Raw genomic sequence first — 224120 nt, 5'->3', positions numbered from 1 at the left:
TGACCGGCATCCTGGCTGCGCTGTTCTTCATCATCAGTCTGGCGCTGGGTAACATCAACAGCAACAAGACCAGTAAAGGAAGTGAGTGGGATAACCTGAGCGCGCCGAAAACAGAGCAAACTCAGCCAACTGCGCCGGCTCAGCCGACCAGCGATATCCCGCACTAAGTATTCTGTACCGAGGTGGTGGAATTGGTAGACACGCTACCTTGAGGTGGTAGTGCCCTAACGGGCTTGTGGGTTCGAGTCCCATCCTCGGTACCAATATTCCAGAAAAAAGACGCTGAAAAGCGTCTTTTTTTGTTTTTATCCCCACCGGTCATTTATTAATAAACATCTCTTCGCTGGTCCCCTCCTTTTGCTGTCGTTAAAGTCGCCTCGTCAAATTAACAGAGGTGAAGTGACACAATGAACAAGATCGGGTTGCTTATCGTCGCCGGCGTGCTCGGTTTAGCGGGATGCAGTTCAACATCGCCATCCAAAACGGTGGAGACGATTAATACGCTAACCGTACCGGTATCGCACAGTGAGCCGGGGACTGCGGCGAACAATGCCCAGGCGGTGACGCGCTATTTCCAGGACAATACGGCACTGATTGGTCGCCTTAATCATTCGTTGAAAAGCCATTATTTGCAGGATGTAGAGCGCCGCGATGTTTTCGACAGACATAGTGAGGTATATCAGGTGTATGGCGCGTTGACCCGCCTGGAGCAGATGGCGTCCATGAATGACGTTTACCGTAAAGAGAATAATGTTGCTGGTCTGCAGGAGATCAACCGTGTACTGAAAAGCGTGCCGCTGACCAGCTGAGATGAGACAGGGACTGCCGGAAGGCAATCCCTGTGCATGGATTAAAAGCGGAAGTTAACCCCGGCATAGGCCCCGTCGGCGAGGGTGTTGTCGCGGTTGCCATTTTTCCCCGCCATATCGATATAACGATAGCCAGCTTCGATATTTAGCGACGGAAGCACGTTAAGGCGTAGCCCGGCATTGGCCTCCACATAATCATCGACGCCGCTGGACATCGAGTCCGGCGAGTAATAACCCTCACCGAAGAGCGTGAAGTACTGGCCGAGTGGGAGTTCTGCTCCGCCACCTGCGGCGATAGCGTAACCTTCATCACCATCTTTAGGGTTCAAATAGACCCCTTTACCGCCCAGCGTCATCAGAAAGGGCCCGAGGTTAAAGTTGTAACCCATTCCCAGTCCTACGCTGTCCCCGTCATTGTCGCTGTGGGCCCACTGGGTGTTGAACGTCATGCCAGGTTCCCCGGCACCAAAGCTGGCGGACAGATTGGTAAACTCGGCGCCGGCTTCACCATGCAGGTTAACGGATGCGCAGGCAGCGCTGCTGGCCCCTAAAGCGATCATCACGGCAACCATTTTTGGAGCAATAGACTTCATTGTTGAATTCCTTCAGATAAAAAAAAGCCCGATACGGGCGTTCGGGCAAAATTAACGGGTTTTTGGATCTCATCGTTATGGTCGCTGCAGACGGCAAACAAGAGGGGTCAACTCCCGCTGCCGCTGCTCACGCCTGGCCGATTTCCGGTGGCATATCCTGAGCCGGTGCAGGCCCGGCGGTTAACGCCGTGAGTGGCAGTCTGCTGGTTGATCTCAGGGACATGTTGTCCACCGGTAAATTCAGGAACTCAGCATAAAATTTTTCTTTTTTTACCGTTAGCGTTTATTGATTTAAATTTAAACATTTTCAACAGTAAGGTGAATAACGACAAAAAGATGGTGACGGGCGCGGGTTAGAATTTTTCCGGAAGCGAGGCGATACTTTGCAAATAACCGCCGCGGGCAAAGGCAATATAACCGCCTTTCTTTAAGGCTGACAAGACATTGAGAATACTGCTGCGCGACAGATGGGTCCGGTCCTGAATATATTCCAGAATAGACACGCGCTGCCGAGTCTCTTCGGTTAAGAGCATCATTTCCAGCAGATGGTTACGGATCACCGAATAGGTTCGCTGCTGCAGGACCAGATCGTCACGATATACCATATACGAGGTATGATAAGCCAGCAGGCTGGTAACTTCTTCCCACAGGTTGTGCTGACGGAATAGCGCCGACGCCAGGTCATAATCGATACGCAGCAGTTCGGAAGAGACCTCCGCCCGCAGACTATGGCTGCGGCTGGGCTGCAGCATTTCCGCCACGCCGAACAGATGCGGCTCATAGACGGTCACCATCAATAGCTTGTCGGAATTACGAATAATCGACAGCTCGCCTTTTTTAAAAATAAAGAGTTGGGTCTTACCTTTATATTCCCACGTTAGTCTTTTTCTGGCGATCGCGTTAACGGGCGTCGCGTGTGGCTCAAGCACATCGATCAGTCGGTCAATGGCCTTTTGCGGCCTGATCGGCGGTTTAATATTCATGATGTTTATCACCAGATATGAATTAATCAATTGAGGCTATTATAGTCAACAATTTTGCCGGCCGGGTGATAAGGAAAAAATGCCTCTTTTCGATTTTTCTGCTGCTGACTGGTAACAAAAAATAAAAAGCCGGCGGAGAGCCGCCGGCAGAGAGAGTAAACATCGTCAGGCGATTATTTGCCTTTGTTTTCCAGATTTTCAACCTGCGGTAAACCCGTCGCTGAGGAGGCGCTCAGCAGTCCAGACTGCGCGTAGCCGAACAGCTTCTCGCGAGTATCGGTGATATCCAGATTACGCATGGTCAACTGGCCGATACGGTCTTCAGCGGTAAACATGGAATCGCCTTTTTCCATGGTCAGGCGCTCTGCTTTATAGGTCAGGTTGTCTGATACCGTATTGAGGATCGAGTAGTCATTGCCGCGACGCAGCTCAAGGGTGACTTCGCCGGTGATCTGGCTGGCGACCCAGCGCTGCAGCGAATCACGCAGCATCAGCGCCTGGGAATCGAACCAGCGGCCCTGATACAGCAGACGGCCCAGCTGGCGACCGTGAGCGTGATACTGCTCGATAGTATCTTCGTTATGAATACCGGTCAGCAGACGCTCGTAGGCGATATGCAGCAGCGCCATCCCCGGGGCTTCATAAATGCCGCGGCTTTTCGCTTCGATAATGCGGTTTTCGATCTGGTCGCTCATGCCCAGGCCGTGACGACCGCCGATGCGGTTGGCTTCCAGCATCATTTCAACGTCATCGGCGAAGGTTTTGCCATTCAGCGCCACCGGGTGGCCTTGCTCAAAGCGTACGGTGACTTCTTCCGCAGGGATCTTCACGTTTTCGTCCCAAAACTTCACGCCCATAATCGGGTTGACGATCTTGACGCTGGAATTCAGAAACTCCAGATCTTTCGCTTCGTGGGTAGCGCCGAGCATGTTGGAGTCGGTGGAATAGGCTTTCTCGACCGACATCTTGTAGTCAAAGCCGCAGGCGATCATAAATTCGGACATTTCGTGACGGCCGCCGAGTTCATTGATGAAATCGCTGTCCAGCCACGGTTTGTAGATCTGCAGTTCAGCGTTGGTCAGCAGGCCGTAGCGATAGAAACGTTCGATATCGTTGCCTTTATAGGTGCTGCCATCGCCCCAGATGTTAACGCCGTCTTCTTTCATTGCCGCTACCAGCATGGTGCCGGTGACCGCGCGGCCCAGCGGCGTGGTGTTGAAATAGGTCAACCCGCCAGTGGTGTTATGGAAAGCGCCACACTGAATCGCGGCGATCCCTTCTGCGACCAGCTGTTTGCGGCAGTCGATCAGACGGGCACCTTCGGCGCCGTACTCTTTCGCGCGGCGCGGAATAGCATCGTAGTCGTCTTCGTCCGGTTGACCCAGGTTAGCGGTATATGCATAAGGCACGGCGCCTTTTTTGCGCATCCATAACAGCGCGGCGCTGGTATCCAGTCCACCAGAGAAAGCGATACCAATACGTTGACCAACCGGGAGATGCTTGAGAATCGTCGTCATAAAATAAAACCCTGCTCGATAGACTGTGGTGAGTTCGACCCAACAACCTTAACTGCATTTTTATGCATTAATTGTGAGTATTCATTTAACCATCTTTTACTGGCGACAGGAAGGGCTTCATCATCTTTTTGCTAAAAAAGCCTGAAATACCAGCACAAACGGCAATCGGGGGCGCTAAAATGCATGTTGACAAAATATACTAGTTGCCGTTACAATTCATCCCGATTTTATGTCCCGTCTTCGGTACCAAATCCCAGCAGTATTTGCGTCTTTTGCTCAAAAAGAGTAAAATATGCCACGTTTCAGGCGCGGGGTGGAGCAGCCTGGTAGCTCGTCGGGCTCATAACCCGAAGGTCGTCGGTTCAAATCCGGCCCCCGCAACCACTTTCCCATTAAGTACTTTTTCAAATATACTGTGAGGACTAGGTGTCCTTCGTAGCCGAATTTGAAAGAATTCTTGCGGAAGGTGTTCCAGATCGCCATGGCGATCTCAGGGTTCAGTTATCTAAAGCCCCGATTTATCGGGGTTTTTTGTTATCTGACTTCAGAATAACTGGGCTATACGCCCTTTTTTTATGTCTTGGGGGTGGGTTTGTCCACATTAGAGCAAAAATTGACAGAGATGCTCACTGCGCCGGTTGAAGCGCTTGGCTTTGAGCTGGTCGGCATCGAATTTATTCGCGGTCGCACATCCACACTGCGCATCTATATTGATAGTGAAGATGGCATCAACGTTGATGATTGTGCTGATGTGAGCCACCAGGTAAGCGCCGTCATGGATGTCGAAGACCCGATCACTGTCGCTTACAACCTGGAAGTCTCTTCGCCTGGTCTCGACCGTCCGATGTTCACCGCCGAACACTATCAACGTTTCACTGGCGAAGAAGTTGCGCTGGTGCTGCGCATGGCGGTTCAGAACCGTCGCAAATGGCAGGGCATTATCAAAGCGGTAGACGGTGAAATGATCACGGTAACCGTCGAAGGCAAAGATGAAGTGTTCGCGCTGAGTAACATCCAGAAGGCGAACCTGGTTCCCCACTTTTAACAGTCTGGATTGAGGTGAAAGGCCCCGATGAACAAAGAAATTTTGGCTGTTGTTGAAGCCGTTTCCAACGAAAAAGCGCTGCCGCGTGAGAAAATTTTCGAAGCGCTGGAAAGCGCGCTGGCAACGGCCACCAAGAAAAAATACGAACAAGAGATCGACGTTCGCGTTGAAATCGACCGTAAGAGCGGCGATTTCGACACTTTCCGTCGCTGGCTGGTTGTAGAAGAAGTGACCCAGCCGACGCGCGAGATCACGCTGGAAGCCGCGCGTTTCGAAGATGAAAGCATGAACGTCGGTGACTACGTCGAAGATCAGATTGAGTCTGTCACTTTCGACCGCATCACCACCCAGACCGCTAAACAGGTTATTGTGCAGAAAGTTCGCGAAGCCGAGCGCGCAATGGTGGTCGATCAGTTCCGCGAGCACGAAGGTGAGATCATCACCGGCGTGGTGAAAAAAGTGAACCGCGACAACATCACTCTGGATCTGGGCAACAATGCTGAAGCCGTGATCCTGCGTGAAGATATGCTGCCGCGTGAGAACTTCCGCCCGGGCGACCGCATTCGCGGCGTACTGTACGCAGTCCGTCCGGAAGCGCGTGGCGCCCAGCTGTTCGTGACCCGTTCCAAACCTGAGATGCTGATCGAACTGTTCCGCATCGAAGTGCCGGAAATCGGTGAAGAAGTGCTGGAAATCAAAGCGGCGGCTCGCGATCCGGGATCTCGTGCCAAAATCGCGGTGAAAACCAACGACAAGCGTATCGACCCGGTTGGCGCTTGCGTCGGTATGCGCGGCGCGCGCGTGCAGGCGGTTTCCACTGAGCTGGGCGGCGAGCGTATCGATATCGTCCTCTGGGATGATAACCCGGCGCAGTTCGTGATTAACGCTATGGCGCCGGCAGACGTCGCGTCCATCGTGGTGGATGAAGATAAACACACCATGGATATCGCGGTAGAAGCGGGCAACCTGGCGCAGGCGATTGGCCGTAACGGTCAGAACGTTCGTCTGGCCTCGCAGCTCAGCGGCTGGGAACTCAACGTGATGACCGTTGACGATCTGCAGGCTAAGCACCAGGCGGAAGCGCATGCCGCTATCGATACCTTCACCAAATATCTCGATATTGATGAAGATTTCGCGACAGTGCTGGTTGAAGAAGGCTTCTCCTCGCTGGAAGAGCTGGCCTATGTGCCGATGAAAGAACTGCTGGAAATCGACGGTCTGGATGAAGCCACCGTTGAAGCACTTCGTGAGCGTGCGAAAAACGCACTGACTACGCTGGCGCTGGCTCAGGAAGAAAGCCTGGGAGATAACAAACCTGCCGATGATCTGTTGAATCTCGAAGGTCTGGATCGTGCCCTGGCATTCAAACTGGCTGCCCGTGGTGTTTGTACGCTGGAAGATCTCGCCGAGCAGGGCGTTGATGACCTGGCTGATATCGAAGGGATGACCGACGAGAAAGCTGGCGAGCTCATCATGGCCGCTCGCAACATTTGTTGGTTCGGCGACGAAGCGTAATAAACTGTAGCAGGAAGGAACAGCATGACAGATGTGACTATTAAAGCGCTGGCCTCAGAGATTCAGACCTCTGTGGATCGCCTGATACAGCAATTTGCTGACGCAGGCATCCGCAAAACGGCTGATGATTCTGTGACCTCGCAAGAGAAACAAACTTTGTTGACGCACCTGAACCGTGAGCATGGTTCGGCGCCAGACAAGCTGACGTTACAGCGTAAGACGCGCAGTACGTTGAATATTCCAGGTACCGGTGGAAAGAGTAAATCGGTACAAATCGAAGTCCGCAAGAAACGCACCTTTGTGAAACGCGATCCGCAAGAGGCTGAACGCCTGGCCGCGGAAGAGCAGGCGCAGCGTGAAGCGGAAGAGCAGGCCCGTCGTGAAGCTGAAGAAGCAGCGAAACGCGAGGCGCAATTAAAAGCTGAACGTGAGGCCGCAGAACAAGCTAAACGTGAAGTCGCTGATAAAGCGAAACGTGAAGCTGCGGAAAAAGACAAAGTGAGCAATCAACATACCGACGAAATGACCAAAACCGCCCAGGCTGAAAAGATCCGTCGCGAGAACGAAGCCGCGGAACTGAAGCGCAAATCGGAAGAAGAAGCACGCCGCAAACTTGAAGAAGAAGCGCGCCGTGTAGCGGAAGAAGCACGCCGTATGGCAGAAGAAAACGAAAAAAATTGGTCTGAAACTTCAGACAGCCCGGAAGACACCAGCGACTATCACGTCACCACGTCACAGCATGCTCGTCAGGCTGAAGATGATAACGATCGTGAAGTCGAAGGCGGTCGCGGCCGCAGCCGCAGCAGCAAAGCGGCGCGTCCGGCGAAGAAAGGCAACAAACACGCTGAATCGAAAGCCGATCGTGAAGAAGCCCGTGCGGCCGTTCGCGGCGGTAAAGGCGGTAAGCACCGTAAGGGTTCTGCTCTGCAGCAGGGCTTCCAGAAGCCGGCGCAGGCCGTTAACCGTGACGTGGTGATCGGCGAAACCATCACCGTTGGCGAACTGGCTAACAAGATGGCGGTGAAAGGTTCTCAGGTCATCAAAGCGATGATGAAGCTGGGCGCCATGGCGACCATCAACCAGGTCATCGACCAGGAAACCGCACAGCTGGTTGCCGAAGAGATGGGCCACAAAGTTATCCTGCGTCGTGAAAACGAGCTGGAAGAAGCGGTAATGAGCGACCGTGACACCGGCGCGGCGGCTGAACCGCGCGCACCGGTTGTGACCATCATGGGTCACGTTGACCACGGTAAAACCTCGCTGCTGGACTATATTCGTTCTACTAAGGTTGCCTCCGGCGAAGCGGGTGGTATTACCCAGCACATCGGTGCTTACCATGTAGAAACCGACAACGGCATGATCACCTTCCTGGATACCCCGGGCCACGCCGCGTTTACCTCCATGCGTGCTCGTGGTGCGCAGGCGACGGATATCGTGGTTCTGGTGGTGGCGGCAGACGACGGCGTGATGCCGCAGACTATCGAAGCTATCCAGCACGCCAAAGCGGCGCAGGTGCCGGTGGTAGTTGCGGTGAACAAGATCGATAAGCCTGAAGCCGATCCGGACCGCGTGAAGAATGAACTGTCCCAGTACGGCATCCTGCCGGAAGAGTGGGGCGGCGAGAGCCAGTTCGTCCACGTCTCCGCGAAAGCCGGTACCGGTATCGACGACCTGCTGGACGCGATCCTGCTGCAGGCTGAAGTCCTCGAGCTGAAAGCGGTCCGTAACGGGATGGCGAGCGGCGCAGTGATCGAATCCTTCCTTGATAAAGGTCGTGGTCCGGTTGCTACCGTTCTGGTTCGCGAAGGTACTCTGCACAAGGGTGATATCGTTCTGTGCGGCTTCGAATACGGCCGTGTGCGTGCGATGCGTGACGAACTGGGTCGCGAAGTGCTGGAAGCGGGTCCGTCCATTCCGGTGGAAATCCTCGGCCTGTCCGGTGTGCCGGCTGCCGGTGACGAAGTGACCGTGGTTCGTGACGAGAAAAAAGCGCGTGAAGTGGCGCTGTATCGTCAGGGCAAATTCCGTGAAGTTAAGCTGGCGCGTCAGCAGAAATCTAAACTGGAAAACATGTTCGCTAACATGACCGAAGGCGAAGTTCACGAAGTGAACATCGTGCTGAAAGCGGACGTACAGGGTTCTGTCGAAGCGATTTCCGATTCCTTACTGAAACTGTCTACCGACGAAGTGAAAGTGAAGATCATCGGTTCCGGCGTAGGTGGTATCACCGAAACCGACGCCACCCTGGCTGCAGCATCCAACGCGATTCTGGTTGGCTTCAACGTTCGTGCCGATGCCTCTGCGCGTAAAGTTATCGAAGCGGAAAGCCTGGATCTGCGCTACTACTCCGTCATCTATAACCTGATCGACGAAGTGAAAGCGGCGATGAGCGGTATGCTGTCTCCGGAACTGAAACAGCAGATCATCGGTCTGGCTGAAGTGCGCGATGTCTTTAAATCGCCGAAATTCGGCGCCATCGCGGGCTGTATGGTTACCGAAGGGACCATCAAACGTCACAACCCAATCCGCGTGCTGCGTGACAACGTGGTTATCTATGAAGGCGAGCTGGAATCCCTGCGCCGCTTCAAAGATGACGTTAACGAAGTCCGTAACGGCATGGAATGTGGTATCGGTGTGAAGAACTACAACGACGTTCGCGTTGGCGATATGATCGAAGTGTTCGAAATCATCGAAATCCAGCGTAGCATCGATTAATCATCGGATGGCTAAGCCGCCGGGGAAGCGAAGCGCCACCCGGCAATCATTTTAAAAAGGGGCTTTAGGCCCCTTTTTTGTCTTTATTCTGGAGAATTTATTATGGCGAAAGAATTTGGTCGCCCGCAGCGCGTGGCCCAGGAGATGCAAAAAGAGATTGCGATTATCCTGCAGCGTGAAATCAAAGACCCGCGTCTGGGCATGATGACCACCGTTTCCGGTGTGGAAATGTCCCGTGACCTGGCCTACGCCAAGGTGTATGTCACCTTCCTCAACGACAAAGATGAAGCCGCGGTGAAAGCGGGCATCAAAGCGCTGCAGGAAGCCTCTGGCTTTATCCGCTCTCTGCTGGGGAAAGCGATGCGCCTGCGCATCGTGCCGGAGCTGACCTTCTTCTACGACAACTCACTGGTGGAAGGGATGCGCATGTCCAACCTGGTCACCAGCGTGGTGAAACACGACGATGAGCGTCGTGTGAACCCGGACGACAGCAAGGAGGACTGATGAGTCGTCCTCGTCGTCGCGGCCGCGACGTGCACGGCGTATTGCTGCTGGATAAGCCTCAGGGCGCCTCCAGCAACGATGTGCTGCAGAAAGTAAAGCGTATATATAACGCCAACCGCGCCGGACACACCGGCGCGCTGGATCCGCTGGCGACCGGCATGCTGCCGATCTGCCTTGGCGAAGCGACCAAGTTTTCCCAATACCTGCTGGATTCCGATAAGCGCTACCGCGTGATCGCCAAACTTGGCCAGCGCACCGATACCTCCGATGCCGACGGTCAGGTGGTGGAAGAGCGCCCGCTGACCTTTAGCGACGAACAGCTGGCGGCGGCGCTGGACAGCTTCCGCGGCGAGACGCAGCAGGTGCCGTCGATGTACTCGGCGCTGAAATATCAGGGCAAGAAGCTGTACGAGTATGCCCGTCAGGGGATTGACGTTCCGCGGGAATCCCGGCCGATTACCGTCTATGAGCTGCTGTTTATCCGCCACGAAGGCGATGAGCTGGAGCTGGAGATCCACTGCTCGAAAGGCACCTACATCCGGACGATTATCGATGATTTAGGTGAGAAGCTCGGCTGCGGCGCGCACGTGATTTTCCTGCGTCGCCTGGCGGTGAGCAAATACCCGGTTGAGCGGATGGTAACCCTCGAGCAGCTGCAGGCGCTGGTCGATCAGGCGGCGGCGCAGGATATTCCTGCCGCGCAGCTGCTCGATCCGCTGCTGATGCCCATGGACAGCCCGGCCTCGGACTATCCGCTGGTGACCATCCCGGAGACCTCCGCGGTCTACTTTAAAAACGGCAACCCGGTACGTCAGTCAGGCGCGCCGCTTAACGGGCTGGTACGGGTGATGGAAAGCGAATCCGGCAAGTTTCTCGGCATGGGCGAAATTGACGATGAAGGCCGCGTGGCGCCGCGTCGTCTGGTGGTGGAATACCCGGCGTAAGCGCTTTTCTTGCGATAAAAGCCTGCTACGAGTAGAATATCGCCGCTTAACGTCCGCTAAAGTGTTTTAACATTTTCGGGCGTTGCATCAGGGGTCGCTGAATTAGAGATCGGCACCCTTTCTTTCTTTTAATTTCTGGAGTTCTAAAATGTCTCTAAGCGTTGAAGCTAAAGCAAAAATCGTTTCTGAGTTTGGTCGTGGCGAAAACGACAGCGGTTCTACCGAAGTTCAGGTTGCACTGCTGACAGCACAGATCAACCACCTGCAGGGCCACTTTGCAGAGCACAAAAAAGATCACCACAGCCGTCGTGGTCTGCTGCGCATGGTTTCTCAGCGTCGTAAACTGCTCGACTACCTGAAACGTAAAGATGTTGCACGTTACTCCGCGCTGATCGAGCGTCTGGGTCTGCGTCGCTAATTCTGCGAGTTTCAGAAAAAGGGGCCTGACGGCCCCTTTTTTCGACCGGGCGGCAGCAATTCATTCAAAACTCATGTATTGTTGCTAGTAATGATCTTCATGCAGAGGTTCGCGCGGCTAATGAGAGGCTTCATCCGCAGGGGCGGGTAAAGGTTGTCATTAGTCGCGAGGATGCAGAGGATCGGGTCAATAGACGCTATGTCGTGGATATGGCGTGATTTATAGATAAAAAGGATAGAATTTTGCTTAATCCGATCGTTCGTAAATTCCAGTACGGCCAGCATACCGTGACCCTGGAAACCGGCATGATGGCGCGCCAGGCAACGGCCGCTGTGATGGTTAGCATGGATGACACTGCGGTATTCGTGACCGTTGTGGGCCAGAAAAAAGCGAAGCCAGGCCAGGACTTTTTCCCGCTGACGGTTAACTACCAGGAGCGCACCTACGCTGCCGGTAAAATCCCGGGTGGTTTCTTCCGTCGTGAAGGCCGCCCAAGCGAAGGCGAAACCCTGATCGCGCGTCTGATTGACCGCCCGGTTCGCCCGCTGTTCCCGGAAGGCTTTGTTAACGAAGTACAGGTTATCGCCACTGTTGTTTCCGTTAACCCGCAGGTTAACCCGGATATCGTCGCGATGATCGGCGCTTCCGCAGCGCTGTCCCTGTCTGGTATTCCGTTCAATGGCCCAATCGGCGCCGCGCGCGTGGGTTACATCAACGACCAGTACGTACTGAACCCGACCCAGGAAGAGCTGAAGTCCAGCAAACTGGATCTGGTGGTGGCCGGTACCGAAGCGGCCGTACTGATGGTGGAATCCGAAGCGGAACTGCTGAGCGAAGACCAGATGCTGGGCGCGGTGGTCTTTGGCCACGAGCAGCAGCAGATTGTGATCCAGAACATCAACGACCTGGTGAAAGAAGCCGGTAAACCACGTTGGGACTGGCAGCCGGAAGCCGTCAACGAAGCGCTGAACGCGCGCGTTGCTGCGCTGGCTGAATCCCGCCTGAGCGATGCTTACCGTATCACCGACAAACAAGAGCGTTACGCTCAGGTTGATGTGATCAAATCTGAAACCATCGCTACGCTGGTTGCAGAAGATGAAACCCTGGACGCTAACGAACTGGGTGAAATTCTGCACGCTATCGAGAAAAACGTGGTTCGTAGCCGCGTGCTGGCCGGTGAGCCGCGTATCGATGGTCGCGAAAAAGATATGATCCGTGGTCTGGACGTTCGTACCGGCGTTCTGCCGCGTACTCACGGTTCCGCACTGTTCACCCGTGGCGAAACGCAGGCGCTGGTTACCGCGACGCTGGGTACCGCACGCGATGCGCAGAATATCGATGAACTGATGGGCGAGCGTACCGACTCCTTCCTGTTCCACTACAACTTCCCTCCGTACTCCGTAGGTGAAACTGGCATGGTGGGGTCTCCGAAGCGTCGTGAAATCGGTCACGGTCGTCTGGCTAAGCGCGGCGTTCTGGCCGTGATGCCGACTATCGAAGAATTCCCGTACACCGTACGCGTGGTGTCTGAAATCACCGAATCCAACGGCTCTTCTTCCATGGCTTCCGTCTGCGGTGCCTCTCTGGCGCTGATGGACGCTGGTGTGCCGGTGAAAGCCGCCGTGGCGGGTATCGCCATGGGCCTGGTGAAAGAAGGCGACAACTTCGTCGTGCTGTCTGACATCCTCGGTGACGAAGACCACCTTGGCGATATGGACTTCAAAGTAGCGGGCTCCCGCGACGGTATCTCTGCGCTGCAGATGGATATCAAAATTGAAGGTATCACCAAAGAAATCATGCAGGTTGCATTGAACCAGGCTAAAGGTGCGCGTCTGCACATCCTGGGCGTGATGGAGCAGGCGATTAACGCGCCGCGCGGCGATATCTCTGAATTCGCACCGCGTATCCATACCATCAAGATCAACCCGGACAAGATCAAAGACGTTATCGGTAAAGGCGGTTCTGTTATCCGTGCCCTGACCGAAGAGACCGGTACCACCATCGAAATCGAAGATGACGGTACCGTGAAGATCGCAGCGACTGACGGCGACAAAGCACAGCATGCTATCCGTCGTATCGAAGAGATCACCGCTGAGATCGAAGTTGGCCGTATCTACAATGGTAAAGTGACCCGTATCGTTGACTTTGGCGCGTTCGTTGCCATCGGCGGCGGTAAAGAAGGTCTGGTTCACATCTCGCAGATCGCTGACAAGCGCGTTGAGAAAGTGACTGACTACCTGCAGATGGGTCAGGAAGTGCCGGTTAAGGTTCTGGAAGTTGACCGCCAGGGCCGTGTCCGTCTGAGCATCAAAGAAGCAACTGAACAGACTCCGTCTGCCGCAGCGCCGGAAGTTCCGGCTGCCGAGCAGGGCGAGTAAGGTTGCCGTTAGCCCTCCGCTTTTGCGGAGGGCGTTTTACGGGCAGGACGCCTCGTTTGCAGCCGGGGAACAGGACGTTCATCCAATCGTTGTCTTCGGGAGTGGGAAATGAAGCCTTTTTTGCGCTGGTGTTTCGTGGCGACAGCTCTCACGCTGGCAGGATGCAGTAGCACCGCCTGGCGTAAGGACGCCGTCCTCGCAGTACCATTGCAACCGACTTTACAGCAAGAAGTGATTCTGGCACGTATGGAACAAATTCTTGCCAGTCGGGCTTTATCCGATGACGAACGCGCACAGCTTTTATATGAGCGCGGAGTGTTGTATGATAGTCTCGGTCTGAGGGCATTAGCGCGAAATGATTTTTCACAAGCGCTGGCAATCCGACCCGATATGCCTGAAGTATTCAATTACTTAGGTATTTACTTAACGCAGGCAGGCAATTTTGATGCTGCCTATGAAGCGTTTGATTCTGTACTTGAGCTTGATCCAACTTACAACTACGCGCACTTGAACCGCGGTATCGCCCTGTATTACGGCGGCCGGGCTAAGTTAGCGCAAGATGATCTGCTGGCGTTTTATCAAGACGATCCCAATGATCCTTTCCGTAGCCTGTGGCTTTATATCGCCGAGCGTAAACTCGACGAGAAGCGGGCGCTTGAAGCACTCAGAGAGCGCTTAGACAAGTCGGACAAAGAGCAATGGGGATGGAACATTGTCGAGTTCTACCTTGGCGACATTAGCGAAAAAGAGCTGATGACTCGTCTGAAGGCAGACGCAACGGATAACACCTCGCTCGCTGAGCATCTCAGTGAAACCAACTTCTATTTAGGTAAGTACTACCTAAGTCTGGGGGACAAGGACAGCGCTACGGCACTGTTCAAACTGGCGGTCGCCAACAACGTACATAACTACGTTGAGCACCGATACGCATTGTTGGAATTATCGCTCTTGGGCCAGGAGCAAGATGACCTGGCAGAATCGGACCAGCAATAGCTGACGAACACATCAGCCCATAGTTTTTTGCTTGCCATCACCTTCGCGGGTGAGGGCGTTGTTGTTCGTTAATACACCTACTTTGAGCCGGTTCACACTTTTCAATGAAAATTATCGTAAATTTTCACGATGAGTTATGTAGACTGGCCGCCATTAATTTTGAGGCACACGTACTACATGGCTGAATTCGAAACCACTTTTGCAGATCTGGGCCTGAAGGCTCCTATCCTTGAAGCGCTTAACGATCTGGGTTACGAAAAACCATCTCCGATCCAGGCTGAGTGCATTCCGCATCTGCTGGACGGCCGCGACGTTCTGGGTATGGCCCAGACCGGTAGCGGTAAAACCGCAGCGTTTTCTTTACCGCTGCTGAACAACATCGATCCTGAGCTGAGAGCACCACAGATCCTGGTGCTGGCGCCGACCCGCGAGCTGGCGGTACAGGTTGCTGAAGCAATGACGGAATTCTCTAAACATATGCGCGGCGTAAACGTGGTTGCCCTGTACGGCGGCCAGCGTTATGACGTGCAGTTGCGCGCCCTGCGTCAGGGTCCGCAGATCGTTGTCGGTACCCCGGGTCGTCTGCTGGACCACCTGAAGCGCGGCACCCTGGACCTCTCTAAACTGAGCGGTCTGGTACTGGATGAAGCAGATGAAATGCTGCGCATGGGCTTTATCGAAGACGTAGAAACCATTATGGCGCAGATCCCGGAAGGGCATCAGACCGCGCTGTTCTCCGCCACCATGCCGGAAGCGATCCGTCGCATTACCCGCCGCTTTATGAAAGAGCCGCAGGAAGTGCGTATTCAGTCCAGCGTGACCACTCGTCCGGACATCAGCCAGAGCTACTGGACTGCCTACGGTATGCGTAAAAACGAAGCGCTGGTGCGTTTCCTGGAAGCGGAAGATTTTGATGCGGCGATTATCTTCGTCCGTACCAAAAACGCGACCCTGGAAGTGGCTGAAGCGCTGGAGCGTAACGGCTACAACAGCGCGGCGCTGAACGGCGACATGAACCAGGCGCTGCGTGAGCAGACCCTGGAGCGTCTGAAAGACGGTCGTCTGGATATCCTGATTGCGACTGACGTGGCAGCCCGTGGTCTGGACGTTGAACGTATCAGCCTGGTGGTGAACTACGACATCCCGATGGATTCTGAATCCTACGTTCACCGTATCGGTCGTACCGGTCGTGCGGGCCGCGCGGGCCGCGCGTTGCTGTTCGTTGAGAACCGTGAACGTCGTCTGCTGCGCAACATCGAACGTACGATGAAGCTGACCATCCCGGAAGTGGAGTTGCCGAACGCAGAGCTGCTGAGCAAACGTCGTCTGGAAAAATTCGCCGCGAAAGTCCAGCAGCAGCTGGAAAGCAGCGATCTGGACCAGTACCGTGCGCTGCTGGCGAAAATCCAGCCGACGGCGGAAGGCGAAGAGCTGGACGTGGAAACGCTGGCTGCCGCGCTGCTGAAAATGGCCCAGGGCGAACGCTCGCTGATCGTGCCGCCGGATGCGCCGATGCGTCCGCGTCGTGAGTTCCGTGACCGTGACGATCGCTTCGAGCGTCGTGGCGACCGCAACGATCGCGCTCCGCGTGGCGATCGCGAAGATCGTCCGAAGCGTGAGCGTCGTGACGTAGGCGATATGGAACTGTATCGCATTGAAGTGGGTCGCGATGACGGTGTTGAAGTGCGTCATATCGTTGGCGCGATCGCTAATGAAGGCGATATCAGCAGCCGCTACATCGGTAACATCAAGCTGTTCGCTTCTCACTCCACCATCGAACTGCCGAAAGGGATGCCGGGCGAAGTGCTGCAGCACTTTACTCGTACCCGCATCCTGAACAAGCCGATGAACATGCAGCTGCTGGGCGATGCGCAGCCGCGCACCGAACGTCGTGGCGGTGGTGAACGTCGTGAAGGTGGTCGTAGCTTCGGCGGTGAGCGTCGTGAAGGCGGTCGTGGCTTCGGTGGCGAGCGTCGTGAAGGTGGTCGTGGTGATGGTCGTCGTTTCAGCGGCGAACGTCGTGAAGGCCGTGCGCCGCGTCGTGATGATGCATCCGCGCCGCGCCGCGATGACTCTGCCGGTCGCCGTCGCTTCGGTGGCGATGCATAATTAACGTAGCCCGCTAGCGTAAACTAAATAATACAGCCCCGATCGTCATGATTGGGGCTTTTTTTATTTCTTTTGTACTCGTGTACTGGTACAGTGCTTCGCACCCATCGTGGGAAAGTATTTTTGACTGGAGATTTCGGTAAATGGCGACACTAACCACTACGGCAACCCGTCCGTCCCTGTTTGGCGGCGTGGTGATCATCGGCGGCACGATTATCGGCGCGGGTATGTTCTCGCTGCCGGTGGTGATGTCCGGCGCGTGGTTTTTCTGGTCGCTGGCGGCGCTGGTTTTCACCTGGTTCTGCATGCTGCACTCCGGTCTGATGATCCTCGAGGCCAACCTTAACTACCGGATCGGCTCCAGCTTCGACACCATTACCAAAGACCTGCTCGGCAAGGGCTGGAACCTGGTCAACGGCGTGTCGATCGCCTTTGTGCTGTATATCCTGACCTACGCCTATATTTCAGCCAGCGGCTCGATACTACATCATACGTTTAGCGAGATGTCGCTGAACGTGCCGGCGCGGGCGGCGGGTTTTGGCTTTGCGCTGCTGGTGGCATTTATCGTCTGGATGAGCACCAGGGCGGTGAGCCGCATGACGGCTATTGTGCTCGGCGCCAAGGTGATCACTTTCTTCCTGACCTTTGGCAGTCTGCTGGGGCACGTCGAGCCGACGACGCTGTTTAACGTTGCGGAAAAGAACGCCTCCTATGCGCCATATCTGCTAATGACGCTGCCGTTCTGCCTGGCCTCGTTTGGCTACCACGGCAATGTGCCGAGCCTGATGAAATACTACGGCAAAGATCCACGCACCATTATCCGCTGCTTAACCTACGGTACGCTGCTGGCGCTGGGTCTGTACGTGGTCTGGCTGCTGGTGACGATGGGCAATATCCCGCGTCCGCAGTTTATCGACATCGCGCAGAAGGGCGGCAATATTGATGTGCTGGTGCAGGCCCTGAGCGGGGTGCTGAACAGCCGGAGCCTGGATCTGCTGCTGGTGGTATTCTCTAACTTTGCCGTCGCCAGCTCGTTCCTTGGCGTCACGCTGGGGCTGTTCGACTACCTGGCGGATCTGTTTGGTTTTGACGACAGCGCGCTGGGGCGCTTTAAAACTGCGCTGCTGACATTTATTCCGCCGATGATGGGCGGGCTGGTGAAACCCGATGGCTTCCTCTACGCCATCGGCTATGCCGGCCTGGCGGCGACAATCTGGGCGGCGATTGTACCGGCGCTGCTGGCTCGCGCCTCGCGTAAACGCTTCGGCAGCCCACAGTTCCGCGTATGGGGCGGAACACCGATGATTGTGCTGATCCTACTGTTTGGCCTTGGCAATGCGGTTGTACACATTCTGTCGAGCGTTAATCTGCTGCCGGTTTACCAGTAAGAGGCTTACCCGGTGGCGCGACGTCCACCGGGCCTGGATTTTGATTAACCCAACAATTCCTCTTTCACCTGCATCGCTAAATCGAAAGAATGCAGCCGCGCCTGGTGGTCGAAGATCTGGCCATTGACCATGATTTCGTCCGCCTCGGTTTCCCGCATAATCGACTCTAAGCCGTGGCGGACTTTAGTTTTATCACCCACCAGCGACATGCGCAGCGCCTGCTGCACGCCATACTGCTCGGACGCTGACCATAGCTGATGCATATTTTCCACCGGCGGCGGCAGCTGTCCGGTTTCGCCGCGACGCAGCTTCACAAACGCCTGCTGCATGGAAGTGAAGAGAAACTCCGCATCGCGGTTGCTGTCGGCGGCGATGATATTGATGCACACCATGGCATACGGTTTTTCCAGCCGCGCGGAGGGCGTAAAGTTGCTGCGATACAGGTGCAGGGCCTGGAACAGCATATCCGGCGCGAAGTGCGAGGCGAACGCGAACGGCAAACCGAGCTGCGCCGCCAGCTGGGCGCTGTAGAGGCTTGAACCCAGCAGCCACACCGGAATGCGCTCCCCGTAGCCGGGAACCGGGCGCACGTGCGGGTTCGGATCGCGGGCGTCAAACCAGTCCACCAGTTCCGCCACGTCGCGCGGGAAGTTATCGACATCGCCGCTCATATGGCGACGCAGGGCGCGCATGGTGGGCTGATCGCTGCCCGGCGCGCGGCCAAGGCCGAGGTCGATACGCCCGGGATAGAGGGTGTTCAGGGTGCCGAACTGCTCGGCGATCACCAGCGGCGAATGGTTGGGCAACATCACGCCACCGGAACCCAGATGCAGGGTAGTGGTATTGGCGGCGAGATAGCCAATCAGCACCGAGGTCGCTGCGCTGGCAATGCCGACCATATTGTGGTGCTCCGCCAGCCAGTAGCGGTGATAACCGCGCGATTCGGCCAGCCGGGCGAGATCCAGAGAGTGGGTAAAGGCTTCTTTGGCAGAAGATCCTTGCGGGATCGGCGCCAGATCGAGCACCGAGAACGGAACAGATTTGTCAGTCATAAAGGCTCACTTTGCTACAGCATCGTCATCAGATTGAAGGTCTTCTTCCAGCCTGGCGCATCCAGGACGCGCCAGCCAGAAAAGCTGCATCTTTAATAATGCATTAAAATCTGAGCACTGCTGTTAACAAAGTGAGCGGTTTATCAGGCCTGCAGCGCCAGCCCGGGCAGCCGTTTCCAGTAGCCGTTGCAATCGCTGTTGCCGGTGAGCGCCAACGGCGCAGCGCCGTTTTCATTGGCGCGGAAGGCGTCGAGCATGGCGAAGGTCTCGTTGCCCATCGGCGACAGGTGTACCATATCCACCAGTCCGTGCATGGACGTCAGCTCATTGCCCAGGTTGTAGACATAGCCGCTCATGGTCTGGATACCGTTGAGCACGAACACCTGCTGGTTCTCCTGGGACAGCATGCTGCGTCCGGTTGGGTATTTGATGCAGCAGGTCTCGCACTCATCCTTTGGCCTATCTTCCGAGCGGGCGGTAAAGCAGCGGGCGGAATAAGCCAGCGGCAGATGGCCGTAGCTCAGCACTTCGACTTCAAACTGATTGCGAATGCCCAGCTCTTCGCACTGGGTCAGTAAATTAGCCAGCCAGTCGCGGGAAAGCTCCACCGGCATGCACCAGCGCACCATGCCCTGTTTTAACAGCAGGCGCAGGGTAACGGCGTTGTAGCAGTTCAGCGCATGCCCGGCGACGAACGGCAGCTTGCGTTCGGCGCAGAGGTTAACCACGCCCAAATCGCTGGCCTCAATCAGGAACTCCCCGTTATCGACATAGCGCTTCAGCTCGCCCAGTTCGGAGGAGGCCTGCACCAGCGCGAGGGTAGACAGCACCACCTGTTTGCCGCTGCTCGCCAGCGCTTTCGCCATCTCAATCCAGTCGCCGACTTTGGTGGCACGGCGTTTGCTGCACACCGCTTCGCCGAGATAAATGGTGTCGGCGCTGCAGTTGGCTGCCTGCTGGTAAAAATCTTCCAGCGTCTCTTTTGGCCAGTAGTAAAGCACCGGCCCTAATGAATATTTCATGTTTCTCACTGCCATTTACGGTGGTAGGCGCCAAGGGTGGTTTGTGTCCCTTCGGACATGGAGCCAAGGGTTTCCATCCATGCGGATTGCGGCACGAAATTCTGTGGATCGGCTTTGCAGCGATCGATCGCCTGGCGCCAGACTTTCGCTACCTGGGTGACGTAGGCCGGGCTGCGCTGACGGCCTTCGATTTTCACTGAGGCGATATTGGCGGCCATCAACTCCGGCAACAGTTCCAGGGTATTGAGGCTGGTGGGCTCCTCCAGCGCGTGATAGCGCTCGCCATCGACCAGGTAGCGGCCTTTACACAACGTCGGGTAACCGGCGTTTTCCCCATCCTGATAGCGGTCAATCAGCACTTCATTGAGGCGCGATTCCAGCCCCTGTGGGGTTTGCTGCCAGCGCACGAAGCGGGCAGGCGAGCAGGCGCCGACGGTGTTGGGCGATTCGCCGGTCAGGTAGGAAGAGAGATAGCAGCGGCCTTCCGCCATGATGCACAGGCTGCCGAAGGCAAAGACTTCCAGCGGCACCGGCGTGGCGCGAGCCAACTGTTTCACCTGGTGAATAGATAACACCCGCGGCAGTACGACGCGCGCCACGTCGAAGTTGCGATGATAGAAGCGAATGGCCTCTTCATTGGTGGCGGAAGCCTGTACCGAGACATGGCGTTCTATATGCGGATAGCGCTCCGCGGCGTACTCCAGCATGGCGATATCGGCCAGAATGAGCGCATCGGCGCCCAACTGAGCCGCCATATCCACCGCGCGCTGCCAGCGGGCGTAGCCGTCGGGGTGGGCGAAGGTGTTGATGGCGATATGCAGCTTACGACGGTGCTGATGCACAAAGCTGACGGCTTCCTGCAGTTTCTTTTCGGTGAAATTAAGGCCGGCAAAGTGGCGGGCGTTGGTGTCATCTTTCAGCCCGATATAGACGGCATCGGCGCCGTTTTCGATGGCCGCCTTAAGCGCCGGAAGGTTACCGGCTGGGCAGAGCAGCTCCATAATTTTTCCTGAAAAATGCGGCCCGTCAGGGACGCTGAATGGTTAACGAGCAGGGATTTTAGTTAACCTTCTGGTGACAATTTTTGATTTGAGGCAGTTAAAAGTGTATTGGCGGCGCCAATAACGGGCTGCCGTCATCGCGTTTTTGTTGATTTACGCCGCTATGTTGTTTATGTGATATGGCACAATAGCGGCACAATTGCATTCATGGAGTAAAGCTTGTGTTGGATAAACTGCGTTCCCGGCTGGTCCACTTTGGCCCGTCTTTAATGAGCGTGCCGGTTAAGCTGGCGCCTTTTGCCCTCAAGCGCCAGGTGCTGGAGCAGGTGCTTAGTTGGCAGTTTCGCCAGGCGCTGGCGGAGGGAGAGCTGGAGTTTCTCGAGGGGCGCTGGTTAAGTATTCATGTGCGTGACATCGGTCTGCTGTGGTATACCTCGGTAGTCGATGGTCGCCTGGTGGTCAGCCAGCAGGCGGACGCCGACGTCAGCTTCAGCGCCGACGCCAGCGATCTGTTAATGATCGCCGCGCGCAAGCAGGATCCGGATACGCTATTCTTCCAGCGTCGTCTGGTTATTGAAGGCGATACGGAGCTGGGGCTGTATGTAAAAAATTTGATGGACGCCATTGAGCTCGAGCAGATGCCCAAAGCGCTGCGCGTGATGTTGCTGCAACTGGCGGATTTTGTCGAAGCTGGACTGAAGAGCCCGCAGAAACCTGAACAGACATCGGTAGGTGAGGCATGCTGATTCGAGTGGAAATTGGGATTGATGCACCGGGAATCGACGCGCTGCTGCGTCGTACCTTCGGCCGCGATGCCGAAGCGCAGCTGGTGCACGATCTGCGTGAAGATGGACTGATCACGCTGGGGGTAGTGGCGACGGATGATGAAGGCCAGGTGATCGGCTACGTTGCCTTCAGCCCGGTTGCGGTGGAAGGTGAAGAGCTACAATGGGTCGGCCTGGCGCCGCTGGCGGTGGATGAACGCTACCGTGGACAGGGCATTGGCCGGCAGCTGGTCTATGAAGGGCTGGATTCGCTGAATGAGTTTGGCTATGCCGCGGTGGTGACGCTGGGCGACCCGGAGTTATACCGTCGCTTTGGTTTTGAACCGGCCGCGCGCTTCGATCTCCGCTGCCGCTGGCCGGACAGCGCGGAGGCGTTCCAGGTGCACCGCCTGGCGGATGACGCCCTCGAAGGTGTCCACGGCCAGGTCGAATACAGCGACCACTTTAATCGTTTTTGAGCCTTGCCAGCAGGGTTTCGACGGTATCTTCTCCGGCAACGAGGCGCTCTTTTTCGCGCTTCGTTAGCTGCTTAATGCGGTATTCCAGCCGCAAAGCAAGTGAGTGTTCACCAACTTCATGGCTAAAGGCCAGCTGCAGGTCGCCTTTGCCGCGCAACGCCTTCGCGCCTTTCCCTGCCTGATGCTGGCGAAAGCGGCGCGGCACATCGGTGGTGATGCCGGTATAGAGGCGATTATCCGCGGTTCGAATGAGATACAGAAACCAGCACACGGTTATAAAGTCACTATGGTAAGGTGTAGGCACCATAGCATAATGGAGAAGAAAGATGGATACGCTTGCCGCCATTGGCCGCTGGCTGAGTAAACAGCACGTCGTCACCTGGTGTGTCTCCCGCGACGACGAGCTGTGGTGTGCGAACGCCTTTTACGTCTATGACCCGGATAGCGTGGCCTTTTATCTGCTCAGCGATGAGCACACCCGCCACGGCCAGATGACCGGCGAGCGGGCGAAGGTGGCCGGCACGGTCAACGGCCAGCCAAAAACCGTGGCCCTGATCCGCGGCGTGCAGTTCCAGGGCGAGATCCGCCGATTGCGCGGCGACGAAGAGGCGCGTATGCGTCAGCGCTACGTCAAGCGCTTCCCGGTGGCCCGCATGTTGTCGGCGCCGGTTTGGGAGATTCGTCCGGACGAAATCAAGTTTACCGACAACACGCTGGGGTTCGGGAAAAAGCTACACTGGCGGCGCGATGCCGGCGCCGAGCAGGCGTAGCGCTTCGCGATTGAAGGCCGGCAGATCGTCCGGCGTTCTGCTGGTGACCAGCTGTTCGTTATCGACCACCACCTCCTGGTCGTAAAACTCGCCCCCGGCGTTTTTCACATCCACCACGATAGGCTTCACCGCCGTGAGCTTACGCCCGCGGATCACATCGGCGCTGATCAGCAGCTGCGGGCCGTGGCAGATGGCGAAGACCGGCTTCCCGCCGTTGACAAAATCGCGGGTAAAGGTGACAAAGCGTTCATCCCCGCGCAGCTGGTCAGGGGAATAGCCCCCGGGCAGCAACAAGGCATCAAATTCACCCGGTGTGACGTCATCAATGGCCCGATCGATGGCGACCTCTGCTTCTCCCTGTTTACCCTTCACCGTCTTGCCAGCCTGCTTTTCGATGGTCACGACCTGATGCCCGGCGAGCTTAAACGCCTCGGCGGGAGAGGTAAATTCAGAATCTTCAAAGTCGTCGGTAATGAGCACGGCTATCTTTTTACTCATGTTTCCTCCGCTATCTGGATGGTCAATGAGGTAATTCCATGATGATGGTGGATACTTACCTTGTAAGGTATTAAGCCTGGAACATGAGCCCGAAAGTGCAAGGCGGAGAATTCTGTAAAGGAGAATCAATGAGTCAGGTATTATTGACCGGCGCGACCGGGTTAGTTGGCGGTCACTTACTTCGGCTGCTGCAGAATGAGCCGAGCATCAGCGCCATCGCCGCCCCGACGCGTCGCCCACTGGCGCCGGCGGAAGGGGTTTTTAATCCGCACGATCCCCAGTTGACCGATGCCCTGGCGCAGGTGGTTGACCCGGTGGATATCGTTTTCTGCTGTCTGGGAACGACGCGCCGGGAGGCCGGGAGCAAAGAGGCCTTTGTCCATGCTGACTACACGCTGGTGGTTGATACCGCGCTGACCGGCAAACGGCTGGGTGCGCAACATATGCTGGTGGTCAGCGCGATGGGCGCCAACGCCCACTCGCCGTTTTTCTACAATCGGGTGAAGGGGGAAATGGAGGCGGCGCTGATCGAGCAGGGTTGGCCGCGGCTGACCATTGCCCGGCCGTCGATGCTCTCAGGCGAGCGGGAAAAAAAGCGGGCCAATGAGACCTTCCTCGAACCGCTGTTCCGACTCTTACCGGGGAACTGGAAATCCATTGCGGCCCGCGACGTGGCGATTGCCCTGCTGGCGGAGGCGCTGTCGCCTACTCACGAAGGGGTGCAAATTCTCTCATCGTCCGAGCTGCGGGAGCGTGCCGCGCGGCAGGCGGAATAGCGGTTTGCAAACGCAGGCTTCCGGCGTAGTATTCACGGCTTCAATTCATATCCACATTTCTTGCTGGGGAATGCTATGGCTGGTCAGTCTTCATCTCAGGCGGCGTCACCATTTCAATGGTGGAAGCCCGCGCTTTTCTTTCTCGTCGTGATTGTCGGCCTGTGGTTCGTCAAATGGCAGCCATACTACGGGAAAGCCTTCACCGCTGCGGAAACCCACAGTATCGGTAAATCCATTCTCGCCCAGGCCGACGCTAACCCGCTGAAGGCGGCGTGGGACTACGCGGTGGTTTACTTCCTTGCCGTCTGGAAAGCGGCGGTGCTCGGTGTGCTGCTCGGGTCGCTGATCCAGGTGCTGATCCCGCGCGACTGGCTGCTGCGCACCCTGGGACAATCGCGTTTTCAGGGGACGCTGCTGGGGACGATTTTCTCGCTGCCAGGCATGATGTGCACCTGCTGCGCCGCGCCGGTCGCGGCCGGGATGCGCAAACAGCAGGTGTCGATGGGCGGGGCGCTGGCGTTCTGGATGGGCAACCCGCTGCTCAACCCGGCGACGTTGGTGTTTATGGGCTTCGTGCTGGGCTGGCAGTTTGCGTTGGTTCGCCTGGTGGCGGGCCTGGCGACGGTGTTGATTGTCGCGACGCTGGTGCAGAAATGGGTAAAAGAGGCGGCGACGCAGCCTGCCGTGGTGCCTGAAGCGCAAGCGAAAGCGGCCCAGGGCGGCTTCTTTAGCCGCTGGCTGCGGGCGCTGTGGACGCTGTTCTGGAACACCATCCCGGTTTATATCCTCGCGGTACTGGTGCTGGGGGCGGCGCGCGTCTGGCTGTTCCCGCACGCCGATGGCGTGGTGGATAATACCTTGTTCTGGGTCATCGCGATGGCGATTGCCGGCTGTCTGTTTGTGATCCCTACCGCGGCGGAAATTCCGATTGTCCAGACGATGATGCTGGCGGGGATGGGCGTTGCGCCGGCGCTGGCGCTGCTGATTACGTTGCCGGCAGTGAGCGTGCCATCGTTGATTATGCTGCGCAAAGCCTTTCCGGCCAAAGCGCTGTGGCTGACTGGCGGGCTGGTGGCGCTGTGCGGTGCGATTGTTGGAGCGCTGGCGCTGGTGTAGTTTGCCGTAAACGTACGGATAGCCGGATGGAGTGTCGGGCGGCGGCTACGCCTTACCCGGCACACAACGGACAGGGGGCGGTGGCCCGGCTAAGCGTAGCGCCAGCCGGGAAATTGCAGCTTTATTTAATGTAGGTAAAGGCGGTGGTCACCCGGGACACACCGCTCACCCGGCTGGCGATATCCGCCGCCGCGCGGCCTTCACGGTCGGTCACCAGTCCCATCAGGAAGACTTCGCTGTTTTCCGTGGTCACCTTCACGTTCGATGATTTGACCTGATCGGTGCTCAGCAGCTGCGAACGCACCTTGGTGGTAATCCAGGTATCAGAAGAGGCGGTGCCTAAACCAATCGGCTGGCCCTGGCGCACTTCGTTAAACACTTCCGTGGTTCCTTCCACACCCATGGCGATTTGCTTGGCGCGGGCAGAGAGATCCGGCGTCGGCGACTGACCGGTCAGCAGGACTTTGCCCTGATAAGCGGTAACGTTGATGCGGGCCTGTTTCTTAATCTGTTCATCTTTCGACAAGGCGCTATTAACGCGCAGTTCCAGGGTGCTGTCATCGACCTGGGTTCCCACCGTACGCGGGTCCGTTGCGGCTTTAGTGCCGACTGCTGCCGTTCCGACTACCGCGGCGGCAACGCAGCCCTGCAGCAGTAGTGCTGAAAGCAGGATGGCGAGGGGCGAGAGAGCCTTCATGTGTTCTCCTTAATCGTCCTGGTGTGGAAAAAGAGTGTTATCTATCAAATCGCACAGACAGTTGACGGTCAGCATATGCATCTCCTGGATACGCGCGCTGCGGTGTGAGGGGATGCGGATTTCGACATCCTGCTGACCTAACAGGCCCGCCAGCTCACCGCCGTCATAGCCGGTTAACGCGACGATGGTCATGTCGCGGGTCACGGCGGCTTCCACCGCCTTGACGATGTCCCGACTGTTACCGCGCGTGGAGATTGCCAGCAGCACATCGCCAGCGTGTCCCAGGGCGCGCACCTGCTTGGCGTAAATCTCGTCATGCAGGCGATCGTTAGCGATGGCAGTTAAGACCACATTATCGGTGTTTAGTGCAATGGCGGGTAAACCAGGGCGTTCCGTTTCAAAACGATTAATCATGCTGGCAGCAAAATGCTGTGCGTTGGCGGCGGAAGTGCCATTACCACAACAGAGGATTTTGTTGCCGTTGAGCAGGGACTGCACGAGCGTCATCGCCGCCCGGGAGATGGCGTCCGGGAGTGCTTCTGCTGCGGCAATTTGGGTTTGAATGCTTTCGGTAAAGCAGGCTTTGATTCTGTCGAGCACGGGATCCCTTACTTCTGGTATTACGCTATTCGCCAAAGGCGTTTTTTAGCCATTGGATGTCGTTTCCGGTGAAGGCTACCACATCGAAACGGCAATCCACAGTCTCAAAGCTCCCATTCTGTCGGCAGAGCCACAAACGGGCGGCTTTAAGCAGGCGTTGCTGTTTTTGCGGGGTGACGCTGGCCGCCGCGTCACCGTAAAGAGCGCTGCGGCGGTAGCGCACCTCGACAAAGACGGTGACGGCGCCGTCGCGCATAATGAGGTCAATTTCGCCGCCACGCTCGCGAGCATTGGCGGCAATAAAACGCAGGCCCTGGCTTTCCAGCCAGCGGCGAGCACGGTTTTCCCATGCATCGCCGGTCTGTTTGCTTAGCTGGCCGGGACGATTTGTCCCTGCTGGTATTTGAGCCATGACAGTTTCCTGGTAATCACGCAGTCCTGAGTCGCCGTCAGATCGCCGGTATTCCCGTTCAGCTCGAAGCCCGGCGTCTGGCGCATTTGCGTGAAGTGGTTTGCCAGCGACCAGGCGTCAGCGCCCATCGCATACAGACGCGCCAGCGAGTAGTCATTGCGCACCGCAGACAACGCCTGCTGCATCAACGCCGGGTTGCTGCCAGCCAGCATCGGGATTTCGCTATACTGCAGGCCTTCCATCTCCAGACGGAAATCCGGACCTGCGGTGCCCTGTGCGCTGCGCGAGCTGGCGTACAGGGTGACATTGCTCTGGCTGCCGTTGCGCATCGCGATCATGGGTTTGATATAGCCAATCTGTTCCGGGGTGGCGAGGATATAGGCCGCGTCGACGCTGCCGCCGCTGCTAACCGGCATTTCATCCGCCGTGCCGAGGACGCTGTTCTGCGCTGATGGCAGGGTGGAGACCGGGGTGCCGCTCAGCGCAATGCCCCCTCCGCCGTTAACGCCGGCGCGCAGCTCCGCCGTGGAGCCAAAACGCTGCTGCAGGACGCTGGCGCCGCCCAGCTTCAGCCACTCGTCGGCAAACGCGTTGACCACACGATCGCCCAGCGCGCCGCGCGGAACCAGCAGCAACGGCGTCTGTTTGCCCTGTTGATGGATGTGTCGGGCGGCGTCACGCGCTTCGTCTTCCGGCGACAGCGCGAAATAGCAGATATTAGCGCGGCCTTCGACCTTCTCCGGCTGGTTGAGCGCCAGCACATTGAGCGGCGTATTGCTCTTGAGAACATCTTCGACATTCTCTTTCAGCAGCGGCCCGACGACGAGGGTGGCGCCGTCCTGCTGAGCCTGGGCAAGGAGCTGGCCGATCGGCTGGCTGGTGGTATCGTAAATTTTCAGTTCCGCAGAGGGATTGGCGGCGGTGGCGACCACTGGCTGCGGCTGTGCGGCCGGGGTGGTGACCGGCTGGGTGGACGCGGTGGTTTGCGGCGTGGTGGCCGCTGCCGGCGCCTGAGCCGCCGGCTCCGCCGCTGGCGTTGCCTGAGTTTGCGCCGGGGCCTGCACCGGTTCAGCGCGACTTCCGGCAGCCGTCAGATCGCTAATTTCCGCCTGCGACGGGCTTACCACGTCATCGTTACCGGACGTGTTCGCCGCCTGAGCGACCTGAGCGGGAACCGCGCTGCCCGTCACCGACGGCGCGCCGTTTTTGGCGGCTTCGAAGCCCTGCTGGATGGTGCGGCCGAAGATCGAGGCCTGGCCGTTCAGCGGCAGGAAAAGCGCAATCTTGTTGATGGAGGCGGGCTTATAGTTTTGCATGTTCACCAGCGCCGTTGGCAGCATTTTGGCGCCAGGGTTTTGCGGGTAGCGCGTCTGCCAGTCTTTGACGCCGGCTTTCAGCAGCGTGGGATCGTTGCGGTTGTCAAACCACATCCGCTGCAGATCCAGCCAGCCCTGGAGGGTGTTTTCATCGGCATTGATCACCAGCGCATTGGCCTGATCCTGGGTCATCGCAGTCAGCGCTTGCCAGGTCGCGTCAATATTTTGCTGGCGCTGTTTGGCATCGCTCAGCAGCGGCTGCTGGGCGATTAAGGCGCGCAGCAGAGTCACCGAGGGTTTGCCCTGGCTGGCATCGATTTGCGCCTGCCAGTAGCGCGCCTGCTGAGGCTGCTCCAGGCTTGCCGGGTCAAGCTTAGCCAGCAGAATACGGGCCCCCTGATAGTCGTTCTGCGCCAGCTTTACTTCTATTGCCAGCAGTGACTGTTCACGGGCCTGGGTGCTGTCCAGGTTGGACGGCAGCTGGTTAAACAGGTCGATGGCCTGCTGCTGCTTTCCTTCCTGCAGCAGTGCACGAATGGCGAGTAATTGCCAGTTGGTCTTGCTATCATTCGTGCTTTGCTGCATCTGCTGCAAGTAGAAACTGGAGTTGGCCTGCGACGTACCCTGCATAAACGCCGTGCTTTGATCCTGCGTGTGGGTGCCGCAGCCAGCAAAAAGAAGAGTCGCCAGCAATACGGGCAGACAGCGCGCGGGCTTAGAACGAAGAAATGTTGACGGTACCATAAGTGTCCAGTGATATTTTTTTGGCTCAATGCTCAATATTAAATCGGCAATACGGACGAGACAATGAAACAACACGAATCAGCGGATAATTCTCAGGGGCAGCTCTATATTGTGCCCACTCCGATAGGAAATCTGTCTGATATCACGCAGCGCGCACTGGAAGTGTTGCAAGCCGTTGATTTAATTGCTGCGGAGGATACCCGCCACACCGGTTTGCTGCTGCAACATTTTGCGATTAACGCCCGTTTATTTGCGCTTCACGACCATAACGAGCAGCAAAAGGCGGAAACACTTCTCGCTAAACTGAAAGAAGGGCAAAACATCGCGCTGGTCTCCGATGCGGGCACGCCGCTGATTAACGACCCAGGCTATCATCTGGTGCGTACCTGCCGCGAAGCCAATATCCGCGTCGTGCCGCTGCCGGGTCCTTGTGCGGCTATCGCCGCCCTGAGCGCCGCTGGCCTGCCTTCCGACCGTTTCTGTTATGAAGGCTTCCTGCCGGCGAAATCGAAAGGCCGTCGCGATACCCTTAAAGCGCTGGAAGAAGAGCCGCGCACCCTTATCTTCTATGAGTCGACCCACCGGCTGGTGGAGAGTCTGGAAGATATCTGCGCGGTACTGGGAGAATCTCGCTATGTGGTGCTGGCCCGCGAGCTGACCAAAACCTGGGAATCGATCCACGGCGCGCCGATTGGCGAGCTGGTGGCGTGGGTCAAGGAAGACGAAAACCGTCGCAAAGGCGAGATGGTGCTGATCGTCGAAGGCTTTAAGGCGCAGGAAGAGGCGCTGCCGGCAGCCGCGCTGCGGACTCTGGCGCTGCTGCAGGCGGAACTGCCGCTGAAGAAAGCCGCCGCGCTGGCCGCGGAAATCCACGGCGTGAAGAAAAATGCGTTGTATAAGTATGCCCTGGAGCAGCAGGGGGAGTGATCCTGTAGACCCAATTGAAGTCTGGCAAGCAGCCCTTCAGATAGTGAAGAGCTGCTGGAGCGTCCTCCTACATGTCGGAAGAAATGTCGGAAGAAAAGTGCAGATTCACTTGCGATACCAATGCTGAGTTTTCGCACCGCTAAGCGCAATCACACTATCTTCAGTTCCACCTTTTTGCTGCTTAACGCTGCACGGTCATTTTCGCTAATGCCGTCGTCGGTGATCACGCAGTCTATTTTTTCCATCGGCAGTACCTGGTTAAAGCCCCGGCGATTGAATTTGCTGGCGTCGAGCACGGCGATCACCTGATGCGCGGCGGCGGCCATCACGCTGCTGATGGAGTAACCTTCGTTAAAGGTGGTGATACCGTTGGTGGCGTCGATACCGTCGGCGCCGACAAACATCAAATCGGCGCAAATTCCCTGCAGCGAACGTTCGGCAATTGTGCCGTGCATCGAATGCGTTTTGTGCCGCACGGTACCGCCGCATACCACCAGGGTGATGTCTTTATTTTCCGCCAGGGTAAACGCGGCGGGCAGGCTGTTGGTGATCACGGTGATATTGGTCATCCGCACCAGCGCCTCGGCAATCAGCAGGGTTGTGCTGCCGCTATCGAGGATCACCGTCATACCTTCACGGATCATTGCCGCGGCGGCCTGGGCGATGCGCTTTTTGGGATCGCTGGCAAGCTGATAACGATCTTCCAGTACCACTTCCTGATTTTCGGCGTCGGTCAGGTCGCTGCCCGCACGGGCGGCGCCGCCGTGAAAACGGGTTAACAGCCCTTTCTCTTCCAGTAAGCGGAGATCGGCGCGAATCGTTACCTCAGAGATGCCAAAGAGATTCGAAAGGTCTAGAACCAATACGCTACCCTGCGTATTCACCATATCGACGATTTTGTTCCTTCGTTCAAATGAGTTCATCTTGATTTGCCTGATAATTAACTCATCTCAGTGTAATCGAAGGGTAACGAAAGTTGAACGATAATTTTCGAAAGGTTTGATGAGCCAGCGCCGAGGGCTGGCTCGGGCGGTCAGGAGAGTTTGAGCAGGATTTTGCCCTGCATCGGCGCGCCGTTGAGCGCCTGCACTTCACGCGCAAAGCTCTCCGCGTCACCGCGGTGGGCGATCAGCGGCGCCAGCTGCAGGCGTTTTTCTGTCAGCAGGCGGGTGGCCGTTTGCCACTCTTCTCCTGGCCACGGGCCAGAGTAGTTCATCCAGCTACCGACAATATTCAACTCCTTGCGCAGGATCTGCCCGAAGGTGGCGGCCGGGAGGGTTAAATCGTGATGGAGCGTGCCGACCAGCGCCAGCTGCGCCCGCGGCCCGGCGGCTTCAATCGCTAATGCGACGGTCTGCGGCGTACCGGCGGTCTCGAGGACTAACTGGTCGAACTGAATGGCTTCCAGCGCCTGCTGAATCGCCTGGCCGCTCATCTCGCGGCTGTTGAACACACGGGTTGCGCCAAGGGTTTTGGCCAGTTCCAGTTTCTGCGGATTGATATCGATCGCCGTGACGCTGTTGGCGCCCAGTTCGCGGGCGCACTGCAGCGCCAGCAGGCCAATGGTGCCGGCACCGATAATAATCACGTTTTTACCTTCGCAGCCCTGCGCCAGATGGAAAGCGTGCAGGCCGACGGTTATCGGTTCGATAAACGCGCCGTCATCAATTGGCATCTGGTCCGGCAGGCGGAACAGGTTGGCGCGCTTTACCACCACATATTCGGCGTTGCCGCCTTCGCTGCGTGAGCCGACGAACTGATACTGTTTACATAAAGAGAAATACTCGCGCTGGCACTGCGGGCACTGGAAGCAGGGCAGCAGCGGCACGCAGGCGACGGCATCGCCGGGCTGCAGGTCGGTTACCGCCGCGCCGTAGGATTCCACATAGCCGCTGAATTCGTGTCCCAGCGTAATAGGGTAGTAATGCGCGCCTTTGGCGAAAATGCGCGGGATATCAGAGCCGCATAATCCGGAACTGACTACTTTGACCAGGACATCGTTTTCCGTTTGCAGCGTAGGGATAGGGCGTTCTTCAACGCAGACGTTCCCCTCAGCATGGATTACCACTGATTTCATAACATTCTCCAGCTATAAGATTGAGGGGAGCGAACGCTCCCCTTTTAGATCAAGACATGCCTGTACTTTGTTGCGGGGCAGCGCTTTTTTCTGCTTTTTCCGCCGCGATGAAGCCGCGAGCGCGACGCCAGGTTAGTAAAACGCCGGCCAGATAAATGATACCGATGACCGCGAAGCCAACCACATTTTGCCAGGTAAAGAGCTGGATCAGCAGCCAGGTAATCGGCGAACCACCCTGGTCCATTGAGGCCACCATGCCGCCGGCTTTCAGGGCCCCGGCGTTTGCCGCCAGCTGGGTGTGCAGGCCAATCGTCTGGGTGGCGATCCACAGGGTGATACCCATAATGATGACCCCGGAAATCAACGTGCGGAACAGGTTACCCTGATGTACCGCCACTGCCATTGCCACGAAGAAGCCGATGGTGGCCAGGTCGCCAAACGGCAGAACCTGATTGCCAGGAACCACGACGGCGATAAGAATGGTCAGCGGGATGAAGATCAGGCTGGCCGAGACCACCGAGGTATGGCCGAGCAGCAGCGCCGGGTCGAGACCAATCAGGAACTCCTGGCCGCCAAATTTGGCCTGCAGACGCTTACGCGCCTGTTTGGCTATCGGCGTAAGGCCATCCATAATCGGCTTGATCACCCGTGGCATCAGCAGCATCACCGCTGCGGTTTTCACCGCCAGCTGAAGAATGCCCTTCAGGTCGTAACCCGCCAGCGCGCCAATCACCAGCCCCATGACGAAGCCAACGGTAACCGGTTCACCGAAGGGACCGAAGCGTTTCTGAATGTCATCGGCGCTAAAGTGAATGCGGTTAAGGCCGGGGATCTTGTCGATGATGGTATCCACGAGGACAGCAACCGGCCCTAAATACGCCGAACTACCGTGGGGTATCGCAATACCCTCAAGGCCGAAGAAATCGCGGGTATCTTTGGCAAACCAGTCGCCCAGCTTATACACAAAGGCGGCATGCACCACCACGCCGAGAATACCTATCCAGTACGACCCGGTAGCGATGTGCAGCATCGCGCCGGTAAAGGTCATATGCCAGATGTTCCAGATATCGACGTTCACCACGCGGGTCATACGGGTAACCAGCATCACGATATTGACCACGATGGCCACCGGGATTGCCACCAGGGCGATTTGCGATGCCCAGGTCATCGGTGATGAACCCGGCCAACCGATATCGATCACATGAAGATTAATCTGGAAATGCTCCGCCATCGCCTTTGCCGCCGGGCCGATGGAGTCGAGCATCAGGCCAATGACCAGCCCGATACCGACGAAACCGATCCCGATATGCAGACCAGATTTAAAACAATCCCCGAGCTTCATCCCCAGTAATTTGGAGAAGATAATGATCACGATCGGCAGCATCACCGTCGGACCAAGATCGAGGATATAACGCATGATTTCGCTAAACATGGCGTTTACTCCGCGAGGATGCCGAGAATTTTCTGTTGTAAGGCTTCAATGCCGACGCCCGAAACGAACGGCATGCCGTGCACCACCGGAATGTCGCCGAAGGTTCGCTCCACGCGTGCGGTGGTGCAGATAAGATCCGCCCCGTCCATGTAGGTTTCGATTTCATTAACCCGGCACTGCACCAAATCCAGTTCAATATTGTGGTCTGCACATAGCTCTTTAATCTCTTCAGCCGCCATCGTGGAGGTGGCGACGGCACCGCCACAGGCGACGATAACTTTACGTTTCATAGGGTACCCCTTTTATTATCAGTATCTTATGAAGCCACGGCGTTAAGCTCGGGCTCAAGGATAAATTGCTGGAACCGCACCGGTAGCTGATCGTCGGAAGCGGCGAGCAGTGCCTCCAGTGTGTGCGGATTTTGTAGCTCACTAAATAACCGGCGCAGCAGCTTCAGCTGTGCCGCCGGGTTTTCAACAATCAGCGCGATGATGAGCGAAACATCGATTTCGCCGTCGTCGTCAGCGCGCTGAAAAGGGACCGGCATGTCCGGACGTATCAGGTAAATGGCCGGCGATTTCGCGTGAACCGCTTCGCAGTGCGGGATAGCGACAGCGTGTTGTTCCAGGGCGATGCCGGTGGGAAAAGTCGCTTCGCGTTCGAGCAGGGCGGCGGGATAGCTATCGTGTACGACGCCTCGCGCCAGCATCTCTGCGCCAATGTGTTCCAGTGCCTGTTGGCTGGAACTGAAATGAATGCCGGTACGAACAAACAGTTGACTCATATATCCTCTTAACTTCAGGCGGTTTCAGAAGAACAGCCGTAGCGATAGGCACGCAGGACATCCTGGATTTTGTCGAGGATCAGCGCGTGCGGCTCGGCGTTCAGTTCATTCAGCGACAGTCGTTCAAACTGCACCGGCATATACTGGCTGATAAGCCCCAGCGGCAGCTTAGCGTCGGTCAGATTAGCGATAAGTTTCTCAACGCTCTGGCGAATACGCGGATGCGGCCAGTAATAACGGATACGGTCGGAAAGGCTGAAGTGGATATCGACCATCGCCTGGCTCCAGGTGGGGCGATAGTATTTTTTCCAGTAGCCCGGCTCGTTAAGCATCACTTCGTCGATCACCTCCATTACGCGGCTGCGAGACTCCGGGGCGATCAGCTCATTTTCCATTTGAGCGAGGGCAAAGATGGCTTCACGCAGGGCAAAGGTGAGCGCCGGGCCGACTTTCAGAATGGCGAAGTGGTCGCGGACCAGCGCACGATAAGCCTGGCGGGTTTGGTAGTCGGTGGAGTGCGCTTCGTAGACCATCGGGGTGCTTTCGATCCAGGCGGAAAGCGCTTTCGCTTCCTGCGGCTGGTAATGAATGATTTGCGTATGGTCAAACTCCACGCCTGGCTGCACGACGATGGCGATCACGCGTTCCAGCGCGGCGTCGAGGCCCAGCTTGCGGAAGGCGGCTTCATGGGTTTCGAGCGTCGCGGCGGCATCCTGCGCCCGGGTGACATGTACGCTGCCGATGGTGCTGGCCTCACCGCCGGGAACCGGAACTTCGGTCCCGATGACGTAGGTCAGGTGGCGCTTTTGCTCAGCGCTGGCGGTCTCTTCGGCAGCCTGACACAGGCGGGCGGCGCGCTCAGCAACCACACCAGGATCCAACGGCACCGGATCGTCAGCACAGGACATTGACGCATCAAGATGGATTTTGCTAAAGCCGGCGGCGACGTAGGCCTTGATCAGGTCGATTGATTTTTCCATCGCCACGGCTGCTGGTTCATCTTGCCAGCAGTTCGGCCCGAGATGATCGCCGCCAAGAATAATGCGCTCAGCCGGGAAACCGACGGTACGCGCGATGTTGTAGACGAAGTCGCGGAAATCGGCCGGCTGCATGCCGGTGTAGCCACCAAACTGATTTACCTGGTTGGACGTCGCTTCGATCAGCACCTTGTTGTTGGTCGGCAGATCGAAACGTAACGCCGCTTCGATAACCAGCGGATGCGCTGAACACACTGAACAGATGCCGATATGTTCGCCGGACTTGTGGCGAGAGATAATGTCTTTCATTTACAACCTCCGTTTTCTTTCGAATATATTCGTTATGTTTTGTTTTGGTCGCAAATGGCTTTGTTTTGAATTGTGATCTGTATCGATAAATAGTGATGTAACGCAGTGAAAGGTGTCGTCTTTCGAGACAAAAACGCCCTGACCAGGAAGGTAGGGCGTTTTTAATTTATTGAAAATTAACTAAATAGTCGGGAGAGCCAGCTGCGTTTCGTTTTGACGGTTTCCTGAGAGACCTGCTGCGGCTGGGCGGCAATTTCGCCGAGACCGGCGTTAAAAGCGTCGCCAATGGCTTTTAACGCCTGCTGCGCATCGTTGCCGCTGGCCATAAAGTGCAGACGATGACCCTGTTTGGCACCCAGCGATACGACGCGCATCAGATTTTTGGCATCAACAATCGCGGAGCGCGTATCCAGGTTTTCGACCTGGATTTGCGATCGCCACTGCTTGACGGCTTTCACCAGCACCGCGCTGGGGCGGGCATGAAGACCGTGCGGATTGCGCAGGGTAAAGGTGGCCTCTTCGCCAAAATGCGGCGCGGGTTGCGGTTCTTCGCCTGCCGGCAGAGGGATATCGCCAGCGAGAATTTCCAGCACCGCCTGAGGGGTATCGGCGCGCGTCAGCGCCTCAGGCACCCGATCGTCGCCCAGGGCATGGGTGAGCTGGCGCAAAATATCGAGATGCTCATTGTCCTGAGCCGCAATACCGACAATCAGATAGGCGGTTTGCTCCTCACCCCAGTCAATCCCCTGCGGACAAGCCAGCACCTTAACGCCCGTTTTGAGCACTGCGTCGCGACTGTGCGGCGTACCGTGGGGAATGGCGATGCCGTTGCCCAGATAGGTGCTGATTTGCTCCTCGCGCTCGCGCATGCCTTGCAGATAGGCTGCTTGCGTATGTCCGGCCTGAGTCAGGGCTGCAACGACACGCTGTAGCGCCTCGTCTTTCGTTTTGACCTGACGATCGAAACAAATATCGGCAGAAGTCAGTTGCATAGCGTGCTCCTTATTTCATGGCGCCAGCAAGAGCTGTCGCTTTGTCAGTGCGTTTTTGCCACAGCCGCCAGCATCCCAGCATAAGTGCGCCGCAGGCGGAACCGGCGAGAATGCACAGCACCCACATCAACGGTTTGCTGACCAGCGGCAGGATTAAGAAGCCGCCGTGCGGTGCCGGAACCTGAATATGCAAGCTGTAGCTGAGTACCGCAGAAATTGAGGAGGCGATCATCATCATCGGGATCACCCGCAGTGGATCCTTGGCGGCGAAGGGAATTGCACCTTCGGTAATGTGCGTGCAGCCGAGGATATAGTTGACCATCCCGGCGGCGCGTTCTTCCTCGCTAAAGCCTTTCGGAAAGAACGTGGTCGCCAGGGCGATGACCAGCGGCGGCGTAATGCAGGCGGCAGACACACCGGCCATAAAGAAATAGTTACCTTGCCCCAGCAGCAGCGTACCGGTGACATAGGCCGCTTTGTTGACCGGCCCGCCGAAATCGAAGGAACACATTGCGCCGACCACGATCCCCAGCAGGATGGGGTTGGCTTCCTGCAGAGAACTGAGCCAGTTCATCATGCCATTGTTGATCGCTGCCACCGGCTGGCCGAGCAGGACCATCATCACGCCAATCACCAGGACGCCGATCAGCGGCATAATGAAGATCGACTTCAGCCCTTCGTACTGCCGCGGCAGACCGTCGAGCAGATGACGGATCAGCAGCATAAAATACCCAGCTGCAAAACCGGCGATGATCCCACCGAGGAACCCGGCGCCGGTGGCGTTCGCCAGCAGGCCGCCGACAAAACCGGCAACCATACCCGGGCGGCCAGATATCGACCAGGCAATGTAGGCGGTAAACACCGGCACCATGATCGAGAACGCCTGCTGACCGACTTTCATCAGGGTGGCGGCAATCACGTTATACTGCGGTGAATTCGGATCGGCGGAGTAGATGCCCCACAGGAAAGAAACGGCGATTAAGATCCCGCCGGCGACAACGAACGGCAGCATGTTGGAAACGCCGCTCATCAGATGTTTGTAAATCTGTCGGCCGAAGGATTCTCGCTCATATTTCTCGGCGGGATCCGTCGTCGCGGAGAGTCCCTGGCGACGCTGCGCCTGACCGTTAACGACTTTATTAATTAATTCCGCCGGATGGTGAATGGCTTCTTTAACCGGCACCTCGATAACGGGTAAGCCATTAAAACGTTCGGCATTAACATCTTTATCGGCAGCGATAATTACGCCATAAATATCCTTTAGGTCTTCCGGCGTAATGGCATTTTCTACGCCGGAAGCGCCATTGGTTTCGACTTTTATTTCAACGTTTAATTTTTTCGCTGCGGTTTTTAAGGCCTCTTCAGCCATAAATGTATGAGCAATACCTGTAGGGCAGCCGGTAACGGCAATAATTTTTTTCATAATCGGACCTTTATAATTGGACGATCTGAAGTTGTTGTAATAATTCTTGCGTACGGTTTAATTTGCCAAGCCCGGCGGAGGCGGCAACATCGGCGCCGGTGGCGCTGGCCAGCGCCAGCGCCTGGGGAATATCGTCTGTGTTAAGCCATTGGCTGAGAAACGCGCCCAGCGCGGCATCGCCAGCGCAGGCCGAGCTGACCAGCTCGATTTTCGGGGCCGAGCAGAACCACAGCTGCTCGCCATTCGAAAAGTAGAGTCCTTGCGCGCCAAGGGTCAGCAGCACGTTACGGGCCCCGAGCTGGTGGAGCGTTTGCATTGCTTCGCGTACCCGCCGTGGGTTGCTGACATCCAGACCAAAGATCTCTTTCAGCTCGTCGTCATTGGGCTTAATCAATAGCGGACGCCACTCTAACAGCTGGCGCAGCACCGGGTGGCTGATATCTAAGATGACTTCACACCCTTTTTGCTGACACAGCACTAGAATCTCGCTATAAAACCGGCTCTCTATTCCCGGTGGCAGACTGCCGCTGATAACTAAATAATCACCAGGCGCGACGCACTGTAAATGATGAAGAATTTGTTCTTTTCCTTCATCGTCAATCCGCGCGCCGGGATTTACCAGTTTGTATTCATCGCTGCCGTCGTTAATAAAGATATTAATACGGGTGGGTTCAGCGACCCATGCCGGCGTGACGTTAATATGCTGTTTGCGTAGTTCCTCAACGATATAGCGGCCGGTAAAACCGCCGAATATGCCCATAACATGGGTTGGCTGCTGGTAATGATGTAATACCAGCGAGACGTTAACCCCTTTACCATTCGGGCAATATTCCGTCTGCCGGGTGCGGTTGACTGCCGCCGGCTGGAGCGGATCGCAAAAGATATTCATATCAATCGCGGTATTCAGTGTCAGGGTGTGGATCACGACAAGGCTCCTTCGATTCGCTGATTACAGTTGTCCTTCGCAGCCACAAACGTGAATCACTTTGCGAACGACCTCTTTCATTGCCGCTTTCGCCGGTTTCATATAGTGGCGAGGATCGTTGGCGCCCGGATTTTCCAGGAAGTAGGCTTTCAGTGCATCCGAGAAAGCAATTTTTAGTTCGGTGGCGACGTTGACTTTGCAGACGCCCAGAGAAATGGCGCGGCGAATATCACTATCCGGCAGGCCGGAAGCGCCATGCAGGACCAGCGGAACGTCAACGCGGTCGCGAATAGCCGCCAGGCGCTCAAAATCAAGCTTCGGTTCGGCGGTGTAAAGGCCATGCGCGGTACCGATGGCAACGGCCAGCGAATCAATACCGGTACGAGCGACAAATTCGCGGGCCTGTTCGGGGTTGGTATAGAGCGCATCTTTTGCATCGACCACCAGATCGTCTTCTACCCCGCCCAGACGGCCCAGCTCGGCTTCTACGCTGGCATCATAGCGGTGACTCAACTCCACTACGCTTTTTACCAGCGCCACGTTCTCTTCGAACGGCGAGTGAGAGCCATCGATCATGACCGAGCGGATCCCTGCCTGGACTTTGCGTGTGATATCAGCCAGATCCTCATGATGATCGAGGTGCAGAGCGAGCGGGAGATCCCACTTTTTCGCCAGATCGCGGGCGATCGCCACCACGTTGCCGGTGCCGGCATAGCTATAGGTACCGGGCGTGCCGGCAAGGATCAGGGGGGAGTGTAGCTCAGCTGCCGTTTCAACGACGACCTGCATAGTTTCGAGGTTATGGATATTGAAAGCCGGCACGGCATAACCCTGTCGTTGAGCTTTCAACAGCATGTTTTTACTGGAAATGATGTACATTTTAGTCCTCTATTTTCAAGTTGTAAGTTATTTGTCTCTAATAACCTTCAATTTGAAAGTAATGTACCGATCGTCTCGGCTTTTAGGTGTGATCAACCGCACACAATGATGAATTGATTTTTAAAATGAAAGTTAATAACATTTTTAGTGTTTCTTTTTTAAAGTTTTCGCCGGGAAGGTGTGTTTTTGTAACTATATGATTATTATTGATTATTTTATTTATGGCGGAGTAGGTATACAGCCGCGGTTTGACATTGCACCAGGGAAATTTAAAAATGAAAGTTATTCCAGGAGAAAATAATAAGGCATAAACCGTGGCAAAACCGTCAACCAGCCTGCTGAAAAGGCGCTTGGACATCGCAGAGATCGTTCGTAAGAACGGCGAGATCAAAGTCGACGATCTGGCCGAAATGCTGGCTGTTTCCGGGGTGACAATCCGTAACGATCTCAACTACCTCGAGCAGCAGGGCTACTTGAAACGCTCCTTCGGCGGGGCGATTTATACTGCCCAGGCTGGCGCGCCGGTTGCGGTGACCCGGGAAGCACCGGCCGTCAGGGATAAAGCGCTGGAGACGGAAATGGCTCGCCAGGTGGCGGCGCAGATAGAAGATGGCGAAACGCTGTTTTTAGGTCAGGGTTCTATTTTGCGCAAAGTGATCCCCTTTCTGGCCAACAGAGAAGAGCTTTGCCTGCTGTTAAACGATCTGGGCCATGTCGCGCTGGCGCAGGAGTTTTTAAATGGGGAAACCGTTCTGCTTGGCGGGGTGCTGTCAGGCCAGGGGCGGATTGTGGAGGGCGATCTGGCGCTGAAGGCGTTAGGCCATTACCGCCCTTCACGTGCCCTGATAGCGGTGGATCATATTGCCGAAGACGGCACGCTGAGCGTGCGTAACGAGGTCACAGCACATTTACTAAACGAGGCTGTCGCCCAGAGTAAACGAGTCATTGCGATTGTCGCGTCCCGACCGGTCTATGGCGAGAAACGTTATGCTGTGGGTGAATTGCAACAGATCAGCAGCGTCGTGACCCCGCAGGTGGTCGCGGCAGAGTACCATGCCTGCTTCCTCGCTGCGGGTTTGACCAACAGCTATACCAACAATGAATGCCTGACATGGCTCAACACGGCTTTGCATAAGACAAACCAGGAGCGGTGATGAACGTAACCATTTGCACCATCGGCGAGCTGCTGGTGGAGTTTCTCGCCAAGGAAGAGAATCAGGGTTTTTCCCGCCCCGGTGAATTTTGGGGGCCCTATCCGAGCGGGGCGCCGGCAATCTTTGCCGATCAGGTAGCTAAGCTGGGTTTTGGTTCCGTGCTGTTTAGCTGCGTGGGCAGCGACGCCTTTGGTGAGATGAACATTGCGCGGCTGGAGAAAGACGGCGTTAACGTCAACGGTATCGCCATGCTGCAGAAAGCGACCACCGGTAGCGCCTTCGTCAGCTATCGTAGTCAGGCGCAGCGCGATTTTATTTTTAACATGCCCAATAGCGCCTGCGGTTTACTGACCGCCGACCACATTGATGAGGCGCTGCTCAACCGGTGTCAGCATTTTCACATTATGGGATCGTCGTTGTTCTCGTTCCGTATTATCGATGCGATGCGTAAAGCGATTGAAAATATAAAAGGCCGCAACGGGACGGTGTCGTTCGACCCCAATATTCGCAAAGAGATGCTTAACATCCCGGAGATGTCGCAGGCTTTTGAATATATCCTCGACTACACCGATATCTTCCTGCCGAGCGACGGCGAGCTGGATTACTTTGGCCTCAATCCGGAGCGCAATGAGCAGGTCCTGGTTGATAAGCTACTGAAACGCGGCGTGAAGCATGTAGTGATTAAACGCGGGCCGCGTGGCGCCAGCTACTTTAGCGCCAACGAGACACACCATGTCGCCGGCTTCAACGTGCCAGTGGTGGATCCGACAGGCGCCGGGGACTGCTTTGGCGCCACCTTTGTCAGCCTGTTCCTCAATGGCGCCACGCCGCAGGAGGCGCTGAGATGGGCAAATGCCAGCGGCTCGCTGGCGATTAGCCAGCGTGGACCGATGGAAGGTACCTCGACGCAGGCGCAGATCAGCGCTTTTCTTGCCGCACAGCACGCTTAATCAACAAGCCCGGATAAATCCGGGCTGAAGGGGAGTGGGCTGCCAGTGTCGCGATCAGGTTACCGGCGCCGGGTTGAATACCGCCAGTTGGTTATGCAGACCCCATTGATCGGAGAAGGTTTTCTTGCGTCCGCTGGCGACGTCGAGAATAAATTCGAACAGCTTCAGCCCCACCTCCTCAATCGTCTCTTCGCCGGTGGCGATGGTGCCCGCGTTAATGTCCATTAAGTCATACCAGCGGTTAGCCAGCTCGGTGCGAGTCGCCATTTTTATCACCGGTACCGCCATTAGTCCGTAAGGCGTGCCGCGGCCGGTGGTGAACACCTGCACCGTGATGCCAGAGGCCACCTGCTGGGTGCCGCAGACAAAATCGCTGGCGGGGGTGGCGGCGTAAATCAGGCCACGTTTGGTCGGGCGCTGCCCGGGGGAAAGCACCTCAACGATGGCGCTTTTTCCTGATTTGGCAATCGACCCCAGCGCTTTTTCCACCACGTTGGCCAGGCCGCCTTTCTTGTTACCAGGTGAGGGGTTGGCGCTGCGGTCGGTTTTGCCCATATCGAGATAGTTATCGTACCAGGCCATCTCTTCCAGCAGGCGTTTACCCACCTCTTCGTTGATCGCCCGCGGCGTCAGCAGATGGATAGCGTCGCGGACTTCGGTCACCTCTGAGAACATCACCGTCGCGCCGCAGCGCACCAGCAGATCGGAGGCGTAACCCACCGCCGGGTTGGCGGTCACGCCGGAGAAAGCGTCGCTGCCGCCGCACTGCATACCTACCACCAGTTCAGAAGCCGGGCAGGTTTCCCGCTGACGCTGGTTGAGTTTCGCCAGATGGCGCTCGGCGACCTGCAGAATGTCATCGACCATCGATTTAAAGCCCACGTGCTTTTCATCCTGCAGGCTGACGATACTGGCGCTGTCCACCGGGATGCTTTTGACATCTTCCGTCCCCTGCAGCCGCCGCTCGGGCTGCAGCTTTTCACAGCCAAGGCCAATGACCATCACTTCGCCGCCGAAGTTCGGGTTAAGGGCGATATTGTGGATGGTGCGTATTGGCACCACCGCCGCTGGCGCATTAATCGCAACGCCGCAGCCATAGAGGTGATTCAGACCCACCACGCCGTCGACGTTGGGATATTTCGGCAGCAGGTCGCGTTCAATGAGTTTCACCACGTAATCGACCACGCCCGCAACGCAGTGCACGCTGGTGGTGATACCCAGCAGATTTTTGGTGCCCACGCTGCCGTCGGCATTGCGGTAGCCTGCGAAGGTATAGCCTTCCAGCGGCGGCAGCGGGGCCGGCACTTTGGTGGCCAGCGGCAGGGTGTTCAACGGCGGGGCGGTGGGCAACGCCACTAACGACTCGTCAATCCAGCTTCCTTTGGGGATGTCGCGCATTGCCAAGCCAATGACTTCTCCGTAACGGATAATTTCACCGTGGGCTGGGATATCCACCAGGGCGACTTTATGACCCTGTGGAATGTGCTCGATGAGCGTCAGGCCGTCCGGGAAACGCGTTCCGGCGGTTAATCCCCGATCGTTGACAATAATCGCCACATTATCTGTCGGGTCAACTTTTATATAAAACGCGGTAGGCGATTGTTGTCGAATTGAAATATCAGCCATTGTCCAGTTATCTCCAAACAGGTGCTAAAAATATCATTAAATGGTAATTCTGGCGCTGTTAAGCGGAATAATGAAATAAAGCATGTCAGGTGTGTCGGCGTGAAGATGTGATCTGAATCACTCCTTGTCGCCATGGACGCGCGCGGAGGGTGGGGAATCGTAAGAAGTGTGGATTAGCGCCCATAGCTTAAGGCGATTGCCCAACTAAGGCTTTAAAAAATGTGTTTATATTGTGTTTATGCATAGTGTCTGGCGAGTGGGAGCTGACTATACTGAGTCGTGTTTTTGTGACGTCCGATATGCGCATGGTTTGCCTTTTAATCGCGGGTTAATAATTTAGCAGTCACCTAACGAATATTAAAAGATGGTTAATTTGCGATGGGCTTACATTTTCCGGACTCAAGGGCAGGAAATAAAAAAGGACACCCATTCGCTGGTTTATTCTGCGGATAATATTTGGGGTCAGGCGATACGCTTTTCCAGCCTAATGGGGCTCTCTCGCCGGGCTGGTGATATAACGAATGAATTGCAGAAGTTAGCAACGATTAACGCAAGGTAAAAATCATGGATAACGCAATTTTCCCGAACAAATTTAAGGCCGCGCTGGCGGCTCATCAGGTGCAGATTGGCTGCTGGTGCGCGCTGGCCAATCCGATCAGCACCGAGGTGTTGGGTCTGGCGGGTTTCGACTGGCTGGTACTGGACGCGGAACACGCGCCGAACGACGTCACCACGCTTATCCCACAGCTTATGGCGCTGAAAGGCAGCTCCAGCGCTCAGGTGGTGCGCGTGCCGACCAACGAGCCCATCATCATTAAGCGCATGCTGGATATCGGCTTCTATAACTTCCTGGTGCCATTTGTCGAGACAGCGGAACAGGCGGCGCAGGCGGTGGCTTCTACTCGCTACCCGCCGGAAGGGATCCGCGGAGTCTCCGTTTCCCATCGCGGCAATATGTTCGGCACCGTGCCGGACTACTTCGCCCAGTCCAATAAAAACATTTCCATTCTGGTACAGATTGAGAGCCAGACCGGGGTGGACAACGTCGAGGCGATTGCCGCGACCGAAGGTGTCGACGGCCTGTTCGTCGGCCCGAGCGACCTGGCCGCCGCGTTAGGTCATCTGGGCAATGCCGCCCATCCTGAGGTGCAGCGCGCCATCCAGCATATCTTCGCCAGCGCGAAGAAGCACGGTAAGCCAAGCGGCATTCTGGCGCCGGTAGAGGCCGATGCGCGGCGCTACCTGGAGTGGGGCGCCACTTTTGTCGCCGTCGGCAGCGATCTGGGGGTCTTCCGTTCCGCAACCCAGAAACTTGCTGATGCCTTTAGAAAATAATCACCAGGATGAAGAGAGAGAACAATATGACAATCAAAGTGGGTTTTATCGGTCTTGGCATTATGGGCAAGCCGATGAGCAAAAATTTGCTGAAGGCGGGTTACTCGCTGGTGGTGTCTGACCGTAATCCGGAAGCGATTGCCGACGTGATTGCCGCGGGCGCAGAGACCGCGGCCACGCCGAAGGCGATTGCCGAGCAGTGCGATGTGATCATCACCATGCTGCCGAACTCGCCGCATGTCAAAGAGGTGGCGCTGGGGGAAAACGGCATTATTGAAGGCGCGAAACCGGGCACCGTGGTGATCGACATGAGCTCTATTGCGCCGCTGGCCAGCCGGGAAATTAGCGAAGCGCTGAAGGCCAAAGGTATTGATATGCTGGACGCGCCGGTAAGCGGCGGCGAACCAAAAGCGATCGACGGCACCCTGTCGGTGATGGTCGGCGGCGACAAGGCGATCTTCGACAAATATTACGATCTGATGAAAGCGATGGCCGGCTCCGTGGTGCATACCGGCGACATTGGCGCGGGCAATGTGACCAAACTGGCCAATCAGGTGATCGTCGCCCTGAACATCGCTGCCATGTCCGAAGCGCTGACCCTGGCCACCAAAGCCGGCGTCAATCCGGATCTGGTTTATCAGGCGATCCGCGGCGGTCTGGCGGGGAGTACCGTGCTGGATGCCAAAGCGCCGATGGTGATGGATCGTAACTTCAAGCCGGGCTTCCGGATCGATCTGCATATTAAAGATCTGGCCAATGCGCTGGATACCTCCCATGGCGTGGGCGCTCAACTGCCGCTGACAGCGGCGGTAATGGAGATGATGCAGGCGCTGCGTGCGGACGGTCTGGGCACCGCTGACCATAGCGCGCTGGCATGCTACTACGAAAAGCTGGTGAAAGTGGAAGTGACTCGCTAACAAGAAGAGCCCCTGCGCGGCATGGTGGTTATGTTTGGTGCAACAGTGCCAGACTGCCACGGCGGGGCGAGCATAGACGCGGTATTGATGCCGTTTCCGCGTGTTAACCTCATTTGCGACGCAGGAAGCGGCGTTTCGCGGCGCGTTTGATAATATTTATCATGCATCGCGCAATATCGCCGCCATCCTGCTGGTCGGGATGACGACAGAAGGATGACAACGGGCGGTAAACCCACTATACTGCGCGCCGAAGCTGACCAGACAGTCGCCGCTTCGTCGTCGTCCTCCTTCGGGGGGAGACGGGCGGAGGGGAGGAAAGTCCGGGCTCCATAGGGCAAGGTGCCAGGTAACGCCTGGGGGGTGTCACAGCCCACGACCAGTGCAACAGAGAGCAAACCGCCGATGGCCCGCGCAAGCGGGATCAGGTAAGGGTGAAAGGGTGCGGTAAGAGCGCACCGCGCGGCTGGTAACAGTCCGTGGCACGGTAAACTCCACCCGGAGCAAGGCCAAATAGGGGTTCATAAGGTACGGCCCGTACTGAACCCGGGTAGGCTGCTTGAGCCAGTGAGCGATTGCTGGCCTAGATGAATGACTGTCCACGACAGAACCCGGCTTATCGGTCAGTTTCACTCCTTAGAAAACCCCGCTTCGGCGGGGTTTTTGCTATCTGAATACCGGACGCAGGATGAATGACTGTCCACGACGCTATACCAAAAGCACGCGGCTTACCGGTCAGTTTCACCTCTTTATGTCAAAACCCCGCTCCGGCGGGGTTTTTGCTATCTGAATCCGTGACGCGAATGAATGACTGTCCACGACGCTATACCAAAAACGCGCGGCGTAGCGGTCAGCTAGCGTTATTTAACCACCTTAGGATTCTGCAGCGTCGGTACCGTAGAATCTTGCACCTGATGAACCTGGCCGATAATCGTGGCGATGCTGCCGTTGCTTAAAGACTCGACGTCTGCGCTGTTATGCGATCCAAAATTAAAGGTCAGACGTTTATCCGTTTTATTCTGCTCATCGCGCATGGTCACGATAAAATAGTAGCTGCCGGCGATGCCGCTCATTCTGCGAATGTCGACAATCACGCCGCGCACCTTAACCCATTTACCCAGATAATCGCTGCTGGCCTTCGCCGGATTGAGAGTAAACGGCTGCAGAAACTGCGCGACGGAATACGTTTGCATCGAAGCGACGGCGTCATCTCCCGGCTGAAATAATTTATCGCCTGCGGAATAAAAGGCTTTAGAGGCCAGGCCGCAGCCGCTTAATAACGATATGAAAAATACCAACGGTAATACACGAAAGCGTAATAACATACCTATCTCCTTATTTATTTTTTAATGATATCCCTGATTCACAGGATAACGTGATGTGCGCTGATTAAATCAAAGAAAAAGTCACCACTGTCAACTATTTGATCTGCTTCTTTAATTGAAAGTAATGAGTTAATGTTGTTGTATGGAGTGTACGAATTAACATAGTGACCTCATTCATGTAATCAATGTGTTTGGTGTTTTTATTCTTATCACGAATGAAAATAATCTTTAGGTATTGTTTTTTACAATTATTCACTCCCGGCTGTAAAATAATAAACCGCTATTTCTGGCAATTTCACATCAGGATAAGACAATGAAATTAATAACCCGTATTGCGTTCGCCACCCTTCTGACCAGCGGTTTCTCTCTGACGGCACAGGCCGCGGACGTGCAGGCGGCGCCAGCGCCAGCGCAGGATCCTATTGTCCAGCACTTAAAACTCACCAGCGATCAGGTGGCGAAAATTAAAAGCCTGCATCAGCAGCTGGAAAATAATGTGCAGCAGATTTCACAGCAAGACATTAAAGATGGCGCGCTGATTAACGTGATTGATTCCGGTAAATGGAATGAGAAAGCGGTGAAGGATCAGCTGGCGGCTTTCAGTAAAATTGATCAACAGGTACGTTATTATCGCGTGAAGTACTATTTTGATGTGAATCAGGTACTGACACCCGAGCAGCGTACCCAGGTGAAAAAAGATCTTGCCGACGCGCTGAGTGAATAATGCCATCGGCCCCTTTCGGGGCCGATATAAGTGGGAAGTCATCAAGGATAGCCGAATAATCCATACTGCAGGTTCAGGCGAGACTTTCTTCATCTCGCAGGCGAATCTCAGCTTCGGCAACAATGGCTTCCAGTTCGCTAAGCATCTCATCATAACCAAAGCTGACGACGCCGACGGTTTCCGGCGGCGTCGGGGCCAGCGGCGTCGGAGACGCCTTTTTTCTGTTTTTCTTTTTACTCACTGACAAACTCCATCACTTCCGTTGTTACACCGGTAAATCTATCAGCAAAGCGCGCAGCGGCGTATCGGCGACGAGGGTAATGTTAGCTTCGTCACGAATAAATGCCCCATCACCACAGGTGAGAGCCTGTTTTGGTTGTTCCTGCGCGACGGCATGGACCGTGCCGTGGATCGACTGCAGGTAGGCGCGTGGCCCATGCAATTGCACGTTGATCTGCTCACCTTTTTCCAGCGCGATATGATAGACCCAGGCCTGCTGGCGAAGCTGGAGGCTATTATTCACCCCATCCGGTGAGGCCAGCAGCTGTAGCGGCGCGTTGGCGACCTCGATTTTCTGCTGCAACGGGTTTTCCCGCTGCGGGCAGGCATCGAGCCACAGCTGCATCCGCGTTAACGACTGCTCTTTGCTCAGATTATGCTCGCTATAGCTCACGCCAGGCTGGGTGGCGATCAGCAGTGCTTCACCGGCTTTGGCCTGCACGTGGTTGCCGTCGCTGTCGCGATACTCCGCTTCGCCTTCCAGAATCAGGTTCAGGATATCGACTTTTGGGTACGTTCTGGCCTGGAAGGAAGCGCCTGGCGCCAGCACTTCCTGATTGAGAACGCGTAAGGACGCGAAGCCCAGTAATTTCGGGTCGAAGTAGTGGCCAAAGGAGAAGGTGTAGCGGGCCTGCAGCCAGCCGAAGTCTGCTTGTCCGCATTGTTTGGCTGTTCGGGTAGTAATCATGTTCTTGACCTCTCTTTACACTAAATCAATGGTAAAGGTATGGACGCTGTATTGTTAGCCAGATATTCTGCCCGGTATGTTCAAATTTCCTGAATGAGAAAGCGATGGCCAAAGAGAGAGCATTAACGCTGGAAGCGTTACGCGTGATGGATGCGATCGACCGTCGCGGGAGCTTCGCTGCCGCGGCTGATGAGCTGGGACGCGTGCCTTCCGCCCTGAGCTACACCATGCAAAAACTGGAGGAGGAGCTGGACGTGGTGCTGTTTGACCGCTCAGGTCATCGCACAAAGTTCACCAATGTCGGACGGATGCTGCTGGAGCGCGGGCGTGTGCTGCTCGAGGCGGCGGACAAGCTCACCACCGACGCCGAAGCCCTGTCACGCGGCTGGGAAACTCACCTGACGATCGTCACTGAAGCGCTGGTGCCCACGCCGGATCTGTTTCCGCTGATTGAGAAACTGGCGACCAAGTCCAACACTCAGCTGTCGATTATCACCGAGGTGCTGGCCGGCGCCTGGGAGCGGCTGGAGCAGGGGCGGGCGGATATCGTTGTCGCGCCGGATATGCATTTTCGTTCCTCCTCGGAGATTAACTCGCGCAAACTCTATTCGGTGCTCAGCGTGTACGTCGCGGCGCCGGACCACCCGATCCACCAGGAGCCTGAACCGCTCTCTGAGGTCACCCGCGTGAAATACCGTGGCGTCGCGGTGGCGGATACCGCGCGCGAGCGGCCCGTTCTCACCGTTCAACTGCTGGATAAACAGCCGCGCTTAACGGTGAGCACCATTGAAGATAAGCGCCAGGCGCTGCTGGCCGGGTTAGGCGTGGCGACCATGCCCTATCCGCTGGTGGAGAAGGATATTGCCGAAGGACGCTTGCGGGTGGTCAGTCCGGAATATACCAATGAAATTGACATTATCATGGCCTGGCGACGGGACAGCATGGGCGAAGCGAAGTCCTGGTGCCTGCGCGAGATCCCTAAGCTTTTTGCCGGCAGATAGTCGAGGACGCTCCTCCCGCTAGCGGGAGGAGCAGGAAGATTTAGTATGAAAAGGGTTTTGGATCGGGCCCGAATCGGTTGTTGCCTTCCGTTCCGCGCTGGCAGTTAAAGATCAGAATCACCAGCCAGCCGATGACCGGGATCAACAGCAGCAGCAGCCACCATGCCGAGCGGTCGGTGTCGTGCAGACGCCGAAACTGCACCGCCCACCACGGTAAAAAGACCAGTATGCCATAGATGGTCGTCAGAATGCCTTCGCCGCCCGCCCGCTGCCAGCCCAGCATTTTATCGATGATGCTCAATACGCCGGTCAGGATGAGGTTGACCAGAATAAACATCCAGTACTCTTTGCGCCGCGCACGGCCGCCAAATCCTATATAGTTTTTTAATACCTTGAGATACCAGTCCATTTCTACGCCTCAATTAACCGTCAATCACTTGTTTTTTAAGCGATCGCAATAAGAATAGACGTGAATGAATGGTGGGTAAATATCTGTTTTATGAATTATTGGGCGCCATCACTGGCGCCCGACGGATCAACGGAAGCGCTGGTCGCGACCGTGCGGTTCGCTGAGATCCTGCTGCGGCCCAATGGAGATGATGCCGGTAGGGTTAATGGTTTTATGGCTGCGGTAATAGTGGTGACGAATATGCGGAAGACTCACCGTCTCCGCGATACCCGGCATCTGGTAGATGTCGCGCAGGAAACCGTAGAGATTGAGATAATCGCTGATGCGTCGTTTGTCGCATTTAAAATGGGTCACATACACCGGGTCGAAGCGTACCAGCGTCGTCCACAGGCGAATATCCGCTTCCGTCAGCTGATTGCCCGTCAGGTAACGATGCTGACCGAGGATCTGCTCCAGCCGCTCCAGTGAGGTAAACACCGCATCCACCGCTTCGTCGTAAGCCTGCTGACTGGTGGCAAAGCCGGCTTTATACACGCCGTTATTGACGTTGTCGTAGATCCAGCCGTTCAGCTCATCAATTTGTTCCCGCAGCGCCGGCGGGTAGTAATCCCCGGCTCTGGCGCCCAGGCCATCGAAGGCGGTATTAAACATACGGATGATTTCTGCCGACTCATTGCTGACGATGGTCTGCTGTTTTTTATCCCAGAGTACCGGGACGGTGACGCGGCCGGTGTAGTGCGGGTCGGCGTGCAGATACAGCTGATAGAGAAAATCGTGCTGATAAAGGTTGTCACCGGTGGCTTCCGGGAAGCTGTCGTCAAAGGTCCAGCCGTTTTCCAGCATCAGCGGATGGACCACGGAGACAGGAAGAAAGGGCTCCAGTCCTTTCAGCTTACGCATAATTAACGTGCGATGCGCCCACGGGCAGGCGAGAGAGACGTACAGATGATAGCGATCTTTTTCCGCCGCAAATCCCCCTTCGCCACTCGGGCCGGCCGCGCCATCGGCGGTGAGCCAGTTACGGAAGGCGGAAACGGAACGCTTAAAACGCCCACCGGTGGATTTTGTGTCATACCAGGTATCCTGCCAGACGCCGTCGACTAATTGTCCCATCTTTGTTCCTCCTTCTGACTTCAGATAGCAAAAGCGAGGAGTGGTCTCCTCGCTTTTTTCATTCAGTATAGTGCGCTTACCATTTCTTATTCAGTACACGGTCGATGCTGAATGCGCCCGGTCCGGTAATGGCCAGCAGCAGGTAACCGCCAGCGATGGTCAGGTTTTTCATGAACATCAGGGAGTTCACGCCTTCCGCAAAGTTGCTGTGGAACAGGAACGCGGTCAACAGGGTAAAGCCTGCGGTGAACAGCGCGGTGGTCCGGGTCAGGAAACCGAACAGAATCGCCAGTCCGCCGCCGAATTCAAGGAGGATGGTCAGCGGCAGCAGCGCACCCGGTACGCCCATGGCTTCCATATACTGCTGGGTTCCCGCATAACCGGTGATTTTGCCCCATCCTGCAGTGATAAACAGAATCGGCATCAGAATGCGCGCTACCAGTACACCAACATCTTCTAATTTTTTCATTTCTTACTCCAGAAAACCCAAAGGGCGGCGGTTTTGTTTTTTAGCGCAATCCCGCGTAGTTACACGGTGTTGCTGTCGATGGAGAGGATAGTAGCGAGGCGGAGAGGGAATTGTTAGCAAGGAAAACTGTAGATCTAGTTCAAAGTTTCTGAGTAATCGGCAAGAGGGGGGGCGAAAGATTCCTGAACGCGATGGATCACTACCGCTCCTGGTATAGGCCTGGCCAGGCGGGTAAGAGGACTGGCTGACCGCGGATGGCGGCCAGGAGGCAAGCTGTTACGAACGGCGTTGCGTATCGGGCGGGGAAGTGGCAGAGCGGGACGCCGGGAAAAGCGCCCGCGCTCCGGGCGGCTAGCGGACTGTCGACTGGCGCAGGATCCCGCGGACCAGCCGCCAGGTACTCCATAAACCCAGTCCGCGTTTGGTCCAGCGCATTAAAAAATGCGGGTGCCGTACGGACCACACGGCCATCAGACCGCTGCCTACCATCAGCCACGAACGTAAACTGAGCAGCGTATGCCAGCCTCGGTCTAAGGGCGCAGTCGCATCCAGCCAGTGGCGGCGACAGGCGCTCAGCTCCAGCCGTTGCTGCTGGATCTGGCGCAGCAGTTGCGCCTTTTGCCGTTCACGCTCCTGTCGGCCATTCATGGTTTATCTTCCTCCAGAAGGGCACGGTCGTTCTCCAGCTCTCTTCGGGTCAGGCGCAGCAGTGTGGAGCGTCGCGCCTTACGTAAGGTAAGGATTCCGACAATCGCGGCGGCGAGTAGCAGCACGACGGTCGTGGCGATCATGACGTGCAGGCGGTACTGAGCGTCAACGGCCCAGATAACCAGCACCAGCAGACTCATGAGGCCAAACGCGGCAAACAGCAGCGTCAGTCCGGTCATGATCAGCAACTGGAAGAGGTTGGCTTTCTCCTCCTCCAGCTCCACGACGACCAGGCGCAGCCTTGTTTCCACCATTTCGACCAGCAGCGTAACGATACGCTGGCCAATGGAGAAGACGCGCTGACCCGGCCCCTGCGTGTGTTGTGTATTCGCCATAATCAGCGACGCGACAGCAGGACACCCAGCACCAGCCCGACGGCGGCGCCAATCCCGACCCCAGTCCACGGATTTTCGCGAACATAATCATCCGCTCGCGCGGCGGTCTCACGAGTTTGACGCAAAATCGCTTCGCTGGTCTCACCCAGGCGGGCGCGGCTCTCTTTCAGCGCGCTCTCCGCTTTACTGCGCAGTTTACCCATCTCTTCTTTCGACTTGTCCGCCGAGGAATTCAGTACTTCCTCCAGGGTGTCCGCCAGCGTTTTCAGTTCTGCACGAAGGTCGTCAGTCACATTCTCTTTAGCCATGTCGTTCTCCTGTAGCGTGGTCCGTATTGCGAAAGTTAATGGTGATTAGTAATCCCGAGACTCCAGCGTTTTCAACTCCTGTTGCGCTTCATTGAGTTTATGCTGGCGTTTGTTGATTTTGTCCGCATCGCCTTTCTTCCGGGCTTCCTGCAGATCGCGCTGACGTTCAGCGATCTCTTCCCGCTGTTTGGCAATTTTTTGCTGATGATCGGCTTTGAGTTTACTGTCGCTGCAGTTCTCCCGTACCTGACGTAGCGCGGTATTTAGCCCATCAATGCGACTTTGATTGTGATGCTTTTCGGCATAGCTGATCTCTCGCTGAATATCCTGCTCTTTTTCCTGGCAGGGAGAGGCGGCTATGGCGCTGGCGCTAAGTGAAGACAGGGCCAGAAGCAGAGCGATGCGGTGTTTCATGGATAGTACCTTCCATTGTCTTAGGGTATACCCGGAGGATAAACCCGTTCCCGTTGGTAAACGTGAATGCGTTGATTCACGCAGGTTTAAGCATAGTAACAAATGCGGGAAACCACCAGACTGCGTTGAAAACGCAGTCTGACGGCCGTTTACCCGAGCCGATGCGGCGCGTCGCGCAGGCGGGATAACCAGGCGGTGGGCGAGTTATCGTCCTCCAGCAAGGCGATAATATAACCATGTGGCAGAGCGCGACCGAGAACCTCTTTCGCCGCCGCGCCCTGGGCGGTGGAATCAAACTTAATCAGCAGGCCATCCTTTTGCGGCGTAATGCTCTTGAAGCGGATACCGTTAGCGTCGAGGTGATGCCAGACGGAGAAACCATCCGGCATACTGACGCCCTGGCCAACCGGACGGATCGCCAGCGTGGCCTCCTGCTGCTGCACCGCCAGCCAGAGCCAGAACAGCGCGCAGAGCAAAAGAGAGCCACCCAGCAGCCAGCTGAGCTGGCGCAGGGAAGGGCGTTTTATGACCATCATCAGCCCCGGCTTCTGTATTTTTTCTTCCACAGCACCACCAGCGAGCCGATCAGTCCGAAGACCAACAGCGCAACCGGCAGGAGCATCAGGCAGGACATCAGCTGATCTTCATACTTAAGGAATACCGGGGTTTTGCCCAGCAGATAGCCCAGCGAGGTCAGGATGAGCACCCACAGCAGGCCGCTCATCCAGTTAAAGAACTGAAAGCGGGCGTTATTGAGACCGGAAAGCCCGGCGATGGTCGGCAGCAGCGTGCGCACGAAGGCGATGAAGCGGCCGATCAGCAGCGCGGAGAGGCCATGCTTATGAAACAGGTGATGCGCGCGCTGATGATAGTGAGAGGGCAGATGCGACAGCCAGTTTTGCACGATCCGTGTGTTGCCTAGCCAGCGCCCCTGGATATAGCTCAGCCAGCAGCCGAGGCTGGCGGCGGCGGTGAGCAGCAGCAACGTTTCCGGAAAGCCCATCGCCCCTTTGGCGATCAGCACGCCCACGAGCACAAGCAGGCTGTCCCCCGGCAAAAACGCGGCAGGCAGTAACCCGTTCTCAAGGAACAAAATCATAAACAAGACAAAATACAGCATGCCAATCATGGAGGGATTCGCGAGCGTTTCGTAATCCTGAGCCCACAAGGCATTCAATAACTGGGTTAATAGTTCCATTCACGATTCCTGGTACATCGGTTAACGGCACGTCTGAGCGCGTGGCATGTAGGGCGACAAGATTTTTATGAGATTATGGTCGCTGCTTCGGCGCTCTGAACGCTTCCCTGTATAAAACTGAAGTAAGTCAATACCTACTCCCAGAACGGCAAAATGCATCTAATTGTAACAAATCGCCTGACTTTCCGTCAGAGAAATTGCAAGGTGTTGCTCGTTGATTTTGCTGATTGCGGCGATGTGAGGCGAGAGGATTTACACAGGCTGACACTATATATGTTTTGCTTACCTCAGCCTGCCTGGGGAACAGGCGCGCAGGGGCCGCGCGCCGGGGGGATAAAGGCTTATTTCGCGCCGTTGGCCGCCGTATCGAGATGAACCACCGGGTTTTCGGCAAATAAGTAGCGATCGGCATTAAATTCAAAGTCGTCGCTGGTTTCGTTAAACAGCATTTGCTTGGTATTTTCCAGATGCTGCCACATCGCCAGTTTGGCGGCGTTCGGATCTTTTCGCAGCAGCGCCTTCAGGATCTGATCGTGGTCGTCGCACCAGTTATCGACGGTGCGCAGGTCAATATGCTCATGCAGCTTTTTCCAGTACGGGTTATGCACGCGCTGGGTCCACATTTTTTCCACGATCGCCGCCAGGGCGCTATTCTGCGTGGCCAGCGCCACCTGGACATGAAACTGCAGATCCCACTCGGAGTCGCGGAAACACTTCTCGTTGCGCGCTTTCTCCTGAATCTCCATCAGCTTCATGATGTCCTGCTTGGTCACCTGAGTGGCCGCGAATTCGGCGATATTGCTTTCAATAAGCTGCCGCGCCTGCAGCAGCTCAAAGGGGCCATAGTTGGCGAACTCAAGGCTTTCATCGGCCACTTGCTGGTATTTCGGATGGTTAGAGATAACGTGAATGCCCGACCCTTTGCGGACTTCGACATACCCTTCCACTTCCAGCATGATAATGGCTTCACGAACCACGGTACGGCTAACGTTTTTTTCATCGGCGATAAAGCGCTCGGCGGGCAGCTTATCCCCTACAAGGTAGACACCTTGTTCGATGCGCGTCTTCAGCTCAGCGGCAAGCTGCTGATAAAGACGGCGTGGTTCAATGATTTCCATATTCGCTCCCGCAAGATGGCGACAATATTCGATTTGTTATACCACTTTTACGCGATTTCCACCACTGGCAGGGATGAAAAAGCCGCCTGAGAAGGCGGCTTGGCAGGCGATCACCTCAGCATAAGCGTCTCTAACTCTGGGTGGCCGGTTTGCGGCTGCTAAGCGGCGGCGTGTCATCGTCAGCCGGTTTGTTTTTCAGCACCGTCCAGATGACCAGCGCGCCCAGCAGGTCAAAGACCGCCAGTACGGCAAACAGCGGGCTGAAGCCGATGGTGTCTGCCAGCGCGCCGACGACCAGGGCGAACATGGTGCTCGCCAGCCAGGCGGCCATCCCGGTCAGACCGTTGGCGGTAGCGACTTCGTTACGGCCAAAGACGTCGGAAGAGAGGGTAATCAACGCCCCGGACAGCGCCTGGTGAGCGAACCCGCCGATGCACAGCAGGGCAATCGCCACGTACGGGCTGGTGAACAGGCCGATCATCCCCGGGCCAATCATCAGCAGGGCGCCCATGGTGACCACCATTTTACGCGACACGATCAGATTGACGCCGAACCAGCGCTGGAACAGCGGCGGCAGGTATCCACCGACGATGCAGCCGAGGTCGGCGAACAGCATCGGCATCCAGGCGAACATGGCGATCTCTTTCAGGTTAAAGCCGTAAACCTTAAACATGAACAGCGGGATCCAGGCGTTAAAGGTACCCCAGGCCGGCTCGGCGAGAAAACGCGGCAGGGCGATACCCCAGAACTGACGGTTGCGCAGGATCTGCCACGGCGACATTTTCTTCGCGTTATTGGTCTGGTGTTGAGACTCCTGGCCGCCAATGATGTAGTCGCGTTCTTCGTCAGATAATTTCTTCTGATCGCGCGGGTGTTTGTAGAAGATCAGCCAGGCGATGGCCCAGGCGAAGCTCAGCACCCCGGAGATAATGAACGCCATCTGCCAGCTGTGCATGACAATCGCCCACACCACCAGCGGCGGCGCGATCATGGCGCCGATAGAGGAACCCACGTTGAAGTAGCCCACCGCGATTGAGCGCTCTTTCGCCGGGAACCATTCGGAGCTGGCTTTCAGCCCGGCGGGGATCATCGCCGCTTCCGCCGCGCCCACCGCGCCGCGGGCCAGCGCCAGGCCACCCCAGCTGCCGGCGAGGGCGGTCGAGCCACAGAATATCGCCCAGGCGATAGCGAAGAAGGCATAGCCGACTTTAGTCCCCAGAATATCAAGGATATAGCCTGCGACAGGCTGCATGACGGTATAGGCAGCGGAATAGGCTGCAATGATATAGGAGTACTGTTGGGTCGAAATGTGTAACTCTTCCATCAGCGTCGGCGCGGCCGCCGCCACGGTGTTACGGGTCAGGTAGCCCAGCACGGTGCCCAGCGTCACCAGTGCGATCATGTACCAACGTAACCCTTTAATTTTACGCATGTAAACCTCATCGTCTGTAATTTCTCCGCACCAGGTGCGGCCTCTCCTGACGGCGATACGCGGTCGGGAAAGCGAAACGGAGGGTTCAGGAGGGCGGTCCCCTCTGGCCCGAACCTTACCATCAGTTGTTATGTAAAAAGTCGGTATCCATTCCGTATAAGCCGATGCCATCAACACCGGTAAAGCATTCCGTCGGTTTATATGTTGCGACGGCAGAAAGATAACTTGTCATACAACTTTAAAAGTTGAGTGCTGTCACAAAAGTGGGAAAGTTAGTGTGGTCTTTATGACTGGCGAGGAAAGCCAGATACGGCGCGCCCTGGCGAGACGTTTGCCGCGGACAGGCGGTTTTTTTTATCAGCGTTTATTGATCTAACTCACGAAAAACAGTTCGGTCTGTGGAAATTGGTGTGATAACTTTGTCAGCATTGTAGTCAATCATCTGAAAGGCTCCTGTTCCGGAGCGAAGAGGACACACGAATGACACCGTTTATGACCGAAGATTTTCTACTCGATAGCGAATTTGCCCGCCGCCTGTACCACGATTACGCGAAAGATCAGCCTATTTTCGACTACCATTGCCACCTTCCGCCGCAGCAGGTTGCCGAAAATTATCGTTTCAAAAATCTGTATGACATCTGGCTGAAAGGCGATCACTACAAATGGCGCGCGATGCGCACTAACGGCGTGCCGGAGCGTCTGTGTACCGGGGATGCCTCCGATCGCGAGAAATTTGACGCCTGGGCAGCCACCGTGCCTCACACGATTGGCAACCCGTTATACCACTGGACCCATTTAGAGCTGCGTCGCCCATTTGGTATTACAGGTAAGCTGCTGTCACCTTCCACCGCCGATGAGATCTGGGAACAGTGCAATGCGTTACTGGCGCAGGACGCCTTCTCCGCCCGCGGGATCATGAAGCAGATGAACGTGAAGATGGTCGGCACCACCGACGATCCGATTGATTCCCTGGAACACCATGCGGTTGTCGCCAAAGACACTTCATTTGATATCAAGGTGTTGCCGAGCTGGCGCCCGGATAAAGCGTTCAACATCGAGCAGGCGACCTTCAATGACTATATGGCTAAGCTGGGTGAAGTGTCCGACACTGATATTCGCCGTTTTGCGGACCTGCAAAGCGCGCTGACCAAACGTCTGGACCACTTTGCCGCTCACGGTTGCAAAGTCTCCGACCACGCCCTGGACGTAGTGCTGTTTGCGGAAGCGACCGACGCCGAGCTGGACGCCATTCTGGCGCGTCGCCTGGCTGGTGAAACCCTTAGCGAACGCGAAGTGGCGCAGTTCAAAACCGCGGTGCTGGTGTTCCTCGGCGCAGAGTATGCTCGTCGCGGCTGGGTGCAGCAGTACCACATCGGCGCGCTGCGCAATAACAACCTGCGTCAGTTCAAACTGTTAGGCCCGGACGTTGGCTTTGACTCGATCAACGATCGCCCGATGGCTGAAGAGCTGTCTAAGCTGCTGAGCAAGCAGAACGAAGAGAACCTGCTGCCGAAAACCATTCTCTACTGCCTGAACCCGCGCGATAACGAAGTGCTGGGCACCATGATCGGTAACTTCCAGGGCGAAGGGATGCCGGGCAAGATGCAGTTCGGCTCCGGCTGGTGGTTCAACGATCAGAAAGACGGCATGGAGCGGCAGATGACCCAGCTGGCGCAGCTCGGCCTGCTGAGCCGCTTTGTCGGGATGCTGACCGACAGCCGCAGCTTCCTCTCCTACACGCGCCACGAATACTTCCGCCGCATTCTGTGCCAGATGATCGGCCGTTGGGTGACCGCCGGCGAAGCGCCTGCGGATATCGCGCTGCTGGGCGAGATGGTGAAAAACATTTGCTTTAACAATGCGCGTGACTATTTCGCCATTGAACTGAACTAAGACCAGAGGTCGGTTGATATGCAATACATCAAAATCCATTCGCAGGATAACGTCGCGGTCGCGCTGGCGGATATGACGGCCGGTAGCGTGGTGACGATCGACAATGACCCGGTCACCCTCGGTCAGGATATCGTTCGCGGACACAAGTTTGCACTGCGCGCTATCGCGAAAGGGGAAAACGTCGTTAAGTATGGGCTGCCGATTGGCCATGCGCTGGCGGATATCGCGCCGGGCGAGCATGTCCATGCGCACAATACGCGCACCAATCTCAGCGACCTTGACGCGTATCGCTATCAACCGGAACAGGTTGCCCAACCGCCGCAGCCAGCGGATCGCGAAGTGCAGATTTATCGTCGCGCCAATGGCGACGTCGGCGTGCGCAATGAGCTGTGGATCCTGCCGACCGTCGGCTGCGTCAACGCCATGGCCCGCCAGATGCAGAACCGTTTTCTGAAAGAGGCAAACGGCGCGGAGGACATCGATGGGGTGCATCTCTTCAGCCATACCTATGGCTGCTCGCAGCTCGGGGACGATCACCTCAATACCCGCACCATGCTGCAGAATATGGTTCGCCATCCGAACGCCGGGGCGGTGCTGGTGGTGGGCCTTGGCTGTGAAAACAACCAGGTGGAGGCCTTTCGCGAAACGCTGGGCGAGTATGATCCGCAGCGCGTGCACTTTATGGTTTGTCAGCATCAGGACGATGAAGTGGAGGCGGGAGTGGCGCATCTCCACCAGCTGTATGACGTGATGCGTCAGGATAAACGTCAGCCGGGTAAGCTGAGCGAGCTGAAGTTTGGCCTCGAGTGCGGCGGGTCTGACGGCCTGTCCGGCATTACCGCCAACCCGATGCTGGGGCGCTTCTCAGACTACGTGATCGCCAACGGCGGCACCACCGTGCTGACCGAAGTGCCGGAGATGTTCGGCGCTGAACAGCTGCTGATGAGCCACTGCCGCGACGAAGCGACCTTCGACAAGCTGGTGACTATGGTCAATGACTTTAAGCAGTACTTTATCGCGCACGACCAGCCTATTTACGAAAACCCCTCGCCGGGCAACAAGGCTGGGGGGATCACCACCCTCGAGGATAAGTCGCTGGGCTGTACCCAGAAAGCGGGCTCCAGCCAGGTCGTGGATGTCCTGCGCTACGGCGAACGTCTGAAAGTTCATGGTTTGAACTTGCTGAGCGCGCCAGGCAATGATGCCGTCGCCACCAGCGCGCTGGCCGGCGCCGGCTGCCATATGGTGCTGTTCAGCACCGGCCGCGGCACGCCGTACGGCGGCTTTGTGCCGACGGTGAAGATCGCCACCAACAGCGAGCTGGCGGCAAAGAAAAAGCACTGGATCGACTTCGATGCCGGACAGCTGATCCACGGCAAAGCGATGCCACAGCTGCTGGAGGAGTTCGTGGATACCATTGTGGCTTTCGCCAACGGCAAACCGACCTGTAATGAGCAGAATGACTTCCGCGAGCTGGCCATCTTTAAAAGCGGTGTTACCCTGTAAAGGCGCATTCATATTGGCGCCCGGGCGGCGTTGATCGCGCATTGGCCTGATAGCGCAGCGTAATCGGGTAAGCAGCAGCGGCGTTTCAGCCTGTGAAGCGCCGTTTGTTTTTTCTCTCAGGGAGCTTTCATGACCGCGTATTGGCTGGCTCAGGGCGTCGGCGTCATCGCCTTTCTTATCGGCATTACCACCTTTATCAACCGCGACGAACGTCGCTTCAGGCTTCAGCTGGCGGTCTATAGCGCCGTTATCGGCGTCCATTTTTTCCTGATGGGCGCCGCGCCTGCCGGGATGAGCGCCGGGCTTAATGCGCTCCGCACGGTCATTTCCCTGCGCACCCGCAGCCTGTGGGTGATGACAGTCTTTATCCTGCTGACGTTGATCCTCGGCCTTGGCAAGCTGCAGCATGCTATGGAGCTGCTGCCGATTATTGGCACTGTCGCCAGCACCTGGGCGCTGTTTCGCTGTAAAGGGCTGACCGTCCGCTGCGTGATGTGGTGTTCCACCGCCTGCTGGGTGACGCATAACCTGTGGCTGGGTTCGATTGGCGGGACGCTGATTGAAGGCAGCTTCCTGATCGTCAACGGCCTGAATATCATTCGCTTCCGCCGGATGCAAAAGCGGGGTATCGATCCGTTCAGGGTTGAAAACGCGGTGCAGGAAGAGAGCCCCTCCGCGCGGTAGCGGAGGGGAAAGGCATTAACTGCGCAGGGCGTTTTTCGCCAGCTGGTCGTCTTCCGCCATGCAGGCGGCGGCGGTAAACAGGGCGTCGGTGGAGGAGTTCAGCGCGGTTTCGCAGGAATCCTGCAGCACGCCGATGATAAAGCCGACGGCAACCACCTGCATCGCCACATCGTTCGGAATACCAAACATATTACAGGCCAGCGGGATCAGCAGCAGCGAACCGCCCGCCACGCCGGAGGCGCCGCAGGCGCACAGCGAAGCGACCACGCTCAGCAACAGCGCCGTCGGCAGATCCACCGGAATGTTCAGCGTATGGACCGCCGCCAGCGTCAGCACGGTAATCGTGATTGCCGCGCCCGCCATATTGATGGTCGCCCCCAGCGGAATGGAGACCGAATAGGTATCGCGATCCAGGTTCAGCTTCTCGCATAGCGCCATATTCACCGGAATATTGGCGGCGGAGCTGCGGGTGAAAAACGCGTAGACGCCGCTTTCGCGCAGGCAAGTCAGCACCAGCGGATAGGGGTTACGGCGAATCTTCCAGAACACCAGCAGCGGGTTAATCACCAGCGCCACCAGCAGCATACAGCCCACCAGTACCAGCAGCAGCTGGGCGTAGCCCCACAGCGTTTCAAAACCGGTGGTCGCCAGGGTGGAAGAGACCAGGCCGAAGATCCCCAGTGGCGCAAAGCGGATCACCACTTTAACGATAAAGGTCACCGCGTGGGAGATATCGTTGATCAGGTTTTTCGTGGTGTCGTTACCATGGCGCAGGGCGAAGCCAAGCCCCACTGCCCACACCAGAATACCGATATAGTTGGCGTTCAGCAGGGCGTCGACCGGGTTGGACACCATGCTCATCAGCAGACTACGCAGCACCTCAACAATCCCCGACGGCGGCGTGATGCTGTCGGCGGCGGTGGTTAAGTGCAGAGTCGACGGAAAGAGAAAACTGAACAACACCGCAGTCAGCGCCGCGCTAAAGGTGCCCAGCAGATAGAGAAACAGAATAGGGCGAATACTGGTTTTTTGTCCGTGCTGATGGTTGGCGATCGAGGCCATGACGAGCATCAATACCAGCACCGGCGCTACCGCCTTTAACGCGCCGACGAACAGGGTCCCCAGCAGGCCGACGGCGATAGCCGCTGGCTTAGACACCAGCGCCAGCAGCACGCCAAGCACCAGGCCGATTAAAATTTGTTTCACCAGGCTGCCTTGCGCCAGGCGGGAGAGCCACCCTGATGGGGGAGTGCGTGTTGTCATAATTCATTCCTTCCAGTGATGTAGCAAGCCATCCCAGCCACGTATTATTTGTTACGTTTATGTCAGGATGTAAATAGATGTTTGCATAGCCGAGTATACGGAAAGAAAGCCTGGCGGGAAGCGTAAAATACTGTGATTTTAATCTGGATCTTATTTTTTAACCACGCAGTAACATAATTGTGACATGAGCAGGCATTCTCGTTATGAGAAGGTCTGCTATAGCCGATTACCGCGCCGCCAGCGGGAGCCGACGGCGCGCCAGGCAGGTTATTCAGGCAGTTTGCGCTGCTTGTCGTGCTGCTTGTTGACCCAGGCGTTAATCAACAGCGTGACGGTCAGGATGCCGCCCACGACCCCCAGCGAGATGGCGACCGGGATATGGTAGAAGTCGACGATCAGCATCTTCACGCCAATAAACACCAGGATCACCGACAGGCCATATTTGAGCATCGAGAAGCGCTCAGCGACCCCCGCCAGCAGGAAGTACATGGCGCGCAGGCCGAGAATGGCAAACAGGTTCGAGGTCAGCACGATAAACGGGTCGGTGGTGACCGCGAAGATCGCCGGGATACTGTCGACGGCGAATATCACATCGCTCAGCTCGACCAGAATCAACACCAGCAGCAGCGGCGTGGCGAACAGCACCCCGTTTTTACGGGTGAAGAAGCGCTCGCTCTCGATTTTATCGGTCATTCGCAGATGGCTGCGGATCCAGCGCACCAGCGGTTTGTCGCCGATGCCGGAATCATCCTCTTTCGCCAGCGCCATCTTCACGCCGGTAAACAGCAGGAAGGCGCCGAAGACGTACAACAGCCAGTCGAACTGGGAGATAAGCCAGCTGCCGGCGAAGATCATAATGGTGCGCAGAACAATCGCCCCGAGGACGCCATACACCAGCACCCGGCGCTGCAGAGCAGGCGGCACGGCGAAGTAGCTGAACAGCATCAGCCAGACGAAGACGTTATCGACCGCCAGCGCTTTTTCAATCAGATAACCGGTGAGGAAGGCCAGGGCCTGCGGATCGGCGACGGCGCGGCCCTGGGTTTGCACCAGATACCACCAGAACGCGGCGTTGAACAACAGAGAAAGTGTGACCCAGAGGATAGACCAGCCAGCGGCCTGCTTCATGGTCATGCTATGCGAACCGCGTCGTCCCTGAAGCAGCAGGTCGATCGCCAACATGATCGCGACGACGACAGCGAATCCACCCCATAGCAACGGCGTGCCGACAGTATTCATTTGATATTCCTTACATAAAAACAAAAACGGCTGACGTCGGAAGACGGCAGCCGCTGCGCTTTTATGCATAGACCTCGCCTTCCGGCAAGGTCTCACTTACAACAACCAAAGTTCATCGCGATGGGCTTTGGTGATTGCCCGGCGACCGGATGCGGTATTACACGCATCGTAATGACGATCGGCCGGCAAGGAAGTTACTCCCCTTTGCTCGTAACAAAATATGTCACGAGGCGGTTTTCGTCAATGGCGGCCAGACGGGCCTTTACACTCTTTTACGCCAGCGGCTGCGTATCGGCCGGGAAGATCACCCCGGTCTGGCGACGAATTTCGCTCGACAGTTTCGCCGTGATACGGCTCACAGCCAGGCCCGGGTGGTCGACATCCTCTGTTTCCACCAGCCGCGCGAAGGTCTCCGCCTCATACAGCATAGTATTGATATGCTGCGGCTGCGTCAGGTCCTGGGCTTTGCCGCCGCGCGGCACAAACGCCAGCTTCTGGCACTCGGAGATTTTTTCGATCACCAGTACCCCCTCTTCCCCCTGAATTTCGCTGGGGATCGCCGAGTCGCTCACCTTGGAGTGATGCAGCGTCACGTCGAAGTCGTCATAGCTCAGCACCACGGTGCCCTGGGCGTCCACGCCGCTGTCCAGCAGGCTGGCGGTGGCATGAACGGCCCGCGGTTCGCCCCACAGCGCCACAGCGGACGCCAGGCAATAGAAGCCGATATCCATAATCGAACCGTTGGAGAACGCCGGATTAAAGGTGTTGGGGTTTTCGCCGTCGAGGTAGCGCTGGTAGCGCGAAGAGTACTGGCAGTAGTTAATGAAGGCTTTACGCAGTTTACCCACTTTGCCGAGGGTTTCCTTCAGCAGCAGAAAGTTGGGCAGGCTGGCTGTTTTGAAGGCTTCAAACAGCACCACGTGGTTGGCTTTCGCCACCGCGATGGCCGCCTCGACCTCCTGTAGATTCGACGCCAGCGGTTTTTCGCAAATGACGTGCTTCTTGTGGCTCAGGAACAGCCGCGTCTGCGGGAAGTGCAGGGAGTTCGGGCTGGCGATATACACCGCATCAATGGCGTCGCTTTGCGCCAGCGCCTCCAGCGAGGTATACAGATGCTCGACCGGATAGTCATTGGCGAAGGCTTGCGCCTGTTCGAGGCTGCGGGAGTAGATGGCGGAAAGTTTATATTTGCCGGTTTCATGGGCGGCATCGACAAACTGCTTAGTGATCCAGTTTGTGCCAACAACTGCGAAACTTATCATAAACGGTGACGAACTCCATTAAAGGGAACCTGTCGCCACTCTATCATGCCCCCATGACAAAACCAGTGCGTGACTACGCAGAACGCTTCAACGAAAGGTGCGTCAGCCACAGGCGGGTGTCGAACTCCAGCTGGTGGTATTGCGGCTCCATATGGCAGCACAGCTGATAGAAAGCCTTGTTGTGATCCTTCTCTTTCAGATGCGCCAGCTCATGAACCACGATCATGCGCAGAAAGGCCTCCGGCGCGTCGCGAAATACCGTCGCCACGCGGATCTCCGCTTTGGCTTTCAGCTTGCCGCCCTGAACGCGGGAAATGGCGGTATGCAGGCCGAGCGCATTGTTCAGCACGTGGATCTTACTGTCATACATCACTTTGTTGATCGGCGCCGCGGCGCGCAGAAAGCGGTTTTTCAAGTCCTGGGTGTACTGATATAGCGCTTTATCGCTGTTAACGTCGTGCCCTTGCGGATAGCGCTTTTGCAGCACCTCGCCGAGGCGGTCTTGCTCGATTAACGTGGTCACCTGCGCCAGCAGCGATTCAGGATAGCCCTGTAAATAAATGAGTTTTGTCATCGTCTTATCATTATGTCTGTCAGGAGGGCAGTTCAGCCACGGTCATGGTAAAGACCAGCGGCGCGGGTCCCGCATTCCGGTACCCGTGCTCTGTTTCGGTACGGGCCACCGCGGATTCTCCGACCGCCACCGTGCGGCAGGTCTCGCCAAGCGTCAGCGTCAGCGCGCCGGCTTCCACGTGCAGCAGCTCGAAGGTCGTCGCCGGGTGGCCGGGCGAGGTAAAGGCTTCGCCGGGCTGCATCTCCCAGCGCCACAGCTCAATCATATTCGGCCCGGCGGTGCCGGCGAGAAGCCTGGCGCTGCCTCCCAGCGGGCCTTGCCAGAGGGTGGGGATCTGCTCGGCGGGAATAATATGCAACGCGGGTTCGCTTGCCACATTGACAATATCCGCCACCGAAACGCCCAGCGCGGCGGCGAGTTTGCAGAGGATCGCAATGCTGGGGTTGGCGGCCTCTTTTTCCATCTCGACCAGCATACCTTTGCTGATGCTGGCCCGGCGCGATAGCTCGTCCAGCGACATTTTTTTCGCTTTACGGTAGGCCTTCAACCGCGTGGCGACGGCGCGACTTACCTGGTCGACATCAGCTCCTGAATCGGTCGTTATATTGACTTTTACGTTCATTGGTCACTATGATGAAACAAATTGGTCATTACAGGATTATCGAATGCGTAGCGTAACGCCGTCAATCGAATCTGCGGTCAGCCGCCTGGCGCCGGGCTTTCGGGCATTAAGTATTGTGGTGGAGAGTGCGCCGGTGGCCAACCCCGCCATCGCGGAGCAGGCGCTGGCCGAGGCCTGCCAGGCGGTGCAGCAGGATGATGTGCCCTGGGCGCAAGCGCACCTGGCGGCATGGGATGAAGCCTTCAGCGCCTTCGGCGCGAAGGCGAAACGTACCCCCTGTTCGGCGCAGGCGCTGCGCAAGCGGGTGCTGAAAGAGGGGAGCCTGCCGGCCATCGATCCGGTAGTGGATATCTACAACGCGATCAGCATTCGCTATGCCGTCCCGGTCGGTGGGGAAAATCTGGCCGCCTACCGTGGCGAACCGCGGCTGGCCATTGCCCGCGGCGATGAGCCATTCGATACGCTAAAATCGGCAGAGCCGGTGGTGGAATATCCGGAGCCGGGCGAAGTCATCTGGCGGGATGATATAGGCGTAACCTGCCGACGCTGGAACTGGCGACAGGGCGTACGTACCCGGCTGGACAGCGGCGCGCAGACGATGTGGTTTATTCTCGAAAGCCTGCCGGCGATGCCGTTGTCGGCCCTGCAAGAGGCGGGAGAGCGGCTGGTAGGCTATCTGCAGCAGCTGATGCCCGGTGCCCGCGCGTCGATAACGCTGCTGCAAGCCGATGGCGAGGGCGATCTACGCTGAGCGGCGATGATCAGCGATCTCTCTTCAACTGGACAGGATTTGCGTATAAACTCGCGGGTTTTACTATTCCGGAGGCGGAGAGGCGATGAGCCAGGCAGAGTTAAACGGTGAGTTATTCACATTAGAGCGGTTCCCACCTAACGCTGAAGAAGAAGCGCTTCAGGCGTGGGAAGCGGCGGATGAATATCTGCTGCAACAGGTGAATGACGTCGACGGCCTGACGCTCATCTTCAACGACGGCTTCGGCGCGCTCGCCTGCGCGCTGGCGGAGCGCAACCCCGTCAGCATCAACGATTCCTTTATTTCCGAGCTGGCGACCCGCCACAACCTGCGGATGAACGGCATTGATGAAGAGAGCGTGCGCTTTCAGGATAGCCTGAGCCCGCTGCCGGCCGCGCCGGCGCTGGTGCTGATTAAGGTGCCAAAGCAGCTGGCGCTGCTGGAACAGCAACTGCGCGCCCTGCGCGCAGTGGTGACGCCGGAAACCCGCATTATCGCCGCAGCGAAAGCCCGCGATGTGCATAACTCGACGCTGGCGCTGTTTGAAAAGATCCTCGGCACCACCACCACCTCGCTGGCATGGAAAAAAGCGCGTCTGATCCACTGCGTTTTCACCGCCCCTGAGCTGGCCGATGCGCCGCAAACCTACAGCTGGAAGCTGGACGGCACGCCGTGGACCATCCACAACCATGCCAACGTTTTTGCCCGCAGCGGTCTGGATATCGGCGCGCGCTTCTTCCTGCAGCATTTACCGTCTAATTTAGAAGGCGAGATCGCCGATCTCGGCTGCGGCAACGGGGTGATTGGCCTGCAGGCGCTGGCGCAGAACCCGAACGCGCGGGTCATGTTCACCGATGAGTCGCACATGGCGGTGGCTTCCAGCCGGTTGAACGTCGAGCACAACCTGCCGGACGATATCGACCGCTGTGAATTTATGGTCAACAACTCGCTCTCCGGCATTGAGCCGGACCGCTTTACGGCGATCCTGTGCAATCCGCCGTTCCATCAGCAGCACGCCATTACCGACCATATTGCCTGGCAGATGTTTAACGACGCCCGCCGCAGCCTGAAATACGGCGGCGAGCTGTACGTCGTCGGCAACCGCCACCTCGATTACTTCCGTAAGCTGAAGCGCGCGTTTGGTAATTGCACGACGATTGCGACGAACAATAAGTTCGTCATTTTGAAAGCGACCAAGGTGCGTAAGCAGCGCTGATGCTTGTCGCAGTTTACCCGGCTTGCGGCTGTCGCCTTAGCCGGGCTAGCGTGCGGGATTATCGTGGTAGCCCGGGGAAGGCGCATCGCGCCGCCCCCGGGACACGGCTAAATCGTCAGCGCCAGCTTCGTGCCCTGGGCAATCGCCCGGCGCGCATCCAGCTCCGCCGCCACGTCGCAGCCGCCGATCAAATGCACCGTTTTCCCTGCCGCGCGCAGCGGTTCCGCCAGCTCGCGGCGCGGCTCCTGACCGGCGCAGACAATCACATGATCCACCGCCAGCAGCTGGCGTTCGCCGCCGATAGTCACATGTAACCCCTCATCATCGATCTTCTCATAGCTGACCGCCGGGATCATTTTCACGCCGCGCGCCAGCAGCGTCGCGCGATGGATCCAGCCGGTGGTTTTGCCGAGCCCTTCGCCCGGTTTGCTCGCTTTGCGCTGCAGCATCACAATCTGTCGCGGGCTTTGACTCAGCTGCGGGCCTTCAGGACGCAGCCCTCCCGCCGTTTGCAGGCTGGTATCGATACCCCATTCGCGACAGAACTCGCCGATATCCTGGCTGGTGGCCACGCCCGACTGGCTTAGGTACATCGCGGTGTCGAAGCCGATGCCGCCGCAGCCGATGATCGCCACCTTCGCGCCAACCGGCGCTTTGTCGCGCAAGACATCCAGGTAGCTGAGCACCTTGGGATGATCGATCCCGGCGATCGCCGGCAGGCGCGGGGCGATACCGGTGGCGAGGATCGTCTCATCGAAAGCCAGCAGATCATCTGCCGTAACGCGGGTGTTCAGGCGCAGATCGACGCCGTTAAGATCGAGCATGGTGCGGTAGTAACGCAGCGTCTCGTGGAACTCCTCTTTGCCAGGGATCTGTTTGGCGATATTAAACTGGCCGCCGATCTCCGGCAGCGCATCGAACAACGTGACCTGATGGCCACGGGCGGCGGCGTTAACGGCAAAGGCCAGACCGGCCGGCCCGGCGCCGACCACCGCCAGCCGTTTAGGCGCGTTGGCAGGCAGGACCGGCATCAGGGTTTCATGACAGGCGCGCGGGTTGACCAGACAGGAGGTGACTTTGCCGACGAAGATCCGATCGAGACACGCCTGGTTGCAGCCGATGCAGGTGTTGATCTGATCGGCACGATCGTTCTGCGCTTTTGACATAAATTCGGCGTCGGCGAGGAACGGGCGGGCCATCGATACCATATCGGCATCGCCGCGGGCGAGAATATCCTCCGCGACCTGCGGATCGTTGATGCGGTTGGTGGTGATCAGCGGGATCGACACCGCGCCTTTCAGCTTGCGGGTGACCCAGCTAAAGGCGCCGCGCGGTACCGGCGTGGCGATGGTTGGAATGCGCGCTTCGTGCCAGCCGATCCCGGTGTTGATGATGGTCGCTCCCGCCGCTTCAATCGCTTTGGCCAGTTCAGTGACTTCCGCCAGCGTGCTGCCGTCGTTGACCAGATCGAGCATCGATAGGCGGTAGATGATAATGAAATCGTGACCGGCGCGCTGGCGCACGGCCTTGACCACTTCAACGGCGAATCGCATACGGCGCGCGTAATCGCCGCCCCATTGATCGCTGCGCTGGTTAGTGCGCGCGGCGAGGAATTCGTTAATCAGATAGCCCTCAGAGCCCATCACCTCGACGCCGTCATAGCCCGCTTCCCGCGCCAGCTGGGCGCAGTGGGCAAAATCATCGATCAGCGTGAGGATCTCGTCGTGGCTCAGCTCATGAGGGGTGAACCGGTTTATCGGCGCCTGCAGAGGCGAAGGGGCGACCAGCGCGGGCTGGTAGCTGTAGCGCCCGGTGTGCAGGATCTGCAGGGCGATTTTACCGCCTTCCTGATGTACCGCGTCGGTGATCTGGCGATGATGCGCCAGATGGCTGGCATCGTTGAGCACCGCGCCGCCGGCCATGGTCACCCCGGACGGGGCGGGAGCGATGCCGCCGGTGACGATCAGCGCCACGCCGTGACGCGCGCGCTCGGCGTAAAAGGCCGCTAACCGCTGCGCGCCGTCGGGCAGTTCTTCCAGACCGGTATGCATGGAGCCCATCAACACGCGGTTTTTAAGGGTGGTGAAGCCCAGCTCAAGCGGGGCGAAAAGCGACGGATAGCGGCTCATAATGGCTTCCAATGTAAAATTATTGTTATGTGGTCGGATGAGTTACTAATTTAGCCGTCGTGGAGAAAAAGGGAAAAGGGGAGTGCGGTGATTGTGATGGGATTCAAAGAACGGCGAAGCGTTGCCCCTCACCCCGGCCCTCTCCCAAAGGGAGAGGGAGAAAGGCGGACCAGCACTGGTATTCAGGCCTGCGCCGGACGGTTCCCTCTCCCACCGGGAGAGGGTTAGGGTGAGGGCGAAGACGGGCACCGATATCCAGGCCAGCGCCGGACGGTTCCCTCTCCCGCCGGGAGAGGGTTAGGGTGAGGGCGAAGACGGGCACCGATATTCAGGCCAGCGCCAGACGGTTCCTTCTCCCGCCGGGAGAGGGTTAGGGTGAGGGCGAAGACGGGCACCGATATCCAGGCCAGCGCCAGACGGTTCCCTCTCCCTCCGGGAGAGGGTTAGGGTGAGGGCGAAGACGGGCACCGATATTCAGGCCAGCGCCGGACGGTTCCCTCTCCCACCGGGTTAGGGTGAGGGGGAAGACGCAACGCGCTGGCGGCGTTCCAGACCCGGCGCCTGCCACATCGATGTTGTCAGCCCGCTATCGACAAGACCAAGCTGATCGGCATACACCGACTGCCATTTACTCATCATCTCCTGATAAAGCTCGCGATGCTGCGGATTAGGGCTGAATTCGCGGTGCCAGCTCACTAACTTTTCTCCAGCGCTGGCCATATCGCCGTACAGCCCGGCGCCAGCGCCGGCGGCAATGGCGCAGCCGAGGGCAGTGGCTTCGCGGACCACCGGCACCCGCACCGGCAGGCCGGTGACGTCGCTGAGGATCTGGCTCCACAGCGCTCCCTTCGAACCGCCGCCGGCAAACACCAGGCTGTCGAAAGTCACCCCGGAAAACTGCGAAATCTGCGCCAGGTTGCAGGCGGAGACAATCGCCGCGTTCTCCTCCAGGGCCCGGAACAGGGTGGCTTTATTGCACTTCTCCGGATCGATGGAGAGGTTAATAAACGATGGCGCAGCGTGGTACCACTGCTTAAAGTGCATGGCGTCGGAAAAAATAGGCATCACGCCGTGGGAACCGGCGGGTACGCGGCTGGCCATCTCCTCCAGCAGCGCATAGGCATCGACGCCGAGACGCTCGGCAATCAGCTTTTCTTCAGCGCAGAAGGCGTCGCGGAACCAGCGCATGGTCAGTCCGGTAAAGAAACTGATCGATTCCGCCTGCGCCATGCCGGGGATCACGTGAGGATTGACGCGGATATTCATCTGCGGGTCGGTGCGCACCTGCGGCAGATTGACCACCTGCTGCCAGAAAGTGCCGCCGAGTACCGCGCTTTGCCCGGCGCGTACCACCCCGAGCCCGAGGCAGCCGAGCTGCACGTCGCCGCCGCCCATCACCACCGGCGTCCCGACGCGCAGGCCGCTCTGCTGGGCTGCTGCTTCGGTGACGGCGCCCAGCAGCGTGCCGGTCTCTTTCACCGGCGAGAGCATATCGGCGCGCAGCCCGGCCATATCCAGCAGCGCCGGACGCCAGTCGCGGCTGAACAGATCGAGCATGCCGGTGGTGCCTGCGTTTGACGGGTCGACCGCCAGCTCGCCGGAAAGCTTCGCCGCCAGCCAGTCGCTGATCATGGTGATAGTCGCCGCCTTGCGGTAGATATCGGGACGATGGTGCGCCAGCCACAGCAGGCGTGGCATGGCGCTGAGCGCCAGCGTTTGCCCGGAGACCTCGTACACCTCGGATTCAAAACGATAGTCGTGGATCTCCTTAAGCTCCGCCACTTCGCGGCTGGCGCGGGCATCAACGTTGGCGCAGGCCCAGATGGCCTCGCCGTTGCGGTCATAAAGGACGATCCCTTCGCGCATCGAACAGCAGGCGACGGACTGAATATCGGCGGCAGAGAGCCGGGCGGCGTCGAGCGCCTGGCGAATGCACTGGCAGGCCAGCTGCCAGTTGGTGGTAAGGTCGAACTCCATCGAGCCGGGGACGTTATCGACGCTCAGGTGTTTCCATTCGGCCTGGCCCACCGCCAGCTGGCGGCCATTAAGATCGAAAATGACCGCCCGTATGCTGCCGGTCCCGGCATCTAACGCTAACAGGTAACTCATGACATGCGCCTCACTGTTGTCGCGCGGCGCCGGGCCGTCAGGAGGCCAGTGCGAGCACCGCGCGTGCTGTTGTCTCTTCCGTTACCAGGCCATTAATGCGCTTGCCAATCAGAGCGGCATGAATCGCCTGCGCTTTTTGTTCTCCCCCGGCGACGCCTACGATGGTCGGCAGCTGCGCCAGCTCATCAAGGGTCACGCCGAGCAGTTCCCGATGGATCTCCAGTCCTTCTACCGGCCGGCCGTCGGCCTGCAGGAAATAACCTAAAATGTCGCCGACCGCCCCTTTGCGGGCGTACATCAGCTGTTCGCCCTCGCTGATATAGCCGGAGCGCAGAATGGTCGCGTCGCGCCGCTGATCGATAGCGCCAATGCCAACCACCGCCGCGTCCGCCGCCGTCGCCGCCAGCATCACATCGCGCACGCTGGATTCGCGGCGCAGGATCTCAGCGACCTCCGCCGACGAGACCCGCAGCGGCGCCGGAATAATACTGACGCTGCAGGCGGCATCCAGTTGGCCGATGCCGGTCATATAGGGGCCGACGCCGCCGGAGAGAGTGACCAGTCGCACCTGCTGCGAGCCGATAAAGCCGCTGAGATGCTGCAGGCAGCTCATGGTGGCTTCGCCGAAGCCGACCGCCAGCAGCTGTCCCGGTTGCAGAATGCCCATCAGCGACTGCGCGGCACCGATCCCCAGCCGGGTATTCATCGGCGGGGTGTTGAGCGCCGGCAGCACACGGGCAATCTTGAGGCCAAAGCGCTGCTGCAGTTCACTTTCCAGCGCCAGACAGCCCTCATAGCGCGAGTTGATCTGCACGCGGATCACCCCGGACTGGCGGCCTTTCTCCAGCAGGCGGGAAATCTTCAGCCGCGGCAGCCCCAAACGCTCGCCGATGTCGTTTTGCGTCAGGCCGTCGTGGTAGTAACACCACGCCACCCGCGCCACCAGCTCTTCCTCGGCTAACGCCAGCCCGGCGTAGCGATGGTCTTCCGTAATGCGTTTTTCGCTCATAAATTGAACTCTTATAAAAATTTAGATCATATGTTCGCTATTGCGCGGCCGGAAAGTGTGAGCCGACTGGCAAAACGGATCTTTCATCTCTGGCCGCTTTTTTCCGGACGATCTAAAGCGCCAAACTGTGATCTTCGCACGGTTGTAAATATAGTTCACCGTCTACGCTTTTGAACATTATTAAATTTAAAAATCATTTGTTCAAACGAGGCGCGACGATGAAGCCACTGCTTGAAGCTCGCCAGATCCGCAAACAGTTCTCCGGCGTTGCCGTGCTGAAGGGCATCGACTTTACGCTATGCGCGGGCCAGGTGCATGCGCTGATGGGCGGCAACGGCGCGGGTAAATCGACGCTGATGAAGATCATCGCCGGCGTCGAAACCCCGGATAGCGGTGAACTGACGATCGGCGAACGCGCGTTTGCGCGCCTTAACCCGGCGCTGGCCCACCAGCTGGGCATCTATCTGGTGCCGCAGGAGCCAATGCTGTTTCCCAACCTCAGCGTGCGCGAGAACATTCTCTTTCGTCTGCCGAAGCGGGCGGATACCAACGCGCGGCTGCAGGAAAAACTGCAGCAGCTGAACTGCCAGATCAACCTCGATGCCAGCGCCAGCACGTTGGAAGTGGCCGATCAACAGATGGTCGAGATCCTGCGCGGCCTGATGCGCGAGGCGCGGATCCTGATCCTGGATGAACCCACCGCCTCTTTAACGCCGGGTGAAACCGAGAGACTGTTTAGCCAGATCCGCGCGTTACAGGCGCTGGACGTTGGGATCGTCTTTATCTCGCACAAACTGCCGGAAATCCGCCAGCTGGCCAGCCATGTGTCGGTGATGCGCGACGGGGCAGTGGTGCTCAGTGGCGAAACGGCGGGCTACGGCGACCAACAGCTTATCAGCGCCATGACGCCGGCCAGCCGCGACCATGCGCTGAGCGACACGCAAAAGCTGTGGCTGGCGCTACCGGGCAACCGCCGTACCCAGGCGCAGGATTTTCCCGTGCTGCGGGTGGAGGATCTCACTGGCGAAGGTTTTATCGATCTCAGTCTGGAGATCCGCGCCGGGGAGATCGTCGGCCTTGCCGGGCTGGTGGGATCCGGGCGCACCGAATTTGCCGAAACCTTATACGGCCTGCGTCCGCCGCGCGCCGGGAGGATCTGGCTGGAGAACCGCGAGATTAGTCAGGAGAGCACCCGCGCCAGGTTGGCCAGCGGGCTGGTCTATCTGCCGGAAGACCGCCAGGTCTCCGGGCTGTTTCTCGATGCGCCGGTGCGCTGGAACACGGTGATGTTCAATCAGCCGTCGTGGTGGCAGCAGGGGAAACGGGAGGCGGCGGTGGTCGAGCGCTATCACCGGGCGCTGGGGATCAAGCTGGCCGATGGCGACCAGCCGGTACGCACTCTCTCCGGCGGCAACCAGCAGAAGGTGCTGCTGGCGCGCTGTCTGGAAGCTAATCCGTTGCTGCTGATTGTCGATGAGCCGACGCGCGGCGTGGATGTCTCCGCCCGCGCCGATATCTATCAGCTGCTGAAAAGCGTCGCCGCGCAAAATGTGGCGGTGCTGATGATCTCTTCCGATGTGGAGGAGTTCGTCGGTCTGGCCGACCGGGTGCTGGTGATGCATCAGGGCCGCCACAGCGGCGAGCTGGCGCGGCAGGCGGTGACCGTCGATCGCATGATGACCCTGGCCTTCGGAGGGCTGGCATGAAAACGTTATTCAAGAATCGCGAACTGAGCGCCTTTTTTGCCATCGTGGCGCTGTTTGCCGTGCTGGTGGCGCTCAATCCGGCCTATTTCAGCCTGCAGACGCTGGCGATGATTTTCGCCAGCTCACAAATCCTGTGCCTGCTGGCGCTGGGGGCGACGCTGGTGATGCTGACCCGCAATATCGACGTGTCGGTGGGCTCCACCGTTGGCCTGAGCGCCATCGCCGTTGGGGTAGCGCTGAACAACGGCTACGGGCTGGCGACGGCGATCGCCTTCGCGCTGGCGATAGGCGCGCTGGCCGGGGCTTTTAACGGCCTGCTGGTGGTGGGGCTGCGCATTCCGGCGATCGTCGCGACGCTCGGCACGCTGGGGTTGTATCGCGGGGTGATGCTGCTGTGGACCGGAGGGAAATGGATCGAAGGCTTGCCCGACAGCCTGAAATCGCTTTCGGAGCCCGCGTTTATCGGCGTCTCGCCGCTGGGCTGGCTGGTGCTGGCGCTGCTGCTGGTGGGCGGCTGGCTGCTGTCGCGCACCGCCTCTGGACGTGATTTCTATGCCGTTGGCGATAACCTCGCCGCTGCCCGCCAGCTGGGCGTGGCGGTTAATCGCACACGGATGCTGGCTTTTACCCTCAACGGTATGCTGGCGGCCTGCGCCGGGATCGTCTTCGCCGCGCAGATTGGCTTTGTCCCCAATCAGACCGGCAGCGGCCTGGAGATGAAAGCCATCGCCGCCTGCGTGCTGGGCGGAATATCGCTGCTCGGCGGCACCGGTACGCTGCTCGGCGCGTTTCTCGGCGCCTTTTTCCTCACCCAAATCGACACCGTGCTGGTGCTGTTCCGCCTTCCTGCCTGGTGGAATGACTTTATCGCCGGCCTGGTGCTGCTCGGGGTGCTGGTGCTTGATGGCCGCCTGCGCCAGGCGCTGGCCCGCCATCAGCGGGCGCTGAAGTACGGTCGTTTCCAGCCCGGCAACAAAGGGGGCAAACAGGTTGCCCGCTTTCCCGAACGCAAAAGCAAAGAGGTGGCTTAAATGAAGCTGAAGCTTAACTGGGAAAGCGCGCTGCTGGCGTTATTAGTCGTGGAAATCCTGCTGTTCGGCGCGCTGAATCCGCGCATGCTGGATCTCAATATGCTGCTCTTTAGCACCAGCGACTTTATCTGCATCGGCATCGTCGCGCTGCCGCTGACGCTGGTGATTATCAGCGGCGGGATCGATATTTCGCTGGGCTCGACCATCGGACTGTGCGCCATCGCCCTCGGGGTGATGACCCAGGCGGGCTGGCCGCTGTGGCTGGCGGTGTCGCTGACGTTGCTGCTGGGGCTGCTGTGCGGGCTAATCAACGCCGCGCTGATCCACTACACCGGCATCAGCCCGCTGGTGATCACCCTCGGGACGCTGTATCTGTACGGCGGCGGCGCGCTGCTGCTTTCCGGCATGGCCGGCGCCACCGGTTATGAGGGGATCGGCGGCTTTCCCGACAGCTTCACCGCCTTCGCCAATTTAACCCTGGGCGGGCTGCCGCTGCCGCTGGTGCTGTTCGCGGGTATCACCTTTCTCTTCTGGCTGCTGGCCCATCGCGGGCGCTTTGGCCGCCACCTCTTTTTACTCGGGCAAAACCCGCGCGCCGCGCGCTATGCGGCGCTGTCGGTGAACGGCATCCCGTATGTGCTGTATGGCCTGGTCGGTATTGCCTCGGCGGTCGCGGCGCTGGTGATGGTCTCCTATTTCGGCTCGGCGCGTTCGGATTTAGGCCGTGACCTGCTGATGCCGGCGCTGACCGCGGCGGTGCTCGGTGGGGCCAATATTTACGGCGGCTCGGGATCGATACTGGGTACCGCGCTGGCGGCATTGCTGGTGGGGTATCTGCAACAGGGTTTACAGATGGTCGGCATCCCCAACCAGGTGTCGAGCGCGCTGTCAGGGGCGCTGTTGGTTGTGGTGGTGATGGGGCGTTCGCTGAGCCTGCACCGTGAATGGGTGCACACGACCTGGCGGCGTCTTTTCTCGCGTAAAACAATCGGAGCACAACAATGAAAACAAAACGTATCCTGCAGGTCAGCACGCTGGCGCTGGCGATGAGCGTGGCAACCGCGCAAGCGGCGGACCGTATCGCCTTTATTCCTAAGCTGGTCGGCGTCGGCTTCTTTACCAGCGGCGGCAACGGCGCGAAAGAGGCGGGGAAAGCGCTGGGCGTGGATGTCACCTATGACGGCCCAACCGAGCCCAGCGTCTCCGGCCAGGTGCAGCTTATCAACAACTTCGTCAACCAGGGCTACAACGCGATTATCGTCTCAGCCGTCTCACCGGACGGCCTGTGTCCGGCGCTGAAGCGGGCGATGCAGCGCGGGGTGAAAGTCCTGACCTGGGATTCCGATACCAAGCCGGAGTGCCGCAGCATCTATATCAATCAGGGCACGCCGCAGCAGCTCGGCGGCCTGCTGGTGGAGATGGCGGAAAAGCAGGTGACGAAGCCCGCTGCCAAAGTGGCGTTTTTCTACTCCAGCCCGACGGTGACCGACCAGAACCAGTGGGTGAAGGAAGCCAAAGCCAAAATCGAAAAAGAACATCTGCAGTGGCAAATCGTCACCACCCAGTTTGGCTATAACGATGCCACCAAATCGCTGCAAACTGCCGAGGGGATCTTAAAAGCGTATCCGGATCTCGACGCCATTATCGCGCCGGATGCCAATGCCCTGCCGGCGGCGGCGCAGGCGGCGGAGAACCTCAAGCGTCAGGGCGTGGCGATCGTCGGCTTTAGTACACCCAATGTGATGCGCCCCTACGTGGAGCGCGGCACGGTGAAAGCCTTTGGTCTGTGGGATGTGGTTCAGCAGGGCAAAATTGCGGTTAACGTCGCCGATCGATTACTGAAAAAGGGCGATCTTAACGTCGGGGATAGCGTTGAGGTGAAAGATATCGGCTCGCTGAAGGTCGAACCGAACAGCGTGCAGGGCTACCAGTATGAGGCGAAGGGCAACGGTATCGTGTTGCTGCCGGAGCGCGTGGTGTTCAGCAAAGAGAACATCAATAACTACGACTTCTGACGGAGGATGAGATGGCTGATTTAGATGATATCAAAGAGGGCAAGGACTTCGGCCTCGACCGCCCGCAGCAGAACACGCTGTACACCCTGAAAGGCTGCGGCTCGCTGGACTGGGGCATGCAGTCGCGGCTGGCGCGCATTTTTAATCCGCACAGCAACCGCACGGTCATGCTGGCCTTCGACCACGGTTACTTCCAGGGGCCAACCACCGGGCTGGAGCGTATCGACCTGTCGATTGCGCCGCTGTTTGAGGAGACCGACGTGCTGATGTGCACCCGCGGCGTTTTGCGCAGCCAGGTACCGGCGGCGACCAATAAACCGGTGGTGCTGCGCGCCTCCGGCGGTAACTCGATTTTAAGCGAACTCTCCAACGAATGCGTGGCGGTGGCGATGGAGGACGCCCTGCGTCTCAACGTTTGCGCGGTGGCGGCGCAGGTCTATATCGGCAGCGAATACGAACATCAGTCGATCAATAACATCATCAAACTGGTGGACGCCGGCAACCGCTACGGTATGCCGGTCCTGGCGGTCACTGGCGTCGGCAAAGAGATGGCCCGCGACGCCCGCTACTTCTCGCTGGCCAGCCGGATTGCCGCCGAAATGGGGGCGCAGTTTGTGAAGACCTATTTCGTTGAGGAAGGCTTTGAAAAAGTGACCGCCAGCTGCCCGGTGCCGATCGTCATCGCCGGGGGGAAAAAGCTGCCGGAGCATGAGGCGCTGGAGATGTGCTGGCGGGCGATCGACCAGGGGGCGTCCGGGGTGGATATGGGGCGCAATATCTTCCAGTCCAGCGCCCCGCGCGCGATGCTGAAGGCGGTGAAAAAGGTGGTGCATGAGAATCTGAACGCGCGTGAAGCGTACCAGTTCTGGCAGGAAGAGAAACAGGGAGAGCGGAAATGAATGTGACGCTGGTGGAGATCAATATCAAACCCGAGCGGGTGGATGAGTTTCTCGAGGTGTTCCGCGCCAACCACGAAGGGGCGCTGCGGGAGCCGGGCAACCTGCGCTTTGATGTCCTGCAGGACCCGGAGGTGAAGACCCGCTTTTTTATCTACGAAGCCTATAAAGACGATGAGGCGGTGCTGGCGCATAAGAAGACCCCGCACTATTTAGCCTGCGTCGAAAAGCTGGAAGAGATGATGTCGCAGCCGCGGCAGAAGCGCAGCTTTATCGGCCTGCTGCCGCAGGTGTGAGACGAGCCCTCACCCCGACCCTCTCCCGAGGGGAGAGGGAGAAAAGCGGCTTCGAACGGTTCCCTCTCCCTGTGGGAGAGGGGTAGGGTGAGGGGAAAACGCTACGGCTTACGGAAAAACTCGTTATACAACATATATAAATGCGCCGCGCTCCACGAGAAGTTGGGCGCCCCCTGCTGGGCGCCGGTCAGCGGATTGTAGTTCTCCTGAATCGGGCCATCGGCGGTTAAGCCTTTGGCGTGCTGGAAGAAGGCGTCCGCCAGCTTCAGCGCCTCATCGCGATGACCGTAGCGCTCCATTCCCTTCAGGCCGAACCAGAACTGATCCACCCACACCCGTCCACGCCAGTAAATATCAGCGCCAAAGGCCGGGTTGGTCAGTGCGGCGGTGCCCAGCGGCACAAAGGTGTTGAACTCTTTCGGGTCGAGCATCACCGAAATCACATCGTCAGCATGTTGCTGCGTCGCCGCGCCGTTAAACAGCGGCGACCAGCCTTCCGGCCCTTTGCCGCGCTCGACGATCGGTTTACCGGCGCAGCCGTTGGCTAGCGGTTGTTCCTCGATACGAATGTCGTAATAGAAGCGGGTCTGCGGGTCAAACATGCAGGTATTGATATAATCCGCCAGCTTCGCCGCCAGCGCCTGATAGCGCTTTGCCTCTTCCGCTTTGCCAAGAACGGTCGCCATCTGCGCCAGATAGTGGTTATCGCTGTACATATAGCTGGCCTGATCGACCGACTCCTGAAGCAGCGAATACCCCAGCAGGTTGCCGTCGCGGTCGCGGTTTTCGGCGAATTTGACCGTCCAGTCGCTGCGTTTGCCGCCGTTGGCGACATATTTATCCAGCTGTTCTTTATCGATAAAACCAAATACCGCCGCATCGTCTCGCCCGGATTCCCACGATGCCGCTACCTGCGCCGGGATTTCGAGGCTGTCGTAATCGCCTTTGGCCGTCACCTGCTCGTAGGCGCTGAGGCCGGAAAGCGTCTGCTCGGTTTGCCCTTTTTTCACCGTGAACAGCATGGCGCCGTCGGCGGTGTTGTGCGCCTTATCGCGGGTCGCGCCATATTCCGGCACGCCGTTACCGTTATGGTCGCGATTGCGCAGCCACCAGTCGTGATAGGCCACCAGCTTCGGATACATCTCTTCCAGCCACGCTTTATCTTTGGTGACGTTATACACCTCCATCACCGACCAGGCCGCGAGGCTTGGCTTGGTGTTGCGTTCGTTCCAGTTGCCGCCGTCGCCGCCGCGCTCGGGGCTCAGGTTCCAGGCAATCAGATCGGGCACAAATCCGGCATCCTGCGGACGCACCTTATCATTGGCTTTAATCTGCCAGGAGAAGACGGCGCGGATATTCTCTTTGGCGATATCCGGGTTGAAGTGGGCCATGGCGTAGGCTTGCTTCCAGGTATCCCACGGCCAGGTCTGGTTGCCGGAGAACCAGCGGCCGGTCACGGATGGGGTGACGGTGTGGTAAAGCACCGCGCCGCCCGGCGCGCGCCAGTTGCCGTTGAGCGTCTCAATGGCTTTCACCGCTACGCGAGTCTGTTCGGCGGTGGCGTCCGGATTAATGAGCCCTTTTTGCAGATAGCCGTCCCAGCGCTGTTCGGAGGCGGCGAGATAATACGCCGGGCGCGCCAGAATATCGCGGATTTGCGCTTTTTCCTGGCGCGCTTGCTCCGCGGTAAGTAGGTGCGAATAGGTAGTGTACAGGATGGTGGAGCCGCGGATCTCCGCGCTGCTGGTAAAGCGATGACCGTCGATACGGGTCTCGGTTACCAGCGAACGATGGATCTGATACTGCGATTCACCGGAAGTCATCAGGTCAGAGGCGGCGCGAACTTTGCCAAAGCTGACCGTCAGGCCGTCGGGCGTGGCGCTCAGGCGGCGCTGATAGCCCGGGAAAGCTTCATCAATGGTTTTGACCGATAGCGCTTTACCCTCTTTGGCGGCCAGTTTTTCCAGCAGTTCGCCATCCCACACCAGCTTCAGCGGAGTGTTGCTGGTGATTTTGGTCTCCAGCAGTGAAGTGTGGGCGCTGGCGAAGCGCAACGTCATCTCCACCTTCACGCCGGGGGCGGTCAGCGTTTGTTTCAGCGCGCCGGGCAGGCTCCAGGCCTGCAGGGTGAAATCGACCTTTTTGCCGTTCTGATACACCGTCAGGCGATCGAAGTTGGTGGCCATAAAGTTGATGTACTCTTCGGTCAGCAGCGCCGGGCCGGGGAAGCCGCCCATGGTCGCCGGGCCGTCGGGCAGCAGGTGGCCGTGCCACGCCCCGAGGTCGAAGAAGGGGTTGAAGCGCTGGTGGTCATCGGCGTCGAAATCCTGCATATACTGCGGCGCGCCGCTGCGGTCGATGACGTTTTTAAACGCCTGCGCGGTGACGGCGTGGGCGGAAAAACTCAGCATCAGCGCGCAGGCCAGCGGCGTCAGCGTAGTGGTGAGGTTCATGGTATCTCGGCTCCTTGTTACCAGTAGAAGTATTGCATCAGGAAAATTTTGTCGCTCGGGTCGCCGCTGGCGTTGCTGGTATAGAAACGGCTGTCGGCGGCGGTGGCGAAACGCCCGCCGCCGTATTCGTACCAGATGCCAAATTGCATAAACGCGGTGGTTTCATCAGCGGCGTGGTCCGGGCGGTGTTTGGCGTAGCTGTATGCGGTGGAGAAGTAGAGCCCGCTTAATGCTTCATACATGGCGCTGGCCATAAAGCCGGTTTCGCTGCCTGGAACATCCAGCCCTTTGGCGCGGCCGGTATGGTGCCAGGCGCGGAAGGCCAGATTGGGCGACAGAACGCCGGTCAGGAATAGCTGTCCGGTGCCGTCGGTCACTTCAAGGCCGTTCATCCAGGTGACGTCTTTGACGATGTCGTACTGAACGTAGCCGTTGACCATTGCCGGGTAGGTGTACTTATCGTCATAGCGATCATATTTGCCGAAGTGCAGCCAGGCCTTGCTTTCATCGTGATGACCGGCCGGCGTGGCGGTGACGCTATAGCGGAAATCGCCGCTGCGGTTTTGTACCTTCAGCGCGTACATGATGTCGCGGGTATTGGGGATCACATAACCCAGATCGGGGGTAAAGTCGCCCCACCACTGCAGGTCGTCCAGCGACGAATCCTGGCGCAGGCTGAGCATGATCTCGGTGTTGTTATCGGTTTTATAGCCGCCATAGAGGCGGTTAAGGCCGCCTTCCACGCCGCCCCAGCTGTGGCCGGGCGTCCAGGCATTGCCCTGGCTATCGGCCTGTACCGTCCAGGCTTCGCCGTAAATCAGCCCGAACCAGTGGCCGTTTTTGACCTCCAGCCCGCCCTCGATATAGGTGCCATCGCTGTATCTATGTTTGTCCTCGCCTTCTAAATCCATGTATCCGCCAACCCCCAACTCGCCGTAAAAGCGATAGGAGGTGGTGGTTAATTCCGGCGTTTTGGTATCGTCGTGCTCGGCCGGATGGACGGTCTCAGCGGCCGCCGCAGGGGCGCAAAAAGCCAGGGCAACGAGTGCCCCGTATAAGTAAGAGTTAGTTTTCATTTTTTTAAGGTATTTAAGAGGTATGGGAAGCCGGAGCCGCTTCTATTTGTTGTTGTTCCTGGGTTAATCCTTTGACGTATCTGCTGTATTTCCACCACGCGAAGCCAAGGAAAATCACGATCCCGCCAACGTTGTAGAAAATAATGGTCAGGATGTTGCCGCCGGTTGGGAAGGTTGAGGCGACGAAACCGATGGCGAAAATCACAATTAGCATGGATACCACCACGATGCCGGTGGTACGCGAGCCCATGCGGAAATCGCGCGGCAGATGGTCGAGCTTGCGGCGTAGGTTGAGGTAGGCCAGCATGATGAACAGCGGCGGCAGCATGGAAGCGGCGGCGGTCATGTTGATGATGGTGTTCATCAGATCCTGCACGGTGTTGGATCCCAGCGTCGGGATGATCATCAGTGGAATAACGATCAGATACTGGATCCAGGCCGCGCGCGCCGGGACACCGTTCTCATTGAGCTCGACGGTTTTTTTACCAAAGATGCCGGAGGGAATTTCCGAGAAGAAAATTTTAACCGGAGTGGCGGTCCACATCAGTAGCGAGCCAAACATCGCGGTAAACGAAACGAGGCCGACGAAGCGGTTCATCAGCATTTCCGGCAGGCCAAAGTAAGCCGCCAGGCCGTGGAACACCTGCACCGATCCGCCGGTAAACTTCAGCTCTTTGCTGCTGACGAAGACGTTGATCAGCACGGAGGAGATCGAGTACAGCACGCCGATGAAGATCCCGGCGAGGATGATCACTTTAACGAAGGATTTCGAGCCGCCTTTCACATCGTTGACGTACACCGCCACCGATTCCGCGCCGCCCGCCGCCATAAAGATCCACGTGGTAATACCGAGGAACGCCCAGTTGAAGTTAGGGATCATCGCTTCGACGGTGATCGGATCCGCTGGCTGCACGCCGCCCACCAGTGCGGAACCGGCCAGCAGAATATAAGAGAGCGTCAGCAGCAGCATCAGCGATGAGGTGACGGAGGTGATAGGCCCCAGCATTTTCGCGCCGTTGGTGGAGATCCAGGTGGAGAAAGCGAACAGCGCCATGCTCAACACAGTAGTGGCGAACGGCGTCAGAATGTATTCGTAGCCGAGGAAGGCGTAAGAGGCATAGGCGATCACGCGCGGCAGCAGCGAGGTGAAGAAAAACAGGTTTACGAACCAGTAGGTATAGGCGGTGATAAACGCCCAACGGCCGCCGAGCGAACTCTTCACCCAGGCGTAAACCCCGGCCTCGGAGTTTTTATTCAGCGACACGAACTCGGCGATAATCAGGCAAAACGGAATGAAGTAGAACAGGGTAGCGAGGAAGAACATCGGCGCCGACGCCAGCCCCAGTTCGATATTGTTGTTGATGACGTTATTGAAACTGTAAACGGCGGCAAAGGTCAGCGATAACAGGCCGAACTTGCCGATGGTATTACGTTTAGTATCAGACATAACACATCTCCACACATTGTCCTTCAGAGGGTCGCTGAAGGGGGTTGTGTTGTTTGTAGGGTAGAGGTAGTTAAGAATTAATATCGATTTTAGTAAAACTTTTAGTAAATAGAAGTAAAGAAACCGAATAGCTTTAACTCGATCACGAAAAAGGTTGAGTAATACGTAATCAGGCGAGGGATAAAAAAATCCCGCCAGCCGATGAGGGGCTGACGGGACGACAGGAACGTTATTTACCGGCGGCGGCAGCGTTAACCGGCGCCGCGGCGCGCAGACGTTGCTGCTTTTTTTCAAAGCGGGTGATCCACCACCACGCCAGGCCGGAGAAGACCGCGGTCATAAAGACGTTGATAAAGAAAGCGTTAACCAGATCGACGCCTGGCGGGAAGGCCGAAGCAGTCATGCTAACCACGAAAATCACTATCAGCATCGATACCACGCTCATGCCCACTTTCCTTGAGCCCATACGGAAATCGCGCGGCGTGTCATCGTGTTTCCAGCGGAAGACGAAGTAGGCGACCATGATGAACAGCGGCGGCAGCATGGCTGTACCGGCGGTGAGATTAATGGCGGTGTTCATCATCTGCTGCACGCTGGCGGAGCCGAAGCCGTTAACTATCAGCATCAGGAAGACGAACAGGAACTGCCACCAGGCGGCGCGTACCGGCACGCCGTGAGCGTTCAACTCGGTGGTTTTCTGGCCGTAGATACCTTTCGGGATTTCCGAGAAGTGGATTTTGACCGGCGCGGCGGTCCACATCATCATGCTGCCGAAGATGGCGATAAACAGAATGATGCCGACGAAGCGGCCCATCAGCGCTTCAGAAATGTGGAAGTAGGCGCCGAGACCGGTAAAGATTTCCACCATTCCGCCGGCATAGGTCAGGTTCTCTCGGGCGACAAAGACGTTAACCAGCAGCGAACCTAAGGCATACATACCGCCAATCAGCACCCCGGCGGTGATGATGACTTTAATAAAGGATTTCTGCCCGCCCTTGGTGTCGTTGAGGTAGGCGGCAACGGTTTCCGCGCCGCCCGCGGCCTGGAAAATCCAGCACATAATACCGAGCGTCGCCCAGTTGATGGTCGGTTCCATCGCCGCCAGGGTAATCGGCTGCGCCGGGACGTGACCGGAACCCAGCGCGGTCAGCGCGCCGACGACGTAAATCGCGAACAAAGCGAACACGCCGTAGGCCACGCATTCGGAAATTTTACCCAGCCAGGTCGCCCCTTTGGTGGATATATGGGTAGCCATGGCGAACAGCACGATGGAGATAAGCGAGGTCACCATCGGCGAGAAGGGGATCGCGTAACCGGTGATCGCGTATGAGGCGTAGGCCACCACGTTCGGCAACAGCGAGAGGAAAAAGAACAGGTTCACAAACCAGTAGAGGAAGGAACCAAGATAGGCGGCGCGTGTGCCCAGCGGCTGCTTCAGCCACGCGTACATCCCGGATTCGGAGTGTTTATTGGCCGAGACGAATTCGGCGATGATAAACACGAACGGGATAAAGTAAACGATAGTGGCGAATAAGAAGATAGGCGCGGAACTGAGCCCTAACTCAATGTTGTTATTGACGATATTTCGCACGTTAAAGACGGCGGTAAAGGCCATCGATAACAGCGCGAACTTGCCGATTTTGGCACGTACAGATTCGGACATACGTCCTCCAATCATTCATCTACCCGCCGCAGCGGGCTGGAACCGAAAGGCCAACGGGCGTACCCGTTGACCTCCCTTGTCGCTTAACGCGGGTTTACTTATTGAGGAAGTAGCCGTCTTCAACCGTGACTCGCAGCACCACTTTTTTTACCGGCGCATCGCAGATAAAGCGGTAGGCTTCGTCGATATCGCAAATCACCATCTGCCCTTCGTGAACCTTCACCGTTTCACCGATCCCTTTCAGGTATTCGCGATCGGTTTCGTCGCGGTAGCAGGCGACAGTTTGCAGATTTTCTTTGGCGGCAAACTCGATTTTCTGCTGCCCCTGCAGGTAATAGTGCACCTCAAAGTAGCGGCGGTTGCCGACAAAGAGCGCGTCGGTCGTACTATCGGTTTCCACTCGATAGGAGAGCGAATCGCCAATGGAATGCGCCACGCCCGGGCGGATGTTGTCGATGTTATTGATGGCTTCCACGCAGCGCTGCCATTTGCGGCCGCTATGATAAACTTGCTTAAACTGTTGTAAATTATCGAGAATTCTCATTGTTCAGCCTCGCTGTGTGCAACGGGGGAAAAGAAACCGGCGCCGAAGCTATGGTTCGCCAGTACCTGCGAGGTGCCGCATCCGCCCTCCAGCGGCAGCAGCGTAAAGCCATAGTTGAAGGTGTTGAGCCAGACGCGCCAGCTATCCAGCACTTCGCTGCCCCAGGAGTTGGAGCCGAGGCCGAGCAGTTGCGCATCGATATTCAGAGTGATGTCATCGCTGCGCTGTAGTTCGTTGCAGTGCTGGGCGGCGTGCAGGTTTTCCGCCGTATAATGCCAGGCGCTGATATTGAGCGGATTGCGCGGTACGACCAGCAGACCGCTGCCGTGGCGGTCGCTGAACGATGCCCAGCGCACGTGCTGACGGTTGCCGTTGTTCTGCGGGAACGGATAATTGACAAACATATCGTCGACGGTGGTATGCCAGATATCAATGATGTTGCTTTGCTGGCTGTCGGCGTAGTTCTCGCCCGGTCCGCGGCCATAGTAGTTCACCTGGTCGAACTCACCGTTAATGCCCAGCATAAAGCCGATGCACGGGACGATGTGCGGATAGTCGCCGTAGCGCTCGCCGGCCAGCTCAACGTTGATGTGGCCCTGTGGGGTAATCTGCCAGCGATAGGTACAACGCATACCGAAGTCGAACACCGGCGGCGCAATTACGCTGCGGGTGGTGATCACCACCGTTTCGCCCTCTATTTCGGCGCTGAATTCGCGCAGATGTTCCTGCATTATCTGCAGGTGGGCCGGCTGCCACAGTCCTTCGTATTCCTGTTTATGGTTATCAATCATGGGCTTGAAGAAATTGATCTTCGGCTCGCGGGTTACCTGGTCGACGCCGTTGACCTGCCATTCGCTCAGTTTGCCGCTGACCTTACTGAACACCACGCGGAAGTTATGGCCGCAGATGGTGTAGCTGAGGCGTTCATCGACAATCTGCAGCGGCGTGGCGCTGGCGTTTAACAGCGGGGTTCGCGCGGCGGTTCGCGCTTTAAGCGGGAACTGATAGACGGCGATATCGTGATTGGCTTCGCTATACGGGGTACGCGAATCTTTGGTCACGATGATGTTGACGAAAGCTTCACGCTCGTCGAGCTGCGGCAGGGCGATTTGCAGGTCGCGGCCGCTATTCGGCGCCAGGTCTTTCACTTTCAGCAGCTGACTGGAGAGCGTTTCGCCTTCGGCGCGCACTTCAACGCGCAGGGTGTAGTCATCGAGAGTGGAGAACCACAGTTTGTTTTCCACCCGCAGTTCGCCGCGGCAGATATCCCGCGCCTGCACTTTTACCGGGGCGATGACCTGTTTGTATTCGCGCAGGCCCGGCCCCGGCGTCTGGTCGGAGAAAATCAGACCATCGAGGCAGAAGTTGTAGTTGTTCGGGTAGTCGCCATAATCGCCGCCGAATTTGTACCACACCGCGCCGTTTTCGTCGGTGGCCTGAATACCGTGATCGCACCATTCCCACACGTAGTGGCCCTGGATACAGTCGTGCTGGTAAAAAACGTTCTGATATTCAGTTAGTCCGCCGGGACCGTTGCCCATCGCATGGGCGTATTCGCAAATAATGCGTGGTTTTTCATGTGGGTGCTCGCCGAATTCGTTCATCAGCGGTACGCGGGTATACATCGTGGAGATGATATCCACCACCTCGGCGTCGCGATCCTCTTCGTAGTGCACCAGCCGGGTATCATCCAGCGCTTTGGTGGCGTGGTACATGGCGCGGATGTTGCAGCCATAACCGGATTCGTTACCCAGCGACCAGATGACGATCGACGGATGGTTTTTCTGCGCGTGCACGTGGCGCACGATGCGCTCAACGTAGATGTGTTCCCAGGCCGGGTCGTCGGTGATGGCGCTGAGGTTGCCGACGTTGGCGAAACCGTGGGACTCCACGTCGGTTTCCGCCATCACGAACAGTCCGTAGATATCGCACATTTCATAGAAACGCGGGTCGTTCGGGTAGTGGGCGGTGCGCACCGAGTTGATGTTGTGCTGCTTCATCAGCAGCAGATCTTTTTCCACGCGATCCATGCCGACCGCGCGGCCTTTCAGATGATCGTTATCGTGGCGGTTTACGCCGTGCAGCATCACGTAGCGGTTATTGATATAGAACAGGCCGTCACGCACTTTGATATCGCGGAAACCGACGCGCTGCGGGATGATTTCCAGCACCTCGCCGGCGGCGTTCTTTAACGTCAGCACCAGATGATAGAGATACGGGCTTTCCGCCGACCACTGCTGCGGCGCGCTCACATCAATCGTGAAGCCGGTGTTCAGCTGCTGACTGACCTGCAGTTGACCGACGTTGCCCGAATAAAGCGCCTTTTCGCCGTCGAACAGGGTATATTCCAGCGTCGCCGCCGCCGTCTGCGGAGCCAGGTTTTCCAGCGTCAGTTGGCAGGAGAGGGTCGCGTCGATGTAGTCATCGTTAAAATCGGTGCGCACGGTGAAATCCTGCACGTGCAGCGGATTTTTCCCCACCAGATAGACGTCGCGGAAAATGCCCGCCGACCACCACATGTCCTGATCTTCAATATAGGTGGAGTCCGCCCACTGCATCACGCGCACGCACAGCAGGTTGTCGCCGGTTTTCACCGCCGCGCTAATATCGAACTCGGCGGTCAGGCGGCTGCCTTTGCTAAAGCCGATGTACTGGCCGTTAACGTAGACTTCGAAATAGGTTTCGACGCCATCGAATTTGATGATGGTTTGTTTGCCCTGCCAGCCGTCGCCGAGGGTGAACAGGCGCTGGTAGGCGCCGGTCGGGTTATCGGTCGGAACATACGGTACGTCGATGGGGAAGGGGAAACCTTCGTCGGTGTACTGCAGCTGACCGTGGCCCTCCATCTGCCACATACCCGGTACGGTAATCGGCCCCCACTCGTTCTGATAGCATGAGGTAAAGCTCTCCGGTACCAGCAGCGGGTTGGTGAAAAAGCGAAAGTTCCACTGCCCGCTGAGGGACAGGAAGCGGCTGCTGGTTTCGCGGGCGAAGGTCCGCGCCTGGGCCAGTGAGTCGTAAGAGAAGAAATACGCCCGCGGCGGCAGCCTGTTTTCATGAGTGAGTTGAAGGTTTTCCCAGCGATTCATATCGCCTCCCTGAACGGCTTAATAAGATAAACCTCATTTTAGTAAAACTTTTACTAAATAAAATCGTCAGGGATGATTTACTTTAACTTGATCACAAAATGAGCCGCTTTATGCCGGGTGGCGGCTTCGCCTTACCCGGCCTACAGAGTGGCGTTCCGGCCAGGACCTGTAGCCCGGCCAGGCGAAGCGCCGCCGGGGAACTGGATGGGGGATGAAGCCGCTTTATGCCGGGTGGCGGTTTCGCCTTACCCGGCCTACAGAGTGGCGTTCCGGCCAGGACCGGTAGCCCGGCCAGGCGAAGCGCCGTCGGGGAAGTGGATGGGGGATGAAGCCGCTTTGTGCCGGGTGGCGGTTTCGCCTTACCCGGCCTACAGAGTGGCGTTCCGGCCAGGACCGGTAGCCCGGCTAAGCGTAGCGCCGCCGGGATGTGGTTGGATTAACGGGTGGTTCCGCGCAGCTTCAACACGCTGGGAACAAAAACGTTAAGCGGCAGGGCGCGGCCATCGCGGGCCTTCTCGATCAGCAGGTTCACCCCCTGGCTGCCCATCATTTCGGAGTGGATCCGCACCGTCGACAGCGGCGGGAAGGTAAAGCGCGCGGTGGGGATATCGTTGACGCTAATCAGCGAAATATCTTCCGGGATCGCCAGCCCGCGTTCGTGAATGGCGCGCAGCACGCCGATGGCGATGGAGTCCGAGGCGACAAACAGCGCCCGCGGAAACTCCGCTTGCGCCAGCATCTGCTTCGCCAGCTCATAACCGGACGAGCTGGAAAAACCGCCGCGCCAGATATCATCGGCTGAAACCACGCCCTTCAACTGGCCGTACTCCACAAACGCCACTTCACGAATATCGGCCTTGCCGGGCTGGTCCTGGCCGCCGATAAATCCAATACGCGACGCGCCTTGCTGGATAAAGAAGTCGACCACCTCTTTAGCGATACGTACCAGGTCGATATCCACCGCATCGTACGGGCTACCGGCTTCGTGGAAATCAATAAAGCAAATATTGTCGGTCAGCGCGCTGGCGGTCTCGCGCAGCTCGCGCGTCGGCTGGCCGATAATCAATACGCCGGTGACCTTTTTCAGCTCGGGCAGGGTGTTATTGAGATAGCAGTTGGTGAGCTCGATGGCGAGCTTTTCGCATTGGGTTTCAATACCGTGGCGAATGGCGAGATAGTAAGGGTCGTTAATTTCCAGCTCTTGCTGGTAGCTATACAGCGCCAGGATATGATGATGGCCGACAGGTAGGACCTGAGTTTTACGCGCGCTGCTGCTTTTATACTCCAGCTTCTCCGCAATCTCCAGAATACGATGCTTGGTCTCTTCTTTTACATTCAGGGTGGGATCGTCGTTTAACACCCGGGAAACCGTCGCCAGCGAAACACCCGCTTCGGTCGCAATGTCTTTTAGCGTTGCCATCTTTTTCCTTTATCGGACGTTGCCCATGTTTGCTCATCCATTGTAAAGCAAGCGTCGCGTCCTGCACCTTATTTCAGTAAAAAACGCCTGCGTGGGAGGGCTATTTTCCCCGGCGATAGCGTGATAGAAGTAGCATTATTCTCAGTAGCATGCAGACGAACGGCAAAAATTTGCTATCTTTTAGTAAAAATTTACTGGAGGTGAGAGATGGATACCGTAGCTTACGCTGATTTTGCCAAACTGGAGATGCGCGTCGGCAAGATTGTCGAGGTGAAGCGCCATGACAATGCTGACAAACTGTACATTGCGCGGATTGATGTCGGCGGCCGCACGCTGCAGACGGTCACCAGCCTGGTGCCCTACTACAGCGAAGAGGAGCTGCTGGGGAAAACGGTGGTGGTGCTGTGTAATCTGGCGAAAGCCAAAATGCGTGGTGAAACTTCTGAGTGCATGCTGTTATGCGCAGAAACCGAAGACGAAAGCGAAAGCGTGCTGTTGACGCCGGAGCGCGTCATGCCGGCAGGCGTGCGGGTGGTATAACGAAAATACCCTCTCCCGACCGGGAGAGGGTTGTGTGTGAATTACGCCTCTGCAACCGAGACGCGCAGGGCCGCCAGCGCCTTACGCGCCGCCTTCAGCACCTGCTCGCACTGCTCAAGGGTGAGCGTCAGCGGCGGTTCAACGCGGATCGTCTTGGCGTTGTTTAACGTCCCGGCGACCAGCACCCGCTGTCTGAACATCTCGCTGGCAAAGTCGTAGCCAATCTCGTTATCGACAAACTCGATGGCCATCAGCATGCCTTTCCCGCGCACATCATTTACCAGGTCCGGATACTCCTGCGCCAGCAGGCGGAAACCGTCCAGCAGCATATCGCCTTTCTGCGCCGCCTGCGCCGGCAGGTTTTGCGTCAACAGCACGTTGATGGTCGCCAGCGCCGCCGCACAGGCCAGCGGGTTGCCGCCGAAGGTGGTGGTGTGCAGGAACGGGTTGTCGAACAGCACCGAGAAGACCTCCTCCGTCGCCACCGTCGCGCCGATCGGCATCACGCCGCCGCCGAGCGCTTTCGCCAGACACAGGATGTCAGGCTGAACGTTCTCATGCTCGCAGGCGAACATCTTGCCGGTGCGGCCCATACCGGTCTGCACTTCGTCGAGGATCAGCAGGGCGCCAAACTCGTCGCACAGTTTGCGCACCGCCGGCAAATACCCCGTCGGCGGCAGGATCACTCCCCCTTCGCCCTGAATCGGCTCAAGGATCACCGCCGCGACGTCGTCGCCGGTTTTCTTGCACTCGCTCAGCATGGTGCGCATGGCGTTGATATCGCCGAACGGCACATGGCGGAAGCCCGGCAGCAGCGGCATAAACGGTTTGCGGAAAGTCGACTTGGCGGTGGCCGACAGCGCCCCCAGCGATTTGCCGTGGAAGGCGCCGCTGGTGGCGATGAAGGTGAATTTACCTCGCGGCGACTGATAGGCTTTCGCCAGCTTGATGGCCGCCTCTACCGATTCGGTACCGCTGTTGCAGAAGAAGCTGTACTTCAGTTTGCCGGGCGTTAAGGCCGCCAGGGTTTTCGCCAGCATCGCGCGTAGCGGGTCCAGCAGTTCCTGACTGTGAAGCGGTTGTTTCGCGAGTTGATTCTCGACGGCGGATACCACAACTGGATTACGGTGCCCTACATTGAATATGCCAAACCCGCCAAGGCAGTCGATAAACTCCTGTCCCTGGGTGTCGACAAGCGTATTTAACCCTCCCGCTTGCCACTCTACGGCTCCGTAATCCCCGCCGGCTGTGACCGATTTTCGATACTCTAAAAACCCCGGATTCACATGCTCTTTAAAGTATTCTCTAACCTCCTGGTTAAGTGCTTTCATTTCCTCATGGTCAAGCGTGCGCTTTTCAATGAGATTCAGTGCGTGTGCGCTGCAGGCCAGAGCCGATGCGCTGGAAGGTAACCTGTTCAAAATGTGCTCCTGGGGCGGACGTATCACACGATACTGGATTAAGTATTGCAGGGATTACGCCAGTTCGGCAGAAGCGGTGAAAATCGGGATAAATGCAAAGTAAAAGACGAAATGTGTAAAATTTAATCTCATGGCGCCATTATTGGCACGTTTTATTCCTGAGCTGGCGAGATTTTCTGCCTTGTGGACTTTAGCGGGACGATCCGTCGTGGTGCGGGCTGCCCCAGCGCGGGGCAACCGATGGTGAGAAAAGAGGCTTAGTCTAGCTGGGAGATCTCCATCGCCGCTCGGTCGATAATGCCAATGATCTGCTTGAGCTGGGCGGCGCTGCTGGTCTGCTGGTTCACTTTCAGGTCGAGGACCGCTTTGAAATTCTCCAGCGCGCGCTTCATCTGCGGATCTCTGCGCAGCTCGCAGCCGACCATCCGCGCCTGCAAACGCGCCTGGATATGGGCCAGGTGCTCCTGGTTCTCCGCGTGCAGCTGTTTCCCCTCTTCGCTGATGACGATTTTTTTGCGTCCGTTGTCGTCTTCCACGCTGATAAGGCCCTGGTCCTGGAGCAGATCCAGCGTCGGGTAGATCACCCCCGGGCTGGGGCTGTAGTTCCCCTGGGTGAGGGTTTCGATCTCTTTGATCAGCTCATAGCCGTGGCTGGCGCTGCGGCTGAGGATGTCCAGAATAATCAGCCGCAGTTCGCCGTGGCCAAAGAAACGCTGGCGACGTCCGCCGCCGCGGCGGCCATGGTCGCCGTGTTCGCTGGGATCACCGTGGCGCCCGCGTGGCCCACGCCCCTCTTCATGATGATGTCGCATGGTTACCTCCTGCTGTTTTTGATATATCTAATTTATATCTAAAAAATGAATGTTCGCAATGCTGGTTGCTATTTATTTTTTAAGATATTGATATATATGTAATTATTTTCTGGTTGTGGATTTTGATGCGGTTTGTTTTGACTATATCAAAAAAAGACTTGCATTCTTTTTAGTTGGCAATCATTATCATTTGCATCAAGTTTAGATATATCTATTTACCGTTCACGAAGGCGATCGATGATGACAAAAACCAAAGCAGACAAGTACCCGCAGCGTGTCCGCAATGAGCTGCGTTTCCGTGAGCTGACGGTGCTGCGCGTGGAGCGCGCAGGCGCGGCCTTCCAGCGCATCGTGCTGGGAGGCGAGGCGCTGGAAGGTTTCGTTTCCCGCGGCTTTGACGACCACACCAAGCTTTTCTTCCCGGAGCCGGGCGCGGCGTTTGCGCCGCCGCAGGTGACCGAGGAGGGGATCGACTGGGGTGAGGGCGTGCGGCCTGCTACCCGCGACTATACGCCGCTGTACGATGTCGAACGCCATGAGCTGGCGTATGACTTCTTTATCCACGATGGCGGAATTGCCAGCCGCTGGGCGCTGGAGGCAAAAGTGGGCGATAAGCTGGTGATCGGCGGTCCGCGCGGCTCGCTGGTGGTGCCGGAGGATTACGCCTGGCAGTTATATGTCTGCGATGAGTCCGGTATGCCGGCGCTGCGTCGTCGTCTGCTGGGATTGCGTCAGCTGGCGGTGACGCCGCAGGTGACGGCCATCGTCACTATCGCTGATGCGTCATATAAAGATTATTTGGCGGATCTCGACGGCTTTAACATCGAGTGGGTGGTGGGCCACAATCCGGCGTTCGTCGCCGAGCGTCTGGCGCAGGTGAAGGTGCCGGCGGAGGATTATTTCATCTGGCTGACCGGTGAAGGCGCGGTGGTGAAATCGCTGCTGGCGCGCTTTGAAGATGAGAGCATCGATCAGCAGCTGGTGCGTTCGCAGGCGTACTGGCACAGCAAGTAAAAAGCCATCGTGGTAAAACCCGGATAGCGGCGCGTAGTGCCTTATCCGGGCTAACCGCGATGCCGTTTTTTGTCGGGTGTCGGCTAACGCCTTACCCGACCTACCCTTCGGCGCTGTGACGTTGCCCCGGTAAGCGCAGCGCCATCGGGGAGGCTTATCGTTCCGCCAGCGCCTTAAACACCATCGCCACCGCGTGGGCGCCGGGGTCCATGTTGCCGAGCAGGCTGTCGCTGTTGAGATAGGACGCTCGTCCGGCGCCGGCTTTGCTCGACTGGCAGGTGCGATCCGCGCCGGCCTGCGCCGCGGCAAAAGCGGCCTGCAGGTTCTCCGGTTCGGCCAGCAGCGCCGTCAGCGCCGGCTGCAGAGCATCGATCATTGTCCGGTCGCCTTCATCGGCGCCGCCGTAAAATTTCATCTGCTCCAGACCGGCGTTCAGCGCCTCGGCCACGCTGGCGCCTTGCTCCAGCTTCTGCCCGGCAGCGGTGAAGAAGATCGACATCAATACCCCGCTGGAGCCGCCCATCACCACCGTCAGGCGTTCGCCCGTCAGCGCAAACAGCGTGGGCAGGTCGTTCAGCGGCAGCTGCTGGCGCTGCAGCAGGTCGGCAATCTCACGCGCCCCGGCGGCGAAGGTGGAGCCGGTATCGCCATCGCCCACTTTGGCATCCAGCGCGTTGAGATGATCTTCAAGCCCGACGAGGGTGCTGGTCACCTGCGCGACGTAATCGCCCACCTGCGGGTTGGCAGAGGGCGTAAAGTCGACGCGTGCGCTGGCGAGAGTGGAGGGCATGATGTTAACTGTCCGCGGCTGCACCGGCCGTGGCCAGCCGGCGGTTTCCACATCCGCCAGCAGCGCTTTCTCAATACTCTCTTCCAGCACGATGGCGCTCAGCGAGAAACCCTTCATATCCAGGGCCGTCACCAGCGAGGCCGGGCCAATCAGCCAGTCAACGCGTGCCTGCAGCGGCGTGTTAGCCAGTTCGCGGGTCAGGATCGCCATTTCGGCCACCGACACGCCGCCGAGGTTATTGAGCATCACCGCCAGACGGCCGGTTTCCGGCAGGGCGGCGGTCAGTTTTTCCACCATCAGGTTGATGATGTCCGCACTGTTTTGCGTGGCGATGGTGGAGGCGCCAGGCTCGCCGTGGATGCCCATTCCCAGCTCGGCGTGACCGGCCTGATGGCGCGGCGCGGTGTCGGCCTCCTGTGGCAGATGGCAGCTGGCCAGCGCCACCCCGATGCTGGCGGTGTGGTTGGCGGCGTACCGCGCTTCGCGCAGAACGGTGGCGAGGTTGTAGCCGCGTTCGGCAAAATAGCCCGCCACCTTATGGACGAACAGCGTACCGGCGATGCCCCGCGGCTGTTTGTTATCCGGCAGCGAAATGTCGTCGCCAACGATCAGCATTTCCACGTTGTAGCCCAGACGGCGCGCTTTCTCCGCCGCCAGGCCAAAGTTCAGCCGGTCGCCGGTATAGTTTTTTACGATCAGCAGGCAGCCCGCCTCGCCGGTCACCGCCTGAATGGCGGTAAGCACCGCGTCGACGCTCGGCGAGGCGAACAGATCGCCACAGACTGCGGCGGTCAGCATGCCTTTACCAATAAAGCCGACGTGCGCCGGTTCGTGGCCGGCGCCGCCGCCGGAGATCACCGCCACGTTGTTTTTATTCAGGTCGCGACGGACCACCACCCGGATCGCCGGGTCGCTCTCCAGCCGGGCGAGGTTATTCCACGGACTGGCGATGATGGTTCCCTCAATCACGTCGTTGACGAGGCTGGCGCGCTGGTTAAAAAAGAATTGAGACATAGTGGTTCCTGAAGAGTAAGCGAAAACTCACCCTCCGGAGGCAGACCTCCGGAGCGGTAACGGTCAAAGTGGATTTAGTGGCGGATAAGGCGCTGGTGGCGCATATCGAGCGCGATGGGCTCGCCGGGCTGCACGCTGTTCAGCGCCTCGCCCTGCTGGCACAGCCAGGCGATCCCTGCCGCGCGGGCGATAATCGCGCCGTGGGCCTGTTCGCTGCCGTCGCGCAGGCACAGACCTTTGACGCGACTGGCATCCAGTTGCAGGACGGTCGACGGGAACATGTTGTCGGCGATAATAATGGTCGGCTCGCCGGGCGTCGGCAGCGTCTCCTGAACGTCCTGCAGATGGCGCAGGGTGCGCTGCAGAATATCTTCGATATCGATATAGCGCGCCTGCAGATAGGGGTCATCCAGCTGGCGATACTGCTGGCTGAGCTCCATCAGCACCTGATGCCACGCCCATTCCGCCGAGCATTGTTCGGTGAGCAGACGATCGTTGGCGGCATCAAACAGATCGTCATCGTCGAGCAGGGTGTGGTGCCCGGCGAAGATCGCCGCGATATCGGCGTTAAATTTATTTTCCGCCAGCTCGGTCAGGGCGATAAGATCCGCCAGCGTCTGGTCGATGGCCTGGCGCAGGCGCTGCTGCTCGCGGGCAGCATCGGCGGCAGCCGGGCGTAGCGGCTGGATCAGGGCCAGCGGATAGCGCAGCGCGATGCCTTCGACGCGCTCGGGCGTTGCCGGAGCCGCTGCCGGTTGCCCCGCAGGCGATTCACCGAAGTTATCGGCGGCCAGCGCCTGAAACGCCGCCAGCGCCGCATCGGCCTCTGGCCCACGGGCCAGCAGGCGCAGTTTATCGTTACGGCGTACCTGCAATAGCGCGATTTGGTTGAGGCTGTCCGGTTTGACGCACTTCCCGTTTTTCTCCAGCAGCAGATCGGCATTAAAACCCGCCAGCGCGGCGACCAGCTTCGACGCCGGACGCACATGCAGGCCGTTGTGATTGTTAATAATGACTGAAACCGATTTTGTGTCGCCGTCGTCGGCAAGCGTCGGCGCCGGCGCGGCGTCAGAAGTTGGCGAAGGTAAACCCAGCTGAACCCGCTTGGCCTCCAGGGCGCTCATGGCGTCGGCGATCACCTTGTCGATCCCGGCGCCGGAGGCAGCGCTGACGGTGGCCGCCAGCGTCCCTTCCACCAGCGGCGCGGCGCACAGCCGCACCTTCGCGGCAATCGCCGGATCGAGCAGATCGAGGGCGGTTTCGGCGCTGAGCAACGCGCTGCCGATATCCATCATCACCAGCACGTGATCGGTATCGGCGACGGATTCGATCGCCTCCATGACTTTTATTGGATCGGTGCCGATCGGGCTGTCTGGATCGTCGATCCCGGCGGCGATCGCCAGCTTGCAGCCATCGTTCATTAACATCTGCCGGGCCAGTTCTCCGACACCTTCGCCCAGCCGGGCGCTATGAGAAACAATAACCAGGTTTACCATCGCGATTTCCTTACTCTTTGGCCGCGGCGGCCAACATCTGCATCATAAACATCACTGACGTGGCGCCGGGATCCTGATGTCCGATGCTGCGCTCGCCGAGATAGCTGGCGCGGCCTTTACGCGCCTGCATGGTGATGGTGGCGTGGGCCGCACGCTCGGCCACTTCGCAGGCGGCATCCAGCGCGGCGGCGATCGACAGGTGCTGCTCGCTGGACTGGCGCAGGGAGTCCACCACCGGCAGCCAGACGTCGCACATGGTTTTATCCCCCGGCTCCGCTTTGCCGCGGTTGACGACGCCGTCCGCGCCTTCGCGGATCATCAGGTACAGTTCGTCGAGCGTCAGGCTCTGGTGAGCCTGAGTGACCTGCGCGGCGCGAATGAAGAAGGTGCCGAACAGCGGGCCGCTGGCACCGCCGACGTTGGAGAGCAGCGTCATGCCGGTGTTTTTGAGGATAAAGCCAATATCTTTATCGGCAATCGACGGCAGCTTTTCCACCACCTTGCTGAAGCCGCGGTGCATGTTCAGGCCGTGATCGGCATCGCCGATCTCTTTATCGAGGCCGGTGAGAAAATCGCTCTCTTTGGTGAAGATATCGCCGCAGCGGTACAGCCAGTCGACGATTTGCGTTCTGTTCAGTGACATGTCGTGCTCCTTAGTTTCCCCAGTTCAGCGCCGGGGTATGAACCGGGGCGTCCCATAGCGCCAGCGTCTCATCATCCACTTTCAGCAGAGTGATGGAGAAGCCCGCCATATCCAGCGAGGTGCAGTAGCTACCGACGAGGTTGCGTTCGATGATGATGCCGGACGCTTCGCAGCGCTGGGCGAGACGGTGATACACGCCGTACAGTTCGGACAGCGGGGTGGCGCCGAGGTTATTGACCAGCGCGATGACCCGGTCGCCGTTTTGCAGCGCGGTTTTGCTCTGCTTCACTTCCTGCCACGCGCCCTTGACGGTATCCCACTGGCGCAGCGTGCGGCTGTAGGCGCCATTCTCCAGCAGGGTATCGAACATCTCATCGACGGTTTGGTCCAGCGAGCTGAAGCGACGACGGTCGATGCCCGGCTCGCCGTGAATGCCGACGCCGAACTCCATTTCATCGTCCTGCAGGGTAAAGGAAGGTTGTCCGGCGGCCGGTACGGTGCAGGCGCCGAGGGCGATGCCAATGGAGTGACCGAGATTATTCAGGCGGCGCCCCAGTTCAGCGCAGGCCTCCAGCGAATCGCCGCGCTCGGCGGCGGCGCCGACCAGTTTTTCGATCAGTACGGTATTGGCGACGCCGCGGCGGCCTGCGGTATAGAGACTGTCCTTCACCGCCACGTCGTCGTCGACCACCACGGTGGTGACTTTAATGCCGCTCTCATGCAGCAGCTCGGTGGCGGTTTCGAAGTTCAGGATGTCGCCGGTGTAGTTTTTGATAATCAGCAGGACGCCTTCGCCGCCGTCAATCTGCATCGCGCATTCGAACATTTTATCCGGCGTCGGCGAGGTGAAGATTTCCCCCGGGCAGGCGCCAGAAAGCATCCCCTGGCCGATATAGCCGCAGTGCATTGGCTCATGGCCGCTGCCGCCGCCGGAGAGGAGGGCGACCTTGCCGGCCACCGGCGCATCGGCGCGGGTGACGTACAGCGGGTCCTGATGCAGGGTCAGCTGCGGGTGGGCTTTAGCCAGCCCCTGTAATTGTTCATTCAGTACATCTTCAACACGGTTAATCAGCTTTTTCATTATTCAGTGCTCCGTTGGAGAAGGTTCGATGCGGCCTCTCTGCTGGCGGAGGCGGTCATCGCGTAGGGGTATCGTCTGACGGTGCAGCGTGCCTGGCGATATGATGATTCTGGCTGAGCGGACGAAAAAAAGAATGCCCCGGCGATCGGGTTTCATTACGAAACATCGCCTGCTTATTTTGTTTCTTTATGGAACGTTTTTGCTGAGAAAACGGTGAAAATGCGAGCTGGCGCGCTTTTTTTCACCTGCTTTAAGCCCCGGTCATCGCAGCCGGCACAGTAGGCGGAAAAAAATTTTTCGCTGATTTTCACGCAGCTGCGCGAGAAAAGCCTGCCGCTAAAGGGGGATGGTAGGGGAATTATGCGGCAGAGGAGCGGATCGGGATCGCAATCCTGACGGAGAACAGGGCTTTTTGTTCCAATATGGAACGTAAAAATTTAACCTGTGTTTCATATCAGAACAAAAAGGCGAAAGATTTTTTTGTTCCCTGCCGGCCCTACAGTGATCGCACTGCTCCGGTACATTCCGTTGAGGCCGCGCTTTACCGGCCGGCGCGGATAACGCCAGGGCTCATCATGTCTACATGCGCACTTATTTGAGGGTGAAAGGAATGCTAAAAGTTATTCAATCTCCAGCCAAATATCTTCAGGGCCCTGATGCTGCTGTTCTGTTCGGTCAATATGCCAAAAACCTGGCGGAGAGCTTCTTCGTCATCGCTGACGACTTCGTGATGAAGCTGGCGGGGGAGAAAGTGGTGAATGGCCTGCAGAGTCACGATATTCGCTGCCATGCGGAACGGTTTAACGGTGAATGCAGCCATGCGGAAATTAACCGCCTGATGGCGATTTTGCAAAAACAGGGCTGCCGCGGCGTGGTCGGCATCGGCGGCGGTAAGACCCTCGATACCGCGAAGGCGATCGGGTACTACCAGAAGCTGCCGGTGGTGGTGATCCCGACCATCGCTTCGACCGATGCGCCGACCAGCGCGCTGTCGGTAATCTACACCGAAGCGGGCGAGTTTGAAGAGTATCTGATCTATCCGAAAAACCCGGATATGGTGGTGATGGACACGGCGATTATCGCCAAAGCGCCGGTACGCCTGCTGGTCTCCGGCATGGGCGATGCGCTCTCCACCTGGTTCGAGGCTAAAGCCTGCTACGATGCGCGCGCCACCAGCATGGCCGGGGGACAGTCCACCGAGGCGGCGCTGAGCCTGGCCCGCCTGTGCTATGATACGCTGCTGGCGGAGGGCGAAAAGGCCCGTCTGGCGGCGCAGGCCGGGGTGGTGACCGAAGCGCTGGAGCGCATCATCGAGGCGAACACCTACCTCAGCGGCATTGGCTTTGAAAGTAGCGGCCTGGCCGCCGCCCACGCGATCCACAACGGTTTCACCATTCTGGAAGAGTGTCACCACCTGTATCACGGCGAGAAAGTGGCCTTCGGCACCCTGGCGCAGCTGGTGCTGCAGAACAGCCCGATGGACGAGATTGAAACCGTGCTGGGCTTCTGCCAGCGCGTCGGCCTGCCGGTGACCCTCGCGCAGATGGGCGTCAAAGAGGGGATCGACGCGAAAATCGCCGCGGTGGCGAAAGCCACCTGCGCGGAAGGGGAGACCATCCACAATATGCCGTTCGCGGTGACCCCGGAAAGCGTGCACGCCGCTATCCTCACCGCCGATCTGTTAGGCCAGCAGTGGCTGGCGCGTTAATTCGCGGTGGCTAAACCGCTGGCGCCGGTCAGCGGTTTTTCTTTCTCCCCTCTGGCAGTGGCTGCCGGAGGGGTTCTCTATGGTAAAACGCGGAAAACAGTATGACTGTTCAGACTCAGGATACCGGGAAGGCGGTCTCTGCCGTTATCGCCCAGTCATGGCATCGCTGCAGCAAGTTTATGCAGCGTGAAACCTGGCAAACGCCGCACCAGGCCCAGGGCCTGACTTTTGACTCTATCTGTCGGCGTAAAACCGCGCTGCTGACCATCGGTCAGGCGGCGCTGGAGGACGCCTGGGAGTTTATGGACGGTCGCCCCTGCGCGCTGTTTATTCTTGATGAGACCGCCTGCATCCTGAGCCGCTGCGGCGAACCGCAAACGCTGGCGCAGTTGGCTGACCTGGGATTTCGCGACGGCAGCTACTGCGCGGAGAGCATTATCGGCACCTGCGCGCTGTCGCTGGCCGCGATGCAGGGGCAGCCGATCAACACCGCCGGCGATCGGCATTTTAAGCAGGCCCTGCAGCCATGGAGCTTTTGTTCGACGCCGGTGTTCGATAACCACGGGCGCCTGTTCGGCTCTATCTCGCTTTGCTGTCTGGTGGAGCACCAGTCCAGCGCCGACCTTTCCCTGACGCTGGCCATCGCCCGCGAGGTGGGCAATTCCCTGCTCACCGACAGCCTGCTGGCGGAATCCAACCGCCACCTTAATCAGATGTACGGCCTGCTGGAGAGTATGGACGACGGGGTGATGGCGTGGAACGAACAGGGGGTGCTGCAATTTCTCAATGTTCAGGCGGCGAGTCTGCTGCATCTTGATGCCCAGGCCAGCCAGGGGAAAAATATCGCCGATCTGGTGACCCTTCCGGCGCTGCTGCGCCGGGCCATCAAACACGCCCGCGGCCTGAATCACGTTGAAGTTACCTTTGAAAGCCAGCACCAGTTTATCGACGCGGTGATCACCTTAAAACCGATCGTCGAGGCGCAAGGCAACAGCTTTATTCTGCTGCTGCACCCGGTGGAGCAGATGCGGCAGCTGATGACCAGCCAGCTGGGCAAAGTCAGCCACACCTTTGAGCAGATGTCAGCCGACGATCCGGAAACCCGGCGGCTGATCCACTTTGGCCGCCAGGCGGCGCGCGGCGGCTTCCCGGTGCTGCTGTGCGGTGAAGAAGGGGTGGGGAAAGAGCTGCTGAGCCAGGCCATCCACAATGAAAGCGAGCGGGCGGGCGGCCCCTACATCGCCGTCAACTGCCAGCTGTATGCCGACAGCGTGCTGGGCCAGGACTTTATGGGCAGCGCCCCCACTGACGATGAAAATGGCCGCCTGAGCCGCCTTGAGCTGGCCAATGGCGGCACCCTGTTTCTGGAAAAAATTGAGTATTTGGCGCCGGAGCTGCAGTCGGCCCTGCTGCAGGTGATTAAGCAGGGAGTGCTTACCCGCCTCGACGCCCGCCGCCTGATCCCGGTGGATGTGAAGGTGATCGCCACCACCACCGTCGATCTGGCCAACCTGGTGGAACAGAACCGCTTTAGCCGCCAGCTGTACTATGCGCTGCACTCCTTCGAGATTGTCATCCCCCCGCTGCGCGCCCGGCGCAACAGCATCCCGTCGCTGGTGCATAACCGGCTGAAGAGCCTGGAGAAGCGTTTCTCTTCGCGGCTGAAAGTGGACGATGACGCGCTGGCCCAACTGGTGGCCTACTCGTGGCCGGGAAATGATTTTGAGCTTAACAGCGTGATAGAGAACATTGCCATCAGCAGCGACAACGGCCACATTCGGCTAAGCAACCTGCCGGAATATCTCTTTTCCGATCGGCCGGGGGGCGATAGCGGCTCATCGCTGCTGCCGGCCAGCCTGACCTTTAGCGCCATCGAAAAAGAGGCCATCATTCACGCTGCCCGGGTGACCAGCGGGCGGGTGCAGGAGATGTCGCAACTGCTGAATATTGGCCGCACCACCCTGTGGCGCAAAATGAAGCAGTACGATATCGACGCCAGCCAGTTCAAGCGCAAGCATCAGGCCTAGCCTCCTCGATACGCGCCATGAAGAACAGGGCGTCCGACAGACGATTGCTGTAGCGTTTGAGCGCGTCGCGCAGTGGGCCAAATTGGCCATCCTCTGCCGTGCGAATGCGCTAGCGATGAGTGTGACGGGGCCCGCCGCATAACGGCGGGTAACGAGGTTAATTTTCCCCGGCGAGCGCCGGGGGAAGGCTTATTTTTTAATAACCGAGTTGAGGTCGCCGAGTTTAGCGGCGGGGTTCTTATGGCACTGCTGCAGCATTTTCGGCACCGAGACGGTCTCGACTTCATGCCAGTCGACATAGTCCCCGCCGCTGAAGTCGGTGTTGCGATTCACTACCCAGAAGGCCACCGGGGTCATGCTTTTCGGGTTCATATCCATAAATTCCTGACAGGTCATATTCTGCGGTGTGGTTTCCAGAACCGCGAACGCCGGGCTGGTCATCAGACAGAATGTGGTGGCCGCTACGGTCAGTACGAGTGCTTTAGGCAAATTCATTTTCTTCTCCAGTGACAAAATACGGCTTAAGCCCGAGCATGCTTCATCTTATTTCTCAGGACCAGAAAGCCGATGGCGCTAAATATCATTTCAACGCCGATAAATGCGGTAATAAATAACCAGCTTTGCTGCGGGTTCATTGCCAGCCACAGGCAGGCGATAATTAAATCCAGCAGGCCGATAAAAATATTCCAGCCAGCGCCGCTTTGTTTTCGGGTTTTACATCCGCTGACGATGCGGGAAATACCGCCGAGAACAAATAAAAAGCCGAATAAAAAGGCCAGACTGCTCATGCCGTTGAGGGGATTGACGACAAAACTCAGGCCGAGCACGATCCAGGCGATGGCGAAGATCAGCGCCACCAGGCGTGATTTCCAGTGCTGCTGACGGAAAACAATCAGGCTGTATAGTGAATAGAAGCCGCAGATCATGAACAACATGCCGGTCACCGTGGCGAGATACCAGCCGGCGACCAATGGCCAGGCCAGACAACAGGCTCCGCAGATAAACAGCAGGGCGGCCATCATGCCGGCATGCCGTTTATATCGAATGAAGACGCGTGGGCTAAACGCATTTAAGGTGTAATGGCTAAACATAAACATAATTGCTCCGCAGATCCGGTTGGCGGCCTGACGCTGAATAAAATACGTTATGATTTATTCAGCGGGCCAAAAGAAATGTCTGAGGAAAATAGTAGGCCGTGCCATCGCCAGGCGTAAATAAGAGTGCTGAGGTCACTTTATACGCCTTGTCTGACAGCTGTCAGACAAGGCCCGCAATATCGATCCCGGGCTCTGATTCTCAATAACCACGATATTTTTTAAGCTGGCTGCGTTTGGTGATGCTTACCGATTTTAATCAGGAGTTAACGATGAAAAAAGTCATTCTGGCGAGCCTGCTGGCAACCATGATGGGTACCTCTCCGGTGTGGGCAGCAGATAACGCGACGGCAGCGCCTGCCGCGGCAGCCACAGCGCAGGTGCAGAAAGAAGCCGCCGATGTGTTACAGGTGGCGGTTCAGGGCGCGAACGCGATGCGCGACGTCCAGTTCGCCCGTCTGGCGCTGTTTCACGGCCAGCCGGAGAGCGCCAAAAAACTGACAGACGACGCCGCCGCGCTGCTGGCCGCCGATGACGCCAGCTGGGCGAAGTTCGTGAAAACCGACGCGACAGCCAAAATGATCGCCGATCGCTATGTGGTGATCAATGCGACCATCGCCTTGTCTGAAGACTATGTGGCCACCCCGGAAAAAGAGAGTGCCATTAAATCTGCCAACGAAAAACTGGCGAAAGGCGATCAGAAAGGGGCTATCGATACCCTGCGCCTGGCCGGTATTGGCGTGATTGAGAACCAGTATCTGATGCCGCTTAACCAGACCCGTAAGGCGGTGGCGCAGGCGCAAAAACTGCTGAAAGCCGGGAAGTATTACGAAGCGAATCTGGTGCTGAAAGGCGCTGAAGAGGGCATCGTGGTGGACAGCGAGATGCTGGTGGCGGGTAACTGATCCTCGTTCCACCCTGAGAGAGCGCAGAGGAAGAGACTGACAAGGATGTCCCCTTAACGGTCGGGCAGCGGACTGCCCGACCGGAACGGCTAGCGGCCGATGAGGGCGTCGATTTCGCCATCGATCTCGCACAGGATGCCGGTGATGTGCTGTACCACCTCCAGACAGCTTGCCGGCGTCAGCGAATCAGGTCGCTTAGCCTCAAAAGGGGCGCACAGTTGTTGTAGCGCAGTAATCCCCAGGATTTGTGCTGAACCGTGCAGACGGTGCAGCGCCCGCAGAAAGGTCTGCGGTTCATGCCGGGCGATAGCCTGTCCGGCGGCCTGTAAATCTGTGGCCGACGCATCGCGGAACGTCTCCAGCATCTCAGCCATCAGCGCCTGGTCTCCCCCCGTATTTTCGGTCAGCACGCTGAGCTTCAGATGCCGGGCGGCGTTAGGTGATGCGTGGCCCACCGCTAAGCGGCTGAGCTCATGGCTCAGCGTCTGAACCGACACTGGCTTAAACAGACACATATTCATGCCGCTGGCCAGACATGCCTCCCGCGACTGCGGCAGCGCGCTGGCGGTCACTCCCCAAATCACCAGGCTCGGGTAGCGTCGGCGTAACGACGCCGCCAGCGCCAGGCCATCTTTCTTCGGCATATTGAGGTCCGTGATCAGCAGATCGTAATGTTTGCCGGCGAGCTTATTCTCCGCTTCTTCACCGTCGCAAGCTTCATCGACACTGTAGCCGATAGTGTTGAGCTGGCGTTTGAGCAACAGCCGGTTGGTGGGGTGGTCGTCCGCTATCAATATCGACAGCCCGGGCAGGGCCTGCGGCCTGGCGGGCAACGCCTGTGGCGCGTGAATCGCGCAGCGACTCACCCTGGCCGGCAGCGTGATGGTGAAAGTGGTCCCCACACCCGGACGGCTGACCATCTCCAGCCGGCCCTGCATCAGCGTAACCAGCTCCTGGCAAATGACCAGCCCCAGCCCGGAGCCGGTCTGCTGGCGTCCCTGGCGCGCCTGGGCATAGCGATGAAAGAGGGTGGCCTGCTCAGCTTCACTGATCCCGCAGCCGCTGTCGCTAACGATGAGGGTCAGCTCTCCCTGTGTCTCATCCGCCTGCGCCAGCCGGCAGGAGATCTGAATCGCGCCCTCGGCGGTAAACTTCAGCGCATTGCCGATGAGATTATTGAGAATTTGCCGCAGCGCCTGAGGGTCGACCCACAGCGCGATCCCCTCCTGCAGAGGGAGATGGCAATGCAGCGCGATCCCCTTCTGCTGCGCCAGCGCGCCGAAGGTGTGGCACTGCTGCGACACCACCTGCGCCACATCGCTCCACTGTGGGGTGATCTGGTATTTTCCCGACTCAATCTTGTCGATATCGAGAATATTGCCGATAAGTCCCAGCAGGGTTTGCGCCGTCGACCCCGCCAGCTCGATCGCCTCTTTACGCTGACCGACGTTCAGCTCCGGTTTCGCCAGCAGTTCCAGAAAGCCGACGATGGCGCTCACCGGCGTGCGCAGCTCGTGGCTCATGCTGGCCAGAAAGCGACTCTTGGCTTTTGTCGCTTGAATCGCTTTGTCTTTTTCCCGCTCCAGCGCGCAGGAGAGGGCTTCCTTCTGCGCCAGCTCCTCTTCCAGCCGCTGCTGAGAGTCTTTACGTTTGCGCACTTCCCGGCACAGGGAGAGTCCCCACCCGAGGCTGATGGCGATCAGCACCAGCGCGAAGGCGATCAGCTGGTAAAACTGGCGGCTGTACTGGCTCCAGTTCTCTATTTGCTGGCTGGAAATTTTCGACCATTTCTCGGTCATCTGCAGAATATCCCGCGGCGGAATGGCCTGCAGCGCTTTGCTGAGGATGGCGGCCAGCACCGGCTCATCGCGCGGGATCGCCAGCCGAATGGCGGCGACCGGGAGTCCGTCGATGCGGGCGTAGTGCAGACCCTGTGGATAATAGTGGTCGATCATATAGCGGGCGGAAAGCTCCGACGCTACCGCGGCATCCACCTCGCCTTCCTCCACCATCTTCATCGCGACGCCAACGTTATCCGTCTCCACCCAGTCAACCTGTGGAAAGCGCGCTTTCAGGTCGTGGGCGGCGATTGGCCCCACTGGCAGGGCGATCCGCGCCGGGCGGGCCAGCAGATGTGGGTCGGGGGCGCTGCCGCGGGCGACCAGCACAAAAGCCACGTTAATCAGCGGGTCGCTGAGGGTGACGAAGGCCTGCGGCTGTGGGGTCAGGGTCGCGGCGGGCATGATCGCCCAGTCCTCTTTTTCCATCCGCTTTGCCAGATCCTGACGGTTGCGCACCAGGATGGGGTCAAACTGCAGCCCGGTCTGTAGCGAGAAAATATTCAGCATATCGGCCATAATGCCGCGCAGCTCGTCCTCGTCATCCACCAGAGTAAAAGGCGGAAAGTAGGGGTTGACCAGCAGGCGGACGCGACGATGCTTCTGTAGCCAGCGCTGCTCTTCGGCGCTAAAGGATAGAGACGTATTGAGAAATGACAGATCGCCGCGGTTGAGCCAGTTTTGCATGATCCGCATCGCGGTATCGCTGTCGATAGCGTGGATAAAACGGTCAAGGAGCTGGTGCAGCGCCGGTCGATCCTCGCGGGTGACAAAGCGGTTGTGCTGCTCCTGCTGACGAAAATAGTGCGCGATGACCAGCGATTGCGAGAAATATTTCGAGATGCAGTGGCCGGTGGTGATGTTATTGCCGATGAAATACTGATTCTCGCCGCTGACCACCGAGGCGAGAGCCTGATAGTCGCTATCGTAAAGGGTGATTTTGGCGTTGGGAAACGCCTGCTGAATGATATCGAAAAAGGCGCAATCGCGGGTGCAGGCCAGCGTGACGCGGCGGTCGGTGGTCAGCGGCGGCAGGGGGGATTTTAGCGAGGTGACCAGCGTCGGCCAGGTTTTGATCAGCGGTGCGGTGTGCGTCAGTCCCGGGGCGAGCGCATCCCGGTGCGCCACCTGAGTGAGCAGGGTATCCACCTGGCGGTCGGCCAGGGCGGCCAGCGCCTGCTGCTCGGTGTCATATTGGCGGATAACCACCTTCAACCCGAGGCTGTGCGCCATTAGCGCCAGATAGTCGGCGTTAATTCCCTGATAGCTCTCCTCGTCACTGTCGTAGACGATAGGCGTCATCTCAGGCAGCCAGGTGCCGACGGTCAGCGTCGGCCGGGCGGCCAGCCAGACCTTTTCCGTATCGTTAAGCGGAATGTCGATTGCCGCAATGTGGGCATGGCTTTTCAGCTCCAGTTGCTTCATGGCAAACGCGGCGGGGGAGTGGCTTAGCGCCAGTCCGACAATCAGGGATAAAATAAGACGAACGACCATGGCATCACCCTATTTTATTGCGTTGCGCAAAGTCATAAAGCTCAAGCAGGGAGCTGCAGCCTAATTTATCCATCAGACGGACCTTATAGGTGCTGACCGTCTTATTGCTGATATTCATTTTGCTGCCGATGGTGGTGTAGTCGACGCCGCTGAGGATATAGCGAAAGACTTTCATCTCCTGCGTTGACAGCGTATCCAGCCGGTCCTGATCGGTGATGCCGTGGGTGCAGAAGCGCTCCAGTGAAAAGGGGAAATAGCTGTAGCCATTATTGGCCGCCTCGATCGCGGCGAGGATATTATTCATTCCCTCTTTTTTACTCACAAAACCATTGGCCCCGCAGTCGGCGCTGCGTTTGCCGTAGAACCGTTCATTTTTGGCGGAAATGACGATAATTTTTCCCTGGTAGCGGCGTTTGCGCAGCTGCTCAAGAACGTCGATGCCGCTGAGCTCCGGAATATCGACGTCGACGATCAGCAGGTCAGGCTGCATGGTTTCGGCGGTCTGTACCGCATGGGCGCCGCTGTCGAGTTCCGCTGCGACGGTAATGCCGTTGCTGTCGAGAAGGTTGCGAATGGCGATACGTGCCAATGGATGATCGTCAATGATTATCGCATTCATGGGGGCGTAAATCCTGATATGAAAAAAGAGGGCGATGCCTGATGCAGGTGCGGCGGGGGTTATTTTTATCGGTGCCGTAATAAGGCGCAATTGTAACACAAATCGTTTTCGGCCGGGAAAATATTGTGGATGTGTGCCTGCCGAATATATTTGCATATCGGGATGACAGCTGTAGGAAAAGGCGTTCGCTTGCTTCAGCGCTGTCTGCTGTTAAAAAAAATGCAAACGATTAATCTGCGCTTTTTAAGGTGAGGTGCCGGGAATATCGTCCGGTGACAGCTGGCAGGTAAAATAATAACAATGGTAAAAGCAAAGCGCCCCCTCTGGCGAAAATGGGCTTGGAAACGTCTGATGGCAGGAATAATCGTCCTGGCAATAAGTAACGCCGCGGTGGGAAAGGACGTGACGACCACTGAGGCGCGGACGCGCGATATGATGCGCTGTCAGGATTATCTGCAGCTGGATCCGCGCACCTGGACGCCGATGGTGATCTGGCTGATGAACGATCCTTTTTCCCTGCAGCCGCCGGAGTGGACCGACTTCCATGAAGCCGAGCTGGTGCTGACGCCGATCCTCACCGAAATCTGCCGTCAGGAGCCAGATGCCTGGCTGACTTCGCTGCGGGAACGGCTCAATTCTTATCAGCAGGTGCGGTCGCTGAACTAAGCGACCGCGGTAAAGCGGCAGAAAAAGTGACTAAACGTGCAGTTAGCGGCCAATTTCTGCGCCGAAGATCAGCAGCGGCCCGCTTTTTTCGACAGGGCGTCGCAGGTTTTGCTCGCTGGCGTCGGGTTGGCGCCGGCACAGATGGCATCCGAGACGGTGCTACTGCCGCCCAGCGGGATCAGTCCATACAGTTTCGGCTCGGCGGCTTTAGTCACATAGCAGCGATGGCGGGTGTTGCCGATGGTCGCCACAAAGTTGGTTTTCACATCCTGCTGCTTCGCATCGGAAATGGTCACCTGCGAAACATCGACATTAAAGGCAAAAGCGGCGGCTTCTTTCATTTCGCTTTCCGTCGCCATCGGTGGTTTAGCTACGCAACCCGTTAATAACAGTGCCAGACAGGTACTGACTGATATATCCCGTATTTTCATATTTTCATCCTTTTGTGTGAGTCAGCGGGTTGTATATATGAGCGACGGGAGGGGGGCGTTGATTTTGATCAGCTGGTACAGGGAAGGGGTATTTTTCGGAAATTGGCCTGAATTGTTAAAGTTATCGTGAGCAGTATGAATTCCAGCGTTGCGGGAATGAAAGGTGTTTTATGCCGACCTTGCGTAGTAAGACAGAGTAAACAGGAACGCGGCAATGATGGACTGGCTTCGGGAGGTGGGCAACGCAGATGGCCTGCGCAAACTTTTGCCAGGATAGAGCACTGTCTATCTTAGCGTAAGCGTAAATTTTCCTTTCGCGATAACGGATTTTTTATCCTCTTAGCGGAATGGCAAGAAAATGCTGACCACGCGCATTGCTCAACGGCTTATGTTGCCATTTTATCGCTATTCTAAAATTTAGAAACAAAAAAGCCACTCTTTCGAGTGGCCTAACTGTATGTATTTACTGCTAAAATTTGGTGGCCCCTGTTGGGTTTGAACCAACGACCAAGCGATTATGAGTCGCCTGCTCTAACCACTGAGCTAAGGGGCCGTGGCGAGGGATTATAAAGTAACTGACGGTTGCAATCCAGCGTAAAGCGCGCAGCTGCTGTTTTTATAAACAATGCATTTTCAATCCTTTATAATCATGTTTTAGCCATACAGCCGGAGAAAACATGATTAGCGATATCCTTGCGCCGGGCCTGCGCGTTGTCTTTTGCGGTATCAACCCGGGGAAGTCTTCCGCCCATACCGGCTTTCATTTTGCCCATCCTGGCAACCGCTTCTGGAAGGTCATCCATCAGGCCGGCTTTACCGATCGGCAGCTCAGGCCGGAAGAGGAGCTGCAGCTGCTGGATACGCGCTGCGGCATCACCATGCTGGTTGAGCGTCCGACGGTGCAGGCCAGCGAGGTCGCCCTGCAGGAGCTGCGCAGCGGCGGCCGTGAGCTGGTGAAGAAGATTGAGGAGTATCAGCCGCAGGCGCTGGCGGTGCTCGGCAAGCAGGCCTTCGAGCTGGCCTTTAACCAGCGCGGGGCGAAGTGGGGGAAACAGGCGATGACCATTGGCACGACCCAGGTGTGGGTGCTGCCCAATCCCAGCGGTTTAAACCGGGCGACGCTCGATAAGCTGGTGGCGGCCTATCGTGAACTGGATGATGCCCTGGCGACCCGCGGTCAGTAGCGGAGAGCGGCGGCTTTCCCCGAGCGGCCAGCGAAACGCCATAAAAAAAGCTCCCCGCAGGGAGCTTTTTAACCGGCTGTGGACGCTGTCCCGCGACGATTAATCGTCGAGGAAGCTACGTAGCACTTCAGAACGGCTCGGGTGGCGCAGTTTACGCAGCGCCTTCGCTTCGATCTGACGGATACGTTCGCGAGTAACGTCGAACTGTTTACCCACTTCTTCCAGCGTGTGGTCGGTGTTCATGTCGATACCGAAACGCATACGCAGGACTTTCGCTTCACGAGCGGTAAGGCCGGCCAGCACGTCGTGCGTTGCCGCACGCAGGCTCTCGGTGGTCGCGGAATCCAGCGGCAGCTCGAGGGTGGTATCCTCGATGAAATCCCCCAGATGCGAATCTTCATCGTCGCCGATCGGCGTTTCCATGGAGATAGGCTCTTTGGCGATCTTCAGCACTTTACGGATTTTGTCTTCCGGCATCAGCATGCGCTCAGCCAGCTCTTCCGGGGTCGGTTCACGGCCCATCTCCTGCAGCATCTGACGGGAGATACGGTTGAGCTTGTTGATGGTCTCAATCATATGCACCGGAATACGGATGGTGCGCGCCTGATCCGCGATGGAGCGGGTGATCGCCTGACGGATCCACCAGGTAGCGTAGGTCGAGAACTTGTAGCCGCGACGGTATTCGAACTTATCCACCGCTTTCATCAGACCGATGTTGCCTTCCTGAATCAGGTCGAGGAACTGCAGACCGCGGTTGGTGTATTTCTTGGCGATCGAGATAACCAGACGCAGGTTCGCTTCCACCATCTCTTTCTTCGCACGGCGGGCTTTCGCTTCACCGATGGACATGCGACGGTTGATATCCTTCACCTGCTCGATGGTCAGGCCGGTCTCTTCTTCGATCTGCTGCAGCTTCTGCAGGCCGCGCTGCACGTCTTCTTTCACTTCCAGCAGCTTCTCGGACCACGGCTTGTTCATCGCCACCGCGGCGTTGAACCAGGTTTCGCTGGTTTCGTTGCCGGTGAACAGGGTGATGAAGTTTTTCTTCGGCATTTTGCACTGCTCAACGCACAGCTTCATGATGATACGTTCCTGAGTACGAACGCGATCCATCATGCTACGCATGCTGTTGACCAGGTAATCGAACTGCTTCGGCACTAGGCGGAACTGCTTGAAGACTTCAGACAGCTTCAGGATCTCTTCCTGGGCGGCGGCATGGCTACGACCTTTGGCTTTGATAGTGTCGCGCGTCAGCTCGTACTGGGTACGCAGCTCGGCGAACTTCTCACGGGCCAGCTCAGGGTCGATGCTGTTGTCGTCATCGCTGTTGTCGTCGGCGTCTTCATCTTCGTCTTCGTCTTCGTCGTCATCCATCTCTTCCTGAGACAGCTCGGAGCCAACGTGGGTGGCGGTCGGCGCCATATCTTCTTCGGCGTTCGGATCGACGAAACCGGTGATCAGATCGGACAGACGGGCTTCTTCCGCTTCCACGCGGTCGTACTGCTCAAGCAGGTAGGTGATCGCTTCCGGGTATTCGGCAACGGAGCACTGCACCTGGTTGATGCCGTCTTCAATGCGTTTGGCGATGTCGATTTCGCCTTCACGGGTCAGCAGCTCTACGGTACCCATTTCACGCATGTACATGCGCACCGGGTCGGTCGTACGCCCGATTTCGGATTCCACGCTGGAGAGCACCTGCGCGGCGGCTTCGGCAGCATCTTCATCCGCGGTGTTTTCGGCAAGCATCAGATCATCGGCATCCGGTGCTTCTTCCATCACCTGAATGCCCATGTCGTTGATCATTTGGATGATGTCTTCGATCTGATCGGAATCGACGATATCTTCCGGCAGATGGTCATTGACCTCGGCATAGGTCAGATAGCCTTGCTCCTTACCACGTTGGACAAGAAGCTTCAGCTGTGACTGCGGGTTTTGCTCCATAAGACGGTATCCACACTTAATTCGTTTGATTGGTGTCGGCAGGCGGGCTGTCGACATTTAAAGCGAGGGCGTACTTATATTATTGCCGCTGCGCCTCTGCGCGGCTGTCGGGGGCTTCCCGATCGATACTCGGCACTTAAGCCGTTAAATACGGTGTCCTTCACGTCGCTCTGCGTTCTGCTGCTGCATCAATGCAACGTGAATGACTGAGTCTGTCATTTATTTCTTCGCCAGCTCCTGGCTGATGGTCCAGAGCTCCCGGCGTTCCTCACTGCTTAAACCGTGTGTGCGATCGCGAGCAATCAACTCTTCCTGTCGCAGTTCCAGCAGTGAATCAAACATATGGTTGAGCGAGTCGGTGAAGGTTTGTTCAGCGATATCTTTATCTGCTATATCGTCCCACATCGACAGTTTTTCAAGGGTTGCGGCCTCTTTTGTGCCGCGATATTGCTCTAAAAGTTGCCCGGTTGTCAGACCAGGCTGCGCCAGACAGCTCTTCACCAGCTCGCCGAACAGGCTCAGCCCCGGCATTTTGCGCGAGTCCAGCCCCTCCAGCGGTGGGACTAACGGCGCCAGATCCGGGTTTTGCACCAGCAGTCCTATCAGTATACGCATGGTCGTGCGTTTTAGCTGTGGTGCGGGGCGCGGGGCGCCATTTTCCGCCTGTTTTGGCATTAAACGTTCAAGCTGGGCGTCATCTAAAATGCCCAGCTTGTTGCCCAGCTCCTGACGCAAATAGATGCGCAGGGTTTCGCCCGGCACCTGGGTTATCAGCGGCAGCGCCAGCGTGCTCAGCTGCGCGCGCCCGTCCGGCGTGCTCAGGTCGACCTGCGGCAGCAGGCTGTTAAACAAGAACGTGGAGAGCGGCTGAGCCTGCTCCATCCGCGCCTCGAACGCCGCTTTGCCCTCTTTACGCACCAGCGTATCCGGGTCTTCGCCGTCAGGCAGAAACATAAAGCGCAGCTGGCGACCATCGGTCATGTACGGCAGCGCCGTCTCCAGCGCGCGCCAGGCGGCATCGCGGCCGGCCCGGTCGCCGTCGTAGCAGCAGATGACGTTATTGGTCACCCGGAACAGCAGCTGGATATGATCGGCCGTGGTCGAGGTTCCCAGCGAGGCGACAGCATAATTGATGTCGTACTGCGCCAGCGCCACGACGTCCATATAGCCTTCGACAACCAGCAAACGCGGTGGTTCGGGGTTGTCCTGCTGCGCTTCATACAGGCCATATAGCTGACGGCCTTTATGGAATATGTCGGTTTCCGGGGAGTTGAGATACTTCGGCAGGGCATCGCCCAGCACCCGTCCGCCAAACCCAATCACCCGGCCTCGCTTATCGCGGATGGGGAACATCACCCGTTCGCGGAAGCGGTCGTAACTGCGTCCCTGATCGTTGGTGACCAGCATGCCGGCATCAATAAGCGACTGGCGGTTTTCCTGATTGCCGCCAAAACGTTTTAAAACGTTATCCCAACCTGGGGGAGCATAGCCGATGGCAAAGCGCGTAATCACCTCGCTGCTTAACCCCCGTTTTGCCAGGTACTGGCGCGCAGGGTCGGCGGCGGGCTGCATCAGAGACTGTTGATAAAACGTATTCAGACCATCCAGTAACTGGTAGAGGTTCTGCCGTTGATGGCGCTCTATCTGGCTGGGTCCGTTGCCTGCTTCATAAGGCACTTCGAGGTTGTGCATGGCGGCCAGCTCTTCGACCGTTTCCACGAACTCGAGCTTGTCGTAGTTCATCAGGAAATCGATAGCATTGCCGTGCGCCCCGCAGCCGAAGCAGTGGTAAAACTGTTTTTCACCGTTGACGGTGAAAGAGGGGGTTTTTTCGTTATGGAACGGACAGCACGCGTGAAAATTTTTGCCCTGCTTTTTCAGCTTTACCCGCGCATCGATCAGATCGACGATGTCGGTTCTGGCAAGCAGATCGCTAATAAATACACGTGGAATTCGTCCAGCCATAAGCCCCGTTATTTCTGATGACTATAAACGAAAATAAGCCGCGCATTCCTTTCGGAAGCACGGCCTTACAACTACAACTCGGTCTGAATTGAGAGCGTCGCTCTCAACAGATTAGTACAGACGAGTACGGCGTGCGTTTTCGCGGGCCAGTTTCTTCGCGTGACGTTTCACTGCAGAAGCTTTAGCGCGCTTACGTTCGGTAGTCGGTTTTTCATAGAACTCACGACGACGAACTTCCGCCAGAACACCTGCTTTTTCGCAGGAACGCTTGAAGCGACGCAGAGCTACGTCGAACGGCTCGTTTTCACGTACTTTAATTACCGGCATGTGCCTCTCACCTTTGATTAATTCGGTTTGCCGCTGGCCGCAATGCCAGCTTATTTCAAAATGGTGCGGAATTTTACTGCAACTACTGCTGCTTTGTAAAGCACCTGCGCCTTTTTTGAAAGGGACTTTTATAAGGGTGAGGAGTATACACGAAGAGAACACCAGGGGTGAGCAAAGTTTTACATCGCCGGTCATTGGACCTACACTGCGCGGTATTGAAGCGAGGTAAAACAACTCATGCGTGTACTGGGCATTGAAACATCCTGCGATGAAACCGGCATCGCGATTTATGACGACCAGCAAGGTCTGTTAGCCAACCAATTGTATAGTCAGGTGAAACTGCATGCGGACTACGGCGGCGTGGTGCCGGAGCTGGCATCGCGCGACCACGTGCGCAAAACGGTGCCGCTGATCCAGGCGGCGCTGAAAGAGGCCGGCCTGACGGCGAAAGATATCGACGCCGTCGCCTATACGGCGGGTCCTGGCCTGGTCGGCGCGCTGCTGGTCGGGGCGACCGTTGGCCGGTCGCTGGCCTTTGCCTGGAACGTGCCGGCGATCCCGGTACACCATATGGAAGGGCACCTGCTGGCGCCGATGCTGGAAGATAACCCGCCGGCGTTCCCGTTCGTCGCGCTGCTGGTTTCCGGCGGCCATACGCAGCTGATCAGCGTCACCGGTATCGGCCAGTACGAACTGCTGGGCGAGTCGATTGACGATGCGGCGGGCGAAGCCTTTGATAAAACCGCGAAACTGCTGGGGCTGGATTATCCCGGCGGGCCGATGCTGTCGAAAATGGCGTCCCAGGGTACTGAAGGCCGCTTCGTCTTCCCGCGTCCGATGACCGACCGTCCGGGGCTGGACTTCAGCTTCTCCGGACTGAAGACCTTCGCCGCCAACACCATTCGCAGCAACGGCGACGATGAACAAACCCGCGCCGACATCGCCCGCGCGTTTGAGGATGCGGTTGTCGATACGCTGATGATTAAATGTCGCCGCGCGCTGGAGCAAACCGGCTTTAAGCGTCTGGTGATGGCGGGAGGCGTGAGCGCCAACCGCACCCTGCGGGCGAAGCTGGCGGAGATGATGCAAAAACGCGGCGGTGAGGTATTCTACGCCCGCCCTGAGTTCTGTACCGATAACGGCGCGATGATCGCCTACGCCGGCATGGTGCGTCTGCAAACCGGCGCCAAAGCTGAGCTCGGCGTGACGGTCCGCCCGCGCTGGCCGCTGGCCGAACTACCTGCCGCCTAAAGCGTCCTGAAACAGGCCGACGTCACGTCGGCCTGCCTACCTGCCTACCTGCCTACCTGACTACTCCATACTTTTACACAGTGAGCAGATGGCACCCTGATGCTTATGTGAATGCATCACGTCCGGGCGCTCGTACTCTTCCTCACAGCTAACGCATTGATACACGGTGGTCGAGGCGTTCCCCGCCGCGTCATAGCGCGGTTCGGCGATCCCGTCATCCACCTGCTTAATATAGTAGCGCCCGCGGGTGAGGATCCCCATCAGCGGGGTCATGAAAAAGGCGACGACCAGCGCGATCAGCGGTGAGAACGGCGCCAGCGTCGTCCCCAGCAGGCCGAAGAAAGCGCAGATCGACAGCCCGGCGGCCAGGCCAAAGGAAACCACGCCCACCGGGTTAACGTTGTAGATCATGCCGCGACGATATTCCGGCTGCGCCGGGGCCAGCTTGAGCAAGCCTTTATTAAAGGTGATGTCGGTCGCCACCACCACGACCCAGGCGATAGCGAAGTTGGAGTAAAAGCCGAGGATCCACGACAGGGCGCTGAACATATCGCCTTCCATCAGCGCCAGGGCAATCGCCAGATTGACCACCACAAAAATAATCCGCCCCGGATAGCGTTTGGTGGTGCGGGTCCAGGCGCTGGTCCACGCCAACGAGCCGGAGTAGGCATTGGTGACGTTAATTTTGATCTGCGAGATCACCACCAGCACCACCGCCAGCGTCAGGGCCAGCCAGCCGGGCACCAGATTATCGAAGACGCTGACGAACTGCTGCACCGGTTCGGTATTGTGCACCGCCGGAAAACGGGTCAATAGATAGAAGCCGAGGAAGGCGCCGATGATCTGTTTGATCGCGCCTAACACCACCCAGCCCGGGCCTGCGGAAAAGACCGCCAGCCACCAGCTTTTACGGTTCTCCGCGGTTTTAGGCGGCATAAAGCGCAGGTAATCAATTTGCTCGCCAATTTGCATGATCAGCGACAGGCATACCCCGGCGCCGAGCATGATGGCGGTGATGTCCACCGTCGACGCGCTGTTTTTACCAGCGAAATGCAGGAAGCCGTCCACCAGCTGCGGATCTTTGACAATCAGCCACACCACCGGCACCACCATCAGCACCAGCCACAGTGGAGTGGTCCATACCTGCAGGCGGGTCAGGGCTTTCATGCCATAGACCACCAGCGGGAGCACCATCAGGGTGGCGATCAGATACCCCATCCACAGCGGTATCCCGAGGCCCACCAGCAGCCCCTGGGCCATGATCGAGCCTTCGAGGGCGAAGAAGATAAAGGTGAAGCCGGCAAAAATAATGCTGGTGATCACCGAGCCGAAATAGCCGAAGCCGGCGCTGCGGGTGATCAGGTCAAGGTCAATGTTGTAGCGCGCGGCAGTGATCGCCAGCGGAATGCCGGTGAGGAAGATCACCAGCGCCGCCACCAGGATCGAATAGATGGCGTTGCTGGTGCCCCAGGCCATACCGATGCTGGCGCCGATGGAAAAGTCCGCCAGATAGGCGATGCCGCCCAGCGCCGTGACCGCGACGACGCCCGGTCCCCAGCGGCGGAAGCTCAGCGGGGCGTAACGTAAGGTGTAATCTTCTAAGGTTTCCCGGGAGCCGGAAGTCCGCGCTGTCGCGGGTAATTCAGGGTTGAGATCCAGTGATGACATAGTCATTCCTTAATGGTTAGGCATGACTTGAATTAGCAAACCTTATGCCATATTGCAGGGCAGGCGTGGCGGGGAGGGGAGCGCAGGGTGATAGAAGAGAGAGCAGGGGGTGCACCATCCGGACGCGTCTGCGCCCGGCTGGTGCAACAGGCCTATTTGCCGAGCATGCCTTTGTCTTCGAGGAAGGCGATAATGGTGCTAAGGCCGTCTCCCTGCTTCAGATTGGTGAAGGTCCACGGGCGATCGCCGCGCATACGCTGGGTATCGCTTGCCATCACCTCCAGCGAAGCGCCGACATAGGGGGCAAGGTCGGTTTTATTGATCACCAGAAAATCGGATTTGGTGATCCCCGGCCCGCCTTTGCGCGGGATCTTCTCCCCTTCGGCCACGTCAATGACGTAGATGGTCAGATCCGCCAGCTCCGGGCTGAAGGTGGCGCTCAGGTTATCGCCGCCGCTTTCCACAAAGATAAGGTCGAGGTTACCGAACTTTTCACTCAGCGCTTCCACGGCGGCGAGGTTCATCGAGGCATCTTCGCGGATCGCTGTGTGCGGGCAGCCGCCGGTTTCTACACCGACAATGCGTTCAGGGGCCAGCGCGCCCGCTTCGGTGAGGATGCGCTGATCTTCTTTGGTATAGATGTCGTTAGTGACCACCGCCAGCTGCCAGGTATCGCGCATCGCTTTGCACAGCGCTTCCAGCAGGGCGGTTTTACCAGAGCCGACCGGGCCGCCGACGCCGACGCGCAGCGGGTGTTTATAAGAATTCATGGCTTCTCCTAGGAACGGAATAATCGGGAGTATTGGGTTTCATGCCGGGCAGAGGCGATGGCGGCGAGCGGCGTGGCCGATCCGATATCGCCGTCCGGCGCGGCCAGTGCGCGGGGCATCGCCGCTGCATAGTGGTCGCAAAGACGTAAAATGAGCTGCTGGGCGGCCTGCTGGCCGAAGGGCACCAGCTTGACGCCGGCCATTACGGCGCTCTCAATCCAGCTGTAGCCCAGGCTTAAGGCCATCTCGGGCAGCGCGATGCGCCAGCGCACGCCGAGCCAGGCCATCCCGGCGAGCTGGCTTTGCTGGCACAGCGTGCGCCACGGCGGCGGACAGTCCGGCTGCCAGTCGCCCAGCAGGCGGGCAAACGCCGCGCCGCGGTTGCGCTCTTCCTCCCGCAGTTCACGGGTCTCCCGGCAGGCCAGCAGATAAGCCGTCCAGCGCCGGGCCGCGGCGATATCGCCTTGGTCGCAGGCGCGGTACAGGCGGGCGAACAGCGGCAGGTCAACGGTAAAAAAGCCTTCCGTCATCTGCCGTCGCTGCCAGCGCTCGAAGGCCGCGACGTCCGGCACCCAGCCGGCTTCCACAGCCCACTCCAGCCCCTGGGACCAGCTGTAACCTCCTACCGGCAGGTTGCTGCTGGCCAGCTGCATCAGCCGCAGGCGTTGTTCCGCTGTCGACATGCTAGTGGCTGTGAGCGTGGTGGTCATGATGAGCATGATGATGACCGTGGCTTTCGCTGGCGTAAGCGCCGGCTTCCGGCTCGAACGGCAGCTGGCCAAAGGTCACCGTCAGGCCGAACTGGCGCAGCATATCGTCCAGCACGTGATCGTGATGGTAGCGCAGCTCGCCTGGCATAATCTGCAGCGGTACGTGACGGTTGCCGAGGTGATAGCAGGCCTTCGCCAGCATAAACGGGTCGTCGCAGCGCACCACCGACACCCCTTCATCAGCGGCAATCACCTGCACAAATTCGGTGCCGTCTTCGTTACTCAGCACATCGCCGCCGCGCAGCAGCAGGCCGCGGGGCAGCAGCAGACCGGCTTCCCGGCCATCGTTGAGGGTGACTTTTACCCGGCTTTTGACGCGAACATCAATCGGCAGCGTAACGCTGGCGGTCGCGGCGGCGGGGGTCTCCAGACGTTGAGTTAAATAAAGCATCCGCACTCCTTAAAACAGAAAATAACGTTGCGCCATCGGCAGAACCTCTGCCGGCTCGCTGGTGATGAGTTCGCCATCCACCCGCACCTCATAGGTCTGCGCGTCGACGGTGATGTTAGGCTGCAGGCTGTTGTGCACCATGTCGGCTTTCTGCACCGTGCGGCAGCCTTTCACCACGGCAATCGCGCTGCGCAGGTTCAGCCGCTCGGCTACGCCATGGTCCGCCGCTGCCTGCGACAGGAAGGTGAGGCGGCAGTGATGGCGGGCGCTGCCCAGCGCGCCAAACATCGGACGGTAGTGTACCGGCTGCGGGGTCGGAATAGAGGCATTAATATCGCCCATCGGCGCGATGGCGATCATGCCGCCCTTGATCACGGTGGCCGGTTTCACGCCGAAGAAGGCAGGCGACCAGACCACCAGGTCCGCCAGCTTACCCACCTCAATGGAGCCGACTTCGTGCGCGATGCCGTGGGTCAGCGCCGGGTTGATGGTGTATTTGGCGATGTAGCGCTTCACGCGGAAGTTGTCGTTATCCCCGGTCTCCTCCGCCAGCGCGCCGCGCTGCACCTTCATGCGGTGCGCCACCTGCCAGGTGCGGAGAACCACTTCTCCGACGCGGCCCATGGCCTGCGAATCGGAGGAGGTGAGCGAGAAGGCGCCAAGGTCGTGCAGCACGTCTTCTGCGGCGATGGTTTCCCGGCGAATGCGCGACTCGGCAAAGGCCACGTCCTCGGCAATGTCCGGGTCCAGATGGTGGCAGACCATCAGCATATCGAGATGTTCGTCGATGGTGTTGAGGGTGTAGGGCAGCGTTGGGTTGGTGGAGGACGGCAAAATGTTCGGGTGGGCGCAGGCGGTGATGATGTCCGGCGCATGGCCGCCGCCTGCTCCTTCGGTATGGAAGGTGTGAATGGTGCGCCCGCCGATGGCGGCAAGGGTATCTTCCACAAAACCGGACTCATTGAGGGTGTCGCTGTGCAGGGCGACCTGAATATCCATCTCATCGGCGACGGTTAATGCGCAGTCGATCGCCGCCGGGGTGGCGCCCCAGTCCTCATGGATCTTCAGGCCAATAACGCCCGCCGCCACCTGCTCGCGTAGAGCGTCCGGCTGAGAAACGTTGCCCTTGCCCAACAGGCCGACATTAACCGGCAGGCTGTCGGCCGCCTGCAGCATGCGTGAGATATACCAAGGCCCCGGGGTGCAGGTGGTGGCATGGGTACCCGCCGCCGGGCCGGTGCCGCCGCCGACCATGGTGGTCACGCCGGAGACCAGCGCCTCTTCCGCCTGCTGCGGACAGATCCAGTGAATATGGGTATCGATCCCGCCGGCGGTGACGATTTTTCCTTCGGCGGCAATCACTTCCGTCGCGGCGCCGATGGGGATGGTGACGTTGGGCTGGATGTCGGGGTTGCCGGCTTTGCCGATGGCGAAGATCCGGCCGTCCTTCACGCCGATATCGGCCTTAACGATGCCCCAGTGATCGACGATCAGCGCGTTGGTGAGCACCAGGTCAACACAGTCGGCGGCCAGCATCTGTCCCTGGCCCATCCCGTCGCGGATCACTTTGCCGCCGCCGAATTTGACCTCTTCCCCGTAGGTGGTCAAATCGTCCTCCACCTCGATCCACAGCTCGGTATCGGCCAGGCGCACCTTATCGCCGACGGTGGGGCCGAACATGTCGGCATAGGCCTGGCGTGAAATATTACTCATCGTTTGCCTCCAGTGGGCCCATGACTTCGCCGCGGAAGCCGAAGACGGCGCGGTGACCGGCGAAGGCCACCAGCTCAATCTCGCGTTTCTGGCCAGGTTCAAAGCGTACCGCCGTGCCGGCCGGGATATTCAGGCGATAGCCGGTGGCCTGCTGACGGTCGAACTTCAGCGCCGGGTTGACCTCGGCGAAATGGTAGTGCGAACCGACCTGAATCGGACGATCGCCGTGGTTTTCAACGACCACGCGACAGGTCGCCCGGCCGGTGTTGAGGGCTATCTGGCCGGGCTTAACGTGATATTCACCAGGGATCATGGCGCTGCCTCAGATAATCGGGTTGTGAACGGTGACCAGCTTCGAGCCGTCCGGGAAGGTGGCTTCGACCTGGATATCCGGGATCATTTCCGGGACGCCTTCCATCACCTGCTCGCGGGTCAGGACGTGACGACCTTCCTCCATCAGCGAGGCCACGCTTTTGCCGTCGCGGGCGCCTTCCATAATAAAGGCGCTGATCAGGGCCACGGATTCCGGATAGTTGAGCTTCAGGCCGCGGGCCAGGCGGCGTTCCGCCACCAGCGCGGCGGTAAACAGCAACAGCTTGTCTTTTTCTCGGGGGGTCAGTTCCATAACGTTCTCTTAAGTCAGCCAGATTCGGGGGAGTACGGGGGACTTGCCGGTGAGATGAGGACGCAGAAACTGCCAGACGTCGCGCATCACCTGCTGGCAAATCAGATTATCGTCACTGAGGAAGCGCACCGTCAGCAGGCGGTCGGTCAGGCTGGCGCCGGCGTAGAGGTCGAGCGGCGCCAGCGCGTCGCGCACCCCGTCGAGCAGGGCATCGGTTGCCGGATAGCACAGCAGCGTGCCGACCCAGGGACGTCCAGCGATGCTGGAGAGCTCTCCCTCCTGCAGGTGCAGGCGCTCGACCAGCAGCGGCTCATCGTCCACCCATACCTCCAGCCGGTTGCTGAGGGTGCCGTGGCTGAAGGTTTCGCCGATCACCGGGCGGCCAAGGCAGAGCAGATCCCAGGCCAGCAGGGTGCTGGAGGCACACAGGTGAAAGGTGGTGGACAGTCGGGCGTTCGCCCCGGGAAAGAAGATGGCATCCTGCGGGAGCCACTCCAGGGTCGCCTGCGGGGCGAGGGTCAACTGCTGGCGCAAAAGCGCTTGCGCGCCGCTGCTGCGGTAAAACTTGCTGGCGCCAGGCATGGTTATCAGGGTATGGCAGCCGGGATCAAGGTGGGCGCTAATCGTCAGTTCATCACCGCCGACGATGCCGCCGGGGGGGTGAAGCAGATAGAGGTGACAGGTCTCTTCTTCCGGGTAAAACGGGCGCTGGACGGTCAGCGGGCCGACGTGTTGGGCGCTGGCGAGAACGGTCTTGCCGCCGGCCTGCTGAAAGCGCAGATCCAGCGTGGCCTGCCAGCCTTTTTTGAGTGGTGGTAACACGGTGCCGTGCAATGTTGCGCCCCTGCAAAATCAAGATAAAACAGCAGCAATGAGTATTGATCGGCGGGAGATTATCCCGGTCATACGAAACGCTTATGTCATCTGTTACCCGCAGCGTCGCATTGGGCGCAAGGGGAAAGCGGCATAACCGCTCCGGATTATTCACCCGGATAATCATTGCCGTCAATATCCTGATCCGCTGCCTGGCCGCGGCGGAAAAGGTGCCAGCGGGGGGAACGCCGCGCCGCTGGTCGCTGGCGTGATTTTTGCTGTGGGTCACCGCTAACGCATTGTTACAAAAGAGGGATGTGGTGAAGATCGCCAATCATGACGACGTAAGGCGAAAAGGCGGGTGAGACAGGTAAATAGAAGCGGGGATCCCTCCGGCTGGCGGGGCCGGGAGGGGAGATTACTTCTCTTCTGGCGTTTTTTTCTTCTTCACACGCGTCCAGATTTTGCTCTCCTGGCGGCGCCACAGACGCTGAATGTTGTCGTGATGGCGCAGGAGGATCAGGCAGGAGAGCATCGACACCGGGAAGGTGTACTGCGGTTTAAACCACCAGACGTAGAACGGAGCGATCAGCGCGCTGACGATAGCGCCAAGGGAAGAGTAACCGCTGAGCAGGATGGTCAGCAGCCAGGTCCCGGCCATCACGCCGGTCAGGTCGAGGCCGATGGGGGCGATAGCGCCGAAGGCCGTGGCGACGCCTTTACCGCCGCGGAAATGAAAGAAAACTGGCCAGATATGGCCCACGCAGGCGGCAATCGCCACTAAACCCAGCCAGAACGGCGTCAGGCCCAGCGCCCAGGCGCCCCATACCGGCAGCATGCCCTTCAGCACATCAAAAATAAGTACCGCTACGGCCGCCCCTTTTCCGCCAATTCGTAGTACGTTAGTGGCCCCGGGGTTGCCTGAGCCGCTGTCGCGTGGGTCGGGCAGGCCAGCAAGGCGACATACCAGAATGGCGCTGGAAATGGAGCCGCAGAGGTAGGCGAGGAGTACCAGTCCAGGCGCGATTGCACTCATAACGCTGTTCCGTTTTGAAAATGTCGTTGTATTCTCTGCATCTGTGGATAATACGCATAATTCGCCGGAAGTGGTATCCGGTTTAGCTAAAAAGCAGGCAGGGCGTGATGGATATTGTATTTATAGAGCAACTTTCGGTAATCACCACCATTGGTGTTTATGACTGGGAACAAACCATTGAGCAGAAGCTGGTGTTCGATATCGAAATTGCATGGGATAACCGCAAGGCGGCCGCCAGCGATGATGTCAGCGATTGCCTCAGCTATGCTGATATCAGCGAGCGCGTCATCGCGCATGTTGAGGGGGGAAAATTCGCGTTAGTGGAGCGGGTGGCGGAAGAGGTGGCCGACCTGCTGCTGGAGACATTCCAGTCGCCATGGGTGCGCATTAAAGTCAGCAAACCTGGCGCCGTGGCTCGCGCGGCAAACGTCGGGGTGATTATTGAACGTGGCCTTAATCTGAAACAAAACTTTTCAGGTCATACTTGTTAAACAAATTGCGTTTATACCGGTCATAGCATCCGGTCATCAGGCAATTTTACTGGCGATCTTCTACCAGAACGGCAGGCGAATCCTTGTGTACGCCGTGTATGCTGCGGATTGCGCGCCCTCTGGCAGTCGGGTTGTGCCTGTTGAACGATACCGTGTTCCTGGTTTTTTTCATTTTACTTTTTTAAAGGGTTTAATTGGATGAGCGATATACACTCGCTGCTGGTGGCGGCAATATTGGGTGTGGTTGAGGGGTTGACAGAGTTTTTACCTGTTTCCAGTACCGGTCATATGATTATTGTTGGTCACCTGCTGGGGTTTGAAGGTGATACGGCAAATACCTTTGAAGTGGTTATTCAGCTAGGCTCGATACTCGCCGTGGTGGTCATGTTCTGGCGTCGCCTGTTCGGCCTGATCGGCATCCATTTCGGCAGGCCGCCGGAGCACGAAGGTAAAGGCAGCGGTCGCTTGTCGCTTATCCATATCCTTCTCGGCATGATCCCCGCGGTGGTGATGGGGCTTATTTTCCACGACACCATTAAATCTTTGTTTAACCCGGTAAACGTGATGTACGCCCTGATTGTCGGCGGTGTGCTGTTAATTGCGGCGGAAGTGCTGAAGCCGAAACAGCCGCGCGCGGTCGGGATTGACGATATGACCTATCGTCAGGCGTTCGTTATCGGCTGCTTCCAGTGCCTGGCGCTGTGGCCGGGCTTCTCCCGCTCAGGGGCGACCATCTCCGGCGGCATGCTGATGGGCGTCAGCCGCTACGCGGCGTCGGAATTCTCATTCCTGCTGGCGGTACCGATGATGATGGGCGCCACGGTGCTGGACGTCTACAAGAGCATCGGCTTCCTCAACATGGGCGATGTCCCGATGTTTGCCGTCGGCTTCGTGATGGCGTTTATCGTGGCGCTGATTGCGATTAAAACCTTCCTGCAGCTGATCAAACGGATCTCGTTCATTCCGTTCGCTATCTACCGCTTTATCGTCGCGGCAGCGGTTTACGTGGTCTTCTTCTAAGGCCTGCGCCCTCAGCCTTGCGGCTGGGGGCAACGCTGTTCCTTCCACTGCGCCACCGCCGCAATTCTCCGCCGCGTCAGCTCCTCGCGAATTTCCGCCCCTTTAAACCCCGCCGCCACCACCTCTTTGGTGGAGACCGACCTCGCCACTTCCCAGGCCTCTAATAGCAGGCGCCCCTGCGGATAATCGCTAGCCTCGAAACCGGTGCGCCCGCGAACGTCGGCTTCGCTGGTGAGGGCGATCTGCTGCACGCGCTGTGGTTTACGCCAGGCGTCAATGCTGTCGAAGAGTTTGACGAGGGTTTTCGGCTGCAGGATCGGCAGGGTGTGGATCAGATCATGATACTCCGCCACCAGTTTCGCGAGATCGCGGATATCGTTCGGCACCCGCAGACGCGCGCAGAGCTGTTCCACCAGCTTGACTCCCGCCGGGCCATGGCCGTGGTGACGCGGCCAGAGCGCTTTCGGCGTCAGCCCTTTGCCGAGGTCATGGCATAGGGTGGCGAAGCGCACATCGACGTCCGGCGACAGCATCGCGGCCATCGTGACGGTCATCAGGGTGTGCAGGCCGGTGTCGATTTCCGGGTGCCATTTGGCTGGGGCCGGCACACCGTACAGGGCGTCAATCTCCGGGAACAGCACCTTGAGGGCCTGGCAGTCGCGCAGCGTCTGAAAAAAGACCTGCGGGTTGCGGGTGGTCAACGCGCTTTCCGTCTCTTTCCACACCCGCTCCGGCGTTAAATGGGCCAGTTCGCCGGCCTCAACCATGGCGGCCATCAGGGTCTGGGTCTCTTCGGCAATGCGAAAACCGAGATGGGCATAGCGGGCGGCAAAGCGCGCCACGCGCAGCACGCGCAGCGGATCTTCGCTAAAGGCGGGGGAGACATGGCGCAGCAGACGCTGGCGGAGATCGTTTTGTCCGCCGTAGGGGTCGATAATTGCGCCGTCGGCGTCCTGGGCGAGGGCGTTGACCGTCAGGTCACGGCGCAGCAGATCCGCTTCGAGGGTGACGTCCGGGGCGGCATAGCAGGTAAAACCGGTATAGCCTGCGCCGGATTTGCGCTCGGTGCGGGCCAGGGCATACTCTTCCCGGCTTTGCGGATGAAGGAACACGGGAAAGTCGCGGCCTACCTGCTGATAGCCCGCGTCAAGCATCTGTTGCGGGGTGGCGCCCACCACCACCCAGTCTCGGTCTTTGACCGGCAGTCCTAACAGCGCGTCGCGCACCGCACCGCCGACCAGATAACTCTTCACGCCTGATTCTCCCGTATCTGTTTTTTGCAAGATGATACGTAAGTCTGGCAGAGAAGACGAATTAGTTCATCCACCGGTCTTTACGTTTGCGGCTTGGCACCAGATGCGGCAGCACCAGACCCAGCAGCAGACCGACGCCCAACACGCCGCCGCCGTACATAAACCACTGCATGATAATGGTGCGCTGTTTGTCATCAAGCTGCAGATTCGCCGCATTCACCTTCTTCTGCGCGACAACCAGCTCATTTTTCAACTTTTGGTTCTCGTCTTTCAGCGCGTTGATCACGCTGTCGCTGCCGGCGACTTTCTTCTGCATATCCGCCGTGCGCTGGTTCCAGGTGGCGTCGATATTATTCAGCTTATCGGTCAGCGTTTTGACCTGGTTTTCCAGATCCGGGACGCGGGTGCGCAGGCTGGGCTCGTTGCTCAGCTCTTTCAGCGGGATCCAGGCAGTACGCCCATTGGCGTCGCGGATCTGCGCGTAACTGGTGCTGTCGTTGGTTTGCAGCACCGCCACTTCTTCCCCGGCGTTGATGGTGCCGACCAGACGATAATTATCGCCCGGGCCGCTGCGAACCCAGGTGTTCAGCTCATCGGAAACGTAGCGCTTTTCTTCTGCGTGAACCGCCGTGGCGGCGCTAAGCGCGAGCAAAGTAAAAGTAATCAGGCGTAATTTTGGCATCAGGTCATCGTTTGGTCATAAAAAGTGGAACGATAGTAGAGGCATCGCCAGAGCGACGCAAAGTTTTCCGCCACAATCGGAATCATCCAGGAGGTGGCCCGGCAAAAAGCGCGTTGCATGGCGATTCGCCGCAAAATACTATCTACTGACAAAAAATATCGTCGTAAGTTCGCCGCAATTTGTCGGCGCAGCACAGAAGCGGAAGAATTCAGTCATGGCTCAAGAAATCGAACTTAAGTTTATCGTCGCTCAGGATGGGGTAGAGACGCTGCGCGAGCAGCTCAATGCGCTCGAGGCGAAACATACGCCCGCGGGCCAGTTGCTGAACATTTATTACGAAACCGCCGATAACTGGCTGCGTCGTCACGACATGGGGCTGCGCATCCGCGGCGATCAGGGGCGTTATGAAATGACGCTGAAAATCGCCGGTCGGGTGGTGGGCGGCCTGCACCAGCGCCCGGAATACAATATTCCCCTGGATAAACCGGAGCTGGCGCTTGAGCGCCTGCCGGCGGAGGTTTGGCCGCAAGGGGAACTTCCGACCGCGCTGGCGGAGCATGTCCAGCCGCTGTTCAGCACCGATTTTGCCCGTGAACGCTGGGTGATCCAGGAAGGAAAGAGTGAGATTGAGATTGCCCTCGATCGCGGCGAAGTGAAGGCGGGCGAGCATCAGGAGCCGATCTGCGAGCTGGAGCTGGAGTTGCTCGCCGGGGAGACCGCCGATCTGCTGCGCTTCGCGCAGCGTTTGCTGGAGAGCGGCGTCCTGCGTCAGGGGAGCCTGAGCAAAGCCGCGCGCGGGTATCATCTGGCGCAAGGCAACAATGAGCGCCCGGTGGCCCGGCTGGCGGTGCTGCCGGTGGCGGCGAAGGCCAGCGTGGAGCAGGGGCTGGAGGCGGCGCTGGAGAGCGCCCTGGCGCACTGGCTGTATCACGATGAGGTCTGGCTGCGCGGCAACGCGAAAGCTAAAGCGGAAATCCTGCTGGCGTTGGCCCGCGTGCGCCATGCCCTCGTGCTGTTCGGCGGCATCGTGCCGCGGAAGGCGACCACCCACCTCCGCGCCTTGCTGAACGACGCCGAAGCCGCGCTGCTGGCCGCGGACACCGCCGAGGAGGCGTTATTCCGCACCGAGGTCGTCGCCGCCAAACTGGCGCTGACCGAATGGCTGGTCCAGCGCGGCTGGCGTCCGTTCCTCAACGAGGCGGGAGAGAAAAAAATAGCCGGATCGTTCAAACGGTTTGCCGATATTAACCTCTCGCGGGTGGCGGCCGAGCTGCGCAGCGCCGTGCAGCATCTGGCGGTTGAAGATGCCGCCGACCAGTTGCCGAAGCTGTCCCGCGATATCGACAGCGTCCAGCTGCTGGCGGGCGCCTATGGCGACGCCGTCGCGCCGTGGCTGGAGAACTGGCAGGAGCTTCAGCGTGCGATAGAGCATGACGACCGCAGCGTCTTTGAATATTTCCGTCGCCAGGCGCTGGCTGCCGAGCCGTTCTGGCTGCATAGTGGAAAACGATAATTACAGGCCAGGGAGCCCCTATGATGCCGCTTTCTTCGCAGTTACAGCAGCACTGGCAGACGGTCGCTGACCGCCTGCCAGCGGATTTTCCCGTCGCCGAACTGAGCCCGCAGGCCCGGTCGGTGATGGCGTTCAGTGATTTTGTCGAACAGAGTGTGATCGCCCAGCCAGGCTGGCTGAACGAGCTTGCGGACTCCTCGCCGGAGGCGGAAGAGTGGCGGCATTACGAGACCTGGCTGCAGGATCGCCTGCAAGCGGTGGCTGACGAAGCGGGGTTGATGCGAGAGCTGCGTCTTTTCCGCCGCCAGATGATGGTCCGCATTGCCTGGGCGCAGGCGCTGTCGCTGGTAAGCGAAGAAGAGACGCTGCAGCAGCTGAGCGTCCTGGCAGAGACCCTGATTGTCGCCGCTCGCGACTGGCTGTATGCCGCCTGCTGTAAGGAGTGGGGAACGCCCTGCAACGCCGAGGGTCAGCCGCAGCCGCTGCTGATCCTCGGGATGGGAAAGCTGGGCGGCGGCGAGCTGAACTTCTCTTCCGATATCGATCTGATTTTTGCCTGGCCTGAGCATGGCGCCACCCGTGGCGGCCGCCGCGAGCTGGATAACGCCCAGTTCTTTACCCGCCTGGGGCAGCGGCTGATCAAGGCGCTCGACCAGCCGACGCAGGACGGCTTTGTCTATCGGGTGGACATGCGCCTGCGACCGTTTGGCGACAGCGGGCCGCTGGTGCTCAGCTTTGCGGCGCTGGAGGATTATTACCAGGAGCAGGGCCGGGACTGGGAACGCTACGCGATGGTGAAAGCGCGGATCATGGGCGATAACGACGACGCCTACGCCAGCGAGCTGCGCGCGATGCTTCGCCCCTTCGTCTTCCGCCGCTATATCGACTTCAGCGTGATCCAGTCGCTGCGTAACATGAAAGGGATGATCGCTCGCGAAGTGCGGCGTCGCGGGCTGAAAGACAACATCAAGCTCGGCGCCGGCGGGATCCGTGAAATTGAATTTATCGTGCAGGTCTTTCAACTGATCCGCGGCGGTCGCGAACCTGCGCTGCAGCAGCGGGCGCTGCTGCCGACGCTGGCGGCGATTGATGAGCTGCATCTGCTGCCGGAAGGCGACGCGGCGCTGCTGCGCGCGGCCTATCTGTTCCTGCGCCGGCTGGAAAATCTGTTGCAGAGCATCAACGATGAGCAGACCCAGACTCTGCCGCAAGATGAACTGAACCGCGCCAGGCTGGCGTGGGGGATGCATACTGACGACTGGGAGACGCTGAGCGCGCAGCTGGCGAGCCATATGGCCAGCGTGCGGCGGGTGTTTAATGAGCTGATCGGCGATGATGAGGCTCAGTCGCCGGATGAGCAGCTCGCCGAGTACTGGCGCGAGCTGTGGCAGGATGCGCTGGAAGAAGATGACGCCAGCCCGGCGCTGGCGCATTTAAACGACGCCGACCGCCGCAGCGTGCTGGCGCTGATTGCCGATTTCCGTAAAGAGCTGGATCGGCGCACCATCGGCCCGCGCGGCCGCCAGGTGCTGGATCAACTGATGCCGCATCTGCTGAGCGAAATCTGCTCGCGCGCCGATGCGCCGCTGCCTCTGGCGCGGATCACGCCGCTGTTGACCGGGATCGTCACTCGCACCACCTATCTTGAACTGCTGAGCGAATTCCCCGGCGCGCTGAAGCACCTGATTACGCTCTGCGCCGCGTCGCCGATGGTCGCCAGCCAGCTGGCGCGCCACCCGCTGCTGCTTGATGAGCTGCTGGATCCCAACACCCTCTATCAGCCGACGGCGACCGATGCCTATCGCGATGAGCTGCGTCAGTATCTGCTGCGGGTGCCGGAAGAGGATGAAGAGCAGCAGCTGGAGGCATTGCGCCAGTTCAAGCAGGCGCAGCAGCTGCATATCGCCGCGGCGGATATCGCTGGCACGCTACCGGTGATGAAGGTTAGCGATCACTTAACCTGGCTTGCCGAAGCCATCCTCGACGCGGTGGTGCAGCAGGCATGGGGACAGATGGTGGCCCGCTACGGCCAGCCGACCCATCTGCACGATCGCCAGGGGCGCGGCTTCGCCGTCGTCGGCTACGGCAAGCTCGGCGGCTGGGAGCTGGGCTACAGTTCCGATCTCGACCTGGTGTTCCTCCATGACTGCCCGCCGGAGGTGATGACCGACGGCGAGCGGGAGATCGACGGCCGTCAGTTCTACCTGCGGCTGGCTCAGCGGATCATGCATCTGTTCAGCACCCGCACTTCGTCCGGTATTCTCTACGAAGTTGACGCCCGGCTGCGCCCTTCCGGCGCGGCGGGGATGCTGGTCACCACCGCCGACGCGTTTGCCGACTATCAGCAGAACGAAGCCTGGACATGGGAGCATCAGGCGCTGGTGCGCGCTCGCGTGGTCTATGGCGACCCGGCGCTGCAGGCGCGATTTGACGCCATTCGGCGCGATATTCTGACCACCGTGCGGGATGGCGCGACCCTGCAGACCGAGGTTCGCGAGATGCGCGAGAAGATGCGTGCCCACCTTGGCAACAAACATGCCGATCGTTTTGATATCAAAGCCGATGCCGGTGGGATCACGGATATTGAATTTATTACCCAGTATCTGGTCCTACGCTATGCCAGCGACAAGCCAAAGCTGACCCGCTGGTCTGATAACGTGCGTATTCTCGAGCTGCTGGCGCAGAACGACATCATGGACGAGGAGGAAGCGCGAGCTTTAACGCACGCGTACACCACCTTGCGTGATGCGCTCCATCACCTGGCCCTGCAGGAGCTGCCGGGACACGTGGCGCTGGAGGCATTCAGCCGGGAGCGTGAGCAGGTCAGCGCCAGCTGGCAGAAGTGGCTGATGGCTTAACTATAAAATCGGGTGTGCTATTATCGCGCGCAAAGTTTGCGTCTCGCAGGAGAGAGTCATGAAAGTAACGCTGCCGGAGTTTGAACGTGCAGGAGTGTTGGTGGTGGGTGATGTGATGCTGGACCGCTACTGGTACGGCCCCACCAGTCGTATTTCCCCGGAAGCCCCGGTGCCGGTGGTGAAGGTGGAAAATATCGAAGAACGTCCTGGCGGCGCGGCAAACGTAGCGATGAACATCGCCTCCCTGGGGGCAACGTCGCGCCTGGTGGGATTGACCGGGATTGATGACGCCGCTCGCGCGCTGAGCCAGGCGCTGGCCAACGTCAATGTGAAGTGCGACTTCGTCTCCGTCCCGACTCACCCGACCATCACCAAGCTGCGGGTGCTGTCGCGCAACCAGCAGCTGATCCGCCTCGACTTTGAGGAGGGCTTCTCCGGCGTTGATCCGCAGCCGATGCACGAGCGCATTCAGCAGGCGCTGGGCGCCATTGGCGCGCTGGTTCTCTCGGATTACGCCAAAGGGGCGCTGACCAGCGTCCAGACGATGATCAAGCTCGCCCGTGAAGCAGGCGTGCCGGTGCTGATCGATCCGAAAGGTACCGATTTCGAACGCTATCGCGGCGCAACGCTGCTCACCCCGAACCTCTCTGAGTTTGAAGCGGTGGTGGGCAAGTGCCAGGATGAAGCGGAGATCGTTGAGCGCGGCATGAAGCTTATCGCCGAATTCGAACTGTCAGCGCTGCTGGTGACGCGCTCTGAGCAGGGGATGACGCTGCTGCAGCCGGGGCGTCCGCCGCTGCATATGCCGACCCAGGCTCAGGAAGTGTACGATGTCACCGGCGCCGGCGACACGGTGATTGGCGTGCTGGCGGCGACCCTGGCCTCCGGCAACACCCTGGAAGAGGCCTGCTATTTCGCTAACGCCGCGGCGGGCGTGGTGGTCGGTAAGCTGGGTACATCCACCGTTTCCCCTGTCGAGCTGGAAAACGCGGTCCGCGGCCGGGCTGAGACCGGCTTTGGCGTGATGAGCGAAGAAGAACTCAAACAGGCGGTTGCGGCGGCGCGCAAGCGCGGCGAGAAAGTGGTCATGACCAACGGCGTCTTCGACATTCTGCACGCCGGCCATGTCTCCTATCTGGCGAATGCGCGCAAACTGGGCGACCGTCTGATCGTGGCGGTCAACAGCGATGCCTCCACCAAACGACTGAAAGGCGAAACCCGCCCGGTAAACCCGCTGGAGCAGCGGATGATCGTGCTGGGGGCGCTGGAGGCGGTCGACTGGGTGGTCTCCTTCGAAGAAGATACACCGCAGCGCCTGATTGCCGGGATCCTGCCGGATCTGCTGGTGAAAGGCGGCGACTACAAACCGGAGCAGATCGCCGGCAGTGAAGAGGTCTGGGCGAACGGTGGCGAAGTGCTGGTGCTCAACTTTGAAGATGGTTGCTCAACCACCAACATTATTAAGAAAATACAAAAAGATAGCGAAAAATAACCGTTTCGCTATTCCCCCGCCATAACGGTGCGGCATCACGGCCTGCGATAGCGATATCGCGGGCCGTTTTTATTTAATGATGTGGAAAATGATTTGGCGCAATAAATAATCATATTAAGCGCATTTTTCGTACAAATGGCGTTAAGGTAAGCGTAAATACTGAAGTGAGTAAAAGGCATATGACTGATCAGAACATCCACCGCTGAAGGAGTATGCGCATGAACCATAACGACATGTATTCAATGAAGAATTTTGATTTTTTGGCACGGAGTTTCGCCAGAATGCACGCCCAGGGCCAGCCAGTTGATCTTCAGGCCATTGTCGGCAATATGGATGAAGAACATCGTGAATGGTTTTGCCAGCGCTATGAACTGTACTGTCGTCAGGTGAACAGCCCGGCGGAAGCCGCACACTAAGCCAACGCAAACGGGCCCCTGAGGGCCCGTTTTTTTACTGCTGCTCTTCGCTGCCAGGCGTCGTCGCCGGGCGGTTTTCGAGGTCATTCAGGCGCTGTTCCAGCAGCGCCAGTTTTTCGCGGGTCCGCAGCAGAACCTGAGTCTGCACGTCAAACTCTTCGCGGCTGACCAGGTCCAGACGGGTCAGCTGCGACTGCAGCGCCTGGCGGATTTTCTTTTCAACATCCTCACCCAGATCGCGAAGTCCTTTTGGCATCGACTCATGGACCTGGCGGGCGATTTGTTCAATTTTTTTCGGGTCAATCATGGTGGTTTCCTGCTCGGGTCGGATGATTGATCATTGTAGTGCGAACCAGGCCGCCTATAAACCAGAAATGTTTGAAGCTTATGCATTGCCGAGGATAGTCAATAGCGTTATAGTTATCTCGCTTATTCTCAGGGCGGGGCGAAATTCCCCACCGGCGGTAAATCAACCATGGCGTTGAAAGCCCGCGAGCGCTTCCCGTGACTACGGGAAGGTCAGCAGATCCGGTGTAATTCCGGGGCCGACGGTTAAAGTCCGGATGGGAGAGAGTAACGGCACAGTCGGGCCCAGGCCCGCTCGCGTTGACTTTTGCCGCTAAACCGGCGCTCCTAAGACTGCCCTGATTCTGGTAACCATAATTTTAATGAGGTTTTTTTTACCATGAATCAGACGCTCCTTTCTTCTTTTGGTACCGCTTTTGAACGTGTGGAACACGCTTTGGACGCTCTGCGCGAAGGCCGCGGCGTGATGGTGCTTGACGATGAAGACCGTGAAAACGAAGGCGATATGATCTTCGCCGCCGAAACCATGACCGTAGAGCAGATGGCGCTGACCATTCGTCACGGCAGCGGCATTGTGTGCCTGTGCCTGACCGAAGATCGCCGCAAACAGCTGGATCTGCCGATGATGGTGGAGAACAACACCAGCGCCTACGGCACCGGCTTTACCGTCACCATCGAAGCGGCGGAAGGCGTGACCACCGGCGTTTCCGCTGCTGACCGCGTGACCACCGTCCGCGCGGCGATTGCCGACGGAGCGAAACCTTCCGATCTCAACCGTCCTGGCCACGTTTTCCCGCTGCGGGCGCAGCCGGGCGGCGTACTGACCCGCGGCGGCCACACCGAAGCCACTATTGACCTCGTGACCCTCGCTGGCTTCAAACCGGCAGGCGTGCTGTGCGAGCTGACCAATGACGATGGCACCATGGCGCGCGCGCCGGAGTGCATCGCGTTCGCTCAGCAGCACAATATGGCGGTGGTCACGATTGAAGATCTGGTGGCCTATCGTCGCGAACATGAGCGTAAAGCCAGCTAATCAGCGGCTCACAACCCCAGTGAAAACAGCCCGCTTATTAGTGGGCTGTTTTGTTTCTGTGCCTTAACCGATGCCCATCGTCTGGAGCACCACCAGACTCAGCCCCATCACCGACATCCCGCACAGGACGCCATAGCTCGGGTTGCTTTGCGGATCGATCTCTTTCGCCAGCGGCATCAGTTCATCGACCGACAGCGCCACCATAATCCCGGCGACGGCGGCCATGATTGCGCCCATGACCATCGGCGAGACCAGGCTACCCAGAATCAGCCACGCCAGCACGCCGCCCAAAATCTCCGCCATGCCGGAAAGACCGGCCCAGAGCACCGCCTTACTGCGCGATCCGGTGGCGGCATATACCGGCCCGGCAACGGCCAATCCTTCAGGAATATTGTGCAGGGCGACGGCAAGCGCCACTCCCATGCCAAGCTCGAGGTTGTTGCTGGCCGTGACATAGGTGGCGATCCCTTCCGGAAAGTTATGCAGGCTGATACCCAACGTCAGCAGAATGGCGGTGCGGCGTAAATTGCGCGGGCGCGGCGCGGCAGGGGTCATCAAATCCTGCGGGTGGGCATGCGGCAGCAGGCGATCGAGACCAAAGTAGCCCAGCAGGCCGAAAACAAACATTCCGTAGCCGAGCAGCGGCGACATGTCCTCGGCGGCCAGCGCGGCAGGCAGCATTTCCATCAACGAAATCAACAGCATGATCCCGGCGGCAAAGCCGAGGGAGAAGCCCAGCAGGCGGTTAGAGGGTTTCTGGCCAATCACGCCGAAAATGGCGCCTATAAAGGTTGCGCTACCGGCTAACAGCGTCAATATTAAGGGTGATGACATCGCTTCTCTCCCTGCGAAAATAAGTGCATAGGAGTATATTGCCTGAGGATGCGCGTACGGGACAGCTCCCTTTACCGCGAATTACATTCAAATTTTCTGACGATCATCATCATGGTTATCTGAGTTTATCCTGGCGCAAAAGCGCGTAATGTGAGCACATCACATTGACACCCTAAGGATATCATCATGTCCCGTACCCGAATGCCCGCGTTGTTTCTCGGCCATGGCAGCCCAATGAACGTGCTGGAAGACAACCGCTATACCCGCGCCTGGGCTCACCTGGGCGAAACCCTGCCGCGTCCGAAAGCGATCGTGGTGGTCTCTGCGCACTGGTTCACGCGCGGTACGGGCGTGACGGCGATGGAGGCCCCGAAGACCATTCACGACTTCGGCGGTTTCCCGCAGGCGCTGTATGACACCCATTACCCGGCGCCGGGCTCCCCGGCGCTGGCGCAACGGCTGGTGGAGCTGCTCTCGCCGGTGCCGGTCACTCTCGATAAAGAAGCCTGGGGATTTGACCATGGCTCGTGGGGCGTGCTGATCAAGATGTATCCGCAGGCGGATATCCCGATGGTTCAGCTGAGCATCGACAGCACCAAACCGCCGGCCTGGCATCTCGAAATGGGGCGCAAGCTGGCCTCGCTGCGTGATGAAGGGATTATGCTGGTGGCCAGCGGCAACGTGGTGCACAACCTGCGTACCGCCCGCTGGCATGGCGAGAACACGCCGTATCCGTGGGCGGAGTCCTTCAACAACTACGTGAAGGCGAATCTGCAGTGGCAGGGCCCGGACGATCAGCACCCGCTGGTTAACTACCTGGCACACGAAGGGGGCTCGCTCTCCAACCCAACGGCGGAGCATTTCCTGCCGCTGTTATACGTGCTGGGGGCATGGGATGGCGTTGAGGCGATTTCGACCCCGGTCGATGGCATCGAGATGGGCTCGCTGAGTATGCTGTCGGTGGTGGTTGGCGCCTGATAAAAATTGTGCTCCGGCGGCGGTATCGTCGCCGGAGCGCGGCATTATTCGACGAAAATGTGCGGATAGAAACGCGACAGATCCTGGGTAATCAGCGCCCGGTCTTCACGAATGCCGATCCCGGCGGGCTGATCGTTGATGAGCCAACTGCCAATCAGCGTGTAGCTGTCACCAAACTTCGGCAGCGGGTAAAATTCCTGCACGATAGTGCCTTCTTCCCCATATGGACCTTCCACCGACTCCACCACCTTGCCCTGTTCAACGATCGACACGTTGGCGCCTTCGCGAGAGAAGATCGGCTTAATGACGTACTTCTCCATCTCCGGATGGGCATCTTCGCTGAAGTAAGCCGCCAGCAGATTTGGGTGATTGGGGAACATTTCCCACAGCATCGGCAGCAGCGCTTTGTTGGAGATGATGCTCTTCCACGCCGGCTCCAGCCAGCGAACGCCGGCGTCTTCCAGCTTGGTGGAGAACATCTCCCGCAGCATAAACTCCCACGGATAGAGCTTGAACAGGTTGCCAATCACCTGATCCTGGAGATCGGTAAACTGGCCTTTTTCACCCAGTCCAATATCTTCGATGTAGAGGAATTCCGTCGCCAGCCCCGCCTCGGCGGCGCAGTCCTGCAGATATTGCACGGTGCCGCGATCTTCAACGGTATCGCGGCAGCAGGCCATATGCAGCAGCTGGAAGCCAAACTGCTCGCGCAGCTCACCGAAGCGATCGATCAGCTTCTCCTGCAGGCTATTGAACTGGTCGCTGCCCGCCGGCAGCTTGCCGGCGTTGAGCTGGTCTTCCAGCCAGATCCACTGGAAGAAGGCCGCTTCATACAGCGAGGTCGGCGTGTCGGCATTGTTCTCCAGCAGCTTCGGCTCGCCGACGCCATCCCAGGCCAGGTCGAGACGTGAGTAGAGTGACGGCTGGTTGGTTTTCCACGACTGGCGCACAAAGCCCCAGGTGTGTTTAGGGATGCGGAATTTGGCCATCAGCTCATCGCTGGCGATCACTTTTTCCACCACCTGAAGACACATCTGATGCAGCTCGGCGGTGACCTCCTCCAGCTTTTCCACCTGGGCGAGGCTCAGCTTGTAATAAGCCTCTTCGCTCCAGTAGGGCTCGCCGTACATGGTGTGGAAGTTGAAGCCGTATTCGGTCGCTTTCTCGCGCCAGTCCGGGCGCTCGGTAATGCTGACTCTTTCCATGTTGCTTAGCCGCCCATTGAGCGAGAAGAAGAGGTTGAGCCTGCGGCGCTACGCTGCATAGTCGACTGCTTCGCCACCGACTCGCCGAAGCCCCCGCGGGTGACGGTCGTGGTGGTTGCCGGTTTCGGCGCCATCGCGGTTTTCGGCACGTTCATGGTGCGGCCCGGCTGGGCGGCGCCATAGCTCTTACCGCTGGCGTCAGTGTACTGACCGTAGGCCGGGCTGGCAGGGTTTTTGGAGCTGAACAGCGGCTGCTGTTGCGCCATGCCGCCGCCCATCAGGCGGCCCATCATGTAGCCGGCCATCAGCGGCATCCAGAAGCTGCCGCTGCTTTGCGCCTGGGCCTGGTTTTCCGGGGCGACGCCCGCCTGGGCAGGCGTTTGCTGGCACTGACCTTCGCCAAACTCGGCGACGCAGTCTTCGCGGGTGGCATATTTCGGCGCGGTGCGCTCTGCCTCTTTCACCGCGTTGGTGTAGGCCGTGGTGCATTCGGCTGCTTTGCCCGGGTTGGCGGCGGAGCAGTCATCGGCGTTCTGGTACAGCGAGACCGTTTCGTCGCTTTTTTCACAACCGGCAAGCATAAAGACCGCGGTGACGGCCAGGGCGACCGGCGTCAGGTGGCGTGCGCTCCAGCTTTTGCGGAACGACGAATGATTAATATTTTTTGTCCGTTTCATATTTGTCTTCCAGGACCCAGTGGTATGGCGTGTGTTAACGCTCAGGATAGAGGATGAGTGGTGGAAAATGAAGCGAAGAGGGGCGATAAGCGGGGGATCTTTACGTTGCCTTACGTTTAACGCATCGCCTGTCCGACGGACAGGCGATGCGCGTCACAGTATGAAAATTACTGACGGAACGGATTGCTGCCGCTGCTATGGGTCGTCGTCCGTGCGGACGCCGGCTTCATAGCCGCAGTCGTGTTGCCGTAACCATCGGCAGTGGCATCCTGCTGCGGATTCTCCGGCGCGACGCTGTCGGCAGAGGTCGAGATCGGTTTGCCCAAGGTGTTGTTCAGGGCGATCAGATCCTGCTCGTTCAGCGTACCTAACGCCGACTTGATGTTCAGCTCGTTGATCAGGTAGTTGTAGCGCGCATTAGAGAGCTGCTGTTTGGCGTTGTACAGCGTGGTGGTGGCGTCGAGGACGTCAACGATAGTACGGGTACCCACCGAATAGCCAGCTTCCATCGCATCCAGGGAGCTTTGCGCAGAGACCACCGCCTGTTTGTAGGCGTTGATGCTGCTGATAGAGGCATTCACGTTGTTAAACGAAGAACGCACGGTCTGGACCACGCTGCGGTGAGCGCTTTCCAGTTGCTCGCTGGCGCCGACGAAATTGTACTGCGCCTGTTTGACCTGCGAGTTAACCATCCCGCCCTGGTACAGCGGCAGGGAGAAGCTCAGGCCGATTTTATTCTGACCGATATCAGCATCTTGCGAGATGCTTTTTGAGCCGCTGTAGCGGTTGTTGGAAACGCCAGACGAGGCGTTTAAATCCAGGGTCGGCAAATGGCCGTCCTGCGCCTGGCGAATCTGCTCGCGGGCCAGGTCCTGATTCAGACGCGCCTGCAGCAGCGACAGGTTGCGGTTCTCCGCTTCCTTCAGCAGGGCGTTCACCGCCTGCGGTTTGCTGGTTTTGAAGCCGTCTACGTTCAGGGAGGCCAGCTCCGGGTAGTAGTTGCCGGTAACCTGGCGCAGCTCTTCCACGGCGTTGTCGAGATCGTTACGTGCGGTCACTTCGTTCGCCAGCACGGCGTCGTATTGTGAGCGGGCGTTCTGCACGTCGGTGATCGCCACCAGACCGACGTTAAAGCGCTGGGTGGTTTGATCCAACTGACGGTAAATAGCCTGTTTCTGCGCTTCGGTATAAGAGAGCGTATCGATGGCGGCCAGCACTTTGAAATAGGCCGTCGCGGTATTCAGAATCAGCGTTTGCTGATCGGTCTGATACGTGACATCCTGAATGCCTGCCGCTTTTTCCTGCAGCGTCAGGGCGCGCCATTTCGACATATCAAACAGAACCTGCGTTAACTGCAGCGAGCCGCTGGTGACGTTAGAATTCTGGTCTTTATAATCACGGAAGCCGCTGGTATAGGTATAATCCGCTCCCAGCCCGAGCTGAGGCAGTAATGGACTGCGCGCTTCGTTGATCTTTTCGAATGCGGCGTCACGATCGGCTGCCGATTTACGCAGATCGGGGTTGCTGATGCGCGCCTGCTGGTAAACCTGAAGCAGGTTTTCCGCCTGGCTCATGGCGCTGAACCCGGTCAGGCTCAGGCCGATAAGAATGGGGAGCAATTTCTTCATTTGCATTCCTTGTTGTGAAGCATTTAGCGCTGGTCTAATTCTAAGAAAAATTCCGCTGATTGTATCGATTCTGCCGCCGTAAAAAGTTGGCGTTACGTGCCATCCGGCGGTAATTTGCACCAATCTAACATACGGACCGTAAAACGGTAGCCAAACGGTCTGGAAATCCCTCATTTCGGATTAGCAGGACATAACAATGAGCAAACCCATCCACCAGGGAATTACCTTCTCCAAAAATGATGTAGAAATTATTGCACGCGAAACGCTGTATCGTGGTTTTTTTTCACTCGATTTATACCGTTTTCGCCACCGCCTGTTTAACGGCGGCATGAGCGGCGAAGTCACCCGTGAAATTTTTGAGCGCGGGCATGCCGCCGTCTTGCTACCCTTTGACCCGGTGCGGGACGAAGTGGTGCTGGTCGAACAAATCCGTATCGCCGCCTATGATACCAGCGAGAGCCCGTGGCTGCTGGAAATGGTCGCCGGCATGATCGAGGCGGGTGAGACGGTGGAAGATGTCGCCCGTCGGGAAGCGCTGGAAGAGGCCGGGCTTGAAGTTGGGCGGACGAAACCAATATTAAGCTATCTGGCCAGTCCTGGCGGCACCAGTGAACGGTTATCGATCCTGGTGGGCGAAGTTGATGCATCGACGGCAAAAGGCATTCACGGCCTGGCCGAGGAAAATGAGGATATTCGGGTGCATGTGGTAAGCCGGGAGCAGGCTTACCAGTGGGTAGAAGAGGGGAAAATCGACAACGCAGCCTCTGTCATCGCCTTGCAATGGCTGCAATTGCATTATCACAATTTACGAAACGAGTGGACAAAATGAAGCGTTATACACCTGACTTCCCTGAGATGATGCGCCTGTGCGAGACCAATTTCGCCCAGTTGCGCCGCCTGTTGCCGCGAACGGATGCAGCGGGTGAGAAGGTGAGCTATCAGGTGGGAAGCGCGCAATATCGGTTAACGATAACGGAATCAACCCGCTACACTACTCTGGTGGCGATAGAGCAGACTCTGCCAGCGGTGAGCTACTGGAGTCTGCCATCCATGACCGTTCGCCTCTACCATGACGCCATGGTGGCCGAAGTGTGTTCGAGTCAGCAGATCTTTCGCTTCAAAGCGCGATATGATTATCCTAATAAAAAGTTGCATCAACGCGACGAAAAGCATCAAATTAACCAGTTTCTGGCCGACTGGCTGCGTTACTGTTTAGCACATGGAGCGATGGCGATTCCGGTTTGTTAGCGTCGTTAAACCTAAGGACACCATTTGGAAAGCCTGTTAAACCTACCTCTGGCTGGTGAGGCCAGAGTCAGGATCTTACAAATTACTGATACTCACCTGTTTGCTGAAAAACATGAAACGTTGTTAGGCATCAATACCTGGGAAAGCTATCAGGCCGTACTGTCGGCCATTCATGCCTCACAGCGTCCATGCGATTTGATTGTCGCAACAGGCGATCTGGCGCAGGATCACTCCTCCGCGGCCTACCAGCATTTTGCTGAGGGCATCGCGAGTTTTGCTGCACCCTGCGTCTGGCTACCGGGCAACCATGATTTCCAGCCGGCGATGTACAGCACCCTGCAGGAGTCGGGTATTTCCCCCGCCAAGCGCGTGTTTCTCGGCGACCACTGGCAGATCCTGCTGCTGGACAGCCAGGTGTTTGGCGTTCCCCATGGCGAGCTGAGCGACTTCCAGCTGGAATGGCTCGAACATAAGCTGGCGGAGGCGCCGGAGCGTTATACCTTACTTCTGCTGCATCATCATCCGCTGCCGGCCGGCTGCAGCTGGCTGGATCAACACAGTCTGCGCAACGCCGGCGCGCTGGACAGCGCGCTGAGCGCCTGGCCGCGGGTGAAGCATCTGCTGTGCGGCCATATTCATCAGGAACTGGATCTCGACTGGAATGGCCGACGTATGATGGCGACGCCGTCGACCTGCGTTCAGTTCAAGCCGCACTGCGCCAATTTCACCCTCGATACGGTGTCGCCGGGCTGGCGCTGGCTGGAGCTTCACCCTGACGGAACGCTGACCACCGAAGTGTGCCGCCTGGAAGGCGCGGCGTTTCATCCGGATATTGCTTCAGAAGGCTACTGATGGCGACGCTTCTTTATCTGCACGGCTTTAACAGTTCCCCGCGCTCGGCGAAGGCGACGGCGTTAAAGACCTGGCTGGCGCAGCACTATCCTGAGATCGCCATGGTGGTGCCTGAGCTGCCGCCTTACCCGGCGGAAACGGCGGAGCTGCTGGAGTCCATCGTGCTGGAGCACGGCGGCGAGCCGCTGGGGGTCGTAGGGTCGTCGCTGGGCGGCTACTACGCCACCTGGCTGTCGCAATGCTTTATGCTGCCAGCGGTCGTGGTTAACCCGGCGGTGCGGCCGTTTGAGCTGCTGAACAATTTTCTCGGCCACAATGAGAATCCGTACACCGGGCAACAATATGTGCTAGAGTCTCGCCATATTTACGATCTCAAAGTCATGCAAATCGACCCGCTCGAAGCGCCGGATTTACTCTGGCTGCTGCAGCAGACCGGGGATGAAGTGCTTGATTACCGCCAGGCCGTTCATTACTACGCCTCCTGCCGGCAGACGGTGGAGGAGGGCGGTAATCACGCATTTGTCGGCTTTGACGATCATTTCACTCAGATTATCGAATTTCTCGGCCTGCGCTAAACGGCCCTGAACGACCTACGAATACACACCATGACGCAATCTTCATATAACGCTGATGCCATTGAGGTACTCACCGGGCTAGAGCCGGTGCGCCGCCGTCCGGGCATGTATACCGACACCACCCGTCCTAACCATCTTGGTCAGGAAGTGATTGATAACAGTGTGGACGAAGCGCTGGCAGGCCACGCCAAACGCGTGGAAGTGATCCTTCACGCCGACCAGTCCCTCGAGGTGATTGACGACGGGCGCGGGATGCCGGTCGACATTCATCCGGAAGAGGGGGTGCCGGCGGTTGAGCTGATCCTCTGCCGACTGCACGCGGGCGGTAAGTTTTCCAACAAAAACTACCAGTTTTCCGGCGGCCTGCACGGGGTGGGGATTTCGGTGGTCAACGCCCTGTCTAAACGCGTGGAGGTCAACGTGCGTCGCGACGGTCAGGTCTACAGCATCGCCTTTGAGAATGGTGAGAAAGTAGAAGACCTGCACGTCACCGGCACCTGCGGTAAACGCAACACCGGGACCAGCGTCCATTTCTGGCCTGACGAAAGCTTCTTCGATAGCCCGCGCTTCTCCGTTTCGCGTTTGACCCACTTGTTAAAAGCGAAAGCGGTGCTGTGCCCGGGCGTGGAAATTGTTTTCCGCGATCAGGTCAACAACAGCGAGCAGAGCTGGTGCTATGCCGATGGCCTTAACGACTACCTTAGCGAAGCGGTGAACGGCCTGCCGCTGCTGCCGGAAAAACCCTTCGTCGGCACCTTCTCCGGTGAGACGGAGGCGGTGGACTGGGCGCTGCTGTGGCTGCCGGAAGGCGGCGAGCTGCTGACCGAGAGTTATGTCAACCTGATCCCGACCATGCAGGGCGGGACGCACGTCAACGGCCTGCGCCAGGGGCTGCTGGACGCGATGCGTGAGTTCTGCGAGTACCGTAATATTCTGCCGCGCGGGGTGAAACTGTCGGCGGAAGATATCTGGGATCGCTGCGCCTACGTGCTGTCGGTGAAGATGCAGGATCCGCAGTTCGCCGGGCAAACCAAAGAGCGCCTGTCGTCGCGTCAGTGCGCGGCGTTCGTCTCCGGCGTGGTGAAAGACGCCTTCAGCCTGTGGCTGAACCAGAACGTGCAGGCTGCGGAGCTGCTGGCGGAGATGGCCATCTCCAGCGCCCAGCGTCGTCTGCGCGCCGCCAAGAAAGTGGTGCGCAAAAAGCTGACCAGCGGTCCGGCGCTGCCGGGTAAGCTGGCCGACTGCACCGCCCAGGATCTGAACCGTACCGAACTGTTCCTCGTCGAAGGGGACTCGGCGGGCGGGTCAGCCAAGCAGGCGCGCGATCGTGAATATCAGGCGATCATGCCGCTGAAAGGCAAGATCCTTAATACCTGGGAAGTCTCTTCCGATGAAGTGTTAGCTTCGCAAGAAGTGCACGACATTTCGGTGGCGATTGGTATTGACCCGGATAGCGATGATTTAAGCCAGCTGCGCTACGGCAAAATTTGTATTCTGGCGGATGCGGACTCCGATGGCCTGCACATTGCCACGCTGCTGTGCGCGCTGTTCGTGAGACACTTCCGTACTCTGGTGAAAGAGGGGCACGTCTACGTGGCGCTGCCGCCGCTGTACCGTATCGACCTCGGCAAAGAGGTTTACTACGCGCTAACGGAAGAAGAAAAAACCGGCGTGCTGGAGCAGCTGAAGCGCAAGAAAGGCAAGCCAAACGTCCAGCGCTTTAAAGGTCTCGGCGAGATGAACCCGATGCAGCTGCGGGAAACCACCCTAGACCCAAATACCCGCCGCCTGGTGCAGCTGGTGATCAGCGATGAGGATGAGCAGCAGACCACGGCGATGATGGATATGCTGTTGGCCAAGAAGCGTTCTGAAGACCGTCGCAACTGGCTGCAGGAGAAGGGCGATATGGCGGACCTGGAAGTGTAAGACCGCACGCTGCACCAGACGTAAAAGGGAGCCTCAGGCTCCCTTTTCTTATTCCGTTTCAGCGTCGGCGGGCTTAGGCGCCGGCCTGCAGGATACGGATGGTGGTCTCCAGCACATCGCCTTTGACCGCTTCCGACCAGGCTTTCATGTGCGGGGTCTGCAGGTGCGCTTCAAGATGCGCGACGCTTTCCCACTGTTCCACCATGACGATAGAGTCAGGAGCGGTGGTCTGGAAGCTGACGCCAGCGGCATGATCCACCATGGGCGCATAGCCGTGGCAGCCGGCTTCCTGCAAAACGGTCGGAATAATTTTCGCGAACTGATCGAGAACCGCCTGGCGGTGGTGCTGGCCCGGGCGGGTACGGATTTCTGCAATCACTGTTAACATGGTTAACTCAACTCCTTCTGTGTGGATCTTGTCATACTCCAGGTTCGAATAACTCGAAATATGTAGAGCATAGACCCCTAGTTAACCAAAAATTTCCGCCAGATGCTTGCGATATTCTGCGATATAGCGTGGGACATCAGGCATTTTAATCACGTCGTTGGCGATAAAGGTTGGCAGCGCCTCCATACCCAGGAACTGGTTGGCTTTATGGAACGGCAGGTAAACGCCGTCAACGCCGACGCCGTGGAAGAACTGTTCTTCGTCGGTGAAGGCTTCCATCGGCGCGTTCCAGGTCAGGGAGAGCATATATTTTTTCCCTTGCACCAGGCCGCCGGAGCCATATTTTTTGCTGGCGTCGGAGCGGGTACGGCCGTCGCTGGCGTACAGTGAGCCGTGGCCTTCGGTAAAGACGTCATCCATATATTTTTTCACCGTCCACGGGGCGCCCATCCACCAGCCCGGCATCTGCCAGATCACCACATCGGCCCAGAGGAAATTCTGCACTTCGGCTTTTACGTCGTACTCGCTGTCGGCGCGAACGCTTTTAACATCGTGTCCGGCGTCGCGCAGATAACTCTCCGCGACCTCGGTCAGGGTGTCGTTCAGCTGGCCATTCGAGTGCGCGAATTTTTTTGCGCCATTGATAATCAGGATGTTGCTCATCATTTGTCCTCAATCTTGAAAATTTGCCGACGATCTTACCCCGCGAAGCGGGGCAGTAAAATGAGCAAAATGTGCAAAGTCTTTTGCTAAATGAGCAATAATATCGCTACCAGCCAACGCGGGCTTCGAAGCCGCCGTCGCGGGCATTGGCAAACTCGACGCGCATGCCGTGCAGCGAGGCGATGCGCCGGACGATCGACAAGCCCAGGCCGCTGCCCGTAGGATCCTGACCCGGCGGGCGGTAGAAACGCTCGCCGATGCGCGCCAGCGCCTGCGGGCTGATGCCGGGGCCGTTATCGCGTACCCGAAACTCGCGGGCGTTGAGGGTGATATCGACCTGACTGCCGCGCGGGCTGTAGCGCACCGCGTTATCCAGCAGATTGCGCACCAGCAGGCTAAGGAGCAGCGGCTGGCCGGTGCGGGAGATGCCAGAGACATTAAGATGCAGGCGCAGCTCAATCCCGGCCTGCTGCGCCGGGTGGTACATCTCCATTACCGCCGACTGCAGCAGATCGTCGATGGCGACCGGCTGCGCGTCGTCCAGCTGGGCGAGCGAGTCCAGCCGCGACAGCGTCAGCAGCTGATCCACCAGACGGGTGGCGCGATCGATCCCCTGATGGAGCTGAGCCAGGGCTTTCTCACGCCCTTGTGGATCGTCCAGAGAGAGCTGGGCGACTTCAGTCTGCACCTTCAGCGCCGCCAGCGGGCTGCGCAGCTCGTGGGCGGCATCAGAGGTAAACCGACGCTCGCGCAGCATGACGTCGTGGGTGCGCTGGAACAGCTGATTCAGCGACTCGACCAGCGGGCGGACTTCAGGGGGGATCTTCTCCACGCTGAGCGATTCCGCCGAGTCCGGCGCGCGCAGGCGCAGCATGCGCGCCAGATGTTTCAACGGCGCCAGTTCGCGGCTTAACAGCACGATGAGCAGCACGAACATCAGCGGCAGGGCGATCATCCACGGCGTTAGCTGCGAGGTAACAATGTCCATCGCCATTTCGCGGCGATAATCCCACTCCTGGCCGACGGCGATACGGTGGCGGCCATCGGCGGTGGTTAACCACAGGAAGCGCCACTCGTCATCATCGCCGCGCAGGTAGCCATCGCTAAAGCCCTCACGCTGCGAGTGCCACTGTATATCCTCTCCGTTCTCGCCGTCGTTAAGCACCATTTTGCCGTCGCGGGTGAAGATGGCGAACGCCAGCGCATCGTCGTCGATATGCCCGTGGCGCACCTTTTTCTTTTCCCCGAGCGATACCGGCGGGGCGCGCAGTTCATCGAAATGCATGGCGCTCAGGCGGCGGGCGAACAGCAGCTGCTGGGTATCAAACAGCTTATCCAGCTTTTTACTGGTCTGCTGCCAGGCGATCACGCTGGCCACGCCCCAGGCGGCGGCGGTCAGCACGGCAAACAGCAGCGTCAGGCGCAGGCGCAGGCTCAGGCGGGCAAGTCGTTTCATGCGTCACCCAGGGTATAGCCGATGCCGTGGACGGTGCGGATAAATTCACTGCCGAGTTTGCGCCGCAGATGGTGGACGTGAACTTCCACGGCGTTGCTGGAGACCTCGTCGTCCCAGTTGTAGAGCTTTTCTTCAATAAGCTTACGCGGCAGCACGCGCCCGGCGTTACGCAGCAGCAGTTCCAGCAGGGCGAACTCCTTCGGCTTCAGCGTCAGGCTTTCGCCGTCGAGGCTGGCGGTTAAGCGGTTCGGGTCAAGGCGTACCTTGCCGTGGCGCAACTCGCTGCTGCTCTGGCCGTGGGCACGGCGGATCAATGCTTCGAGGCGGGCCGCTACCTCAATCAGGGCGAAAGGTTTGCACAGATAATCATCGGCGCCCAGGCGCAGCCCCTCCACCCGCTGGCTGAGCGCATCGCGGGCGGTGAGGATCAGCACCGGTTCATGGCGGCCTTTGTCGCGCCACTCGCGCAGAATATCGAGGCCATCAACGCCAGGAAGAGTGAGATCAAGAATTGCCGCGTCGTAGGGGGCGCTGTATAGGGCGTTTTTGCCCTCCAGCCCGGCGGTAAACCAGTCGATGCTGAAGCCCATTTTGCTCAGCCCGGCCTTGATGCCATCGCCGATTAACTTGTCATCTTCCACCAATAATATGCGCATGTTTCCCTCTGACGATCCTGATTCTTTGCGCAGTAAACCGCGTTGAAGCGGGTGATGTACAGCATTAAAATTTCTTTTTTCCGCTTAAGAAGTCGTTAAGTTTTGTCGGGCGTAATAGGAGCCATACCAACACAAAAGGGAGAATATAAGATGAAAAAAATTGCTGCGATGACCGCGATTATTGCCCTGGTTTCCATGCCGGTACTGGCCGCCGGGCAGGGAGGATTCACCGGACCGTCTACTACCACTACCACCCAGGGCGGCGGCTTCACCGGCCCGAGCGGCGCGGTCACCACTGTCACCAATGTCAAATCGCTGCGGGACGATACCTGGGTGACCCTGCGCGGCAAAATTACCGAGCGCGTTTCCGACGATCTGTATAAGTTCCAGGATGCTACCGGAGTGATCAATGTCGATATCGACCACAAACGCTGGAACGGCGTCACCGTCGGCCCACAGGACACGGTAGAAATTCAGGGGGAAGTCGATAAGGACTGGAACTCGGTGGAAATCGACGTTAAACAGATCCGTAAAATCGCGCCATAAGTCTCCGTCAGATAAGCGCAAGATCGGTCAGGCATCGCTATCCTCGCTCTGTCAGAGTATGTCGCGAGGAGGAGACGATGAACGATATTAAGGCCAGCCCGGCGTATGTCGGGCGCTTCCAGCGCGTCTGTAGGTACATTGCGCACCATCTTGATGAGCCGCTGTCGCTGGAGATGCTGAGCGCGATAGCGCACAGTTCGCCTTACCATTTTCACCGGCAATTTAGCGCTTATACCGGCATTCCCTTGTACCGGTATATTCAGTGGTTGCGTCTGCGACGCGCCTGTTGGCGCCTGGCGTTCAACCCCCGCGATAAAGTCATCGATATTGCCCTTGATGCCGGATTTCAGAATGCGGAGTCGTTCAGTCGTGCCTTCCGTACCGCGTTTGACCAAAGCCCGACCCAGTTCCGTCAGCAACCGGACTGGGCCGAGTGGCATCGGCGCGTACCGAAACATACGCTACAGGAGCAAACGTCGATGGACGTCAACATTATTTCGTTCCCCACCACCCGGATAGCCGTACTGCAACATCGCGGCAGCCCGGACCTTGTCAACGCCACCGCCGCGCGTTTTATCGCCTGGCGTAAAACGAGCGGATTATCGCCCATCGCCACCTGCGATACCTGGGGGATCGCCTGGGACGATCCGCAGACCACCCCGCAGGGGGAATTTCGTTTTGACATCTGCGGTACGGTCGCACGGCCGGTCGGTGACAACGCCTTTGGCGTGATTAACGGCGAAATCCCCGGCGGACGCTGCGCCGTCGTGCGCCATCACGGCTCGCTGGACACGCTGGCGAACAGCGTTTGGTTTCTCTTTCGCGACTGGTTACCCGCTTCAGGCGAGACGTTACGGGATTTTCCGGTGTACTTCCGTTACCTCAATTTTGTCCATGAGGTGGCTGAGCATGAGCTGCAAACCGATATTTATCTGCCGCTGGCCTGATTAAGGTGACGGAATCCTCAACCGATCTCACGGCCTGTGACTCAGGGCGTGAGATCGGGTATTATCGCAGGTAGTTTTGCCGTCCGAACGGTCGGTACCCAGATTGAGGATCCACGATTAATGAGCGATATGGCAGAGCGCCTTGCGCTGCATGAATTTACGGAAAATGCTTACCTGAACTACTCCATGTACGTGATCATGGACAGGGCATTACCGTTTATTGGCGATGGCTTAAAACCGGTCCAGCGTCGCATCGTCTATGCGATGTCCGAACTGGGGCTGAACGCCAGCGCCAAATTCAAAAAGTCCGCCCGCACCGTCGGCGACGTGCTGGGTAAATATCACCCGCACGGCGACAGCGCCTGCTATGAAGCGATGGTGCTGATGGCGCAACCCTTCTCCTATCGCTATCCGCTGGTGGATGGCCAGGGGAACTGGGGGGCGCCGGACGATCCGAAATCCTTCGCCGCCATGCGTTACACCGAATCCCGCCTGTCGAAGTATGCCGAGCTGCTGCTCAGCGAGCTGGGGCAGGGGACGGTCGACTGGGTGCCAAACTTTGACGGCACGCTGCAGGAGCCGAAAATGCTGCCGGCGCGCCTGCCAAACATCCTGCTCAACGGCACCACCGGCATCGCGGTGGGCATGGCGACCGATATTCCGCCGCACAACCTGCGTGAAGTAGCGAAAGCGGCGATTACGCTGATTGAGCAGCCGAAAACGACCCTCGACGAACTGCTGGATATTGTCCAGGGGCCGGATTTCCCGACCGAGGCGGAGATCATCACTTCGCGGGCGGAAATTCGCAAAATCTACCAGAACGGACGCGGCTCTGTGCGCATGCGCGCGGTGTGGAGCAAAGAGGACGGCGCGGTAGTGATCAGCGCGCTGCCGCACCAGGTCTCCGGCGCCAAAGTTCTGGAGCAAATTGCGGCGCAGATGCGCAATAAAAAGCTGCCGATGGTGGATGACCTGCGCGACGAATCGGACCACGAAAATCCGACCCGTCTGGTGATCGTCCCGCGCTCCAACCGGGTGGATATGGAGCAGGTGATGAACCATCTGTTCGCCACCACCGATCTGGAGAAGAGCTACCGCATCAACCTCAATATGATCGGTCTCGACGGCCGCCCGGCGGTAAAAAACCTGCTGGAGATCCTCAGCGAATGGCTGGTGTTCCGTCGTGATACCGTACGTCGCCGTCTGAACCACCGGTTAGAGAAGGTCCTTAAGCGCCTGCATATCCTCGAAGGTTTGCTGGTGGCGTTCCTTAATATCGATGAAGTCATTGAGATCATCCGCACGGAAGATGAGCCGAAGCCAGCTCTGATGTCGCGCTTTGCCATCAGCGAAACCCAGGCGGAAGCGATTCTGGAACTGAAGCTGCGCCATCTCGCCAAACTGGAAGAGATGAAGATCCGCGGCGAGCAGAACGAGCTGGAAAAAGAGCGCGATCAGCTGCAGGCGATTCTGGCCTCTGAACGTAAGATGAACAATCTGCTGAAGAAAGAGCTGCAGGCCGATGCCGATGCTTTCGGCGACGCTCGCCGCTCGCCGCTTCACGAGCGTGAAGAAGCGAAAGCGATGAGCGAGCATGACATGCTGCCGTCTGAGCCGGTGACTATCGTTCTGTCGCAGATGGGCTGGGTGCGCAGCGCCAAAGGGCACGACATTGACGCCCAGGGCTTAAGCTATAAGGCGGGCGACAGCTGGAAAGCCTCGGCGAAGGGCAAGAGCAACCAGCCGGTGGTGTTTATCGATACCACCGGGCGCAGCTATGCCATCGATCCGATTACTCTGCCCTCGGCGCGTGGCCAGGGTGAGCCGCTGACCGGTAAGCTCACGCTGCCGCCGGGCGCGACCGTGGAACATATGCTGATGGAAGGCGACGATCAGAAACTGCTGATGGCTTCCGACGCCGGCTATGGTTTTGTCTGCACCTTTAACGATCTGGTGGCGCGCAACCGCGCCGGTAAAGCGTTGATCACCCTGCCTGACAACGCGCATGTGATGCCGCCGCTGGTCATTGAGGACGAGTCCGATATGCTGCTGGCCATCACCGCCGCCGGGCGGATGCTGATGTTCCCGGTCAGCGATCTGCCGCAGCTGTCGAAAGGCAAGGGCAACAAAATCATCAACATTCCCGCGGCGGAAGCCGCCGCCGGACAGGACGGTCTCGCACATCTGTTTGTCCTGCCGCCGCAGAGTACGCTGACCATTCACGTCGGCAAACGGAAGATCAAACTGCGTCCGGAAGAGCTGCAAAAAGTCACCGGCGAGCGCGGCCGCCGCGGTTCGCTGATGCGCGGGCTGCAGAAAATAGACCGTGTTGAAATTGACTCGCCGCGCCGCGCCGCGGCAGGCGATAGCGAAGAGTAAGCGCTTCTCCTCCCGTCTTTGACGGGAGGAGGCGAAAAAATGCCGCAAAATCGTTGTTTATTCAGGCGTTGCGATTAACAATGTCCATCATCAGGGACCCAGGAAGAACGGTCCCGGCCTGCGCAGAACTCGTGAGCCTGCCTTCTGCCAGCAGCGAATAATTCTAAGCGGTTTGGGTTTTAGAGGTAGCTATGCTATTCATTTTTCGAGTAATTTTCGTGGTCATTTATTGCATCGTGGTGTGCATACTTGGCTGTCTATACTGCTTGTTCAGCCCGCGTAATCCAAAACACGTTGCCACTTTCGGCCATCTGTTTGGCCGCTTATCCCCGGTGTTTGGCCTCAAGGTGGAGCTGCGTAAACCTGCCGACGCGGAAAGCTATGGCAACGCGATCTACATCGCTAACCACCAGAACAACTATGATATGGTGACGGCGTCTAACATCGTGCAGGCCCCGACGGTTACCGTGGGGAAAAAGAGCCTGCTGTGGATCCCGTTCTTTGGCCAGCTGTACTGGCTGACCGGTAATCTGCTGATTGACCGTAATAATCGAACCAAAGCGCACGGCACCATTGCCGAGGTCGTTAACGCCTTTAAAAAGCGTAAAATTTCGTTCTGGATGTTCCCGGAAGGGACCCGCAGCCGCGGCCGCGGTCTGCTGCCGTTTAAAACCGGCGCCTTCCACGCGGCTATTGCCGCCGGAGTGCCGATTATTCCGGTGTGTGTCTCGAATACATCGAATAAAATAAAGCTCAATCGCTGGAACAACGGTCTGGTGATTGTGGAAATGCTGCCGCCGGTGGATACCAGCCAGTTCGGTAAAGACAACGTGCGCGCGCTGGCGACGCATTGCCGCGAGCTGATGGCCGCCAAAATCGCTGAGCTGGACAACGAAGTGGCCGAGCGCGAAGCGGCCGACAAGCAATAAGACAGGAAACGCCGCCACCGCGCGCGTATTGCTGGCGGGAAACGAATTCCCTTTTTCATTTGTCAGTATGTCATGGAGTTAATATGTCACTCAGTCGGCGTCAGTTTATTAAGGCTTCCGGCGTAGCGCTGTGCGCTGGCGCCGCGCCGCTGAAGGCCCATGCCGCCGGCCAGCAGCCTGCGCTGCCGGTTCCGCCGCTGCTGGAATCCCGTCGCGGTCAGCCGCTGTTTCTGACGCTGCAGCGTTCGCACTGGTCGTTTACGCCAGGCACCCGCGCCCCCGTCTGGGGGATCAATGGCCGCTATATGGGGCCGACGATCCGCGTCTGGAGCGGAGACGACGTCAAGCTTATCTACAGCAACCGTCTGACAGAGAACGTCGCGATGACCATCCGCGGCCTGCAGGTGCCGGGCCCGCTGATCGGCGGCGCGGCGCGCATGATGTCGCCGAACGCCGACTGGGCGCCGGTGCTGCCGATCCGCCAGAGTGCGGCGACGCTGTGGTACCAGGCCAATACGCCGAACCGGATGGCGAAGCAGGTCTATAACGGTCTGGCCGGCATGTGGCTGGTGGAGGATGAGGTGAGCAAGAACCTGCCGATCCCTAACCACTATGGCGTCGATGACTTCCCGGTGATAATTCAGGATAAACGGCTGGATAACTTCGGCACGCCGGAATATAGCGAACCGGGCAGCGGCGGCTTCGTCGGCGACACGCTGCTGGTCAATGGCGTGCAGAGCCCCTATGTCGAAGTGTCGCGCGGCTGGGTGCGACTGCGCCTGCTGAACGCCTCCAACTCCCGGCGCTATCAGCTACAGATGAGCGATGGCCGACTGCTGCATGTCATTTCCGGCGACCAGGGGTTCCTGCCGGCGCCGGTTTCGCTCAAGCAGCTGTCGCTGGCGCCGGGGGAACGGCGTGAAATCCTGGTCGATATGACCAACGGCGATGAAGTGTCCATTACCTGCGGCGAAGCGGCGAGCATTGTCGACCGTATCCGCGGCTTTTTTGAACCGTCCAGCATTCTGGTCTCCACGCTGGTGCTGACCTTGCGCCCGACCGGGCTGCTGCCGCTGGTCACCGACAGTCTGCCGGTGCGTCTGCTGCCGACCGAGCTGCTCTCCGGTACGCCGATCCGCAGCCGGGATATCACCCTCGGCGACGATCCAGGGATTAACGGCCAGCTATGGGATCCGCAGCGTATTGATATTACGGCGCAGCAGGGGACCTGGGAGCGCTGGACAGTGCGCGCCGACCGCCCGCAGTCGTTCCATATTGAAGGGGTGATGTTCCAGATCCGTAACGTCAACGGTTCGACCCCTTTCCCGGAAGACCGCGGCTGGAAGGACACCGTGTGGGTCGACGGGCAGGTCGAACTGCTGGTCTACTACGCCCAGCCGTCGTGGCCGCACTTCCCGTTCCAGTATCTGAGCCAGACGCTGGAGCTGGCCGACCGCGGTTCGATTGGCCAGATGCTGGTGAATCCTGCGCCATAATCTCTTCGACCCTGGCCGGCATACGGTCAGGGTTTGAGAAAATCCTCCTTCATTTCCACTATCATTCCGGCTTATAATCCACGCCCTTTTGGTTATTTTTTTATCATTTTCCCCGGAAGCAATATGAGCGCAATATCCCTGATCCAACCGGATCGTGACCTTTTTTCCTGGCCGCAATACTGGGCTGCCTGTTTCGGCCCTGCGCCATTTTTACCGATGTCGCGAGAAGAGATGGATCAACTTGGCTGGGATAGCTGCGACATTATTCTGGTGACCGGCGACGCCTACGTCGACCACCCGAGCTTCGGGATGGCCATCTGCGGCCGTATGCTGGAAGCGCAGGGGTTCCGCGTGGGGATCATCTCCCAGCCGGACTGGAACACCAAAGACGACTTCATGCGTCTGGGCAAACCGAACCTGTTCTTCGGCGTGACCGCCGGCAACATGGACTCGATGATCAACCGCTACACCGCCGACCGTAAGCTGCGTCATGATGACGCTTACACCGCCGGCAACGTAGCGGGCAAGCGTCCGGACCGCGCCACCCTGGTCTACACCCAGCGCTGTAAAGAGGCGTGGAAAGATGTGCCCGTGATCCTCGGCGGCATCGAAGCCAGCCTGCGCCGTACCGCCCACTATGATTACTGGTCCGATACCGTGCGCCGCTCGGTGCTGGTGGACTCCAAGGCCGATATGCTGATGTTCGGCAACGGCGAGCGTCCGCTGGTGGAAGTGGCTCATCGCCTGGCGATGGGCGAAACCATCGATCAGATCCGCGATGTGCGCAATACCGCCATCATGGTGAAAGAGGCCCTCCCGGGCTGGAGCGGCGTTGACTCCACCCGTCTGGATACCCCGGGCAAAATCGACCCCATCCCGCACCCGTATGGTGAAGATCTGCCGTGTGCAGACAACAAACCGGTGGCCCCGAAAAAAGCCGAGGCTAAAGCCGTTGTCGTGCAGCCGCCGCGGCCAAAACCGTGGGAAAAGACCTATGTGCTGCTGCCCTCCTTCGAGAAGGTGAAAGGCGATAAGGTCCTGTACGCTCACGCCTCGCGCATTCTGCACCATGAAACCAACCCCGGCTGCGCCCGGGCGCTGATGCAAAAGCACGGCGAGCGCTACATCTGGATCAACCCGCCGGCAATCCCGCTCTCCACCGAAGAGATGGACAGCGTTTTCGCGCTGCCCTACAAGCGCGTGCCGCATCCTTCCTATGGCGATGCGCGCATCCCGGCGTATGAGATGATCCGCTTCTCTATCAACATCATGCGCGGCTGCTTCGGCGGCTGTTCGTTCTGCTCGATCACCGAGCACGAAGGACGCATTATCCAGAGCCGTTCTGAGGATTCGATCATCAATGAGATCGAAGCCATTCGCGACACGGTGCCGGGCTTTACCGGCGTGATCTCCGATCTCGGCGGACCCACCGCCAACATGTATATGCTGCGCTGCAAATCGCCACGAGCCGAGCAGACCTGTCGCCGTCTCTCCTGCGTCTACCCGGATATCTGCCCGCACATGGATACCAACCATGAGCCGACGATCAACCTTTACCGTCGCGCCCGCGAGCTGAAGGGCATCAAGAAGATCCTTATCGCCTCCGGGGTACGCTATGACATCGCGGTCGAAGATCCGCGCTATATTAAAGAGCTGGCGACCCACCACGTCGGCGGCTATCTGAAGATCGCGCCGGAGCATACCGAAGAGGGCCCGCTGTCGAAGATGATGAAGCCGGGAATGGGCAGCTACGACCGCTTTAAAGAGCTGTTCGACACCTATTCGAAGCAGGCGGGTAAAGAGCAGTATCTGATCCCGTACTTTATCTCCGCCCACCCGGGGACCCGTGATGAAGACATGGTGAACCTGGCGCTGTGGCTGAAGAAGCACCGCTTCCGTCTCGACCAGGTGCAGAACTTCTATCCGTCGCCGCTGGCGAACTCGACCACCATGTATTACACCGGCAAAAACCCGCTGGGCAAGATCGGCTATAAGAGTGAAGAGGTGGTGGTGCCGAAGGGTGATAAACAGCGCCGTCTGCACAAAGCGCTGCTGCGCTACCACGATCCGGCCAACTGGCCGCTGATCCGTCAGGCGCTGGAGGCGATGGGCAAGAAACACCTGATTGGCTCTCGTCGCGACTGCCTGGTGCCGGCGCCGACCCTGGATGAGATGCGCGAAGCGCGTCGCCAGAACCGTCATACCCGCCCGGCGCTGACCAAGCACACGCCGATTGCGCATCAGCGTTCTAACGGTGGCGCAACGGCGAAAAAGCCCGTCAAACGGGGTAAAGTCGCCGGGCGTTAAGCCTGACTTTGCGCCCGGCTGCGTTTCGCTGGCCGGGTGGTTTCTCAAGCCGGGCACGCATCAGCGCAGCCCGGCTTTTTTACCTGTTATCCGCCGAACTGATCCGGGTCAGGACCCAGACGCTTGCCCTGATCCAGCTTCGCAATCTCACCCAGCTCCTCTTTATCCAGGCGGAAATCCCAGACGTTAAAGTTTTCAGCGATGCGCGACGGCGTGACGGATTTCGGGATCACCACCAGACCGCTGTCGAGATGCCAGCGGATGACAATCTGCGCCGGCGTTTTACCATATTTATCAGCCAGCTGATGGATGACTTTCTGATCGAAGACGCCCTTACCGCCCTGGGCCAGCGGGCTCCAGGATTCGGTCTGGATCTTGTGGGTGGCGTTCCAGGCGTGCAGCTGCCGCTGCTGAAGCAGCGGATGCAGCTCTATCTGGTTGATCACCGGCGCGACGCCGGTTTCATCAATCAGCTTCTGCAGATGCGGCACCTGGAAATTACACACGCCGATGCTCTTCGCCAGCCCCTGCTGCTGCAGCTCAATCAGCGCCTGCCAGGCCTCGACGTAATGGCCGATAGCCGGCACCGGCCAGTGGATTAAATAGAGATCCACATAGTCCAGTTTCAGCTTGCTGAGACTCTCTTTCAGCGCCTCGTGCGGCCGTTTTTGATCGTCGTTCCATAGCTTGGTGGTGATGAACAGCTCATCGCGATTGACGCCAGCGCTTTGCAGCGCGTTGCCGACGCCAGCCTCATTTTGGTACGCGGCGGCGGTGTCAAAAGAGCGATAACCGACTTCCAGCGCCTTATGAATGGCGGAGACGACTTCCTCGTTGCCAGCTTTCCACACGCCGAGACCCAGCTGCGGCATCAGGTTGCCGTCGTGTAGTTTTATAACGGTTGGATGTGTCATGCCTTCCTCCTGTTAATGAACTCGGCGAAGCAGGATCCGCCGAGGGGTAGCATTAAGTCTGGACGAAATAGCTAAAAACGGTAGTAAAAACACCCCTCCCCGACGTTTGTTTAACGTAAGGAGAGGTGAATCAGGCGGGGTAACTTAGCGGGCAGCCTCGTAGATACGGCGGCTGACGTCCAGGGTGATATCCTGATGCTCGCCCAGTTTGGTCATGCCGTGCTCTTCCAGTTTCGCCAGCAGCGCCGGGATGGAGCTCCCGTCGAGACCGTAATCGGAAAGGCGGGTCGGCACGCCCATCTGCTCGAAGAACTGGCGCGTCGCGGCGATGGCGGCATCGATACGCTGGTCGTCGGAGCCCTCGGTGATATGCCACACGCGCTCAGCATATTGCAGCAGCTTGTCGCGCTTGGTATCGCGCTTCTCATTCCACAGCGCCGGCAGAACGATAGCCAGCGTCTGGGCGTGATCGAGACCATGCATCGCCGTCAGTTCGTGGCCAAGCATATGCGTTGCCCAGTCCTGCGGCACGCCAGCGCCGATCAGGCCGTTCAGCGCCTGGGTCGCGGCCCACATAATGTTGGCGCGCACGTTATAATTTTCCGGCTCCTGCAGCGCTTTCGGGCCATCCTCGATCAGGGTCAGGAGAATGCCTTCGGCGAAGCGGTCCTGAATTTTGCCGTCAACCGGGTAGGTGACGTACTGTTCGACGGTATGGACGAAAGCGTCAACCACGCCGTTGGCGACCTGGCGCGGCGGCAGGGTATAGGTGTAGACCGGGTCGAGGATCGCGAACTGCGGCTGAACGTGCGAAGACATAAACGCGCGTTTGTCGCCGGTAGTTTTCCGCGAAATCACCGCCCCTTTGTTTGATTCAGAACCGGTCGCCGGCAGAGTGAGAACCGAGCCCATTGGAATGGCGCTGGCGATCTTACTGCCATAGGTTTCCAGAATTTCCCACGGATCAATGTTGGCGTCATAGTGGGCTGCTGCCGCGATAAATTTGGTGCCATCCAGCACCGAACCGCCGCCGACCGCCAGCAGGAAAGTGACCTTCTCTTCGCGGGCGAGCTTCACCGCATTCATCAGGGTTTCGTAAGACGGGTTCGGCTCGATGCCGCCAAATTCAAGGACGTCCAGGCCATTCAGGGCGGTCAGTACCTGATCCAGGACGCCCGTTTTTTTCACGCTGCCGCCGCCGTAGGTGATCAGTACGCGAGCTTCCGCCGGGATCTGTTCACGCAACTTTTCAATCGCGCCTTTGCCAAACAGAATGCGGGTTGGGGTATGCAGGTCAAAATTATTCATTGCTTGGGTCCTCCAAAGAGTAAAACTGCCGACAGGGACGATACCGCTGCCCGATGACGGTTATTGTGGTCCTCGCGCCGTTGCCCCTCAATGCACATTTCTGCCTATGTCTTGCCTATTTCTCCATATGGCTGGAGAATCCGCGGCGACCTGCGCACAATATATAGGTGAAGAAACATCGGGAGAGACGGTGGCAATGCAACACGCAGAGATATGTCGGACACTGACAGAGAAGGTTAACCAGCTGAAAGATAAGCACGAAATGTTAAGTTCGCTGCTACCTGACGTTCGGCTGCTGTACGGGATGCAGCCCGGACCGCGGATGCCGGTGATGTACCAGCCGGGGATCGTTTTTCTCTTTTCTGGCCATAAAATTGGTTATATCAATGAGCGGACGTTTCGCTACGATACAAACGAATATCTACTGCTGACCGTACCGCTGCCCTTCGAGTGCGAAACCTTTGCCACCCCGGAGGTGCCCCTGGCCGGGATGCGCCTGAACGTCGATATCCTGCAGCTGCAGGAGCTGCTGATGGACATTGGCGAGGATCCGCTGTTTCAGCCCGCCGTTGCCTCCAGCGGGATAAACTCCGCAGTGCTTTCGGAGGACATCTTGTGCGCTGCTGAACGGCTGCTCGACGTGATGGAGCGGCCGTTGGACGCGCGGATCCTTGGCAAGCAGATCGTCCGTGAAATCCTCTACTATGTGCTGACGGGACCCTGCGGCGGCGCGCTGCTGGCGCTGGTCAGCCGGCAGACCCACTTCAGCCTGATTAGCCGCGTGCTCAAGCATATCGAGAGTCAGTACACCGAAAACCTCAGCGTCGATCGGCTGGCGGCCGAAGCGAATATGAGCGTGTCGGCGTTTCACCATAATTTTAAAGCGGTGACCAGCACTTCGCCGCTGCAGTATCTGAAAACCTACCGTTTGCACAAGGCGCGCATGCTGATGATCCATGACGGCATGAAGGCCAGTGCGGCGGCGATACAGGTGGGCTATGAAAGTCCTTCCCAGTTCAGCCGCGAGTTTAAGCGCTACTTCGGGATGACGCCCGGGGAAGACGCCGCGCGTATTCGTATGATGCAGGGGATGTAAGACCGGGGGAGGGAGCAGGCCGGGCGGGCGCAGCCCCCCCGGCAGTCAACGTCAGGCGCTGCAGTATTTCTTTTTGATCACCACGAACAGCGTGCCGAGCAGGCCAGCCAGCAGCAGGGCAATTGGCAGGATCATCAGGCAGGTCATCACCTGATCTTCATGACGTTTCACGAACGGGATCATGCTCAGCGCATAGCCGAGGCCCGTGACCACGCCGACCCACAGCAGGGCGCTCAGCCAGTTGAAGAACTGGAAGCGGCGGTTCGGCAGACCGGAAATCCCCGCCATGGTTGGCAGCAGGGTACGGACAAAGGCCAGAAAGCGGCCCGCGAGCAGCGCCAGCAGACCGTGGCGGTCAAACATGCAGGTGGCGCGCTGATGGTACTTATGCGGCAGGTGCGCCAGCCAGCCTTTCACCGTTTGCGTATTGCCCAGCCAGCGCCCCTGTACATAGCTCAGCCAGCAGCCGAGGCTGGCGGCGGCGGTCAGAATGGCGATAGTGGGCACAAAGTCCATGACGCCTTTAGCAATCAGCGCGCCGGCGAGCAGCAGCAGGCTGTCTCCAGGTAAAAAGGAGGCAGGCAGCAGCCCGTTTTCCAGAAACAGGGTCGCGAACATAACCAGATATACAACGCCCACAACATGAGGGTTCGCCAGTGCGGCAAAATCATGTTGCCACAGCGCGGCGACAATCTCTTGAATGACAACCATGGACTTTCCTAAGTGGTACCGTATTGTTGACTAGTGTACTCCTGAAGAGACCCGAGCACCTTGATCCCGGGCGCAACAAAAGCGGCCGCTCCGATAAAAAGCGTCCGCTATTGTTGCCACTGACTGTCACTTTACACGATACGCGCGAAGCCCGCTGCTAAATCCGCCTGCAGATCGTCAACATTTTCGAGACCAATGTGCAAACGGATCAGCGTGCCGCTGAAGTCGACTTCCGCATCCGGTCGGATGTGAGCGATTTGCTCCGGCTGATTGGCCAGTATCAGCGATTCAAAGCCGCCCCACGAGTAGGCCATGCTGAACAGGCTGAAGTTGTCGAGATACTCTGCCAGCTCAGCGTCGTTGAGACGCTTGTTGAGCACAAACGAGAACAGCCCGCTGCTGCCGGTAAAATCGCGTTTCCAGAACTCATGGCCTTTACTGCCGGGCAGGGCGGGGTGGTTGACCCGCGCCACCTGCGGATGCTGCGCCAGCCACTCGGCGATGCGCAGGCTGCTTTCATGATGCTGACGCAGGCGGACGCCCAGCGTGCGCAGGCCGCGGCTGGTCATATAGGCGGTATCGGCGTCCAGCATTTGCCCCATCAGATAGGCATTCTCACGCAGCTGCGGCCAGCAGCGCGCGTTCGCCACCGCGGTGCCGACCATGGCGTCGGAGTGGCCAATCAGGTATTTGGTGCCTGCCTGGATGGAAATATCAATGCCAAAATCCAGCGCTTTGAACAGGATCCCCGCCGCCCAGGTGTTATCGATCATGATAATCGCTTCCGGCGCGACCTGACGCACGGCGGCGACAATCGCTGGCACATCATGCACTTCCATGGTGATGGAGCCGGGCGATTCCAGGAACACCACGCGGGTCTCCGGCCGAATAAGTTGGGCAATATCAGCGCCGATTAAGGGATCGAACCAGCTGGTGGTGACGCCGAGTTTGGCGAGAATTTTGGTACAAAAGTCCTGGCTTGGCTCATAGGCGGTATTGGTCATCAGCACATGGTCGCCCTGCTCGACAAACGCCAGGATAGTGTTGGCTACCGCGGCGGCGCCGCAGGGGAAGAGGGCGCAGCCGGCGCCGCCTTCCAGCTCGCACATCGCTTCCTGCAGCGAGAAGTGGGTCAGGGTGCCGCGACGCCCGTAAAACAGCTCGCCGTTGGCCCGATTGCGAGTGGCGTGCTTTTTGGCCTCTACGGTGTCGAAAACCAGCGATGACGCGCGCTGGATCACGCTGTTCACTGAGCCCTGGGTGTACTTTTTGCTCCGCCCGGCGTTGACCAGCGCGGTATCAAGATGTTTATCAGCCATGTTGATGAACCTGTTTTTATACGTCTGGACGTCTAAACTAGCATGATTCTTCTTTTCTGTACCAGCGCGCTGCCGATACAGGCGAAAATTTTACCAGGCCCGCGGTTAGCCACTTTTTTACTGCGTAAGCGCAAGGAAAAGAAACGTGATTTGCTGCACAGTGTAAATACTAATGAGAACCACTATCAATTCGATGTCGTTTTGATATTATTGAGGGCAGATTTTGTGATTATCGTCGTGGAGATAGAGCGTGGGTAATAATTTGATGCAGGCGGATCTCTCCGTTTGGGGTATGTATCATCATGCTGATATTGTCGTTAAGGTGGTGATGATTGGCCTGATTCTGGCGTCAGTCGTCACCTGGGCCATCTTCTTCGGCAAAGGGGCGGAAATCCTCGCCAGTAAGCGTCGCCTCAAACGCGAACAGCAGCAGCTGGCGGAAGCCCGCTCTCTCGATCAGGCCAGCGATATCGCCAGCGCCTTTGAGGCGAAAAGCCTCACCACCCAGCTTATCAATGAAGCGCAGAACGAACTCGAACTCTCCGCCGGCGCCGAAGACAATGAAGGCATCAAGGAACGAACCGGTTTCCGCCTTGAGCGCCGCGTCGCGGCCGTCGGTCGCCATATGGGGCGCGGCAACGGCTACCTGGCCACCATCGGCGCCATTTCGCCGTTCGTTGGCCTGTTCGGGACCGTCTGGGGCATCATGAACAGCTTTATCGGCATCGCTCAGACCCAGACCACCAACCTTGCGGTGGTGGCGCCGGGCATCGCGGAAGCGCTGCTGGCGACGGCCATCGGCCTGTTCGCCGCCATCCCGGCGGTGGTCATCTATAACATCTTCGCCCGCATGATCGGCAGCTATAAGGCCTCGCTCGGTGACGTCGCCGCTCAGGTACTCCTGCTGCAAAGCCGCGACCTGGACCTCAGCGCCAGCGGCGTGAAGCCGGTGCGCAGCGCGCAGAAATTACGGGTAGGTTGATCGGCTATGGCGATGCGTCTTAATGAAAATCTGGACGATAACGGCGAAATGCATGAGATCAACGTGACGCCGTTTATCGACGTCATGCTGGTTCTGCTGATTATCTTTATGGTGGCCGCGCCGCTGGCGACGGTCGACGTGAAGGTGAATCTGCCGGCCTCCTCCAGCCAGCCGCAACCGCGACCGGAAAAACCTATCTACCTGTCGGTGAAGGCGGATAAGAGCATGTTCCTCGGCAACGACCCGGTGACCGAAGCGAATATGATTAACGCCCTGGATAGCCTGACCGCCGGCAAAAAAGATACCACCGTCTTCTTCCGCGCGGATAAAACCGTCGATTACGAGACGATGATGAAAGTGATGGATACCCTGCATCAGGCGGGATATCTCAAGATCGGGCTGGTGGGCGAAGAGACCGTCAAAGCCAAATAACCCGATGCTTTTCCTGAAAAGGCTGGCCGCGCGCCGGCCTTTTTTATTGTCGTCTGCCAGCGAAGTGTTGGCCTGGCGTTGCCATCACGTTATCTGTCTGGGATATAATGTCGCTTCTTTTTGTTAACTGACAGGATCTTATGGAACGCTTTCTGGAAAATGCTATGTACGCCTCGCGCTGGCTGCTGGCGCCGGTTTATTTTGGCCTCTCGCTCGGTCTGATTGCGCTGACCATCAAATTTTTTCAGGAGATCTTCCACATACTGCCGCATATTTTTAGCGTCAGTGAGTCGGATATGATTCTGACCCTGCTGTCGCTGGTGGATATGACCCTGGTGGGCGGTTTGCTGGTGATGGTGATGTTCTCTGGATATGAAAATTTTGTCTCGCAGCTGGATATTAACGAGGGTAAAGAAAAACTCAGTTGGCTGGGCAAAATGGACGCGACTTCGCTGAAAAATAAGGTTGCCGCCTCCATCGTGGCGATCTCCTCTATTCACCTGCTGCGGGTGTTTATGGATGCGAAAAACGTCCCGGACAATAAGCTGATGTGGTACGTGATTATCCACCTGACCTTCGTGCTGTCGGCCTTTGTGATGGGCTACCTCGATCGTCTGACCAAAGTGAAACACTAATCCCTTCTCTCCCGGCGGTGGCAGCTGCCGGGCTTTTTTCTCCCCGTTTCTGCTTTACTGCGCTGGCGTATGTCCGGGCTTCTGCTTTGCTTAAAAGGCGATAAACAATGGAGGCAGGGTGATGACGCGATTAACGGCCAAAGATTTCCCGCAGCAGCTGCTCGAGTATTATGACTACTATGCCCACGGTAAAATCAGCAAACGCGAGTTTCTCCAGCTGGCGGGGAAATATGCCGTCGGCGGGATGACCGCGCTGGCGCTGTTTAATCTGCTGAAGCCCGACTATGCCCTGGCAGAGCAGGTACCGTTCACCGACCCGGATATCCGCCCGGAGTATATTCATTATCCCTCTCCTGACGGCCACGGCGAAGTGCGGGCTTACCTGGTGACGCCGACGAAAATAGCCGATAAAGCGCCCGCCGTTGTGGTGGTACATGAGAACCGCGGCCTGAATCCCTATATTGAAGACGTCGCCCGGCGGGTAGCGAAAGCGGGGTATATCGCGCTGGCGCCGGATGGCCTGAGCTCCGTCGGCGGCTATCCGGGGAATGATGATGAAGGCCGCGCGCTCCAGCAGAAAGTCGATCCCGTGAAGCTGATGAATGATTTTTTTGCGGCGGTCGCGTTTATGGCGAAGCATCCGCAGGCGACGGGGAAGGTCGGTATCACCGGTTTTTGTTACGGCGGCGGCGTCAGCAACGCGGCGGCGGTCGCCATTCCAGAGCTGGCCTGCGCGGTGCCGTTTTACGGCCGCCAGCCGCCGCTGAAGGAGGTCGATAAAATTAAAGCGCCGCTGCTGTTGCACTATGCCGGCCTCGATAGCGGCATTAATGAAGGCTGGCCTGCCTATGAACAGGCGTTGAAGGAACACCATAAAGTCTACGAGGCCTATCTCTATCAGGGCGTGAATCACGGCTTTCATAATGATTCTACGCCGCGCTACGATCGGGCTGCGGCTGATCTGGCCTGGCAACGCACGCTGGCATGGTTTGATAAGTATTTACGCTAACGCAAACGTCATAAATAGCACTACCGCTCGCTCAAAAAAACGCTATATAATTTATTATATAACGATTGGGAGAGCTTGATGGAAAATCATTTTGGCAAAGGCTTAATGGCGGGGCTACAGGCATCCTATGCTGATACCGCCGCGCATGCGGCGAATTTTTGCGCCGACTATAAACGCGGGTTTGTGCTTGGTTACTCGCACCGCATGTTTGAAAAAACCGGCGACCGCCAGCTCAGCGCGTGGGAGGCGGGGATCCTGACCCGTCGCTATGGCCTTGACAGAGATATGGTGATGGACTTCTTCAAAGAGAGTGGTTCCTCGACCGCGATGCGCTACTTTATGGCGGGCTATCGGCTGGAAAGCTAACAACCGGAGGCGGTTGCCTCCGGTGGGTCAGAGCGTTACGCCTGGCGCTTATCTTCCGTTTGGGTGTCAAAGTCGCGGGCGTCGTGGCGCTCATGCAGCTGCTCATTGAGCGGGCCGTTGGTGCGGTTCACGATGCGTCCCCGCTTGACCGCCGGGCGGTTGCCCACATCCTGCGCCCAGCGCAGCACGTTTTTATAGCTCCCGGCGTCGAGAAACTCCGCTGCGTTATAGACATTGCCCAGCACGACGTTGCCGTACCACGGCCAGACAGCCATATCGGCGATGGTGTACTCCTCGCCGGCTACATAGCGACCGCGGGCGAGCTGTTTGTCCAGCACGTCGAGCTGGCGTTTGGCTTCCATCGTAAAGCGGTCGATCGCGTACTCGATCTTCACTGGCGCATAGTTATAGAAGTGGCCGAAGCCGCCGCCGAGGAACGGCGCCGCGCCCTGCAGCCAGAACAGCCAGTTAAGGGTTTCAGTGCGACCGGCAGGATCTTTCGGCAGGAAGAAACCAAATTTTTCCGCCAGATAGAGAAGAATGTTGCCGGACTCAAATACCCGGGTCGGCGGCGTGGTGGAATGGTCGCTCAGCGCCGGGATCTTCGAGTTCGGGTTGATCTCGACAAAGCCGCTGGAAAACTGATCCCCTTCGCCAATGCGTATCAGCCAGGCGTCGTACTCCGCGCCGCTGACGCCTAACGCCAGCAGCTCCTCCAGCATGATCGTCACCTTCTGGCCGTTGGGCGTGCCGAGTGAGTATAGCTGGAGCGGATGGGTTCCCACCGGCAGGACGCGTTCATGCGTCGCGCCGGAAACGGGACGGTTGATGTTGGCGAACGCGCCGCCGCTGTTTTGCTTCCATTCCCACACTTTTGGTGGCTGGTAGTTTTGCTCTGACATGCTGGTTTGCCTTTTTCGTGGATGTACAAAAAGTGTAGCAGGTGACCTCAGGCCATAATCCGCGCGGCCCACACGCTGACATCATCGCCGCTGCCCAGATCCGGCTGCACCAGGCCATTGACCATAAAGGTCGGCGAGACATGGATGCCGTTCTGGCGGGCATATTTACTGTGCCATTTGATCACGTCCTGCAGCTCCGGGCGGGCAAAGGCGGCCCCCAGCAGCACGTGACTGTAGCGCTCAATGCGTTCAATGATTTGCTGCGGGGTGGCGTTCATGTTCGGCCCGCTGCAGTGATCGGTAAACTCAAACTCTTCCCGATGGTCTGCCACGGCCTGCATCACCTTATGCGCCTGCTCTCTGCCATGCGGCAGGGTGGACGCGGCGAGGATGCAGCGGACAATCACCCCAGAGAACAGATGCCACGGCTGCGATTGCAGCCGTATCTTGATGGTGACGTTATCGGCGCCGACCTCATCGAGCAGATCGTCGAGTTTATTAAACGCGCGGACAGAGTAGGGGCAGGTGGGCTCAAGGAACACCTCAAACGTCCGCGGGCCGTGTCCCCAGACCAGCGGTTGGGCATTCAGATGCGAGGGTGTGCTCATTGTCGACTCCTGATGTTGCGTTGTTTTTTGTTATATCACCGATAACGATATCACTTCTGCTTCCGGCTGCAGGGTTATTTTCCTTAACGGCACGATTAGCGAAACGAATGAGTGGTATCATCGTTACACCTCTGTCTGGTAAGTGCCTGCGGCAGGATAAGAAGAGGGAGTTTTGTTTCGCCAACTGCCCGGGCTGCATTAATTTGAGGTCAGGCTAAATGAGCAAAGGATCGACAAGCAGTGACGCCCCGTTTGGGACATTGTTAGGCTACGCGCCCGGCGGCGTAGCGATTTATTCATCGAATTACAGTAGCTTAAATCCACAGGATTATCCGGATGACGCGACGTTTCGCAGCTACATCGGCAATGAGTATATGGGGCATAAATGGCAGTGCGTGGAGTTTGCGCGCCGCTTTCTGTTCCTGACCTACGGGTTTGTCTTTACCGATGTGGGGATGGCCTATGAAATCTTCTCCCTGCGCTTTCTGCGCGAAGTGGTCAATGACAACATTCTCCCGCTTCAGGCCTTCGCCAACGGCTCCCGTCGTCCGCCGATCGCTGGTTCGCTGCTGATCTGGCAGAAGGGCGGCGAGTTCAAGCACACCGGCCATGTCGCGGTGATCACCCAGCTTGTCGGCAATAAGGTGCGTATCGCCGAGCAGAACGTCATTCACTCGCCGCTGCCGCAGGGCCAGCAGTGGACCCGCGAGCTGACCCTCGAGGTCAACGCCGGCCGGTACACCATCAAAGATACCTTTGCCGATACCGAAATTTTAGGCTGGATGATCCAGACCGCCGATACCGAACACAGCCTGCCGCAGCCGGTACTGCCGGGTGAGGCGATGGCGATCAAGGGCGCGCGGCTGCCGAACAACGGCCAGTTCCGCGGCAAATGGCTGAACGAGAAAGATCCGCTGCAGAAAGCCTACGTGGCGGCCAACGGCCATTTTATCAATCAGGATCCTTATCAGTATTTCACTATCAGCGAAAGCGCCGAACAGGAGCTGATTAAAGCCACCAACGAGCTGCACCTGATGTATCTGCACGCCACCGATAAGGTGATGAAGGATGATAACCTGCTGGCGCTGTTCGATATCCCGAAAATCCTCTGGCCGCGTCTGCGTCTCTCCTGGCAGCGCCGGCGTCATCATATGATCACCGGGCGCATGGATTTTTGCATGGACGAGCGCGGGCTGAAGGTATACGAGTACAATGCCGACTCCGCCTCCTGCCATACCGAAGGCGGGCTGATCCTCGAGCAGTGGTTGAAGCAGGGCTACTATGGCACTGGTCACAATCCGGCGGAAGGTCTGCTCGATGAGCTGGCGGGAGCGTGGAAACACAGCCGGGCGCGGCCTTTCGTGCACATCATGCAGGACAAGGATCTGGAAGAGAATTACCACGCGAAGTTTATCCAGCGTTCGCTGACCCAGGCCGGTTTCGAGAGCAAAATTCTCTTTGGCCTCGATGAACTGCGCTGGGATGCGGCCGGCCAGCTGATCGACGCCGACGGGCGGCTGGTCAACTGCGTCTGGAAAACCTGGGCATGGGAAACCGCCATTGAGCAGGTGCGCGAAGTCAGCGCCGATGAGTACGCGGCGGTGCCGATTCGTACCGGGCATCCGCAGAATGAGGTGCGACTGATTGACGTCCTGCTGCGTCCTGAAGTATTGGTATTCGAACCCCTGTGGACGGTGATCCCGGGCAACAAAGCGATCCTGCCGGTGCTGTGGTCGCTGTTCCCGCATCATCGCTATCTGCTTGATACCGATTTTGTGGTTAACGACGAGCTGGCGAAAACCGGCTATGCCGTGAAGCCCATTTCCGGACGCTGCGGGAACAATATCGACCTGATCGGGCCTCAGGATGAGGTTCTGGATAAGACCAGCGGCCAGTTTGTCGATCGCAAGAATATCTACCAGCAGCTGTGGTGCCTGCCGAAAGTGGATGGCAAGTATATCCAGGTGTGCACCTTTACCGTCGGCGGTAACTACGGCGGTACCTGCCTGCGCGGCGATTCGTCGCTGGTGGTGAAAAAAGAGAGCGACATAGAGCCGCTGATCGTATTGAAAGACAAAGCGTGACGTGCTGACCCCGGATAGCGGCTCCTGCCCTGTCCGGGGAGAGCGCAGAGACACGAACAAGGATAGCCCGGACTGGTAAGCGCCGCCGGGGAACACCTGCAACAAAGCCAAGATAATTAACACAACAACAAGACAGAAAAGGAAAATAGTATGCACGATCGGCGTCTCGCCGCCCGCGCGGGTGAACTCAAGCCCTCCGCCGTCCGCGAACTTCTCAAGCACAGTAAACTGCCGGGCGTGATCTCGCTTGGCGGCGGCATTCCGGCACCGGAACTGTTTGATACCGAAGGCCTGGAGCTGGCGGTGCAGAAGGTGATGAGCGAGCGTTTTCATGACGCATTTCAGTACGGTCTGACGGAAGGCTACCCGCCGCTGCGTCAGGCGGTGAGTGAAATCTGCCACTCCCGTGGCGTGACCTGTTCAGCCGCTCAGGTCTATATCACCTCCGGCTCCCAGCAATCGCTGGATATCGTTGCCCGCACGCTGCTCGATCCAGGCGATACTATCGTCGTTGAGCGACCCACCTATCTGGCGGCGCTGCAGGTGTTTCAGCTGGCGCAGGCCAATATTCTCAGCGTCGATACCGATGATGATGGGATGCTGGTGGAGCAGTTGGCCGACCTGCTGGAGACCACCCGCGTCAAAGCCGTCTACCTGGTGCCGACGTTCGGCAATCCCGGCGGCAAAACGCTGAGCGAGGCGCGTCGTCGCCGGTTGGTTGAGCTGGCGAAAAAATATGATTTCGTCATTCTGGAAGACGATCCCTACGGCGAAATTAGCTTTACAGACGCCGTGCGACGCCCGCTCTATCAGCACGCTGTTGAGCTGGGCTGTGAAGATCAAGTGGTTTACACCTCGACGTTTTCAAAGATCCTCGCGCCGGGGATGCGTATCGGCTGGATCGTCATGCCGGACTGGCTGGCGCAGCAGACGGTGATCGTGAAGCAGGCGGCGGATCTGCATACCAATATGCTGTCGCAGGTGATCACCGCGGAATACCTCAGTCTGAACCGGCTGGATAACCAGATTGCGTTGATTCGCGAAGACTATCGCAAGAAGTGCGTGGCGCTGGCCGATGCGCTGGAAAGCCGCCTTGGCGAGCACCTGGAATTCAGCCGCCCGCAGGGGGGGATGTTCCTGTGGGCGCGTTTCCGCTATCCGTTCGATACCATGGAATGGATGAAGAAAACGCTGGAAAACGGCGTGGTGTACGTTCCGGGAGAAGCGTTTTATCACGATAATCCGGATACCCGTACCCTGCGTCTTTCCTACTCAACGGTGTCGGAAGCCGGGCTGCTGACCGCCGTTGAGCGGCTGGCGGCCTCCCTGTAACGGCCCTGCTGTGCGCCGCTTACCGGCGGCGCATCCTCTTCGCTTCAATAGCGAGAGGGAGTGACGCTAGCGTTCAGCGCTGGAATCACTCCGTATCGACGATGCGATCATCCAGCCAGACCAACATCAGCGCTGCGAGAAAAGCTACCGCAAAGGTACCAATAAACAACCACATAGATGTCCCTCACGGGTTAATTATTTTGCTGATTTTACCGGAGAACGATCGTTTCGGTCGGAGATGGAGATTTTTGTCCCAGCCGAATGGCTGGCGAGAGAGAAAAAGTCATCGGCATCAATATCGAAGTTAAGAATAATTTCCCTGTATTCCCCACCGTTAATTAACGCTTTGGCTTCTTTAACACTACTGGCAATAATGACAGGCATCAGTTTTATCTCATTTTGAAAACTGAGAAGCAAAATAAGAGTTAGTTCGTACCTGATCAACTACTTTTTATCGTATACGACTGCAGAAAAAAACGTCCTCCTGTGGCTCGGTGATAGAGGAGGATTTTGTGACAGCGATCGGCTCGTCAACAGCGGGATCTTATCGGGCGCTGTGACGGGCTGCGGTTTCGCCAGCCCGCCGGGATTATTTACCCTGCTGTTTTGCTCGTAATATCTCGCCACAGCGCTGCTGGTCCTGACGCAGCGCCTGCTGTTCCTGCGGGCTGAGCTGATGCCAGGTGTCCAGCATCCGCTGCCCCAGCGCCGGCAGGTAATGTGCTTTATGCAGCGCGTAGTCAGAATTCCCCCCCTCGACGATGTTTTGCATATCGTGGAGGAACTGGCGGCTGTCGTCATGATCGATCACGCAAAATACCGCCCGGTAGTAAGCTTCGTCTTCCTCGGTGTAATGCGGAGTGAACCACCAGACCAGCAGCACGGTAAGCGCCAGCAGCGGGATAATTAAGGATAATTTTTTCAACATCAGTTTTTCGGCCGGAGACAATCAGCCGTCAGTGTACCTGCAACGACGGCCTGATGTAAGCGCCGGCCCCGGCGGGCCGGCACAGGCTAGTAGCCGACCGGGTAGATGCGGCCGGTTTGCACCCCTTCAATGCTGCGGCGATAGGCCTGTGCTACGGCGGCGGCGGGAACGCTGGCAAAGCCCGGGAAAAAGTCGCCGTAGGCCGCCAGCGACTCGCTGAGCACGGTGGGGCTGATGAGATTGATGCGGATCCCGCGCGGTAGTTCGCAGGCGGCGGCGCGGACAAAGCCTTCCAGACCGGCGTTGACCGTCGTGGCATTGACCCCCTGAGCAATGGGTTCCTGCGCGACAATACCGCTGACCAGAGTAATCGACCCCCCGTCGCCCAGGAAATGCTGGCCGACCAGCGCCAGGCGAATTTGCCCCAGCAGTTTGTCCTGCAGACCGAGGTTGAACTGGCTGTCGGTCATGGTGCTTAACGGCCCAAAGTGTAGATTACCGGTGGTGGAGACGATGGCGTCTACTTCGCCGGTCTGCGCAAACAGCGCCTCGACGCTCTCCTGCGAGGTGATATCCACCTGATAATCCCCCCGGGTGCGGCCGACGCGGATAACGTCATGTCTCTGGCTCAGTTCTTCGCTGACCGCGCGACCAATGGTGCCGCTGGCACCGATAACGATAATTTTCATGGCAGACTCCTGATGAGGTGAGAGGCTATTCTTTAATAAAACGGATATCGGATAAACTGGCTAAAAGTTAGAACATTACTAACCAGAGGTTAGCAATATGGATAAGCTGCGAGGGATGGAGACGTTTATTGCCGTGGTGGAGTGCGGCAGCTTTACCGGGGCGGCGTCGCGCCTGGGGCTGTCGGCGGTGATGGTCGGGAAATATATCGCCCAGCTGGAAACCCAGCTGGCGACGCGCCTGCTGGAGCGTAACACCCGACGCCAGAGCCTCACCGACGCCGGGCGGGTCTATTTTGACGAAGCGAAACGGGTGATGGAGCAGGTCTCCATCGCCGAAAGCGCCGTTGAGCGGCTGCGGCTGGCGCCGGCCGGCACCCTGCGGGTGAGCGCGCCCACCTCGTTCGGCGCCAGCGTGATCGCGCCCCTGACCGCCACCTTTCTGCAGGCCTGGCCAGCGGTCCGGGTGGAACTGGATCTGACTAACCGGATGGTCGATCTGGTGGATGAGGGGTTCGATCTGGCGATCCGCATTGGCGAGATCCATCAGGAGGATCTGGTGGCTCGCTACCTGGCGCCGTATCGGATGGTGATCTGCGCCGCGCCGGCTTATCTGGCGCGTTACGGAATGCCAGGGAGGCCGGAAGATCTCGCCGATCATCTCTGTCTGTCCCATACGGTCTGGACCGCCCGCAACGAGTGGCGGCTGCCGGGCGTAGAGGGAGAAGTGCGCTGGAAGCGCGATGCGGTTTTGCGCTGTAACGATGGCTATGCGCTGCGCCAGGCGGCGATCGCCGGGGCTGGGCTGCTGATGCAGCCGGAGGTGCTGCTGGCCGATGCGCTGGCCAGCGGCAGCCTGGTACGGGTGCTGGAGGCGTGGACCCCACAGCCGAGGCCCGTGCATCTGCTCTGGCGCCAGGATCTCCGGCCCCTGCCGAAGTTGACGCAGTTTATCGCCCACCTTCAGCAGGGAATGCCTGACGCGCTGGCGACGACCTGCGCGTCGGAATAATCACTCCTCCCGAAGCGCCTGCTGCCAGTCGGCAATCAGATCGTGAGGATCTTCGATCCCGACCGACAGGCGGATCAGCTGCGGCGTGATTCCGTTCGCCAGGCGCTTCTCCAGCGGGATCGAGGCATGGGTCATGCTGAAGGGCTGGCTCACCAGGCTCTCGACGCCGCCCAGACTCTCCGCAAGGGTGAACCAGCGCAGCTTGCTGATGATGCGTTCGGCGTAACCGTCATCGCCTTTCACCACTACCGAAATCATGCCGCCGGGCAGGGCCATTTGCCGGCGCGCCAGCTGATGGTGCGGGTGCGAGGCCAGCCAGGGGAACCAGACTCGCTCTACCTCCGGCTGCTGTTCCAGCCATTCGGCGAGCTGCAGCGCGTTCGCGCTGTGGCGCTCCATCCGCAGCGCCAGGGTGCGGATGCCGCGTAGCGTCAGGAAGCTGCTGAACGGGTCGAGTACGCCGCCTACCGCATTCTGCAGGTAGCCAAGCTTCTCCGCGAGCGCGGCGTTATCGCCGACCACCGCCAGGCCGGCGACGACATCGGAATGGCCATTGAGGTACTTAGTCGCGGAGTGGACCACAATATCAAACCCGTGCTCCAGCGGGCGATGGATCGCCGGCGAGGCGAAAGTGTTATCGGCGACGCTGATCAGGTTATGGCGGCGCGCGATAGCGGCGATAGCGCTGAGATCCGCCAGCTTCAGCAGCGGGTTGGTGGGCGTTTCCACCCAGATCATGCGCGTATCGGGGCGGATCGCCGCTTCAATTCCCGCCAGGTCGTCGGGTTTCACCCAGCTCACCTGCAGACCAGCGCTACGGCGGCGTACGTTTTCCAGCAGGCGGTAAGTGCCGCCATACACATCATCGACCGCCACCAGGTGACTGTCCTTATCCAGCAGCTCCAGCACGGTGGCGATGGCGGCCAGCCCGGAGGCGAACGCGTAGCCGCGCGTACCGTTTTCCAGGTCGGCGATCGCCGTCTCCAGCGCATGGCGGGTAGGATTCCCGCTGCGGGAATATTCATAGCCGGTATGCTGCCCCGGCGCCGGCTGAGCGAAAGTGGAGGTGGCATAAATAGGCGGCATCACTGCGCCGTGGCTGTCGGTGAAGGTTCCGCTATGTACGCTCAGGGTGTGGATAGATGACATAAAAAATTCCTTATTGTGCTACTTGGTTACGCCAGGCGGTCAGTACATCGCTGCGGGTGACCAGGCCAAGAAAACGCGCGTTGTCAGCGATCACCGCCACCAGACCGCGATCGAGAATGGCCTGCAGTTCGCTCTCTGGCGCACGCTTATCGAGAGTTTCAACATGGCGGCTCATCGCTTCGCTGACCGGCAGGGAGAAGCGTTGGCGATCGCCCTGTACGTGGCGGATCAAATCCCACTCATCGACGATGCCGACCACGCGGCCATCCTCCAGAACCGGCAGCTGGGAGATGTCATACAGCCGCATGCGGGTAAAGACCGCGGCCAGGGTGTCGTCCGGCGCGGCCGTGACGGTAGCGCCTTCGTCATGGCGCAGGGCGATAAAATCACTGAGATCGCCCTGTTCGGGGCGGGCGATCAGCCCTTGCTGGCGCATCCAGTCGTCGTTGAACATTTTTGACAGGTATTTATTGCCGCTGTCGCAGGCGAAGGTCACCACCCGCTTCGGACGGCTTTGCGCCCGGCAGTAGCGCAGTGCGGCGCTGAGCAGGGTGCCGGTGGAGGATCCGGCCAGCACACCCTCGACCTGCAGCAGCTGGCGCGCGGTGTGGAACGCTTCGCGGTCGCTGACGCGATAGGCGGTATGCACCCCCTCCAGCCTGGCCAGCGGCGGGATGAAATCTTCTCCAATCCCTTCGACCAGCCAGGATCCCGTTTCGCCGTAGCGTCCGGTATCAACCTGATCGGCAAGGATCGAGCCCGCCGGATCGGCGAGGATAAATTCCGTTTTCGGCGAGTGTTCTGCAAACCAGGCCTGAAGCCCGCCCAGCGTGCCGCCAGAGCCAACGCCGACGACGATGGCGTCGATGTCGCCCTCCAGCTGCTGGAAAAGTTCCGGCGCGGTGGAGGTCGCGTGCGCCAGCGGATTAGCGTCGTTGTTAAACTGATCGATATAAAAAGCCCCCGGCGTTTCATCGGCAAGGCGGCGGGCATAATCCTGGTAATAGGCCGGATGACCTTTATTGACGTCGGAACGGGTGAGCAGCACCGTCGCGCCCAGCGCCCGCAGGTGAAAGATTTTCTCGCGGCTCATTTTGTCCGGCACCACCAGGATCAGGCGGTAATTTTTCTGCGCCGCGATCAGCGCCAGGCCGAGGCCGGTATTGCCGGCAGTGGCTTCGATAATTGTCCCGCCGGGCGCCAGTTTGCCCTGGCGCTCGGCTTCGTTAATCATCGACAGCGCAACCCGATCTTTAATTGATCCGCCCGGGTTCTGATTTTCCAGTTTTAAAAACAGACTGCAGGGCCCGGTATCCAGTTTGTGCAACTGGAGCAGGGGAGTATGACCGATCAGGTCGCTCACGGAATGAAACAGTGACATAACCATTTACCCACTCGTTTAAGATATTTTTGCATGGTAGGTCTGTGAAATCGGTAATTTAAAGAACATTTATCTGTCATTTAGCGCAAAATGGAATATAAGATGCTGTTCAGCCATCCGGAGGGAAAGCAGGGTAGCCGCCTGGGCGGATCGATTGCCAGAAAAGGGCGTTTTTAGCCGCTTTTAACGACAGAATGGCGATTTGAATCAGCGGGTTATCTGATATTTGAAAATGTATTTGCGAAAAGATTCTATGGGGAGAGGCGGTCTGCGCTGGCCGTTAAGTGGCAGCTGGCTCACCAGGAGAAAAGTGCAGCAGAGAAATCACGGGTTAGCGATGTTCGATGAAGAGTCCGGCTACAGAAGAGCAAAAACCCGCCTTGTGGGCGGGTTCTTTAAATAGTGGTGCCGGACTCGGACTAACGCCGCAGGCGTTGAACAGCGCGCGTGTCGCGCTGGCCCCGAAGGGGTGAGCCGCTGTGCGGCGAATAATCGAACGCAGTTCGATGGAGAGTCCGGCTACAGAAAAGCAAAAACCCAGCCATAGGCTGGGTTCTTTAAATAGTGGTGCCCGGACTCGGAATCGAACCAAGGACACGGGGATTTTCAATCCCCTGCTCTACCGACTGAGCTATCCGGGCAACGGGGCGCATTAAACCGTAATCGCCGCGCCTCGTCAACGAAATTTATCTGTTTTGCAGCAGACTGAACAATCTATCACCACATTGCGCTAAAAGCACGCGTCTTCAGGCAAAAAACAGCGTCCAGGCCGCTGAGATCGGCATCGCCAGCACCAGCGCAGGCAGCATATTCACCACGGCAAACATTTTTATTCCGCAGATGCGCAGCCCGGTGGCCACCAGCAGCATACCGCCGACGGCGCTGAAATCCGCCAGCATCATCGGCGTGGTGAGCGGCATAATGATCGCCGCGCAGGCCGCGAGGGTCAGCTGGATAAGTAGCATCGGTACGCTGATGGCGGCGACGGCAATGCCCAGGGTACAAGCGAAAATGGTGGCGGTGAAAAAATCGAGAAACGCTTTGGCAATCAGAATGCTGGCGTCGCCGGTCATCCCTTCGCGCATGGCGCCGAAGACGCCGGTGCCGCTGGCGCAGAACAGGACGATAATCGCCACATAGCTCTGAATATAGGAGTCATGAGCCGAGGCTTTTTTCTTACCCTTCGGCGTCAGCAACTGCTGGAGCTGACTGACCAGCGTATTAATCCCTTTTTCCATATTACAAATTTCGCCGAGCAGCGTTCCCACCAGGGTCGACAGCACCATCACCGGCAAATTGGCGCATTTGATCACCAGTAAAATGCCGATGCCTAATGACGCCAGACCAAAAATTGAGGTCATGGATGTGCGGATCCGTTCCGGCAACCGCTGGCTGAGTAAGGCGCCTAACACGCCGCCGACCAGCACCGCGCTGGCATTAATAAAAGGTCCTGTAACCACGCTGACTCCTGTTAAATATCCCTGATAACCGAATGATTATGACGTTAACCCGCCGTGAAAGCTTGTGTATCCGTGATATAAGTGCATACGGTTTTCATCTTGCGCCTGTCGGGGAAAGGTGCCATGATTGCGCGAATTTTCTCCTCCCTGATATGAGGCCGCCGATGACGACACTGCCATTACCTCGCCAGCGACGCCGCGCACAGATGCGTGGGCTGCCTCATCTTGCTACGCTTACCCCTCTGTTCACCATGCGGTGAAGGACACGTATGCTCACTGTAGGGCAACAGTAAGATCGGACGCGTCTGCTTTTACTGATGTCCGGCGGTCGGAGCTGAATCCGTCAGACCCGGACACATCGTTGGGCAAGGTTTCCCTTGCCTGAGATTTTTACACTCCCGATACGGGCATTTGCGCTTATGAAATCCATGCACATTGCCGCCAGCTGCGAGCTGGTCACCCGCTTGTCCACCCACCGTCGCGTTGTGGCGCTGGACAGTACCGATTTTACCGATGTGGCGGCAGTCGTCATCACCGCGGCGGACAGTCGCAGCGGCATCCTCGCCCTCCTCAGGCGTAGCGGATTTAACCTGCCGGTCTACCTGCTGAGCGAGACGGCGGTCGATAAGCCGGAGGGGGTACAGGCGGTGATCGCCGGTAAAGATCAGGAGTGGCTGGAGCTGGAAGCGGCGGCCTGCGATTATGAAGCGCGTCTGCTGCCGCCGTTTTTCAATACGCTGACCCAGTACGTCGAAATGGATAACAGCACCTTTGCCTGTCCGGGACACCAGCACGGGGCCTTTTTCAAAAAGCATCCCGCAGGCCGCCAGTTCTATGACTTTTTTGGCGAAAACGTCTTTCGCGCCGATATGTGTAACGCCGACGTAAAATTAGGCGATCTGCTGATCCACGAAGGGTCGGCCAAGCACGCGCAGAAGTTCGCCGCGAAGGTCTTTAATGCGGATAAAACCTACTTCGTCCTTAACGGCACCTCGGCGGCCAACAAAGTCGTGACCAACGCGCTGTTGACCCGCGGCGATCTGGTGCTGTTCGATCGCAACAACCACAAGTCAAACCATCACGGGGCGCTGATTCAGGCGGGAGCGACGCCTGTCTATCTTGAAGCCGCGCGCAATCCGTTCGGCTTTATCGGCGGTATTGACGAGCGCTGCTTTGATGAGCGCTACCTGCGGGATCTCATCCGTGAAGCGGCGCCAGAGAAAGCCACGGCCTCTCGCCCGTTTCGTCTGGCGGTGATCCAGCTCGGAACCTATGACGGCACGGTCTATAACGCCCGCCAGGTGGTCGATAAAATCGGCCACCTCTGCGATTACATCCTGTTCGACTCGGCGTGGGTGGGCTATGAGCAGTTTATCCCGATGATGGCCGACTGTTCGCCGCTGCTGCTGGAGCTGACCCCGGACGATCCGGGCATTTTTGTCACCCAGTCCGTTCACAAGCAGCAGGCCGGTTTCTCGCAGACGTCGCAGATCCATAAAAAGGATAACCATCTGCGCGGCCAGGCGCGCTTCTGTCCGCACAAGCGGCTGAATAACGCCTTTATGCTGCATGCCTCTACCAGCCCGTTTTATCCGCTGTTCGCCGCACTGGACGTCAACGCCAAAATCCACGAAGGCGAGAGCGGCCGCCGCCTGTGGGCCGAATGCGTGGCGCTGGGCATCGAGGCGCGCAAAGCGATCATCGCCAATTGCAAGATGATCCAGCCTTTTATTCCGCCGATAGTGGCGGGGCGCCCGTGGCAGGATCACCCGACTGAGGCGATCGCCCGGGAGCGCCGTTTCTTCAGCTTCGAACCGGGCGCGCGCTGGCATGGCTTCGAGGGCTATGCCGACGACCAGTATTTTGTCGACCCGTGCAAGCTGTTGTTGACCACCCCGGGCATCGACGCGGAGAGCGGAGAGTACAGTGAGTTCGGCATCCCGGCGACCATTCTGGCGCATTACCTGCGGGAAAACGGCATCGTGCCTGAGAAGTGCGATCTCAACTCGATTCTGTTCCTGCTGACGCCGGCGGAAAGCGCCGAAAAAATGGCGCAGCTGGTGGCGATGCTGGGGCAGTTTGAACAGCATATTGAAGCGGATACGCCGCTGGCCGATGTGTTGCCGACCATCTATAACAAATATCCGGTGCGTTATCGCGACTATACCCTGCGCGAACTGTGCCAGGAGATGCACGATCTGTACGTCAGCTTTGACGTGAAGAGCCTGCAAAAAGAGATGTTCCGTAAACGGAGCTTCCCGCGGGTGGTGATGAATCCCCAGGATGCCAACCGCGAATTTATCCGCGGCGACGTGGAGCTGGTGCGTCTGAGCGAGGCGGAGGGCCGCGTCGCGGCGGAAGGGGCGCTGCCGTATCCGCCGGGGGTATTATGCGTGGTGCCCGGTGAGGTCTGGGGTGGCGCTGTACTGCGCTATTTCCTTGCGCTGGAAGAGGGGGTTAATATGCTGCCGGGCTTCTCGCCGGAGCTGCAGGGGGTATATAGTGAGACGGATTCGGACGGCATTAAGCGGCTGTATGGCTACGTGCTGAAGGGATAAAAAATGCCCCGCTGAACCGGCGGGGCGTTTTGCTTTTGACGATCACGCGCTCTGCTGCGCGGCGGTCGGTTGTCTGACGTGTTTGTATTTGAACAGCGCCACGAAGGCAAAAGCCAGCACCAGCGAATAGCCGGCGAAAATCAGCCACACGCTCTGCCAGTTAGTGATCCCTTCGACGGTAAAGTACTCCACCACTTTGCCGCTCACCATGCCACCGAGAATACAGCCGAAGCCGTTGGTCATCATCAGGAACATGCCCTGGGCGCTGGCGCGGATTTCCGGACGCACCTCTTTCTCCACGAACACTGAACCAGAGATGTTGAAGAAGTCGAAAGCGCAGCCGTAGACGATCATCGACAGCACCAGTAGCACGGTGCCGAACGGTGTCGGATCGCCGAAGGCGAACAGGCCGAAGCGCAGCATCCACGCCACGATACTGATAAGCATCACGTTCTTAATGCCGTAGCGGCTGAGGAAGAACGGAATGGTCAGGATAAACAGCGTCTCGGAGATCTGCGATATCGACATCAGCACCGAGGCGTGTTCGACGATAAAGCTGCCGGCAAACAGCGGATCTTTATCGAAGCTGTGCAGGAAGGTATTACCGAACATGTTGGTGATTTGCAGCTCGGCGCCTAGCATCATCGAGAAGATAAAGAAGATTGCCATGCGCTTGTTTTTAAACAGCGCAAAAGCGTTAAGCCCCAGCATCTCCGTCCAGCTTTGATTACGCTGGGCGTTAGCCACCGGGATCGTCGGCAGCGTCAGGGTGAACAGCGTCAGCAGGACCGACAGCGTCGCGCCAATGTACAGCTGCATATGGCTCAGTTCGAAGCCGGAGAAGCTTACGCCCCACATGGCGAAGATAAAGCCGATGGTGCCCCAGATCCGGATCGGCGGGAAATCGGTGACGATATCCAGCCCCGCCGACTGCAGGCGGTAGTAAGAGATTGTGTTAATCAGCCCCAGCGTCGGCATATAGGCCAGCGAGTTGAGGAGGATCACAAGGAACATCTCGCCCGGCGTGGTGACCTGCGCCGCCAGATACAGCGTCAGCGCGCCCACCAGATGGCAAGCGGCATACACCCATTTGGCGCTGATCCACTTATCGGCGACGATGCCGAGCAGCGTCGGCATCAACACCGCGGCGATACCGAGCGAGCTATATACTGCGCCGATAGCCGCGCCATCAAACTTCAGCGTGACAAACATGTATGAGCCAAGCGTGGTGAGCCAGCTCCCCCAAAGGCAGAACTGCAGGAACGACAGTATTTTGAGCTGCAGCTTAAGATTCATGTAGTTATCCTCACGAATGTGGGCTTGTTATGTTTTTAAAATAACATTAATCCCGTTATTTTGATGCGATTCTATCATTCACCAGCTGAAGGCTTCTGTTAACTGCCGCAGAAAACCGAAAGATATTCCACAGTATGGCGCAGAAAAAAAGCGGCCTCAGCGCGTGGCTGAGGCCGGTGTCAGGAGGGGGTTATTTACGGCGGTAGCTTTTCTGCGCCGTGTTAACTTTATACAGATAGCGGCGCGATTCCGCCGACGGGTGACGGGTGGTCAGCGTCTGGTAGACGTCACCTGGCGCCATGCTGTTGATGATATTGGCCGCCTGGACTTTATCGCTGGAGAAGACCCGCAGCACGCTGCCGGCGCCGCCGTTATAGGCGGTGATCACCGCGTAGCGACGCGAGGTGGGGTTATCGATGCCAGCAAGGTAGACATTGTTCAGCATCGCCAGGTAGGCAGTACCGGTGTCAATGTTATTCGCCGGGTCGAACAGATAGCTGCGGCTTGGCAGGCCCGATTTACCCTGGGAACGGAAGACGTCTCTGCCGGCGCTGTGCTGGACTACCTGCATCAGCCCCATGGCGTCGGCATGGCTGACCGCATAAGGGTTAAAGGAGGATTCGGTCTGCATAATCGCGAGGATCAGCGACTCATCAACCCCATACTTACGCGAGGCCTGACGCACCATGCCGAGGTATTTATGCGCACGTTTGTCGAGGTGGTTCGGCACCAGGTTGATGGTGATGCTGTAGACCACGCGCAGGCCGTTGTTGCGGCTCTTCAGGCGTGTTTGCAGCAGATAGTCGGCAAAGCGCGCGGCGCGCCACTCCCAACGAATCGATGCCCCGGTGTTATCCACCACCTGGCCATAGAGGAACGGCTCTTTGGAGATCTGAATGTCATCGACATCGGAATAGAGGTCGATGGAGTTGGGGTCATCGCCCATCAGCAGGGTTTTGACGATCGCCTGGCGCAGTCGTCCGCGCGGATCGGTGCCGGCGATGGTCTCGACGGTGATCGTCCCTTCATCAAAGTTGATGTGGCTGCGGGTTTGATACTGGTCGGTGTATTTGACGTAGTCCTTCGGCCCGGCGAGCAGGACTTCGTTGTACCCCCAAATGTTCTCGATGTTGTGGGCAAACTGGCCCATCAGGATATCAAAACCGTTGGTATCCTTGACCCAGGCCTCGTTGTATTCGGCGCCTTTTTTATTGGAGCTGGAACACGAAACGAGCAACGGCGCAATCAGCGCGAGCGCTAAGTATTTTTTCATCATTCCGGGCGTGCGTGTTGTGTTTGTTTTTAAAAGGCCGCAGGGCCCTTACTGTTTTTCCGGCGGCGTATAGCCTTCGATGTGCACGTCTTTCCCTTCAAACAGGAACTGCACCATCTCCTGCTCCAGCAGCTTGCGGTGCTCCGGGTTCATCATGCTGAGCTTTTTCTCGTTGATCAGCATGGTCTGCTTGTGCTGCCACTGCGCCCAGGCTTCTTTGGAGATTTCGTTGTAAATGCGCTTCCCGAGTTCGCCCGGATACAGCTGAAAATCCTGGCCGTCCGCTTCACGCTGCAGGAAGGTACAAAAAATGGTTCTGCTCATAATCAATCCTCTTTGATAGCCGAAAATTTATACCGGCGTTCCGGCTTTTAACTGTTGCAACAAGCGCTCCACGGGGGCCGCCAGACCGACCGACGGCGGCTGCGCTAAGTTATACCAGAGTGCGTTGCCTTCATCCATGCATGCGCCAGATGAGTGCACTGTAAGCCACATCGGCACAATATCCAGGTGGAAATGGCTGAAAGTGTGGCGAAAAGCGGTGAGCTGCGTCAGATTATCGGCCTTAATCTGGCGCTGTGCCAGCCACTCGCGCAGGCCCGCTTCGTCGGCAAACTGCGGAAAACAGAACAATCCGCCCCACAGACCCACCGGCGGACGTTGGGCGAGAAACACCTCGTCACCGTGCTGCATCAGCAGAAAATAGCCGGTGCGTTCCGGAATGGTCTGCTTCGGTTTTTTGCCCGGATATTCTGCCCATGAATGATTGGCGTAGGCCACGCAGCCGTTGCTCAGCGGGCACAGTTCGCACTTCGGCTTCGAGCGGGTGCAAACCATCGCCCCGAGATCCATCATCGCCTGGTTAAAGCGCTCCACGCCCTTCGCCGGCGTGACCGCTTCGCTGATCTCCCACAGCCGTTTTTCCACCTCTTTTTTCCCCGGCCAGCCGCTGACAGCATAGCAGCGGGCGAGCACGCGCTTCACGTTGCCGTCGAGAATCGGATAATGCTGACCGAGCGAAAGCGATAAGATGGCCCCCGCCGTTGAGCGCCCGACGCCGGGAAGCGCCGCCACTTCGTCAAAGGTCTGCGGGAATTCGCCGCCGTGCTGCGTCGCCACCTGCTGCGCCGCTTTGTGTAAGTTGCGCGCCCGCGCGTAATAACCCAGTCCGGTCCACAGATGCAGCACTTCATCCAGCGGCGCGTTGGCGAGATCGACCACCGTAGGGAAACGCGCCATAAAGCGTTCAAAATAGGGGATAACCGTGGTCACCTGGGTTTGTTGCAACATCACTTCGGAGAGCCATACTTTGTAGGGCGTCTTGGCGATTTGCCAGGGCAGGGTTTTACGCCCGTATTTGTCGTACCAGTCCAGGACCTGGGCTGAAAATTGCGTGGCGAGAAAAGTCAAAGCTACGGCTCCGGGATCGCGATTACAGGGGGGCAGATTGCAGCATAAGGGCGAGTGGCTGTAAACCCTTGCATCCGCCGGGTAACTTTGGATAATGCCCGTTTTCCGAACACATTCACAAGCAGACCAAACTTTTATGAAAAACGACGTCATTTCTCCGGAATTCGATGAAAACGGTCGCCCGCTGCGCCGTATTCGTAGCTTCGTCCGTCGCCAGGGCCGCCTGACGAAAGGGCAGCAGCATGCGCTGGATAACATTTGGCCGGTGATGGGCGTTGAATTCAACGATGCGCCGCTCGATTTCGCCGCCCTGTTTGGCCGCGAAGCGCCGGTCACCCTCGAAATTGGCTTCGGGATGGGCGCCTCGCTGGTGGCGATGGCAAAAGCCAAACCGGAACAGAATTTCCTCGGCATCGAAGTGCACTCCCCGGGCGTCGGCGCCTGTCTGGCCTCGGCCGAAGAAGAAGGTGTGCAAAACCTGCGCGTGATGTGTCACGATGCGGTGGAAGTGCTGCACACTATGATTCCGGATAACTCGCTGAATATGGTGCAGCTGTTTTTCCCTGACCCGTGGCATAAAGCGCGCCATAATAAACGTCGTATCGTACAGCCGCCTTTCGCCGAGCTGGTGAAAAGTAAACTGAAGCTCGGCGGCGTCTTCCATATGGCGACCGACTGGGAAGCCTATGCCGTCCATATGCTGGAAGTGATGTCCTCGCTGGAAGGATATCGTAACCAGTCGGCAAGCAACGATTACGTACCGCGCCCGGAATCGCGCCCGGTAACCAAATTTGAACAGCGTGGCCATCGTCTCGGCCACGGCGTATGGGACTTAATGTTCGAGAGGGTGAAATAATGGCCAAGAATCGTAGCCGTCGTCTGCGTAAAAAAATGCATATCGACGAGTTTCAGGAGTTAGGCTTCTCCGTCGCCTGGCGTTTCCCGGAAGGGACCAGTGAAGAGCAGATCGACCAGACGGTCAACGATCTGATCGAAGAGGTGATTGAGCCGAACAAGCTGGCCTTTGACGGCAGCGGCTATCTCTCCTGGGAGGGGCTGATCTGCATGCAGGAGATCGGTAAATGCACCGAAGAGCATCAGGCCATCGTGCGCAAATGGCTGGAAGCGCGTAAGTTAGAGGATGTGCGCACCAGCGAACTTTTTGACGTCTGGTGGGACTAAGTTTGACAAGGGTCGGCAACTGCCGGCCCGTTTTGTCTTAAGGGAGTTTTATGATGCGTAAAACGCTGCTGGCGGTGGCGCTCTCCGTCACCGCTTTGTCTGCCCATGCGGACTACCAGTGTAGCGTCACGCCGCGTGACGATGTGATCCTCACCCCTCAGCAGGTACAGGTGAAAGGGGAAAACGGCAATCTGGTGATCAAACCGGACGGCAACCTGACCTTTAACGGCAAGGCTTATGCGCTCAGCGCCGCCCAGCGCGAACAGGCGCAGGATTACCAGGCCAGTCTGCGTAGCAGCCTGCCGTGGATTGACGAAGGCGCGCGTTCGCGAGTCGAAAAAGGCCGCAAGGCGCTGGATAAAATCATTACCGAACAGGTCGGCGCCAATAGCAGTATGCACGGTCGTCTGACCAAGCTGGACGCGCAGCTGAAAGAACAGATGAACCGCATCATTGAGCGCCGCAGCGATGGCCTGACCTTCCACTATAAAGCCATCGACCAGGTGCGCGCCGACGGCCAGCAGCTGGTAAATCAGGCGATGGGCGGCATTTTGCAGGACAGCATTAACGAGATGGGGGCGAAAGCGGTGCTCAAAGGCGGCGGCAACCCGCTGCAGGGCATTCTCGGCAGCCTCGGCGGTCTGCAAACCGCTATCCAGGATGAGTGGAAAAACCAGGAGGCCGATTTCCAGCAGTTTGGTAAAGACGTCTGCAGCCGGGTGGTCTCCCTTGAGGACAGCCGCAAAGCGCTGGTTGGCTCGTTAAAATAGCTTGATTTCGCTACCTGCGCCCGCAGGTAGCGACGACGCTCAGGCGATCACATCAGCCCTAGCAGCTGTGGAATAAACAGCGAGATCGGCGGGATATAAACAATCATCATCAGCGCGATCAGCAGGGCGGCGTAGAACGGCAGCAACGGTTTGATGAGCTGCTGAATTTTCACCCCTGAAATGGAGCAGCCGACAAACAGCGCGCTGCCAACCGGCGGGGTCAGCAGGCCGATGCACAGGTTAGCGACCATCATGATGCCGAAATGAACCGGGTTCATGCCCAAATCCTCAGCAATGGGCAGAAATATCGGCGTGAAAATCAGCACCGCTGGGGTCATATCCATAAAAATGCCGACGATTAGCAGCACAATGTTAATCAGCAGCAGGATCACCACTGGGTTTTCCGACACCCCCATTAGCGCATCGCTTATCATGTAGGGAATATCGGCATTGGTCATCGCCCACGACATGCCGACCGAAAAGCCAATCAGCAGCAGAACGATAGAGGTCGTCACCACCGACTCCAGAATCAGCTGCGGCAGATCGCGCCATTTGACTTCACGATAGATCAGCACCGAGAGAATAAAGGTGTAGACCACGGCGATGGCGGACGCCTCAGTGGCGGTGAAAATACCGCCGAGGATCCCGCCCATCACAATAATGACCAGCAGCAGGCTGGGTAGGGCGTCGGAAAAAGCCTTTGCCGCCTGGGCACAGGTCGGCCGTTCGGAAACCGGATAGCCGCGGCGTTTAGCGATGCAACCGCAGACCAGCATGATGGACAGACCCATCAGAATGCCCGGCAGATAACCGGCCATAAACAGCGAGGCGACCGAGACGCCGCCTGCGGTCAGGGAAAAAACGATCAGCACGTTTGACGGCGGAATAAGCAGACCCGTGATGCAGGATGAAACGTTTACCGCTGTGGAAAAGGTCGGATCGTAGCCTTTTTGCCTCTGAATGGGATTCAGCGTCCCGCCTACCGCCGCGGCGGCCGCGACGGCTGAACCGGAAATCGAGCCGAACATCATATTGGCCAGCACGTTAACGTGCCCCAGCGATCCGGGCACTCGCCCAACCATCACCTGCGCCAGATTGATTAAGCGTATTGCAATCCCGCCGCTGTTCATCAGGGTTCCGGCAAAGATAAAAAAGGGGATGGCCAGCAGCGCGAAGTTATCAAGCCCGTTCGCCAGGCGTTGAGACACGGTTATCACCGCGATATCCCAGGGAAACATCAGCAGCATCGAGCCAACGGTAGCGATACCGATGGCGAAGGAGATGGGAACGCCGATAAAAACCAGAATAAAGAAAACGCCAAACAGCGTCAGTGCAATAGCGCTATCCATGAGTTGCTCCTTCTTCTGCATGTTTCATGTTTTTCAGGCCGTTATTGATAAAACACAATGCGTAAAACATCATCATGATGCCGGTGAGCGGCAGGATCAGATACACGTAGCCCATGGGGATCTGCATCGCGGCTGAGACCTGGGCGGTCGACAGCGTTTTTGCAATCAGTTTTACGCCGCCGGTCACAATCACTGCGCCGGCAAACAGCAGGATCAGCAGGTTAATAATGACGCTGAACAGCGCCTGCCTGCGGGGAGAGAGCGTCATGGTGAGTAAATCAATCGCCAGGTGACGCTGGGCGCCGACGGTGTAGGCCGCGCCCAGTAGCCCGACCCAGATCATTAAGAAGCGCGCCAGCTCATCGGTCAGGGTGCTTGGCTGGTTAAGCACGTAGCGGCTGAATACCTGCCAGACGACGCAGACAACCAGCGCAATCATAACAGCGACAGAGAAGGCGGCGATGGTGCGGTCCACCGCCAGCTTGATGCGGTTAAGTATCATCGTTGATTTCCTGGTGAAGACGGGCCAGCGGCTGGCCCGTTAATGGTTATTCCGCGGCAGCTTCAAATTTGGCCAGCAGGGCGGCCTGTACAGGATCTTTTTTAAAGTCATCGAATAGCGGCTGCACGGCGGCGCGGAACGGCGCTTTATCCACTTTGATAATTTCGCCCCCCATAGCTTTGGCCTGCGCGCGGGTATCGGCGTCGATTTTCCGCCACAGCTGTTGCTGATAAACCTCTGACGCTTTCGCCGCTTTGATCAGGATTTGTTGCTGATCCGGCGTCAGCTTGTCCCAGGTTTTACTGGAGATAACGAGGAAATCAGGGATGGAGGCATGCTCATCTTCAGAGAATACTTTCGCGATTTCGATATGGCGCGTCTGCACCCAGGAGGGAACGTTATTCTCCGCGCCGTCCACCACCCCCTGCTGCATGGCGGTATAAACTTCACCAAAGGAGATGGGGGTTGGGGAACCGCCCATTAATTCGACCATTTTTAACGTTGTCGGACTGGCCTGAACGCGGATCTTCAGTCCTTTTAAATCTTCCGGCCTGGTGATGGGCTTTTTTGCATAAAAACTTCGCGTCCCGGCGACATAAGCGGAAAGGGCAAAAAATCCTTTCTCTTTCGTCGAGTTCATTATTTCTTTACCCACCTCGCCGAAGACCACGTTATTGAAGTGGTTCTGGTCGTTAAACAAGAATGGTAAATTATATATGGCGTAAATATTATCGAAAGATTCCAGATCGCTGGCGGAACCTTTGGTCATATCCAGCGCGCCATTTTGTAATAACTCCATGGTCTCGCGAGCGCTGCCCATCTGACTACTGGGGTAAATGCGAATCTTCATCTTACCGTCAGAAAGCTGGTTTACCTCTTTGGACATCTCCTCAAACGCCTGATGCACCACATGGCTGCGCTCAAGGTTATGCGCCAGTTTTAATGTTATTTTTTCAGCCGCGACGGCACCTGCAGAGAGTAGGGCCAGTAAAGCTATACCTACCAGAGAACGAGAAAAAGGATATTTTTTCATGAGTTGGCTCCATGCACTTGGGGTAATGGGTCAATATCTTAAGCATCATGCTTTATTTCTGTATGACATATTATCTTTGTTGTCGTACATCTTTAAGCTGCCTGACTCACACTTTCTGGCAATGAGGTAATGAAATAACCGATCTTATTGAAGGATTGATATTTGGTTTGTATTAATTAATGCAAATTAATTTGAGAGTGGAATATTTAATAACAATGGAACGGATGTAATGAGGTATATATGGCGGAGGAATCGAGTGATTCCCATTCCCGCCATATTGCTGCCGGGAATGGGATAACGATATTTATTCGCTGAGGAATAGTTCGAGAAGAGAATTTAAAAACAGCTTTCCATGCTCGGTAATCTGCCAGTTCTGCGCGTCTTCCTGCAGATAGCCGTGGGCTATCGCCGCGTCCAGCTGCGGACGGATCGCCGCTTCATCAAGACCGGTATAACGGCGGAATTCCGCTCGCGGCGCGGCCTCCAGCAGGCGAAAACGGTTCATAAAGAACTCAAACGGTTTATCCGCCTCTTCCACATCATGCTGGCGTTCGAGGTAGCGGCCTTCCATATAGCCGCGCGGGTGGCGGGTTTTGGCGGTACGCAGGATGCGCCCGTCCGGGAAGGTTATCTTGCCGTGCGCGCCGCAGCCGATGCCGAGATAGTCGCCAAAGCGCCAGTAGTTGAGATTGTGCTGACACTGATAGCCCGCTTTGGCGTAAGCGGAAGTCTCGTACTGCTGGTAGCCGGCGGCGCTCAGCAGCTGATGTCCCTGCTCAAAAATATCCCATAGCGCGTCGTCATCCGGCAGCACCGGCGGCCGGGAACCGAACAAGGTGTTCGGCTCAATGGTCAGCTGGTACCACGAGAGATGCGGCGGGTTGAGAGCAATGGCCTGACGCAGATCGTCCAGCGCCTCCTCCAGCGACTGGTCCGGCAAACCGTGCATCAGGTCGAGATTGAAACTGCGCAAGCCCAGGCCGCTGGCGAGGCGTGCCGCGCGTTTGGCCTCTTCCGGGCCGTGGATCCGCCCCAGCCGCTGCAGCTTTGGTTCGCTAAAGCTTTGTACGCCGATAGAGATGCGATTCACCCCGGCGCGCTGGTAATCAACGAAGCGATCGGCCTCCACGGTGCCCGGGTTGGCTTCCATGGTGATTTCCGCCCCGGCGGCCAGCGGCAGGCAGGCGCGGACGCCATCGAGCAGGGTTTGCATGGCCGGGCCTGACAGCAGGCTCGGCGTACCGCCGCCGATAAAAATGGTGCCTATTTCCCGTCCCTGGGCATACTGCACATCGGCCCGCAGATCGTTCAGCAGATGCTGGACGTAGTCATCGTGCGGCACCTCGCCTTTCAGTGCATGCGAATTAAAGTCGCAGTACGGGCATTTCTGCACGCACCAGGGAATATGAATATAGAGACTCAGCGGTGGCAAATTAGCCATTACGTAATGCATCCAGTAACAGTTTAAGCGCCTGCCCGCGATGGGAAATGGCGCTCTTTTCTTCACGGCTCAGTTCGGCCGCGGTTTTTCCCTCTGACGGGACGAAGAAAATCGGATCGTAGCCGAAGCCGCCATGACCTGCGGCTTCCCGGGCGATCACCCCAGGCCAGCTGCCGTGGCACACCAGCGGCGTGGGATCTTCGGCATGGCGTAGATAGACCAGTACGCAGTGGAACTGCGCCTGGCGCTGGTCGTCCGGCACGTCCTGCAGGGCGTCGAGCAGTTTCTCAAGATTCTGCTGGTCGCTGGCGTCGACGCCGGCATAGCGGGCGGAGTAGATGCCTGGCGCGCCGCCAAGGGCATCGACGGCCAGACCGGAATCGTCGGCGATAGCCGGCAGGCCGGTGATCTGCGCCGCATGACGCGCTTTCAGAATCGCGTTTTCAATGAAGGTCAGACCGGTCTCTTCCGCAGACTCGACGCCGAGCTCGGTCTGAGCGACGATATCGAGACCAAAATCTTCCAGCAGCGAGGCCAGTTCGCGCACTTTACCGGCGTTGCCGGTAGCGAGGACGACTTTTTGCATGATGAATCCTGTTTATTCAGTTAGCGCCGCGACCGCAGTCGGGATCTGTTGTGGGGCGATGATTTTAACTTGCTTATGGCGGCCCAGCTCGCCTTTTTCAATCAGTACCTGGCTTTTGGCGACGCGGAACTGTTTGGCGAGAAATTTCACCAGATGGGCATTGGCCTGGCCATCAACGGGCGGGGCGGTAATGGCGACTTTGAGCTCGTCGCCATGTACGCCCACGATGCTGTCACGGCTGGCCTTCGGCTGAATATACAGCCTCAGCACCAGCCCGTCAGCGCAGCTTTCAACGGCACTCATAGCGCCATCCACAGCCCCGGCAGCAGTACGTTACCGGTAGCCTGCAGCACCTCGGCGACCCCCATATTGATCACGTACAGCAGCAGCACCAGCACCATCGGTGAGAAATCGATACCGCCCATCGACGGCAGCAGGTTGCGGATTGGACGCAGCAGCGGGTCCGCCAGCTGCATCAGCACATACTCCACCGGGCTGCGTCCCTGGCTGACCCAGCTCATGATCGCCATCAGCAGCAGCACCCAGAAGATCAGCGAGCCGATGGTTTTCAGCAGAATAAGCAGGGCGGAGATCCAGATGATCGGCTGGAAGGTGATCACCATAAACAGGACGATCGCTTTGATGACGCAGAGGATGAATGCCACCAGCAGCGAGGCGCTGTCAATCGGCCCCATTGCCGGGATGATCCGGCGCAGCGGTCCGACAATCGGCTGCGTGGCCTTTACCACAAACTGCGAAAACGGGTTGTAAAAGTCGCAGCGCGCCCACTGCATCCAGACGCGTAACAACACGACCATTGTGTAAAGCTCAATGACCGTTGAAAGCAGGAAAGTCAACGTCTTCATGGCGTTCCTCAGATTCCTTATTATTTGCTGTAGTCGCGCGCACCAAAAATGGCCGTGCCGATGCGCACCATCGTGCTTCCCGCCGCGATAGCGGCTTCCATATCGTCCGACATTCCCAGAGACAACGTATCGACCGTGGGGTACCGCGTTTTTAACCGCGCAAATGCTACCGCCATTTGCTGGGCGACGGCAAACTGCCTTACATATTCTGACTCAGGCGCGGGGATCGCCATCAGGCCGCGCAGCTCCAGATGAGGTAACTCAGCGATCTCCGCGGCTAAGGCATCGAGCGCTTCCAGCGGGATGCCGGATTTACTCTGCTCATCGCTGATGTTGATTTGAATCAGCACCTTCAGCGGCGGCAAATGCGCCGGGCGCTGCTCGTTCAGGCGGGTGGCGATTTTCAACCGATCGACGGTGTGGCACCAGTCAAAATGTTCGGCCACCAGCCGGCTTTTGTTGGACTGCAAGGGACCAATAAAGTGCCACTGCAGTCCACTGACGCCTGCCTGCTGGAAATGGTTAATCTTCTCCACGCCCTCCTGGACGTAGTTTTCACCAAATGCCCGCTGGCCTGCCGCGATGGCTTCTTCGATCGCGCTCGCAGGTTTCGTTTTACTCACTGCAAGCAATGTCACTTCTTCTGGCGCACGCCCGCAACGGGCGGCGGCACCGGAGATTTTGTCCCGGACCTGTGCCAGGTTATGCGCAATATCGTTCATATTCCGAGGATGAGTTATGAAGCTGGAAGAAATCGTAGCCCTTAGTGTAAAGCATAATGTCTCCGATCTACACCTGTGCAATTCCGCCGCACCGCGCTGGCGGCGGCAGGGTAAGCTGGAGCCCGCGCCCTTTCCCGCACCGGATATTGCGGATTTACTCAACGACTGGCTCGATGCCGCACAGTTACAGCACTGGCAGGAGCACGGCCAGATAGACTTTGCGCTGACTCTGGCCTGTGGTTCACGGTTACGCGCCAGCGCTTTCGCCCATACGCGCGGAATATCGCTGGTGCTGCGCCTGCTGCCCAGCCAGTGTCCGCGCCTGGAGGCGCTGGGCGCGCCGCCTGCGCTAAGCGAGCTGCTGGCGGAAGAGAGTGGCTTGCTGCTGGTCACCGGGGCGACGGGCAGCGGCAAGTCGACCACCCTGGCGGCGATGGTCGGCCATCTCAACCAGCATCTTGATGGCCATATTCTGACGCTGGAGGATCCGGTGGAGTTTATTCATCACAGCGAGCGGTGCCTGATTCAGCAGCGGGAGATTGGCCGGCACTGTCCTTCGTTCTCCGCGGCGCTTCGCGTGGCGCTGCGCCAGGATCCGGATGTGATCCTGCTCGGCGAGCTACGCGACAGCGAAACCATTCGTCTGGCGTTAACTGCGGCGGAGACCGGGCATCTGGTGATGGCGACATTACACACCCGCGGCGCGGCGCCGGCGGTGGAGAGATTGATCGATGTCTTTCCGGCAGAGGAGAAAGATCAGGTTCGTAGCCAGCTGGCCGGAAGCCTGTGCGCGGTGCTGGCGCAAAAATTATTACCCGCACGTCAGGGCGGCAGAGTTGCGCTATACGAGCTTCTGGTTAATACGCCGGCAGTGGCGAATTTGATCCGCGAAGGAAAAGTGCATCAGCTGCCCGGTGTAATGCAGACCGGGATGCAGGCCGGAATGTTGACATTTACCCAGAGTTTTCAGCAACGTGTGGCCGCAGGCGAGCTGTAAGGGGAGTGTGAAGCGAGTTGGGTGGTTGAAATGGTGTGTTAACTAAATGTTTAAAAGCTGTTTCTGGATATTATTTGATAATACAAATAATCTTTGTGAATAAATTCAAATAAGATATTCGGTTGAGATATGTCGGCAGTGAATACGCATTTCCAGGAAAAAAGTTTGATTACCTTTTGACAGCTTTGAGTCATTCGATTTATGCTGTTTACGGGAATAGGATGATTCTCATGGAATAACGTTTCAATTTGTAAATTGCCAATGCTATTTATAAATTCACGGCTGATTGTATATTTTTTTATTCATTTAACCACCATGACGGTGGATAGCTGCTAAGGAGAGTTTTAAGTGATTAATTTAAATGGAAATTCATCATCTTCTCGTCAGGTAACCTTTATTACCCACCCGTCTATTCAAAGCAAAGCCTTTGCCAGCTATCTGAGCGAAACCCTGGTGGCACCGGTGGTTTTACAAAATATTAATAAACCGCTGGCGCAGCGTCTGGCAAAAGATTCTGTAATATTATTTGATATTGCAGTGTCAAATAAGAAATTAAACGGGGTATGGCGGGATATTATTCGCTTGCAGGCAGATAACCCTCGTTTGTTGATTATTAATAGCGCACAAAAGTATGAGTTATACGAAATGGCGAAGTGGCCGGCTTTATATGGCGTGTTCCGCCATGACGATGATGAATCGCGCTTAATTGAGGGCGTCAAGGCCGTGCTGAACGGCGAACAGACGGCTGAATTGAGCGTGATGCACCCGGCGATGTACGCTGCGGACCATGCATCGGCGCCGGTTGAGAACTCGCCGCTGACCGAACGAGAATGCGAGATCCTCAACGAACTGCGCTGCGGCGCGACCAACCTCGATATTGCCCGCGCGCTGTTTATCAGTGAGAACACGGTGCGGACGCACCTGTATAACGTGTTCCGTAAGCTGAGCGTTAAGAATCGCACCCAGGCGGTGAGCTGGGCTAACGAACATCTGCGCCACTAGGCGGGGGAGCTGCGCCGTCTGCGGTTCGCCGGCGGCGCAGAAGAGCAGGGCTTAAAAGCTCTGCTCGAAGTAGCTTTCCAGAATGACCACCGCAGAGGCCGAATCGACGCTGCCTTTATTCAGCGCCCGATAGCCGCCATGTTCGAACAGGCCCGCCCGGGCCTCAACCGTACTCAGACGTTCATCGTGGAGAAGGATCGCGACGCCAAAGCGGCCATGAATTTTATTGGCGAAATTACGCGCGCGCGCGGTCAGCGGTTGCTCAGTGCCGTCCATATTCAGCGGCAGGCCGACGATTACCGCCTCAGGCTGCCACTCCTTAAGCAATTTTTCGATGATATTCCAGTCCGGTTTACCGTCCTGCGCCTTCAGCGCCGGCAGTGGCCGGGCGGTTGCGGTGATCCGTTGCCCTACCGCCACACCGATGCTTTTGGTCCCGAAATCAAAGCCGAGAAAGGTACCGCTCATTATGCATGCCCCGCGACGCCTGGCATCGTCACGATGTCGATGCCAATCAGTTTAGCCGCCTCGCGCCAGCGATCGGCGATGGGCGTACGGAAGAGAATATTCTGGTCAGCCGGGGCGGTAAGCCAGGCATTATCTAGAATCTCCTGCTCCAGCTGCCCTTTCTCCCACGAAGAGTAGCCCAGGGCAACCAGCACGTTGCCCGGTTGCCGGTCGGTGCCTAAGGTTTCGAGGACATCCCGCGAGGTGGTGATCACCGTGTTATCCGAGATACGGATGCTTGAGGAAAAGTCAGAGGGCGGGGTATGTAAAATAAAGCCGCGGTCTTCCGCCAGCGGGCCGCCCAGCATCACCGGTTTATCCAGGCGGATCTCCGGATTACGCGGCTCCGGGACAATTTTGAGCTTCTCAAGGATCCCTTCCACCTGCAGATTTTCCAGCGGCTTATTGATAATAATGCCCATGGCACCCTCGTCGTTATACTCGCAGATATAGACCACGGAGCGGCGGAAAATGGGGTCCTGAAGCGCAGGCATGGCAATCAGAAAGTGATGCTGTAAATTCATTGTCAGAGGTTCTGTTCCTGGTTCAAAAAGCAACACCCAGTATGCGGGCAAAGTAGAATGGTGTCGATGCACTTTATCTGGCAGGCGCCCGAGCGGCGCCTGGCTGGAAGGGTTTCGCCAGCGCGGCAATCCGCGCTCGCTGTGCCCTGAGCGGACGTTCGTCCGCCGTAGTGCTTATCGGGCGAGACGTCTTTCGATAGCGTCCATCAGCATGCCGGTGATCGAAATATCCGGGAAGGCGGCCTCGATCTCACGTACGCAGGTCGGGCTGGTGACGTTAATTTCCGTCAGACGGTCGCCAATAATATCCAGGCCAACGAAAATCAGGCCTTTAGCCTTCAGCGTCGGGCCGACGCGGCGGGCGATATCCCAGTCGCTTTCGGTTAGCGGGCGGGCTTCGCCGCGGCCGCCGGCGGCCAGATTGCCGCGGGTCTCGCCGCCCTGCGGAATGCGCGCCAGGCAGTAAGGTACCGGCTCGCCATCCACCACCAGCACGCGCTTGTCGCCATCTTTAATGGCCGGCAGATAGTTCTGCGCCATGCAGTAGCGGCTGCCCAGCTCGGTCAGCGTCTCGGCGATCACGCCGAGGTTCGGATCGCCGGCTTTGACGCGGAAAATAGAGGCGCCGCCCATGCCGTCGAGCGGCTTCATGATGATATCGCCGTGTTTTTCCCAGAAAGCTTTAAGCTGGGCTTTATTACGGGTGACCAGCGTTTCCGGGGTCAGTTCGGAGAACCAGGCGGTGAACAGCTTCTCGTTACAGTCGCGCAGGCTCTGCGGCTTGTTGACGATAAGCGTGCCTTTCTCTTCCGCTCGTTCCAGAATATAGGTCGCATAAATAAATTCGGTATCGAACGGCGGATCCTTACGCATCAGAATGACGTCAAGATCCGCCAGCGGCAGATCCTGCTCGCCGGTAAAGTCATACCATTTGTCGTAGTTCTGTTCGACGCTCAGTGTGCGCGTCCGGGCGCGGGCCTCGCCGTTGATCAAATAAAGGTCGTTCATCTCCATGTAATGGAGTTCATAGCCGCGACGCTGCGCCTCCAGCAACATAGCGAAGCTGGTGTCTTTCTTGATGTTGATGGTTGCGATGGGATCCATCACGATGCCGAGCTTGATCATGGTTCTTCTCCGTTAACGCCTCAACCTAAGTCGCCAAAACGCACCTGCAGGGCAGTAATGGCGGTGAGCGCAGTAGTCTCTGTACGCAGAACGCGCGGTCCCAACAGGATATCAGTAAACTGGTATTTCGCGGTCATTGCTATCTCTTCAGCCGACAGCCCGCCTTCCGGGCCAATCAGCAGACGGACGCGTTCAACCGGCAGCGGCAGCGTGTTAATGCTGGCGCTGGCGCGCGGGTGCAGGTTGAGCTTCAGCCCGCTGTCCTGCTCGGCGCACCACTCCTCCAGCTGCATCGCCGGACGAATTTCCGGTACCACGTTACGACCGCTCTGTTCGCAGGCGGCAATAGCGATTTTTTGCCACTGCTGGATCTTTTTCTGCAAACGTTCGGCGTCCAGTTTAACGCCGCAGCGCTCGGAAAACAGTGGCGTTATGAGGCTTACTCCGAGTTCGATCGATTTCTGGATGGTGAATTCCATTTTTTCGCCGCGGGACATCACCTGGCCTAAATGGATATGCAGCGGCGATTCCCGATCGTCGGGTTCGCCACTGAGGACTTCAACCGTGACGCTTTTCTTACCGGCCTCGGTGATGACGGCGTCAAACACCTGGTTACTGCCGTCGAATAGCTGAAGGTGCTGACCGGCGGTCATGCGCAGAACGCGCCCGACGTGGTTGGCCGCGTCATCGCTCAGCGCGATCAGGCTGCCGACAATGAGGGGTTCTGGATGATGGATGCGAGGAATGCGCATGCTTGATATTCCGTTCTTTGCGCAGATGCCAGCTTCCCGCCATTAGGCGGGAAGCACAGGGCTGCAAATTAACAATTGCCGCTAGTGTAGGTTAGCTCTTTTGCGCCTGGCAAGCCTGCTGGACATAAGGATTATGGTTGCCCTGCACTTTCGCGATGCGCTCATCGCGTTCACACTCCCAGGCGGTGACCGGATACTGTTTGTTCCAGGCGGTAAACAGCTGAGTTTGCTGGCGGGAAAGATTTAACTGGTAGCGGTCGCGCATATAGAAGTAGGTGCGGGCGATGGCGCCGCGGGCGCGGGCAGGGGGCTCAGCGATTTTATCTTTAAAATCGACCTTCATGGTGCACTGGCCGTACTGGCCTTCACCGCCGTTCCACTGGCTGTACATAAAGTTGCCGCGATCGCCATTCACTTCTCCCACCGCCGGCTGCAGGTTGTGCATGTCGCTTTCCATCTTGCGGTACTCAGGATCTTTGGCGCAGTTTTTACGACCACCCTCCTGCCAGCACTGGCGCTGATGGCCGAACTGCCACGCCGGCACCACGTGTTCCCATTCAACCCGGCTGGCGCGGTTCTCATTTTTACGCACTTTATAGCCACAAGATTCCAGATCGATAACGCCTTTTTTACCCTGCCAGGCAATTTTACAGCCGCAGTAAAAGTCGCCGGGAACGTCGGCGTTTACTTTGACGCCAGCGGCCTTGGCCTGGGAAAAACTGGTAATTTCTGCGGCCGCAAGCGGGCCACTCACTGCCGTGCTCAATACTGCAACGGCTAAAACATGCATACGGGACATCGTTCACTCCGTGTCAAAACGAGCCCGCAACGTAGCGAATGAGGGTGCCGGATGCAATCAGTCAGATCAGAAAGTTTCTAATTAATTCCAATGGTTATTCTTCAGCCACCAGCAGATCGCCGCAGCGCACGCAGCGGTAAGTGGCTTCGCCGCGCACCACCCGGTTATGGCGACGGACGGTGAGCTGATGCTGCTGGCAGCGGCAGCGGTAGGGGAAGGTATTCTGGCGGACTGAATCGAGTTCAAAGCGATGGGTGCGACGTGCGGGAACGCCCAGCACGCCCTCCATCATCCATTTCCACTCTTTACCGTGCGGGGCTACCCGGCCAAAGTGTTGCCACACCAGCAGGTGCGCCAGCTCATGGGGCACCACTTCATCGATAAACGCCTGCTGATTTTCCAGCAGCAGCACCGGATTTAAACGAATTTCGTTTTTCTCCAGCCAGGCGGTGCCGGCGGAGGTACCGCGCTGCTGGTAGACCAACGTCGGCTCCGCGTAGCGGCGTTCCAGCTTGAGGTTCGCTTTGGCGAGATGCTCCCGCAGGCTGCGCATCACGGCCTGCTGAATAGCGATGGGAATACGGGGTGTTTTCATAGCGCCAGAGGATAGTGCGGCGGAGGGGGGAGAGCAAGCGGAAGCTTCCTCCCGGAAGGGGAGGAAGCTCAGACGGATTAATCGCGGGCGCCGATCTCGCGCAGCGGACGACCCTGCATCAGGTTGCGTTCGATATGTTCCAGCGAGACGTTTTTGGTTTCCGGGATCAGCCACAGCGTCAGCAGAATAAACAGCACGTTCAGACCGCCGTAGACCCAGAAGGTGTTGGCGCTGCCCAGCGAATTGAGCATGGTCAGGAAGGTAGCGCCGACAATCATGTTGGCAATCCAGTTGGTCGCCGTTGAGCAGGTGATACCGAAGTCGCGGCCTTTCAGCGGCTGGATTTCGGAACACAGTACCCAAATCAGCGGGCCGGCGCTCATGGCGAAACCGACGATAAACATCAGCAGCATCAGGACGGCGATGTACTGGGCGGTTGAGGAGTGAATACCGATGTGCATCATGCTGCCCAGGACGCCCATTCCCGCTGCCATGACGATAAAGCCAAGGATCAGCGTCGGTTTACGGCCCCAGCGGTCGACCAGACCGATGGCGATAAAGGTGGCCAGCACGTTAGTCAGACCGACAATGACCGTCCCCCACATCTGCTCGGTGGTGTTGGCGTAGCCTGCCAGCTCAAAGATCTTCGGCGCGTAGTACATGATGACGTTCATCCCGGTGAACTGCTGCATTACCTGCAGCAGAATGCCGAGGAACACCGCGCGGCGGAAGTTGCTGTTGTCTTTAAACAGCGACCAGCCGGACTGTTTTACCTTCAGGCTTTCGCGGATTTCGTCGAGCTCGCGTTTCGCTTCGGCGCTGGTATCGCGCAGGCGCAGCAGCACGCGCTCGGCATCGACAAAGCGGCGTTTGGCGGCGAACCAGCGCGGGCTGTCCGGCAGGAAGATAACGCCGATCAGCAGCAATACCGCCGGAATAATGATCACGCCGAGCATCCAGCGCCATGCGCCGCTGTAGCTAAAGGCGGTGTCGGAGAGGTAAGCGCCAAGGATCCCGATGGTGATCATCAGCTGGTACATGGAAATCATACTGCCGCGAATCTTCTCCGGAGCGATTTCCGATAGATACAGCGGCGCGGTGTATGAGGCGACGCCTACCGCCAGGCCTAGCAGCACGCGGGAAACCAGCAGGATCTCGACGTTTGGCGCGGCGGCGGAGAACAGAGAGCCGGCGACAAAGAGGATGGCGCCGATCATCAGGCTCTTTTTACGGCCCAGTTTGAAGGAGAGCCAGCCGCTGCCGACCGCACCGACGGCGGCGCCGAACATCATGGAGCTGACCACCCACTCCTGAGTGTGGGCGGAAATCTGGAACTCATTGGCAATAAAGGGTAAGGCACCCGCAATAACACCGATATCAAGGCCAAACAGCAGGCCAGCCAGCGCGGCGAGGAAACAGACGAAGAACGTCATGGTCTTGTTTGAACGCCCTTGTTTTTTGTTGTCAGGCATAACGCCCTCCAGTTGAGTTATTGATTCTGTCGATGGTTAGCGTAGGACACTCGTCGGTAAAAAAACGTGATTATAATCACGGCTGTGTAATCGTTTCCACAAAGGTAAAGAAACGTAATGCATTAAATGCTTTTTAAATCAGCAATATAAACAAGGATAGTCGACAATTTGAAAAACGGTAATCAGAGTTAACCGAAACAATATGTAACATTGTGAAAAATACGCCGATGAGATGACGCACGCAGGCAGCAATCGACCATTACCATAATGTAATCGCTTTCATTGAGATGTTGCGCTACGTTGAAGCAAGGTACGGCAGGGAAGGTCAGGGAATAAAAAGGCCAGCGCGAGGCTGGCCTTAAAGAGAGGAAGCGGAGAGATTATTTCAGACCGGCCGCTTCGCGCAGCAGGGCCGCTTTGTCGGTTTTTTCCCAAGGGAAATGTTCGCGACCAAAGTGACCGTAGGCAGCGGTTTCTTTGTAGATCGGGTGCAGCAGATCCAGCATCTGAATCAGGCCGTACGGACGCAGGTCGAAGAACTCGCGCACCAGCAGGGTCAGCTGTTCAGAAGGCACTTTTTCAGTACCAAAGGTTTCCACCATGATGGACGTCGGCTCTGCAACGCCGATGGCGTAGGAAACCTGAATTTCGCAACGGTCAGCCAGGCCTGCGGCAACGATGTTTTTCGCTACATAGCGAGCCGCATAGGCTGCAGAACGGTCAACTTTAGACGGATCCTTACCGGAGAACGCGCCGCCGCCGTGACGAGCCATGCCGCCGTAGGTATCGACGATGATCTTACGACCGGTCAGACCGCAATCGCCCATCGGGCCGCCGATGACGAAACGGCCGGTCGGGTTGATGAAGAATTTGGTGGACGCGCTCAGCCATTCGGTCGGCAGAATCGGTTTGATGATCTCTTCCATCACCGCTTCCTGCAGCGATTTCTGGTCGATATCTTCGGCGTGCTGCGTGGACAGCACCACCGCGTCGATGCCGACGATTTTGCCGTCGTCATACTGGAAGGTCACCTGGCTTTTCGCATCCGGACGCAGCCACGGCAGGGTGCCGTTTTTACGTACTTCAGCCTGGCGCTGCACCAGACGGTGAGCGTAGGTCACCGGCGCCGGCATCAGCACGTCGGTTTCGTTGGTGGCGTAGCCAAACATCAGCCCCTGGTCGCCTGCGCCCTGTTCCAGCGGATCGGCACGGTCAACGCCCTGGTTGATGTCTGGAGACTGTTTACCAATGGCGCTCAGTACGGCACACGAGTTGGCGTCAAAGCCCATATCGGAATGCACGTAGCCAATTTCGCGGACGGTGTTGCGGGTGATCTCTTCGATGTCAACCCATGCGCTGGTGGTGATTTCGCCGCCTACCAGCACCATGCCAGTTTTGACATAGGTTTCACATGCGACACGCGCTTTCGGATCCTGCTCGAGGATCGCATCCAGCACGGCATCGGAGATTTGGTCAGCAATTTTGTCAGGATGCCCTTCTGATACGGACTCAGACGTAAAAAGGTGTTTTGCCATATTTTATTTCACCTGTGGACGATTCGGATAGCTCATACTGTTGTGTAATGTGGCTTTGGTGGATAATCAGCGCAAAGCCGCGCAGGTAGCGACACGAGCAGTCTGAGTGTTAATCAGTATAGACGGATTAACTTCTGGACGGCCATTTTAGGTCAAATCTTGAGCCTATTTCCAGCCTTTTTTGATGGCGGTCGCATTTATCGAAAAACTCGCCTGGCAAAATTTCCTGACAACCGCGCAAACGGGCACATTTTTATTTTGCTTTTTACCCCGCTTCTCGGTATAAAACGCCGCGCGCGGCTCATTAAAAAAGCGCACGGGGCATGGCCCTGTGGTGCCACTTCCAGCCGGGTTAAGCAGTCTGTATTTACAGAATCTCGCAACGGCATAGCGCTTGTTGCCCGGTATGTATAGCTTTGGCTTGTCGCCGACCCTGTCGCAGGGCGGTGTGGAGGTGATACCAGATAATGAACCAACGTTTTTCGCTTGTTTCGTCGCGTCGTTCTGTCGCGCGTCAGCACTCCGCAACCTGCATCTCTCTCATGCAAACCAGCCGATGTTCACCCCATCTCGGCGCTTCTCAGGATTCCAGGGCCGGTCGGCCGTCAGAAAACTGAACAAGGGCGCTCTTGCCAGGCAAGAGTTTTCTCGTGGTTTCTCCGGACTGTCATACTCTGTTCGGCTACGTGTTTTACGATGATATGAATAAGAAACCGGTCGCGCAGTCGCAAAACCAGCAGATAGTGCTGGGCTTTAGGACTGTTCATGGGTTGTTATCGCATCTTTGGACTGCGATAGTAGTTAACTGTCTTACACTTATTATTAAAAATTGAGGTTCGCTATGTCTGACGACATGTCTATGGTTTCGCCTTCGTCAGCAGGCGAACACGGTGTACTACGTTCCATGCAGGAGGTAGCGATGAGCTCCCAGGAAGCCAGCAAGATGCTGCGTACTTATAATATTGCCTGGTGGGGCAATAACTATTATGACGTCAACGAACTGGGCCACATCAGCGTTTGCCCGGATCCGGACGTCCCGGAAGCGCGCGTTGATCTCGCTGAATTAGTCAAAGCGCGCGAAGCGCAAGGGCAGCGCTTGCCGGCGCTGTTCTGCTTCCCGCAGATCCTGCAGCACCGCCTGCGTTCAATCAACGCCGCGTTCAAGCGCGCGCGCGAATCCTACGGCTATAACGGCGATTACTTCCTGGTCTACCCGATCAAGGTGAACCAGCATCGTCGCGTCATCGAATCGCTGATCCATTCCGGCGAGCCGCTGGGTCTGGAAGCCGGTTCGAAAGCGGAACTGATGGCCGTGCTGGCGCACGCCGGGATGACCCGCAGCGTCATCGTCTGTAACGGTTATAAAGACCGCGAATACATCCGTCTGGCGCTGGTGGGCGAGAAGATGGGCCACAAGGTCTATCTGGTCATCGAGAAGATGTCGGAAATTGCCATCGTGCTGGAAGAAGCCGAGCGCCTGAACGTGGTGCCGCGCCTTGGCGTGCGTGCGCGTCTGGCCTCGCAGGGGTCCGGTAAATGGCAGTCCTCCGGCGGCGAGAAGTCTAAGTTCGGTCTCGCGGCGACCCAGGTTCTGCAGCTGGTGGAGATCCTGCGTGCCGCAGGGCACCTCGACAGCCTGCAACTGCTGCACTTCCACCTCGGCTCGCAGATGGCCAACATTCGCGATATCGCCACCGGCGTGCGTGAATCGGCGCGTTTCTACGTCGAGTTGCATAAGCTGGGCGTTAATATCCAGTGCTTCGACGTTGGCGGTGGCCTGGGTGTGGATTACGAAGGAACCCGTTCGCAATCCGACTGCTCGGTGAACTACGGCCTGAACGAATACGCTAACAATATTATCTGGGCCATCGGCGACGCCTGCGAAGAGAACGGCCTGCCGCACCCGACGGTCATCACCGAGTCCGGCCGCGCGGTGACCGCGCACCACACCGTGCTGGTTTCCAATATCATCGGCGTGGAGCGCAACGAATACACCGAGGCGACCCCGCCGGCGGAAGACGCCGCGCGTCCGCTGCAGAGCATGTGGGAAACCTGGCTGGAGATGCACGAAACCGGCAATCGCCGCTCGCTGCGCGAATGGCTGCACGACAGCCAGATGGACCTGCACGATATCCATATCGGCTACTCCTCCGGCACTTTCAACCTGCAGGAGCGCGCCTGGGCAGAACAGCTGTATCTGAACATGTGTCATGAAGTGCAGAAGCAACTCGACCCGAGCAACCGCGCTCATCGTCCGATTATCGATGAGCTGCAGGAGCGCATGGCGGATAAAATCTACGTCAACTTCTCGCTGTTCCAGTCGATGCCGGATGCGTGGGGGATCGATCAGCTGTTCCCGGTGATGCCGCTGGAAGGGCTGAACAAGTCGCCGGAACGCCGCGCGGTGCTGCTGGACATCACCTGCGACTCTGACGGCGCCATCGATCACTACGTGGACGGCGACGGGATCGCCACCACCATGCCGATGCCGGAATATGACCCGGAGAACCCGCCGATGCTGGGCTTCTTTATGGTCGGTGCCTATCAGGAAATCCTTGGCAACATGCACAACCTGTTCGGGGATACCGAGGCGGTGGACGTGTTTGTCTTCCCTGACGGCAGCGTTGAGGTTGAGCTGTCCGACGAGGGCGATACCGTGGCGGATATGCTGCAGTACGTGCAGCTGGATCCAAACACGCTGCTGACCCAGTTCCGCGATCAGGTGAAAAACACCGGCCTGGACGACGCGCTGCAGCAGCAATTCCTCGAAGAGTTCGAGGCGGGTCTGTACGGGTACACTTATCTGGAAGACGAGTAGCCGCTGATGCCCGGTGGCGCTGCGCTGACCGGGCCTGCGTATGTCGGCCGCATAAGGCGAAGCCGTCATCCGGCAGACGGCGATACTCACTTGAACCCGTATGCATTACCGGCGATAATTCACGCCAATAAGCGATTTATCTATCAAACCCTTCCTCGTCGGGCCTAACGACGCGGAGGGGTTTTTTTATACTTATTTTTTACGTTCCACGACTGTGAAAAGAGGTCATATCCATGAGCACTTTAGGTCATCAATACGATAACTCCCTGGTATCCAATGCCTTTGGCTTCCTGCGTTTACCAATGAATTTCATGCCTTACGACAGCGATGCTGACTGGGTCATCACCGGCGTACCGTTCGATATGGCGACCTCCGGGCGCGCGGGCGGCCGTCATGGCCCGGCGGCGATTCGTCAGGTTTCCACCAATCTCGCCTGGGAGCACAACCGTTTTCCGTGGAACTTCGACATGCGCGAACGCCTGAACGTGGTTGACTGCGGGGATCTGGTGTATGCCTTCGGCGACGCGCGCGAAATGAGCGAGAAGCTGCAGGCCCACGCCGAGAAGCTGCTGGCGGCCGGCAAGCGCATGCTCTCCTTTGGCGGCGACCACTTTGTTACGCTGCCGCTACTGCGCGCCCACGCCAAACACTTCGGTAAAATGGCGCTGGTGCACTTCGATGCCCACACCGATACCTACGCCAACGGCTGCGAGTTCGACCACGGCACCATGTTCTACACCGCGCCGAACGAAGGGCTTATCGATCCCAACCACTCCGTACAGATCGGTATTCGCACCGAATTCGATAAAGATAACGGTTTCACCGTGCTTGATGCGGGCCAGGTTAACGACCGCAGTGTCGATGACGTGATTGCCCAGGTGAAGCAGATCGTTGGCGATATGCCGGTGTACCTGACCTTTGATATCGACTGCCTGGATCCGGCGTTTGCGCCAGGAACCGGTACCCCGGTGATCGGCGGGCTGACTTCCGACCGCGCGATCAAGCTGGTGCGCGGCCTGAAGGATCTGAACATCGTCGGGATGGACGTGGTGGAAGTCGCCCCGGCCTACGATCAGTCCGAAATCACCGCCCTGGCGGCGGCGACTCTGGCGCTGGAGATGCTGTACATCCAGGCGGCGAAGAAGGGCGAATAAATCTGTTCCCGTCATATTTCAAGTTGCATAGGCGTGGGCAATAACTCGGCCCATCCCTGGGCCTCGTCCTTATAGGGCCAGCGCAAGCGCTGTTCAAAACGGCTAGCCGTTTTGTCCTGCAACTTATTTAGGGTATAGACGCGTTTACTGCTGCTGCGCGACGCATACGCAGCAGCAGTGCGCCGCCGGCGCACAGCGTAATCAGCTGCGATGCCACCAGTACGGAAAAACCTGAACTGACCGATCCCACTGATTTCATTACCACTCCCATCAGCAGCGGAATAAACGCCGCGCAGATGTTGCCAATGCCGTTAATGATGCCATAGGCGCTGCCTACCGCTTCGCGCGGGGCGTGATGCTGAACCACCGCGGGGATCGCTGCCCCCTGTAATCCCCAGAACACGTTCGCCGCCAGCATAAACAGCGCCAGCATCGCCGGCTGTTCGCTGAGGATTAGCGCCAGCACGGAACCGGCGGTGAGTAGACCGCCAATAATAAACAACAGCGGCGCCTGCTCCGGGCGCATTTTGTCGAGGAGCACGCCGCCAAGGAACTTTGAGCCCAGGCTTAACAGAAAGGGGACAGCCGCCAGCAGGCCGGTGGCCTGTAGCGAGAAATGATGCTCATCGCGCAGCCAGGCTGGCAGCCAGGCGCTACTCCCCCACAGATAACTGAGGGTGGCAATTTCTATCAGCAGGATCCAGCCAAGCAGCGGCGTACGCCAGGCGAGGGCAAAAGTTTGGCTAAAGCCAGACTTCGCGCGCTGTGAGGTTACTTGTGGCGCGGGGAGAAACCGCCAGATTAACCCGCCGCCGAGCAGGAGATTCATCAGCGCCAGCGCATAGAAGGAGCCGATCCAGCCAACGTGCGCCATCAGCCAGGTGACCAGTGGGAAGCCTACCGCTAGCCCCAACGATACGCCAAGGGCGGTTACCGCATTCGGTTTGCCGATTTCATCGGCGGCAAAGTTGTCGTTGATAAAGCGTGTTTTCAGTGAAAACAGCGGTCCCTCCGCCACGCCAAGCACGATGCGCGCGATCAACATTCCCACCAGTGAACCGAGTAATGGGGAAATGGCGCACACCAGCGCCCATATAACAATGCTGATTAACAGCCCCTGACGATAATGCCATCTACTTTCTATAACTGGTGTTAATAATAATGCCGAAAACCCATAACCCAGAAGAAAGCATGTCATTAGCATGCCTTGTAACATTCTGTTTTCATTTAACTGGAAATGGGCAGCGAATTCCGGGTTAAGGATCATCACCGAGATATTTACCCGATCGACGTAGGAAATAATTATTAACAAAAGTAATGCTATTACCCCTTGCCATCTTGCTGCCATTCGTTGTCTCTACGCTTAATTTAATGATTGCCAGGTATTATTTTTTAACGCCAGAAATAGTTACGTGAGTAAAATGGTTCACCTGTGAAACTCATTGTTTTTAAATGATTAAATAAATAGTTGTTTCATGGGTGAAACACCATGTTTTCCGCTGCTGCCCATTTTTAATGATCGATTTGAAAAGAAGTCAATAGTCGTATGTGAAATTTAAATCGGAATTTTTATTTATAATGGATCACCGCTTTAAATATCATCATTTCATCTGAATGCAGTTTTTCGTGATCAATTGCACACTTAGCTAATTTAAAAGCTATTCATTAACAAGTTCGTCACATTAACGCTTGACGAAACATTCGCCGCTTTTATATTGGTCGTATTAAATAAGAAACACAGTTTCATATATGAAACAACGGCCTGGAGGATTGCGATGAGCTGGATAGGCGTATGTGACGCGGAGCAAGTACAAGAAGATTTTCCATATAGCGGCAATATCGACGGTAAGGAGATCGGCATTTATCTGATTGATGGCGAATATTACGCGCTGGAAGACGTTTGCCCTCATGCCTATGCGCTCCTGAGCCAGGGCTTTGTCGAAGATGGCAAAGTGGAATGCCCGCTGCATGAGGCGGTATTCGACGTGAAAACCGGCCAGTGCCTGCATGGCCCCGGCGGTCGCAACCTTAATCGTTACCCGGTGCGGGTATATGACAATCAGATCCAGATTACCTTTATTGAGGAGAACGTGGCATGAGCGAATCCCTGGATTTCAACCCGGCGCTACCGGAAAGCCGCCAGTTTACGCCACCGGCGGAAGGTGGAAACGGCAATATCCATAAGCCCGGCGACTATCCCAATCTGATCTGGCAAACCCGCAGCCGGGTGCCGGAAAACTGGGAACTGCAGCTTATCGCCACTCTGGAAACGCTGTTCGAGCAGGGCGCGGAAAGCCTCGGTGAGCTGGTGAACGGCCTCAATGGCGTCAGGATGCATGACCAGCAGGGCGAACCATGGAGCGAAAGCAGTTTCCAGGCATTCTTACAGGTCAACGGTTACTGAGGATACAGCGATGACGACAACGGTACAAAACTATCTTGATAAAGGGTTGCGCGGTTTGTGGTATCCGGTGCTGGCGAGCTGGGAAGTGCAGTCTGCGCCGGTAGGCATTACCCGTCTCGGCGAGCAGATCGTAGTCTGGCGGAATAAAGATGGCCAGGTGCAGGCCCTGGAAGACCGCTGCCCGCATCGCGGCGCGCGCCTGTCGATGGGCTGGAACTTAGGCGATCGTATCGCCTGCTGGTATCACGGCGTGGAAGTCGCCGGCAACGGCGAAGTCAAAGACGTCCCGGCGGTTGACCGCTGCCCGCTGGTCGGCCAGCAGTGCGTGCGCAGCTACAACGTGCAGGAAGCGCACGGGGCAATCTTCCTGTGGTTCGGCGTCACCGCCGACCAGCAGCCTGATGAACTGAGCTTCCCGGAGGAGCTGGCCGACCACAAAAAATACAGTCACTTCCTGTGCACCGCGGCGTGGAAATGCAACTACCAGTACGCGCTGGAAAACGTGATGGACCCGATGCACGGTACCTATCTGCACTCGTCATCGCACTCGATGGCGGAAGGCGATCGCAAAGCCGATATGGTGCTGCAGCCGACGAAAACCGGCTTTATCTTCGAGAAAAAAGGGCAGAGCGGCGTCAACTTTGACTGGGTTGAACTGGGCAACAGCGGCGCCTACTGGATGCGCCTGTCTATTCCGTACAAAAAGCGTTTCGGGCCGGGCGGCCACTTCTGGATCGTCGGCATGGTGGTTCCGGAAGATAACGACAACTGCCGCGTCTTCTTCTGGCGCATCCGCGGCGTTCAAGGTTGGCAGCGCGATCTGTGGCGCTTTATGTACCGCAACCGTCTGGAAAAACTGCACTGGGAAGTACTGGAGCAGGATCGCGTGGTGCTGGAGAGCCTGGCGCCGAACGCCCGCGATCATGAATACCTTTATCAACATGACGTCGGTTTGTCCCGCCTGCGCCGCATGATGCAGAAAGCGGCGAAAGAGCAGTTAGCGCTCCGCGAAGCGCAGCAGGGTGCCGCCTGATGAACGGCCTGCTAAACGGTAAACGTATTGTCGTCACCGGCGCGGCGCGTGGCCTGGGCTACCACTTTGCCGAAGCCTGCGCCGCGCAGGGCGCGACGGTGGTGATGTGCGACATCCTGCAGGGGGAGCTGGCGGAAAGCGCTCATCGCCTGCAGCAGAAGGGCTATCAGATCGAATCCCACGCCATCGATCTTGCCAGTCAAGCATCGATCGAGCAGGTCTTCAGCGCCATCGGCGCGCAGGGGCCTATCGATGGCTTAGTCAATAACGCGGCGATGGCCACCGGCGTCGGCGGTAAAAATATGATCGATTACGATCCGGACCTGTGGGATCGGGTGATGACGGTCAATGTCAAAGGCACCTGGCTGGTGACCCGCGAGGCGGTACCGCTGCTGCGCGAAGGGTCGGCGATCGTCAACGTCGCTTCGGATACCGCGCTGTGGGGCGCGCCGCGGCTGATGGCCTATGTCGCCAGTAAGGGCGCGGTGATTGCGATGACCCGTTCCATGGCCCGCGAACTGGGTGAAAAGCGGATCCGTATCAACGCCATCGCGCCGGGACTGACCCGCGTTGAGGCCACGGAATACGTTCCCGCCGAGCGTCATCAGCTGTATGAGAACGGCCGCGCGCTCAGCGGCGCGCAGCAGCCGGAAGATGTCACCGGCAGCGTGGTCTGGCTGCTGAGCGATCTTTCGCGCTTTATCACTGGCCAGCTGATCCCGGTCAACGGCGGTTTTGTCTTTAACTAACAAGTGAGGCGGTATGGCGAACGATCAGGAAGTGAAGTACCTGGTACCGGGTCTGGAGCGCGGTTTACAACTGCTGCTGGCGTTTGGCGAACAGCATCGCGATCTGACCTTTGCCGAGCTGCATCGGCTGGTGGATATGCCGAAAGCGACCGCCTATCGCGTGGTGCAGACGCTGGAATATATGGGCTTTCTTGAGCGTAACGCCCGCACCAATACCTTTTCGCTAGGCATGAACGTACTGCGTCTGGGCTTTGAATATATCGCCTCCCTGGATGTCGCTCAGGTGGGTCAGCCGGTCATCGAGCAACTGCGCGATATCAGCCAGTGCAGCAGCCATCTGGCGATCCGCGACGGCCGCGACATTATCTACATCGCCCGCGTCAGCGCCGCCGGTTCGCGCATCAACCAGGTCAGCGTCGGAACGCGGCTACCGGTGCACTGCACCTCGCTTGGTCGCATGCTGCTGACCGATGTTTCCCGCAGCGAGTTTGAACAATTGTTCCCGGATGAACGGCTGCCGGGCAATACGCCGGGCCAGTTGCATGACCGCGAAGCGCTGTGGCAGATGGTGCAGCAGGATAAAGCTCGCGGCTACGTGATTGGCGAATCGTTCTACCGCCACGGCATCTCATCGATTGTCTATCCGGTCTTTGACCGCAGCGGCCGGGTGGCGGCGGTCGTCAGCATTCTGGTGCCGTCGGACGAGATCCCGCAAAGCGATCGCGAGCGGTTGCAGAACGACGTCAGTATGGCGGCGGACAAAATTTCCGGCTTCCTCGGATATTTGTCACAGGCAAGTTAAATCAACAAATTAACAGCAGGCGCTTGATTGCGTCGGGCATGTTTTACGCCCAAATTCGGGCGACTGAACGGTAAAGAGGCGACGAATAATGAGTATTACCGGAATTGAAAAGCTGGAATTTGGCGTAGACGACCTGAACCACAGTGCTAAATTCATGCGCGATTTTGGCCTGACCGGCGACGCCAGCGGCCGCGCGTTTACCACCCTCAGCGGCGCGCGGGTCGAACTTAACCCGACCGATGCCGCTGACTTACCGCCAGCCTTTGAGGCGGGCAACACCCTGCGTCGCATGACCTGGGGCGTGGCGGATCGGGCGGCGCTGGATGCGCTGCGCCCGAAGCTGGAACGCCAGCCCGCTTTCCGTGAAATCGACGGCGCGCTGGAGTGTCGCGACCCTAACGGTATGACGCTGCGGGTGCAGGTTAGCCAGCAAACGGCGGTTGAACTGAACGTTGAACCGATCAACCAGTGGGGCGATGTGCGTCGCATCGACACCCCGAGCCCGGTGTACGACCGCGCGCAGCCCATTAATGTCGGCCACGTGGTGTTCTTCGTGGAAGAACTGGCGGCGGTGGAAAGTTTCTATCGCGAAGTACTCGGCTTCCAGGTGTCAGACCGTTACATCAATCGCGCGGTGTTCCTGCGCTGCGGCGTGCGCGGTGGCCACCATAACCTCTTCTTATTGCAATTGCCGAACCGAAAACGGGGGCTTAACCACGTCGCGTTTACCGTGCGGGATATACATGAAGTGATCGGCGGCGGCATTGCGATGAATAAAAACGCGTGGAGCACTTTTATCGGTCCAGGTCGCCATCCGGTCTCCTCAGCCTACTTCTGGTATGTCAACAGCCCGACCGGCGGCGCTTTTGAATACTACACCAACGATGACTATCTGACGGAAAACTGGCAGCCGCGCGAGCTGGAGCATTCACTCGTGTCCTTTACCGAATGGGCGGTGGAAGGCGGTATCGATCACGATACCCGTCGCCAGCAGAAAAAACCGGAGGCGGTATGACGGCGCGGATTGTCATTATCGGCGGCGGCCAGGCTGGCGGCTGGGCGGCGAAAACGCTGCGTGATGAAGGGTTTAGCGGGGAGATTTGCGTGGTTGCCGAAGAGCAATGGGATTTTTACGAGCGCCCGCCGTTGTCGAAGGCGGCGTTGCTGGAGGCCGAACCGGCGCTGCCGCGGTTATTTAGCGCCGAGGCGCAGCAGGCGCTGAACCTACGCTGGTATCGCCCGCTGCGTGCGGATTCGATCGATCGGCAAAATAAAACCCTGGCGCTGAGCAACGGTGAAACGCTGGCATATGACCAACTGTTGATCGCCACCGGCGGCCGGGCGCGGCTGCCGTCCGAGGGCTGGGCGCAGCATCCGCAGGTCTATACTCTGCGTCACTGGCAGGACGCGCAGCGTCTGAAGCAGCGGCTGGCATCGGCAACGCGGCTGGCGATCGTCGGCGGCGGCTGGATTGGCCTCGAAATCGCCGCCTCGGCGCGCAAAAGCGACGTGGCCGTAACCCTTTACGAGCAGCAGCCGGCGCTGTGCATGCGCTCGGTCAGTATGGAGGTCTCGCAGGCGCTGGCGCAACTACATCGCCAGCAGGGCGTTGAGATTCGCGGCGGCTGCGGCGCGCTGGAGCTGGAAGATGATAACGGCCTGCCGACGCTGCACTGCGACGGCCAGCGGGAAACCTTCGATGCGGTAGTGGTGGGGATCGGCGTCGATCTGAATCTCGAACTGGCGCGCGATGCCGGGCTCACTGTCGATCGCGGGATTGTCGTTAATGCCCAGGGGCGCAGTAACGATCCGGCGATTTTCGCCGCTGGCGATGTCGCTCAGCACCATCAGTACGGCCTGTGCATTCAGTCGTGGGCCTTTGCGCAAAATCAGGCCATCGCAACGGCGAAAGCGATGCTCGATCCGCAGGCCAGCGGCTACGACGAGGCGCCCTGGCTGTGGTCGGATCAATACGATCGCAATATCCAGATCCTCGGGATCCCGCAGGCGGGCAGCCGCACCATTGTGCGTGACGAGCCGCAGGGCGCGATCTACTTCTCCCTGAATGCCGATGGACGCTTAACTCAGCTGGTGGCCTTCAATAATGCACGTATCGTGAAGCTGGCGAAGCGCTGGATGGCGGCGGGAAGGGATCTCTCTAACGTCCCGCTCGCTGACCCGACTTTCTCGCTGATGTCATTGCGATAAGTAACGCGAACCCTTAAGGGGGAGAAATGACCACATTAGAGACCAACGCCGCGCCTGCAGAGGCGAGCGGCGAGGGCGTCCGCACGCCTGAAAAAGCAGTTCGTTGGGCCATTCCGCTGTCCCTGCTGGCCTGCGTGCTGCTGGCTTTTTTCGACAAAATCAGTATCGCCGCGCTGTTTTCCGATAGTCACTTCCAGCAGGCGATGGGCATCGATTTCGACACCACCCGGCTGGGCATTCTGATGAGCGCCTTTTTGCTGAGTTACGGCTTCTCGTCAGTGTTATTAAGCGGCCTTGGCGACCGGATTGCGCCGCTGCGTCTGCTGACTGGAATGATGGTGGTGTGGTGCATCCTGATGGTGATCATGGGTTTCACCCACAACTACGCGCTGATGGTGATGCTACGCGTCCTGTTGGGCATCGCCGAAGGGCCGCTGTTCCCGCTGGCGTTTGCCGTGGTGCGCCACACCTTCCCGCAGCGGCTACAGGCCCGCGCCACCATGCTGTGGCTGCTCGGCACGCCGGTTGGCGCAGCGTTGGGATTCCCGCTGTCAATTTGGCTACTTAATACTTTCGGCTGGCAGAGCACATTTTTCGTGATGGCGATGCTGACGGTACCGGTGCTGATTTTTGTGCGCATCGGGCTGCGCGGCGTGCAACTGGAGGCGAGAGCGAGCAGCGATAAAACCTCGCAGGAAGCGCGCCGCAGCGCGCGTCGCGAGCTCTTTGTGAGTCCGCATTTTTGGATGATCTGCATCTTCAACATCGCCTTTCTCGCCTATCTGTGGGGGATCAACGGCTGGCTGCCGGGCTACCTGATTAAAGGTAAAGGCATTCATCTGGAACACGCCGGCTGGCTGTCGTCGATGCCGTTTATCGCCATGTTGCTAGGCGAAATTATCGGCGCCTGGCTGTCCGACCGCGTCGATAGGCGCGCCGCCGCCTGCTTTATTTCCCTGGCAGGCGCGGGTATTGGCCTGGCGGCAGTGATGCATTTCACCACGCCGCTGCCGGTAATCGCGGCGATGAGCTTTAGCACCTTTATGTGGGGCACCGGCGCGCCGAACATTTTCGCCCTACTGGCTAAAGCGACCCATCCACGGGTCAGCGCCACGGCGGGGGGGATTTTCAACGGGCTGGGAAACTTTGCCGGGGCGCTATCGCCGGCGGTGATGGGCGCGCTTATCGCCTTCACCCATAGCATGGATTCTGGGCTGATTTTTCTGGCAGTGATGGCGGCGGTGGGCTGCGCCCTGTTACTGCCGCTGCTGAGACGTTACTGAGGATAAAACGATGACTGATTCAACCGTAACTGCAAAACAGAGTTTGAAACCTGACCATTTGACGATGGAAGAGTGGGTGGAGTCGCGTATCGCGCGCTTCGAAGGCCGTAAATACGACTGGAATGCGCTGAAATTCCAGGCCGATTTCGACCCCAAATATCGCCGCGCGCAGATGCGCTACATCGGCACCGGCGCCACCGGCGTCGCCAGCGATACCAACACCGTTCCGGCGGAGCACTTCACCTTTTCCACCATGGTGTTGCCGTCCAAATGTGAAGGCCCGCTGCATCTGCATGATGACGTAGAAGAGGTGTTCTTCATGCTCAAAGGGCAGATCACCCTGATGATTCAGGATGGCGACAACTATACCGAAACGGTACTGCGCGAACGCGATCTGATCTCGGTGCCGCCCGGAATCTATCGCGGTTTGTTTAACCACGGCGAAGAGGAGGCGCTGATGTGCGTGATGCTGGGCACGCCGAAACCGCATGTTCCGACTTATCCGGAAGATCATCCGCTGTCAAAAGTGAAGCGTAACTAAGGAGCGATGATGACGGGTTTTCGTGAACAAGGATGCGGGGTACCGCTGACGCTGCTGCACGGCATCAGTTCCGGCGCAGCCTCCTGGCATAAACAGATGGCGCTGCCCGGCTACCGCGTCCTGGCCTGGGATATGCCCGGTTATGGCGAAAGCCCGATGCTTGCGGCGGCGCCGGCGGATGCTGGCGATTACGCTGACGCGCTGGCGTTGATGCTGGACCGTGCCGAGGTAGAACAAACCGTACTGGTCGGCCATTCGCTGGGCGCGTTGGTGGCGGCTGCCTTCGCCGTGAAATATCCGCAGCGGGTGCTTTATCTGGTGCTGGCCGACGTCGCGCAGGGCTACGGTCAGGCGGAGGTCGCACAGCGGGAAAACGTCTGGCTAGGGCGTCAGCAGCAGATAGCGCAAGGCGGCGAGGCGATGGCCCAGGGGCGAGCGGCAAAACTTCTGCGCCCTGGCGCGCGCGAAGCTGATGTGGCGACGGTGGCGGCGGGGATGCGCAGGCTACGCCGCGACGGTTATCTCGCCGCGGCCTGGATGCTGGCTCATGACGACATTCACCGTTGGCTCGCCGACTATCGCGGTCGTCTCTCCGTGTGGTGCGGCGAGCAGGATGCCATTACCCAACCGGAGTTAGTGCAAGGAGTGGCGCTGCGTTACGGCGCTCCTTACATCGCCATCCCGCAGGCTGGGCATGCCAGCTATCTCGATAACGAAATCTTTTTTAATCAACAGCTTTTACGCATAGGGGAAGAGGTGCGCGATGAATGCACAAATTGAAGGACGCGTCGCGGTCGTCACCGGCGGTTCGTCAGGAATCGGCTTTGAAACGCTGCGCCTGTTGCTAGGCGAAGGGGCGAAGGTCGCCTTTTGCGGCCGCAACCCGGATCGTCTTGCCAGCGCCTATGCAGCACTGCAAAACGAATATCCAGAAGGCGAGGTGTTCTCCTGGCGCTGTGACGTACTGAACGAAGCGGAAGTTGAGGCGTTCGCCGCCGCGGTCGCCGCGCGTTTCGGCGGCGTCGATATGCTGATTAATAACGCCGGCCAGGGCTATGTCGCCCACTTCGCCGATACGCCACGCGAGGCCTGGCTGCACGAAGCCGAACTGAAACTGTTCGGCGTGATTAACCCGGTAAAGGCCTTTCAGTCGCTGCTTGAGGCGTCGGATATCGCCTCGATTACCTGTGTGAACTCGCTGCTGGCGTTACAGCCGGAAGAGCACATGATCGCCACCTCTGCCGCCCGCGCCGCGCTGCTCAATATGACGCTGACTCTGTCGAAAGAGCTGGTGGATAAAGGCATTCGAGTGAATTCCATTCTGCTGGGGATGGTGGAGTCCGGGCAGTGGCAGCGCCGTTTTGAGAGCCGAAGCGATAAGAGCCAGAGTTGGCAGCAGTGGACCGCCGATATCGCCCGTAAGCGGGGGATCCCGATGGCGCGTCTCGGTAAGCCGCAGGAGCCAGCGCAAGCGCTGCTATTCCTCGCTTCGCCGCTGGCCTCCTTTACCACCGGCGCGGCGCTGGACGTTTCCGGCGGTTTCTGTCGCCATCTGTAAGGAAAGATGATGAAAAAGGTCATGTTAATTGGCTATGGCGCGATGGCCCAGGCGGTGATTGAACGCCTGCCGCCGCAGGTGAAGGTGGAGTGGATCGTGGCGCGTGAATCGCATCACGCAGCGATCTGCCTGCAGTTTGGTCAAACGGTGACGCCGCTTACCGATCCGCTGCAATGCGGTGGGACGCCGGATCTGGTGCTGGAATGCGCCAGTCAGCAGGCGGTCGCGCAGTACGGCGAAGCGGTGCTGGCGCGCGGCTGGCATCTGGCGGTGATCTCGACCGGTGCGTTGGCGGACAGCGAACTGGAACAGCGTTTACGCCAGGCGGGTGGCAAGCTGACGCTGCTGGCTGGCGCGGTGGCCGGAATAGATGGCCTGGCGGCGGCGAAAGAGGGGGGGCTTGAACGAGTGACCTATCGGTCGCGTAAAAGCCCGGCCAGTTGGCGCGGTAGCTATGCTGAACAGCTTATCGACCTCAGCGCGGTCAATGAAGCGCAGATTTTCTTTGAGGGCAGCGCCCGCGAGGCGGCCCGGTTATTCCCTGCGAATGCCAACGTGGCGGCAACCATCGCGCTGGGCGGTATCGGCCTTGACGCGACCCGGGTACAGCTGATGGTCGATCCGGCTACGCAACGCAACACCCATACGCTACACGCCGAAGGATTGTTCGGCGAGTTTCACCTTGAGCTGAGCGGCCTGCCGCTCGCCAGCAATCCGAAAACATCGACCCTCGCGGCACTGAGCGCGGTACGCGCCTGCCGTGAACTGGCATAACGCAGAGAGGCTGAGATGGACGAATTAGACATTTTTATCGGCGGCCAGTGGCGTCGCGGCGGCGGCAATTTGATGCACAGCCAGTTTCCGGCGGATGGCGCTATTAACGCGGCGCTGCATGCGGCAAGCCTCGATGATCTGCAGGAGGCGATCGACTGTGCCGACCGCGCCTGGCGGGAGCCAACGTGGCGGGCGATGCTGCCGCATCAGCGGGCGAAGATCCTGCATAAGGTCGCGGAACTGATAGAGGTGCAACTTGATGAGTTAAGCCAAAAGCAGAGCCGCGATAACGGTAAGCCGCTGGCTGAGGCGCGGGGACTGGTGATGAGCGCGGCGGGGACGGCGCGCTATTTTGCCGCCGCCTGTGAACTGCTGGAGGGCGAGCTGCCGACGCCGCGGCAGGCGGATCTATTGACCCTGAGCCGCTATGAGCCGCTGGGCGTGGTGGCGGCGATCACCCCGTGGAACTCGCCGATCGCCAGTGAAATGCAGAAGGTGGCCCCGGCGATCGCCGCCGGAAATGCGGTGATCCTCAAACCGGCGGAAGCCACGCCGCTGATGGCGCTGGAGCTGGCGAAGATCTTTGAGCAGGCCGGTTTACCCGCCGGACTGCTGAGCGTGCTGCCGGGTAAAGGATCGATTATCGGCGATGCGCTGGCCCGCCATCCTAAGGTGCGCAAAATTTCCTTTACCGGCGGCACCACCACCGGACGTCACCTGGCGCATGTGGCGGCGGAAAAACTGATCCCGGCGTCGCTGGAGCTGGGCGGCAAATCACCGACCATCGTGCTGGAAGATGCCGATATCGAACAGGCGGCGCGGGGCATCTGCTACGGCATTTTCAGCTCCGGCGGCCAGGCCTGTATTGCCGGCTCGCGGCTGTTTGTTCATGACAGAGTGTACCCGCAATTGATGGCCCGCCTGCTGGAGTTAACCCAAGGGCTGCGGGTTGGTCACCCGTTCAACGCTGGCACCCACGTCGGGCCGCTGATCAACGATAAACACCGCCAGAGCGTGCAGGAGTACGTCGAGCTGGCGAAACGCGAAGGCGGCAGGGTGCTATGCGGCGGCGAGATCCCGGCGGATCCGGCACTGGCGGCAGGCAGCTATTTCCTGCCGACCATCATTGAAGGGCTGAACAATCAGGCCCGCGTTTGCCAGGAAGAGATCTTCGGGCCGGTACTGGTGGCGATGCGTTTTCGCGATGAAGCGGCGTTAATCCGTGAGGCCAATGATTCGGTCTTTGGGCTGGCGGCGGGGATCTGGACGCGCGATACCGGCCGCGCGCTGCGTCTGAGCGAGCAGCTGGAAGCCGGTACGGTGTGGATCAACACCTACAAAGTTTTCTCCATTTCGACCCCGTTTGGGGGCTTTAAAGAGAGCGGTCTGGGCCGCGAAAAAGGGATCCAGGGGCTGAAGGCCTGGATGCAGCAAAAGAGCATTTATCTGGCGACGGGTAATAGCGTCAACCACTGGTGCGACTGAGAAAGGGTGAGCAATGAGCGAAATGATAACCGTCGGCGATGCCATCGCCAGAACGCTGGAGCAGTATCACGTTGAAGCCATTTATGGCGTCATTTCTATCCATAACCTGCCGATCGCCGATGCCGTCGGCCAGCGGGAAAAAATCCGCTTTGTTCCGGCGCGAGGTGAAGCGGGCTCGGTGACCATGGCTGACGCCCACGGCCGTTTTTCAGGGCTCGGCGTGGCGCTGACCAGTACCGGCGCGGGGGCGGGTAATGCGGTCGGCGCGCTGGTTGAGGCGATGAACGCCGGTACGCCGCTGCTGCACCTGACCGGACAGGTCGAAAAAGCCTGGCTGGACGCCGACACCGGTTTTATTCACGAAACCCGCGATCAGTTGACCTTTCTGAAAGCCAGTTCGAAGCGCGCTTACCGCATTAGCAACGCCAACCAGGCGGTGGCTATCCTGCATAAGGCGATTCAGGAGGCGCAGACGCCGCCGTGCGGCCCGGTCTCGGTGGAGATCCCAATCGACATTCAGAGCGCCAAAATACCGCTTTCACTGCTGACCGCGCCGCTGAAACGCGCTCCGGCGGTTGAGCCGGAACCGGCGATGGTCGATGCGCTGTGGGCGCAGCTTAAGCAGGCGAAGCTGCCCTTGCTGTGGCTTGGCGGCGGCGCGTTAGAGAGCGGCGAGGCGGTGAAGACGCTGGCGGATGCCGGGGTGACGGTGATCTCCAGCACCCACGGCCGCGGCATTCTGGCAGACAGCCATCGCGCCAGCCTGCGCGCGTTTCATAATTCTCCCTCGGTTGAAGCGCTGATTTCACAATGTGATTTCACACTTGTGGCCGGTTCCCGGCTGCGCAGCAACGAAACGCGCTCATGGACGCTGGCGCTGCCCACGCCGAGGGTGCAGATTGATATCGACCCGGCGGCGGCCAGCCGTAACTACCTGATGGACAACACGCTGGTGGCGGACTGCCGCGCTTTATTAGACGCGCTGGCGAAGCGGGTACAGGGCCGGATATGGGGCGATGCGCATTGGGATAGCCAACTTAAAGAGGCGGTAGAGGCGGCGGAGCAGGGGCTGCGCGACCAGTGCGGCGCTTACGCTAAATTGAATGACGCGATTGCGCAGGCGCTGCCCGATGACGGCATTCTGGTGCGCGATATTACCGTTTCCGGCAGCCTGTGGGGCAGCCGTCTGTTCCGCGCTCACGGTCCGCTGATGAATATCCATTCTCTGGCCGGAGCCATCGGTATGGGGCTGCCGATGGCGGTGGGCACCGCGATTGCCAATCCGCAACGGAAAGTGGTCGGCCTGGTCGGCGACGGCGGCCTGAGCCTCAACCTTGGCGAACTGGCGACCCTGGCGCAGGAGAAGGCCAACGTGACGCTGTTGATTATGAACGATGGCGGCTACGGCGTGATGCGCGGTATTCAGGATAAGTACTTTGGCGGTCGCCAGTATTACAACGAGCTGCACACGCCAGACTTTACCCTGCTGGCGCAGGCGATGGGTCTGCAGGCGTGGAGCGTGGATCGGGCTGAGGATTTTCAGGCGGTGATGACCGAGGCGCTGGCGATGCCGGGGCCATCGGTGGTGGAAGTGAAGATGGGCCAGATTGGCGCGCTGCGCTTTGCCGGCCCGCCGCAGAAGACGCTGTATTAATGATAACCCAGTGACCCCAACCCTCTCCCTTCCGGGGAGAGGGTACCGTACGGCACAGGGGGTTAATCAAGGCGCCGGACGGTTGCTCCTGCGCGCCGGGAGAGGGCCGACCCGCAGGAGAGGGTTCATGACGTGCTTAAAACACGTTAAACGGATATTCGACGTAGAACCGCACTTCATTGCCGCTGATGTTATAGTCGCTGGCGTTGCTGGAAACCCGCAGTACCGAATACCGGAGTCTGAATTTCAAATCTTTCGCCGCCCCGTTTTGCACCTGGTATTGAACCTGATTGAACCATTCGTGTTCTTTGCCGTTGCTGGTCTCTGACGTTTTAATGTTATCCCCGCGCACGTAGGCGGTGGTCCAGGTCAGCCCCGGTAGCCCCAGCCCGGCAAAATCCAGTCCGTACGATGCCTGCCAGGAACGTTCATCTTCCCCGTTAAAATCAGACCAGTAGGAGTTGGCCAGCCAGATGGTGTTCCCGCCATCGCCGACGCCGCCCTGGTTCTGGTAGCCGCCATAGTGGTAGCCGGTGCTGCCGCTGCTTTGCTGGTAAGCGACTTTAAAGGTATGAATATCCCAGATATAGCTGGCGGCCAGACTCCAGATGTTGTTACTGCGTCCGGTGTCATTGGCATCGGCATATTCTTGATCCAGACGTGAGTGATAGCCGTTGAAATCGAGAATCAGCTGCTGGCTGGCGGCGAACGGCTGCTTGTAGTTCAGGCCGAGATACTGCTTATTCAGCACGTCCTCGACGTGTGAAGCGTATAGCGCGCCGCTGAGCTGGTCGTTGAATTGATAGCTGGCGCCGCCAAAGGTCAGGCTCTTCAGGCCGCTATTGTGGCTGTCGTCGCTTTTGCGCTGCTGATCGGTGAGATAACCGGCGTTAATGTCCAGACCGTCGATTTCGCGTGAGGTCAGCATGGTGCCGGTATAGCTCTCGTAGAGCAGGCGCGAGTCGTCGGCGTAGACGATGGGCAGCATTGGGCGCTGGCTGCCGTAGCTGAGCACGGTATTCGAAAAGCGCATTTTGCCGGTGGCGCCGAATTTCGCGAGGTCGGATTTTGCCCGGCCGTCGTCATCCTGGGCGAAAAAGTCGATGCCGCCCGCGCCGCTACGGCCGCGGCCGCCGTCGAGACGCACGGCGTACTGGGCGATGCCGTCCACGCCGAAGCCGACCGGCCCCTGGGTAAAGCCGGATGCGAAGGTGGCGATAATTCCCTGGCCCCATTCGGCTTTATCCGGCAGCCCATCGCGATAATCGCGTTTGATATAAGCGTTACGTAAAAAGAGATCCAGATGACTGTCGTCAATAAAGCCCTGGCTGGTCGATTGTTGGCTGGCGAAAGCCGGTGCGGCGGCAATAATGCCAAGTGCGATGAATGGTAATTCTTTTTTCACTGAGGGCACTTCTCTGTCTGTCGATATATTCAAGGGAATCACTGCAATCGCGATATTCTCCTGAAATAATGTCGAAAGCAATCATTGTGTGAGCAATGGTATCGGCAGGAAACAAGCGGTGTGGCGCGCGCTGGCTGCGTTTGGCGAAGAGGGGTGGACTATTTAATATTTGGTCGAACCCGGTTCTGAAAGGCGGATTGCGTACGCCGTTTTTCATTTGCCAAATAATATATTGCTGAGTAACAGCATATAAAATAATTGGCTGCGACGAGGTGCAATCATAATTAACGGTTTGTGCGCTTAAATTATCAATTGATGCGGCTAAATATTTTTACTGGTAGATAAAAAAGGGAGGCAGACATGCCTCCCGCTGGCGGTTATTTAATCCCGTCGGCCTTCATGCGATCGCGAATATGCTGCGCGCGGGCTTCCGATGCCGGGTGATCGTCAAACATCGAGCTCTGACGGCCGGCTTCCAGCTTGGCCAGTTTTTCGAAGCTGGTGGCCAGTCCCGACGGATTGATGCCGCGCTTACGCAGCAGATCGTAAGAGTAGTCGTCCGCTTCCGATTCCTGGCGCTGGGAGAACTGCGAGTTCACCAGTTTTTCACCCAGATCGCCGAGCTGCGACTGGGACAGGCTGCCGACGATGCCGCCGGCGGAGGCCGCCGCCGCGCGCACGGCGTTGGTGCCCAGGGCAACCTGCATCCCTTTCTTCACGTGGCCCAGCGCGACGTGGCCCATTTCGTGGCCGATCACCGCCTCGACTTCATTATCGTTCATCAGATCCATCAGCCCGCTGTAGACGCGGATGCAGCCGTTGGCCATGGCGAAGGCGTTGACATCCTTGGTCTCATAGACCTTGTAGTTCACGGGCTGACCATTGATGTTATCGCCCAGCGCAGCCGCGATTTTGTTCAGCCGCTGGCTGTATTCACTGCTGGCCGGGGCGATTTTCGCTTTGGCGTCCATCTCTTTACAGGCCTGGTCGCTTAAGGTTTTCACCTGCGCGTCGCTGAGGGAGTATGCCTGGAAGGCTTCGGCCCCTGAGCTGAGCAGACCGTTGGAGTCCATGTTCTGACATCCGGTGAGCGTTGCTGCGATCCCAAGAGCAAGTACGGTTGAGCGAATTTTCATTTTTTATCTTCCACAATCTTATGGTTGTTTATCCGACAATACGGCGACGGCAGGGAACCGTATTCTGCGTAAATTATAAAGAGTATCGCAGGATACGGGCGAGCGGATTCCGGCGTAGCACAACCTGTTCCAGAGATTTCTTAAAGGGCAAAAGGATGCTCCATGTACATGACTTGTCGCTTGGGTTACATTGTTCACACTTTTTTCCGGCGTAGCCCAAAACGCGCTCTCGTCAAGTCGTTAAGGGCATGGCCTTCAACAGTCCGAACTGGAGTCAAAATGTCCTCACGTAAAGAGCTTGCTAACGCTATTCGTGCGCTGAGCATGGACGCTGTACAGAAAGCCAAATCCGGCCACCCGGGTGCCCCGATGGGTATGGCTGACATTGCCGAAGTGCTGTGGCGTGATTTCCTGAACCATAACCCGAAC

At 58.0% G+C, this 224120-nt stretch carries 221 protein-coding genes, 4 tRNA genes, 1 other RNA gene, 4 pseudogenes and 1 riboswitch (1 of these 231 running past the window's edge); of the genes and pseudogenes, 103 read left to right on the top strand and 127 right to left on the bottom strand.

Features of this window, described 5'->3' with window-relative positions:
- The 3 genes from secG to ACQUTP_RS21175 all read left to right on the top strand — a co-directional run.
- Positions 1–167, top strand: the 3' portion of a protein-coding gene (secG, locus tag ACQUTP_RS21185) for a preprotein translocase subunit SecG (protein WP_002918369.1). 163 nt of this gene lie to the left of the window's left edge; 167 of the gene's 330 nt are visible here — the last part of the coding sequence; its start codon lies beyond the left edge, outside the window; it ends in the stop codon at positions 165–167.
- Between the two features lie 9 nt (positions 168–176).
- A tRNA-Leu gene (locus tag ACQUTP_RS21180) sits at positions 177–263 on the top strand.
- A 297-nt stretch (positions 264–560) separates the two neighbouring features.
- Positions 561–809, top strand: a complete 249-nt coding sequence (locus ACQUTP_RS21175; protein WP_025999211.1) for a hypothetical protein — start codon at positions 561–563, stop codon at positions 807–809.
- 41 nt (positions 810–850) lie between these two features.
- Here the strand turns inward: ACQUTP_RS21175 and ACQUTP_RS21170 are convergent, their stop codons facing one another.
- The 3 genes from ACQUTP_RS21170 to argG all read right to left on the bottom strand — a co-directional run bounded on the left by ACQUTP_RS21170 (position 851) and on the right by argG (position 3902).
- Positions 851–1402, bottom strand: a complete 552-nt coding sequence (locus tag ACQUTP_RS21170; protein ID WP_004206177.1) for a YfaZ family outer membrane protein — start codon at positions 1400–1402, stop codon at positions 851–853.
- A 353-nt stretch (positions 1403–1755) separates the two neighbouring features.
- Complete coding sequence (locus ACQUTP_RS21165) at positions 1756–2385, bottom strand: winged helix-turn-helix transcriptional regulator (protein WP_004206175.1); 630 nt, start codon at positions 2383–2385, stop codon at positions 1756–1758.
- 173 nt (positions 2386–2558) lie between these two features.
- A complete protein-coding gene (gene argG, locus ACQUTP_RS21160; RefSeq protein WP_004144895.1) occupies positions 2559–3902 on the bottom strand; it encodes an argininosuccinate synthase in 1344 nt (447 codons plus the stop codon).
- A gap of 307 nt (positions 3903–4209) precedes the next feature.
- Between argG and ACQUTP_RS21155 the strand changes: the two genes are divergently transcribed.
- The 12 genes from ACQUTP_RS21155 to mtr all read left to right on the top strand — a co-directional run bounded on the left by ACQUTP_RS21155 (position 4210) and on the right by mtr (position 17911).
- Positions 4210–4286: transfer RNA gene (locus ACQUTP_RS21155), tRNA-Met, on the top strand.
- Between the two features lie 208 nt (positions 4287–4494).
- Positions 4495–4947 (top strand): ribosome maturation factor RimP, encoded by a 453-nt coding sequence (gene rimP / locus ACQUTP_RS21150; protein ID WP_002918364.1) that lies wholly within the window; start codon positions 4495–4497, stop codon positions 4945–4947.
- Between the two features lie 27 nt (positions 4948–4974).
- Positions 4975–6462 (top strand): transcription termination factor NusA, encoded by a 1488-nt coding sequence (nusA, locus tag ACQUTP_RS21145; RefSeq protein ID WP_002918252.1) that lies wholly within the window; start codon positions 4975–4977, stop codon positions 6460–6462.
- Positions 6463–6486: 24 nt separating this feature from the next.
- Positions 6487–9177: a translation initiation factor IF-2 gene (gene infB / locus ACQUTP_RS21140; protein WP_004206173.1), complete on the top strand. Its 2691-nt coding sequence runs from the start codon at positions 6487–6489 to the stop codon at positions 9175–9177.
- 102 nt (positions 9178–9279) lie between these two features.
- Positions 9280–9681 (top strand): 30S ribosome-binding factor RbfA, encoded by a 402-nt coding sequence (gene rbfA / locus ACQUTP_RS21135; protein ID WP_002918248.1) that lies wholly within the window; start codon positions 9280–9282, stop codon positions 9679–9681.
- On the top strand, positions 9681–10625 hold the full coding sequence (gene truB / locus ACQUTP_RS21130) for a tRNA pseudouridine(55) synthase TruB (RefSeq protein WP_017899913.1): 945 nt from the start codon (positions 9681–9683) through the stop codon (positions 10623–10625). The genes rbfA and truB overlap by 1 nt, the downstream gene beginning before the upstream one ends.
- Before the next feature lie 148 nt (positions 10626–10773).
- On the top strand, positions 10774–11043 hold the full coding sequence (gene rpsO / locus ACQUTP_RS21125; protein WP_002918244.1) for a 30S ribosomal protein S15: 270 nt from the start codon (positions 10774–10776) through the stop codon (positions 11041–11043).
- A 242-nt stretch (positions 11044–11285) separates the two neighbouring features.
- Complete coding sequence (pnp, locus tag ACQUTP_RS21120; protein ID WP_004206170.1) at positions 11286–13421, top strand: polyribonucleotide nucleotidyltransferase; 2136 nt, start codon at positions 11286–11288, stop codon at positions 13419–13421.
- 108 nt (positions 13422–13529) lie between these two features.
- Positions 13530–14414, top strand: coding sequence for a lipoprotein NlpI (gene nlpI / locus ACQUTP_RS21115; protein WP_004206169.1), 885 nt, complete (start codon positions 13530–13532; stop codon positions 14412–14414).
- 104 nt (positions 14415–14518) lie between these two features.
- A complete protein-coding gene (yrbN, locus tag ACQUTP_RS21110; RefSeq protein ID WP_085955485.1) occupies positions 14519–14599 on the top strand; it encodes a protein YrbN in 81 nt (26 codons plus the stop codon).
- Positions 14592–16523 (top strand): ATP-dependent RNA helicase DeaD, encoded by a 1932-nt coding sequence (gene deaD, locus ACQUTP_RS21105; RefSeq protein ID WP_004206168.1) that lies wholly within the window; start codon positions 14592–14594, stop codon positions 16521–16523. The genes yrbN and deaD overlap by 8 nt, the downstream gene beginning before the upstream one ends.
- A 143-nt stretch (positions 16524–16666) precedes the next feature.
- Positions 16667–17911 carry a tryptophan permease gene (gene mtr / locus ACQUTP_RS21100; protein ID WP_004206167.1) on the top strand — a complete coding sequence of 415 codons (1245 nt, stop codon included), beginning with the start codon at positions 16667–16669 and terminating at the stop codon, positions 17909–17911.
- A 44-nt stretch (positions 17912–17955) separates the two neighbouring features.
- On the opposite strand, the gene ACQUTP_RS21095 is transcribed toward mtr, so the two are convergent.
- The 3 genes from ACQUTP_RS21095 to ubiU all read right to left on the bottom strand — a co-directional run bounded on the left by ACQUTP_RS21095 (position 17956) and on the right by ubiU (position 20986).
- Complete coding sequence (locus ACQUTP_RS21095) at positions 17956–18963, bottom strand: luciferase-like monooxygenase (protein WP_004206166.1); 1008 nt, start codon at positions 18961–18963, stop codon at positions 17956–17958.
- 143 nt (positions 18964–19106) lie between these two features.
- A complete protein-coding gene (locus ACQUTP_RS21090; protein WP_428902432.1) occupies positions 19107–19985 on the bottom strand; it encodes a U32 family peptidase in 879 nt (292 codons plus the stop codon).
- A 5-nt stretch (positions 19986–19990) separates the two neighbouring features.
- Complete coding sequence (ubiU, locus tag ACQUTP_RS21085; RefSeq protein ID WP_004206164.1) at positions 19991–20986, bottom strand: ubiquinone anaerobic biosynthesis protein UbiU; 996 nt, start codon at positions 20984–20986, stop codon at positions 19991–19993.
- Positions 20987–21207: 221 nt separating this feature from the next.
- Between ubiU and ubiT the strand changes: the two genes are divergently transcribed.
- Together ubiT and ACQUTP_RS21075 are read left to right on the top strand one after the other, a co-directional pair.
- Positions 21208–21732 (top strand): ubiquinone anaerobic biosynthesis accessory factor UbiT, encoded by a 525-nt coding sequence (ubiT, locus tag ACQUTP_RS21080; protein ID WP_002918231.1) that lies wholly within the window; start codon positions 21208–21210, stop codon positions 21730–21732.
- Complete coding sequence (locus ACQUTP_RS21075) at positions 21726–22229, top strand: GNAT family N-acetyltransferase (protein ID WP_004206163.1); 504 nt, start codon at positions 21726–21728, stop codon at positions 22227–22229. Before ubiT ends, ACQUTP_RS21075 begins: the two co-directional genes overlap by 7 nt.
- Here ACQUTP_RS21075 and ACQUTP_RS21070 read toward each other — a convergent pair.
- Positions 22216–22506 carry a GIY-YIG nuclease family protein gene (locus ACQUTP_RS21070; protein ID WP_025999208.1) on the bottom strand — a complete coding sequence of 97 codons (291 nt, stop codon included), beginning with the start codon at positions 22504–22506 and terminating at the stop codon, positions 22216–22218. The genes ACQUTP_RS21075 and ACQUTP_RS21070 overlap by 14 nt on opposite strands.
- 49 nt (positions 22507–22555) lie before the next feature.
- On the opposite strand from ACQUTP_RS21070, the gene ACQUTP_RS21065 reads away from it, so the two are divergent.
- Positions 22556–22999: a YhbP family protein gene (locus ACQUTP_RS21065; protein ID WP_004206161.1), complete on the top strand. Its 444-nt coding sequence runs from the start codon at positions 22556–22558 to the stop codon at positions 22997–22999.
- Here the strand turns inward: ACQUTP_RS21065 and ACQUTP_RS21060 are convergent.
- Positions 22961–23497: a type 1 glutamine amidotransferase domain-containing protein gene (locus tag ACQUTP_RS21060; RefSeq protein WP_004206160.1), complete on the bottom strand. Its 537-nt coding sequence runs from the start codon at positions 23495–23497 to the stop codon at positions 22961–22963. The genes ACQUTP_RS21065 and ACQUTP_RS21060 overlap by 39 nt on opposite strands.
- Positions 23498–23625: 128 nt before the next feature.
- On the opposite strand from ACQUTP_RS21060, the gene ACQUTP_RS21055 reads away from it, so the two are divergent.
- Both ACQUTP_RS21055 and ACQUTP_RS21050 read left to right on the top strand, forming a co-directional pair.
- Positions 23626–24273, top strand: coding sequence for an NAD(P)H-binding protein (locus tag ACQUTP_RS21055; RefSeq protein WP_004206158.1), 648 nt, complete (start codon positions 23626–23628; stop codon positions 24271–24273).
- 75 nt (positions 24274–24348) lie between these two features.
- A complete protein-coding gene (locus ACQUTP_RS21050; RefSeq protein ID WP_004206156.1) occupies positions 24349–25389 on the top strand; it encodes a permease in 1041 nt (346 codons plus the stop codon).
- Between the two features lie 121 nt (positions 25390–25510).
- On the opposite strand, the gene dolP is transcribed toward ACQUTP_RS21050, so the two are convergent.
- From dolP to ACQUTP_RS21030, 4 genes are read right to left on the bottom strand one after another with little or no spacing between them, the layout of a single operon-like run.
- Entirely contained in the window at positions 25511–26086 is a 576-nt protein-coding gene (dolP, locus tag ACQUTP_RS21045) for a division/outer membrane stress-associated lipid-binding lipoprotein (protein WP_002918214.1), read from the bottom strand.
- Positions 26087–26095: 9 nt separating this feature from the next.
- On the bottom strand, positions 26096–26686 hold the full coding sequence (gene diaA / locus ACQUTP_RS21040; RefSeq protein ID WP_002918211.1) for a DnaA initiator-associating protein DiaA: 591 nt from the start codon (positions 26684–26686) through the stop codon (positions 26096–26098).
- Positions 26687–26711: 25 nt separating this feature from the next.
- Positions 26712–27098 carry a YraN family protein gene (locus tag ACQUTP_RS21035; RefSeq protein ID WP_004206155.1) on the bottom strand — a complete coding sequence of 129 codons (387 nt, stop codon included), beginning with the start codon at positions 27096–27098 and terminating at the stop codon, positions 26712–26714.
- A complete protein-coding gene (locus ACQUTP_RS21030) occupies positions 27056–29158 on the bottom strand; it encodes a penicillin-binding protein activator (RefSeq protein WP_080847434.1) in 2103 nt (700 codons plus the stop codon). The genes ACQUTP_RS21035 and ACQUTP_RS21030 overlap by 43 nt, the downstream gene beginning before the upstream one ends.
- A 63-nt stretch (positions 29159–29221) precedes the next feature.
- On the opposite strand from ACQUTP_RS21030, the gene rsmI reads away from it, so the two are divergent.
- Positions 29222–30085, top strand: a complete 864-nt coding sequence (rsmI, locus tag ACQUTP_RS21025) for a 16S rRNA (cytidine(1402)-2'-O)-methyltransferase (RefSeq protein WP_004144878.1) — start codon at positions 29222–29224, stop codon at positions 30083–30085.
- 149 nt (positions 30086–30234) lie between these two features.
- Here the strand turns inward: rsmI and ACQUTP_RS21020 are convergent, their stop codons facing one another.
- The 10 genes from ACQUTP_RS21020 to ACQUTP_RS20975 form a co-directional block, all read right to left on the bottom strand.
- Positions 30235–31008: a DeoR/GlpR family DNA-binding transcription regulator gene (locus ACQUTP_RS21020; protein WP_004206153.1), complete on the bottom strand. Its 774-nt coding sequence runs from the start codon at positions 31006–31008 to the stop codon at positions 30235–30237.
- Positions 31009–31118: 110 nt separating this feature from the next.
- Positions 31119–32162 carry a galactitol-1-phosphate 5-dehydrogenase gene (gene gatD, locus ACQUTP_RS21015; RefSeq protein ID WP_004206152.1) on the bottom strand — a complete coding sequence of 348 codons (1044 nt, stop codon included), beginning with the start codon at positions 32160–32162 and terminating at the stop codon, positions 31119–31121.
- Positions 32163–32211: 49 nt separating this feature from the next.
- Positions 32212–33594, bottom strand: coding sequence for a galactitol-specific PTS transporter subunit IIC (locus ACQUTP_RS21010; protein WP_004206150.1), 1383 nt, complete (start codon positions 33592–33594; stop codon positions 32212–32214).
- 5 nt (positions 33595–33599) lie between these two features.
- Positions 33600–33884 (bottom strand): PTS galactitol transporter subunit IIB, encoded by a 285-nt coding sequence (gene gatB, locus ACQUTP_RS21005; protein ID WP_002918119.1) that lies wholly within the window; start codon positions 33882–33884, stop codon positions 33600–33602.
- Positions 33885–33910: 26 nt separating this feature from the next.
- A complete protein-coding gene (gene gatA, locus ACQUTP_RS21000) occupies positions 33911–34378 on the bottom strand; it encodes a PTS galactitol transporter subunit IIA (RefSeq protein ID WP_004206149.1) in 468 nt (155 codons plus the stop codon).
- A gap of 14 nt (positions 34379–34392) precedes the next feature.
- Positions 34393–35664, bottom strand: a complete 1272-nt coding sequence (gatZ, locus tag ACQUTP_RS20995; protein WP_004206147.1) for a tagatose-bisphosphate aldolase subunit GatZ — start codon at positions 35662–35664, stop codon at positions 34393–34395.
- A 176-nt stretch (positions 35665–35840) separates the two neighbouring features.
- Positions 35841–36656, bottom strand: a complete 816-nt coding sequence (locus tag ACQUTP_RS20990) for an HPr family phosphocarrier protein (RefSeq protein ID WP_428902433.1) — start codon at positions 36654–36656, stop codon at positions 35841–35843.
- Positions 36657–36666: 10 nt separating this feature from the next.
- A complete protein-coding gene (locus tag ACQUTP_RS20985; RefSeq protein WP_004206144.1) occupies positions 36667–38079 on the bottom strand; it encodes a PTS fructose transporter subunit IIC in 1413 nt (470 codons plus the stop codon).
- A 10-nt stretch (positions 38080–38089) separates the two neighbouring features.
- Positions 38090–39004 carry a 1-phosphofructokinase gene (gene pfkB / locus ACQUTP_RS20980; RefSeq protein ID WP_004206143.1) on the bottom strand — a complete coding sequence of 305 codons (915 nt, stop codon included), beginning with the start codon at positions 39002–39004 and terminating at the stop codon, positions 38090–38092.
- 24 nt (positions 39005–39028) lie between these two features.
- The gene (locus ACQUTP_RS20975) at positions 39029–39883 is read right to left on the bottom strand and encodes a tagatose bisphosphate family class II aldolase (protein WP_004206142.1); all 855 of its coding nucleotides are present in this window, start codon (positions 39881–39883) and stop codon (positions 39029–39031) included.
- A 350-nt stretch (positions 39884–40233) separates the two neighbouring features.
- Here ACQUTP_RS20975 and ACQUTP_RS20970 point away from each other — a divergent pair, with 350 nt between their 5' ends.
- Together ACQUTP_RS20970 and ACQUTP_RS20965 are read left to right on the top strand one after the other, a co-directional pair.
- Complete coding sequence (locus ACQUTP_RS20970; RefSeq protein WP_072140524.1) at positions 40234–41037, top strand: DeoR/GlpR family DNA-binding transcription regulator; 804 nt, start codon at positions 40234–40236, stop codon at positions 41035–41037.
- Positions 41037–41987, top strand: coding sequence for a sugar kinase (locus ACQUTP_RS20965; RefSeq protein WP_004206140.1), 951 nt, complete (start codon positions 41037–41039; stop codon positions 41985–41987). The genes ACQUTP_RS20970 and ACQUTP_RS20965 overlap by 1 nt, the downstream gene beginning before the upstream one ends.
- A 54-nt stretch (positions 41988–42041) precedes the next feature.
- Here ACQUTP_RS20965 and garD read toward each other — a convergent pair whose 3' ends face one another.
- Complete coding sequence (garD, locus tag ACQUTP_RS20960) at positions 42042–43613, bottom strand: galactarate dehydratase (RefSeq protein ID WP_428902434.1); 1572 nt, start codon at positions 43611–43613, stop codon at positions 42042–42044.
- A gap of 564 nt (positions 43614–44177) precedes the next feature.
- On the opposite strand from garD, the gene garL reads away from it, so the two are divergent.
- The 4 genes and pseudogenes from garL (at position 44178) to rnpB (ending at position 46497) form a co-directional block, all read left to right on the top strand.
- Positions 44178–44948 (top strand): 2-dehydro-3-deoxyglucarate aldolase, encoded by a 771-nt coding sequence (gene garL, locus ACQUTP_RS20955; protein WP_048295626.1) that lies wholly within the window; start codon positions 44178–44180, stop codon positions 44946–44948.
- 26 nt (positions 44949–44974) lie between these two features.
- Positions 44975–45865 carry a 2-hydroxy-3-oxopropionate reductase gene (gene garR, locus ACQUTP_RS20950; protein ID WP_163619808.1) on the top strand — a complete coding sequence of 297 codons (891 nt, stop codon included), beginning with the start codon at positions 44975–44977 and terminating at the stop codon, positions 45863–45865.
- Positions 45866–45936: 71 nt separating this feature from the next.
- A pseudogene (locus ACQUTP_RS20945) lies at positions 45937–46082 on the top strand (glycerate 2-kinase); the annotation flags it as partial.
- Between the two features lie 32 nt (positions 46083–46114).
- An RNA gene (gene rnpB, locus ACQUTP_RS20940) (RNase P RNA component class A) lies at positions 46115–46497 on the top strand.
- Between the two features lie 225 nt (positions 46498–46722).
- Here rnpB and ACQUTP_RS20935 read toward each other — a convergent pair.
- On the bottom strand, positions 46723–47187 hold the full coding sequence (locus ACQUTP_RS20935) for an OB-fold putative lipoprotein (protein WP_053809930.1): 465 nt from the start codon (positions 47185–47187) through the stop codon (positions 46723–46725).
- Between the two features lie 313 nt (positions 47188–47500).
- On the opposite strand from ACQUTP_RS20935, the gene ACQUTP_RS20930 reads away from it, so the two are divergent.
- A complete protein-coding gene (locus ACQUTP_RS20930) occupies positions 47501–47911 on the top strand; it encodes a Spy/CpxP family protein refolding chaperone (RefSeq protein WP_004206135.1) in 411 nt (136 codons plus the stop codon).
- 73 nt (positions 47912–47984) lie between these two features.
- On the opposite strand, the gene ACQUTP_RS20925 is transcribed toward ACQUTP_RS20930, so the two are convergent.
- Complete coding sequence (locus ACQUTP_RS20925) at positions 47985–48152, bottom strand: hypothetical protein (RefSeq protein WP_004206134.1); 168 nt, start codon at positions 48150–48152, stop codon at positions 47985–47987.
- A gap of 24 nt (positions 48153–48176) precedes the next feature.
- Positions 48177–48878, bottom strand: coding sequence for a pirin family protein (locus ACQUTP_RS20920; RefSeq protein WP_065802873.1), 702 nt, complete (start codon positions 48876–48878; stop codon positions 48177–48179).
- A 104-nt stretch (positions 48879–48982) separates the two neighbouring features.
- Between ACQUTP_RS20920 and ACQUTP_RS20915 the strand changes: the two genes are divergently transcribed.
- A complete protein-coding gene (locus ACQUTP_RS20915) occupies positions 48983–49879 on the top strand; it encodes a LysR family transcriptional regulator (protein WP_004144865.1) in 897 nt (298 codons plus the stop codon).
- Positions 49880–49919: 40 nt separating this feature from the next.
- Here the strand turns inward: ACQUTP_RS20915 and ACQUTP_RS20910 are convergent, their stop codons facing one another.
- The 11 genes from ACQUTP_RS20910 to ACQUTP_RS20860 all read right to left on the bottom strand — a co-directional run bounded on the left by ACQUTP_RS20910 (position 49920) and on the right by ACQUTP_RS20860 (position 57383).
- On the bottom strand, positions 49920–50288 hold the full coding sequence (locus tag ACQUTP_RS20910) for a DUF805 domain-containing protein (RefSeq protein WP_017900662.1): 369 nt from the start codon (positions 50286–50288) through the stop codon (positions 49920–49922).
- Positions 50289–50414: 126 nt separating this feature from the next.
- A complete protein-coding gene (locus tag ACQUTP_RS20905; RefSeq protein WP_064178183.1) occupies positions 50415–51401 on the bottom strand; it encodes a glutathione S-transferase family protein in 987 nt (328 codons plus the stop codon).
- Positions 51402–51477: 76 nt separating this feature from the next.
- Positions 51478–51870 carry a DoxX family protein gene (locus tag ACQUTP_RS20900; protein WP_002917920.1) on the bottom strand — a complete coding sequence of 131 codons (393 nt, stop codon included), beginning with the start codon at positions 51868–51870 and terminating at the stop codon, positions 51478–51480.
- 351 nt (positions 51871–52221) lie between these two features.
- Positions 52222–52518, bottom strand: a complete 297-nt coding sequence (locus ACQUTP_RS20895) for a YqjK-like family protein (protein WP_017900664.1) — start codon at positions 52516–52518, stop codon at positions 52222–52224.
- The gene (locus tag ACQUTP_RS20890) at positions 52515–52913 is read right to left on the bottom strand and encodes a phage holin family protein (protein WP_023291093.1); all 399 of its coding nucleotides are present in this window, start codon (positions 52911–52913) and stop codon (positions 52515–52517) included. The genes ACQUTP_RS20895 and ACQUTP_RS20890 overlap by 4 nt, the downstream gene beginning before the upstream one ends.
- Before the next feature lie 2 nt (positions 52914–52915).
- Positions 52916–53221: a DUF883 family protein gene (locus ACQUTP_RS20885; protein ID WP_002917916.1), complete on the bottom strand. Its 306-nt coding sequence runs from the start codon at positions 53219–53221 to the stop codon at positions 52916–52918.
- Between the two features lie 45 nt (positions 53222–53266).
- Positions 53267–53635 (bottom strand): DUF1090 domain-containing protein, encoded by a 369-nt coding sequence (locus tag ACQUTP_RS20880; RefSeq protein ID WP_004206124.1) that lies wholly within the window; start codon positions 53633–53635, stop codon positions 53267–53269.
- Between the two features lie 149 nt (positions 53636–53784).
- Positions 53785–54162 (bottom strand): EnvZ/OmpR regulon moderator MzrA, encoded by a 378-nt coding sequence (gene mzrA / locus ACQUTP_RS20875; RefSeq protein ID WP_072096611.1) that lies wholly within the window; start codon positions 54160–54162, stop codon positions 53785–53787.
- Positions 54163–54170: 8 nt separating this feature from the next.
- Entirely contained in the window at positions 54171–54833 is a 663-nt protein-coding gene (gene yqjA / locus ACQUTP_RS20870) for a DedA family general envelope maintenance protein YqjA (RefSeq protein WP_004206121.1), read from the bottom strand.
- A gap of 341 nt (positions 54834–55174) precedes the next feature.
- Positions 55175–55951, bottom strand: coding sequence for a transcriptional regulator ExuR (exuR, locus tag ACQUTP_RS20865; protein ID WP_004206120.1), 777 nt, complete (start codon positions 55949–55951; stop codon positions 55175–55177).
- A gap of 130 nt (positions 55952–56081) precedes the next feature.
- Entirely contained in the window at positions 56082–57383 is a 1302-nt protein-coding gene (locus ACQUTP_RS20860; protein ID WP_094309204.1) for an MFS transporter, read from the bottom strand.
- 480 nt (positions 57384–57863) lie between these two features.
- Between ACQUTP_RS20860 and uxaC the strand changes: the two genes are divergently transcribed.
- The 3 genes from uxaC to ACQUTP_RS20845 all read left to right on the top strand — a co-directional run bounded on the left by uxaC (position 57864) and on the right by ACQUTP_RS20845 (position 61466).
- A complete protein-coding gene (gene uxaC / locus ACQUTP_RS20855) occupies positions 57864–59276 on the top strand; it encodes a glucuronate isomerase (protein ID WP_004206118.1) in 1413 nt (470 codons plus the stop codon).
- An 18-nt stretch (positions 59277–59294) separates the two neighbouring features.
- Positions 59295–60782, top strand: a complete 1488-nt coding sequence (locus ACQUTP_RS20850; protein ID WP_017900666.1) for a UxaA family hydrolase — start codon at positions 59295–59297, stop codon at positions 60780–60782.
- 129 nt (positions 60783–60911) lie between these two features.
- Entirely contained in the window at positions 60912–61466 is a 555-nt protein-coding gene (locus ACQUTP_RS20845) for a YgjV family protein (protein ID WP_004206116.1), read from the top strand.
- 15 nt (positions 61467–61481) lie between these two features.
- Here ACQUTP_RS20845 and sstT read toward each other — a convergent pair whose 3' ends face one another.
- The 5 genes from sstT to ACQUTP_RS20820 form a co-directional block, all read right to left on the bottom strand.
- Complete coding sequence (gene sstT, locus ACQUTP_RS20840) at positions 61482–62729, bottom strand: serine/threonine transporter SstT (RefSeq protein ID WP_004206115.1); 1248 nt, start codon at positions 62727–62729, stop codon at positions 61482–61484.
- A gap of 267 nt (positions 62730–62996) precedes the next feature.
- Positions 62997–63968 carry a TerC family protein gene (locus ACQUTP_RS20835; protein ID WP_004188496.1) on the bottom strand — a complete coding sequence of 324 codons (972 nt, stop codon included), beginning with the start codon at positions 63966–63968 and terminating at the stop codon, positions 62997–62999.
- A gap of 272 nt (positions 63969–64240) precedes the next feature.
- A complete protein-coding gene (locus ACQUTP_RS20830; protein WP_285755843.1) occupies positions 64241–65230 on the bottom strand; it encodes a Gfo/Idh/MocA family protein in 990 nt (329 codons plus the stop codon).
- 73 nt (positions 65231–65303) lie between these two features.
- Entirely contained in the window at positions 65304–65804 is a 501-nt protein-coding gene (locus ACQUTP_RS20825) for a M48 metallopeptidase family protein (protein WP_222690077.1), read from the bottom strand.
- A 19-nt stretch (positions 65805–65823) separates the two neighbouring features.
- Entirely contained in the window at positions 65824–66426 is a 603-nt protein-coding gene (locus ACQUTP_RS20820) for a helix-turn-helix domain-containing protein (protein WP_064178188.1), read from the bottom strand.
- A gap of 43 nt (positions 66427–66469) precedes the next feature.
- Here ACQUTP_RS20820 and ACQUTP_RS20815 point away from each other — a divergent pair, with 43 nt between their 5' ends.
- Positions 66470–67177, top strand: coding sequence for a B3/B4 domain-containing protein (locus tag ACQUTP_RS20815; protein ID WP_049093394.1), 708 nt, complete (start codon positions 66470–66472; stop codon positions 67175–67177).
- Positions 67178–67262: 85 nt separating this feature from the next.
- A complete protein-coding gene (gene rlmG, locus ACQUTP_RS20810) occupies positions 67263–68393 on the top strand; it encodes a 23S rRNA (guanine(1835)-N(2))-methyltransferase RlmG (protein WP_032456645.1) in 1131 nt (376 codons plus the stop codon).
- A gap of 107 nt (positions 68394–68500) precedes the next feature.
- On the opposite strand, the gene ACQUTP_RS20805 is transcribed toward rlmG, so the two are convergent.
- The 3 genes from ACQUTP_RS20805 to lsrR form a co-directional block, all read right to left on the bottom strand.
- Positions 68501–70522 (bottom strand): NADPH-dependent 2,4-dienoyl-CoA reductase, encoded by a 2022-nt coding sequence (locus tag ACQUTP_RS20805; RefSeq protein ID WP_032456644.1) that lies wholly within the window; start codon positions 70520–70522, stop codon positions 68501–68503.
- A gap of 510 nt (positions 70523–71032) precedes the next feature.
- Entirely contained in the window at positions 71033–72631 is a 1599-nt protein-coding gene (gene lsrK, locus ACQUTP_RS20800) for an autoinducer-2 kinase (protein WP_102006757.1), read from the bottom strand.
- Positions 72632–72668: 37 nt separating this feature from the next.
- On the bottom strand, positions 72669–73640 hold the full coding sequence (gene lsrR / locus ACQUTP_RS20795) for a transcriptional regulator LsrR (protein WP_004206105.1): 972 nt from the start codon (positions 73638–73640) through the stop codon (positions 72669–72671).
- A gap of 218 nt (positions 73641–73858) precedes the next feature.
- On the opposite strand from lsrR, the gene lsrA reads away from it, so the two are divergent.
- The 6 genes from lsrA to lsrG are packed head-to-tail and all read left to right on the top strand — an operon-like array spanning position 73859 to position 79584.
- The gene (gene lsrA / locus ACQUTP_RS20790; protein ID WP_080847446.1) at positions 73859–75346 is read left to right on the top strand and encodes an autoinducer 2 ABC transporter ATP-binding protein LsrA; all 1488 of its coding nucleotides are present in this window, start codon (positions 73859–73861) and stop codon (positions 75344–75346) included.
- Positions 75343–76377, top strand: a complete 1035-nt coding sequence (gene lsrC, locus ACQUTP_RS20785; protein ID WP_032456643.1) for an autoinducer 2 ABC transporter permease LsrC — start codon at positions 75343–75345, stop codon at positions 76375–76377. Before lsrA ends, lsrC begins: the two co-directional genes overlap by 4 nt.
- Complete coding sequence (gene lsrD, locus ACQUTP_RS20780) at positions 76378–77382, top strand: autoinducer 2 ABC transporter permease LsrD (RefSeq protein WP_032456642.1); 1005 nt, start codon at positions 76378–76380, stop codon at positions 77380–77382.
- Positions 77379–78392, top strand: a complete 1014-nt coding sequence (gene lsrB / locus ACQUTP_RS20775) for an autoinducer 2 ABC transporter substrate-binding protein LsrB (RefSeq protein WP_428902435.1) — start codon at positions 77379–77381, stop codon at positions 78390–78392. Before lsrD ends, lsrB begins: the two co-directional genes overlap by 4 nt.
- A gap of 11 nt (positions 78393–78403) precedes the next feature.
- Entirely contained in the window at positions 78404–79291 is an 888-nt protein-coding gene (lsrF, locus tag ACQUTP_RS20770) for a 3-hydroxy-5-phosphonooxypentane-2,4-dione thiolase (RefSeq protein ID WP_064178191.1), read from the top strand.
- Positions 79288–79584, top strand: coding sequence for a (4S)-4-hydroxy-5-phosphonooxypentane-2,3-dione isomerase (gene lsrG / locus ACQUTP_RS20765; protein WP_004181386.1), 297 nt, complete (start codon positions 79288–79290; stop codon positions 79582–79584). The genes lsrF and lsrG overlap by 4 nt, the downstream gene beginning before the upstream one ends.
- Before the next feature lie 101 nt (positions 79585–79685).
- Here the strand turns inward: lsrG and ygjK are convergent, their stop codons facing one another.
- The 7 genes from ygjK to ebgR form a co-directional block, all read right to left on the bottom strand.
- A complete protein-coding gene (gene ygjK, locus ACQUTP_RS20760; RefSeq protein WP_126065405.1) occupies positions 79686–82037 on the bottom strand; it encodes an alpha-glucosidase in 2352 nt (783 codons plus the stop codon).
- Between the two features lie 17 nt (positions 82038–82054).
- A complete protein-coding gene (ygjJ, locus tag ACQUTP_RS20755) occupies positions 82055–83113 on the bottom strand; it encodes a protein YgjJ (protein ID WP_048295617.1) in 1059 nt (352 codons plus the stop codon).
- A gap of 13 nt (positions 83114–83126) precedes the next feature.
- Positions 83127–84560: an amino acid permease gene (locus ACQUTP_RS20750; protein ID WP_017899717.1), complete on the bottom strand. Its 1434-nt coding sequence runs from the start codon at positions 84558–84560 to the stop codon at positions 83127–83129.
- A gap of 229 nt (positions 84561–84789) precedes the next feature.
- Positions 84790–86223, bottom strand: a complete 1434-nt coding sequence (locus tag ACQUTP_RS20745; RefSeq protein ID WP_048325786.1) for an amino acid permease — start codon at positions 86221–86223, stop codon at positions 84790–84792.
- 94 nt (positions 86224–86317) lie between these two features.
- Positions 86318–86767 carry a beta-galactosidase subunit beta gene (locus ACQUTP_RS20740; protein WP_048325783.1) on the bottom strand — a complete coding sequence of 150 codons (450 nt, stop codon included), beginning with the start codon at positions 86765–86767 and terminating at the stop codon, positions 86318–86320.
- Positions 86764–89856 carry a beta-galactosidase subunit alpha gene (ebgA, locus tag ACQUTP_RS20735; RefSeq protein WP_126065406.1) on the bottom strand — a complete coding sequence of 1031 codons (3093 nt, stop codon included), beginning with the start codon at positions 89854–89856 and terminating at the stop codon, positions 86764–86766. The genes ACQUTP_RS20740 and ebgA overlap by 4 nt, the downstream gene beginning before the upstream one ends.
- Before the next feature lie 436 nt (positions 89857–90292).
- Positions 90293–91276, bottom strand: coding sequence for a transcriptional regulator EbgR (gene ebgR / locus ACQUTP_RS20730; protein ID WP_009485173.1), 984 nt, complete (start codon positions 91274–91276; stop codon positions 90293–90295).
- Positions 91277–91483: 207 nt separating this feature from the next.
- Between ebgR and ACQUTP_RS20725 the strand changes: the two genes are divergently transcribed.
- Complete coding sequence (locus ACQUTP_RS20725; protein ID WP_048295612.1) at positions 91484–91816, top strand: tRNA-binding protein; 333 nt, start codon at positions 91484–91486, stop codon at positions 91814–91816.
- A gap of 41 nt (positions 91817–91857) precedes the next feature.
- Here ACQUTP_RS20725 and ygjG read toward each other — a convergent pair whose 3' ends face one another.
- Together ygjG and ACQUTP_RS20715 are read right to left on the bottom strand one after the other, a co-directional pair.
- Entirely contained in the window at positions 91858–93237 is a 1380-nt protein-coding gene (ygjG, locus tag ACQUTP_RS20720) for a putrescine aminotransferase (RefSeq protein WP_025999194.1), read from the bottom strand.
- Between the two features lie 257 nt (positions 93238–93494).
- Entirely contained in the window at positions 93495–94049 is a 555-nt protein-coding gene (locus ACQUTP_RS20715; RefSeq protein ID WP_285755854.1) for a PadR family transcriptional regulator, read from the bottom strand.
- Between the two features lie 237 nt (positions 94050–94286).
- Between ACQUTP_RS20715 and ACQUTP_RS20710 the strand changes: the two genes are divergently transcribed.
- Entirely contained in the window at positions 94287–95063 is a 777-nt protein-coding gene (locus tag ACQUTP_RS20710; RefSeq protein ID WP_074194132.1) for a siderophore-interacting protein, read from the top strand.
- A gap of 154 nt (positions 95064–95217) precedes the next feature.
- Here ACQUTP_RS20710 and ACQUTP_RS20705 read toward each other — a convergent pair whose 3' ends face one another.
- The 5 genes from ACQUTP_RS20705 to ACQUTP_RS20685 form a co-directional block, all read right to left on the bottom strand.
- Positions 95218–96867 (bottom strand): glycerone kinase, encoded by a 1650-nt coding sequence (locus tag ACQUTP_RS20705; RefSeq protein ID WP_094309193.1) that lies wholly within the window; start codon positions 96865–96867, stop codon positions 95218–95220.
- A gap of 74 nt (positions 96868–96941) precedes the next feature.
- Positions 96942–98363, bottom strand: coding sequence for a dihydroxyacetone kinase phosphoryl donor subunit DhaM (gene dhaM / locus ACQUTP_RS20700; RefSeq protein ID WP_285755857.1), 1422 nt, complete (start codon positions 98361–98363; stop codon positions 96942–96944).
- A gap of 10 nt (positions 98364–98373) precedes the next feature.
- Positions 98374–99006, bottom strand: coding sequence for a dihydroxyacetone kinase subunit DhaL (dhaL, locus tag ACQUTP_RS20695; protein WP_065696793.1), 633 nt, complete (start codon positions 99004–99006; stop codon positions 98374–98376).
- 10 nt (positions 99007–99016) lie between these two features.
- Positions 99017–100087 carry a dihydroxyacetone kinase subunit DhaK gene (gene dhaK / locus ACQUTP_RS20690; protein WP_004206091.1) on the bottom strand — a complete coding sequence of 357 codons (1071 nt, stop codon included), beginning with the start codon at positions 100085–100087 and terminating at the stop codon, positions 99017–99019.
- Between the two features lie 173 nt (positions 100088–100260).
- Complete coding sequence (locus ACQUTP_RS20685) at positions 100261–100446, bottom strand: hypothetical protein (protein WP_306738393.1); 186 nt, start codon at positions 100444–100446, stop codon at positions 100261–100263.
- A gap of 251 nt (positions 100447–100697) precedes the next feature.
- Between ACQUTP_RS20685 and ACQUTP_RS20680 the strand changes: the two genes are divergently transcribed.
- Both ACQUTP_RS20680 and dhaR read left to right on the top strand, forming a co-directional pair.
- Positions 100698–101795, top strand: a complete 1098-nt coding sequence (locus tag ACQUTP_RS20680; RefSeq protein ID WP_008806556.1) for a glycerol dehydrogenase — start codon at positions 100698–100700, stop codon at positions 101793–101795.
- A gap of 101 nt (positions 101796–101896) precedes the next feature.
- Complete coding sequence (gene dhaR / locus ACQUTP_RS20675) at positions 101897–103822, top strand: dihydroxyacetone kinase operon transcriptional regulator DhaR (RefSeq protein ID WP_285755858.1); 1926 nt, start codon at positions 101897–101899, stop codon at positions 103820–103822.
- On the opposite strand, the pseudogene ACQUTP_RS20670 reads toward dhaR, so the two are convergent.
- The 3 genes and pseudogenes from ACQUTP_RS20670 to ACQUTP_RS20660 form a co-directional block, all read right to left on the bottom strand.
- Positions 103800–103931: pseudogene (locus ACQUTP_RS20670) on the bottom strand (cob(I)yrinic acid a,c-diamide adenosyltransferase); the annotation flags it as partial. The gene dhaR and the pseudogene ACQUTP_RS20670 overlap by 23 nt on opposite strands.
- Before the next feature lie 80 nt (positions 103932–104011).
- Complete coding sequence (gene hdeB / locus ACQUTP_RS20665; protein ID WP_202024555.1) at positions 104012–104317, bottom strand: acid-activated periplasmic chaperone HdeB; 306 nt, start codon at positions 104315–104317, stop codon at positions 104012–104014.
- A 26-nt stretch (positions 104318–104343) separates the two neighbouring features.
- Positions 104344–104919, bottom strand: coding sequence for an HdeD family acid-resistance protein (locus ACQUTP_RS20660; protein ID WP_023319177.1), 576 nt, complete (start codon positions 104917–104919; stop codon positions 104344–104346).
- Positions 104920–105158: 239 nt separating this feature from the next.
- Here ACQUTP_RS20660 and ACQUTP_RS20655 point away from each other — a divergent pair, with 239 nt between their 5' ends.
- Positions 105159–105821: a YfdX family protein gene (locus ACQUTP_RS20655; RefSeq protein ID WP_072140371.1), complete on the top strand. Its 663-nt coding sequence runs from the start codon at positions 105159–105161 to the stop codon at positions 105819–105821.
- An 89-nt stretch (positions 105822–105910) separates the two neighbouring features.
- On the opposite strand, the gene ACQUTP_RS20650 is transcribed toward ACQUTP_RS20655, so the two are convergent.
- Positions 105911–109153 carry an ATP-binding protein gene (locus ACQUTP_RS20650; protein ID WP_306738392.1) on the bottom strand — a complete coding sequence of 1081 codons (3243 nt, stop codon included), beginning with the start codon at positions 109151–109153 and terminating at the stop codon, positions 105911–105913.
- A 4-nt stretch (positions 109154–109157) separates the two neighbouring features.
- On the bottom strand, positions 109158–109772 hold the full coding sequence (gene evgA / locus ACQUTP_RS20645) for an acid-sensing system DNA-binding response regulator EvgA (RefSeq protein ID WP_241366067.1): 615 nt from the start codon (positions 109770–109772) through the stop codon (positions 109158–109160).
- A gap of 300 nt (positions 109773–110072) precedes the next feature.
- Here evgA and ACQUTP_RS20640 point away from each other — a divergent pair, with 300 nt between their 5' ends.
- On the top strand, positions 110073–110438 hold the full coding sequence (locus ACQUTP_RS20640; RefSeq protein ID WP_072140372.1) for an HdeA/HdeB family chaperone: 366 nt from the start codon (positions 110073–110075) through the stop codon (positions 110436–110438).
- A 68-nt stretch (positions 110439–110506) separates the two neighbouring features.
- On the opposite strand, the gene ACQUTP_RS20635 is transcribed toward ACQUTP_RS20640, so the two are convergent.
- A complete protein-coding gene (locus ACQUTP_RS20635) occupies positions 110507–110779 on the bottom strand; it encodes a hypothetical protein (protein ID WP_004205279.1) in 273 nt (90 codons plus the stop codon).
- Positions 110780–111346: 567 nt separating this feature from the next.
- A tRNA-Ile gene (locus ACQUTP_RS20630) sits at positions 111347–111422 on the bottom strand.
- Positions 111423–111546: 124 nt separating this feature from the next.
- Between ACQUTP_RS20630 and mug the strand changes: the two genes are divergently transcribed.
- Positions 111547–112053, top strand: coding sequence for a G/U mismatch-specific DNA glycosylase (gene mug, locus ACQUTP_RS20625; protein ID WP_004205266.1), 507 nt, complete (start codon positions 111547–111549; stop codon positions 112051–112053).
- A gap of 99 nt (positions 112054–112152) precedes the next feature.
- Here mug and rpoD read toward each other — a convergent pair whose 3' ends face one another.
- The 3 genes from rpoD to rpsU all read right to left on the bottom strand — a co-directional run bounded on the left by rpoD (position 112153) and on the right by rpsU (position 116286).
- Positions 112153–113994: an RNA polymerase sigma factor RpoD gene (rpoD, locus tag ACQUTP_RS20620; RefSeq protein ID WP_004174339.1), complete on the bottom strand. Its 1842-nt coding sequence runs from the start codon at positions 113992–113994 to the stop codon at positions 112153–112155.
- A 219-nt stretch (positions 113995–114213) separates the two neighbouring features.
- Positions 114214–115959 (bottom strand): DNA primase, encoded by a 1746-nt coding sequence (dnaG, locus tag ACQUTP_RS20615; protein WP_017899733.1) that lies wholly within the window; start codon positions 115957–115959, stop codon positions 114214–114216.
- A gap of 111 nt (positions 115960–116070) precedes the next feature.
- Positions 116071–116286 (bottom strand): 30S ribosomal protein S21, encoded by a 216-nt coding sequence (rpsU, locus tag ACQUTP_RS20610; RefSeq protein WP_001144069.1) that lies wholly within the window; start codon positions 116284–116286, stop codon positions 116071–116073.
- A 237-nt stretch (positions 116287–116523) separates the two neighbouring features.
- On the opposite strand from rpsU, the gene tsaD reads away from it, so the two are divergent.
- Positions 116524–117537, top strand: coding sequence for a tRNA (adenosine(37)-N6)-threonylcarbamoyltransferase complex transferase subunit TsaD (gene tsaD, locus ACQUTP_RS20605; RefSeq protein ID WP_002916879.1), 1014 nt, complete (start codon positions 116524–116526; stop codon positions 117535–117537).
- Positions 117538–117597: 60 nt separating this feature from the next.
- On the opposite strand, the gene ACQUTP_RS20600 is transcribed toward tsaD, so the two are convergent.
- From ACQUTP_RS20600 to ACQUTP_RS20565, 8 genes are all read right to left on the bottom strand, one after another.
- Entirely contained in the window at positions 117598–119205 is a 1608-nt protein-coding gene (locus ACQUTP_RS20600) for a purine-cytosine permease family protein (RefSeq protein WP_049003153.1), read from the bottom strand.
- Between the two features lie 152 nt (positions 119206–119357).
- Entirely contained in the window at positions 119358–119975 is a 618-nt protein-coding gene (ureG, locus tag ACQUTP_RS20595) for an urease accessory protein UreG (protein ID WP_002916877.1), read from the bottom strand.
- A gap of 8 nt (positions 119976–119983) precedes the next feature.
- Entirely contained in the window at positions 119984–120658 is a 675-nt protein-coding gene (locus tag ACQUTP_RS20590) for an urease accessory protein UreF (protein WP_004205263.1), read from the bottom strand.
- A gap of 1 nt (position 120659) precedes the next feature.
- On the bottom strand, positions 120660–121136 hold the full coding sequence (ureE, locus tag ACQUTP_RS20585) for an urease accessory protein UreE (protein ID WP_017899736.1): 477 nt from the start codon (positions 121134–121136) through the stop codon (positions 120660–120662).
- Between the two features lie 9 nt (positions 121137–121145).
- Positions 121146–122849 (bottom strand): urease subunit alpha, encoded by a 1704-nt coding sequence (gene ureC / locus ACQUTP_RS20580; protein ID WP_004205260.1) that lies wholly within the window; start codon positions 122847–122849, stop codon positions 121146–121148.
- Complete coding sequence (locus ACQUTP_RS20575) at positions 122842–123162, bottom strand: urease subunit beta (RefSeq protein WP_017899738.1); 321 nt, start codon at positions 123160–123162, stop codon at positions 122842–122844. Before ACQUTP_RS20575 ends, ureC begins: the two co-directional genes overlap by 8 nt.
- A 9-nt stretch (positions 123163–123171) precedes the next feature.
- Entirely contained in the window at positions 123172–123474 is a 303-nt protein-coding gene (locus ACQUTP_RS20570; RefSeq protein ID WP_002916871.1) for an urease subunit gamma, read from the bottom strand.
- 9 nt (positions 123475–123483) lie between these two features.
- Positions 123484–124308 (bottom strand): urease accessory protein UreD, encoded by an 825-nt coding sequence (locus ACQUTP_RS20565; protein WP_017899739.1) that lies wholly within the window; start codon positions 124306–124308, stop codon positions 123484–123486.
- On the opposite strand from ACQUTP_RS20565, the gene ACQUTP_RS20560 reads away from it, so the two are divergent.
- The gene (locus ACQUTP_RS20560; protein ID WP_032447021.1) at positions 124298–124444 is read left to right on the top strand and encodes a hypothetical protein; all 147 of its coding nucleotides are present in this window, start codon (positions 124298–124300) and stop codon (positions 124442–124444) included. The two genes, ACQUTP_RS20565 and ACQUTP_RS20560, sit on opposite strands and share 11 nt — an antisense overlap.
- Before the next feature lie 10 nt (positions 124445–124454).
- Here ACQUTP_RS20560 and ACQUTP_RS20555 read toward each other — a convergent pair.
- Both ACQUTP_RS20555 and plsY read right to left on the bottom strand, forming a co-directional pair.
- A pseudogene (locus ACQUTP_RS20555) lies at positions 124455–124556 on the bottom strand (hypothetical protein); the annotation flags it as partial.
- A gap of 149 nt (positions 124557–124705) precedes the next feature.
- Positions 124706–125323: a glycerol-3-phosphate 1-O-acyltransferase PlsY gene (plsY, locus tag ACQUTP_RS20550; RefSeq protein ID WP_004205257.1), complete on the bottom strand. Its 618-nt coding sequence runs from the start codon at positions 125321–125323 to the stop codon at positions 124706–124708.
- A gap of 107 nt (positions 125324–125430) precedes the next feature.
- Between plsY and folB the strand changes: the two genes are divergently transcribed.
- On the top strand, positions 125431–125814 hold the full coding sequence (gene folB, locus ACQUTP_RS20545) for a bifunctional dihydroneopterin aldolase/7,8-dihydroneopterin epimerase (RefSeq protein WP_004150923.1): 384 nt from the start codon (positions 125431–125433) through the stop codon (positions 125812–125814).
- Positions 125815–126012: 198 nt separating this feature from the next.
- Positions 126013–126834 carry an undecaprenyl-diphosphate phosphatase gene (gene bacA, locus ACQUTP_RS20540; RefSeq protein ID WP_004205255.1) on the top strand — a complete coding sequence of 274 codons (822 nt, stop codon included), beginning with the start codon at positions 126013–126015 and terminating at the stop codon, positions 126832–126834.
- An 11-nt stretch (positions 126835–126845) separates the two neighbouring features.
- Here bacA and ACQUTP_RS20535 read toward each other — a convergent pair whose 3' ends face one another.
- Together ACQUTP_RS20535 and ACQUTP_RS20530 are read right to left on the bottom strand one after the other, a co-directional pair.
- Positions 126846–128087: a multifunctional CCA addition/repair protein gene (locus ACQUTP_RS20535; protein ID WP_017899740.1), complete on the bottom strand. Its 1242-nt coding sequence runs from the start codon at positions 128085–128087 to the stop codon at positions 126846–126848.
- A gap of 61 nt (positions 128088–128148) precedes the next feature.
- Positions 128149–128769, bottom strand: coding sequence for a TIGR04211 family SH3 domain-containing protein (locus ACQUTP_RS20530; RefSeq protein WP_004205252.1), 621 nt, complete (start codon positions 128767–128769; stop codon positions 128149–128151).
- Between the two features lie 214 nt (positions 128770–128983).
- Here ACQUTP_RS20530 and ACQUTP_RS20525 point away from each other — a divergent pair, with 214 nt between their 5' ends.
- Genes ACQUTP_RS20525 through hldE form a run of 3 tightly spaced genes read left to right on the top strand, consistent with a single transcriptional unit; the run spans position 128984 to position 134632 of the window.
- Positions 128984–130282: an inorganic triphosphatase gene (locus ACQUTP_RS20525; RefSeq protein WP_032456631.1), complete on the top strand. Its 1299-nt coding sequence runs from the start codon at positions 128984–128986 to the stop codon at positions 130280–130282.
- A 20-nt stretch (positions 130283–130302) separates the two neighbouring features.
- Entirely contained in the window at positions 130303–133140 is a 2838-nt protein-coding gene (gene glnE / locus ACQUTP_RS20520) for a bifunctional [glutamate--ammonia ligase]-adenylyl-L-tyrosine phosphorylase/[glutamate--ammonia-ligase] adenylyltransferase (RefSeq protein ID WP_074186563.1), read from the top strand.
- A 58-nt stretch (positions 133141–133198) separates the two neighbouring features.
- Positions 133199–134632, top strand: a complete 1434-nt coding sequence (hldE, locus tag ACQUTP_RS20515; RefSeq protein WP_064187774.1) for a bifunctional D-glycero-beta-D-manno-heptose-7-phosphate kinase/D-glycero-beta-D-manno-heptose 1-phosphate adenylyltransferase HldE — start codon at positions 133199–133201, stop codon at positions 134630–134632.
- A gap of 80 nt (positions 134633–134712) precedes the next feature.
- On the opposite strand, the pseudogene ACQUTP_RS20510 reads toward hldE, so the two are convergent.
- Positions 134713–134859 (bottom strand): annotated as a pseudogene (locus tag ACQUTP_RS20510) (hypothetical protein); the annotation flags it as partial.
- Between ACQUTP_RS20510 and glgS the strand changes: the two are divergent.
- Entirely contained in the window at positions 134851–135048 is a 198-nt protein-coding gene (glgS, locus tag ACQUTP_RS20505; protein WP_004205248.1) for a cell surface composition regulator GlgS, read from the top strand. The pseudogene ACQUTP_RS20510 and the gene glgS sit on opposite strands and share 9 nt — an antisense overlap.
- Before the next feature lie 34 nt (positions 135049–135082).
- Here glgS and ubiK read toward each other — a convergent pair whose 3' ends face one another.
- Complete coding sequence (ubiK, locus tag ACQUTP_RS20500; RefSeq protein WP_004174355.1) at positions 135083–135355, bottom strand: ubiquinone biosynthesis accessory factor UbiK; 273 nt, start codon at positions 135353–135355, stop codon at positions 135083–135085.
- A 120-nt stretch (positions 135356–135475) separates the two neighbouring features.
- Positions 135476–135627: riboswitch (FMN riboswitch) on the top strand.
- A gap of 106 nt (positions 135628–135733) precedes the next feature.
- Here ubiK and ribB point away from each other — a divergent pair.
- Positions 135734–136387: a 3,4-dihydroxy-2-butanone-4-phosphate synthase gene (gene ribB, locus ACQUTP_RS20495; RefSeq protein ID WP_017899745.1), complete on the top strand. Its 654-nt coding sequence runs from the start codon at positions 135734–135736 to the stop codon at positions 136385–136387.
- Positions 136388–136450: 63 nt separating this feature from the next.
- On the opposite strand, the gene zupT is transcribed toward ribB, so the two are convergent.
- The gene (gene zupT, locus ACQUTP_RS20490; RefSeq protein WP_017899746.1) at positions 136451–137221 is read right to left on the bottom strand and encodes a zinc transporter ZupT; all 771 of its coding nucleotides are present in this window, start codon (positions 137219–137221) and stop codon (positions 136451–136453) included.
- Between the two features lie 186 nt (positions 137222–137407).
- Here zupT and ygiD point away from each other — a divergent pair, with 186 nt between their 5' ends.
- Positions 137408–138199 (top strand): 4,5-DOPA dioxygenase extradiol, encoded by a 792-nt coding sequence (gene ygiD / locus ACQUTP_RS20485; protein WP_004205244.1) that lies wholly within the window; start codon positions 137408–137410, stop codon positions 138197–138199.
- 44 nt (positions 138200–138243) lie between these two features.
- On the opposite strand, the gene ACQUTP_RS20480 is transcribed toward ygiD, so the two are convergent.
- From ACQUTP_RS20480 to tolC, 3 genes are all read right to left on the bottom strand, one after another.
- Complete coding sequence (locus ACQUTP_RS20480; protein WP_017899748.1) at positions 138244–139404, bottom strand: glutathionylspermidine synthase family protein; 1161 nt, start codon at positions 139402–139404, stop codon at positions 138244–138246.
- 5 nt (positions 139405–139409) lie between these two features.
- Positions 139410–140081: a DUF1190 family protein gene (locus ACQUTP_RS20475; protein ID WP_002916849.1), complete on the bottom strand. Its 672-nt coding sequence runs from the start codon at positions 140079–140081 to the stop codon at positions 139410–139412.
- Between the two features lie 167 nt (positions 140082–140248).
- Complete coding sequence (gene tolC / locus ACQUTP_RS20470; protein WP_004205242.1) at positions 140249–141709, bottom strand: outer membrane channel protein TolC; 1461 nt, start codon at positions 141707–141709, stop codon at positions 140249–140251.
- A gap of 196 nt (positions 141710–141905) precedes the next feature.
- Here tolC and nudF point away from each other — a divergent pair, with 196 nt between their 5' ends.
- Genes nudF through parE form a run of 5 tightly spaced genes read left to right on the top strand, consistent with a single transcriptional unit; the run spans position 141906 to position 146310 of the window.
- A complete protein-coding gene (nudF, locus tag ACQUTP_RS20465; RefSeq protein WP_004205241.1) occupies positions 141906–142538 on the top strand; it encodes an ADP-ribose diphosphatase in 633 nt (210 codons plus the stop codon).
- Complete coding sequence (locus ACQUTP_RS20460) at positions 142535–142957, top strand: DUF1249 family protein (RefSeq protein WP_004205239.1); 423 nt, start codon at positions 142535–142537, stop codon at positions 142955–142957. Before nudF ends, ACQUTP_RS20460 begins: the two co-directional genes overlap by 4 nt.
- 24 nt (positions 142958–142981) lie before the next feature.
- Positions 142982–143809 carry a 3',5'-cyclic-AMP phosphodiesterase gene (gene cpdA / locus ACQUTP_RS20455; RefSeq protein WP_004205237.1) on the top strand — a complete coding sequence of 276 codons (828 nt, stop codon included), beginning with the start codon at positions 142982–142984 and terminating at the stop codon, positions 143807–143809.
- Positions 143809–144384: an esterase YqiA gene (gene yqiA, locus ACQUTP_RS20450; RefSeq protein WP_004205236.1), complete on the top strand. Its 576-nt coding sequence runs from the start codon at positions 143809–143811 to the stop codon at positions 144382–144384. Before cpdA ends, yqiA begins: the two co-directional genes overlap by 1 nt.
- Before the next feature lie 30 nt (positions 144385–144414).
- The gene (parE, locus tag ACQUTP_RS20445) at positions 144415–146310 is read left to right on the top strand and encodes a DNA topoisomerase IV subunit B (RefSeq protein ID WP_004205235.1); all 1896 of its coding nucleotides are present in this window, start codon (positions 144415–144417) and stop codon (positions 146308–146310) included.
- 73 nt (positions 146311–146383) lie between these two features.
- Here parE and ACQUTP_RS20440 read toward each other — a convergent pair whose 3' ends face one another.
- The 4 genes from ACQUTP_RS20440 to qseB all read right to left on the bottom strand — a co-directional run bounded on the left by ACQUTP_RS20440 (position 146384) and on the right by qseB (position 149473).
- Entirely contained in the window at positions 146384–146698 is a 315-nt protein-coding gene (locus ACQUTP_RS20440) for a putative quinol monooxygenase (protein ID WP_285755870.1), read from the bottom strand.
- Positions 146699–146779: 81 nt separating this feature from the next.
- Positions 146780–147361, bottom strand: a complete 582-nt coding sequence (locus tag ACQUTP_RS20435; RefSeq protein WP_023291028.1) for an NAD(P)H-dependent oxidoreductase — start codon at positions 147359–147361, stop codon at positions 146780–146782.
- Between the two features lie 106 nt (positions 147362–147467).
- Complete coding sequence (qseC, locus tag ACQUTP_RS20430) at positions 147468–148817, bottom strand: quorum sensing histidine kinase QseC (protein ID WP_285755871.1); 1350 nt, start codon at positions 148815–148817, stop codon at positions 147468–147470.
- Positions 148814–149473, bottom strand: a complete 660-nt coding sequence (qseB, locus tag ACQUTP_RS20425; RefSeq protein WP_023319162.1) for a quorum sensing response regulator transcription factor QseB — start codon at positions 149471–149473, stop codon at positions 148814–148816. Before qseB ends, qseC begins: the two co-directional genes overlap by 4 nt.
- A gap of 150 nt (positions 149474–149623) precedes the next feature.
- Here qseB and ACQUTP_RS20420 point away from each other — a divergent pair, with 150 nt between their 5' ends.
- The 6 genes from ACQUTP_RS20420 to ACQUTP_RS20395 all read left to right on the top strand — a co-directional run bounded on the left by ACQUTP_RS20420 (position 149624) and on the right by ACQUTP_RS20395 (position 158077).
- Entirely contained in the window at positions 149624–150019 is a 396-nt protein-coding gene (locus ACQUTP_RS20420; protein WP_062914447.1) for a YgiW/YdeI family stress tolerance OB fold protein, read from the top strand.
- 77 nt (positions 150020–150096) lie between these two features.
- Positions 150097–150966: an AraC family transcriptional regulator gene (locus tag ACQUTP_RS20415; RefSeq protein WP_285755874.1), complete on the top strand. Its 870-nt coding sequence runs from the start codon at positions 150097–150099 to the stop codon at positions 150964–150966.
- A gap of 120 nt (positions 150967–151086) precedes the next feature.
- Positions 151087–153345, top strand: a complete 2259-nt coding sequence (gene parC, locus ACQUTP_RS20410) for a DNA topoisomerase IV subunit A (RefSeq protein WP_285755875.1) — start codon at positions 151087–151089, stop codon at positions 153343–153345.
- A 191-nt stretch (positions 153346–153536) separates the two neighbouring features.
- Positions 153537–154274, top strand: a complete 738-nt coding sequence (gene plsC / locus ACQUTP_RS20405; protein ID WP_428902436.1) for a 1-acylglycerol-3-phosphate O-acyltransferase — start codon at positions 153537–153539, stop codon at positions 154272–154274.
- Between the two features lie 83 nt (positions 154275–154357).
- Entirely contained in the window at positions 154358–155770 is a 1413-nt protein-coding gene (gene ftsP / locus ACQUTP_RS20400; RefSeq protein ID WP_004205222.1) for a cell division protein FtsP, read from the top strand.
- Between the two features lie 33 nt (positions 155771–155803).
- The gene (locus ACQUTP_RS20395) at positions 155804–158077 is read left to right on the top strand and encodes a YgiQ family radical SAM protein (protein ID WP_072140373.1); all 2274 of its coding nucleotides are present in this window, start codon (positions 155804–155806) and stop codon (positions 158075–158077) included.
- An 86-nt stretch (positions 158078–158163) separates the two neighbouring features.
- Here ACQUTP_RS20395 and dkgA read toward each other — a convergent pair whose 3' ends face one another.
- The gene (gene dkgA, locus ACQUTP_RS20390; protein ID WP_004205220.1) at positions 158164–158991 is read right to left on the bottom strand and encodes a 2,5-didehydrogluconate reductase DkgA; all 828 of its coding nucleotides are present in this window, start codon (positions 158989–158991) and stop codon (positions 158164–158166) included.
- Positions 158992–159135: 144 nt separating this feature from the next.
- A complete protein-coding gene (gene yqhD, locus ACQUTP_RS20385) occupies positions 159136–160299 on the bottom strand; it encodes an alcohol dehydrogenase (protein ID WP_023319157.1) in 1164 nt (387 codons plus the stop codon).
- Positions 160300–160495: 196 nt separating this feature from the next.
- Between yqhD and ACQUTP_RS20380 the strand changes: the two genes are divergently transcribed.
- Positions 160496–161395 carry an AraC family transcriptional regulator gene (locus ACQUTP_RS20380; protein ID WP_285755882.1) on the top strand — a complete coding sequence of 300 codons (900 nt, stop codon included), beginning with the start codon at positions 160496–160498 and terminating at the stop codon, positions 161393–161395.
- Between the two features lie 51 nt (positions 161396–161446).
- Here ACQUTP_RS20380 and yghB read toward each other — a convergent pair whose 3' ends face one another.
- Together yghB and metC are read right to left on the bottom strand one after the other, a co-directional pair.
- Complete coding sequence (yghB, locus tag ACQUTP_RS20375; protein ID WP_004205217.1) at positions 161447–162106, bottom strand: DedA family general envelope maintenance protein YghB; 660 nt, start codon at positions 162104–162106, stop codon at positions 161447–161449.
- Positions 162107–162237: 131 nt separating this feature from the next.
- Entirely contained in the window at positions 162238–163425 is a 1188-nt protein-coding gene (gene metC / locus ACQUTP_RS20370; protein ID WP_004205213.1) for a cystathionine beta-lyase, read from the bottom strand.
- 250 nt (positions 163426–163675) lie between these two features.
- Here metC and exbB point away from each other — a divergent pair, with 250 nt between their 5' ends.
- The 5 genes from exbB (at position 163676) to ACQUTP_RS20345 (ending at position 166849) form a co-directional block, all read left to right on the top strand.
- Complete coding sequence (exbB, locus tag ACQUTP_RS20365) at positions 163676–164407, top strand: tol-pal system-associated acyl-CoA thioesterase (RefSeq protein ID WP_004174395.1); 732 nt, start codon at positions 163676–163678, stop codon at positions 164405–164407.
- A 6-nt stretch (positions 164408–164413) separates the two neighbouring features.
- Positions 164414–164839, top strand: coding sequence for a TonB system transport protein ExbD (exbD, locus tag ACQUTP_RS20360; RefSeq protein WP_002916785.1), 426 nt, complete (start codon positions 164414–164416; stop codon positions 164837–164839).
- 140 nt (positions 164840–164979) lie between these two features.
- Positions 164980–165474, top strand: coding sequence for a TIGR00645 family protein (locus tag ACQUTP_RS20355; protein WP_004105804.1), 495 nt, complete (start codon positions 164980–164982; stop codon positions 165472–165474).
- A gap of 121 nt (positions 165475–165595) precedes the next feature.
- The gene (gene yghX, locus ACQUTP_RS20350) at positions 165596–166483 is read left to right on the top strand and encodes a YghX family hydrolase (RefSeq protein WP_023319154.1); all 888 of its coding nucleotides are present in this window, start codon (positions 165596–165598) and stop codon (positions 166481–166483) included.
- A gap of 78 nt (positions 166484–166561) precedes the next feature.
- Positions 166562–166849, top strand: coding sequence for a DUF2623 family protein (locus ACQUTP_RS20345; RefSeq protein ID WP_004205207.1), 288 nt, complete (start codon positions 166562–166564; stop codon positions 166847–166849).
- A 35-nt stretch (positions 166850–166884) separates the two neighbouring features.
- On the opposite strand, the gene yghU is transcribed toward ACQUTP_RS20345, so the two are convergent.
- Complete coding sequence (gene yghU / locus ACQUTP_RS20340; RefSeq protein WP_002916742.1) at positions 166885–167751, bottom strand: glutathione-dependent disulfide-bond oxidoreductase; 867 nt, start codon at positions 167749–167751, stop codon at positions 166885–166887.
- 47 nt (positions 167752–167798) lie between these two features.
- Entirely contained in the window at positions 167799–168359 is a 561-nt protein-coding gene (locus tag ACQUTP_RS20335; protein ID WP_004150918.1) for a DsbA family protein, read from the bottom strand.
- A gap of 34 nt (positions 168360–168393) precedes the next feature.
- On the opposite strand from ACQUTP_RS20335, the gene ACQUTP_RS20330 reads away from it, so the two are divergent.
- The 3 genes from ACQUTP_RS20330 (at position 168394) to ACQUTP_RS20320 (ending at position 171775) form a co-directional block, all read left to right on the top strand.
- Entirely contained in the window at positions 168394–168501 is a 108-nt protein-coding gene (locus ACQUTP_RS20330; RefSeq protein ID WP_032426103.1) for a hypothetical protein, read from the top strand.
- 76 nt (positions 168502–168577) lie between these two features.
- Entirely contained in the window at positions 168578–170443 is a 1866-nt protein-coding gene (gss, locus tag ACQUTP_RS20325; protein WP_004205206.1) for a bifunctional glutathionylspermidine amidase/synthase, read from the top strand.
- Positions 170444–170593: 150 nt separating this feature from the next.
- Positions 170594–171775 carry a PLP-dependent aminotransferase family protein gene (locus tag ACQUTP_RS20320; protein ID WP_004205205.1) on the top strand — a complete coding sequence of 394 codons (1182 nt, stop codon included), beginning with the start codon at positions 170594–170596 and terminating at the stop codon, positions 171773–171775.
- Positions 171776–171970: 195 nt separating this feature from the next.
- Here ACQUTP_RS20320 and ACQUTP_RS20315 read toward each other — a convergent pair whose 3' ends face one another.
- The 3 genes from ACQUTP_RS20315 to ACQUTP_RS20305 form a co-directional block, all read right to left on the bottom strand.
- Positions 171971–172159 carry a hypothetical protein gene (locus ACQUTP_RS20315; RefSeq protein WP_004205204.1) on the bottom strand — a complete coding sequence of 63 codons (189 nt, stop codon included), beginning with the start codon at positions 172157–172159 and terminating at the stop codon, positions 171971–171973.
- Positions 172160–172364: 205 nt separating this feature from the next.
- On the bottom strand, positions 172365–172703 hold the full coding sequence (locus tag ACQUTP_RS20310) for a hypothetical protein (protein ID WP_032426102.1): 339 nt from the start codon (positions 172701–172703) through the stop codon (positions 172365–172367).
- 86 nt (positions 172704–172789) lie between these two features.
- Positions 172790–173392 carry a short chain dehydrogenase gene (locus ACQUTP_RS20305; RefSeq protein WP_004205201.1) on the bottom strand — a complete coding sequence of 201 codons (603 nt, stop codon included), beginning with the start codon at positions 173390–173392 and terminating at the stop codon, positions 172790–172792.
- A 97-nt stretch (positions 173393–173489) separates the two neighbouring features.
- On the opposite strand from ACQUTP_RS20305, the gene ACQUTP_RS20300 reads away from it, so the two are divergent.
- A complete protein-coding gene (locus ACQUTP_RS20300) occupies positions 173490–174401 on the top strand; it encodes a LysR family transcriptional regulator (RefSeq protein WP_080847466.1) in 912 nt (303 codons plus the stop codon).
- Here ACQUTP_RS20300 and ACQUTP_RS20295 read toward each other — a convergent pair whose 3' ends face one another.
- The 4 genes from ACQUTP_RS20295 to ACQUTP_RS20280 all read right to left on the bottom strand — a co-directional run bounded on the left by ACQUTP_RS20295 (position 174402) and on the right by ACQUTP_RS20280 (position 178391).
- Positions 174402–175550, bottom strand: a complete 1149-nt coding sequence (locus ACQUTP_RS20295; RefSeq protein ID WP_004205199.1) for a trans-sulfuration enzyme family protein — start codon at positions 175548–175550, stop codon at positions 174402–174404.
- A gap of 10 nt (positions 175551–175560) precedes the next feature.
- The gene (locus ACQUTP_RS20290; RefSeq protein ID WP_072500772.1) at positions 175561–176937 is read right to left on the bottom strand and encodes a pyridoxal-phosphate dependent enzyme; all 1377 of its coding nucleotides are present in this window, start codon (positions 176935–176937) and stop codon (positions 175561–175563) included.
- Positions 176938–177496: 559 nt separating this feature from the next.
- A tRNA-Phe gene (locus ACQUTP_RS20285) sits at positions 177497–177572 on the bottom strand.
- Positions 177573–177677: 105 nt separating this feature from the next.
- Positions 177678–178391, bottom strand: a complete 714-nt coding sequence (locus tag ACQUTP_RS20280; RefSeq protein ID WP_004205197.1) for a DUF554 domain-containing protein — start codon at positions 178389–178391, stop codon at positions 177678–177680.
- Positions 178392–178810: 419 nt separating this feature from the next.
- On the opposite strand from ACQUTP_RS20280, the gene ACQUTP_RS20275 reads away from it, so the two are divergent.
- Positions 178811–180949, top strand: a complete 2139-nt coding sequence (locus ACQUTP_RS20275) for an ornithine decarboxylase (RefSeq protein WP_017899763.1) — start codon at positions 178811–178813, stop codon at positions 180947–180949.
- Positions 180950–180991: 42 nt separating this feature from the next.
- Here ACQUTP_RS20275 and ACQUTP_RS20270 read toward each other — a convergent pair whose 3' ends face one another.
- The 4 genes from ACQUTP_RS20270 to mutY form a co-directional block, all read right to left on the bottom strand.
- The gene (locus ACQUTP_RS20270; protein WP_285755876.1) at positions 180992–182245 is read right to left on the bottom strand and encodes a nucleoside permease; all 1254 of its coding nucleotides are present in this window, start codon (positions 182243–182245) and stop codon (positions 180992–180994) included.
- A gap of 190 nt (positions 182246–182435) precedes the next feature.
- A complete protein-coding gene (gene mltC / locus ACQUTP_RS20265; protein WP_002916629.1) occupies positions 182436–183518 on the bottom strand; it encodes a membrane-bound lytic murein transglycosylase MltC in 1083 nt (360 codons plus the stop codon).
- Between the two features lie 48 nt (positions 183519–183566).
- Positions 183567–183842, bottom strand: a complete 276-nt coding sequence (locus ACQUTP_RS20260; RefSeq protein WP_004105744.1) for an oxidative damage protection protein — start codon at positions 183840–183842, stop codon at positions 183567–183569.
- A 27-nt stretch (positions 183843–183869) separates the two neighbouring features.
- A complete protein-coding gene (gene mutY, locus ACQUTP_RS20255) occupies positions 183870–184928 on the bottom strand; it encodes an A/G-specific adenine glycosylase (protein ID WP_017899765.1) in 1059 nt (352 codons plus the stop codon).
- A 136-nt stretch (positions 184929–185064) separates the two neighbouring features.
- Here mutY and trmB point away from each other — a divergent pair, with 136 nt between their 5' ends.
- Genes trmB through ACQUTP_RS20240 form a run of 3 tightly spaced genes read left to right on the top strand, consistent with a single transcriptional unit; the run spans position 185065 to position 186880 of the window.
- Entirely contained in the window at positions 185065–185784 is a 720-nt protein-coding gene (gene trmB / locus ACQUTP_RS20250; protein ID WP_004205192.1) for a tRNA (guanosine(46)-N7)-methyltransferase TrmB, read from the top strand.
- Positions 185784–186110, top strand: a complete 327-nt coding sequence (locus tag ACQUTP_RS20245; protein WP_002916620.1) for a YggL family protein — start codon at positions 185784–185786, stop codon at positions 186108–186110. The genes trmB and ACQUTP_RS20245 overlap by 1 nt, the downstream gene beginning before the upstream one ends.
- Positions 186111–186160: 50 nt before the next feature.
- Positions 186161–186880, top strand: a complete 720-nt coding sequence (locus ACQUTP_RS20240) for a DUF2884 domain-containing protein (RefSeq protein ID WP_004205190.1) — start codon at positions 186161–186163, stop codon at positions 186878–186880.
- 47 nt (positions 186881–186927) lie between these two features.
- Here the strand turns inward: ACQUTP_RS20240 and ACQUTP_RS20235 are convergent, their stop codons facing one another.
- The 8 genes from ACQUTP_RS20235 to ACQUTP_RS20200 all read right to left on the bottom strand — a co-directional run bounded on the left by ACQUTP_RS20235 (position 186928) and on the right by ACQUTP_RS20200 (position 193379).
- Entirely contained in the window at positions 186928–188229 is a 1302-nt protein-coding gene (locus ACQUTP_RS20235; protein WP_049004133.1) for a TRAP transporter large permease, read from the bottom strand.
- Entirely contained in the window at positions 188222–188731 is a 510-nt protein-coding gene (locus tag ACQUTP_RS20230; RefSeq protein ID WP_004205188.1) for a TRAP transporter small permease, read from the bottom strand. Before ACQUTP_RS20230 ends, ACQUTP_RS20235 begins: the two co-directional genes overlap by 8 nt.
- A gap of 46 nt (positions 188732–188777) precedes the next feature.
- The gene (locus ACQUTP_RS20225) at positions 188778–189764 is read right to left on the bottom strand and encodes a TRAP transporter substrate-binding protein (protein ID WP_004205187.1); all 987 of its coding nucleotides are present in this window, start codon (positions 189762–189764) and stop codon (positions 188778–188780) included.
- Between the two features lie 304 nt (positions 189765–190068).
- Positions 190069–191205 carry a radical SAM family heme chaperone HemW gene (gene hemW, locus ACQUTP_RS20220; RefSeq protein WP_062914444.1) on the bottom strand — a complete coding sequence of 379 codons (1137 nt, stop codon included), beginning with the start codon at positions 191203–191205 and terminating at the stop codon, positions 190069–190071.
- Positions 191198–191791 carry an XTP/dITP diphosphatase gene (locus ACQUTP_RS20215; protein ID WP_004205185.1) on the bottom strand — a complete coding sequence of 198 codons (594 nt, stop codon included), beginning with the start codon at positions 191789–191791 and terminating at the stop codon, positions 191198–191200. The genes hemW and ACQUTP_RS20215 overlap by 8 nt, the downstream gene beginning before the upstream one ends.
- 12 nt (positions 191792–191803) lie before the next feature.
- Entirely contained in the window at positions 191804–192094 is a 291-nt protein-coding gene (gene yggU, locus ACQUTP_RS20210; protein WP_004205183.1) for a DUF167 family protein YggU, read from the bottom strand.
- On the bottom strand, positions 192091–192657 hold the full coding sequence (locus ACQUTP_RS20205) for a YggT family protein (protein ID WP_004205182.1): 567 nt from the start codon (positions 192655–192657) through the stop codon (positions 192091–192093). The genes yggU and ACQUTP_RS20205 overlap by 4 nt, the downstream gene beginning before the upstream one ends.
- A gap of 20 nt (positions 192658–192677) precedes the next feature.
- Positions 192678–193379 carry a YggS family pyridoxal phosphate-dependent enzyme gene (locus tag ACQUTP_RS20200; RefSeq protein WP_004205181.1) on the bottom strand — a complete coding sequence of 234 codons (702 nt, stop codon included), beginning with the start codon at positions 193377–193379 and terminating at the stop codon, positions 192678–192680.
- Between the two features lie 16 nt (positions 193380–193395).
- Here ACQUTP_RS20200 and ACQUTP_RS20195 point away from each other — a divergent pair, with 16 nt between their 5' ends.
- Together ACQUTP_RS20195 and ACQUTP_RS20190 are read left to right on the top strand one after the other, a co-directional pair.
- The gene (locus tag ACQUTP_RS20195; protein ID WP_004205180.1) at positions 193396–194376 is read left to right on the top strand and encodes a type IV pilus twitching motility protein PilT; all 981 of its coding nucleotides are present in this window, start codon (positions 193396–193398) and stop codon (positions 194374–194376) included.
- 348 nt (positions 194377–194724) lie between these two features.
- Positions 194725–195378: a LuxR C-terminal-related transcriptional regulator gene (locus ACQUTP_RS20190; RefSeq protein ID WP_285755878.1), complete on the top strand. Its 654-nt coding sequence runs from the start codon at positions 194725–194727 to the stop codon at positions 195376–195378.
- A 51-nt stretch (positions 195379–195429) separates the two neighbouring features.
- Here ACQUTP_RS20190 and ruvX read toward each other — a convergent pair whose 3' ends face one another.
- The 8 genes from ruvX to metK form a co-directional block, all read right to left on the bottom strand.
- Complete coding sequence (ruvX, locus tag ACQUTP_RS20185) at positions 195430–195846, bottom strand: Holliday junction resolvase RuvX (protein WP_004205178.1); 417 nt, start codon at positions 195844–195846, stop codon at positions 195430–195432.
- Positions 195846–196409, bottom strand: coding sequence for a YqgE/AlgH family protein (locus ACQUTP_RS20180; protein ID WP_002916603.1), 564 nt, complete (start codon positions 196407–196409; stop codon positions 195846–195848). The genes ruvX and ACQUTP_RS20180 overlap by 1 nt, the downstream gene beginning before the upstream one ends.
- Positions 196410–196583: 174 nt before the next feature.
- Complete coding sequence (gshB, locus tag ACQUTP_RS20175; RefSeq protein ID WP_004205176.1) at positions 196584–197534, bottom strand: glutathione synthase; 951 nt, start codon at positions 197532–197534, stop codon at positions 196584–196586.
- Positions 197535–197554: 20 nt separating this feature from the next.
- Positions 197555–198286: a 16S rRNA (uracil(1498)-N(3))-methyltransferase gene (gene rsmE, locus ACQUTP_RS20170; RefSeq protein ID WP_032456614.1), complete on the bottom strand. Its 732-nt coding sequence runs from the start codon at positions 198284–198286 to the stop codon at positions 197555–197557.
- A 91-nt stretch (positions 198287–198377) separates the two neighbouring features.
- On the bottom strand, positions 198378–199085 hold the full coding sequence (endA, locus tag ACQUTP_RS20165) for a deoxyribonuclease I (protein WP_004205174.1): 708 nt from the start codon (positions 199083–199085) through the stop codon (positions 198378–198380).
- A 94-nt stretch (positions 199086–199179) separates the two neighbouring features.
- Positions 199180–199680, bottom strand: a complete 501-nt coding sequence (locus ACQUTP_RS20160) for a SprT family zinc-dependent metalloprotease (RefSeq protein WP_004205173.1) — start codon at positions 199678–199680, stop codon at positions 199180–199182.
- A 77-nt stretch (positions 199681–199757) separates the two neighbouring features.
- Positions 199758–201152: a sugar porter family MFS transporter gene (locus ACQUTP_RS20155; RefSeq protein WP_004205171.1), complete on the bottom strand. Its 1395-nt coding sequence runs from the start codon at positions 201150–201152 to the stop codon at positions 199758–199760.
- A gap of 380 nt (positions 201153–201532) precedes the next feature.
- A complete protein-coding gene (metK, locus tag ACQUTP_RS20150; protein WP_004205170.1) occupies positions 201533–202687 on the bottom strand; it encodes a methionine adenosyltransferase in 1155 nt (384 codons plus the stop codon).
- Positions 202688–203154: 467 nt separating this feature from the next.
- Between metK and ACQUTP_RS20145 the strand changes: the two genes are divergently transcribed.
- The 4 genes from ACQUTP_RS20145 to speB all read left to right on the top strand — a co-directional run bounded on the left by ACQUTP_RS20145 (position 203155) and on the right by speB (position 206659).
- Positions 203155–203304 (top strand): hypothetical protein, encoded by a 150-nt coding sequence (locus ACQUTP_RS20145; protein ID WP_418268681.1) that lies wholly within the window; start codon positions 203155–203157, stop codon positions 203302–203304.
- Positions 203305–203388: 84 nt separating this feature from the next.
- Positions 203389–203520, top strand: a complete 132-nt coding sequence (yqgB, locus tag ACQUTP_RS20140) for an acid stress response protein YqgB (RefSeq protein WP_002916578.1) — start codon at positions 203389–203391, stop codon at positions 203518–203520.
- A gap of 8 nt (positions 203521–203528) precedes the next feature.
- Positions 203529–205505, top strand: coding sequence for a biosynthetic arginine decarboxylase (gene speA / locus ACQUTP_RS20135; RefSeq protein ID WP_004205167.1), 1977 nt, complete (start codon positions 203529–203531; stop codon positions 205503–205505).
- A 233-nt stretch (positions 205506–205738) separates the two neighbouring features.
- A complete protein-coding gene (gene speB / locus ACQUTP_RS20130; RefSeq protein WP_004205166.1) occupies positions 205739–206659 on the top strand; it encodes an agmatinase in 921 nt (306 codons plus the stop codon).
- 127 nt (positions 206660–206786) lie between these two features.
- On the opposite strand, the gene ACQUTP_RS20125 is transcribed toward speB, so the two are convergent.
- The gene (locus ACQUTP_RS20125) at positions 206787–208007 is read right to left on the bottom strand and encodes an MFS transporter (protein ID WP_032456613.1); all 1221 of its coding nucleotides are present in this window, start codon (positions 208005–208007) and stop codon (positions 206787–206789) included.
- Between the two features lie 427 nt (positions 208008–208434).
- Between ACQUTP_RS20125 and ACQUTP_RS20120 the strand changes: the two genes are divergently transcribed.
- The 14 genes from ACQUTP_RS20120 (at position 208435) to ACQUTP_RS20055 (ending at position 221150) form a co-directional block, all read left to right on the top strand.
- Positions 208435–208758, top strand: coding sequence for a Rieske (2Fe-2S) protein (locus ACQUTP_RS20120; RefSeq protein WP_004151769.1), 324 nt, complete (start codon positions 208435–208437; stop codon positions 208756–208758).
- The gene (locus ACQUTP_RS20115; protein WP_017899772.1) at positions 208755–209063 is read left to right on the top strand and encodes a recombinase-like helix-turn-helix domain-containing protein; all 309 of its coding nucleotides are present in this window, start codon (positions 208755–208757) and stop codon (positions 209061–209063) included. Before ACQUTP_RS20120 ends, ACQUTP_RS20115 begins: the two co-directional genes overlap by 4 nt.
- A gap of 10 nt (positions 209064–209073) precedes the next feature.
- Entirely contained in the window at positions 209074–210096 is a 1023-nt protein-coding gene (locus tag ACQUTP_RS20110) for an aromatic ring-hydroxylating oxygenase subunit alpha (RefSeq protein WP_004205160.1), read from the top strand.
- The gene (locus tag ACQUTP_RS20105) at positions 210096–210845 is read left to right on the top strand and encodes an SDR family oxidoreductase (RefSeq protein ID WP_032456612.1); all 750 of its coding nucleotides are present in this window, start codon (positions 210096–210098) and stop codon (positions 210843–210845) included. Before ACQUTP_RS20110 ends, ACQUTP_RS20105 begins: the two co-directional genes overlap by 1 nt.
- 13 nt (positions 210846–210858) lie before the next feature.
- Positions 210859–211647: an IclR family transcriptional regulator gene (locus ACQUTP_RS20100; RefSeq protein WP_004205158.1), complete on the top strand. Its 789-nt coding sequence runs from the start codon at positions 210859–210861 to the stop codon at positions 211645–211647.
- Positions 211648–211735: 88 nt separating this feature from the next.
- Positions 211736–212662, top strand: coding sequence for a VOC family protein (locus tag ACQUTP_RS20095; RefSeq protein ID WP_009308624.1), 927 nt, complete (start codon positions 211736–211738; stop codon positions 212660–212662).
- On the top strand, positions 212659–213855 hold the full coding sequence (locus ACQUTP_RS20090; RefSeq protein WP_032456611.1) for an NAD(P)/FAD-dependent oxidoreductase: 1197 nt from the start codon (positions 212659–212661) through the stop codon (positions 213853–213855). Before ACQUTP_RS20095 ends, ACQUTP_RS20090 begins: the two co-directional genes overlap by 4 nt.
- 26 nt (positions 213856–213881) lie before the next feature.
- On the top strand, positions 213882–215138 hold the full coding sequence (locus tag ACQUTP_RS20085) for an MFS transporter (protein ID WP_004205154.1): 1257 nt from the start codon (positions 213882–213884) through the stop codon (positions 215136–215138).
- A gap of 10 nt (positions 215139–215148) precedes the next feature.
- On the top strand, positions 215149–215679 hold the full coding sequence (locus ACQUTP_RS20080; RefSeq protein ID WP_025999198.1) for a cupin domain-containing protein: 531 nt from the start codon (positions 215149–215151) through the stop codon (positions 215677–215679).
- 9 nt (positions 215680–215688) lie between these two features.
- Entirely contained in the window at positions 215689–216459 is a 771-nt protein-coding gene (locus tag ACQUTP_RS20075) for an alpha/beta fold hydrolase (RefSeq protein ID WP_032456610.1), read from the top strand.
- Positions 216443–217237 (top strand): SDR family oxidoreductase, encoded by a 795-nt coding sequence (locus tag ACQUTP_RS20070; RefSeq protein ID WP_017899777.1) that lies wholly within the window; start codon positions 216443–216445, stop codon positions 217235–217237. Before ACQUTP_RS20075 ends, ACQUTP_RS20070 begins: the two co-directional genes overlap by 17 nt.
- Before the next feature lie 9 nt (positions 217238–217246).
- A complete protein-coding gene (locus ACQUTP_RS20065) occupies positions 217247–218011 on the top strand; it encodes an aspartate dehydrogenase (protein WP_032456608.1) in 765 nt (254 codons plus the stop codon).
- 15 nt (positions 218012–218026) lie between these two features.
- A complete protein-coding gene (locus ACQUTP_RS20060) occupies positions 218027–219496 on the top strand; it encodes an aldehyde dehydrogenase (RefSeq protein WP_004205148.1) in 1470 nt (489 codons plus the stop codon).
- A gap of 13 nt (positions 219497–219509) precedes the next feature.
- Positions 219510–221150 carry a thiamine pyrophosphate-binding protein gene (locus ACQUTP_RS20055; RefSeq protein ID WP_032456607.1) on the top strand — a complete coding sequence of 547 codons (1641 nt, stop codon included), beginning with the start codon at positions 219510–219512 and terminating at the stop codon, positions 221148–221150.
- A gap of 136 nt (positions 221151–221286) precedes the next feature.
- On the opposite strand, the gene ACQUTP_RS20050 is transcribed toward ACQUTP_RS20055, so the two are convergent.
- Positions 221287–222555, bottom strand: a complete 1269-nt coding sequence (locus ACQUTP_RS20050; RefSeq protein WP_032456606.1) for an OprD family outer membrane porin — start codon at positions 222553–222555, stop codon at positions 221287–221289.
- A 377-nt stretch (positions 222556–222932) separates the two neighbouring features.
- A complete protein-coding gene (locus tag ACQUTP_RS20045) occupies positions 222933–223691 on the bottom strand; it encodes a M48 family metallopeptidase (protein WP_017899781.1) in 759 nt (252 codons plus the stop codon).
- A gap of 279 nt (positions 223692–223970) precedes the next feature.
- Between ACQUTP_RS20045 and ACQUTP_RS20040 the strand changes: the two genes are divergently transcribed.
- Positions 223971–224120 (top strand): hypothetical protein (locus ACQUTP_RS20040; RefSeq protein WP_172437399.1); only part of this gene is annotated, 150 nt, incomplete at its 3' end.

Origin of the sequence: Klebsiella sp. 2-CIP_Kleb. (genome assembly GCF_050378715.1) — a bacterium.
GTDB lineage: Bacteria > Pseudomonadota > Gammaproteobacteria > Enterobacterales > Enterobacteriaceae > Klebsiella > Klebsiella quasipneumoniae.
This window is presented reverse-complemented; position numbering and strand designations above follow the sequence as displayed.

What these genes read in the sequence shown, in the direction of transcription:
- ACQUTP_RS21170 (WP_004206177.1), bottom strand. Translation starts at nt 1,402, where the DNA reads ATGAAGTCTATTGCTCCAAAAATGGTTGCCGTGATGATCGCTTTAGGG.
- ACQUTP_RS21165 (WP_004206175.1), bottom strand. Translation starts at nt 2,385, where the DNA reads ATGAATATTAAACCGCCGATCAGGCCGCAAAAGGCCATTGACCGACTG.
- argG (WP_004144895.1), bottom strand. Translation starts at nt 3,902, where the DNA reads ATGACGACGATTCTCAAGCATCTCCCGGTTGGTCAACGTATTGGTATC.
- nusA (WP_002918252.1), top strand. Translation starts at nt 4,975, where the DNA reads ATGAACAAAGAAATTTTGGCTGTTGTTGAAGCCGTTTCCAACGAAAAA.
- infB (WP_004206173.1), top strand. Translation starts at nt 6,487, where the DNA reads ATGACAGATGTGACTATTAAAGCGCTGGCCTCAGAGATTCAGACCTCT.
- rbfA (WP_002918248.1), top strand. Translation starts at nt 9,280, where the DNA reads ATGGCGAAAGAATTTGGTCGCCCGCAGCGCGTGGCCCAGGAGATGCAA.
- truB (WP_017899913.1), top strand. Translation starts at nt 9,681, where the DNA reads ATGAGTCGTCCTCGTCGTCGCGGCCGCGACGTGCACGGCGTATTGCTG.
- rpsO (WP_002918244.1), top strand. Translation starts at nt 10,774, where the DNA reads ATGTCTCTAAGCGTTGAAGCTAAAGCAAAAATCGTTTCTGAGTTTGGT.
- nlpI (WP_004206169.1), top strand. Translation starts at nt 13,530, where the DNA reads ATGAAGCCTTTTTTGCGCTGGTGTTTCGTGGCGACAGCTCTCACGCTG.
- yrbN (WP_085955485.1), top strand. Translation starts at nt 14,519, where the DNA reads ATGAAAATTATCGTAAATTTTCACGATGAGTTATGTAGACTGGCCGCC.
- deaD (WP_004206168.1), top strand. Translation starts at nt 14,592, where the DNA reads ATGGCTGAATTCGAAACCACTTTTGCAGATCTGGGCCTGAAGGCTCCT.
- mtr (WP_004206167.1), top strand. Translation starts at nt 16,667, where the DNA reads ATGGCGACACTAACCACTACGGCAACCCGTCCGTCCCTGTTTGGCGGC.
- ACQUTP_RS21095 (WP_004206166.1), bottom strand. Translation starts at nt 18,963, where the DNA reads ATGACTGACAAATCTGTTCCGTTCTCGGTGCTCGATCTGGCGCCGATC.
- ACQUTP_RS21090 (WP_428902432.1), bottom strand. Translation starts at nt 19,985, where the DNA reads ATGAAATATTCATTAGGGCCGGTGCTTTACTACTGGCCAAAAGAGACG.
- ubiU (WP_004206164.1), bottom strand. Translation starts at nt 20,986, where the DNA reads ATGGAGCTGCTCTGCCCAGCCGGTAACCTTCCGGCGCTTAAGGCGGCC.
- ACQUTP_RS21075 (WP_004206163.1), top strand. Translation starts at nt 21,726, where the DNA reads ATGCTGATTCGAGTGGAAATTGGGATTGATGCACCGGGAATCGACGCG.
- ACQUTP_RS21065 (WP_004206161.1), top strand. Translation starts at nt 22,556, where the DNA reads ATGGATACGCTTGCCGCCATTGGCCGCTGGCTGAGTAAACAGCACGTC.
- ACQUTP_RS21060 (WP_004206160.1), bottom strand. Translation starts at nt 23,497, where the DNA reads ATGAGTAAAAAGATAGCCGTGCTCATTACCGACGACTTTGAAGATTCT.
- ACQUTP_RS21055 (WP_004206158.1), top strand. Translation starts at nt 23,626, where the DNA reads ATGAGTCAGGTATTATTGACCGGCGCGACCGGGTTAGTTGGCGGTCAC.
- ACQUTP_RS21050 (WP_004206156.1), top strand. Translation starts at nt 24,349, where the DNA reads ATGGCTGGTCAGTCTTCATCTCAGGCGGCGTCACCATTTCAATGGTGG.
- dolP (WP_002918214.1), bottom strand. Translation starts at nt 26,086, where the DNA reads ATGAAGGCTCTCTCGCCCCTCGCCATCCTGCTTTCAGCACTACTGCTG.
- ACQUTP_RS21035 (WP_004206155.1), bottom strand. Translation starts at nt 27,098, where the DNA reads ATGGCTCAAATACCAGCAGGGACAAATCGTCCCGGCCAGCTAAGCAAA.
- ACQUTP_RS21030 (WP_080847434.1), bottom strand. Translation starts at nt 29,158, where the DNA reads ATGGTACCGTCAACATTTCTTCGTTCTAAGCCCGCGCGCTGTCTGCCC.
- rsmI (WP_004144878.1), top strand. Translation starts at nt 29,222, where the DNA reads ATGAAACAACACGAATCAGCGGATAATTCTCAGGGGCAGCTCTATATT.
- ACQUTP_RS21020 (WP_004206153.1), bottom strand. Translation starts at nt 31,008, where the DNA reads ATGAACTCATTTGAACGAAGGAACAAAATCGTCGATATGGTGAATACG.
- gatD (WP_004206152.1), bottom strand. Translation starts at nt 32,162, where the DNA reads ATGAAATCAGTGGTAATCCATGCTGAGGGGAACGTCTGCGTTGAAGAA.
- ACQUTP_RS21010 (WP_004206150.1), bottom strand. Translation starts at nt 33,594, where the DNA reads ATGTTTAGCGAAATCATGCGTTATATCCTCGATCTTGGTCCGACGGTG.
- gatB (WP_002918119.1), bottom strand. Translation starts at nt 33,884, where the DNA reads ATGAAACGTAAAGTTATCGTCGCCTGTGGCGGTGCCGTCGCCACCTCC.
- gatA (WP_004206149.1), bottom strand. Translation starts at nt 34,378, where the DNA reads ATGAGTCAACTGTTTGTTCGTACCGGCATTCATTTCAGTTCCAGCCAA.
- gatZ (WP_004206147.1), bottom strand. Translation starts at nt 35,664, where the DNA reads ATGAAAGACATTATCTCTCGCCACAAGTCCGGCGAACATATCGGCATC.
- ACQUTP_RS20990 (WP_428902433.1), bottom strand. Translation starts at nt 36,656, where the DNA reads ATGCAACTGACTTCTGCCGATATTTGTTTCGATCGTCAGGTCAAAACG.
- ACQUTP_RS20985 (WP_004206144.1), bottom strand. Translation starts at nt 38,079, where the DNA reads ATGAAAAAAATTATTGCCGTTACCGGCTGCCCTACAGGTATTGCTCAT.
- ACQUTP_RS20975 (WP_004206142.1), bottom strand. Translation starts at nt 39,883, where the DNA reads ATGTACATCATTTCCAGTAAAAACATGCTGTTGAAAGCTCAACGACAG.
- ACQUTP_RS20965 (WP_004206140.1), top strand. Translation starts at nt 41,037, where the DNA reads ATGAACGTAACCATTTGCACCATCGGCGAGCTGCTGGTGGAGTTTCTC.
- garD (WP_428902434.1), bottom strand. Translation starts at nt 43,613, where the DNA reads ATGGCTGATATTTCAATTCGACAACAATCGCCTACCGCGTTTTATATA.
- garL (WP_048295626.1), top strand. Translation starts at nt 44,178, where the DNA reads ATGGATAACGCAATTTTCCCGAACAAATTTAAGGCCGCGCTGGCGGCT.
- garR (WP_163619808.1), top strand. Translation starts at nt 44,975, where the DNA reads ATGACAATCAAAGTGGGTTTTATCGGTCTTGGCATTATGGGCAAGCCG.
- ACQUTP_RS20935 (WP_053809930.1), bottom strand. Translation starts at nt 47,187, where the DNA reads ATGTTATTACGCTTTCGTGTATTACCGTTGGTATTTTTCATATCGTTA.
- ACQUTP_RS20930 (WP_004206135.1), top strand. Translation starts at nt 47,501, where the DNA reads ATGAAATTAATAACCCGTATTGCGTTCGCCACCCTTCTGACCAGCGGT.
- ACQUTP_RS20920 (WP_065802873.1), bottom strand. Translation starts at nt 48,878, where the DNA reads ATGATTACTACCCGAACAGCCAAACAATGCGGACAAGCAGACTTCGGC.
- ACQUTP_RS20915 (WP_004144865.1), top strand. Translation starts at nt 48,983, where the DNA reads ATGGCCAAAGAGAGAGCATTAACGCTGGAAGCGTTACGCGTGATGGAT.
- ACQUTP_RS20910 (WP_017900662.1), bottom strand. Translation starts at nt 50,288, where the DNA reads ATGGACTGGTATCTCAAGGTATTAAAAAACTATATAGGATTTGGCGGC.
- ACQUTP_RS20905 (WP_064178183.1), bottom strand. Translation starts at nt 51,401, where the DNA reads ATGGGACAATTAGTCGACGGCGTCTGGCAGGATACCTGGTATGACACA.
- ACQUTP_RS20900 (WP_002917920.1), bottom strand. Translation starts at nt 51,870, where the DNA reads ATGAAAAAATTAGAAGATGTTGGTGTACTGGTAGCGCGCATTCTGATG.
- ACQUTP_RS20895 (WP_017900664.1), bottom strand. Translation starts at nt 52,518, where the DNA reads ATGAATGGCCGACAGGAGCGTGAACGGCAAAAGGCGCAACTGCTGCGC.
- ACQUTP_RS20890 (WP_023291093.1), bottom strand. Translation starts at nt 52,913, where the DNA reads ATGGCGAATACACAACACACGCAGGGGCCGGGTCAGCGCGTCTTCTCC.
- ACQUTP_RS20885 (WP_002917916.1), bottom strand. Translation starts at nt 53,221, where the DNA reads ATGGCTAAAGAGAATGTGACTGACGACCTTCGTGCAGAACTGAAAACG.
- ACQUTP_RS20880 (WP_004206124.1), bottom strand. Translation starts at nt 53,635, where the DNA reads ATGAAACACCGCATCGCTCTGCTTCTGGCCCTGTCTTCACTTAGCGCC.
- yqjA (WP_004206121.1), bottom strand. Translation starts at nt 54,833, where the DNA reads ATGGAACTATTAACCCAGTTATTGAATGCCTTGTGGGCTCAGGATTAC.
- exuR (WP_004206120.1), bottom strand. Translation starts at nt 55,951, where the DNA reads ATGGAAATCATTGAACCACGCCGTCTTTATCAGCAGCTTGCCGCTGAG.
- ACQUTP_RS20860 (WP_094309204.1), bottom strand. Translation starts at nt 57,383, where the DNA reads ATGCGTAAAATTAAAGGGTTACGTTGGTACATGATCGCACTGGTGACG.
- uxaC (WP_004206118.1), top strand. Translation starts at nt 57,864, where the DNA reads ATGACACCGTTTATGACCGAAGATTTTCTACTCGATAGCGAATTTGCC.
- ACQUTP_RS20850 (WP_017900666.1), top strand. Translation starts at nt 59,295, where the DNA reads ATGCAATACATCAAAATCCATTCGCAGGATAACGTCGCGGTCGCGCTG.
- ACQUTP_RS20845 (WP_004206116.1), top strand. Translation starts at nt 60,912, where the DNA reads ATGACCGCGTATTGGCTGGCTCAGGGCGTCGGCGTCATCGCCTTTCTT.
- sstT (WP_004206115.1), bottom strand. Translation starts at nt 62,729, where the DNA reads ATGACAACACGCACTCCCCCATCAGGGTGGCTCTCCCGCCTGGCGCAA.
- ACQUTP_RS20835 (WP_004188496.1), bottom strand. Translation starts at nt 63,968, where the DNA reads ATGAATACTGTCGGCACGCCGTTGCTATGGGGTGGATTCGCTGTCGTC.
- ACQUTP_RS20830 (WP_285755843.1), bottom strand. Translation starts at nt 65,230, where the DNA reads ATGATAAGTTTCGCAGTTGTTGGCACAAACTGGATCACTAAGCAGTTT.
- ACQUTP_RS20825 (WP_222690077.1), bottom strand. Translation starts at nt 65,804, where the DNA reads ATGACAAAACTCATTTATTTACAGGGCTATCCTGAATCGCTGCTGGCG.
- ACQUTP_RS20820 (WP_064178188.1), bottom strand. Translation starts at nt 66,426, where the DNA reads ATGAACGTAAAAGTCAATATAACGACCGATTCAGGAGCTGATGTCGAC.
- ACQUTP_RS20815 (WP_049093394.1), top strand. Translation starts at nt 66,470, where the DNA reads ATGCGTAGCGTAACGCCGTCAATCGAATCTGCGGTCAGCCGCCTGGCG.
- rlmG (WP_032456645.1), top strand. Translation starts at nt 67,263, where the DNA reads ATGAGCCAGGCAGAGTTAAACGGTGAGTTATTCACATTAGAGCGGTTC.
- ACQUTP_RS20805 (WP_032456644.1), bottom strand. Translation starts at nt 70,522, where the DNA reads ATGAGCCGCTATCCGTCGCTTTTCGCCCCGCTTGAGCTGGGCTTCACC.
- lsrK (WP_102006757.1), bottom strand. Translation starts at nt 72,631, where the DNA reads ATGAGTTACCTGTTAGCGTTAGATGCCGGGACCGGCAGCATACGGGCG.
- lsrR (WP_004206105.1), bottom strand. Translation starts at nt 73,640, where the DNA reads ATGAGCGAAAAACGCATTACGGAAGACCATCGCTACGCCGGGCTGGCG.
- lsrA (WP_080847446.1), top strand. Translation starts at nt 73,859, where the DNA reads ATGAAGCCACTGCTTGAAGCTCGCCAGATCCGCAAACAGTTCTCCGGC.
- lsrC (WP_032456643.1), top strand. Translation starts at nt 75,343, where the DNA reads ATGAAAACGTTATTCAAGAATCGCGAACTGAGCGCCTTTTTTGCCATC.
- lsrD (WP_032456642.1), top strand. Translation starts at nt 76,378, where the DNA reads ATGAAGCTGAAGCTTAACTGGGAAAGCGCGCTGCTGGCGTTATTAGTC.
- lsrB (WP_428902435.1), top strand. Translation starts at nt 77,379, where the DNA reads ATGAAAACAAAACGTATCCTGCAGGTCAGCACGCTGGCGCTGGCGATG.
- lsrF (WP_064178191.1), top strand. Translation starts at nt 78,404, where the DNA reads ATGGCTGATTTAGATGATATCAAAGAGGGCAAGGACTTCGGCCTCGAC.
- lsrG (WP_004181386.1), top strand. Translation starts at nt 79,288, where the DNA reads ATGAATGTGACGCTGGTGGAGATCAATATCAAACCCGAGCGGGTGGAT.
- ygjK (WP_126065405.1), bottom strand. Translation starts at nt 82,037, where the DNA reads ATGAACCTCACCACTACGCTGACGCCGCTGGCCTGCGCGCTGATGCTG.
- ygjJ (WP_048295617.1), bottom strand. Translation starts at nt 83,113, where the DNA reads ATGAAAACTAACTCTTACTTATACGGGGCACTCGTTGCCCTGGCTTTT.
- ACQUTP_RS20750 (WP_017899717.1), bottom strand. Translation starts at nt 84,560, where the DNA reads ATGTCTGATACTAAACGTAATACCATCGGCAAGTTCGGCCTGTTATCG.
- ACQUTP_RS20745 (WP_048325786.1), bottom strand. Translation starts at nt 86,223, where the DNA reads ATGTCCGAATCTGTACGTGCCAAAATCGGCAAGTTCGCGCTGTTATCG.
- ACQUTP_RS20740 (WP_048325783.1), bottom strand. Translation starts at nt 86,767, where the DNA reads ATGAGAATTCTCGATAATTTACAACAGTTTAAGCAAGTTTATCATAGC.
- ebgA (WP_126065406.1), bottom strand. Translation starts at nt 89,856, where the DNA reads ATGAATCGCTGGGAAAACCTTCAACTCACTCATGAAAACAGGCTGCCG.
- ebgR (WP_009485173.1), bottom strand. Translation starts at nt 91,276, where the DNA reads ATGGCAACGCTAAAAGACATTGCGACCGAAGCGGGTGTTTCGCTGGCG.
- ACQUTP_RS20725 (WP_048295612.1), top strand. Translation starts at nt 91,484, where the DNA reads ATGGATACCGTAGCTTACGCTGATTTTGCCAAACTGGAGATGCGCGTC.
- ACQUTP_RS20715 (WP_285755854.1), bottom strand. Translation starts at nt 94,049, where the DNA reads ATGCGACATCATCATGAAGAGGGGCGTGGGCCACGCGGGCGCCACGGT.
- ACQUTP_RS20710 (WP_074194132.1), top strand. Translation starts at nt 94,287, where the DNA reads ATGATGACAAAAACCAAAGCAGACAAGTACCCGCAGCGTGTCCGCAAT.
- ACQUTP_RS20705 (WP_094309193.1), bottom strand. Translation starts at nt 96,867, where the DNA reads ATGTCTCAATTCTTTTTTAACCAGCGCGCCAGCCTCGTCAACGACGTG.
- dhaM (WP_285755857.1), bottom strand. Translation starts at nt 98,363, where the DNA reads ATGGTAAACCTGGTTATTGTTTCTCATAGCGCCCGGCTGGGCGAAGGT.
- dhaL (WP_065696793.1), bottom strand. Translation starts at nt 99,006, where the DNA reads ATGTCACTGAACAGAACGCAAATCGTCGACTGGCTGTACCGCTGCGGC.
- dhaK (WP_004206091.1), bottom strand. Translation starts at nt 100,087, where the DNA reads ATGAAAAAGCTGATTAACCGTGTTGAAGATGTACTGAATGAACAATTA.
- ACQUTP_RS20680 (WP_008806556.1), top strand. Translation starts at nt 100,698, where the DNA reads ATGCTAAAAGTTATTCAATCTCCAGCCAAATATCTTCAGGGCCCTGAT.
- dhaR (WP_285755858.1), top strand. Translation starts at nt 101,897, where the DNA reads ATGACTGTTCAGACTCAGGATACCGGGAAGGCGGTCTCTGCCGTTATC.
- hdeB (WP_202024555.1), bottom strand. Translation starts at nt 104,317, where the DNA reads ATGAATTTGCCTAAAGCACTCGTACTGACCGTAGCGGCCACCACATTC.
- ACQUTP_RS20660 (WP_023319177.1), bottom strand. Translation starts at nt 104,919, where the DNA reads ATGTTTATGTTTAGCCATTACACCTTAAATGCGTTTAGCCCACGCGTC.
- ACQUTP_RS20655 (WP_072140371.1), top strand. Translation starts at nt 105,159, where the DNA reads ATGCTTACCGATTTTAATCAGGAGTTAACGATGAAAAAAGTCATTCTG.
- ACQUTP_RS20650 (WP_306738392.1), bottom strand. Translation starts at nt 109,153, where the DNA reads ATGGTCGTTCGTCTTATTTTATCCCTGATTGTCGGACTGGCGCTAAGC.
- evgA (WP_241366067.1), bottom strand. Translation starts at nt 109,772, where the DNA reads ATGAATGCGATAATCATTGACGATCATCCATTGGCACGTATCGCCATT.
- ACQUTP_RS20640 (WP_072140372.1), top strand. Translation starts at nt 110,073, where the DNA reads ATGGTAAAAGCAAAGCGCCCCCTCTGGCGAAAATGGGCTTGGAAACGT.
- ACQUTP_RS20635 (WP_004205279.1), bottom strand. Translation starts at nt 110,779, where the DNA reads ATGAAAGAAGCCGCCGCTTTTGCCTTTAATGTCGATGTTTCGCAGGTG.
- mug (WP_004205266.1), top strand. Translation starts at nt 111,547, where the DNA reads ATGATTAGCGATATCCTTGCGCCGGGCCTGCGCGTTGTCTTTTGCGGT.
- rpoD (WP_004174339.1), bottom strand. Translation starts at nt 113,994, where the DNA reads ATGGAGCAAAACCCGCAGTCACAGCTGAAGCTTCTTGTCCAACGTGGT.
- dnaG (WP_017899733.1), bottom strand. Translation starts at nt 115,959, where the DNA reads ATGGCTGGACGAATTCCACGTGTATTTATTAGCGATCTGCTTGCCAGA.
- rpsU (WP_001144069.1), bottom strand. Translation starts at nt 116,286, where the DNA reads ATGCCGGTAATTAAAGTACGTGAAAACGAGCCGTTCGACGTAGCTCTG.
- tsaD (WP_002916879.1), top strand. Translation starts at nt 116,524, where the DNA reads ATGCGTGTACTGGGCATTGAAACATCCTGCGATGAAACCGGCATCGCG.
- ACQUTP_RS20600 (WP_049003153.1), bottom strand. Translation starts at nt 119,205, where the DNA reads ATGTCATCACTGGATCTCAACCCTGAATTACCCGCGACAGCGCGGACT.
- ureG (WP_002916877.1), bottom strand. Translation starts at nt 119,975, where the DNA reads ATGAATTCTTATAAACACCCGCTGCGCGTCGGCGTCGGCGGCCCGGTC.
- ACQUTP_RS20590 (WP_004205263.1), bottom strand. Translation starts at nt 120,658, where the DNA reads ATGTCGACAGCGGAACAACGCCTGCGGCTGATGCAGCTGGCCAGCAGC.
- ureE (WP_017899736.1), bottom strand. Translation starts at nt 121,136, where the DNA reads ATGCTTTATTTAACTCAACGTCTGGAGACCCCCGCCGCCGCGACCGCC.
- ureC (WP_004205260.1), bottom strand. Translation starts at nt 122,849, where the DNA reads ATGAGTAATATTTCACGCCAGGCCTATGCCGACATGTTCGGCCCCACC.
- ACQUTP_RS20575 (WP_017899738.1), bottom strand. Translation starts at nt 123,162, where the DNA reads ATGATCCCTGGTGAATATCACGTTAAGCCCGGCCAGATAGCCCTCAAC.
- ACQUTP_RS20570 (WP_002916871.1), bottom strand. Translation starts at nt 123,474, where the DNA reads ATGGAACTGACCCCCCGAGAAAAAGACAAGCTGTTGCTGTTTACCGCC.
- plsY (WP_004205257.1), bottom strand. Translation starts at nt 125,323, where the DNA reads ATGAGTGCAATCGCGCCTGGACTGGTACTCCTCGCCTACCTCTGCGGC.
- folB (WP_004150923.1), top strand. Translation starts at nt 125,431, where the DNA reads ATGGATATTGTATTTATAGAGCAACTTTCGGTAATCACCACCATTGGT.
- bacA (WP_004205255.1), top strand. Translation starts at nt 126,013, where the DNA reads ATGAGCGATATACACTCGCTGCTGGTGGCGGCAATATTGGGTGTGGTT.
- ACQUTP_RS20530 (WP_004205252.1), bottom strand. Translation starts at nt 128,769, where the DNA reads ATGCCAAAATTACGCCTGATTACTTTTACTTTGCTCGCGCTTAGCGCC.
- ACQUTP_RS20525 (WP_032456631.1), top strand. Translation starts at nt 128,984, where the DNA reads ATGGCTCAAGAAATCGAACTTAAGTTTATCGTCGCTCAGGATGGGGTA.
- glnE (WP_074186563.1), top strand. Translation starts at nt 130,303, where the DNA reads ATGATGCCGCTTTCTTCGCAGTTACAGCAGCACTGGCAGACGGTCGCT.
- hldE (WP_064187774.1), top strand. Translation starts at nt 133,199, where the DNA reads ATGAAAGTAACGCTGCCGGAGTTTGAACGTGCAGGAGTGTTGGTGGTG.
- glgS (WP_004205248.1), top strand. Translation starts at nt 134,851, where the DNA reads ATGAACCATAACGACATGTATTCAATGAAGAATTTTGATTTTTTGGCA.
- ubiK (WP_004174355.1), bottom strand. Translation starts at nt 135,355, where the DNA reads ATGATTGACCCGAAAAAAATTGAACAAATCGCCCGCCAGGTCCATGAG.
- ribB (WP_017899745.1), top strand. Translation starts at nt 135,734, where the DNA reads ATGAATCAGACGCTCCTTTCTTCTTTTGGTACCGCTTTTGAACGTGTG.
- zupT (WP_017899746.1), bottom strand. Translation starts at nt 137,221, where the DNA reads ATGTCATCACCCTTAATATTGACGCTGTTAGCCGGTAGCGCAACCTTT.
- ygiD (WP_004205244.1), top strand. Translation starts at nt 137,408, where the DNA reads ATGTCCCGTACCCGAATGCCCGCGTTGTTTCTCGGCCATGGCAGCCCA.
- ACQUTP_RS20480 (WP_017899748.1), bottom strand. Translation starts at nt 139,404, where the DNA reads ATGGAAAGAGTCAGCATTACCGAGCGCCCGGACTGGCGCGAGAAAGCG.
- ACQUTP_RS20475 (WP_002916849.1), bottom strand. Translation starts at nt 140,081, where the DNA reads ATGAAACGGACAAAAAATATTAATCATTCGTCGTTCCGCAAAAGCTGG.
- tolC (WP_004205242.1), bottom strand. Translation starts at nt 141,709, where the DNA reads ATGAAGAAATTGCTCCCCATTCTTATCGGCCTGAGCCTGACCGGGTTC.
- nudF (WP_004205241.1), top strand. Translation starts at nt 141,906, where the DNA reads ATGAGCAAACCCATCCACCAGGGAATTACCTTCTCCAAAAATGATGTA.
- ACQUTP_RS20460 (WP_004205239.1), top strand. Translation starts at nt 142,535, where the DNA reads ATGAAGCGTTATACACCTGACTTCCCTGAGATGATGCGCCTGTGCGAG.
- yqiA (WP_004205236.1), top strand. Translation starts at nt 143,809, where the DNA reads ATGGCGACGCTTCTTTATCTGCACGGCTTTAACAGTTCCCCGCGCTCG.
- parE (WP_004205235.1), top strand. Translation starts at nt 144,415, where the DNA reads ATGACGCAATCTTCATATAACGCTGATGCCATTGAGGTACTCACCGGG.
- ACQUTP_RS20440 (WP_285755870.1), bottom strand. Translation starts at nt 146,698, where the DNA reads ATGTTAACAGTGATTGCAGAAATCCGTACCCGCCCGGGCCAGCACCAC.
- ACQUTP_RS20435 (WP_023291028.1), bottom strand. Translation starts at nt 147,361, where the DNA reads ATGAGCAACATCCTGATTATCAATGGCGCAAAAAAATTCGCGCACTCG.
- qseC (WP_285755871.1), bottom strand. Translation starts at nt 148,817, where the DNA reads ATGAAACGACTTGCCCGCCTGAGCCTGCGCCTGCGCCTGACGCTGCTG.
- qseB (WP_023319162.1), bottom strand. Translation starts at nt 149,473, where the DNA reads ATGCGCATATTATTGGTGGAAGATGACAAGTTAATCGGCGATGGCATC.
- ACQUTP_RS20420 (WP_062914447.1), top strand. Translation starts at nt 149,624, where the DNA reads ATGAAAAAAATTGCTGCGATGACCGCGATTATTGCCCTGGTTTCCATG.
- ACQUTP_RS20415 (WP_285755874.1), top strand. Translation starts at nt 150,097, where the DNA reads ATGAACGATATTAAGGCCAGCCCGGCGTATGTCGGGCGCTTCCAGCGC.
- parC (WP_285755875.1), top strand. Translation starts at nt 151,087, where the DNA reads ATGAGCGATATGGCAGAGCGCCTTGCGCTGCATGAATTTACGGAAAAT.
- plsC (WP_428902436.1), top strand. Translation starts at nt 153,537, where the DNA reads ATGCTATTCATTTTTCGAGTAATTTTCGTGGTCATTTATTGCATCGTG.
- ftsP (WP_004205222.1), top strand. Translation starts at nt 154,358, where the DNA reads ATGTCACTCAGTCGGCGTCAGTTTATTAAGGCTTCCGGCGTAGCGCTG.
- dkgA (WP_004205220.1), bottom strand. Translation starts at nt 158,991, where the DNA reads ATGACACATCCAACCGTTATAAAACTACACGACGGCAACCTGATGCCG.
- yqhD (WP_023319157.1), bottom strand. Translation starts at nt 160,299, where the DNA reads ATGAATAATTTTGACCTGCATACCCCAACCCGCATTCTGTTTGGCAAA.
- ACQUTP_RS20380 (WP_285755882.1), top strand. Translation starts at nt 160,496, where the DNA reads ATGCAACACGCAGAGATATGTCGGACACTGACAGAGAAGGTTAACCAG.
- yghB (WP_004205217.1), bottom strand. Translation starts at nt 162,106, where the DNA reads ATGGTTGTCATTCAAGAGATTGTCGCCGCGCTGTGGCAACATGATTTT.
- metC (WP_004205213.1), bottom strand. Translation starts at nt 163,425, where the DNA reads ATGGCTGATAAACATCTTGATACCGCGCTGGTCAACGCCGGGCGGAGC.
- exbD (WP_002916785.1), top strand. Translation starts at nt 164,414, where the DNA reads ATGGCGATGCGTCTTAATGAAAATCTGGACGATAACGGCGAAATGCAT.
- ACQUTP_RS20355 (WP_004105804.1), top strand. Translation starts at nt 164,980, where the DNA reads ATGGAACGCTTTCTGGAAAATGCTATGTACGCCTCGCGCTGGCTGCTG.
- yghX (WP_023319154.1), top strand. Translation starts at nt 165,596, where the DNA reads ATGACGCGATTAACGGCCAAAGATTTCCCGCAGCAGCTGCTCGAGTAT.
- ACQUTP_RS20345 (WP_004205207.1), top strand. Translation starts at nt 166,562, where the DNA reads ATGGAAAATCATTTTGGCAAAGGCTTAATGGCGGGGCTACAGGCATCC.
- yghU (WP_002916742.1), bottom strand. Translation starts at nt 167,751, where the DNA reads ATGTCAGAGCAAAACTACCAGCCACCAAAAGTGTGGGAATGGAAGCAA.
- ACQUTP_RS20335 (WP_004150918.1), bottom strand. Translation starts at nt 168,359, where the DNA reads ATGAGCACACCCTCGCATCTGAATGCCCAACCGCTGGTCTGGGGACAC.
- gss (WP_004205206.1), top strand. Translation starts at nt 168,578, where the DNA reads ATGAGCAAAGGATCGACAAGCAGTGACGCCCCGTTTGGGACATTGTTA.
- ACQUTP_RS20320 (WP_004205205.1), top strand. Translation starts at nt 170,594, where the DNA reads ATGCACGATCGGCGTCTCGCCGCCCGCGCGGGTGAACTCAAGCCCTCC.
- ACQUTP_RS20315 (WP_004205204.1), bottom strand. Translation starts at nt 172,159, where the DNA reads ATGCCTGTCATTATTGCCAGTAGTGTTAAAGAAGCCAAAGCGTTAATT.
- ACQUTP_RS20310 (WP_032426102.1), bottom strand. Translation starts at nt 172,703, where the DNA reads ATGTTGAAAAAATTATCCTTAATTATCCCGCTGCTGGCGCTTACCGTG.
- ACQUTP_RS20305 (WP_004205201.1), bottom strand. Translation starts at nt 173,392, where the DNA reads ATGAAAATTATCGTTATCGGTGCCAGCGGCACCATTGGTCGCGCGGTC.
- ACQUTP_RS20300 (WP_080847466.1), top strand. Translation starts at nt 173,490, where the DNA reads ATGGATAAGCTGCGAGGGATGGAGACGTTTATTGCCGTGGTGGAGTGC.
- ACQUTP_RS20295 (WP_004205199.1), bottom strand. Translation starts at nt 175,550, where the DNA reads ATGTCATCTATCCACACCCTGAGCGTACATAGCGGAACCTTCACCGAC.
- ACQUTP_RS20290 (WP_072500772.1), bottom strand. Translation starts at nt 176,937, where the DNA reads ATGGTTATGTCACTGTTTCATTCCGTGAGCGACCTGATCGGTCATACT.
- ACQUTP_RS20275 (WP_017899763.1), top strand. Translation starts at nt 178,811, where the DNA reads ATGAAATCCATGCACATTGCCGCCAGCTGCGAGCTGGTCACCCGCTTG.
- ACQUTP_RS20270 (WP_285755876.1), bottom strand. Translation starts at nt 182,245, where the DNA reads ATGAATCTTAAGCTGCAGCTCAAAATACTGTCGTTCCTGCAGTTCTGC.
- mltC (WP_002916629.1), bottom strand. Translation starts at nt 183,518, where the DNA reads ATGAAAAAATACTTAGCGCTCGCGCTGATTGCGCCGTTGCTCGTTTCG.
- ACQUTP_RS20260 (WP_004105744.1), bottom strand. Translation starts at nt 183,842, where the DNA reads ATGAGCAGAACCATTTTTTGTACCTTCCTGCAGCGTGAAGCGGACGGC.
- trmB (WP_004205192.1), top strand. Translation starts at nt 185,065, where the DNA reads ATGAAAAACGACGTCATTTCTCCGGAATTCGATGAAAACGGTCGCCCG.
- ACQUTP_RS20245 (WP_002916620.1), top strand. Translation starts at nt 185,784, where the DNA reads ATGGCCAAGAATCGTAGCCGTCGTCTGCGTAAAAAAATGCATATCGAC.
- ACQUTP_RS20240 (WP_004205190.1), top strand. Translation starts at nt 186,161, where the DNA reads ATGATGCGTAAAACGCTGCTGGCGGTGGCGCTCTCCGTCACCGCTTTG.
- ACQUTP_RS20235 (WP_049004133.1), bottom strand. Translation starts at nt 188,229, where the DNA reads ATGGATAGCGCTATTGCACTGACGCTGTTTGGCGTTTTCTTTATTCTG.
- ACQUTP_RS20230 (WP_004205188.1), bottom strand. Translation starts at nt 188,731, where the DNA reads ATGATACTTAACCGCATCAAGCTGGCGGTGGACCGCACCATCGCCGCC.
- ACQUTP_RS20225 (WP_004205187.1), bottom strand. Translation starts at nt 189,764, where the DNA reads ATGAAAAAATATCCTTTTTCTCGTTCTCTGGTAGGTATAGCTTTACTG.
- hemW (WP_062914444.1), bottom strand. Translation starts at nt 191,205, where the DNA reads ATGGCTAATTTGCCACCGCTGAGTCTCTATATTCATATTCCCTGGTGC.
- ACQUTP_RS20215 (WP_004205185.1), bottom strand. Translation starts at nt 191,791, where the DNA reads ATGCAAAAAGTCGTCCTCGCTACCGGCAACGCCGGTAAAGTGCGCGAA.
- yggU (WP_004205183.1), bottom strand. Translation starts at nt 192,094, where the DNA reads ATGAGTGCCGTTGAAAGCTGCGCTGACGGGCTGGTGCTGAGGCTGTAT.
- ACQUTP_RS20205 (WP_004205182.1), bottom strand. Translation starts at nt 192,657, where the DNA reads ATGAAGACGTTGACTTTCCTGCTTTCAACGGTCATTGAGCTTTACACA.
- ACQUTP_RS20200 (WP_004205181.1), bottom strand. Translation starts at nt 193,379, where the DNA reads ATGAACGATATTGCGCATAACCTGGCACAGGTCCGGGACAAAATCTCC.
- ACQUTP_RS20195 (WP_004205180.1), top strand. Translation starts at nt 193,396, where the DNA reads ATGAAGCTGGAAGAAATCGTAGCCCTTAGTGTAAAGCATAATGTCTCC.
- ruvX (WP_004205178.1), bottom strand. Translation starts at nt 195,846, where the DNA reads ATGAGCGGTACCTTTCTCGGCTTTGATTTCGGGACCAAAAGCATCGGT.
- ACQUTP_RS20180 (WP_002916603.1), bottom strand. Translation starts at nt 196,409, where the DNA reads ATGAATTTACAGCATCACTTTCTGATTGCCATGCCTGCGCTTCAGGAC.
- gshB (WP_004205176.1), bottom strand. Translation starts at nt 197,534, where the DNA reads ATGATCAAGCTCGGCATCGTGATGGATCCCATCGCAACCATCAACATC.
- rsmE (WP_032456614.1), bottom strand. Translation starts at nt 198,286, where the DNA reads ATGCGCATTCCTCGCATCCATCATCCAGAACCCCTCATTGTCGGCAGC.
- endA (WP_004205174.1), bottom strand. Translation starts at nt 199,085, where the DNA reads ATGTCCCGTATGCATGTTTTAGCCGTTGCAGTATTGAGCACGGCAGTG.
- ACQUTP_RS20160 (WP_004205173.1), bottom strand. Translation starts at nt 199,680, where the DNA reads ATGAAAACACCCCGTATTCCCATCGCTATTCAGCAGGCCGTGATGCGC.
- ACQUTP_RS20155 (WP_004205171.1), bottom strand. Translation starts at nt 201,152, where the DNA reads ATGCCTGACAACAAAAAACAAGGGCGTTCAAACAAGACCATGACGTTC.
- metK (WP_004205170.1), bottom strand. Translation starts at nt 202,687, where the DNA reads ATGGCAAAACACCTTTTTACGTCTGAGTCCGTATCAGAAGGGCATCCT.
- ACQUTP_RS20145 (WP_418268681.1), top strand. Translation starts at nt 203,155, where the DNA reads ATGAACCAACGTTTTTCGCTTGTTTCGTCGCGTCGTTCTGTCGCGCGT.
- yqgB (WP_002916578.1), top strand. Translation starts at nt 203,389, where the DNA reads ATGAATAAGAAACCGGTCGCGCAGTCGCAAAACCAGCAGATAGTGCTG.
- speA (WP_004205167.1), top strand. Translation starts at nt 203,529, where the DNA reads ATGTCTGACGACATGTCTATGGTTTCGCCTTCGTCAGCAGGCGAACAC.
- speB (WP_004205166.1), top strand. Translation starts at nt 205,739, where the DNA reads ATGAGCACTTTAGGTCATCAATACGATAACTCCCTGGTATCCAATGCC.
- ACQUTP_RS20125 (WP_032456613.1), bottom strand. Translation starts at nt 208,007, where the DNA reads ATGGCAGCAAGATGGCAAGGGGTAATAGCATTACTTTTGTTAATAATT.
- ACQUTP_RS20120 (WP_004151769.1), top strand. Translation starts at nt 208,435, where the DNA reads ATGAGCTGGATAGGCGTATGTGACGCGGAGCAAGTACAAGAAGATTTT.
- ACQUTP_RS20115 (WP_017899772.1), top strand. Translation starts at nt 208,755, where the DNA reads ATGAGCGAATCCCTGGATTTCAACCCGGCGCTACCGGAAAGCCGCCAG.
- ACQUTP_RS20110 (WP_004205160.1), top strand. Translation starts at nt 209,074, where the DNA reads ATGACGACAACGGTACAAAACTATCTTGATAAAGGGTTGCGCGGTTTG.
- ACQUTP_RS20105 (WP_032456612.1), top strand. Translation starts at nt 210,096, where the DNA reads ATGAACGGCCTGCTAAACGGTAAACGTATTGTCGTCACCGGCGCGGCG.
- ACQUTP_RS20100 (WP_004205158.1), top strand. Translation starts at nt 210,859, where the DNA reads ATGGCGAACGATCAGGAAGTGAAGTACCTGGTACCGGGTCTGGAGCGC.
- ACQUTP_RS20095 (WP_009308624.1), top strand. Translation starts at nt 211,736, where the DNA reads ATGAGTATTACCGGAATTGAAAAGCTGGAATTTGGCGTAGACGACCTG.
- ACQUTP_RS20090 (WP_032456611.1), top strand. Translation starts at nt 212,659, where the DNA reads ATGACGGCGCGGATTGTCATTATCGGCGGCGGCCAGGCTGGCGGCTGG.
- ACQUTP_RS20085 (WP_004205154.1), top strand. Translation starts at nt 213,882, where the DNA reads ATGACCACATTAGAGACCAACGCCGCGCCTGCAGAGGCGAGCGGCGAG.
- ACQUTP_RS20080 (WP_025999198.1), top strand. Translation starts at nt 215,149, where the DNA reads ATGACTGATTCAACCGTAACTGCAAAACAGAGTTTGAAACCTGACCAT.
- ACQUTP_RS20075 (WP_032456610.1), top strand. Translation starts at nt 215,689, where the DNA reads ATGACGGGTTTTCGTGAACAAGGATGCGGGGTACCGCTGACGCTGCTG.
- ACQUTP_RS20070 (WP_017899777.1), top strand. Translation starts at nt 216,443, where the DNA reads ATGAATGCACAAATTGAAGGACGCGTCGCGGTCGTCACCGGCGGTTCG.
- ACQUTP_RS20065 (WP_032456608.1), top strand. Translation starts at nt 217,247, where the DNA reads ATGAAAAAGGTCATGTTAATTGGCTATGGCGCGATGGCCCAGGCGGTG.
- ACQUTP_RS20060 (WP_004205148.1), top strand. Translation starts at nt 218,027, where the DNA reads ATGGACGAATTAGACATTTTTATCGGCGGCCAGTGGCGTCGCGGCGGC.
- ACQUTP_RS20055 (WP_032456607.1), top strand. Translation starts at nt 219,510, where the DNA reads ATGAGCGAAATGATAACCGTCGGCGATGCCATCGCCAGAACGCTGGAG.
- ACQUTP_RS20045 (WP_017899781.1), bottom strand. Translation starts at nt 223,691, where the DNA reads ATGAAAATTCGCTCAACCGTACTTGCTCTTGGGATCGCAGCAACGCTC.